Genomic DNA, 228,685 nt, shown 5'->3' with positions numbered 1-228,685 from the left:
TGCTGCCCTCGTCGAAGAAGGCGTTCAGGCGCACGCGCGCGCTGATCGCGTGGTGATGGCCGCACTTCGGGCAGACCATCAGGGACTTCTCGAGCTCCGGCTTGTAGAGGACCGTGCCGCAACCGGCACACTTTTCCCACACGCCCTCGGGCACCTTGCCCTTGTTATCGCCGGCCGCGCGCTGCTGGGCGCGGGTCTTCGGCGTCATGATTTTCTGCAGCCAGTTCATCGTTGTCTCCGTGGATCCGTTCTAACGCAACGGCCGTTCAGCGCGCGTCGAGCGCAGCGCGGATCGGCGCGAGAAATTCGTGTGCCCTGCCCGCGAGATCGTCTGCCGAGGTCGCGCCGGAAAGGCGGTCGACCAGGGCACTGCCGATGACCACGGCGTCGGCGAAGGCGCCGATCGCCACGGCACTGGCCGCGTCGCGAACACCGAAGCCGACGGCTACCGGTGCCTTCGACTTCGCTCGGATACCCGCCACGCGCTCGGCGATGTCGCCGGTGCTCAGCTGGGCGGCCCCGGTGATGCCAGCGAACGACACATAATACAGGAAGCCCGCGGCGGCCTCGCTGAGGGCGGTCAGCCGCGCTGCCGTGGTCGTCGGCGACGCCAGCAGGATCTGGTCGAGGCCGGCTGCCCGGAGCGGTGCGAGCACGTGCGACTCCTCCAGCGGACAATCTACCATCAGGACGCCATCGACACCCTTCTCCACGGCATCTTCGGCGAACTCCTCGTAACCATACATCTCGATGGGATTCAGATAGCCCATCAGGACGATCGGCGTTTCGTCGTCCGTCTCACGAAATGCCGCGACCCAGGCCAGTACATTGTGCAGGCCGACGCCCTTGGCGATGGCGCGCTCGCTGGCGTGCTGGATGACCGGGCCATCCGCCATCGGGTCGGAAAACGGTACGCCAAGCTCGATCACGTCGGCGCCGGCGGCGACCAGGGCGTGCAGCATCGGCACCATGTCATCGGGCGACGGGTCGCCTGCGGTGACGAAAGGAATCAGACCCGTGCGGCCGGCGGCCTTCAGCGCCGCAAAACGACGTTCGATGCGGCTCATCAGAGTTCGATCCCTTCACGCTCGGCGATCGTGTGCACGTCTTTGTCGCCACGACCGGAAAGATTGGCGAGCACGAGGCCGTCCTTCGGCAGCTCGCGTGCGAGCTTGATCGCCTGGGCGATCGCGTGGCTCGACTCCAGCGCCGCGAGGATGCCCTCGGTACGCGCCAGCAGGTGGAAGGCTTCCAGCGCTTCGTCGTCGGTGATGCCGACGTACTCGGCACGGCCGGCATCCTTCAGGAAGGCATGCTCGGGGCCGACGCCGGGATAATCCAGGCCTGCCGAGACCGAATGGGTTTCGACGATCTGCCCGTTCGCATCCGACAGCACGTACGTGCGATTGCCATGCAGTACGCCCGGCTTGCCGGCGGCGAGCGAGGCGGCGTGCCGCCCTGTTTCGATACCGTCACCGGCCGCCTCGGCGCCGACGATGCGCACGTCGCGGTCGTTGAGGAACGCGTGGAAGATGCCGATCGCATTCGACCCACCACCGACACAGGCGGTGACGACATCGGGCAGACGGCCGAACTGCTCGAGCACCTGCTCGCGCGCTTCGCGCCCGACGATGGCGTTGAAGTCACGCACCATCTGCGGATACGGGTGCGGGCCGGCGACCGTGCCGATGATGTAGAACGTGTCGGCGACGTTGGTCACCCAGTCGCGCATCGCCTCATTGAGCGCATCCTTGAGCGTCTTCGAGCCCGAGGTGACCGGCACCACGTCGGCGCCGAGCAGGCGCATGCGATAGACGTTGATCTTCTGGCGCTCGATGTCCACGGCGCCCATATAGACCACGCACTTCAGGCCCATGCGCGCGGCGACGGTCGCACTCGCCACGCCGTGCTGGCCAGCGCCGGTCTCGGCGATGATCCGCGTCTTGCCCATGTGCCGGGCAACCAGCGCCTGGCCCACGGTGTTGTTGATCTTGTGCGCGCCGGTGTGATTGAGGTCTTCCCGCTTGAGCAGGATGCGCGCGCCGCCGACATGCGCGGACAGGCGCTCGGCGTGATAGACCGGACTGGGGCGACCGACGTAGTACTTGAGGTCGCGATCGAGTTCGGCGATGAAAGCGGGATCCGTCCGCAGCTTTTCGTACGCGGCGGTCAGTTCGGCGAGCGGCTCCATGAGCGTCTCAGCCACGTAGATGCCGCCGTAAGCCCCGAAGCGCCCATGCGCATCCGGATAGGCGTGGAAATCCGCGATCTCGGTCATTGCCTTCTCGTTATCGTCGTACAGCAGAAATGAAGCGTTCCATCTTAGCCCGATCCTTGATGCCGGGCGACGACTCGATCCCGCTGGAGACGTCCACGGCCCAGGGCCGCGCCACGCGAATGGCTTCGGCCACGTTGTCGGCATCCAGGCCGCCGGCAAGGATCAGGGGCTGCGCAAGATCCTTCGGCATCAACGACCAGTCGAAGCACTGGCCGCTACCGCCCTGCTCGCCGAGGCCATGGCCATCGAGCAGCAGACCGGCCGCGCGAGGGAACCGATGCAGGCGCTCGAGCGCACTCGCGCCCTCGCCCATCGCGATGGCCTTCGTGTAGCGGACTCCGTAGGCAGCGCAGTCCTCGTCGGTTTCGTCGCCGTGGAATTGCAGCATGTCCGGACGCAGGACGCGCAGCACTTCGTCGATGAACGCAGGCTCATCGTCCATCACCAGCGCGACGGTCGTGATGTAGGGCGGCACCGCGTCGCGCAGCCGTGCCGCGGCGGTCGGGTCGACGAAGCGCTTGCTGCGCCGTGTCATCACGAAGCCGATGGCATCGACACCCAGGCCAGCAGCCAGCTGTACGTCGTCCAGGCGGGTGAGTCCGCAAAACTTGATCCGGGTCATAGCGTCACTTCCTGTGGCAGCCCCCAGTGGGCTTCGTAAAGAGGACCGAGGAAAGTCAGGCCTTCCGCCGGTGCCGTCGCACCTGCAACCTCGCGGTCGCGGCCAGCGAGCAGTTCGGCCATCCAGCCGACGCTCTCCTCGCCGCGCCCGATCCGCAGCAGCGAGCCGACGATGTTGCGCACCATGTGGTGAAGAAAGGCATTTGCTTCGATTTCCACGACGACGTGGATGTCTTCGCGAAAAACACGGATCGAGCGCACGTTGCGGCGCGCATGCGCGGCCTGACAGGAAATGGCCCGGAACGCGGTGAAATCGTGCTCGCCGACGATCGCTTGCGCGGCCTCGTTCATCGCCTCGGCATCGATCTGGCGACGCTCCCATGCGACGAAGCGCGCATCGAGGGCGGGACGGACGAAACGCGGCAGGATGCGGTAGCGATACCGGCGGGCCCGCGCGGAAAATCGTGCGTGGAAGTCGTCCGGGACCGGCTGCGCCCAGGTCACCGCCACCGCGTGCGGAAGGTTGGAACAGGCACCGAGGATCCAGCCACGCAGGTCGCGCACCACCTCCGTATCGAAGTGGACCACCTGGCAACGGCCGTGCACGCCGGCATCGGTGCGGCCGGCGGCGGTCACTTCGATGGGCGCGTGGGCGACGAAGCTGAGCGCCTGCTCCAGCGAACCCTGCACGGTCTTCGCATGGCTCAGCCGCTGCCAGCCGAGAAAGTCGGTGCCGTCGTATTCGACGCCAAGGGCAATACGCATGGGGCGGTTCGACACGGTGGAAACGGTAAAGGGTAGCACCCTGCTTAGGGCGGCACCCACAACCCCGCCCACGGCAACCCACAAATGTAGGAGCCGATTCATCGGCGATAGCCAGGTTACGGTACCCCCCACCACCGCCGGCACAGACGGCTCGGCTGTGCCGTCGCTCTTTACACTTGGGCGTCTCGCGGGGAGACCTTGGTGTCCACCCTCGCTGCTCAGACAGGTCCTCCGCGTTCCGTAAAGGAAAGGCCGCTAACGCGGCCGTGTACTTAATCTGGCCTACGGCCGCTCCACTTGTGCGGAACTCGCCTCGAGGGTGGACACCAAGGTCTCTCACGACGATACGGTTAGCTCGAAGGCGAGCCGGCAGGACGGTTGCGGTCGCCGAAGTGGGCCGTTACGGCAGACGTGCGGGTACGTACACTCCGGCTTGGTGAGCGCCTTCCTCGCTGCTGCGCTGTCTAGGGCGGAGGATCGCGACCGGCTCGCCGGGTCGACCGTTTGGCGATGGCGATGGCGACGAGCCGGCAGCCAAAGCAGCGTTGCTTCGTCGGCTCGACTCGCACGAACCTCAGGGATGGGAAGAGTCTTCGGTGTCCACCCTCGAGGCGAGTTCCGCACAAGTGGAGCGGCCGCAGGCCAAATAGAACCATGGGCCGCGTTAGCGGCCTTTCCTTTACGGAACGCGGGGGACCTGTCTGAGCAGCGAGGGCGGGCACCGAAGGCTCTTTGCCTCACCCCCCAGCGAGAGTGGACACCGAGTGAACCGATAAAAAAAGCCCCGGGCTGGCCGGGGCATTTTTTAAGAGCATCGCCGATGAATCGGCTCCCACAAGGGGGTGGATCGGGTCAGACGATGTCGTTGAGGATCCGCTTGGCGGTGTCCCGCTGCATCTGCGTGCCTTCCGACATCACTTCGTCGAGCATGAGGCGGGCGCCTTCGGCGTCTCCCATGTCGAGGTACGCGCGGGCCAGGTCGAGCTTGGTGTCGACCGGGTCGTCGCTGAAGCTTTCCGGGTTGTGGTCGGCAAGCGGCTCTTCGTCGGGGAAGGTCGGCTCGTCGAAACGCGGAAGGTCATGGGCGGAGGTGGCAGCCGCTTCGGTCTCGTCATTGAACGACCAGGATGCGCGGTCGTCGCTGACCGGAACCGCATCGCTCGCGACGTTCCCGGCCGAACCGTGTGCCGGTGCCTCGCCGTAGAGCGAATCCGGCGCGTCGGCGTCGAAGACGCCCGGTGCGTTCGGACGACGCTCGGCCTCGGCGCGCTGCACGGGCGTCAGGTCGAAGTTGAAGTGGTATTCGCTGTGCTTCTGCGGCGTCGGCGCGGCCGGACGATCATCCTCGTCCGCACCCGTCACGTAGTTGCCGAGGTCGAACTGCTCGACGGCGGCCACGTCGTCGACCGGGTGAACGGCGCCCGGCTTATAACGGTCGTGGTCGTCAGGGAGGCCACCCTCGTGATCGTACGGATCATCGATCTCGTCCACCGGCACGCCGCCGAACAGCGGGTGGCTGGGAGCGAGGTCCTCACCCATCGTGACCACTTCGCGCCATTCCGGCTGCTCCGGGTCGGCAACGTGGGCGAACATGGCCTCGGCGGCGGCTTCGAAATGCTCGACGTCACGGCGACCGTAATACAGGCTCACCAGCTCCAGGTGCAGGCCGATGTCGTCCGGGTGTTCGGCCAGCGCGTCGAGGATCTCGCGCTGATCCTGGTCCATCGCGTCGTTGTGACCGAAGGTGTCGAAGTTCGGCTCACGGGCGAAACGATCCGCTAGGGAGGCGGATGCCGGACCCGCTACGACCGAGGTCTTCTTCCGGCCGAATACGGCGGCGACCAGGAGCAGCAGGATGACGATCGCGCCGCCGCCCCATGCCCAGGTCTGCAGGTACCAGGGATCGTCCTCGACGACCGTCGGCGGCGTGACCTTGTGTACGGGCGGCTTGGCCGCTGGAGCGGGTGTCGCCGCGACCGGCGCCTGGACCGGTGTCGTGACGACGGCGGGAGACGACACGGTGGCCGCATGCGCGGGCGCGACCGGAGCCGCTGCGACGACGGCGGCCGTCGCCGGCACGGCCGGCGAGGCGGCCGGAGCCGCCTGTGCGGGAGCCTGTGCGGGTGCCGCCACCGTGGCGGCCGTTGCCGGCTGCCCTGCGGCCTTGCGCGTTTCGGCCAGCTTGCGCTGAAGCTCGGCGATCTCCGAGTCCTTCAGGCTGATCAGGCGCTGGTTCTTGGTATTGATTTCTTCGAGATCGCCGATCCGCGACTTCAGCTCGGCGCCCTGCTGCTTGAGCGAGACGACGGACTCCTGCGAGGTGCTCAGCTCCTGCTTCAGGCCAGCCACCTGGGCGTCGCCCGTGCCGTCCTTGGTACCGGCACGGGTGGACGCCGCGTCACCACCTTCCTTCGAAGGGACGATGGCGAGGCGATCGTTAGCGGGAGCCGCCGCCTTGCTCGGTGCCTGCGCCGCACCCGTGGAGGCGGCGTCGGCCACCACGGAGGGCGAGCGAGCCGCCCCCGAGCGCCATGCCTCGTTCTGGCGGCGCACTTCGGCGAGCGCCGCCGCAGCCGACTGGGCCTGGACGTCGTCGGCGGAAGGAATGCGCAGCACGGCGCCGGTCTTCAGCGCATTGATGTTGTCGCGGTAGAAGGCGTCAGGATTGGCCTTGTGCAACGCCAGCAGGACCTGGTTGATGTCGGCGCCACTGGTGTGGTCGCGAGCGATCGTCGACAGGTTCTGGCCACGCTGCACCGTCACCGAGCCATCAGCCGAGGACGCGGTGGCGCGGGCAGGAGCCGGCGTCGATTCGCTGCGCGAAGCACGCGATTCGCTATGCGCGGGCACGCGGGACGGCACGTCCGAGGTGCGCGACGGCTTGGCCGCAGGCGCACTGGCCGTCGTGCCGGCCGTGGACGCCGGGGTACCCGGCGGGTCGAGCAGCATCGTGATCTCACGGACGACCTTGTTGCCGTCGGTGGAGACCTCGACCAGGAAATCGAGATAGGTATCGCGCACCGGTGCGGTGCTGGTCACCTTGATGACCGGCTGGCCGCTGGCGTTCTTGGCCACCACGAAGGTGAGCGCCACCGGCAGGCCGCCGCGGTTCAGGCCCGCGCGGGAGAACGCCTCTTCCGAGGCGAGGGCGACATGGACGTTATCGATCTTGCTCGATACGCCAGTCAGTGGGATTTCCGCTACCAGCGGCTGGTCCATGGTCGAGCGCACCTGGACCGGGCCCAGGTCCTGCGCCAGGGCGTGACCGCCCCCCGTGGCAAGCGCCAGCATGATCGACAGCTTCAACGTACGGTTCATTACTCGCTTCCCCCGAACTAATACCATGCTGACGGCACGCCTCTTTCGGGCGGTCGGCCGCGAAGGCGCCACTGTAGTGCACCCCAGCAACAACTAACAATAGCGAGTACGGGCAGTTACGCGACAACGTTGAGTCGGTCGCGAGGCCCGTACACGCCCCCCTTACATGTTATGGCTTGCGCTGGGCGTTCAGCTCGCGCTCGAGTTCGGCAATTTTCCGGTCCCGATCGTCCAGCTGGCGACTTGCGGCATGCGTATCGGACTCCAGCGCGTCAACCCGGGCCTTGAGCTGCTTCACGTTGGCGTCCTCCGCCTTCGCCTCCCCCTGCACTGCCACGACCTTGGCACGGGTCACGGCGGCGGGGTCGGCCTGCGCCGCCTTCGTCTGGGATTGCTGGGCGGCGGTCGCCAGGGGCGAGAGCACAACGAGCAGGCAGGCGATGGCGGCGCGATGCTTCATTACAGATAGTCCTCGATCAGGATCTCCGCGATCTGCACGGCGTTGAGTGCCGCACCCTTGCGGATATTGTCGGACACGACCCACAGGTCGAGCCCGCGGTCGTGGGAAATGTCTTCGCGGATACGGCCGACGAAAACGGGATCCTTGCCGGCGACATCGCCGACAGGGGTGGGATAGCCGCCCGGCTTGCGCTCGTCCTGCACGACCACGCCCGGTGCCGCTTCCAGCAGTTCACGGGCGCGCTCGGCGGTGATCTTGTCGCGCGTCTCGATGTGCACGGCCTCGGAGTGGCCGTAGAACACCGGCACGCGCACCGCGGTCGGGTTCACCTGGATCGAGGGATCCTCGAGGATCTTCCGGGTCTCCCAGACCATCTTCATTTCTTCCTTGGTGTAGCCGTTAGGCTGGAAGTCGTCGATCTGCGGGATGACGTTGAAGGCGATCTGCTTGGGAAACTTGGAGGTCTCGACCTCCTGGAAATTGAGCATCTGGGCGGTTTGCTTGCCCAGCTCCTCGAGACCGCTGCGACCCGCCCCGGATACCGACTGATAGGTGGCGACGTTGATTCGCTCGATGCCCGCCTCGCGGTGGATCGGCGCCAGCGCCACCAGCATGCCCATGGTCGAGCAATTCGGGTTGGCGATGATCCCGCGGACCGTGTACTGGGCGATGGCGTGCGGGTTCACTTCCGAGACCACCAGGGGAATGTCGTCCTGGTAGCGGAATTCGGAGGTGTTATCGATCACCACGGCGCCGGCCGCGGCGGCGCGCGGGGCGTGCTCCCGGCTGACCGAGCCGCCGGCCGAGAAGAAGGCGATGTCGACGCCCTCGAAGTCGTACTTGGCGAGATCCTGGACGACGTAAGGTTTTCCGGCGAAGTCGACCGTACCGCCCGCCGAGCGCTCGCTCGCCAGGGGTACCAGTTCGCTGACCGGAAAATCCCGCTCGGCGAGGATCGAAAGGAGGGTTTCGCCGACCGCGCCGGTCGCACCCACCATGGCCACCTTGTAACTCGTCTTCTTGCTCATTTTCGCTTTCGTCAGGGCGTGGAGAAACAGGTCAGCTGGCGTCGGCCAGCACACCCGGATTGATGATCGTGGGTGGCCGGCCGGCGTGAGGACCATGTCCGAACGCCGCCAGCACATTGTCCACAGCCAGAGCCGCCATATCGCGACGTGTGTCGCGACTTGCGCTGGCGATGTGCGGACTGAGCACGATATTTTCGATTTTCAGCAGATCGGGGTGCACCGAAGGCTCCCCTTCGAACACATCCACCCCCGCCGAGGCGATGGTGCCGGTGGCCAGGGCGCGAGCGAGCGCGGCATCGTCGACGATGCCGCCACGGGCGATATTCACCAGCACTGCCGTCGGCTTCATGGCCTTCAGCTCGGCCTCGCCGATCGCGTGGTGGTTGGCCGGCGTGTAGGGCAGCACGAGGATCAAATGATCGGACTGGGCCAGCAGGCTGGCCTTGTCGACATAGGTCGCCGCGCATTCGCGCTCGAGTGCGGCATCGAGCCGCGAGCGGTTGTGATAGATCACCCGCGCCCGAAAACCCGCGGCGCGACGGGCGATGGCCTGGCCAATGCGGCCCATGCCGAGGATGCCGATCGTCTTGCCATGGACATCCGCGCCGAGCCAGCCCTCGAACCGCGATCCATGCCACTGGCCATCACGCAGCCAGCGCTCGGCCTCGCCGACGCGGCGGGCCGCGGCAAGCATCAGCGCCCAGGCGTAGTCGGCGACTGTCTCGTTGAGGACGTCGGGCGTGTTCGAGGCACCGACGCCAGCCTGGGTCAGGGCATCGATGTCGAGATTGTTGTAGCCCACGCCCAGGTTGGCCACGAAGCGAAGCTTCGGGGCAGCCTCGAGGACCTTGCCATCGATCTTGTCGGCCAGACCGACGATGGCCGCGTCGCTGTCGGCGAGACGCTCGGCGAGTTCGGCAGCGGAGAAAGCTCGTTCTTCGGGCTCGGCGCTCACATCGAAATGCTCGCGCAGGCGATCGACGATGTCGGGGAAGAACGGCCGGGATATCCAGACCTTCGGCTTAGTCATGCGATGCGCCCTGCAACGTGCCCGGGATCCGCGGCGGCACCGCGCCTACATCGCCGCACTGGGCGCGATGGCGCAGGGCCTGGTCCATCAGGACGAGGGCCAGCATGGCTTCGACGATGGGTACGGCGCGAATCCCCACACAGGGATCGTGGCGGCCCTTGGTGACGACTTCGGTCGCCTCCCCTGCCCGGTCCACGCTGCGGCCGGGAATCAGGATGCTCGACGTAGGCTTGAAGGCCACGGAGACCACCACGGGCTGACCCGAAGCGATGCCACCCAGGATGCCGCCTGCATGATTGGACAGGAAGCCGTCGGCGGTCATTTCATCGCGGTGCTGGCTGCCCCGCTGGGCCACGGCAGCGAAACCGTCGCCGATCTCCACGCCCTTCACCGCATTGATCGACATCATGGCCGCCGCCAGTTCGCCGTCGAGCTTGCCGTAGATGGGCTCGCCCCAGCCCGCCGGCACGTTGTCGGCGATGACGGTGACCCGGGCGCCCACGGAGTCGCCCGACTTGCGCAGGGCATCCATATAGGTCTCCAACTCGGGAACCTGCCCGGCGTCGGGCCAGAAGAACGGACTGCTTTCGATAGCGCTGGCATCGAAACCGCGCGGCACGACCTCGCCGATCTGGGAGACGTGACCCTGGACGGTGACGCCATGGCGCTCCGCCAGCCATTTCTTGGCCACGACGCCGGCAGCGACGCGCATGGTGGTCTCGCGTGCCGACGAACGGCCACCGCCCCGCGGATCGCGCACACCGTACTTCTGCCAATAGGTGTAGTCGGCGTGGCCCGGGCGGAACGTCTCGAGGATGTTGCCGTAATCCTTGCTGCGGGCATCCGTATTGCGGATCAGCAAGGCGATCGGCGTGCCCGTGGTAACGCCTTCGTAGACCCCCGAGAGGATCTCGATATCGTCCGCCTCCCGGCGCTGCGACGTGTGTCGCGAGCGTCCGGTGGCACGCCGTTCGAGATCGGCACGGAACTCGCCGGCGTCGAGCGCGAGGCCGGGAGGACAGCCGTCGATCACACACCCGATCGCCGGGCCGTGGCTTTCGCCGAACGTGGTGACGGAGAGGAGCTTGCCGAACGTATTGGAGGACACGGTGCTTCCGATAGGGGTTTAGTTTCTCGCGGCGCGCGCAGCGGCGATGTCAGCGGCATGCTCGAGCAGGTCACGGCGCTCCAGCGCGAAGATGCCCATCTGGCCGACCTTGAACTCCAGCCAGACGAAAGGCAGGCGCGGCAGCAGCGCGACCAGGGCGTGCTCGCTGTCGCCCACTTCGACGATCAACAGGCCATCTTCGCTGAGATGGTCGGCGGCTTCGTCGAGGATGCGCAGCGTGATGTCCAGTCCATCATCGCCCGATGTCAGGCCGAGGACCGGTTCATGGCTGTATTCGGCCGGCATGGCGGCGTATTCGTCATTCGTGACATACGGCGGGTTGGACACGATGAGGTCGTAGACCTCGCCCTTCACGCCGTCGAAGAGGTCCGACTTGATCGCCCGCACGCGGTCTTCGGCGTGCTGGTAGGCGATGTTCTCGTTGGCCAGCGACAAGGCATCGTCGCTCACGTCGACCAGGTCGACCTGCCAGTCGGTGTTGTATTCGGCCATGGCGATGCCGATGCAGCCCGAGCCGGTGCACAGATCGAGCGCACGTTCCACGTGGCGGTCGTCCAGCCACGGGGTGAAGCGGCTTTCGATCAGTTCGGCGATGGGCGAGCGCGGCACGAGGGCGCGGCGGTCGCTCTTGAACTTGAGGCCGGCGAACCAGGTCTCGCCCACCAGGTAGGCCACCGGCACGCGTTCGGCGATCCGGCGCTCGATCAGCGCCAGGACTTTCTCACGCTCATCGGACACCAGCGTGCCTGTGCCATAGGCCGGCGGCAGGTCCGGCGGCAGGTGCAGTGCGGCCAGGACCAGATGCGTCGCCTCGTCGATCGGATTGTCGTGGCTATGCCCGAAGGTCAGGCCGGCGGCCGAGAAACGGCTGGCGCCGTAGCGGATGAAATCGATGATGGAGGACAGTTCGCTGGTCACGGGCGGGGGCTTTCGGTGTGGCTGGCTCGTGAGTATAGCGGCCCGGGCGGCCCTATTAGGCCTTGTGTGGGAGCCGCTTCAGCGGCGATAGCCAGGTTGCCTCGAACCCATCGCCGCTGAAGCGGCTCCCACAAGGGCGGATCAGACCACTCTGGGACCGGGATCGCTCGTGGATGGCCGGCCGTCCTCGTGATGCCCGGCGAAGCGTCGCAGGTAGCGAGGGGCGTCCGGCATCGCAATCGCAACGTCGTACCAGCCCGCACTGGCGGAAAGCTCGAGAGTGAGCGTCCCGCGGGCCCCGGGCGCAAGGGTGAGCGCTTGGCCTTGGTCGCCGGAATAGGCGTTAGTCACCCGGCAGTCCAGCGGCTTTGAGCCTGTGTTGGTCAGGACCACCTCGACGGCACGCACACCGGGCAGGCCATGAATACTGGCCTCGAGCGCGTCATCGGCAAAGCCACGCATGGCCGCGAGGTATCCATTGGGCCCATGGATACGGCGGTTATACGCATCGCCCGCGCGTGCCAGCGTCCATTCGTCGACGATGCCCTGACCGGCACTCACCGCGTAACGGCGAGGAGCGGCCTCACGATCCAGACCGTCGTAGACGAGAAACGCAGCGCCACTGGCACCGGTGTTGGTGATGGCGATGCGACTGAAGCCCGCCTCGAGGCGATGCTCGACGGTCCACGCGTAGCCGAGCGCTCGCGCCGGGCGCACGCCGGCCTCCTGCGTCGGCATCGACTGTGCGGAGGGCACCTGGATCGGCGCCTTCCCTGCGGAGCCTGCCGGCAGGGCGATCTTCGGCACGTGGCGATCCGTCGTCCCGGCAAAATCGAACGCGCTGGTCAGATCGCCGCAGATCGAGCGACGCCAGCTGCTGATATTCGGCTCTTCGACACCAAAGCGTTTTTCCAGGAACCGAAGCACCGAGGTGTGATCGAAGGTTTCCGAGCACACCCAGCCGCCACGCGTCCATGGGGACACGACGATCATCGGTACGCGATTGCCCAGGCCAACCGGTTGCTCACCGCCCGGGTCGCTACCCGGAACCAGGGGCGCGACGATGCGCGGGTGGGCATCGAGATCCACGATTTCCTCGGCAAGGCCCGCAATCAGGTCGTCCGAGACCACGCCGTCGCCACCCTGCCCGCTTTCCAAGGGCGGCGCCGGCGGCACCACATGGTCGAAAAAGCCGTCGTTCTCGTCGTAGTTGAGGAACAGCACGGTACGGCCCCACACCGTCGGATTCGCCGTGAGGGCATCGAGCACGCTGCGGATGTAGAACGCGCCGTCCGCGGGCGATGAGGTCGGATGCTCGCTGTACTTGTACGGCGCGACGATCCAGCTCACCTGCGGCAACCGGTCCAGCCGCACATCGTCGCGAAGCTCGCGCAGCGTATGTGTCGAGACGCCGTTGCGCACCAGCGGCCCCGTGGGATCGGCGCCCTCCTTGACCTGGTACCTGGCGAAGAATTCGAGCGAGTTATCCGTGTAATTGTCCGTCGGCGAACCCGGCTCGCCGGTGCCGCCCTGGTAGACACGCCAGCTCACGCCCGCTTTTTCCAGCCGTTCCGGATACGTCGTCCACGTATAGCCGTTGCTGCCGGGACGCTCCTCGCTACCTGGACCATTGTCCTTGCTGCCCAGGCGGCCGGACGGATCGGAGGTGCCGCTCCACAGGTAAATGCGATTGATCGCCGTGTCGGCGAGCGCGGAGGCGTGGTACGCGTCACAGACGGTGAATGCGTCGGCGAGGGCGTAGTGAAACGCAGCATCCTCGCGGCGCAGGTACGCCATCGTCAGTACATCCTGCTTCTGCTCGATCCAGCGATCGCTGCGAGCAAGATTCCATGCCCCGTGACCGGTGCTCCAGCCGTGATCGGTGCCTTCGTGATGGTCACCGCTGGCGCGCGTATCCAGGTGGAAGGGATAGACCCAGGCCACGTCGTCGGCCACACCACGCGATTTCCAGTACTTCGTATGCGTGGTCGCAACGGGCTGGCGCCAGATCGGATCGCCATTGGCCAACTCCACCACGCGGGGATCGGCGAAGCCCCGCACACCCCGAAGGCTGCCGAAGTAATGGTCGAACGAACGGTTCTCCTGCATGAGGATGACCACATGGGCCACGTCCGCGATGGTGCCGGTCCGCCGGTCTGCCGGCGTCGCCAGCGCACGCGCAATGGACGCAGGTACGCCTTGCGCGATCAGGGAGGCGGCTACCGCGGCGCCGGCGGCATGAAGGAAACGGCGGCGATCGCGGGAAACCATGGTTCGACTCAGTCCCTGGCCAGCGATTCGATCAGGGCGGCATGCAGGGCCGGCGTCGCCGCGGCGACCACGCGACCGCCGCTGTCGAGGCCCAGCGCGCGGCCTTCCCAGTCGGTGATGACGCCACCCGCCGCCTGGACCACCGGTGCGATGGCCAGATAGTCGTAGGGCATGAGATTCGCCTCGATCACGGCGTCGATGTGGCCGGAAGCCAGCATGCCGTAGCCGTAGCAGTCGCCACCGAAGCGTCGGGTATAAGCCGCACGGCTGGTGCGGTCGAAACGCGCCCATTCGTCGGCGGTGAACATGTCCGGCGTGGTGGTGTACAGCGTGGCGGCGTCCAGGGTCGTGCATCCGCTCGTCCGGCAGCGTGCGCCGTTCATCGTCGTACCGACGCCGACGTGGCCAATCCAGCGCTCATCGAGCGCCGGCATATCGAGGATGCCGAGCATGGGGGTGCCGTTACGAAGCAAGGCCAGCAGCGTACCCCACAGCGGCCAGCCCGAGATGAAGCTGCGCGTGCCGTCGATCGGGTCGATCGACCAGACGAACTCGGCATCGGTGCGGGTCGCCCCATATTCCTCACCCAGCAGGCCGTGCTCCGGCCAGGCACTGCCGATCCGTTCGCGAAGCATGGACTCCACGCCCCGGTCCACGGCTGTCACGGGACTCATGTCACCCTTCAGGGTGACGTCGACCGGCTGGCGGAAGCGAGGCAACGAGAAGGCGCGTGCATTGTCGGCGATGCCGGTGGCAAACACCTCGAATTCCTTCCGCTCCGCGGCGGACAACGATTCCATCAATGACACTCCTGGGCTGAAAAAAACGTGCGCCATCTAGCGTTTGCACGTTTCGGATTGATGACAAAAACGAAAATTCTTCGCTGGACCGTATGCCCCATGTTTGCAAATATACCCAAATCGCCACACGGATGTGTCATCTTTCAACCTTGGGGACTGGGCCGGCAACCATGCGTGCATACCGCCAAATCGGAAGCGTACTTGCGCTGCTCGCGGCATGCGGAACCGTGCGTGCCGGCGACGTCACCGTTTACTCGGCGCTGGAAAGCGACGAGATAGCGATCTATCTGGCGGCGGCGAAGAAGGCGTTACCGGATATCGACGTGCACGTGCTTCGCCTGTCCAGCGGCGATCTCGCAGCGCGGCTGCTGGCCGAATCGGCCGAGCCGCGCAACGACGCGATCTGGGGCATGGCCGTCACCGATATGCTCGACCCCCGCATCGCCGCCCTGCTCGAGCCCGTTCACGGTAGCAACATCGACCGGATGCCGGCGAGCTTTCGTGGCACCGACGCGAGGTGGTTCGCGCCCACCGGTTATCTGGCGGCGCTTTGCGTCAACCGCGAGGCACTCGCCGAGCACGGGCTGCCGATGCCGCGCACCTGGCGCGACCTGACCTCGCCGATGTACCGCGGGCAGATCGCGATGCCGGATCCCGCCTCATCCGGAACGGGATACATGGTGCTTTCGTCACTTTCCGACGCGGGACGCAGCACGGAAGGCATGCGCCTGGTGACCGACATCGCACGCAATGTGGGCCAGGAAACACTCTCCGGATCGGCGCCTTGCAAGCTGGCGCGCATCGGCGAGTTTCCCATCGGCATCTCGTTCGCGTTCTCGGCCATGCAATCGATCCGCCAGGGTTACCCGATCACCATGGTGATTCCGGGGGACGGCGCCGGCTACGAGCTCGAAGGCTCGGCGCTGATGAAAAACAGCGCCCACGCCACGGATACGCAACGCTTTCTCGACTGGACCGCGTCGGCCGACGCCGCCGTGTTGTATCGCGGCTTCAAGGAAATCGTCGCGACCCCGGGAAGCGAGCCCACGGACGAACAGCTTCGGCAGGGCTTGCCGGCTCATCTTGTCGCGACGCTGCCTGCGCGCGACTTCGCTACCGCGGCGCGCGAGCGCGCGGCACTTATTGCCAGGTTCAAGCAACTGACGCGCTGACGCGTCGGCTGCCGGGGAGACGAGGGGAATGCATCTTCGCATCGATGACATCGGAAAGGCCTGGGGCGGACATACCGTGCTCGACGGTGTGTCGTTTCATGCCGGCGAGGGCGATTTCGTCTGCCTGCTCGGTCCCAGCGGCTGCGGCAAGACCACCTTGCTGCGCATCGTTGCCGGACTGACCACCCCCGATCGCGGCCGGGTCATCCTCGACGGCCGCGACATCACCACCCTGCCCGCGCGGGAACGCCGCATGGGCCTGGTCTTCCAGTCGTATTCGCTGTTCCCCGACATGACCGTCGCGGCGAACATCGGCTACCCGATGCGTCTGCGCGGCGAATCGCCGGCGGCCATCGCCACGCACACCGGCCAGTGGCTGGAGCGTGTCGGCCTCGGCACACTCGCCGCGCGTTTCCCCGACCAGCTCTCCGGTGGTCAGCAGCAACGCGTGGCGCTGGCCCGCGCGCTGGCCGCCAACCCCTCGATGCTCCTGCTCGACGAACCGCTCTCCGCACTCGATCCGGCCATTCGCGCCCAGCTGCGCGGCGAGATTCGCGCACTCCAGCGTTCGCTCGGCATCCCGACCATCATGGTTACGCATGATCAGGATGAAGCGCTGGCCATGGCGGACACCATCGTCTGCATGAACCAGGGGCGTATCGAACAGATCGGTACACCGCGTTGTCTCTACGAGCGCCCGAAGACCCGCTTCGTCGCCGACTTCATCGGCCACGCCAACCTGCTACCGACGGCCTTTGTGCGGGAGACCCTGCCAGCCTTCCTGGAGCGCCGTCCACCCGGTCCGGACGCGACCTTCGATCTCTGCCTGCGGCCTGAAGACCTCGTGGTCGACGCCGACCCGCGCGGTGAAGGCGTGATCGAGGACATCACCTTTCTCGGCAACCTGGCGCGCGTCAACGTCGCCTGGCGCGGCCGCCGTATCCTCGCCGAGTTGCCCGGGCGCAGCCCGCTCGTGCGTGGCGAAGCCGTGTCGATCGACGCCGTCCGCGGCGCCTGGGTGAATACGTGAGCAGCCTCGCCTTCCCTCGCGCCGTCGCACGCCCACGCGTTGGCGCCGCCCTCCTGCTCGCACTGCCGGTACTGGGCTTGCTGCTGTTCTTCGTGCAGCCCTTGCTCACCGTGCTCTGGCGTAGCGTCACCGACGCCAATGGCGCGATCACCCTCGCCAACTATGGACGTCTGTTCGACGATCCGGGCTTGCCCCGTGCCGCCTTGCACAGCCTGAGCATCGGTGTCGCCACGACGTTCACCACGATGGCGCTGGGGCTTGGCCTTGCGATGGCGCTTCACCGTTCGCGCCTGCCCGGCAAGTTTCTGATCCGCGGCACCCTGCTGCTGCCGATGCTTGCACCGTCGCTCGTGCTCGGTCTCGGACTGGTCTGCCTGCTCGGTCGCAACGGCCTGGTTCACCGCCTCACCGGCCTGCCCACGGACATCTACGGCTTCTGGGGACTACTGATCGCCAACACGCTGTATGGGTTGCCGCAGGTCGTCATCATCGTGTCCGCTGCACTGGAACGCACGCCGGCACGTCATTACGATGCCGCCGAATCGATGGGTGCGACGCCCTGGCGCCAGTTCGTCGATGTCACCGTCCCTCGCCTGCGTTTTGCCCTGCTCGCCGCCGCCTTCCTCGTCTTCACCGAGACGCTCACGGATTTCGGCAGTGCCGTCGTCGTCGGGGGCAGCTATCGCGTGTTGGCGATGGAGATCTACAGCGAGGTAGTTGGACAGCTCGACTTCGCGATGGGCGCTACCCTGGGCGTGGTCCTGCTTGCGCCAGCGCTGCTCTCGGTGTGGCTCGGACGGCTCGCCAGACGGCGGCAGGACAGCGGCGATGCCAGTCCGGGACGCGCGCTGGTGCCCGCCCCGCACGCACTGCGCGACACCCTGCTCGGTGCCATCGCGGTGATCGCGCTGGTGCCGGTGGTCGCCGTGGTCGGCACCGTGGCGTACGTCAGTGTCGTGAAACTGTGGCCGTACGATCGCACCCTCACCCTGGCGAACTACACCGGCGGCATGCCCGATGGTTACGGTCCGGTCGCAACCTCGCTCGGCGTCTCCCTGCTTGCCGCCATCGTCGGCGTGGTGATGATCTTCGCCCTCGCCGCCGGATTGCGCCGCGCGTCGCCGCGCATCGCGCGGCCGCTCCAGGTGCTCGCCTCGCTGCCCGCCGCCGTGCCAGGCATGGTGCTCGGCCTCGGCTACGTACTCACCTTCAACCACGGCGCCCTTTCGGGCTGGTTCTACGGCAGTGCCGCGATCGTGGCGGCGTGCAGCCTGTACCACTATCACGCGCAAGCCTTCCTCACGATGCAGACCGGCATGCGCCAGGTGCCCGACGCCCTGGAGGACGCGGTCGCATCGTTCGGCGGCGACACGCGCCACGTGCTGCGCGACGCCGTTTTGCCCTTCGCGATGCCGGCAGCGGTCTCGGCGTTCTTCTACCTGTTCATGCGCTCACTGGTGACCCTGTCGGGCGTGATCTTCCTCGTGACACCCAGCCTGGGACTCGCGTCGGTCGCCGTCATGCGACTGGACGAAAACGGGTTCCTGGCCCAGGCCGCGGCGTACGCCATGTGCGTCGTCGTGGCCGGCGCGCTCGCCCTCGGGGCGATGCGCCTCCTCCTCCACGCACTCAAGGACCGACGCCATGTGGCATGAAGAACGACATACCCGTATCCGCGACCTGCTGCGCACCAGCGGCCAGGTATCCGTCGAACGCATCGTGACCGAGCTCGGCGTGTCGCGCGAGACCATCCGCCGAGACCTCGTCGAACTCGCCGAGCGTGGCGAGATCCGTCGCGTACACGGCGGCGCGGTGCTCACCGGCGACGAACCGCCGATCGATGTGCGCCACGCCACCCGCGTGCGCGAGAAACGCGCCATCGCCAAGAAAGTCGCCAGTCTGGTCGAAAGCGGACAGACCATCTTCATGGATGCCGGCAGCACGATGACCCTGGTCGCCGAAGCGCTCGCCACGCGCAGCGGCCTGACCATCGTCACCAATGCCGTCGACGTCGCCGCACGCTTCGCCGCGCGCACGGGCAATGAAGTCCATTTTCTCGGCGGCCGCTTCAACGCACAGATCGGGTGCACCAACGGCTCGGCGACCATCGCCGAAATCGCCCGCTACCAGCCACACCTGGCGATCCTCTCGCCCGTGGGTATCGAGGCAAAAGCCGGTGCCAGCAGTTTCGAAATGGAAGAAGCCGAAATCGCACGAGCCATGTGCGCGAATGCACGCCGCATCGTGATCGCGGCCGACCATTCGAAGATCGGCGTACGCAGTCGCGTCGCGTGGTGCCCCGCGGACCGTATCGACGTGCTGGTCACCGACCGGCGCTCGGAAAAATCGCGTGCGATCGCCGGCATCGGCAAAGCCATCGGGGAGATCGCCTATGCCTGATCGACCTAGCCCCACCCGCATCACCTGAAACAAGAACGCGCCAGGAAGGCCTGTTCCGCCTGTTACTTGGATCGATTGAATCCTCACCATCATGTTAAAAGCCTTTCCGGAGCATCCCATGAGTTCCCGCATCACCCTCCGACGCACCCTTCTCTGCGCCGCCGTCGCGGCCTCGCTTACCGGCATTGCCCACGGCCAGTCGACGACCGGCCGTATCGCAGGCCAGGCCCCCGTCGCCGCCAATGAAACCGTCCTCATCGAAGGCAGCAACGGCATCGTCCGCGAAGTCAACGTGGACGCACGCGGCCGTTACAGCGCCGAAGCCCTGCCCCTTGCGACGTACAAGGTCTCGCTGAAAGCGAATGGTGCCGTCGTCGACTCCCGCGACAACATCACCCTGCGCGTCGGCGCCGCCACCGACGTGTCGTTCGCGAGCGCCGCGTCGGCCGATGCCAGCAACGCGCAGGACCTCTCCGGCGTTACCGTCTCGGCGAACAAGCTGCCGACCATCGACGTGGCAACGGTTGCCTCGAGCACGGTCATCACTTCCGCCGACCTCGCCCGCCTGCCGCTGACACGTACCGCCGAGGGTATCGCCTTGCTCGCACCGGGCGCCTCGCCGGGCAGCAGCAGCTTCAAGGGTGCCATGGGTAACTCCCTGGTCAGCTTCTCCGGTTCATCCGTGACCGAGAACGCTTATTACATCAACGGCATGAACACCACCGATCCGCTCAGCGGCTTCGGCGGCATCAGCCTGCCCTACGGTGCCGTGGATCAGCAGGAAGTGCTCAGCGGCGGTTATTCCGCGATGTATGGCCGCTCGGACGGTGGCGTGATCAGCCAGGTCGGCAAGCGCGGCACGAACGAATGGCATTTCGGCGCCCAGGTGCTTTGGGAGCCGGATTTCGCCCGCGCCGACGCGCGCAACATCACGTTCGGCCAGAACAACCCGCATCCGCCGGGCACGATCGAGCAGCGCAACGACGAGAACCACGAGTGGACCTCCACGGTCAGCGCGTATGCCGGCGGCCCACTGATCAAGGACAAGCTCTACGTCTTCACGGCCGTGGAAATGGCGCGCAGTGAAGGCAACACGGTCGGCGACATCAACCACTCCTACGATACGAAGTACACGTACAAGGATCCGAAGTGGTACGGCAAGATCGACTGGAATATCAACGACAGCAACATCCTCGAACTCACCGGCGTGAACCAGACGCACCGCTCCAACGGTAACAAGTACGACTACGATTACCAGACGGCTACGAAGGGTGATTTCGTCAGCACCGACTCGACGTACAAGACCAAGGCCATGGTCTATGTGGCCAAGTTCACCAGCTACATCACCGACGACCTGACCCTGACGGCGCTCTACGGCAAGTCCAAGCTCACGTACTACAACGAGCCGCCGGATACCGGCGTCACCGGTCCCTTCATCGGCAACGCGAGCGGTGAGAACCTGGCGCTGACTGGCGGCGTGCCGATCACCAACGGCCAGACGCTGGATACGGTCGACAATCCTGACCACACCTCGACCAACCGCAACCTGCGCGTCGACCTGAACTACAAGATCGGCAGCCACTCGATCACGGCCGGTATCGACAACCAGGATTCGCACGACATCGACGACGGCACCACCATCGGTGGCGATGGTTACGAGCTGTGGTACGCGAAGCAGGATCCGAACCTCAACATCAGCGACAGCCCCTTCGTCGACAAGCCGGGCAACTATCCCGGTGGCGAAAACGGCTACTTTGGCTACATCCGTCACTACAACACGCTCGCCTCGGTACGCGTGAAACAGCGCGCGCAGTACGTGATGGACGATTGGCAGGTCAGCGACAAGCTGCTGCTCTCGCTCGGCATCCGCAACGACCAGTTCACCAACTACAACCCCAGCGGCCAGCCGTATCTCCGCCTGACCAAGCCGCAGTGGGCACCGCGCCTGGGCTTCAGCTACGACGTGCTCGGCGATTCGAGCATGAAGATTTACGGCAACGCCGGTCGTTACTTCCTGGCGATGCCCGCCTCGGTCGCCCTGCGCACCTCGGCCGGCTCGCTCGCCACCAACCAGTACTTCACGTATACCGGTATCGACGCCAGCGGCATGCCCACGGGCATGACCTTCATCAAGTCGGCCACCGGTGGCGCCGTGTCTCCGAACGGCGAATACGGCCAGCCGCCCGATCCGCGCACGGTCAGCGCCAAGAACATCAAGTCCGAGTACCAGGACGAGTTCATTCTTGGCTTCGACCAGCAGTTGAACGCCTCGTGGGTATGGGGCACGAAGGCTACCGTCCGCAAGCTGCGCAACGTGCTGGATGACGTCTGCGACAACGGGGCGATCACACGCGCCGCCGTGGCCCAGGGTGCCGACATCGAAGCGACGACGGTGGGTAGCTGCTACCTGTCCAATCCCGGTCGCGCCAACGTGTACCAGCTGGCCCAGCAGGGCGGCGGGTATTACAACGTCACGGTCAGCAACGACGACTTCGGTTTTACCCAGCTCAAGCGTAACTACTACGGTCTGGACACCTACCTGTCGCACCCGTTCGACGGCACGTGGTCGGCCAAGATCGACTACCTGTATTCGCGCAGCTACGGCAACACCGAAGGCCAGGTACGTTCGGACGTGGGTCAGGGCTCGGTCTCCGCGACGCGTGACTGGGATTACGCCACGTTGATGGAATACGCCAACGGCAACCTGGCCAACGATCGCAAGCACCAGATCAAGCTTTACGGCTCGTACCAGATCACCCCGGAATGGTTGGTCTCGGCCAATATCATCGTGCAGTCGGGCACGCCGAAGTCGTGCCTGGGTCGTTACGGCTCGGATGAAAGCGATCCGTCCGGCTACGGCAGCTATTACCACTACTGCTTCGGCGTGCCGTCGCGTCCGGGCGACAAGGGCCGCAATCCCTGGGAAGAGCTGATCGATGCGAACGTCGAGTACCGTCCGCTGTGGGCCGACCGCAAGCTGGCCTTCAACGTCTCGGTGTTCAACCTGCTCAACCAGCAGCGCGCGCAGGCGCTCAACCCGGTGTCCGGCAGCACCAACTCGGTGAACGACGGCTACAACCAGGTGATCAGCTACACGCAGCCGCGTTACGCCCGTTTCGGCATCACGTACGACTTCTGACGGGGACGTCATGCACGCACTACTGCGACTGGGTATCGTCGCGCTTGCCGCCGGGGTCCTCGCGACCCCGGCGGTCGGCGGCGAGAAAACCTACAAGGACCTGCCGACGGAAACGCCGGCCCATTTCACGCCGACGAAGGCGGGCTTCGATTTCGAACGCCGCACCGTCGACATCCCCATGCGCGACGGGGTGAAGCTGCATACGGTGATCCTGCTGCCCAAGGGCGCGACGCGCGCGGGCATGCTGCTCACACGTACGCCCTACGGCGCCGACGGCATGGGTCATCGGGGCGATAGCCCACACCTCGGCCCCGCCCTGCGCGGCTACGACAACCCGTCGGACGTTATCGTCCAGGACGGCTATATTCGCGTCATCCAGGATATCCGCGGCAAGCACGGCTCCGAAGGCGACTTCGTGATGAACCGGCCGCCGATCGGTCCTGGCAATCCCACGCCGGTCGACGAATCCTCGGACATCTACGACACCATCGACTGGCTGGTGAAACATGTGCCGGAGTCGAACGGCAAGGTCGGCATCATCGGGATCTCCTACGACGGCTTCGAGGCAATGATCGCGACGATCCATCCGCATCCGGCGCTCAAGGTCGCTGTGCCGATCAATCCGATGATCGACGGTTGGATGGGTGACGACTGGTTCCATCGAGGCGCCTTCCGCCAGCAGATGATTCCCTACATCTATGGCATGGTGAATTCGCGCGAGAGCAACATCGGCTGGACCAGTGGTTACCGCGATGATTACGACCTCTATCTGCGCGGCGGCTCGGCCGGTGACATCGGTCGCGCCTACGGCATGGAGGCCCTCGGCTTCTGGCAGAAAGTACTCGCCCACCCGGCCTATGACAGTTTCTGGTCCGAACAGGCGCTGGACAAGATCGCCGCGAAGGAACCCATGACGGTGCCGACGATGCTCGTGCACAGCCTGTGGGACCAGGAAGACAACTACGGCGACATGGCCGTCTACCGCGCGCTCGCACCGCGCGATCCGGATCACAAGAAAGTGTGGCTGGTGATCGGGCCGTGGCGACATGCCAAGACCTGGGAGAAGGCCAATACGATCGGCGCGCTCGACCTGGGCAGCGACACCGGCACGACCTTCCGCCAGGACATCCTGCGTCCCTTCCTCGCCCAGTACCTGAAGGACGACGCGCCCAAGGCGGACATCGCCCCAGTCAACGCGTTCGTCACCGGCGACAACACCTGGCGCAAGCTGGACACCTGGCCGTCGGCCTGCCGCTCCGGTTGCGCGCCGACGATGCAACGCTGGTATGCGGAAGCGGATGGCGGCCTCGGTGTCACGGCGCCTGCGCAGGGGTCGGACGATTACGTGTCGGATCCAGCCAAGCCGGTGCCCTATCGCGTCCGCCCGATCCAGGCGTGGTCCCATGGTGCGCCTGATCAGATCGACAGCTGGCCCGAGTGGCTCGTCGACGATCAACGCCAGTTCGCCACGCGTACGGACGTGCTCACCTATGTATCGCCGGTACTGGACAAGCCCATGGGCGTCGCTGGCGAACCGCTGGTCCACCTGCTCGCCTCCACCAGCGGCACGGACAGCGACTGGGTGGTCAAGCTCATCGACGTCTATCCGGACGAAGTGGATGAGAAACCTTCGATGGGCGGCTACCAGTTGCCGATCGCGATGGAGATCTTCCGCGGCCGCTACCGCGAAGGCTACGACAAGCCGGCGGCGCTCACGCCGGACAAGCCGCTGGATTATCGATTCCCGCTGCCCACGGTGAACCACGTATTCGCGCCGGGCCATCGCGTGATGGTGCAGATCCAGTCGAGTTGGTTCCCGCTTTACGACCGTAATCCGCAGACCTTCGTGCCGAACATCTTCAATGCGAAGCCAGGGGATTACCAGAAGGCGACGCAGAAGATCGTGCGGGACGGAAATAACGGGACGTTCGTGGAATTGCCGGTCGTCCGGTAAATTGGAAGAGCATCGCCAGCGGACCAGGCACCCATGACCTACACCATCAGCCGCGGAGGCAATCGCTCGCGCGGAAGCACATGAGTCCTTAAGCCATGGGCACAGTTGCGCTGACTGTCGGAAAGTGAAGAGAGGGTAGGTAAGCTCCCTACCCTCGCGATGCCCATCCTATAGGGCAACGATATTGTCCAGGTAGAAGAACAGGTACAGCTTGGCCGGAAGCACGATATCCACGCCGGTTGCCTCGGTTCCGCTCAGGCCTACGCACTTGGCCGTGCCCGTTTGTCGGATAAAGGAAATCTTCTTCTCGGTACCATTCGAGTATCGGCAGATGTACGTCGGGTAGGTTCCGTTGAAACCGCGCATCTCGAAATCAAATGAAAAGCCGGAAGCCTGGGCGGGAAACGTGATTTTCGTAACCACATCGGTCCCTTCCATGTTGTAGATCTGAAGGAACTTTCCCTTGAGCGGTGCTGAGGGAACCCCGACGCCATCGACCGAGATCTTCTTCGTATTCGACTCGATGACAATGTCGCCATGCTTGATCGGATTCACCCAAATAGAATCAGGAAAATCCTCGAAATCCGTGATGACATGGGCCGCCGCGGGGGTCGACGGAGCCGCCCTGCTCGGCAGGGTTTGAAAAGCGAGAACGGTAAGTACGCTTACGGCAATAGTCCATTTCACAGTGTTACTCCTTGATTGTCATTTATCCGCGCGTGTCGACAGACCGACATGCGTACCCACATTGCATTGGCAGGAGCCATGTCGTGTGAAGTACGCATTAAATGCCGAGTCGATATCGGCACTCTCGATACGCACTTGCGGCGAAATGAAGGAAAGCGTTTTGTTTTACATGACCTTTGGGATTGCGACATCCGCACTCTTCCTGATGTGCCGCCATCGGCTCGCAGGGACGATAGCCCTTCAACAAAGCGACGGATGCTTCGCCTCACGAAGCGTCCGCGCCAAGGCCCGAAAATCGTCGGTGCGCGGATCCGACTTCCGCCAGGCCAGAACGATGGTCCGGGCATAGTCGTCAGGCAGCGGCAGGTAGCACATCCCTTGCACCTGCGTGGTGGCGAGCTGCGGCATGAGCGTGCAGCCTTCGCCCGCGGCGACCATGTAGCGAAGCGTCTCCAGGCTGGTGCCCTGGCGCTGCGCCGGTGCCACATCGTTGCATGCGGCCAGCGCCTGTTCCCGCAGGCAGTGTCCTTCCTCCAGGAGCAGCCGCTCGCGTGGCTGGAGCAAGGCCCACAGGTCACCACTTGCTGCGGTAGCCGGATGATCCTCACGACAGGCGAGGCGAAACGGCTCCTGGAAGATCGCCACGCAACTCACTTGCGCGTTCATGACGGGAGCTGACATCAGTACGACGTCCAACTCGCCGCGCAGCAGCGCATGGATCAGATCGTCCGTCTTGCCTTCGCCCAGTTCGAGCGAGGCATCGGGAAAGCTTGTCTGAATGTCCGTCAGCACATACGGAAAATAATAGGGGCCGAGCGTGGCGATGGCGGATAGCCGCAACGTGCCACCAAAAGCGCGTTCGGGCCGATGCGCGATATCGAGCAGCCGACGCCCTTCGACCAGCACCTTGCGTATCTGGTCGACGAGGCGCGCGCCCTGATCGGTAAGCAGGATCTTTCGCGTCGTCCGCTCGAAAATCACCGTACCGAGGCGTTCCTCAACGCGACGGATCTGTACCGACAACGAGGGTTGCGTGACATGGCAACGCTCGGCGGCACGCATGAAGTTACCGAGATCGGCCACGGCGACGACGTACTCCAGGTCGCGCAACGAGAGCCCGGCCAGGTTGCCACGATCGCCCACCGGCTCGATGCGGGGCGCGTGTTTCACAGCCATCCCCGTGTCTCCTGCAGCACGCGATCGCGCAACACGGCCATGCCGTCTTCGCTGTCATTGAGGCAGGGAATGAGGGTGAATGCCTCGCCCCCCGCCTCACGGAAGTAGTGCGCGTTCTCGCGACCGATTTCGTCGATGGTCTCGATGCAGTCCGCCGCGAAGCCCGGCGAAATCACTGCGATACGACGGATGCCATCGCGGGCCAGCTCACGCATGGTGGCCTCGGTATAGGGCTGCAGCCAGTCGGCGTAACCGAAGCGCGATTGGTAGCTGATGCGAAACCGCGTCGCCGGCAGGCCCAGCGCGTCGCGCAGGAGTTCGCCCGTGCGCTGGCATTGCACGTAATACGGATCACCGAGTGCGACGTTGCGCTGCGGAATACCGTGAAAGGAGGCGACGACGACCTCGGGCTCCTCGTCGAGGCCCGCCAGGGTGCCGCGTACCGAACGGGCGAGCGCTTCGATATAGGCCGGCTCGTCGAAATACGAGGGTACGACGCGAGCTGCAGGCTGGTTGCGCATGCCCCGAAGGATGTCGAACAGCTTGTCGTTCGCCGTCGCCGTGGTCGTCGCGGAATACTGCGGATACAGCGGGAACATGAGGAGTCGGTCGCAGCCGAGCGCGGTCAGGCGCTTCACCGCGTCCTCGATCGACGGATTGCCGTAGCGCATGCCCCAGTCAACGGCCACGCGGTCTTCGCCGAACATCTCGCTCGCCCACGCATGGAGTTTCGCAGCCTGGCTGCGGGTGACTGTTTTCAGCGGACTTTCGTCGAGTTCGTGGTTCCAGATGCGCGCGTAGTCCTTGCCTTTGACGGCCGGGCGGCGGAGCAGGACCACACCTTGCAGGATAGGTTGCCAGACGAGCTTCGGCAGCTCGATCACACGGGTATCGGAGAGGAACTCGGCAAGGTAACGGCGGACAGAGCGGTAGTCGGTGCCATCCGGCGTGCCGAGGTTCGACAGGAGGATGCCGACCTTGCCGGACGCTAATCGCCGCTGAAGCGGCTCCCACGAGGAGGTGGCGGAGTGAGTGTGGTGCATGCTCAGCCTCCGGCGGCGACCGTTAGCGAGGGGTGATCGCGCTCGCTTACCGGCGTACCGAGGGTCAGGCCGAGGGTGTTCCAGACATCGACGAGGGCGCCCTGCAATTGCCCGATCAGTGCGGCGTCGTGGAAGGGTGTCGGCGTGATGCGGAGGCGCTCCGTCCCCCGCGGTACGGTGGGGTAGTTGATCGGCTGGATGTAGATGCCGTGCCGGTCGAGCAGCAGGTCGCTCGCACGCTTGCAGAGGTCGGCATCGCCAACCAGCAGGGGCACGATGTGCGTTTCGCCAGGCATCAGCGGCAAGCCCGAGGCCGCCAGCGCCGCCTTCGTCGCTCGCACGGCATGTTGCTGGCCCTGCCGCTCGACCTGCGACGCCTTGAGGTGACGCACGGATGCCGTTGCCGCGGCCGCGACCGGCGGCGGGAGTGTCGTGGTGAAAATAAAGCCGGGTGCATGCGAGCGCACCGCGTCGACCACCGCCTTGCGACCGGCAATATAGCCACCGAGGGTACCGAACGCCTTGGCCAGCGTCCCTTCAATCACATCGATGCGATGCGCCAGGCCTTCGCGCTGGGCGATACCGCCCCCGCGTAGCCCGTACATACCCACCGCGTGGACTTCATCGATGTAGGTCATCGCGTTGTACTTTTCCGCGAGATCGCAGATGGCCGCGATGGGTGCGATATCGCCGTCCATCGAGTACACGCTTTCGAAGGCGATCAGCTTGGGCCGGTCGCCTGCGCGAATGAGGAGATCTTCCAGGTGTGCGAGATCGTTATGCCGCCAGACGCGTTTGTCGGCGCCCGAGGCACGCACACCTTCGATCATCGAGTTGTGGTTCAGCGCGTCCGAGAGAATCACGCAATCCGGAAGCAGCCGGGCAATCGTGGCGATGCCGGCGAGGTTGGAGACGTACCCGGAGGTGAACACCAGGGCCGCCTCCTTGTCGTGCAGATCGGCCAGTTCGCTTTCGAGCTCGACGATGGCGTGGTGCGTCCCGGAAATATTTCGTGTTCCGCCCGCCCCCGCACCCATGGTGCGGGCCGCGTGGCTCATGGCTTCGATCACGTCGGGGTGCTGTCCCATGCCGAGGTAATCGTTGGAACACCAGACAACGACTTCCTTTGCACCCTCCGCGCCATGAAGCATCGCCCGGGGAAAGCGCCCCACCTGCCGTTCGAGGTCGGCGAAGACGCGGTACCGGCGTTCCTGTTTCAGGGCGTCGATGCTGCGTTCGAAGTGAGAGAGGTAGTCGACCATGGGGGCCTCGTCGTGCGTGGATCAACGAGCGGGGTCGCCTTCGACCCCGCTCTCTCTTGCGCGGTCGATCAGCCGAGCGTGGCGATCGCCTCGGCCACACCCTTGCCGTAATCCGGATGGCAGGCCGTGCAGTTGTCGATGTGGCGCTGGACTACCGGCTGGGAAGCGCCCTTGATCGCGCGTGCCGTGTTGCCGAACAAGGTCTGCTTCTGCTCCGGGCTCATCATTTCGAAGAGCTTGCGCGGCTGCGAGAAGTAGTCGGTGTCTTCGCGATGGTTCCAGCGCTTGGCCACCGTCTCGCCGATTTCCAGCGGCGGCTCGGAGAAGTCCGGCTGCGCCTGCAAGGCACCGCGGCTGTTCGGCTCGTAGCTGGTCGAGCCACCGCCGTTGCCGTCGACGCGCATCGCACCGTCACGGTGATACGAGTGCACGGGGCAGCGCGGTGCATTGACCGGGATCTGCGCGTAGTTCACGCCGAGACGGTAGCGCTGCGTGTCGCCGTAGGAGAACAGGCGACCCTGCAGCATCTTGTCCGGGGAGAAGCCAATGCCGGGCACGATCACCGCCGGCGCGAACGCGGCCTGCTCGATATCCTGGAAGAAGTTCTCCGGGTTACGGTTGAGCTCGAAGAAACCGACCTCGATCAGCGGATAGTCGCCGTGCGGCCAGACCTTGGTCAGGTCGAACGGGTTGTACGGCGTATTGGCCGCTTCGGCTTCCGGCATGACCTGCACGAACAGCGTCCAGCGCGGAAATTCCTTACGTTCGATCGCCTCGTAAAGGTCGCGCTGGTTGCTCTCGCGATCCTTGGCGACCACCTGACCAGCTTCGTCATCGGTGAGGTTCTGGATGCCCTGCTGGGTCTTGAAGGTGAACTTCACCCAGAAGCGCTCGTTGTTCGCATTGATGAAGCTGTAGGTATGGCTACCGAAGCCATGCATGTGGCGGAACGACTTCGGCACACCGCGCTCGCTCATCACGATGGTGACCTGGTGCAGCGCCTCGGGCAGCAGCGTCCAGTAGTCCCAGTTGTTGTCGGCACTGCGCATGCCGGTGCGCGGATCGCGCTTGATGGCATGGTTGAGGTCGGGGAATTTCAGCGGGTCACGGATGAAGAAGACCGGGGTGTTGTTGCCGACGAGGTCCCAGTTGCCCTCTTCCGTATAGAACTTCAGTGCGAAGCCGCGAATGTCGCGCTCGGCGTCGGCCGCGCCGCGCTCGCCGGCCACGGTCGAGAAGCGGGCCATCATCTCGGTGGACTTGCCCACCTCGGAGAAGATCTTCGCGCGGGTGTACTGCGTGATGTCATGGGTGACCGTGAAGGTACCGAAGGCGCCGGCGCCCTTGGCGTGCATGCGGCGCTCGGGGATCACTTCGCGGTCGAAGTGGGCGAGCTTCTCGAGGAACCAGACATCCTGCAGCAGGGCCGGGCCACGTGGGCCGGCAGTCATCGTGTTGTTGTCATCGGCCACGGGGGCGCCGAAAACGGTGGTCAGCTTGCTCATGGGTCTTACCCTTGCTGGTGTTCGTGGGAGAGGCGTGCGGTGGGGCCGCGACGTGGGTGCAACGTTAGGTCCCGTCGACCAATAAGGGAAATTCATATTTGTGACGGGGCCGATAGGGACTGACTATGGATCGCCCGCTGCAACCTCCTCATAGGATCCACCACGGCATATCAAGGACGCTTGGACAGATTGCTCTCGTAGGAGCCGATTCATCGGCGATTGGGCGCTTGCAGCAACCTGGCCCGCTGCCGCGGGATCGCCCGCTGCCGCGGGATCGCCGATGAATCGGCTCCTACCAAGAGCAAAAAAAACGCCGCTGGGTTTCCTCAGCGGCGTTCGGGTTCAGCGATCAGACCGGGCCGGGATTCGGTGGCCTCAGCTTCGAGGTGGGCAATCCCTTGTAACCCCAGTCTTCCATGGGCACTTCGTCGATGACCACGAAGGTCACCTCCGGTGGCTTGCCGAGGACGCGCTCCAGCGTCTCGGTGATTTCGGCGATGACCTGGGCTTTCTGCTCAGGCGTGTTGCCTTCTTTGGTGATGCGAACGTTGACGTAGGGCATGTTGGCGATTACCAGCGACCGGCGGTGCCGCCACCGTCGACCGGCAGGACAACACCATTGATGAAGGAAGCCTGCGCGAGGTAGACCACGGCCTCGGCGATTTCTTCCGGCGTACCCAACCGACCTGCGGGATTCAGGCGGCTGAGGAATTCGTGTGTCTCGGGCGAATGCATCGGGGTATCGATGACACCGGGGGCAACGGCATTGACGCGCACGTTGTGACGCGACAGTTCGATGGAAAGGCCGCGCGTCACCGCATTCAGGCCACCCTTGGTCAGAACGGCCATCGTGCCGGGCACGTTGCGATCCGGCTGCATGCCGACGGATGCCGTGACATTGACGATGCTGCCTTCGTTACGCGAGATCATGTGGCGGGCGACGACCTGGGTGGGATAGATGAAGCCACGCAGATTGGTGTCGATGACCGAGTCGATCTCGGCCGCCGTGAAGTCGACAAAGTCCCGCGCCACGAAGATGCCGGCGTTGTTGACCAGCACGTCGACCTTACCGAAGGCCTCCAGCGCATGGTCGAGCAGGCGTTCCGCGGTTTCCGGCAGGCTGATGTCGCCGGCCACGCCGAGGAAGCGATCAGGGTTACCCAGTTCGGCAGCCGCGGCGTCCAGGCGCTCCTGGGTGCGGGCGTTGCCGACGACGTTGTAGCCGAGGTCGAGGAAGGCCTTCGCCATGGCGAAGCCGAGGCCACTGGAGGCACCGGTGATGATGACCGTCTTGTTGTTACTCATGAGGTTTTTGCTCCTGAAGCTGGGTTCCGGGCCAACGTGGCGGCGGGCTGGAGAACACTCTATTGCTGCGACAGGCGGGGATAAATAAGATCCAGGACACAAGACTCATTACACGGTGTAACGCCATGCAAAGGCAGTTCGACGACCTGATGCTGGGCAGCATCGAACTGTTCTGCCTGGCTGGGGAACTGGGCGGTTTCACCGCCGCCGCGACGGCGGCCGGCGTCACGCCAGCCGCGGTAAGCCGCTCCGTGGCTCGGCTCGAGGCACGACTGGGCGTTCGCCTGTTCGTCCGTACGACCCGGAACATCCGGCTGACCGAGGCGGGTCGCGTCTACCTCGACCAGAGTCGCCAGGCCCTCGCCCAGTTCGCCGAGGCCGAACAGATGGCGACGGGCCAGCAAGGCCGAGCGGCCGGCCGCCTGCGTATCAGCGTACCCACGACGTATGCGCACTACCGTCTGCTCCCGCTCCTGCCCGCGTTTCATCGCGAGCACCCGGATGTCCTGCTCGACCTGCACATCAGCAATCGCAACATCGCCTTCGCCGACGATGCGTTCGACCTTGCCATTCGGGTCCGCGCGCAGGCCGATTCGACGATGATCGTGCGCCACCTCGAAGACGCGGCGCTTGTAGTAATCGCCTCTCCTGCCTACATGGAACGCCGGGCAGTGCCGCGAACGCTTGCCGACCTCGCCGCGCTGGAATGCATCCAGTTCGACCTGCCCAGCAGCGGGCGACGCATTCCGTGGTTGTTCCGCGAGGACGGCGATGACGTCGAGTTCGAGGCCGAGAGCGCGTTCACCGTGGGCGAGGACGTTCTTGGCGGGGTAACGCTTGCACGCGCCGGTGCGGGGGTGTTCCAGACCTACCGGTTCATCGTGGAGCGCGAGCTCGCGGAGGGCACGCTCGTGGAACTTCTGCCGACGTATGCGGGGCGCTCGCGGCCGTTCAATCTGCTTTATCCGCACAGCCGGTTCGTGCCTTTGCGCGTGCGTGCGTTTATCGATTTTTTGACCGCGCGCGTGGCGGCGGATGGGTAGTCTTTCGGGCTCAGAACTCCCAGCGCGCCCCCAGATTCAGGCCCCACCCTCGCGCCCCGGCATCGCCAAGATTCTTCTGCCAATCGGCCTCGCCATAGACGGACAACCGATTCGCCCAACCCACCGTCCCGCCGAAGCCGATCTCACCCATGCGGCCGAAGCTACCGCCCGTGAACTGCTGCGTGACGTCGAGCCCTTCCGCGCCGACGTCGAGCTTGGTGGACCCGCCCCACCCACGGATGTAATTCACCCGCACATACGGGGTCGCCTTGCGGCCACTATCGCTTACCCAGGTGCGATCGAAACGCACGCCGACCCGGCCGATGGTTTGCTCGAACGGCTGGTAGTGCGTCGTCACGCCATCGATGTCCACCTGGTCCCGCACACTGATGTTCTGCCGTGAAAGCTGCAACTGCGGTTCGAGTTCCCAGCCACCCTCGAAGCGCCACGGATAACCGGTCTCCACGGAACCGGTCCACCCGGCAGCATGCACGCGAGCCACGCTCTTCGTACGCGCCGTGTCGACATCGCCTTGCTGCCGGTCGCCCGACGCGACGACGTCGACATAGAAGCCACTGGCGCGCTGCCAGGTGACGAACATGGCGATCGAGTTCCCGTAGAACCGCGCGTGGCTGTGGCCGTCTGCCGCCTTGGGGTCGAGGCTTGTCGTGCCGTGCGTATACGCGATGCCGGCACGCAGGGCTGAAGCATCGCTATCCAGCGCGAAGATATTCGCGCCGACCTGCACCGCACGGGTATCCACGTCGTAGTCGTAACCGAATTGCTTGAACGAACGGTTGGTCGAATAGGTGTAGTCGCCGCCCATGACGCGTACGAAGGGCTCGGCACCCAGCCCTTGCCCCATGTCATCCATGTCGCGCACTTCGCCGAGCCGGCGGTGAAGGTTGTCGACATTGCGGTAGCTGTACAGGGCGAGTGCCGATGGCGAGACGATATACGCCGGCACCTGTGGAACGACGGCTGGCCTGGCGTTGGCCGGTGGCAGCGAGTCGACCGTCGGCATGAAGCCCGCTGTCGCGCCGGGTGGCGGCGGTGGCGCGACGTAGGGCGTCCCAGCGGGTGGGGTCGCCGCCGGCGTGATCGTGGTCGGCGCGGGGCATCCACCGTCGCACACCAGCACATTCGCGAGCCGGTAATCCCAGAACGCGTTGCCTGACGTGGCACCGCCAACGACGCGCTGCGACGCGTCGCTACTCCCCGGCGAGAAGGCATACAGGCCGTACTGCCAAGGGCCGACGGCAAGGTACCCACCGTTCAGACGGAAAGCCCCACCCGTCGATGCACCGGCCACCTGCACCACGGAAATCCCCTCGTTCGCGCCGATGTAGCCGTTCGCATCCAGGTCGGTGAGCCGCCCCACGCTCGCTGCCGCGGGAGTGACGTCGAGCCGCGTTTCGCCGCCCGCATCGCCACGTACCAGGAGACGATCGGTGGACTGGCTGCCGAGTGCGCCGCCCTCGTTCAGATCGGTGATGAGATGGATGCGACCGCCACTGGAAACGTAGGAGCCGTCGATGTCCAGGCTGTTGCCCGGTGATCCGGCGCCATGGGTCAGGTCGATGGTGCCGGCGTTGCTCACGTTGGCCGATCCCGGCGATGCACCGGCGATCGCCGGGTGCACGTTGTCGCCGGCAAACAGCGTCGAGGTCGGATCGATGGTGACATCGCTGTTGGCGAGATGGACGTTGTCGGTAAGCGTGAAGGCCGCACCGTTGGCGAAGGCGATCGTATTCCAGCCGTTGCCCAGGTTGATGCCCTTGCCGAGCGCGTCTGCACCGAACGAGCCACCGCGTGCCTGCGTGCCGTCGAACGTGAGCGTGTTGCCGCCGCCCGTGCCGGCGAGGACGTGGTACGTGCCCGATGTATCGACCTTGCCAAGGGTCGCCGCGTTGTCCGCGCCATCGCCCATCGTGATGCCGCCGTTGAGCGTCCCCCCGCTCCAGCTCACGGCGTCCATGCCGGCGCCCGTGGCGATGTCGCCTTGAATCGATCCGGCCGTGATGCTCACCGTGTCGTTCCCTGCGCTCCCGCGCACGGCCACTGCGGACGGCGACACCGCCGCGATCGCGCCGCTGTTGCTGAAGCGCGTTCCCGCACCGTTGGACAGATCCACCACCGGTGCCGTACTGCTCGCGGAACTGAGGGTGCCGCTGTTGAGCACCGACGATGCCGTCCCTGCGAGCAGCGCCGGCCCTCCCGCGGCGCTGAGGATGGTCACCGTGGCCGCCGTATTGACGGCACCCGTGGTCAAGGCCTGGATACCCGTCGACCCGGCGCCGTTACCGTGTATGACGAAGCCCGGGCCGATAGCGAGATCCGTCGTGGCGGAGTTTCCATCCGCGCGGCGGAAGGCGTAGCCAACACCCGCCCCGTCGACTTCGACGGTGGCCGTCGATGCGGGATCGATCGCGGTCGCCGTACGCAGGCCCGCCCCGTTGCCGACGCGCAGTGTCGCGCCGCTCAAGGTGATCGCGCCGATCTCGGCCGCGTTCTCGATGGCGTTGCCTGTGCCCAGCGTGGTGATCGTCGTGCCCGTCGCTGTCAGCGACGTGGCGCCGCTGTCCAGCAGCACGCCATGCGCCGATCCGTTCGTGACGATCGACGAATCGCCACTACCCAGTGCGAGGCCTGCGCCACTGATCAGTTGCACGCCCGCGATACCGTCGTCCACCGTGATCGAACCAGCGGGATTCAGTCGCTGCGCACCCACGCCTTCGACGCGCACGCCCGTCCCATCGAGCACGTGGATGCTGCCGTTGTTGGCAAACGTTCCGCCCGTGCGCAGGATGGCGCCCGTCGCCGCCGGCCCGCTGAGGTTCACAGCGGCGCTGTTCGTCGCGGCGGCATTGGTTTCCACAATGAAGCCTGTTGCATTCGCGCCGGTAAGGTTCATCGCCCCAGCGTTCGACAACGACGCGCCGTTGCGGGCGATATATCCGGTGACACCGCTCTGCGACGAGGTCAGGCTGGCGAGACTGTTGAGCGAGGTCCTGCCCACGATCGCGCCACTGTTGGCACCCGTCAGGTCGTGTTTCTGACCGTCGGCGATGCCGGCGATCGCGCCGACGCCTGTCAGCGACATCGTCGTCGCCGCATCGATGGTCGCGCTAGAGCCGCCCTCGGCGACGACACCTTGCGCCGCGGCGCCGGAGACCGTGAGGTTGGCGTTCCGCGTGTTCAGCACCGAACCCGTACCACTTCCCAGTATCCCCGTGGACTGTGCGCCCGAGGCACTCATGGTCAGCCCCGTACCGTCGAAGTCCGCACCACTGTCGAGTCGGAACAAGGTCGACTGTGCCGTCGAGACATCGAGACTCGAACCGCCATTGACGTTGATATGCGCGTCGTTGCCGAAGGCGAAGAAGCCGATCTGCTTCGTTCCGCTCACGAAATCGGGTGCCGCACCGGCGGCGACGTCCACCGTCGCGCGACCGCGGGCGTGGATGCCGATGGCGCCATCGCCCATCAGGTTTACCGCGCCCTGCACGTTCGCACGAGCGGTTCCCGTGCCCTGCCCCTCGGCCCACACGCCGAAGTTACGGGTGCCGCTCGACGGATCGGCACCGCCAGCGACATTGATCGTGCCGGTGGAACGGACCGTTGACGCCGCCGCGGTCGTGGAGAGCGCCTTGATGCCCACGCCATTCACCCCACTGACGTTGATCGTTCCGCTGTTCACCACGACACCGGTCACGCCGCCGTTCTGGACGAGGATGCCATCGTTCTCGCGAGGCACCGCGGCGGCCCGCCCATTCACGTTGATCGTGCCGGAGCTGGTCACATTGGCAGAAGGCGACGTCACGAGAATGCCTGCCGCATTCTGGGTAAGCGTGCCTATCGTGATGCTGCCCTGGTTGTTCACGGTGCCGCCGTTGGCGACATTGATGCCGGTCGTGATTGCCTGCTGATTGATCGCGACGTCGGCAGGAGCGACAGCGGGGTCCTGTTGCGGCCCTCGCCCAAGGTAGATCGTGCCGCCCGCCGTATTGGAAAAGGTCGCGGTAGCATCGTTGATGTAGATGCCATCCATCGAGCCGTTCGAGCGCGACCCGGTAACGCCGACGTTGACGATGCCGCCGTTCGTCGCGGCTGCACCCGCGCCCACGCGGATGCCGGTGGACTTGCCCGCGCCGTTGGAGCTTCCCGTCGCCAGGTTAAGGATGCCGGCATTGGCGAACGTGCTGTTCGACTGGACGTCGACCACGTTGGAACCGAACTCGCCGTTGGTGATCAAGGCCGCGCCGCCGACGGCCGTGCGGAAGAAGTTGCCGTTGATGACGCCGTTGTTCGTCCCCGAACTGCCCGTGGTGAGGATCAGCGCCGAGCCGTCGCCCGTCGTATGCGTCGTCGCCAGGGTGCCCTGGATAGTCACCGTGGCTCCGTTCTCGCCGCGTACCGCACCGTTGTTGGCGTTGACCACCTCGAGCGTGGCGCCTGGTGCGATCGTGCCGTGCGCGTTGGCGCCGACCAGATGCATGACGATGCGATTGCCGATGGGCTGCGCGACTTCATCCGGCGGACTATCCGCACTCTGCCCGTATCTGATCTGTTCGGTGGTCGAGGTGTAGCCCCGCGCGAACAGTGCGTTGTATTGCGCTGGATCGAGATTGCCCGCCTGCAACTGGGCGATCAGGAAATTGTTGTAGGTACGCAGGTCGGTGTCGTTATTCACCGTATGCGAGGTCGTTGCGCCGTCGCTGGTGGTGACCGTGAAGCTGCCACCATAGTGCGCGACGAAGGACACGCCGAAATTCTGTGGCGTCGTCGGGTCGGCCACCGCACCAGTGAAGGTGATCCGGTTGGTCGAGGTCCAGTCGATGTTGCTCGCCGCCCCTCCCGTGCCATCGGCATAGAACAGCGACGACTGCTTGACCGCCATGGTCCAGCCGTTGGTCGCCGCGGTCGTCGACGCACCGGTGCTGCCGATGTTCACGTTCAGCGTCCCGCCCGCGGCGGTGACCGTGCCGACGCGGGCGTTGATGTACTGCTGGTTGTTCACGTTCACCACGTCGGGAACCGTCGTCGTCGAATCGACCGGCGCCGTCGGGTTGAGATTGGCCGTGGCATAGGTCGAGACCACGCGTCGGCCACCGGTGATGGGATCGGGGACGCTTACGCCGAAGTTCTGGGCACCGGGATTCAGCCGCGCCGCGCCGATCCATTGCGCGCCGGAGATCAGTCGGCCCAGGGCGTCGAGCGCTCCCAGCGTGGTGCTGCGACTGCCGGCGTCGCCGGCGGCGAACAGCTGCGGCCCGGCCAGGGTCAGGGTGCCGCCGCCGGGCACGACCGTCTGGCCGACGAGGTTGTCGTTGATCGTCGGATCGTAGGCCGCAAGGGTCACGGTCTGCCCCTGGGCTTGCCATGACACAGCGGAAAGTGCGGCAAGGATGGCGAGGGAAAGGACGGCGTGCTTCCGGGCCACCAGATCCCGGCGGCCGAGCGTCGCGTGCTGCATTTTCATTGTGCGTACCCCGTCACCACCATCCCGGTGGCCTGGATGCACGTGCGGCTTTCCCATGCCGCGGCAGGCGAGGTCCCCCCTCCCTACGCTTCTGCCGAGGTCGTCGATGACCTCTGTGCGAAGCGGCGATCCGCACGTTGCCGTTGCGGATCCCCCCGTAACTTTCTACATAAACGGGCGCTGGTGAACATCGCGTGCACGCAGGGATCACGAAAGGTGAGCGCCAGGGCGGGCTGGACGCTGTCGCAACCTCCCCTATACTCCCGCCGATGAAGCCAAACGTCCTGCTGCAGTACATCCTCCCGCACCGTTTCCTGTCGCGCATCGTCTACTGGGCGACCCGGTGGGAGTGGGCCCCATGGAAGAACTTCCTGATCGGGCAGATCGTGCAGCGCTACGACGTGGACATGAGTCAGGCGGCCCAGCCCGACCCGCTCGGCTACGCGCATTTCAATGCGTTTTTCACCCGGAAGTTGAAGCCCGGCGCACGCACGGCCGACCCGGATCCGCAGGCGATCCTCTGTCCGGCCGACGGCCGGATCAGCCAGCTGGGGCGCATCCGTGACGGGCGCATCTTCCAGGCCAAGGGCCAGGAATACACCGCCGCCGAACTGCTCGGTGACGAGGCCGCCGCGTTGCCCTTCCGCAACGGCAGCTTCGCGACAATTTACCTCTCGCCGCGCGACTACCACCGGGTGCACATGCCCCTGGCCGGCGAACTGACCGGCACCACCCATGTGCCCGGACGCATCTTCAGCGTCGCCCCGTTCGCCGTGGCCGCGATCCCGCGCCTGTTCGCCCGCAACGAAAGACTGGTCTGCCGGTTCCAGGGCGAGCACGGTCCTTTCGTCTCGGTCATGGTCGGCGCCATCCTGGTATCCAGCGTGGCCACGGTCTGGGACGGCATGGCCATCCCGCCTTACGCCTCGGACATCATCCGGGTGGACTGCGCCGGACGCGATATTCGCCTCGACCGATTTGCCGAAATGGCCCGGTTCAACATGGGTTCGACGGTTATCCTGCTGCTGCCAGAGGGTTACGAGTTCGACGCCCTTCCGCCGCAACAGCAAGTGGTCGTAGGACAACGTATCGGTCGCTGGATGGGCGCCCCGTCGCAAACGTGACGGCGGACGTCACTTTGTGACGAAAACGTCTTACATTTGACGTACGGGCAGCGTATGCTTCGGGCTTCTGGAGCCCCTCGGGGGAAGGGCCTGGACCGAAGAAGCATCCGTCTAGGGGAAGTCGTCCATGCGTCTCGTCAGCCATCTTATTGCCGTCAATCGCGAAATTCGCCTCCGCAGGCAGCTTGCGGACATCGAACGCGTCGTCCTGGCCCTGCCCGTCCGTACGCATGCCGACCTGCAACAGCTCGTCCGGCGCGAAATGGAACAGGCCGCCGCCTGTGACTTCCCCCATCTCTACGGCACGCCGCCCGAAGAACGCTACAGCACGTACGGGCATGGGCCGGATATCGGCCTGGCTAAGGCGCGCTCGGAAAATCCCTTGATCGCCACCCGTGGCGTGGCTTTGTGGATCGCCTCGGTGTATCACGAGACGCTCGATGCACGCCGGCCGAACATGGAAGACCTCCACCGCCAGATCCTCCGCCTGATGCGCCAGATCAAGGAGCTTTCGGCTCCTGGCCGCACCGGCGATGCCAGCGACCGCTGGATGGAACCTCACGCCGTAGCGTGAGGTGTCACCCGCGTCAGCGGCAGACCGGTACCCGGATCGACTGACCCACCTTCAGCGCATGGCCCTTGAGGCCATTGATCTTCGCGATGTCCTCGACATCCGCGCAGCTGCTCTTGCGCGCAATGCTGACCAGCGTGTCGCCACGACGCACGGTGTAGCTCTTCGACGCGCTGCCCGACGACTTCGACGACGATGACGAACCCGACGACGAGCCACTGACCAGGGCTGCCGAGGTGGCGGCCGGCGGAGGCGGCGCGACGATCTTCACCGCGTTATGCAGGTCGCTGGCGAGGATCGGCCACGGACCGTCCGCACAGCTGGAGGCATAGGCGCGCTCGAGCTGCTTGGGCACGTCCAGGCGTGCGCCGACCGGCTGGCTGACCTGGGGATCCAGGCGCGGATTGAGGTTGCGCAGCGTACGGAACCAACCCTGCGGCATGTCCTCGGCCGAGCCCAGGCAGACGGTGAGTTCCGACAGCGAGGCTGGGCGCTTGAGCACGATCTGCCCTGCTTCCCCGTCGATCTTCGGCCACTTCAGGTGGTAGCTGTCCGGGTGCAGGAACAGCCAGGCGGCCGCCAGCACCATCGGGACGTAGTCGCGCGTTTCGGCCGACATCTGGCCGTAGATCTGCGGGTCGTAGAAGCTGGCCCCGGGGCTCCCGGCGGCGATGCGGCGCATGCGCCCTTCGCCACCGTTGTAAGCCGCCAGCGTCATTTCCAGGTTGTTGTTGAAAGCGCCGAGCTGCTCGTCGATGTATTCCGCATTGGCCTGGGCGGCCATGGTCGGATCGAAGCGCTGGTCGAAACCGTCGGCGTTGGACAGGCCGAACCGCAGGCCGGTCGCGTACATGAACTGCAACGGCCCCGAAGCGCCCGAACGCGACACGGCATGCACCTTGCCGCCGGACTCCTTGGCCATGATGCCGAACAGCAGGGCTTCAGGCAGGTCGGCCTTCTTGTAAGCCGGCCACATCTTGTAGCGCATCATCTGGTAGTTGACGTAGGCGTCCATGAGGTTGGGGCGCAGCTGGGTCAGCCATAGCTCGAGGGCGGCTTTCACCGGCCCGTTCATCACCATCATGTCGGAGAACTGCTGGCCGCGAAGCATGGTGACGCTGCGCTGCGCCTGCGGCAGGGTACCGACCGCCACGGTGCCCGCGACGTCGCCCGGCTGGGCGCCGACTTCAGCCCCCTGCTCGGTGTCGTCGGCGTCCTCGCCTTCGATGAAGCTGCCGTCCTTCAGGCGCAGCAGACGATCGAACACGGCGGCGAACCGCTGGGGGTCGCAGCCCGGGGTCAGGCCACAACGGGCCGAGGCGTCCTTGAGCTGGTCCAGGGCCTGCTTGCGGGTCTGGGCGGCCTGCGGGGTGTCGCCACGGCGCGCCTGGTCGATCGAGGACTCGTAGCCCTTGCTAGCCTGGTTCATCCGGTCGTACAACGCATTGACCTCGGGGGTTGTCTTGCCCGGACGCGGCGCACCAGAGGAAGCGCAGCCGGCGAGGATCGCCAGCGGCAGGAAAATAAGAGGGCGCGGAACGCGAAAAGACATGCAGGGCTCGGGGTCGGACAATGCCGGCCACGTTACCCCTCAGGCCCTCCCGACTCAAGCGCCGGAATGCGAAATTCTCCGTAACGGCGCGCTGTTGCGTAAACTTGTTCAGGACATTCTTAAGGACGAAGCCATGCCCAACATCCTGATCGGCCGTAACGACGAGGCCACCGTCGAACTGGATTCCCGCTACGGCAACCGGCACGGCATGATTGCCGGCGCCACCGGTACGGGCAAGTCCGTGTCGCTGATGCTGTTGGCGGAAGGCTTCTCCCGGCTTGGCGTGCCCTGCTTCCTTGCCGACGCCAAGGGCGACCTGGCGGGGTTGTCACACGCGGCGGGTGCGCCGTCCGACAAGCTCACCGCCCGACTGGCGAAGCTGGGCCTGACCGACTGGAAGCCCCAGGCCAACCCGGTCGTCTTCTGGGACATCTACGGCAAGCTCGGCCATCCCGTCCGCGCCACGGTGTCGGAAATGGGCCCGACCCTGCTTTCACGCATCCTGGAGCTCAACGACACCCAGGAAGGCGTGCTCGAAGTGGTCTTCCGCGTCGCCGACGATGAAGGGCTGCTCCTGCTCGACCTCGCCGACCTGCGCGCCATGCTCGGCTTCGCCGCCGACCATGCCAAGGACATCTCCTCGCGCTACGGCCTGATCAGCGCGCAAAGCGTGGCCGCGATCCAGCGCTCCCTGCTCCGGCTGGAGCAGGACGGCGCTGACGCCTTCTTCGGTGAGCCAGCACTGGAACTGGCCGACCTGATGCGCCAGGACATGAGCGGTCGCGGTGTCATCAGCGTGCTGGCCGCCGAAACACTGATCATGAAGCCGCGCCTTTATTCCACCTTCCTGCTCTGGCTGCTCTCGGAACTGTTCGAGCAGTTGCCCGAGGTCGGCGATCTGGATGTACCGAAGATGGTCTTCTTCTTCGACGAGGCCCACCTGCTCTTCGATGACGCCCCGGCGGCGCTTCGCCAGCGCGTGGAGCAAGTCGTCCGGCTCATCCGCTCGAAGGGCGTGGGCGTGTACTTCTGTTCGCAGAATCCGGACGACGTTCCCGGCGAGATCCTCGGCCAGCTCGGCAATCGCGTGCAGCATGCCCTGCGCGCTTTCACGCCGCGCGACCAGAAAGCGGTCAAGGCCGCAGCGGAGACGTTCGCGCGCAATCCGAAGCTCGACGTCGTGGAGACCATCGGCACACTGGGCACCGGCGAAGCGCTGGCCTCGACGCTCGGCGACGGCGGCGTGCCCTCGCCCGTGCAGAAGATCCTCGTGGCAACGCCGGTGTGCCGCATCGGTGCGATCACGATCGAGGAACGTGGGGCCGTGCGTTCGCGCTCACCGGTGGGCGCCAAATACGACACCACGGTGAACCGCGAGTCGGCCGAGGAAAAACTCGCGGTGCGTGCGTCGGAGAAGAGTGCGCAGGACGCGCCGACAACACGATCCGCGGAGGGGAAAAACGACGATGCACCGGCCGATGCCGGGTGGAGTGGCGCCGTTCGCGACGCCGTATTCGGCACCAGACGTCGACAGGGCATGATCGAGACCATGGCCAAATCCATGGTGCGTACGGCGGGCTCGCGCGCGGGCCAGCAGATCGTGCGCGGCATCCTCGGCAGCATCTTCGGCGGAAAGCGCTGACCATGCCGCAGCATGCGCTTGCCGATGCCACCACGTCGTTCACCCAGCGCATCCTCATCGGGGTGCGCTATCCGCTGCGTGGCGCCGCACTGATAACGATCCTCGCCGTCGCTGCATTCCAGCTGCTGACGATCGTGCCCATCTCGCTCGTTCGCGTCCTCGTGCTGTTCCTCAGCTGGATCGCGCTCTACACCTATGCAATCGAGTGCCTGCGCCACAGCGCGGACGGCTTCGCCGATCCGCCCGAAATGGCCGTCAACACGGAAGACCGCACGAGCGTAGCGCTGATCGTCATCCAGCTCGCCGGCAACGCATTTGCCTTGCTTGCGACGCTTTACTTCGGCACGCCGGGTTTGCTGGTCTTGCTGCTGTTCGCCTTCGTGCTACCGATCATGACGATGTCGTTGACCTTCGACGGCGTGGAGGCGGCACTCAACCCACTCACCTGGATCACCGTCGTCGCCCGGCTGGGCGGTGACTACCTGCTGCTTTTCGCCATCGTGACGGGCGCGGCCCTCCTCCAGGCCGGCGCGATATACGCCCTCCTGGGTCGCGGCCCGACCTTCCTCGGCACAGCGGCGTTCTATGTCGTCGCCAACTACCTGACGATCTACACTTTCCACCTGATGGGCGCACTGATCCACCATCGACACGAATCCCTCGGCTACCAACCCGAATCCGAAGTCATCGCCGAAGCTGCGAACCCGGACGATGATGTCGCCCTGCTCGGCCATGTAAACCTGATCGCCCGCGACGACATTCCAGGCGCCACCGACATCCTCACCGAGCGACTGCGCGAAGGCCTCGCAGCGGTCGCCATGCACACGCGTTATCGCGAACTGTTGCGGGTGCAAGGCCGCCTTCCCGAGCTGCTCGTGCATGGCCAAATCTGGATCGCCGCACTGGTCCAGGCCAAGGAAGAACGGCGCGCGCTCGGCGTCGTGCAGGACTGCGTCGACGTCGATCCCGCCTTCCTTCCCGATGCCACGATCACCTGCGGGCCCCTTGCCGATACCGCGGCGCACGGCGGCATGACCCGGCTGGCCCTGCACCTCGCCCTCGGCTACCTGCGTGCCTGGCCCGGCGACATGGGCGCGCCACACTACGGCCTGCTCGCCCTGCGCATGCACGAGCGCCAGCGAGAACCCGCCGAAGCGGCAGCGCTCGGCCGGCGACTCCTGGCCGCCTATCCCGACCATCCACTACGCGGTGACATCGAGGCCCTGCTCGCATCGTTGGCGACGACACGCAAGGTGTCGCCATGAGTCGCTGGCGTCCACCCGCACCGTCGTCGACCGCGATCATCACGCGCGAAGGCTTCGAGCGCCTGAAGAGCGAGCTCGATCATCTGTGGCATACGGTGCGGCCGGAGGTCGTCAAGGCGCTGGCCGCCGCCGCCGCGGAGGGCGACCGGTCCGAGAACGCCGAATACACCTATCGCAAGAAGCAGCTCGGTGAGATCGACCGTCGCGCGCGCTACCTGAGCAAGCGTATTCCCGTGCTGCAGGTGGTCGAGGCCGTCGTATCCCAGCGCGACGCCGTCTTCTTCGGCGCCACGATGGAAATCGAGAACGTCGAAACGGGCGAAACCGTGCGTTACCGCATCGTCGGCCCCGACGAGACCGATGCACGCAAGGGATGGATCAGCATCGATTCGCCCATGGCGCGGGCGGTCCTGAAAAAGCGCGTCGACGATGAATTCGAGGCGGATTTGCCAGGCGGGCGCACGCGCTTTGCCGTGGTGTCCGTCGAGTACAGCTGACGCCCCCTCACCCCGGTAGGAGCCGATTCATCGGCGATCCCGCGGCAGCGGGCAGGGATGCCGCAAGCACCCATTCGCCGATGAATCGGCTCCCACAGAGGGGCGATGGCGGCCATGAAGTGATGGCCCCGCTGTGGGAGCCGGCTATGCCGGCGATGAGTGCAGCCGGGAGACGAGGTGCTCCAGGCCGGCGGTAAACTGCGACACGTCGCGCGCAAACGCCTCGACGGCCGCGCGATCGACATCGCCGCCCTCCCGCAGCGCCAGCTCCATGCGTTCACCTTTCTCCGCCACGGGCGAGGTGCCGAAGACATTCACGCCACCGAGTACGTGATGGATCCACCCGGCGACCTCCTCGCGATCGGCCCGCTCGATCACCGGCGCAAGACGGCCCAGGGCCTCCCGCGTCGCCTCCACGCCCGCACGAATCACGCTGGCAACGTTGTTGTCCGAGCCGAACGCACGGCGAAGACGCGCCATGTCGATCGTGGGCTCGACCACAACGCCCTCCTCAAGCCAGTGCGCGACCATGGCGTGAAACGCTTCGAGCCGGATCGGCTTGCGTAGCAGATCGTCCATGCCAGCCGCCAGGCAAAGCTCGCGCTGGTCCGCCCGCGCATCCGCCGTCATCGCGACGATGGCAAGATGCGTTCCCGTACCGGCCTCGCGACGACGCACTTCTCGCGCCACCGCATAGCCGTCCATGCGCGGCATGTGGCAGTCGACGAGAAGCAGATCGTAAGGCTGCGCTTCGAGCGCCTCCATCGCCGCCACGCCGTCTTCGACCACGTCGCACTCGTAACCGCGCAAGCCCAACTGCACGCGCACGAGAGCCTGGTTCACCGGATGGTCCTCGGCCAGCAGGATGCGCGCGTCAGGTCGCAACGGGCGCACCGGCAAGGGTGAATCCGCCCGCATGTCGACCGGCGCCTCCGGCATCTCCGCCACCGGAAGGTCCAGCGTCACGGTCACCGTCGTGCCCTGCCCTGGCTCGCTGTCGATGGCAATGTGGCCGCCCATGCGTTCGATCAGACGCCGCGAGATGCTCAGGCCGAGACCGGTACCGCCAAAGCGCCGCGTGGTCGAGGATTCCGCCTGGCTGAAGGGCGCGAACACGTGACGTAGCTTGGCGGCGTGGATGCCGATACCCGTATCGGCAATGACGAAACGCAGTCGTTGCCGCGAGGCGAGCGTTTCGTCGACGCGCACCGCCACGTCGATCTCACCGGTCGCGGTGAACTTGATGGCATTGCCGATGACGTTGAGCAACACCTGGCGCAGCCGCCCGTCGTCGACCAGGACGCACGGCGCGAGGGCCTCGTCGAAGCGCGTATGCATGGCCAACCCCTTCGCTTCCGCCTGCGAGGCGAGGATAGCCACGGCGCCGTCGACGATGCTGCGCGGATCGGATGGTTGGGGATCGAAGGTCAGGTGCCCCGCTTCGATCTTCGAAAAATCGAGCACATCATCGAGGATGTGCAACAACGCCTCCGCCGAGTGTTCGATGGTGGAAACCATCGTGCGCTGCTCCGCATCCAGCCGCGTGCGTTCCAGCACGTCGAGCAAGCCGATCACGCCGTTCATCGGCGTGCGGATCTCATGACTGATCGTGGCGAGGAAATCGCTTTTCGCACGCGTCGCCGCTTCCGCCTCGTCGCGGGCACGTGCCAGGCCACGCGCCGCCTGTTCCTGCGCGGTCACGTCCACCCAGTAACCATTCCAGCGCACGGTACCGTCGGCCGCGGCCAAGGGCACCGCATCCGAACTGAGGTAGCGCACGCGGCCGCTGATCTGGGCGCGAACGGTGATATGCAGCGGATTCAGCTCGCGCGCCGAGCGCTCGAAAGCGGCGCGGAGGGCTTCGCGATCCTCGGGCGGCACGGGCGCGAGCATCGCTTCGCCGCCGCCGAGCACTTCGGCCGGCTCCATGCCCAGCACGCGCTGGGGGTCGCCACCGACGTAGGTCATCGCATAGCTGCCATCCGTTCCGCGCACGGCCTCATAGACGACAGCCGGCACGTGGGCCGTGACTTCGGCGAGGCGCCGTTCGGTGCGCTCGCGACGGCGTGTCTCGCGGCGCAGGTTGAGGTAGGCGTAGCTGATCGCGATCAGCGAGAACAGCAGCACCGCGACGAAGGGCAGCACGCGACCGGCCACTTCGCGCCATGTCGGGCCGACGACGTAATGCGAGGCGAACCAGGTATTGCGGATCTCCTGTTGGCGATGCGTGGAGAGGTTCACCAGCACGCGGTTGACCAGGGGAAGTAGTGGCGCCAGTTCGCGGCGAACGCCGATCGCGATCGCTTCCGAATCCCCCGTCGGGGCAGCGACTTTCAGCTGACCGAGGAAGCTCTCGCGAATCAGGTAGTCGACGGAGGCCAGATTGCCTACGAACGCGTCGCCCTCCCCCGCGGCCAGCCTGCGCAAGCCCTCGGCCTCGGTGTCCACGGGAATAGCCTGCACGTTGGGAATGCGTCCGAGCAGGCGCCGGATCGGTTCACGCGTCATGTTCGCGATGACGCGCTTGCCAGTGAGGTCGTCACGGCCGGCAATGGTTGGCGCGCCCTCGCGGGTGACGATCATGATCGGGAAGTCGAGATAGGGCACGCTCGCTTCGAGGACGGGAAATGTCGCGCTCTGCGGGTTGATCGCCGCAACGAGGTCCACCTCGCCCTTCTTTACCCGGTCCACCGTACCCGCCCAGTTCTCGCTGGGCACCTGGGTGATCCGAATACCGAGCTCCGCGGCGATCTCGCGTACGTAATCGAGCGAGAGACCTTCCGCCTCACCTTGCCCCGTGATCAGGCTGAAAGGCGCATAGCTGGGATCGACACCGAGCCGCAGCGGCGGCAACGCCGCCAGCCAGGCCTTCTCGCGTTCGCTGAGCGGGATACCGTCCTGGCGCGGTCGCGGCGCGATATCGCGTCCTACCCATCGCGCGCGCAGGCGCCCATGGTCGGCCGCGGTGAGCTCACCCAGGGCGTGGTCGATGGCATCCCCCAGGGGTGCGCGGTCGGCTGGCACCGCGAACGCCAGCGCGCTGATCGGCAGCGCGAGGGGGCCGCCCACGCGCAATTCGCTCTCCAGACCAAGTCGAGCCACGAACTCGCGAGCCGAATAGGGGTTATCGATATAGGCGGCAACGTCGCCGGAGCGGACCAGGGCGAGCGCCTCCGCCGTCGACCCGGTCTCCACCAGGGTCGTCTCAGGCAGTTCGCGACGCAGCGCGCCGACGTCGAAATAGCCGGCGTGGACCGCAAGGCGTTTGCCGCTCAGCTCGCCAGGGCGGTGGATGATCGGTACGTCGATGCGCTCGACCAGGGCCGGCAGCGATTCGAAGTAGGTGGCGCCCACGCGGATGCCGGGCATGCCCTTCTCAAGGGGCGTGACCGAGGTCGCGACGTCGATGTCGCCACGCGCGAGTGCCTTGAGCAATTCCGGCCAGGTGGCGTAGGTGCGGGTCTGCAGGGTCACCCCGAGCTCACCGGCGATCTCGCGCAGGTAATCCGGCCCCAGACCCTCGAGTTCACCCTCACGCAGCTCGTCGAACGGCGGGTAGCCCTCGCGATACGCGCCCACGGTGAGCACCGGATGGTGGCGCAGCCACTCGCGGTCTTCGCGCGGCAGCGGCGTGTCAGGCAGGGCCGAGGCCGGGCCTGAGAGCACAACCAGTATTAACAGGAGGATTCGTCGAATCACGTCGGAGGCTTCGTCAGGGGAACTTCAAAGGCATAATCGGCTCTATACGCCGCGTTGACACGCCAACAGGAGAACACAAGGCATGCCACTCAAGGTCATTCTGGCAGACGATCACCCGCTGGTTCTGGTGGGCGGACGGCTTGCGCTGGAGAATGCGCACATCGAAGTCGTCGGTGCAGCCAAGGCAGCGGACGAGCTGTTGACCCTGCTCGCAGAGAAAGAATGCGACGTCGTCATTACGGATTTTCTCATGCCGAGCGATCGGCAGGACGACGGATTCCTCCTGCTCGAGACGATCACCAGGACGTATCCCCACGTCGCCCTCGTCGTGCTGACGATGATCAACCGACCGGCGGCGCTGCAGTCCATGCTCGGCCGCGGTGCCCGCGGCATCATCGACAAGCGCGCTCCGATGGATGAGCTCGCCACGGCCGCGCGTGCCGTCCATGACGGGGAAACCTATCTCAGCGAAACCCTGCTCGACATCCTCAACGAGGCCGACGAAACCTCGGTGGCGATGCCCGGCACCCCGCTGTCGCCACGCGAGATCGAAGTGATCCGCATGTTCGTCAACGGCATGTCGTTGCAGCAGATCGCCGATCAGGAAGGCAAATCGGTGAAGACCATCAGCCGGCAGAAGCGCGATGCGATGCGCAAGCTCGGCGTGGATCACGACAGCCTGCTGGGCGAGCACGTACGCGACCACGGCCTGATCTAGGCCGTTAGCGGCGCCGGGTAGGTCCGGCCCGCACGCAGCGGCTGGAAACAAGGTGCCGTCGTGTAGAACGCTTCCTCGTCGGTTCCGGCGTGCCATCCCGGCACGCCCGATACCGGGAGAGGACGCAGTTCCTGAGGATCGTTCAACACGGACGCATCGGCGATCGCACGCGCACACACAGCGCGCGCATCGCACTCCCCCATCACCACCAGGGCCTTGCCGACCAGCAGCTTCTCGGGCACGAGCGCGTGCTCGAGAAGTGCGTGTCCAAAGATCGCGACGTGCGCCCGTCCGTCGCGCCACGCGTCCCTGTGCGTCCAGAACAGCGTGTGCCAGTCGTGTACGTCCCACGCCGCGAGCATGGCCGGGTCCTGCAGGGTTACGATCATTCCCGCCTCGTCGAAATGCGTCAACGCGCACTGCGCGCGCGAACGCTGTCGCGGTCCCATCACGGCGATTTCCGCCATCTGCCGCGCATTCAGCGCGCGCTTGAGCGCGCCATGGCGTAGCCAGACGAAGGCATTGAACAAGTCGTGCCAGTTTTCACTGCGAGTGGCGATGACGCCATGGCGCGCAATGCGCTCCTCGTAATGCAGGCCATCGGCGAGGAGCGCGGCATCCTGCGTGAGGAAACGGACGTCCGAGGTATCGGGCAGCAAGGCATTCAGGGCGTCGATCGCGGGCCAGTCCGACCCGTCGATCAACGCACTGAACTCGCCCCAATGGGACAGGGGCGGCGACACGAGAACGCTCCGCTCGAGCGTCTCACGCGTGGGCGCCACGTACCGCATGGAACTTAGGCCAGACGACCGTAGAGGTCGTGCGCGTCGGCTTCTTCCACCAGCACGTCGACGAACTGACCCGGCTTGAGCATCTGGCCATCGTCGATGCGCACGGCACCGTCGATTTCCGGCGCATCGGCACTGGAGCGGCCCCACGCGCCATCGGCATCGATTTCATCGATCAGCACCTTGATCGTGCTGCCGACCTTGCGCTGCAGCTTGGCGGCCGAGATCTCCGCCTGCACCGCCATGAACTGCTCGAGGCGGTCTTCCTTCAGCTCCTCGTCGATCTGGCCGGGGAGATCGTTGGCCTTCGCACCGTCGACCGGCGAATAGGCGAACGCACCGACGCGATCGAGTTCGGCTTCGCGAAGGAAGCCGAGCAGTTCCTGGAATTCCGCATCCGTCTCGCCGGGGAAACCGACGATGAAGGTGCTGCGGATGGTCAGATCCGGCACCTGGCGGCGCCAGTTCTGGATGCGCTCCAGCGTCTTGTCGACATTGCCCGGGCGCTTCATCAGCTTGAGGATGCGCGGGCTGGCGTGCTGGAAGGGAATATCGAGGTACGGAAGAATCTTGCCGTCGGCCATCAGCGGCATGATCTCGTCGACGTGCGGATACGGGTAGACGTAGTGCAGTCGCGTCCAGATGCCGAGTTCCGAGAGACCTTCGCAGAGTTCGGTCATGCGCGTGCGATACGACTTGCCGCGCCATTCGCGCTCGGCGTAACGGACATCCACGCCGTAGGCGCTGGTGTCCTGCGAGATCACCAGCAGCTCCTTCACGCCACCCTTGGCCAGCTTCTCCGCTTCCATCAGCACCTGGTCGACCGGACGGCTGACGAGGTCGCCGCGCATCGACGGGATGATGCAGAAGCTGCAACGGTGATTGCAGCCTTCGGAAATCTTCAGGTACGCGTAGTGCTTCGGCGTCAGCTTCACGCCGATGTCGGGCACCAGGTCGAGGAACTTGTTGCGCGTCGGCGGGATGGCCTGATGCACCGCACTCATCACGCTGGCGTAGTCCTGCGGGCCGCTGATCGAGAGCACGTCCGGATAGCTTTCGCGGATCAGTTCCGAACGCTTGCCGAGGCAGCCGGTGACGATCACCTTGCCGTTCTCATGCAGCGCTTCGCCGATCGCGTCGAGCGATTCCTGCACGGCGGAGTCGATGAAGCCGCAGGTGTTCACCACCACGGCATCGGCCTCGCCGTAGCTCGGGACGATCTCGTAGCCCTCGACCTTGAGCTGGGTGAGGATACGTTCGGAGTCGACGAGCGCTTTCGGGCAGCCAAGCGAGACAAACCCCACCTTCGGCGATGACTCACGACTAGTCGTTGAATTTACTGCGTTTTTCACAAAACCACCGATGTTCGCTTGGGCATATGAGCCCTGGCTGACGAAACCGGGGATTTTACCCTGCTGAACACTCTGCCGTCTGGAAAACCGGATGTGGCCGCGTCCGGGCGAATTTCACAGAAGGCGCGCTGGCTGAGACATCTACAACGCAAGGTCTGCCATGGGTCGGAAGCGGACCTAAGCATTCCCGTCAAGAACCTGCGCGCAAATCGAATGCCAAACCACGGCGTCTAGTGCCATCACGCGCTGCCAATCAATCTTGCCAGTCAACGAAGGGTGAGGCGCAAACCCGTAAAACTGAGCGCTTCCACGAGACACCCCTCGCTCAACCAATAGCGCGACGCCATCGACAAGGAGGTTTCTCTGTTGCCATTCGGGGGTGTTCATACACCTGGAAAATTCATCGAACGTGGCGGCCACTTGGCCCACCCCGCCTTCCAGGACGTCCAAGCGGTGAACACTTCCATCCGGGCGATGGAAGAACAGGTCACCGAAAGCGGAGGCACCATGAGAGCGACCCTACCTTGGACGGTACCAGGCCATTGTCCGAACAATGCCGGCCCATTCAAAGCGGAGGCATCAACAAAGATGTCCGCCCACGTTAGCTTTGCCATCTGGCTCCCCCGATGTAGCCGTTTGCCCGCACGATCATAAGGTCAGCTTCGGGTCGAAAGCGGACATTAAAGGTACGCAGCTTCGCTCATCCTACTGGCGCCGATAGTAGGCACGATAATCGCCGCTTTCCACACTAACGGCCCGGACCTTTCCAACTGCGTCGCGATGAAACTCAAGCTGCATAAGAGGCATGGAGTCGGACCCCGGATCGACGAAGCGTGTGGGCGACAGGGCCTCCAGCTGGTGCACATCAGCGTCGCCCGGCACTCGCATCGATGCCTTGCCGTGGGACATCGTAATTTGGAACGAATTGGTATCAAAATCATCGGCGAGCCGGCCGCGCACATCCATGGGAACACTGTCGTCCAGGCGATACGTGCCCTGGTAGTCCGCATAGGAAGCGTCGGCAGGATCGAGTGCGACCGCATGCAACACGGGATCGACTCCCTGACCGATCATGTCGGACAACGCATGCCTGATTTCCAGGCGCAAACGGGCACCGTTCGGGCTATTGGTCAGGATCACGAAGCCGTCGCCCGTCTCGAGATAGCCCTCCATCCAGGCGCGGTAGTTGTCGTTGGAGCCGCTGTGGAAGAACACCCGTCCGTTACCCGATCCCAGTAGTTCCGGGCCAAGCCCCTGGGGACTGGGCGATACGGCGCTCATCATTTGCGTGGCAAGGGTGCGCGACAGGAATTCGTTACGTCCCCGATAGCTTTCGATCAACGTGGCGACCATGTCACCGAGCTCGCTCGCGCTCGTCCACAACCCCGAAGCGGCCTGCTCGGGAAACGTCTGCCACCCGCGCGGCAACGCGATGAGCCGGCCTTGTTCATCGTGGGCCTTGGCGATATTGCCGCGTGAGGCAGACAGCGGACTCTCAAACGTGCTTCGCTGCATGTGCAGCGGATCGAGCAGCCAGGTGCGGGCTGACGTAGCAAAATCAGTATGGGTCACGTCTTCGAGCAACTGTTGCTCCACCTCGATGCCCCCGCCGGAATAGGCGTAGCGCGAGCCCGGTGGGTGGATAAGTCGAACGGCATGGTGCTTGGCAGGCGGCAGACCATCCAGCGTTTGCAGCAAGGTCGGCACTTGCTCCTGAGGCAGGAAATCGGGAAAGCCGCCCACATTGAACCCGGAGGTGTGCGACATCAGCATGCGCAGGGTGACGTCGGGATGGAGCATGTCCTTGGTAACCGGGACATGCCAGCTCGTCAGGTAGGTATCGACGTTGCGGTCAAGGTCCAGCTTCCCTGCCTGCACCATGCGCAGGATCATGACGGCCGTCGCTACCTTGCTGATCGAGCCGGCCGAAAACAGCGTATCGCCGTCGACTTTGTCATTCGTGCCAGCTTCCCGAAGCCCGTACCCCTTCGCCTGCCAAACCTTGCCATTGCGCAGCACCGCGACGGCAACGCCGGGGATGTGGTAGTACGCCATCCGGTCGTGAAGCGACCAGTGCGGAACGGGCCGGCCGACCTCGACGATCGCGGGGCGAAGGTTGTTTTCCCACGAAGAATTATCGGTACCTGACTCAGTAGCCGAAACCAGCGGAATCGAAAAAGCAACGAGCGTAAGCACCGCCAGTTTCCCGAAGAAGCGAGGTGTCTGACGCTGCACAAACGTGATCGACATGTGGCAATTCTCCAGTCATCCATGAACGCCGGCGCGGCGCGCCGACAGGTGGCTACCCTCTGCGCCATGCCGCCTTGGGTCGAAAGCGGACATGACAGGTGTGCAGCTTCGCTCATCGCCCTCTGCCTGGCAAAGGGCGATGTCGACTTCGAATCGCTTCTGGAAATGCGTGTGGCAGGCGGCGCCGTATAGGTAGCCCAGGGTCAGCCGAGGCTGACGAAGCCGACTTCAGGAGCGTCCTGGGACATTGCCGTGGGTACCGGGGATGGGAAAGCCGGTTACGCTTGGGATCCCTTTCTCACTGCCGACGGAGACCCACCCCATGGGCCGCACGCTAATCCTCGATACCTCCCGCCCCCACGAGAGCATGGACGCCTACCTGGCCGAGCCCGAGGGCAAGCCCAAGGGCGGTGTCGTCGTGATCCAGGAGATCTTCGGGGTCAATGCCCACATCCGCAGCGTGGCCGACCGCTTCGCCGCCGAGGGCTATGTCGCCATCGCCCCCGCCCTGTTCGACCCGGTGCAGAAGGGCGTGGAACTGGGCTACGACCAGGACGGCATGCAGAAGGGCGTGAAATACATCGGGGAGCTGGGCCTGCTCCGCCCGATGCAGGACGTGGGCATCGCGGCGGCGCTCATTGCCGACCAGTACAAGGTCAAAGTGGGTACGGTCGGTTACTGCTGGGGCGGCACCGTGGCCGCGCTGGCTGCGCTGCGCCTCGGCCTGCCCTCTTCCAGCTACTACGGCTCGCGCAACCTGCCCTTCCTGACCGAGCCGGCCAAGGCCAATGTCATCTTTCATTTCGGCGAACGCGACCATTCGATCCCGCCGGAAATGGTGGAAAAGCATCGCGACCTGAAGCCCGAGATGGATACCTGGGTGTATCCGGCCGACCACGGCTTCAATTGCGACGTGCGCGCCAGCTACGACGAACCCAGCGCCAAACTGGCCTGGGAGCGCACGCTGTCGTTCTTCGCCCGCGAACTGGCGTGAGCGCCGCGTTCGAACTCGACGCCCGACTGGCCGGCGACACCCTGGTCGTCGGCGACCTGCCCCTCAGTCGCGTGCTGCTCATGCGCGATAGCCGCTACGCCTGGCTCGTGCTGGTGCCGCGTCGGGTTGGGCTGGTCGAGGTGTCCGACCTGGGCGACGACGAGCGGGCAGCGCTGTGGCGGGAGGTCGACTTGGCCGGCCAGGCCCTTCGGGCAGCCGGGCCATGCGACAAGCTCAATATCGGAGCGCTGGGCAATATCGTGCGCCAGCTGCACGTGCACGTCGTGGCCCGCCGTGAGGGCGATGCCGCGTGGCCGGGGCCGGTATGGGGGTTCGGTAAAGCTGAGGCTTATGCCGGAGGCGAGGCGGAGCGCATCGCCGAGGCGGTTCGGCAAGAGCTGGGCCTGAGCACCCCACCGTAACTGTGGGAGCCGATTCATCGGCGAAAAGCCAACGGAGCGGAGAAGCTGTGAGGCCTATCGCCGATAAATCGGCTCCCACAGATAAATCGGCTCCCACAGATAAATCGGCTCCCACAGATAAGTGGGCTCCCACAGATAAGTGGGCTCCCGCAGATAAATCGGCTCTTACAGATAAATCAGCTGCTACAAAAGAAGCGAGCCCTGCTGCGAACCGCGAAGAGCGGTCGCAAGCAGGGCTCGTTGCCGTGCAGGCAGGCGATTAGCGCTGAGGCTGGCCGCCGGCGCCGTTCTGCGTGTCGTACGGGCTGCTGGAGGCTTCCTTACCCTGCATGCGGTCGGGCAGCGTGCCCTTCTGCGGGGTGTCTTCCAGCTGACGGGCATCGGCCTCGACGGCGTTCAGGCGAACCAGCTCGCCCTTCTTGTCGTAGTACACGGCAAAGCCGTAATCCAGCGCCATGCGAGCCATGAAACCGAGGTGGTTGTCGCGGATCTTCGAGTCGTCGCTGGGCAGCACGAGGACGGTCTTCGGCAGCTTGCCCTGGTCTTTCAGGTAGGCGAAGTGGCTGCCGGTGTCGGCGGCCGAGAGCACGGCGCCGTCGACGACGAACTGGCCGCTCTTGTACGCCTTGATGGTGTAGTCGAACTGACCCTGAGTCGTGGCGATGTGGTCGGTCTTCGAGACGCCACTGTGGCAGCCGGCAAGCACGAGCATGCTGGCGAGAAGAATCGCCGCGGCGGCGCGAGCCATCAGGGTGGGAACTCGGATCATGCGTGTCTCCGTGGAATCAGTCAGGCGTTGAAAGGGCGAGTTTAGCTCGCCCCCGTGTCGGGCGCGTCTGCGACGTGAAGCGTTGTTCAGGTGGTCGGCAGGGTGACGCCGCGCTGTCCCTGGTACTTGCCGCCGCGGTCAGCGTAAGAAACTTCGCATTCCTCGTCGGACTCGAGGAAAAGCATCTGGGCGACACCTTCGTTGGCGTAGATCTTGGCCGGCAACGGCGTGGTGTTCGAGAACTCCAGCGTCACATGACCTTCCCACTCCGGCTCGAGCGGCGTCACGTTGACGATGATGCCGCAGCGGGCATACGTGCTCTTGCCCAGGCAGATCGTCAGCACCTGGCGCGGGATACGGAAGTACTCAACCGTGCGGGCCAGGGCGAAGGAATTCGGCGGGATGATGCAGACATCGGACTTCACGTCGACGAAACTGCGCTCGTCGAATGCCTTCGGGTCGACGATGGTCGAGTTGATGTTCGTGAACACCTTGAACTCGTCGGCGCAGCGGACGTCGTAGCCGTAGCTCGAGGTGCCGTAGGACACCAGACGGTGGCCGTCGCGCTCCTTGACCTGGCCTGGCGCGAACGGCTCGATCATGCCGTGCTCCGCAGCCATGCGGCGAATCCACTTGTCGGACTTGATGCTCACTTAATGATCTCCCTCGCTGGAGCCGGAAAGGTATAGGAACGCCGTCGAACGCGCTACTTACGTGTTCTGGATGACGATCTTGGGGAAGGAAATGGCCTTGTTACGCGCCTGCAGCGACAGCCGGGCGGCCGTCGAACGGGCGATGGCCCGGTAGCGGGCAGCCAGGTCGGAATCGGGAATGGCGGCCACGGTCGGCTTGCCGTCGTCCGACTGCTGGCGGATGCGGATATCCAGCGGCAGGTCGCCCAGGTAAGCGATGCCGGCCTCGGCCGCCATGCGCGCACCGCCGCCCTGACCGAAGATGTGCTCCTCGTGACCGCAGTTCGAGCAGATGTGCGTGGCCATGTTCTCGACCACGCCCAGCACCGGCACCTCGACCTTGCGGAACATGCCAAGCGCCTTGCGGGCATCGAGCAGGGCGATGTCCTGCGGCGTGGTGACGATGACCGCACCGGAGACGGGCACCTTCTGCGACAGCGTCAGCTGGATGTCACCCGTACCGGGCGGCAAGTCGATGATGAGGTAGTCGAGTTCCTCCCAGCGCGTGTCGGTCAGCAGTTGCATCAGCGCCTGGGTGACCATCGGACCGCGCCAGATCATCGGCGTGTCTTCCTCGATCAGCACGCCGATCGACATGGCCTGCAGGCCGTGTGCGCGCATCGGCACGATGCTCTTGCCATCCGGCGAGCTCGGCTTGCCCGTCAGCCCGAGCATGCGCGGCTGGCTGGGACCGTAGATGTCGGCGTCGAGGATGCCGACGGTGGCACCCTCGGCGACCAGGGCCAGGGCGAGGTTCACCGAGACGGTGGACTTGCCGACGCCACCCTTGCCCGAGGCCACGGCGATGATGTTCTTGACGCCCGGCAGGGGAGCCAGCTGGCCCTGGACCTTGTGGGCATGGACGCGCCAGGTCACCGAGACGGCGGCCGCATCGATGGCCTGATCCGCTTCCAGAGCGGCTTTCGCCTCGGCCGCGGCCTGCTCGACGTAGCCCACCGCCGGGTAGCCGAGCTGGATGTCGACCGACACCCGGCTACCGTCCACGCCGACGGCGCGGATGGAAGCGCCGAGCGCCTGCCCGGAATGAGGGTCGATGACACGGTCGAGCAGACCGCGTACGAGGGTTTCGGTGGGCTGGGTCATGGGGAGATTTGGGCAAAATCGAAGATCGCCCATTATGCCAGTGCCTGCCCGCCCCCGCCGGACGCCTCTCGACGCGGCCGTCTGGCGCGATGCAGCTTGACGACCGCGATACTCCTCGTCAGGCTCCGGCCATACCTGACCGTATGGGGAGTTCCGCAAGACATGAAGCCGCTGATCCGCGCCACCTTCGCCCTCGCCTTCGCCGCGAGCGCCCTCCCCGCCCTGGCCGCCACCGACACACCGGTCGGCAAGTGGAAGACCATCGACGACAAGACCCACGAAGTGAAGTCCATCGTGGAGATCACCGAGAACGGTGGCCTGCTCGAGGGCAAGGTGCTCCAGGTGCTCAAGTCCGACCACGGCCCGCACCCGGTCTGCTCCGAATGCGATGGCGAGCGCAAGAACAAGCCCATCGAAGGCATGACCATCATGTGGGGCCTGAAGAAGGACGACGGCGAGTGGTCGGGCGGCCAGATCCTCGATCCGGCCAAGGGCAAGATCTACAAGGTCACGCTGAAGCTGGTCGACGGCGGCAACAAGCTCGACGTCCACGGCTACATCGGCTTCTCGCTGCTCGGCCGCAGCCAGGAATGGGTCCGGGCCGAGTAACAGCACCGCATGCTTTATGTAGGAGCCGATTCATCGGCGAAAAGCCAACGGAGCGGAGACGCCGGAAGGCCAATCGCCGATGAATGGGCTCCTACAAAGGCAGGCACCTGCCCGTGCCATAATCCCCGGTCCATCAGCCGACCGCGCGAATCATGGCCCGCCGCATACTCGTCACCAACGCCCTCCCCTACGCTAATGGCCCGCTGCATCTGGGCCACATGCTCGGCTATATCCAGGCCGACATCTGGGCGCGCGCGCAGCGAATGCAGGGTAACGAGGTCTGGTACGTCGCTGGCGAAGATGCGCACGGCACGCCGATCATGCTGGCCGCCGAGAAGGTCGGTAAGAGCCCCGAGGACTACATCGCGGCAATCCGCGCGGGTCACGAAGCGGACTTCACCGACTTCCACTTCAGCTACGACCAGTACCACACCACGCACTCGCCCGAGAATCGTGAACTCGCGACCTCGATCTACACGCGCTTGCGCGACGCCGGCTACATCGCCCGTCGCGATATCCAGCAGCTGTACGATCCCGAGCGCGACATGTTCCTGCCGGACCGCTACATCAAGGGCACCTGCCCGAACTGTGGCACGCCCGACCAGTACGGCGACAACTGCGAGAACTGCGGCGCCACCTATGCGCCGACCGACCTGATCAACCCGTATTCGGTGATGTCGGGCGCGACGCCGATCCTGCGCGACTCCGAGCACTACTTCTTCGAACTGGGGAAGTTCGAGCAGCTGCTGCGCGACTGGTTCGCCGGCAAGCTCACCGGCGGCAAGCCCGTGGCTCACAGCAGCGTTTCCGCAAAGCTCGCCGAGTGGCTCGACGGCGGTTTGCGCGATTGGGACATCTCCCGCGACGCACCCTACTTCGGCTTCCCGATTCCGGATGCGCCGGGCAAGTTCTTTTACGTATGGCTCGATGCGCCGGTGGGTTACCTCGCCTCGTTCAAGGCGTTGTGCGAGCGCACCGACCTGCGCTTCGACGACTTCCTCGGTACCGACAGTACGACCGAGATGCACCATTTCATCGGTAAGGACATCATCAACTTCCACGGCCTGTTCTGGCCGGCGATGTTGCATGGCGCGCAGATGCGCGTGCCGACGGCGCTGCACGTCAACGGTTACCTGACCGTCAACGGCGCGAAGATGTCAAAGTCGCGCGGCACCTTCATCCAGGCACGCACCTACCTTGCGTCGGGCCTGGATCCGGAAGCGCTGCGCTACTACTTCGCCACGATGCTCAGCGCCACGCCGGTCGATGTCGACCTCGATCTGAAGTCCTTCGAGGAGCGTGTCAACTCGCACCTCGTCGGCAAGTGGGCGAACATCGCCAGCCGTACCGCGGGATTCCTGCACACCTATTTCGCCGGCAAACTGGCCGATCGTTTCGACGACGAGGCCCAGGCCATCTGGCGCGACCTGCTCGCCCAGTACGACGGCATCGAAGGGGTCTACGAAGCGGACGACTTCGCCGAAGTCTCGCGTCGCTTCGTCGCCATGTCCGATGCCGTGAATGGCTATATCGCTGCGAAAGCACCCTGGGTCATCGCCAGGGACGACGCGCGCCGCGACGAACTGCAGCAGGTCTGCTCGTTTGCGATCAACGCCTTCCGCCTGCTCTCCGGCATGCTCAAGCCGATCCTGCCGACGACCGTCGCCGCCGCCGAAGCCTTCCTCGGCGCACCCGTCAGCGACTTCGCCGACGCGCGTCGCGAGCTGCATGGGCACACCGTCAACGCCTTCTCGCCGCTGTTCGGCCGCCTCGATCCGAAAAAGATCGAAGCCATGGTCGAGGGGTCGAAGGAGTCGTTGACGCCGGCCGAACAGGCCAGGGCCAACGCGCCGGCCGCCAAGAAACCGTTCAAATCCAAAGAAGCCTCTCCGCCCATGACCGACATCGCTCCCGCCGCCGATACGGCCGCCACCATTTCGATCGACGACTTCGCCAAGCTCGACCTGCGCATCGGCAAGGTGCTGGCCTGCGAGTTCGTCGAAGGCTCCGACAAGCTGCTGCGTTTCGAGCTCGACGGCGGCCCGCTGGGCAAGCGCCAGATCTTCTCGGGTATCCGTGCCGCCTATGGCGAGCCGGAAAAGCTCCTGGGTCGCAACGTCGTCTTCATCGCCAACCTCGCCCCGCGCAAAATGCGCTTCGGCCTGTCGGAAGGCATGATTCTTTCCGCGGGTGATGGCGGCGCCGACCTGTTCCTGCTCGACGCCGACCAGGGCGCGACGCCGGGCGCCACCGTCCGCTGACCCGACGCTCGGCAACGCGCCAGCCATGACGCCAACGCTCGCCGACCGGATCGACGCACTGCTGCCGCAAACCCAATGCGAGCAGTGCGGTTTCCATGGCTGCCGTCCCTACGCGGACGCCATGGCTGCAGGCGAGGCGGATATCGATCGTTGCCCGCCGGGTGGCAGCCTTGGCATCGCACGCCTCGCCGCCCTGCTCGACCGCCCCGTTATCCCGCTGGATACGTCACGCGGCGTGGAAAAGCCGCGCACCCTGGCACGTGTGGTCGAGGCGGACTGCATTGGATGTACCAAGTGCATCCAGGCCTGCCCGGTCGACGCGATCGTCGGTGCGGCGAAGCTGATGCATGCGGTGATCAGCGATCTTTGTACAGGCTGTGAGCTTTGCGTTCCGGCCTGCCCCGTCGACTGCATCGCGCTGGATCCCATGCCACTGGCGCAGGCCGACGACCGCGGCCACGCGGACGCCGCACGCATTCGCTTCGTGCGACGTGAAGCACGGCTACAACGCGAGCTCGCCCGGCGCGATGAGCAACTCGCGATGAGCAAGAGCGACGTCGCGGCACCGACAGCGCGCAACGCCGTCCTCGAAGCCCTCGCACGCGCCAAAGCACGTAAAAAGGATAGCCCGTGAAGAAGGCCGATATCGTCGAGATGTTCCGTCGTCTCCGCGAGCTGAATCCGCATCCGAAAACCGAACTCGAATACACGACGCCGTTCGAACTCCTGTCCGCCGTCGCACTTTCGGCTCAGGCCACGGACGTCGGGGTGAACAAAGCCACGCGCAAGCTGTTTCCGGTGGCCAACACCGCACAGAAGATCCTCGACCTGGGCCTCGACAAGCTCAAGACCTACATCAGCACGATCGGGCTCTATAACAACAAGGCGAAGAACCTGATCGCCATGAGTCAGATCCTGGTCGACCGCTACGACGGTGAGGTCCCGACGACCCGGGAAGCCCTCGAAGAGCTGCCCGGCGTGGGCCGGAAGACGGCCAACGTCGTGCTCAACACCGCCTTCGGCCAGCCGACCATCGCCGTCGACACGCATATCTTTCGCGTCGCCAACCGCACCGGCCTGGCGCCGGGTGCCGACGTCCGCAAAGTGGAAGACAAGCTCGAGAAAGTGATCCCCAAGGAATTCATCCAGGACGCGCACCATTGGCTCATCCTGCACGGGCGTTACGTCTGCAAGGCACGTAAGCCGGAATGCCCGAACTGCGCGATCATCGACCTGTGCGCGTACAAGCAAAAAACGAAACCGGCCTGAAGCCGGTTTTGTTGCCACCATTGTGGGAGCCGATTTATCGGCGATCCCGCGGCAGCGGGCCAGCCTGCCGCGAGCACCCATCGCCGCTGAAGCGACTCCCACCGTGAGAAGCGGGTTCTGCAACAACTAGCGTCAGGCCGCCTGACGGGAACCCTCCACGCGCCGGCCCAGCTCCTTCCAGTCGACGATGAGTTCGCAGCCACGCTTGGATGCGTTCTGGCCCCACTCGCGCAGCAACTCGAGCGATGCCTGATCCACGTGGTGCAGGCGATCCATCACCACGCTCAAGCGCGTATTCGGCGGTACCGTGGCAAGCGTACGCGCCATGCTCGGTACTTTCAGGAACGTCGCCGAACCTTCCATGTGCAACGTGGCCTTGCCCGGCTCGTCATGGTGTTCCACGTCCATGCGCATCTTCGACGACAGCAAGGCGAGGCGGAACAACGACAGACCAAAGCCAACGATCACACCGGTGAGTAGATCGGTGGCGACGATGGCCACCGTGGTCGCCACGTACACCGCCGCGGTGCCCTTGCCGTAAGCCGCCAGATCCTTGATCTGTTTCGGATTGACCATCTTTACACCGGTGAAGACGAGGATACCTGCGAGGCACGACACCGGTGTCATCCGCATGAGCCACGGAAGCAGCATGACGAAAGCCAGCAACCACGCGCCGTGCATCACCGACGCCATACGCGTCGCCGAGCCAGCCTGGACATTGGCCGCGCTGCGCACGATCACGCCGGTCATCGGCAACGCACCGAGGAAGCCGCAGATCATGTTGCCGACGCCCTGGGCGGTCAGTTCGCGGTCGTAGTTGGTGCGAACGCCGTTGTGCATGCGATCCACCGCCGCCGCCGAGAGCAGGGTCTCCGCACTGGCGATGAAAGCAAAGGTGACCGCGGCAACCAGCAGCGAGGAATCGAACAGACCGAACAGACTACCCATGCTCGGCAGGCTGATCGCCGCGAACAGGTTGGCCGGCACGTCGACGCGCTTGACGTCGAAACCGCCGAACTGCGCCGCGGCCGTCATCGCCACGACAGCGAGCAACGCACCCGGCACGAAGCGCAGCTTCGCAGGCCGCAGTTTCTCCCAGAACAACATGATGGCAATCGTTGCGATACCGATCATCAGGGCCGCCGGTGCCTGCCCCTCGGCAGCGCCCGTCACCGATTCCCAGGCCGCCGCGGGGAGTGCGGCGAAGTTTTCCAGGCCACGCGCCTTGGGTATGGCATCGAGCAACACGTGCGACTGCGAGGCGACGATGAGGATGCCGATGCCGGACAACATGCCGGCTACGACGGCCGGCGACGTCATGCGGAACCACACGCCCACCCGACACAGGCCGGCGACAAGCTGGATCAGGCCGGCCAGCAGCACGACGGGACCGAGGGCGGCCACGCCGTGCTCGCGCACCAATTCGAACACCAGGACCGCAAGACCCGCTGCCGGCCCGCTGACCTGCAGCGGCGAGCCGGCGATGGCACCCACGATGAGACCACCGACAATGCCGGAGATCAGCCCGGCGCTGGGCGGCATGCCCGACGCGATGGCGATACCCATGCACAGCGGCAGAGCGACAAGAAAGACGACCACCGATCCTAGGAGGTCGCGGCCAAAGAGGCCCTGGGAAAAATAAGCGCGCATGAAGAGCTTCCTGGTTTAAGCGGCGGACGCGATCGGCAGCGGCGTCGAGAAACGTGCATGCGGGGTGGCATCGGGCACGTTGGCGTCCCTCGAATCCAGCGGACGGAAGCGTCCTTCGAGCGGGTCGAAGGCGGTGATCTCCGTGTTCGCGATATCGTAGATCCAGCCGTGGATGCGCAGGCTGCCGTTAGCCATCGCGGCGGCGACAGCGGGCAAGGTGCGCATGTTTTCCAGTTGGCCGACCACGTTCTCTTCGGTGAGGTAACGCAGGCCTTCCGCACCATGAATGGTCGGGCGGTTCTTCTCGACCACATAGCGAGCGACATCGGCGTGTTTCAGCCACTGCTCGACGGACGGCTTGCCCTTGAGCGCGGCCGGGTTCTGCAAGGCCTTCATCGCGCCGCAGTCGGAATGGCCACAGATGACGATGTGCTGCACGTTGAGCGCGGTGACCGCGTACTCGATGGCGGCGACGACACCGCTGACGTGCTGGGCATACGGGGGAACGATATTGCCGACGTTGCGGTAGACGAACAGATCGCCCGGCTGCGCGTTGAACATCAGCTCCGGCATGATGCGCGAGTCCGCGCAGGTAATGAACATGGTGTGTGGCGTCTGGCCGGAAGCAAGGCGCGCGAACAGTTCGCGGTGCTCCGAGGTCATGTCACGACGAAATTCTTCGAAACCCTGGATGAGACGTTCCATGGCGATGCTCTCTCTTTGGCGAGGATGGGGAGCGAGCGCGCACGCTCGCTGGCGCCCGACACATGTCGGCACGCGGGGATAGGGGGTTGGGTGCTACAGGGCGTGCGCGGACGCGCACGCAAGCTTCGATCAGGCGCCGATGGGCGGGCGCAGGTCGAGGCTGGGATGGTGCGCGTGCGGGGCCGGCGCCACGTGTCCATGGCCACCGACGGCAAGGCGCGGCACGGTCAACGCGTGCTCGATGGGCACATCGAAGGTATCGTCGAGGCCGCCGCTGTTGTCTTCGATCGAGGGCAGCTCGCCGTCGTCGGTCGACGAGGAACCGTCATCGGTGACTGGTGCCACCACGTACTCAGCGACCGGCTCGTGGCCTGTGTCGCCGTCATACGGCAAGGCCTGGACACCCATGCATGCGACGAACAACGCGATGAACACGAAGAACGTGGTCGCGAAGCGGCGCAATAGAAATGTCGAGGACGTTGCCATGGGCCGAAACTACGCGAGGCATTGTGACAATCGCAAGTGCGGCGGCGCAGCAAATTCAGACTTTACGCTATGGCTGCGCGCAATCCGTTGGGCACCAACGCATTGGCCGCGATTCTCCAACCTCGGCGTGGCTATATCGGTTCAGCATTTGGCCGTCCAGATGCGAATCGAGGACTGAGACGTTTCGCAATCCAGGAGTGCAGTCGGATTGACCGGCCGCCGAAAAAAAGAAAACGGCGGGCTTGCGCCCGCCGTTTATTCGTCCTTGAGGAGAACTCCGTTCCGATGCTCGTTAGAAGGTCAGCATGCCCCAGAAACCCACTTCGTTCGTCTTGTAGTGGTACGGGGTTGCGACCGGGCCGTCCAGCTTGTTGTGCTTGTAGACGAGGGCCAGCTTCAGATTCTTCAGCACGTCGTACGAGACGCCGGCGTTGTAGTACTTGTCCTTGATCTTCTCTTCGACCTGGAGAAGGTTGTTGTACTTGTAGTCCAGGTTGTCGTAACGAGCGAAGACAGCCCACTGGTCGTAGAAGTGCCAATCGGCCCATGCCGAGTAACCGTCGGCCTTGTCCTTGGTCGTGCCCGCCGCAGCGCCCACGCCCGGACCGGTGCCGGCGTACTTCAGGATGTCGTCCCAGTTCGTGGAGTGGAAATATTCCACACCAGCGCCCCAGGTCGAGTCGCGCCAGGCAACGAGGGCATCGCCGCGGGTCGCGGTACGGGTCGGAGCACCACCTTCGGTCTCGTTGCCACGCTTACCGGAGTAACCGCCGACGGCGATGACCATCTGTTCGATCGGCGAATAGCCGAAGCGGGCTTCGGTATCGACGGACTTGGAGCGGCTCAGGTTGCGGTAGCCGCGACCGTTGACCACGGACACCTGGTAGTTGACCGAGTTGTCGCCGGTCGTCGCGCCGAGAGCGTGGACACCCCAGTCGGACGAGTTGCCGAACGCGCCAACGCCGCCGGCGGTTGCGGTGCCACCGCTACGACCACCTTCGAACGAACGGTCGGTGATGGTGTTCTCGACGTAGCGGTAGCCGTACCACTTCTCGACGAACGGGATCCAGGGCATGTCGGCCGCACCGAAGCGGACGGTGAAGAGCGGATCGAACTTGCCCTGCACGTAGGCCTTCTTCACGAACAGGCTGGTCGACGAGATCGACGACTGGTAGCTGAAGTCGGTGGTCAGGTTGGCCGACCAGATATCGTTGAACTTGTGGTCGACCGTCAGGTAGAAGCGCTTGACGTCGAAGCCGGTGCCATTCGTCGAACCGTGGCCGTCCTTCTTGATCGGGCTGTTGACGCCCGTCGCTTCCTTGTGGTCCTGATTGGTGGCGTCGAAGAACATCGTGCCGCCGATCTTCGTGTTGTCGACGATCTTGTTCAGCGCATCGAGCTTCTTCGAGAGGTCTTCGGTCGGCTTGGTCGCGGCGACCTGGACGTCGTTGACGGCCTTGGCCGTTTCGACCTGGGCGTCAGCCTGGGCTTCCTGCTTGGCCTGGAGGTCGGAGACCTGGGCCTGCAGGGCGGCGAGCTGAGCCTGCAGCTGCTGAAGGGTGGCGGCGTCGATCGTGACGCGAGTCGGCTGCTGCGGCGACTTGGAAGTCGCGGCGAGGGCCGAGAAACTCGTCACGCCCAGACCGGCAGCAATGGCCACCGTGAGCAACTTGGAACGCATGGGATTTCTCCGCTAGGTATGGATTAAGTGTTTTCCCCTGTCCCCCTCTTGAGATCTTTCTGTCCGAAAAAGCTCAAGCGGGGCCAACGGCGCGAAGGATGAGCCGCCGGCTTTACCGTTCCATGCCTTTTTTGTTACAGAACGACGACACGCGCACATCCGCTTAACGCGAGCGCCTCAGTCGGCCCCGGGCTGATATCCTTTGCGGCATGGATACGACGAGTAACAGCACCGCCACAGCCATCGCCGGGCGGTTCAGGGGCTTCCTTCCCGTGATCGTGGATGTCGAAACCGGCGGTTTCGACTCCGAACGCGACGCGCTCCTGGAAATCGCCGTGGTCGCGGTCAAGATGGAGCCCTCGGGCCTCCTCGTGCCCCAGCCGGCCGTGGCGGCGAACGTGGAGCCCTTTCCGGGCGCCAACATCGACCCACGCTCCCTGGAAGTGACCGGCATCGATCCGGACCACCCGTTCCGTGGCGCCCTGCCCGAGCGTCAGGCGCTGGACCACATCTTCAATGCCGTGCGCGAGGCGGTGAAGGTCGCCGAATGCCAGCGCGCCGTCCTGGTCGGGCACAACGCCGCGTTCGACCTCGCCTTCCTTAATGCGGCGGTGCGACGGGTCGGCCACAAGCGCAACCCGTTCCACCCCTTCAGTTGCTTCGACACCGCCACCCTCGGCGGGCTGGCCTACGGTCAGACCGTGCTGAGCAAGGCCGTGCTCGCCGCCGGGCTCGCCTTCGACACCCGCGAGGCCCATTCGGCCATCTACGATGCCGAGCGCACGGCCGAACTGTTCTGCGAAATCGTGAACCGCTGGCGCCGCCTGGAGCTCTTCGAGCGCGACCAGACCACCCCGATCGCGGTTTGAGACGTTTCGTAAGTTCCTGAATATGACAGCAAAAAGGCGGCTGTCATCCCGCTGAAACATTCAGTACGTCTCATTGCAACACGGCAGGGCTGGAATACAGCCCCGGGCGGGCTTCGCCTGACACTCATTCTTCCGAGGACTACTCCGTGTTCACACGCAAACTCCGCATCGCCGCGTTGGTCGCTGCTTCGCTGTTCGGCATGTCCGCTCAGGCCACCGACATCACCGGCGCTGGCTCGAGCTTCGTTTACCCCGTTCTTTCCAAGTGGTCGGCCACGTATGCCGAGAAGACGGGCAATAAGCTGAACTATCAGTCCGTCGGTTCGGGTGCAGGTATCGCCCAGATCAAGGAAGGCACCATCGACTTCGGCGCCTCCGACGCTCCGATGAGCGCCGAAGACCTCGCCAAGTTCGGCCTGGGCCAGTTCCCGGCCGTGGTCGGCGGCATCGTCCCCATCGTCAACCTGCAGGGTGTGGCCGCTGGCCAGCTGAAGCTGGACGGCGCCCTCCTCGCCGACATCTACCTGGGCAAGATCGCCCGCTGGAGCGATCCGCGCATCGCAGCCCTGAACCCGGGCGTGAAGATTCCGGACGTGAAGGTCACCGTCGTGCATCGTTCGGACGGTTCGGGCACCTCGTTCAACTTCACCAACTACCTCTCCAAGGTCAGCCCGGAGTGGGCATCCAAGGTCAAGTTCGGCACGGCCGTCGAATGGCCGGCCGGCGTCGGCGGCAAGGGTAACGAAGGCGTCTCGCAGTACGTTCGCCAGATCCCGGGCTCGATCGGTTACGTCGAATACGCCTACGCCAAGAAGAACGCGATCGCCTACACCCAGCTGCAGAACGCCGCTGGCAAGTGGATCGAGCCGAGCGCCACCACGTTTGCCGCCGCTGCTGCCACGGCTGACTGGAAGAACGCCAAGGACTTCAACCTGATCATGACCAATGCCCCGGGTGAGCAGGCCTGGCCGATCACGGCGACGACCTGGATCATCATGTACAAGAAGTCCAAGAACGCCTCGCACACCAAGGTGGCCTTCGATTTCTTCAAGTGGTCCATGGAAAACGGCCAGTCGCAGGCCGCCTCGCTCGACTACGTTGCCCTGCCGGACACGCTGGTCAAGCAGATCGAAGCCTACTGGGCTGCCGAGTACAAGAACTGATCCTTCTCGACAGGCCGGCTGACACATAAGCGGCCCAGAGTAGGAAACCGGGTCGCCGCTCCCTGAGGGAGCGGCGACCCACACTATGCATAGGCCCAGGAAGTTCCCATCATGCATGCGACCGTCAGCAGCAACGCTCCTACCACCGCGCGTGCGGAGGAAGCGGCGCGCAACGCGAGGGATACGCGCAACGACCGCCTGTTCGGAGGGCTGCTCAAGGCTTGCGCACTGCTCGTCCTGGTGTCTCTCATCGGTGCCGCGGCCTCCACCCTGTGGCTGGGGCGGGACGCGTTCGCCACGTTCGGCTGGGGCTTCCTGACCAGCTCCGAATGGGATCCGAGCAACAATCGTTACGGTGCGCTCGTGCCCGTCATGGGTACCGTCACCACGGCGCTCATCGCCCTGATCTTCGCCGTGCCGGTCAGCTTCGGCATCGCCCTCTTCCTTACCGAGATCGCACCCAGCTGGTTGCGCGGTCCGGTCAGCTCCGCCATCGAATTGCTCGCCGGCATCCCGTCGATCATCTACGGCATGTGGGGCCTTTTCATCTTCGCGCCGTTCGTCGCCACGACGATCAAGCCCTGGCTGATGAATAACTTTAGCGCGGACCCGCCGGATGGCCAGGTGTCGTGGCTGGTCACGCACGTGCCGTTCATCGCGAAGTTCTTCTCCAGCGAATACCCGTTCTTCGGCGCCGGCGTGCTCACGGCGGGCCTCGTGCTCGCGGTGATGATCATTCCCTTCATTTCCTCGGTGATGCGCGAAGTCTTCCAGACCGTGCCGACCCGCCTGAAGGAATCCGCGTATGCGCTGGGTTCCAGCACGTGGGAAGTGGTCTGGGACATCGTCGTGCCCTACACACGCACGGCGGTGATCGGCGGCATCTTCCTTGGCCTGGGCCGCGCGCTCGGCGAGACCATGGCGGTGGCCTTCGTACTCGGCAACACGTTCAAGTTCACCCCGTCCATTCTCGAGACCGGCAGCTCGATCGCCTCGACCATCGCCAACCAGTTCGGTGAGGCCGAAGGCCTGCAGAAGTCGGCGCTGATGGCGATCGCCTTCCTCCTCTTCGTGGTGACCTTCATCGTGCTGATGATCGCCCGCCTCATGCTTCGCCGCCTGGCTTCGAAGGAAGGCTCCTGATGTCCGCCTCGCTCTACACCACGCGCCGCATCAAGAACATCGCCGCGATGATCCTGAGCGTCGCCGCGACCTGCATCGGCCTGCTCTTCCTGGCCTGGATCCTCTGGGAAACGCTGAGCCAGGGCATCGCCGGCCTCAAGCCCGCGCTGTTCACCAAAATCACCGCCTATCGCGAAGAAGGTGGTCTGGCCAACGCCATGGTCGGCAGCCTGATCCTCAACGTGCTCGGCATCCTGATCGCCACGCCGATCGGCGTCATGGCGGGTACCTGGCTGGCTGAGTATTCGCGCCGCTCGAAGCTCGGGCCGACCATCCGCTTCCTCAACGACATCCTGCTGTCCGCGCCCTCGATCGTGCTGGGCCTGTTCGTCTACACGATCATCGTGCTCCCCTCGAAGTGGCTGACCAACGGCGACGTGACGTTCTCCGGCATCGCCGGCGGCATCGCGCTGGCCCTGATCGCCCTGCCCGTCATCGTCCGCACCACCGACGAAATGCTCCGCCTGGTACCCGGTACGCTGCGGGAAGCCGCGCTGTCCCTGGGCGTGCCGCAGTGGAAGCTCACCGTGCAGATCCTGATCCGCGCCGCGCGCTCGGGTATCGTCACCGGTGTGCTGCTGGCTCTCGCCCGCATCAGCGGCGAAACCGCGCCGCTGCTGTTCACGGCGTTCGGCAACAACTTCATGACCTTCAATCCGATCGACAAGATGCCGAGCCTGCCCCAGGTCATTTACGAATACACGAAGGACCCGAGCCCGGATATCAACACCCTCGCCTGGGCCGGCGCCTTCGTCCTGACCATGTTCGTGCTCGCACTCAGCCTCATCGCCCGCTTTGTATTCTCGCGCTCCAAGGTGTCCCATGACTAACATGAACGAAGTCGCCTCCAAGCCGGGTTTCGGCACCTCGCCGCACGAATCGGGCGTCGATCTCGGCCAGGTACCGGCGAAGATGACCGTGCGCGACCTCAACTTCCATTACGGCGAATTCCACGCGCTGAAGAGCATCGCGATGGACGTGCCGGAAAAGAAGGTCACCGCCATCATCGGGCCGTCCGGCTGCGGCAAGTCCACCCTGCTGCGCATCTTCAACCGCATCTACGCGATCTATCCGAACCTGCGCGCCAGCGGCGAGATCGTGCTCGACGGCGAAAATATCCTCGACCCGAAGTACTCGCTCAACCGCCTGCGTAGCAAGGTCGGCATGGTGTTCCAGAAGCCGGTCCCGTTCCCGATGACCATCTTCGAGAACGTCGCCTATGGCATTCGTCACCACGAGAAGCTCAACCGCACCGACATGGAAGGTCGTGTCGAACAGGCCCTGCGCGGCGCCGCGCTGTGGGACGAAGTGAAGGACAAGCTCAAGCAGAGCGCACTCGGCCTCTCCGGCGGTCAGCAGCAGCGCCTGTGCATCGCCCGCGGTATCGCGCTGAAGCCGGAAGTGCTGCTGCTCGACGAACCGACCTCCGCGCTCGATCCGATCGCCACGAGCCGTATCGAACAGCTGGTGGAAGAGCTGAAAAGCCAGTTCACCATCGTCATCGTCACCCATAACATGCAGCAGGCTGCACGCTGCTCGGACATGACCGCCTTCATGTACATGGGTGAGCTGATCGAGTTCGACCGGACCGAAAAGATCTTCACCAAGCCGAACAAAAAGCAGACCGAAGACTACATTACCGGCCGTTTCGGCTAAGCCCCCTACCGAGGCACGCGATGAACACTCCGCACCAGCACATCATCAAGAGCTACGACGACGAACTGAAGCGCCTCACGCGCGAGATCGTCAAGATGGGCGAGCTCGCCGTCGCCCAGCTCGAAGCCGCCATCGACGTGGTCGAACGCCGTGACGAGCGCGCTGCCCAGCGCGTCGTCGACAATGACGACGCGATCGACGCGCTCGAACAGGAAATCAGCCAGGACGTCGTTCGCCTGCTCGCCCTGCGCGCACCGATCGCCGGCGACCTGCGCAACGTGTTCGCCGCGCTGCGCATTGCCGCGGACATCGAGCGTATCGGCGACTACGCCGCGAACGTGGCCAAGCGGTCGATTCCGCTCAGCCGCGTGGCGCCCATCGCTGTCGTCGGCGGCCTGGCCAATCTCGCCGAGCTCGCCATCCAGGAGCTGCGCGACGTGCTCAAGGCGTACGACGAGCAGGATGCCGAAGCCGCTTACGAAGTCTGGAAAGCCGATGCGCGCCTGGACGAGGAATACACCCTGGTGTTCCGCGCCCTGCTCACCTACATGATGGAAGATCCGCGCAACATCACGCCGTGCACGCACCTGTTGTTCATGGCGAAGAACATCGAGCGCATCGGCGATCACGCGACGAACATCGCGGAGAACGTCTGGTTCGTGGTGAACGGCGAGCCGCTGGTGGCACCGCGGGTCAAGAAAGATACGACGGCCAATCCGGAGTTTTGATTTTGCCGGTGAGGGGTGTCGCGGTACCTGGCGGTTTCGCGAGCACCCTTCGCCGCTGAATCGGCTCCCACAGAAAGCGAAAGCCGGCGACGGCGTGCTCTATGTGGGAGCCGATTTATCGGCGATGCTCTCCGCGCCAACGCCTCAAGCCGTCAGCTTCAACCCAAGAATCCCCACCACGATCAACCCGACGCAAAGCAGCCGCAACGGCTGCGCGGACTCCCCAAACAGGATGATCCCGAGAGTCACCGCGCCGACCGCGCCGATACCGGTCCACACCGCATAAGCGGTACCCAAGGGCAACTTTTTCGTCGCATACGCCAGCAGCACGATGCTTATCACCATGGCGGTGCCGGTAAGCACGCTGGGAATGAGCTTGGTAAAGCCCTCGGTGTATTTCAGGCCAACGGCCCAGGCGATCTCGAAAAGACCCGCCAGAACAAGCACGAACCAATACATGGTGTGGCTCCGCAGAAGCGGGGTCGTCCCCGCGGAGTTGCTGCGCGCCCTGGGGTCGTCCCCAGGGGCAGACCGGCCTTGCGCCGATCTGCACCCATTATACCGAGGGTGTGTAACCCCTCGCTGACCCGACGATCAGGGCAGGCTATCCGGGGTGATCACCGCCGCCTTGCGTGCCTTCACGCCGCGGACGATGCCGTAGACGCTGATCAGGAACCAGGCCATTTCCTGCAGGAACGCCGGCAGGTTGAACATGCCGAAGATCAACGAAAGCAGGATGCCGAAGGCGCCGACCAGGTTCATCACCTGGTAGGTATAGCCCTGCCCCGAGAGCTTGTGGGCCTGGAGCAGGAAGAACGCGACCAACACCAGTGCCACGCCGACCAGGCCGGCCCAGTCATGCCACATCATGCTGCTCATCGTTTTGCTCCTCGCTGCCTCAGGGCTTCGAACAGAACCACGCCGGTGGCGACGGAGACATTCAGGCTCTCCATGCCGCCGGGCATCGGGATCTTCGCCACGAAGTCGCAGGTGTCGCGCGTGAGACGACGCATACCGTCACCCTCGCTACCCATGACCAGTGCGATGGGCCCCTTCAGGTCCATGTCGTAGATCGACTTGTCGGTGTCGCCGTCCAACCCCGTAATCCACACGCCGGCATCCTTGAGCATGCGCAGGGCACGAGCCAGGTTGGTCACGGCAATCAAGGGGATCAGGTCGGCCCCGCCGGCCGAGGCGCGACGAACGGTCGGCGTGATACCGACCGCACGGTCCTTCGGCACCACGACCGCGGTGACGTTTGCCGCCGCCGCACTACGCAGGCAGGCGCCCAGGTTGTGCGGATCGGTCACGCCGTCGAGCACCAGCACGAAGGCGTTGCCACCCGCTGCGTCGAGAAGCGCCGGCAAATGACTCTCGTCACGCAACGGCGGGGTGTCGTATAGCGCGATAACGCCCTGGTGACGTGCTTCGCCACCGAGCTTCTCGAGCTGCTCCTTGCTCACCGGTTTCAGGATGATGCCGAGCTTGCGCGCCAGCGCGGCGATCTCGACCACGCGCGCATTCTTCGAGTTCTGTTCGATCAGAACTTCACGGACACGATCCGGGTCGTTGGCGAGGGCGCCCTCGACCGGATTGATTCCTACGATCCACGACTCACTCATGCTTCTGGCTTGCTCCTGGGTTTACGCGACCGACGCCGTGCCGATTTCTTGGCCGGTGCCGGTGTTTCCGACGTCGCGACCGGCGCCTGCCGGGTCGTCGTCTTCGTCACGGCGGTTTTTTTCGTCGCGGTCTTCCTGGCAGTCGACCTTCCGGCTGACTGCTCACCACGTGCCGGCTGCTCACCACGTGCCGGGCGCTCGGAACGTGCCGGGCGCTCGGAACGTGCCGGGCGCTCGCCCCGGGCGGGCTGCTCGTGTACCGGTGCCTGCGCTGCGGAACGACGACGCGGTGACCGGGACGGCGACGGCTCGCTCGCGGCCGGCTCGGCCGTGCGACGTCGCGATGCCGGCGCGGGGGCCGGATGATGCGCCGCAGGCGCCTCGACCGCAACCGCAGCCTTGGTCTTCTTCTTGCCGAAGATGCTGTCCATCGCCTTCTTCGCGGCGCGGCCGATGGCCTTGCCCGCCTTGGCCATGCCCGAGCTCTCGGCGACCGGCGCGGCTACCGCGACCTTCGGCGCGGGCTTCGGCAACTGGGCCAGGCGCGCGACCAGACGGAAGTCGATCTTGCGATCTTCCAGGCTGGCGCGAAGCACCTGCACACTCACGTAGTCGCCGAGACGATACGTGGAACCCGTGCGCTCGCCGCTAAGCAGATGACGAATGGGATCGAACTTGTAGTAGTCATTCGGCAGCTGCGACACGTGCACGAGACCGGATACGCGCGACGCCGCGAGCTCGACGAACAGACCGAACGAGGTCACGCCCGTGATGGTACCGGCGAATTCCTCGCCAACATGCTTCTCCATCCAGGCGCACTTGAAGCGCTCGTCCACATCGCGCTCGGCCTCTTCGGCACGACGCTCACGCTGCGAACAATGCACGGCCATGGCCGCCATCTGCGTGTCGCTGTAGACGTAGTCGGCCGGCTTGCCCTTGCTCAGCGCATAACGAATGGCGCGATGCACGAGCAGGTCGGGATAGCGACGGATCGGCGAGGTGAAGTGCGCATACGCATCCAGCGCCAGGCCGAAGTGGCCCTGGTTCTCCGGGTGGTAGATCGCCATGCTCTGCGAACGCAGCAGCACCGACTGGATGAGCTCGGCTTCGGGGCGATCGTGCACGCGCTTGAGCAGGGCCGAGAAATCCGCAGGCGTGACTTCGTCCGCCGGCGGCATCTTCAGCTTGAACTCCTTGAGGAAACGCAGGAGGTCTTCGTACTTCTCGGCCGGCGGCGGTGCATGCACGCGATACAACGCGGGAATCTTGCGCTTGGTGAGGTAGCGCGCCGCCTGCACGTTCGCGGCGATCATGCATTCCTCGATCATCTTGTGCGCGTCGTTGCGGTCGGAGGCGCCCATCGATTCGACATCGCCTGCCGGGCCGATGCGGAACTTCACTTCCGGCGTTTCGAAATCGATCGCACCGCGACGCTTGCGCGCCTTGGCCATCACCTTGTAGAGGCGATGCAGGGACTCGATGTGCGGAAGCACGTCGGAGATTTCCTGGCGCACATCGGCGTTGCGCTCGCCGACGGCCTGCCACACCTTGTTATAGGTGAGACGTGCGTGCGAGAACATCACCGCGTCGTAGAACTTCGAGCGCGTGACGTCGCCTTCCTCGTCGATCTCCATGTCGCAGACCATGCACAGGCGTTCCACCTTGGGCATGAGCGAGCAGATACCGTTCGACAGCGTCTCCGGCAGCATGGGTACGACGAAGCCGGGGAAGTACGTGGACGTGCTGCGGTTGTAGCCTTCGACGTCCAGCGGCGTGCCGACTGGCACGTAATGCGAGACGTCGGCGATGGCCACGACAAGGCGGAAACCGCCGTCCTTCAAAGGCTCGGCATAGACGGCATCGTCGAAGTCGCGGGCGTCGTCGCCGTCGATGGTGACCAGCGGCAGCTTGCGAACGTCGACACGACCCTTGCGCTCCTCGGAGGTGACCTTCGGCTCGACTTCCTCGGTCTGGCGAACCACCTGCTGCGGGAACTCGTGCGGGAGGTCGTGGCTGGCGATCGCCATCTCGACGACCAGGGACGGCTGCAGGCGCTGGCCGAGGACGGCGCGGATCGTGCCCATCGGGCCCCGGTGCGGGGTCGGCGGGTCGGTGATCTCGACGACCACGATCTCACCGGAATTGGCCCCGGACTCGCGGCCTGCGGGAATCATGATGTTCTGGTGCAGGCGGCGGTCGTCCGGCTCGACCAGGGTCACGCCGTTTTCAATGACCACACGGCCGACCAGGCGCGGCGAACGGCGCTCGAGCACCTCGACGATCGCACCCTGGCGACGGCCGCGGCGGTCGATACCGACCACGCTGGCCAGCACGCGGTCACCGTGCAGCACGCTGCGCATCTGCGCGGGCGAGAGGTAGAGATCTTCCTCGCCACTCTCGTCGGGACGGAGGAAGCCGTAGCCTTCGGCATTGGCGATAACACGGCCCGGGATCAGGCTGAGCTTCTGCGCCGGGGCGTAGTCGCCCTTGCGGTTCCGCAGGAGCTGCCCGTCACGGACCATCGCGCCCAGGCGCTTGCCCAGGGCATTGATCTCGTAATCGGTGAACAGGCGCAGCGCGTGGGCGATGCTCTCTTCCGAGAGGAGTTCGCCGCGGTCGTCGAGCAGCGCCAGGATGGCCTCGCGGCTGGGGATCGGCTGATCGTAGAGCGCAGCCTCCCGGTCGGCATGGGGATCGATCACGGCGGCTGCCGGGCGATCACGATACTTGTCCAGCGCCTTGCCGGGGCGGCTGGCCTTGGGTTTACGGGGGCCGCGATCGGCTCCCGAACCTGAGTTTTTCTTCGTCACGTAAGGACCTTTGAAGGTGGATGCGAAATAGTTTCACATCCTGTGTGCAAAATCGTTGACAAGTTTCCCGGACCTACCTAATCTACGCGGCTCACGGGGCAGCGATGCTCAGTGACACCTGCCCAGGTGGCGGAATTGGTAGACGCACTAGTTTCAGGTACTAGCGGGTAAAACCGTGGAGGTTCGAGTCCTCTCTTGGGCACCAATTATAGACGAAGCCCCGCAGCGATGCGGGGCTTTGTTGTTTCCGGGGTTCAGAAAGACGCATGGGGCGCACGTTTGGCGCTACGACGGCGTTTCACCATCGTCCAGGACGACGCCGTTCTGATCGTGGAACTGCCAATCGCCGACAGCTTCGCCGTTTTCGTAGATACCCTGCGCGGCGAGTTGCCCGTTCGGGTGGTAGTCGCGCCACTCACCCTGCTCGACCCCGTGGACGAAGGTGCCTTCCGACGAGAGCGTGCCAGTCACGTGGTAGGCCTCGAAGCGGCCGTGGCGAATCCATTCGGTCCCGTCCGCCGACAGGTAGCGCGCATAACGGAAACGCACGCGGCCGCTCTCTGACAGGATCTCCGCGATATTCAGGTCTTCCACGCGCACTCCGTCATTGCAGAACCTTACCGATTCGAAACCCTCGTAAGGGCTGAAACGCACAACCCTGCGATTGGGAATACATGCCGGGAGGATTTTCGGTATCTTGCGGGTCAGTTCGCCTGGAGGGTGCTCACGGATGCTGTTGACGTATGGAACCTGCGCCCTGCTCCGTGGCAGCAGGTGTGACACGTGGTCCTGCACGTACTCCGTCATGGCCTTCATGTTCCTCATGGTCGTGTGGCACCTATTCGGCTTCGGAACGACCGTCGCGGAAGAAGGATGGCCCAAGGCCCTCAGAGACTACTGGCCGATTGTTGTGCTGGTCGGAGGCGCGCTGTTGGTTGTCTTGACGCACGACCTCGGGATCTGGTGACCCCGTAGGCAGACTCACGGATGACTATCCCGCGGAGGACAGATCACCGTCCACACACCAGCAGTCATGGGTAGAGTTGCGGGGCTTTGCGGGCGATCTACTGCACGCCCGCTTGAATATCAGGCAGATGCCAGGTCTTCTCGCTCAGCGCCTTCTCCGGCCCATAGAACCGGAACATCGCCTCGAACTGCCCCTTCGGATCCGTCGGCACCCAGTTCGCTTTACCCTCTTTCGGCGCTTTCGGCCCGAAGACGATATCGACCGAGCCATCCGCATTCTTCTTGAGCCCCGGATTCAACGACGAGCGACTCGCCCATGGCATCTCGCGGATCAAGGTATGTGTATCGCGATTGTAGGCAGTGACCGACCAGTACTGAGAGACCGGTACACCCGCGGGAACGGTCAGGCGATAGGTCTGGTTTCCGTTCAATGCGTGGCCGTCGCGGTCATGGATCGCGATCAGGTAGAACTGGCCTTGACCCAGGTGCTTGGCGCTGAAGAATGCGAAGGAGTACGCGGTTCCACGACTATCCACCGGGTAACTGTCGGGTGCGGCGTAGTTGCTCATGATGCCTTTCATGAACTCGGGTGAGACGGGAAGCGACCAGTGCGTCCCGTCGAAATACGCCGGAACAAACCCCGCCTCATAGCGGGCCTCAAGCCACGCGTGTGCTGTCGCGATACCAGCGCTCAAGGCGGCCTGCGTTGCCTGATCGGGCAAGAAAGCCCGACCCTTCTCGATCCCGATGCTCTTCAACAGGTCGATCATCACCTTGTCGCGCGTGAGCCATGGTTCGCTCTGAATCATGCGATCCAGCGACTGGAAGAAACGCATGTCGTAAGGAATCGATGAGTCAAAGAGTTCATCGTTCACGTCGACAAAGATCGTCGCTGCCGGATGCGCCGCCTGGGACAGCGGATACACCTTGATCCGCTTGGCGTACGCCACGGCCTTGGCGATGTCGGCCTTACTTCCGCTCTTCAACACCGAGCGAAGAAGCGCGTAGTTGCTCGGATTTCCAGAAGGGAGCGGGATATAACCCTCGGGGATCTCGCCTTTGTAGTCAGGCGGCAGTACGAGGTATTTGCCTCCCTTTCCTTTGTCGACACCCGCAGGTCCGACATCCACAAGGGCTGTCTGCCAGCAGTCCATGATGCTGCCGTTGATCACGCCGTGGTCCGCGGGCGGAATCTCGACGACGACGGGGCCGACATCCTTGGTGCTGATGAACGGCATCAGGTAGATCGTGTCGGGGTTAGGCGTCAGCGTCTGGTTCTTCGCATTCGGTGGACGCGACCAGTAGACGATCTGGTTCGCCAGCGCGCCGTGTCGAAGTGCCGCCTGATACATCAGATCGTAGTTGACGACGGGCATGCCCCAGATGACCGCCTCCGCAGCGCGTGCTTCGAGGACACGTCGCGCGGCCTCCGTCACCGCATCGGCCGCCGCCTCGGGGACGGCAAGCGCCGGGCGAGGCAAGCCGAGCGATGCCGCCAGGAACACCGCCAAGAACGTTGCTCTCGATAATGTTCGGGTCATTTCGCGCTCCCTGCCGGACAACGGCAACCGGCACCGAGCCTGTGCCGGTATGGGATGCGCCAACAGCGCAAGCTTACGAGCCGGGACTACGTAGAGTTACGTAGCCCCAACTGTCGCGTCGTCGATCCACCTATAAAAATCAGGCACTTGTCGACATAGCCGAGGTCATTTCGCGAGGACGATGTGCGTGGCTCGTGCAGTCGGAACATGCTCGACGGTCCGATATCCAAGTGCCCGCAGATCCAGCCCACTGAAGAGCGACTCACCTTCGCCAAGGACGACGGGAGCGACAGCGAGGTGGATTTCGTCCACGTGGCCGGCCCGGATATAGTGCCTGACCGTCTCGGCACCGCCGCCGATCTTGATGTCCTTGCCGCCGGCGGCCTCGCGCGCTTTTTGCAGCGCGACCTCGATGCCATCCGTGACGAAGTAAAACGTGGTTCCGCCTTCCATCTCGATGGGAGGCCGCGGGTAGTGCGTCAAGATGAACGTCGGCGCGTGATAAGGCGGATTGTCGCCCCACCAACCCTTCCATTGATCGTCCGGCCATTCACCACGCACGGGACCGAACATGTTGCGACCGAGGATGAAGGCACCGAAGCCAGCCATGGCACGTCTGGCGAACTCATCATCCGGCCCGGTTTCACCACCCTCTTTCCCCTGCATCTGGCGAAACGACTGCGTCGGGAAGAACCACTGGAAAAGCTCCGGGCCTCGTACACCAAGCGGGTTATCCAAACTCTGGTCGATGCCTGCGGCGAAGCCATCCAGCGAGACACCGAAACCGGCAACTTTGACTTTAGTCATGGGTAACTCCAGCGAAATCCAAAGCCGCTTCGCAATGAATCAGCGTCGTGTCGAACACCGGCACGGACACATTGCCCTCGTCGAGTAGCATGCCAACCTCGGTGCAGCCCAGGATCATGGCGTCCGCACCCCGCTCCACAAGCCGCGCAGCGATGGCGACGAACCGAGTCTTACTCTCGGGCGTGGCGACACCGCGGCAAAGCTCCTCGTAGATGATCCGGTGCGCATCGGCACGATCGGCGGCTTCGGGGACGATAGGATCGAGACCTGCTGCCGACAGGCGGTCCAGATAGAAGGACTGCTCCATGGTGAACGCGGTGGCGATGAGCCCCGGCCGACGCAAGCCTTCTCCTCGCACGACCGCCGCCGTGGCATCGGCAATATGCAGCAACGGAAGCGACAGACCCCGCATCATCCTGTCCGCCAGCTTATGCATCGTATTCGTCGCCAGGATCAGAAAATCGGCGCCTCCGCGCTGCAGGGCCATTGCCTCGGCGTTGAGGATGTCGCCAGCCTTATCCCAGTTTCCTTCGGCCTGAAGGGCCTCGATGCCCGCGAAGTCCAGCGAACGAATGAGCAGCTCCGGCGAATGCAGACCGCCGAGACGCTCGCTCGTGAGCCGACACAGTTCACGGTAATAGATTTGCGTGGAGGTGGCGGACATGCCGCCGAGCATCCCGATCGTTTTCAACGGAGCCGTCCTCGCCCTGGCCGCTGGATGGCAAAGCGTAGCAGCGCAAGTACACTTCCGACCATTCCTCCCCAGGCTAATCCGAATGCTGGGACGCAGCATAAGTCGACCGACGCTATATCCGCTTGCCTTGAGTGAAACCCTTTGAACACGCTTCCACACTTTCGCTATCACCCAGACGCCCTCGCCACCGGGAGCATCACTGCATCGGACATTCGTTGCGAGTGCTGCGAACAAATACGCGGATTCATCTACACCGGCCCCGTCTACGCTATCGAGGAGTACCAGAACAGCCTGTGTCCCTGGTGCATCTCGGACGGGACAGCCCATGCCAGGTTTGGCGCCACCTTCGCCGATGAGTCGGGGATTGGAGGGTATGGGGCATGGGATCATGTGCCGAAAGACGTGATCAGCGAGATCGCCCATCGCACGCCCGGGTTCTCCGGGTGGCAGCAGGAACAATGGTGGACGCACTGCAACGATGCCGCAATGTATCTAGGGCGTCAGGGCCACAAAGAACTCAAAGCCATAGGTGATGACGCGATCAGGGCCATAAGAGAAAATACCGGCCTTGAGGGAACCGACTGGGAGCGCTTCTATCGCGATCTGCACAAAGACGGATCACCGACTGCCTACCTCTTTCGCTGTCGGCATTGCGGCACGCTTGGCGGCTATCAGGACTGCGACTAAAGCCACGGACATAATCTGCGCATGAGCGACATGATCGGTGAAGAGAACGAGTTCTACCTCAAGACCTTCCAGGGCCTCGACCTCGCGGAAGGGACGATCGCCGGGAAAACGTTCGAAGAGTGCACGTTCACCCAGTGCAGCTTCAGCGACGCCGAGTTCGACCACTGCAAGTTCATCGAATGCACGTTCCGCTCGTGTGACCTGAGCAATGTGAAGCTCAACGCCAGCAAGTTTCAGTCGGTGGCATTCGACGAGTGCAAGGTCATCGGCGTCGACTGGACGCGCGCGGACTGGCCGCGATACGCGGCACCGGCGAAACTCGCCTTCCGCAAGTCGATCGTCAACTACACATCGTTCTTCGGCCTGAACCTGCAGGAGCTTGTGCTGGAGGAGTGCAAGGCCCGCAACGTTGACTTCCGGCAGGGTGATTTTTCCCGCTCGAACTTCACCTACTCGGACTTTGCCGAAAGTCTGTTCGGCGGCACGAGGCTGCAAGGCGCGGACTTCAGCGAAGCGACCCACTACGTGATGGATATCCGGGAGAACCAGGTCAAGGGTGCGCGCTTCACACGCACTGAGGCCGCCGGGCTTCTGTATGGCCTGGGTATCGAACTGGTCGATTAGCCGCCTGGTGGAAGGCCTTTCGACGCTTGCCTCATCGCGTCGTTCTCGAGATGCACGACCCCGCTCCCCGCCGGGTGGTGGACGAACTCGGCAACGAATGCGCGCCCGATGTCGTCCTGCTCGACCGAGCCAAACCGGCCGGGAATCAAGCGTCCCAGCCACGCTACGTAACCCGGCGTGTGGACATTGCCAGCGATGATGCCAGGACGAAAGATAGCGAGACGCCGAAAACCCACCGCTTCGATGGCCTGCTCCTTCAACCCCATGACGCGCACATAGCGAAACCGACTTTTCGGCGTGCTTCCTACGGCCGATAGCAAAGCGAAGTGAGCAATACCCGCGTCATGACAACCTCGGGCAAATCCGCCCACGACGCCAATCTCGAGGGCCTTCAGCTCTTCCTCGCTCCACTTCATGCTCCCCGACCCCACACCCACGCAGGATGCCGCGTAGACCGGATCGCCCTGCGCCATCATTTCCTCGGCTAGCCGAGTTACGTCGACCTGAAACCGGGCCGCCTTCGTATCAAGCACGACTTGTCGCACGCGAGGGCCTGGAGCGGGGGAAATCGCCCTGCGGTTGACCATCACGATCTCAACGCACGACGGTTCAGCAGCCAGGGCGCGCACGACGGCGGCGCCAACCTGCCCGGTTCCGCCAATGATCAGGACACGAAATGACATGTAAGGGCCCGCCCGGTAGTGGATGCCCCATCCTACGCGGGAATGCGCCAGCCATCAGAACTTGCGAAGGCTGAGGAATGACTGGCCATGCAAACCGTCATGATGGTGCCCTGCTCAACGCGGTACATTGGTCAGCGTGACCCACCCGAAGCCGAGGTGCGATCGTGACGACCGTTGCCCTTCTCATCGACATGCAGGCCGACTTCTTCGGGCACCAGCGGCTGTCCCTGCTCCGGCCGGCCCTCGCAGGTCATACCAATGCCCTCACCGCGATGGCCCGGGACGCCGCCGTCCCCGTCGTCTGGGTGCGACAGGAATTTGCGGCTGACCTCAGCGATGCCTCGCTGGAGGTGCGACGCGGCCAGATCAAGGTGGTCATCGCCGGAACTCCTGGCGCCGATCTCCTTCCCGAACTCGACATCGAGACCACGGATCACTTCATCCTGAAGAAACGCTACAGCGCGTTCTTCGGCACTACCCTCGATGACCTGCTATCGCAGTTAAGCTGCGACCGATTGATCGTTGCCGGCGTCAATACGCACTCGTGCGTGCGAACCACGGTAGTGGACGCCTATCAGAGAGACTACGACATCATTCTGGCGAAGGACTGCATCGACTCGCTGGATCGGGAACACCACGATGTATCGTGGCGATACATGGATGGAAAGCTGGGGCGTGGCATGGCGAACGAACAGATTCGCGAATGGCTTTCGGGCGATAGTGCGCGATAGCGGAACAGCTGGAACCCGTCGGCAGCCGCGTGATTGGATGTACAGACGCAGCACGGGTACCATCGCCCCAGTTAACGCGAGGTACTTAGGATGACCGCCCGCTTTTCCCATCGATTGGCTCTTTGGCGTGCCGGTGCCTTCTTCGGCATTCTGGCCGCCTTTGCCCTGGTAGTTCTTGTTCCCGCCGGGCTGCGAGAAGCAGGTTTCCATATCGCGAAGGCGTGGGGACTTAATGGGCTGGCAGCACCACTATGTTGCCTGGGGGCCGTTCCAGGCGCGTTCGTTGCCGATCGCCTGAGACCCTGAGAATGATGGAAAGCGTCTCGGCAAGTGTTGCCAAGCAGCGCACACGCATCTTGCTTGGGGCCGTAGCCTTCGGCGCCGCCCTCTCGCCTGCATGCGGAACAGCCGGTCCCAAAGCCGACCCCATCTGTGCGCCATTGAAGGCGTTCGTCACCTCAGTCAAACCGCATGATGAGCGCAAGATCGAACTCCAGACTTCCTGGTTCGCCCGGTCCACGAGCGCAGGTCTGGGGCTTATCGGAAAAAGCTGTAACCACGGAAACTATGACCCCGGGAAGGTCGCGTGCGCGTCGTTGATGAAATACAGCTCCACGGAGTTCGCCGGAGTCAACGCCATGCGCATCATCGAGTGCCTGTCCCCGGCCACACGATTCGCGCCCTCCGTGCAGCTGGACCACATCCATGTCGATTTCAGCTACGGATCGAGCCATCGTGGCCAGGACATCACGATGGACCTGCAACCAGGCAATGCACAGAACGACCCAAGGATCCTGACGATCGAAGTCAATGGATATTGACGCACGGCGATCAGCAGTTTCGGCGCCAGCTTATCGCCACATCCCTGCCCTTTATCGTGGATAACTTGGGCCACTCTCAGGAGAGGACCAAGTCGATGAATCACACGTGGCGTCAGGCCGGGCTGATCGCGGCCCTATGTTTCGCGAGCATGGCCGCAAGTGCATCCCCACAGGACTCGCAAGCCTCGGCCACTGCGCCAGCAACGTGGCAGCCCCCTGCTCCACTCACCCAGGTCCCGCTCTGGCCCGAAGGCCAGGTGATCGCACGGCCACCCGTCACCGGACCGGAATCGGTCAAGAACGGGGCCACGATCGAGAACGTCACGCGACCGACCATGACCGTCGTTCCAGCCCGGGGGCCAAGCACCGGCACGACCGTCGTCGTGTTTCCAGGTGGCGGATTCAGGGTCCTCGCCATGGACGGGGAAGGCACCGAGATCTGCGACTGGTTGACCAGCAAGGGCATCACCTGCGTTCTTCTCAAATACCGCGTTCCGAACTCTGGCCCGCAATGGGATGGTTCGTGCGACTGCCGAAGGGAGCCGACGGTCCACATGGCCCTGCAGGACGCCCAGCGAGCCATCCGGCTGATCCGCCAACAAGCATCGAGCCTGCACGTCGATCCCCACAAGGTAGGAGTGATCGGCTTCTCGGCCGGCGGCAACATGGTGGCGGACGTGAGTAACGCCAGTGGCAAGAATTACGCACCGGTCGATGAAGCCGACACACTGAGCGCCCGGCCCGACTTCGCCATGGCCCTCTATCCTGGCCGCCTGTGGGAGGGAAAAGGTGTCGTTCTCAATCCCACGCTACATATAACGGCTAAGACACCACCAACGTTCCTGGTACAAGCCGAAGACGATCCCGTCGACAACGTTCGCAACTCGGTGACGTATTTCCTCGCACTGAAAGAACACGGCGTGCCGGTCGAGATGCATCTCTACGCCACCGGTGGCCACGCCTTCGCCCTGCGCAAGAAAGATATGCCCATCGGCGCATGGCCCCAGCTCGCGGAAAAATGGATGCAGTCCATCGGCATGCTTCCTGCCGGCTAAACGCCTATATTCGGGGTAGCCGTCCAACCGGAGATCGCCATGCATCATTCAAGGCTTTGCGCGGTATTGATCGACTGCAACACCGGGGATGTCGACCAGGCAGCCCGTTTCTGGGCCGACGCGCTGGGGCGTCCGGTCGACCTCGAACATCCAGGGTCCGAGGACAACTACCGCATGCTGACCTCGCCGCCCGAGGAGCCCATCGTGCAAGTGCAGCGTGTCAGCCACGGGAGCCGCGTTCACCTGGATATCGAGACGGACGACATTCCCGCCGAAGTCGCTCGCCTGGAGAAACTCGGCGCCGTCGTCGCCGAAAGGCTGGAGCGGTGGGTGGTGATGCAGGCGCCCACCGGTCAGCGCTTCTGTGTCGTGCGCGCCCAACGCGCCGACTTTCCCGGGAACGCCAATCGCTGGGACTAAGCCTGGTTGAGCAAGCCGCGCCAATAACGATCCAGCGACACCTTAAGCTCCGTGGCAAAGTCCAGGCTGGTAAATGCCAACGCCGCATCGCCCATCATCGCCAGGCAATCGGGTGGGATGTCGAGCGCCTGCCACAGCCCCTGCGTCAGCGCGTAACTGTGGACGAGCACGCGCGCGCCCTCGCCTTCAGTCAGGCCCAGCGCCGCCTCGACCACCGTGCCCGCACCGACCAGCGCCGCGCCGAGCTCCTGCTTATAGGTGCGCAGCCGGTCCTGCTCGATATTTCGCTCCAGCACGCTGTAGCCCAGCGATTCGAGCTTGAGGATGTCGGGCTGCCCAGCGACGTGTGCGACGTAAGCAGCGAGAAACGCCGTGACCTTCTCGTCCACCGACCGCCCGTCCGGCGCGAACGCCTCGCGGATGCGCGTCATCATCGCCACGCGCTCGACGTGAAGGAGATCCATGAAGATCTCCTCCTTGGTCGCGAAGTACAGGTACACCGTACCCTTCGCCAGCCCCGCTTCCGTCGCGATGGCCGCCGCGGAAGGCAACTTTTCCGGATCGCGCAGGAACAGCGTGCGTGCGGCCGCCAGGATCGCGTCACGACGCGCTTCCTTATCCTCGGCCGCCAGGGCGTATCGAACCATGCACGCTCAATCCATCATCAGGTGGTGGCCATTCTATAGGTGATACGCGAGAGCTGCTGTCGCGAGAACAGCCGTGACAGGAAGGCCATCACGCGATTGATGCGGCCCGCTATGACCGCCGATTTGCCTGCCGCCATCGCAGCCAGGCCAATGTCGACCACCGGGCGCGACTTCATCATCATCCGCTTCATCGCCGCGTTGGGAGCCTCGCCCGCGGCATCGAAAAACGATGTCTCGGTGACGCCTGGCGAGAGCACCGTCACCACCACGTTCCGCGATTTGAGCTCGGTATGCAGCGCCTCGCCCAGCGACAGGACGTAGGCCTTGCTGGCGGCGTAGGCGGCGAAATGAGGACAAGGCTGGAAAGCCGCAACACTGGCCACGAGCATCACTTTGCCGCCACCACGCCGGGCCATGTCGTTGGCAAACACATGGGTCAGGTCGGTGAGGCCCAGCACGTTGAGGCGAAGCATCGCGTTGATCCGCTCGATCGGCGCCTCCAGGAATTCCGCCGTGATGCCATGACCGGCGTTATTGATCAGCGTGTCGACGAGGATGCCCTCGCCGTCGAGGCGTAGCTTCAATGCAGCAGCCGCGCCATCGGCTGAGAGATCCAGCGGCACGACACGTGCCTGCACGCCGTAACGCGAGCGCAGATCATCGGCCAATCGCTCCATGGGTTCGGCACGGCGCGCTGCCAGAACGACGTTGCTGCCTTGCTGGGCCAGCGCATGCGCGAAATCCCGCCCCAGCCCACTCGATGCGCCGGTGACCAGCGCCCAACCGTTCGATGCCATGGAACACCTCCGAAATGACCAGTGGTCATAACGTAAATGACCGCTGGTCATTTAGCAAGTGCCCTTACTGGCGCGAGACGGTGGCCAGGTAAGCGCGGCACATGATCGGCAGCTGGGTGCGCAGCATCGCCAGGGCCGCGGGCGATGCATCGTTCTCCAGCCCCGCCCGGACCGTGCCGACGAGCATCGTCCGCAGGGCGAACGTCACCTTGCCGAGGTCGTCGAAGGCAGCGTCAGAGGCGCTCTGGAGGAGGCGCTCGATGCATTGATCGACCCGCCTCACCACATCGGCCACCAGCGCTGCCGTGTCCAGTTCGGCGGCGACCGCGTAGAGGGCGAGCGACGCCGGCATATGGCGCAGCTTGGCATCGAGATAGGCCTGGGTGAGGCCATCGGACATCTCCGCCAGGCGTGCGCCCTCGAAACGAAGGCATGCCTCTTCCACGGCCACGACGACGTGCTCCAGGTACTCGTCCAGCACCGCGTAGAGCAGCGCCTGCTTGTGCGGGAAGTACTGGTACATCGTGCCAACGGACACCCCTGCCCGTTCCGCCACACGCGTCGTCGTGAGCCGGCCGATGCCATCGGACAGCAAAACCTGAAAGGTCGCCTCGTGAATCGCCGCCATCGTGGCCGATGAACGCGCCTGGCGTGGGGTTTTACGGGCCTTGAGCGCTTCCGAGGGAACGACGGGCATATGCGAATGTAAAAACCGAAGGATGATTCATATCTTAGAACAGACCGCCGAGCACAGCGCCATTCCAAACCCAACATCGAAGGAAACGCCATGAATGCAGCAGATCGCCGAATCGCCTTGATCACGGGCGCCAACAAGGGCATTGGCCTGGAAGTCGCACGTCAACTCGGCAAGGCCGGCTACCGGATCCTGCTCGGAGCCCGCGACCACGCACGTGGCGTCGACGCCGCCAAGACCCTGCAAAACGAAGGCATCGACGTGCGCTACGTCGCTGTCGATCTTTCCGACAGCGCGTCACTGAAGGCAACGGCCACCGATATCGAAGCCAACGAAGGCCACATCGATGTGCTCGTCAACAATGCAGGCATCGCCGTCCAAGGCGATGGCCTGCCCGGCGTGACCGACCTCGATGTCGTTCGGCAGACCTTCGAAACGAACTTCTTCGGCACGATCGCCGTCACCCAGGCACTGCTGCCACTGGTGAAGAAGTCCGCCGCCGGGCGCATCGTCAATGTATCCAGCGGCCTGGGTTCGCTTACGTTGAACGCGGATCCGGATTGGGATTACGCAGCGGTGAAGATCACCGGGTACAACAGTTCGAAAGCAGCCTTGAACATGTTCACGGTGCTGCTAGCAGCGGAACTCAAGGATCTGGGCATCAAGGTGAATGCCGTGAACCCGGGTTACACCGCTACCGATCTCAACGGACACAGCGGTCATCAGACCATCGAGGAGGGTGCCGCCGAGACGGTGCGCATCGCCCTGCTCCCGGATAGCCCCACGGGTGGGTTCACCAGCACCGAAGGCGTGGATCCCTGGTAAATACCGAGAGACGGCGACGGACGACGCAAGGAGCGAAAGCGCGAACTCACGACAAACCACATCCGCGCCTTGTCTAAGGCCAATCAAGGTGCGGCCCCTTCCGCCTTTTCGCGCACGAGATCGATGAATGCCCGGAGCCCTGCCGACATGTGCCGGTGCACCGGGTAATAAACATTCAAGCCATCGAAATACGGGCACCAGTCTTCGAGCACAGCCACGAGGCGGCCGTCCGCGAGATAAGGGGCGACGTTCCACTCGCTGGTCCATATCAATCCCATGCCATCCAGGGCTGCCGCGACCATCAGGTGATGACTGTCGAGTCCCAGGGGACCGTCAACATCGATGCGTCGCTCCTGCCCGCGCTTTTCGAATTCCCAGCGGTACCACGTGCCGCTGGGCAAACGACTGCGAATGCAGGTGTGCTCCAGAAGATCCTCAGGGACTTTCGGCTTACGTCGGTTCTCGAAGTACGCAGGCGAGCCGACAACGATGAAGCGCAGGCGCCCTGTGCAGCGCACGCCAACCATGTCCTGTGGCACATCCCCCGCGATGCGTACGCCGGCATCGAAACCTTCGCCGACGATATCGACGAAGCGACCCTCAGTGACGACATCCAGCCGCATCTCGGGATAACGACGTACGTACTCGAACAGCATCGGCTCGAGGATCATCGATGCCGCGCCTTCGGAAGTATTGATGCGCAAGGTCCCGGTCGGGCTGTCGCGGAAAGCGTTGGCGGCTTCCATCGCGGCGGATATCTCGCCAAGGGCGGGCCGGATGCGGGAAACGAACTGCTCGCCTGCTTCGGACAGCGACACGCTGCGCGTCGTACGATTGAACAGGCGCACGCCCATGCGTTGTTCCAGGGCGGCCACGGCATGACTCAATGCCGAGGGCGACATACCCACGGCAACAGCCGCACGGCGAAAGCTCTGGTGCGTCGCCACGGCGAGCACCGCCTGTAATTCGATCAGGCCGGCCTTGTGCATTGTGCGAATTCCCGCATCGATACGTCCCGGATAAGCCTGATTGTTAGTACGGCCGTGCGCAACTAGTTTGTCGTGGGTCATCCATTGGAAACGCTCATGACCCAGACCGTCCTCATTACCGGCGCCTCGACCGGCTTTGGCAAGGCCGCCGCCGTCCACTTCGCCACGAATGGCTGGCAGGTTGTCGCCACTATGCGCGACCCAGCCGCCGGCACCGACCTTGCCGCCCACCCCAATATCCTGGTCACGCGCCTGGATGTGCAGGACCTCGCGAGTATCGACGGCGCCATTGCCGAAGGCATTACCCGCTTCGGCGCGATCGATGCGGTGGTGAACAATGCCGGCTTCGGCCTGTTCGGCATTTTCGAAGGCGCCAGCCGCGAAAAGATCCAGGAACAGTTCGACGTCAATGTATTCGGCGTCATGGATGTCACGCGCGCCATCCTGGCCCATTTCCGCGCGCGTCAACGAGGGACCGTCGTGAACGTGAGCTCCGGTGCAGGTGTCTTCGGCCTGCCGATGATCTCGCTGTATAACGCGAGCAAGTTCGCCCTGGAAGGCTTTTCCGAGTCCTTGTCTTACGAGCTGGCCTCGCAAGGCATCGCCGTAAAGATCGTCGAGCCTGGCGGCGTCCTGGACACGCGGTTCGGCGCACGCTCGTCGGACGAGTTCGGCAGCGCGTCCGTACCGGTGGGCTACGAAGCCTTCGTGGCGGCCACGGGGAAGGTGTTCGAGGGTTTACGCGCCAGCCGCCACGCCACCTCCGAAGATGTCGCCAAGGTGATCTTCGAGGCAACGACCGACGGAACCGATCGCCTGCGCTATGTGGCCACGGACGATATCCGTCCGCTGATTCATTCGCGGCGGGAAACATCGGAAGATGCCTATATGCATTTCATGCGCGAGCAGTTCCGCGCCTAGCCCAATGGCTTCCCCGCCGCGATACGGGGGGAAGCCGTACTCACGTGCCCATGCTACAGGCCCTGGCGCAACACCTCGATGCGCCAGCGCTGGTCGTCGGAGACGGCGGGAGTGCCCGCATATTCCGGCCCCACGACCACGGGTCGCGTTCCCGCCCTACCGACGACGTGATCGATACCCTGTCGCGGCGCGGCGGGGTAATTGGGCAGAGCTGTCACATCCGCGCTGCTCTCCGGCGACGAAGCGAATACCGCGATGGCCTCGCCATCCTTGCGGAGGATCGCATCACCCGTGGTTGGCGCAATACCGAACGCAGCGGTCACGTGGACAAGGTCGTCGGGCGTCGGGCTATCCATGCGCACGAAGACCGGGGATCCCTGGGCAAACAGGCGAGAGAGTATCCTGGCTTCGTTGCGCGCCAGCGGTAGCGACCTGGCATCGACCATGGTCAGCAGGTGCCTCGACGTTTCGGGCGAGAGGCGGTCGGCGTCACCTGGGCGGATCACTGGAACGGCTGACGCCGAAGGCGACGAACGATCGAGTGGCCATTGGACGAATGGATCACCGAACGAGACAACGGCCGTGATGGCTGGCTGTTCGGTCGACGACGCATGTGCCGGAGAGGACATCGCCAGAAGTGCCACCACAGCGAAACGGAGCGGCTTACAGGGGGGAGCGGATATTTTCATGGGATCGGACCTCCTTGTTCGTAGTCCGGTTTCGACGTTAGTGCCGGCTTGGGCACGCTTACTCGCCGAACCCTTCCTATCGCCTACAAGCCATGACGCATTGTCCTTGCCTTCATCCATGCATTTCGCTTACCCAGCGTGCCGAACCCGCATAGTGAAGCGGCAAGACTCCGACGATTAAGGGGGAGCTGCCTTTCGGCAGCTCCCCGCCTGGTCTATAGATTAGGCGCCAGCCCTGCGCGCAGCACGATGACATCCCAACGCTGCTCAGGACTGATGGCACGGTACGTGGACGCCCAGCTTGACGGCACCGAACCTGCGTTCACGCCGTGGGGCGCGGGAATCAGCTCGCCTGCCAACGGGGCCCGCGGATAGCCCGACCAGGGGGAAAGGACCGCGTTATGCGGATTCACCGGTACATCCTCGAAACGGCCGGGCGGCACGTGGAAGCGCACCTTGCCCAACTCGACGTAAAGGCGATGTCGGCCATCGTCATAACCGCTATGCAGCCGGTCGGCTCGCCATTCCCAGCGCTGGCTGTTCGCGAGCGTACATGACGACATACGCAACAAGGCATCCTCGGTATCGGCGGTGAGGCATTGCTTTGTGGCCCGATTGACATAGCGGCTCTCGCTATCCAGGCCCCACATCTGCGACCGGTTCGACGGGTCGCAGGAGGCGACCGAGATCTTGCCTTCGGTCTGCGTTAGGCATCCGCCGTCGCCGGCGGCGGAGCGGATCAACACGGTGATCTCCCGGGTGAGGAAGGGATGCGAAAGGTCGAAAACGTAGCTCTTTCCTGCCTTGATGGTTTTCGTCTCCTCGAAATAACCGCGGCGCGGCTTAACCCATGAGGCGAGGCGCTCATTGCGGTCGTATCCCGCCTCGATCGCCACGGTGACCTTGCCCTCGTAGTCACCCGGCAACTTCCATACCGACCAAGTGTCCAGGGAACCACTGAACATCATTGGCGTCATGTTCTTGCCATTGAATTTTTTTTTCCTGCTGTTCTCGACCAAGGCATCCTTCAGGTGGGGGGCGATAGGTGCTTCCCAAAGCATCCGCTTGCCGCCGTCGACGGTCCGGGCGAACAGCGAATAATCCAGGAACGAGTACCTGATGGTCTCCGTACTTTCCCTGGTGTAACTAAACGAGAGGTTGAAACGTAGCTTTGCCGCCAGAGCTGCGCTGGGCTTGCCGCTAGCCGACACGTGGGCGCCCATCCCTCCTCCGATGGTGTAGCCCCGCCGCCCTACCTTCTCGTAGTCCATCCTCGTTCCCGTCGACCCCATGCTCCCAGGAAGGCTGTGGACCATCTGTGCCTGGGCGCCGTCCGCCACAACTCTGTGGCTCGCGCGATAGACCCAGGGCAAGGTGGCTGTGACCTTGGTCGGGACCCCTCGCCTGCCGCGTTGGTGTGTGACGACGCCCACCCCCTTGGGCGTTATCGTCGACCACGCACGCACGCTGATTTCCTTGTCGTCGCCGTTCTTGCTGGCCGAACGGATCACCTGGATGGTCGCCCGGCCGGTGATCTCGTCAGTACCGGTCTCGATCAGTCCTTCGTGGAACGTGTAGATGGGTTCACCCGCCCCTTTGGCGGCGTCCTGGGTTGACGTGTCGTCGAGGCCAGCGAATTCGGGTGTGTTGTCTTCCCGAAGGCTGCTCACCGAAGCAGCCATCGCCTGCGACCAGCGCGGATTCCAGTGCTGCTCGCCGCTGGCGCTGTCCAGCAGGGCAACCTCGCCGTTCGCCTGACGCACGAACATGGCATCGCCCGTCTCAGGAGACATGCCGAACAGTCCTGCGACATCCGAGCCGTGCGCGTCATCGGCGCAGACAAAGACGGGCACCCCGGCGTTGAACAGCCTCATGAGCACCGCCCGGCTCTCCCCGAGCGACGCGATGTCACGTGCGGCGACGACGGCGACGGCGCCGGCGGAGGGCAATGCGTAGCGTTTCAACTGGTCGGCGGGAAGGGAACCACCAGCAAGGACGGCAGCCTTCGGAAGACCGGCCAGCAGGTCACCCGCATGGTCGATATGCGATGGGTCACCAAAGGTGAGGAGCGCCTTGACGGGTTTTTCAGCGGTACTGGGTGCCGCGATGACAGTGGGAGCCGCGCAGGCGAGTAGGACCGCGCCTAGGGTTATTGCAAGCGCGCGGCGGGAAACGTCGAGAGTTTTCATGAAGGACCTCCTTGTCTAGTCCGGGATCGACGGTAACCCGCTTGACCGTGCCAGCCACGACGCGGCCGTCCTTCCCTGACACGGACCATGCATTGTGGATCGGGGATTTTTTCGCCTGTTCGCTGACGTTCGCAGAGGATCACCATTCGCCTACAGGCCTGCCGGGAATCGGCCTAGGTCGCGACGCGCGGGAGTCCGCCCCTTAAAGCGGCATTCGACTGGGCTCGGAGGGCGCCGCACTCCACGCGACCCACGCCGCCCGACCCACTGTATAATCCGGGGCAGTAACACCCGGTGGGAGAAGCGGAAGGACCCGCTGCCGAAGGCGCAACGCCCGTAATCGCTCAGGCCCCCATGACCACCGGCGTGCTTCATCACTCTGGAGAGACCGGTTGAATCCGGCGCCGAAGGTGCAAGAGGCCTACCCGCCTCCAAACTCTCAGGCAAAAGGACAGAGGGGCGCCCCACGTGCCGGCACGGCACGTTCTTTCGGATGCCTCCAAGTCATGAGCCAGAAAAACTCTCCTTCGCTGCGTGAGCTCGAGAACCATGGCGCGTTCATCGAACGCCACATCGGTCCGAACGATGCCGAGATCGCCGAGATGCTCAGCGTCGTCGGCCACGACACGCTCGACGCGCTGACCGACGCCATCGTCCCCGGCTCGATCAAGTCGCCCGCCCCGCTCGCCCTGCCTGCCGCGGTGACCGAGGAGGAAGCGCTGGCCAAGATCCGCGCCATCGCCGACCGCAACACCGTCTTCCGCAGCTTCATCGGCCAGGGCTACTACGGCACGCTGACGCCGAACGTCATCCTGCGCAATGTGCTCGAGAACCCGGCGTGGTACACGGCGTATACGCCGTACCAGGCGGAGATCTCGCAGGGCCGCATGGAAGCGCTGATCAACTTCCAGACCATGGTCGCCGACCTGACCGGCATGGACATTTCCAACGCCTCGCTGCTCGATGAAGCCACCGCGGCTGCCGAGGCGATGACGCTGGCCAAGCGTTCGGCCAAGTCGAAGTCCAACGTGTTCTTCGTCTCGAAGGACGTCCATCCGCAGACCCTGGAAGTGCTGCGCACCCGCGCCGACGGCATCGGCATCGAGCTGCATATCGGTGATGACGCCGAAGGCGCCACCGTCGACAGCTTCGGCGTGCTGCTGCAGTACCCGAACACCTTCGGCCGCATCAACAACTACAAGGCGCTGGCCGACGCGACCCACGCGCGCGGCGGCATCGTCTGCGTCGCGACCGACCTGCTGGCCCTCACCCTGATCGCTTCGCCGGGCAGCTGGGGCGCGGATATCGTCGTCGGTAACACGCAGCGTTTCGGCGTGCCGTACGGCTTCGGCGGCCCGCATGCTGCTTACCTCGCCTGCCGCGATGCGTACAAGCGCTCGATGCCGGGCCGCCTGATCGGCGTCTCCGTCGATACCGAAGGCAAGGCGGCTTACCGTCTCACCCTGCAGACCCGCGAGCAGCACATCCGCCGCGAGAAGGCCACGTCCAACATCTGTACCGCGCAGGTCCTGCTTGCGGTCATGGCCAGCATGTACGCCGTGTATCACGGTCCGGAAGGTCTGGCCCGTATCGCGCGTCGCACGCATCGCCTCACCGCCATTCTCGCCGGGGCACTCGGCAAGGCGGGCGTGACCGTTGGCCATGACTACTTCGATACGCTGCACGTGACCGGCATCGACGCCAAGACCATTCACGCGAAGGCCGCCGCCGCCAGCGTCAACCTGCGCGCGATCGACGCCTCGAGCGTCGGCATCAGCCTGGACGAAACCACCACGCGTGCGGACATCGCCACGCTGGCCGGCGTCTTCGGCGCAGACGCGAACGACATCGACGCGCTCGATGCCGCGACCGCCGATGCCCTGCCGTCGGGCCTGCTCCGCGATATCGACTTCCTGCAGCATCCCGTGTTCAACACGCACCACAGCGAGCATGAACTGCTTCGCTACCTGCGTGGCCTCGCCGACAAGGACCTCGCGCTCGATCGCACGATGATCCCGCTGGGCTCCTGCACCATGAAGCTCAACGCCACCGCCGAGATGATCCCGGTGACGTGGCCGGAGTTTGCCAACATCCATCCGCTCGCGCCGGCCAACCAGGCGCAGGGCTACAAGCAGCTCATCGACGAGCTGGAAGCGATGCTGGTCGAGTGCACGGGCTACGACTCCGTCAGCCTGCAGCCGAACTCCGGCGCACAGGGCGAATACGCCGGTCTGCTGGCGATCCGCGCGTATCACCGCTCGCGCAACGAAGGCCATCGCGATATCTGCCTGATCCCGGAATCGGCTCACGGCACCAACCCGGCGTCGGCCCAGATGTGCGGCATGACCGTCGTCGTCACGCGCTGCGATGCCAACGGCAACGTCGACGTCGACGACATCCGCGAGAAGGCCGAGAAGTACTCGGATCGGCTCGCCGCGATCATGATCACCTACCCGTCCACGCACGGCGTGTTCGAGGAAGACGTGGTCGCCATCTGCGACATCGTGCACAAGCACGGCGGCCAGGTGTACACGGATGGCGCGAACATGAACGCGCTGGTCGGCGTCGCCAAACCGGGCAAGTGGGGTTCGGACGTCTCGCACCTCAACCTGCACAAGACCTTCTGCATTCCTCATGGCGGTGGCGGCCCGGGCGTCGGTCCGTGCGCGGTCAAGTCGCACCTCGCTCCCTTCCTGCCGCGCACGTTCGGCGGTGAAGGCGATGTCGGCATGGTCAGCGCCGCCAGCTTCGGCTCGGCCTCGATCCTGCCGATCTCCTGGATGTACATCACGCTGATGGGCACCGAAGGCCTGCGCAAGGCGACCCAGGTGGCCCTGCTCAACGCCAACTACATCGCCAAGCGCCTGGCGCCGCATTACGACACGCTCTACACGGGTCGTAACGGCCTGGTCGCGCACGAGTGCATCCTCGACCTGCGTCCGCTCAAGGACGCCACTGGCGTCGGTGCGGAAGACGTTGCCAAGCGCCTGATCGACTTCGGCTTCCACGCCCCGACCCTGAGCTTCCCGGTCGCCGGCACGCTGATGGTCGAGCCGACCGAGAGCGAATCGCAGCACGAGCTGGATCGCTTCATCGACGCCATGATCCAGATCCGCGACGAAATCCGTGCGGTGGAAGACGGTCGCCTGGACCGCGAAGACAACCCGCTGCGCAACGCACCGCACACGGCCACCATGGTCATCGGCACGGAGTGGACCCACGCCTACCCGCGCGAACTGGCCGCCTTCCCGCTGCCTTCGCTCCGGCTCTCCAAGTACTGGCCGCCGGTGTCCCGCGTGGACAACGTCTACGGCGACAAGAACGTGATGTGCGCCTGCATCCCGATCGATGCCTATAAGGAAGATGTCGAGGCCTGAGCCTCGGCATCAAGGGCCGGCCAGGGAAACCTGGCCGGCCCTTTTTCTTTTGTGGGGAACCGCTTCTTGTGGGAGCCGATTCATCGGCGATTGGGTGCTCGCGGCACCCCGGCCCGCTGCCGCGGGATCGCCGCTGAAGCGGCTCCTACCATGCCATGGGAAGCATGCTGCTAAGCCGCTCCGTTGGCTTTTCGCCGCTGAAGCGGCTCCCACACCACTTTATTGTCATAAACTGTTCGCCTAGATTTTCCAAGGCAACGCATATGACCCAGGAAACCCCACGCGACGACAGCCTCCTCGGCCTGCTCCAGGGCGTCGAGGACTTCAGCCACAAGATTTTCCCCGAGCCGGAAAACCGCAAGCTGTTCAGCGAACTGGCCGAGGGCCAGGCGCCGCACACCCTCTTCATCACCTGCGCGGACTCCCGTGTGGTGCCGGAGATGATCACCCAGACACAGCCGGGCGAGCTCTTCGTCTGCCGCAACATCGGCAATATCGTGCCGGGCTACGGCGAGATGCTCGGTGGTGTGTCCGCCGTGGTCGAGTTCGCCGTGATGGTGCTCGGAGTGCGGCATGTCGTGGTCTGCGGTCATACCGACTGCGGCGCCATGAAGGGCCTGCTCAATCCGGAGTCGACCAAGGACCTGCCCACGGTCGAAGCCTGGCTGCGCAATGCGCAGGCGGCCAAGAGCGCCGTGTTCGCGCGCAAGCTCGAGGGCGCCGACGCCATGCACGCGTTGATCGAGGAGAACGTTCGCCTCCAGCTGACCCACCTGCGCTCGCATCCCGCCGTCGCGGCAGCGTTGGCCAACGACGCGATCAACCTGCTCGGCTGGGTCTACGACATCGGTGACGGCAAGATCACCGTGCTCGATGAGGCGACCAGCAACTTCATCCCCCTGGCCGAAGCGATCAAGCGAGAGCACAAGGCGTGATCCTTCCCGGTCGCGCGCATCTCGGACACATCCTGCGTTATGTGGGCAAGCCGCTGATCTGGTTGCTCGCGTGGGATGTGGCCGTGACCGCCTTCTGGTACGTGATGCACCCGCGATGGACCGCCGAGTTTCCCGCCCTGCCGCTCACGTTGCTCGGCTCGGCCGTGGCCGTCTACCTGAGCTTCCGCAACACCACCGCGTACGCGCGCTGGTGGGAGGCGCGCACGCTATGGGGTGCCATGGTCAACGCCTCGCGCACGCTCGCCCGTGAGGCGCTGGCCATGCTGCCCGAGCGTGCCAGCGGTATTGCCGTGGTCCACCGGCAGATCGCCTACGTGCATGCCTTGCGGCTGCACCTGCGTCGACAATCGCCCTGGGACGAACTGTCCGCGCGTCTGCCGGCCGACGACGTGGAACGGTTACGTGCCGTCACCAACGTCCCCAACGCCATCCACGCCCGCACCGGCACGCTCATCGCCGAGGCGAAGCCCGATCCGATCCTGCTGACGGCCCTGGCGCGCACCCTGTCCGACATCTCCAACGCCCAGGGTGGCATGGAGCGGATCAAGAACACGCCGCTGCCCCAGCAGTACGCGACCTACCCCGCTATTTTCACCCACGGCTTCTGCATCCTGCTGCCGCTCGGCCTGGTCGAGACGCTCGGGGTTTACACGCCGCTGGGCTCCACGGTCGCCGGCTTTCTCTTTCTCGCCCTGCTGCAGATCGGCAACGATATGCAGAACCCCTTCGAGAACCTCGAAGACGACGTCCCGCTGACCACGCTCACCCGCGGCATCGAGATCGACCTGCGCGATGCGCTGGGCGAAACACATGGGCTGGAGCCGGCCAAGCCGGTCGACGGGATTCTCTGGTAACACCCGCCGCGCCCCGGCATGGTGCAGCGCACCCATGACCGTTGGCACACGACCGCGACTCCAAATCGGATTTCAATCGATATAAATACCGGTCCCACGGAGATCTGCCCTTGCGCGCGATGCACCCGTTCGTCCTTGCCGCCGCCCTGCTGCCCGCGGCAGTGGTCGCCGCTTCCGGCCCCGCCGACCTCGTCAATCCGCTGATCGGCACGGCCAACGGGGGGAACGTGTTCCCCGGCGCCGTCGTTCCGTTCGGTATGTTGCAGTTCTCGCCAGAGGCCTCGCCGCTGCCGGGCAAGAAATCGCCCATCGCCGCGCCGGGTGGTTACGAATACCGCGCCGATGCGATCCGTGGTTTCAGCCTGACCAATGTCGAAGGCTGGGGATGCGCCGGTGGTTCGGGCGATGTCCCGATCATGCCGATCACCGACGACGTGACGACGTCGCCGTCGACGGACTTCCGCCACGCGTATGCGTCGAAGTTCACGCACGCAAACGAAGTTGCCAAGGCCGGCCATTACCACGTGACCCTCGACAACGGTGTCACCACCGACCTCACCGCCGCCCTGCATTCGGGCGCGGCACGCTTCGCCTTCCCCGCCGGCAAGCCGGTCAACGTGCTGGTTCGTGCCTCGGATTCCGAATCGGGCTCGGAAAAGGCGACCGTCACCATCGATGCCGCGCACCAGCGCATCAGCGGCGACGTCACCAGCGGTAATTTCTGCGGTTACATCAACGAAGCGGATCGGCGCAGCTACTACACCGTCCACTACGTGATCGAGTTCGACCAGCCCTTCGCCACCACCGGCACCTGGCAGGACACGACCGTCACCAAGGGTGGCAAGCAAGCCGAGGGCGGCACGGGATACGGCGAAAAGGGCTTCCCGGACACGGGCAAGGGCTCGGGTGCGTGGGTCGGGTTTGCCAAGGGCACGCGTACGGTCAATGCCCGCGTCGGTATCTCCTACGTCAGCACGGCGAATGCACAGGCCAACCTCGACGCGGAGAATCCCAGGGGAACGACATTCGAAGCGCTACGCGACAAAGCCGTCGATGCCTGGAATGCGCGCCTCTCGCACATCGACATCGAAGGCGGCACGCCCGACCAGCGCACGGTGTTCTACACCGCGCTCTACCACTCGCTGATGACGCCCAACGTGTTCAGCGACGTCAACGGGGAATACACCGGCTTCGACAACAAGGTGCACAAGGTCGCCGGCGGCCAGAAGGCCCAGTACGCGAACTTCTCCGGCTGGGACGTCTATCGTTCCCAGCTGCCGATGGTCGCCTGGCTCGAGCCGAAAACCGCGAGCGACATCGCGCAGAGCCTCTACAACCAGGCTCAGCAGAACAACGGCGTGTGGGATCGCTGGACACACAACAACGGCGGCACGCACGTGATGAACGGCGATCCCGCCGCTGCGGCGATTGCGGGCATCTACGCCTTCGGTGGCCGCGATTTCGACGCGAAGGGCGCCCTCGCCTCGCTCGTCCATGCGGCGGACAACCCCACCTCACTGGACCTCTCGCACGACGGCTGTGAAGTCGAATGCGTCGGCCAGCGTCCCGGCCTGGATGCCTGGCTCAAGCTGCATTACATCCCCGTCGGTGCGCCCGCCTGGGGCCCGGCTGCCGACACCCTGGAAACGGTCGCTGCCGAGTTCGGCATCAGCGCGCTGGCGGGTCGCCTTGGCGACACCGCCACCTCGCAGCGCTTCCTCGGCCGTGCGCAGTACTGGCGCAATCTGTTCGACCCGAAGGCGACGCCCGAGGGCGGCTACATCCGCAACCGCAACGCGGACGGCACCTGGGCACTGATCAAGGACGACGACAAAGAAGCTCCGCACGCCTTCTCGCCCTCGACTGAAGATGGGTTCGTCGAAGGCAGCGCCGCGCAGTACGTGTGGATGGTGCCGTTCAACGTCGGCGGCTTGTTCGACGCCATGGGTGGACGCGACAAAGCGCGCAAGCGCCTCGATGCGTTTTTCTACCAGCCCGATGGCACCTTCGCCGTCACCAAGTCCGGCCCGCTGCATGCGGAGTTGGATAACGAGCCGTCGATCGGCACGCCGTGGCTCTACAACTTCGCCGGCCAGCCGTGGAAGACCCAGGAACTGGTGCGTCGCGTGCTCGACACGATCTGGGTGAATGCGCCCAACGGCATCCCGGGTAACGACGATCTCGGTGAGATGTCCTCGTGGTACGTGTTCGCTGCGCTGGGTGTGTATCCGTCGATTCCCGGCCGCGCCGAGATGGTGGTCGGCAGCCCGTTGTTTACGAAGGCAACCGTTCACCGTCCGGATGGCGATGTCGTGATCGAAGCGCCGAACGCTGGCATGGGCAAGCCGTATGTCACGGCGTTGAAGGTCGATGGCAAGGCGACCACGAAGTCGTGGCTGCCGGAGTCGTTCGCGCTGAAGGGCGGCAAGCTGGAGTTCGATCTGTCGGATAAGCCGAACAAGGCCTGGGCGACGAAGCCATCCGACGCCCCGCCCTCGTTCGATAAGAAGTAGCCGATCGCGCTCTTGGTAGGAGCCGATTTATCGGCGAATGGGTGCTTGCGGCTAGCACCCATCGCCGATAAATCGGCTCCTACAACAGTGGGTCAGTCGCGACCTGCTGGTTAAATCGTTATACGGCGCAGCCGCAGCGCATTCCCAACGACCGACACCGAACTCAGACTCATCGCCACGGCCGCGATCATCGGCGACAGCGTGATCCCGAACAGCGGATACAACACACCCGCCGCCAGCGGCACGCCGACTGCGTTGTAAATAAACGCAAAGAACAGGTTCTGCCGGATGTTCTTCACCGTTGCTTCCGACAGCGCACGCGCACGCGCGATCCCCGCGAGGTCGCCCTTCAACAAGGTGACCGACGCATTCTGGATGGCGATGTCACTGCCATTACCCATTCCGATGCCGATATCCGCAACGGCCACCGCGGGCGCGTCATTGACGCCATCACCGGCCATGGCGACCTTCAAGCCACGCGCCTTCAGTGCCTTGACGATATTCGCCTTGTCCTCGGGCGAGGCACTCGCGTGCACCTCGTCGATGGGCAGCGACGACGCTACCGCTTTCGCCGTCGCCTCGTTGTCGCCGGTCAGCATGATCAGCGTCACGCCGGCGGCATGCAGGGCATCGAGCGCCGGCTTCGTCGAGGGCTTCACGGCATCCGCCATTGCAAGCACAGCGGCGAGTCGGCCATCGATCGCCATGAACATCGCCGTCGCGCCCTTGGTTCGCGCCTTGTCGGCGATCTCACGACCCGCCGCAATATCCACGCGCTCATCGTCCATGAGGTCGACGTTGCCCAGCGCAACATCGTGGCCGTCGACGCGACCACTGACACCACGGCCGACCACCGCCTGAAACCCTGTCACCGCCGGAATCGAGAGGCCCTCGCCTTCCGCGGCCGACACGATCGCTGCGGCCAGCGGATGCTCGCTTGGTCGTTCGATCGACGCCGCAAGCGCCAACACCTCGGCACGCTCGCGACCGAAGACGTGCAAATCGACCAGGGTCGGCTTGCCCTCGGTAAGCGTACCGGTCTTGTCGAAGACCAACGTATCCACCTCGCGAAGTGTCTCGATCGCGGAAGCATCGCGGAACAGAACCCCCGCCTGGGCGCCACGACCGCTGGCCACCATGATCGACATCGGTGTCGCCAGGCCCAGCGCGCAGGGACAGGCGATGATCAGCACCGAAACGGCAGCGACCAGGGCATGCGTCAGCGCGGGTGTCGGCCCGACGATCCACCACACAGCGAAGGCGAGTGCCGCTGCGATGACGACGGCAGGCACGAACCAGGCTGCCACGCGATCGGCCACGCGCTGTAACGGCGCACGGGAACGCTGCGCTTCAGCCACCAGCGCCACGATGCGCGAGAGCACGGTGTCCTGGCCGACATGGTCGACGCGAATCACCAACGCGCCATGCTGGTTCTGCGTGCCACCGGTCACCTTGTCGTGCACCTTCTTGACCACCGGCACCGGCTCGCCGGTCAGCATGGACTCGTCGACATAGCTTTCGCCATCGATCACGCTGCCATCGGCCGGAACCTTTTCGCCGGGGCGGACGCGCAGGTGGTCGCCAACGTGTAGCGATTCCAGGGGAATGTCTTCTTCGTTTCCGTCTCGGCCGATGCGTCGCGCCGTCGTCGGCACGAGGCCCAAAAGCCCGCGCAAGGCCTCACCTGTCTGGCGACGTGCGCGCAACTCGAGGAAGTCGCCGAGCGTCACCAACGTGACGATCACCGCCGCCGATTCGAAATAGACGGCTACTTGCCCGTGCATGTCGCGCATGGCCGGCGGAAAGAGGCCCGGTAAGGCAAACGCCACCGCGCTGTACAACCACGCCACGCCGGTGCCGAGCGCGATCAGCGTGTACATGTTCGGCGACCAGGGCAGCAGCGAACGCCAGCCGCGCGCGAAGAACGGCGCACCGCCCCACAGCACCACGACGCTCGCGAGCAGGGCTTCTACCCAACCAAGACCGGCCGCCCACGGCTGACGCCACATCTGCCCGGTCACATGCGGGACCATCGCAATCAGGAAGACGGGCAGCGTCAGCGCGACAAGCGTAACCAGGCGGCCACCGAGCGCGATGACCTCGCCGTCGTCGTCCTCGAGCGAGGGCATGGCGGGTTCGAGTGCCATGCCGCACTTCGGGCATGAGCCGGGGCCTTCCTGGCGGACTTCCGGGTGCATCGGGCAGGTGTAGATCGTCCCAGCCGGCATCGGTGCTTCAGGCGTCTTGGGTTTGAGGAACGCCTCCGGTGACGCCACGAAGCGCTCCCGGCAGCGCGCGCTGCAGAAGTGATGATCGTGGCCATGATGGGAGGCGTGGTGTTGGGTCTTGGCCGGATCCACGGTCATGCCGCATACGGGATCGATCACGGTCGCCACGTCGGCAACCGCGTCGTGGGAACAACAGGCGTGCGTCATGTGTTCGGCTCCGCCAGTGCTTTGAGGATCGGGCAGTCTTCCGGCGCGCCATGACCCGGGCAGGCTTCGACGAGCTCCGACAGGCCGTCGCGGACGCGCTGCAGTTCGGCGATGCGCTCGTCGATGGCGAGCAAGCGCGCCGCGGCGCGTTCACGCACCCCTTCCACGCCGACATGCCGGTCCGCGGAGAGGGCTAGCAGTTCACGAATCTCATCGAGCGTGAAACCGAGATCCTTCGCCCGTCGGATGAAGCGCAGGCGGGAGACCGTGGCCTGGTCGTATTCGCGGTAACCCGAGGGCCGGCGTCGCGGGGCAGGCAGCAGCCCTTCCCGCTCGTAGAACCGGATGGTATCGATGGCAACGCCCGCGGACTGCGCGATGCGGCCGATGGTGAGGGAGGATTGAGTCGTCATGGGACAAGTCTAGACCCTTGATCTAGGTCTAGAGTCAATAGGCCGTCGACTGGGCCAGGTCAGCGCTGAAATTCGGGAACGACCGCAGCACCCGTCGATGGCTGGGCAAAGTGGTAGCCCTGCTGGAGCACTACCCCTATGTCCCGCAGCGCGGAGGATTCCCCAGCCGTCTCCACCCCTTCACCGATGACGCGGACACCGAGGTCCGCGCAGAGGCTTGTCATGTGGTGGACGATACGCTGGCGAACCCTGTCCCCGTCGATGCCTCGGATGAGACCGATGTCCAGTTTCAGCAGGTCGGGCTGAAAGTCCGCGAGCAGGTTCAACCCGGCGTAGCCTGCCCCAAAATCATCAATGGCGGTCTGGAACCCGCGTGCACGGTAGGTCCGCAGGATGCTGAGCAGGTGAGCAGGGTCGGAAATGGCTTCGTGTTCGGTCACTTCGAAGATGATATGGGCCAAGGGCCAACCGACACGTTCCGCGGCCGCCAGGGTCGCCCGCAGGCAGTGCTCGGGGTTGTAGACGGCGTTCGGCAGGAAGTTGATGGAAAGCAATGCGGGAAGCTTCGCCTCAACGGCACATTCGAGCGCCCGCACGCGGCAGGCCTGGTCAAAGGCATACTGGTTTCCAGGGCTGACCGCAGCGAGCACATCCTGCGCTGACGCACCGTCGGCACCGCGCACCAGCGCCTCATGGGCAAAGACCGATCGCGCATTCACATCGACGATGGGCTGGAAAGCCATGGTGATGGACTTCTCAAACTCCCCACCATCGCGACATGCACCGCACGCAAGCCGGCTACCCATCGTGCCCTTCCCCTGTGACTCCACCGGTAACGGCAGCCTGACAGTAGACTAAACGGGACAGCGAACACTGGTGTGAACGTCGGTCAGCTCTGTTGCAGTCCCAGTAGTTCGTTCGCCTGGTCTTCTGAGAGCGCCACAGCTTCAACCGTAAACACCACGTCGCGACCTGTCGACCTGTTGGTCAACGTCTTCAGACCGGTGGATGCGAGATCTCCCCAGACACTGTGGAAGAGGTCGAGCCTGCCCTTGTCGAGCGTGCCCAGGGTCAGACCCCCAATGCGCTCAATGAGAGCGCAGCGTAAGTCCGGGTGATACCAGATTACCGCGCCGTGCACGTTATCCCCCTGCGGCCTAAAAGAACCGGATACGCCGGGTCCCTTACTGCCAACATCAACGCTCAACACCGTTGTCGGGGTCTCGCTGACCCACCTGGTCGGGACCCGGCTCTTCCGGAAACTCCCGGGAACCCGGATCAGGTTCACCGGGGTCAGTGTCCGGCTGGTTGGGCTGGGGGTCGGGCTGGAGCGGGAGTTCGCCCGGAACCGTTTCGCTTGTGGAATCAACCATGGATTTGCCCTCGTCGGAGGCGCACACATGTGTGCACGCCAGTCCGGATTAGGCCGGCGCTGGCGTGACGGTACCGGGCGGAAAGGGTTAGCAGGTGGTGAGCGCGTTCATGAATGTGATGTCCCACACGTCATGTGAAAATCTCTGCACGTCGGCGGGACGGCAGACGCAGAAGTCGTCCTTATCCTCTAGACCTCGGCAAACGGCACGCGTCGCCGGAGCCGATGCGCCTGGTGAAAGCCAGCCGTATGGTGCAGTTGTGCAACGTGCACGCCCGTCTCATCGGACACGACGCGACAGACGAAAAATGTGTGCAAACCGATCTCCTGGCTATGCACGATCGTCAGCTCCTGAACACGCCGCGCCTCGGCCACGACCGGGATGCCGAACTCCCGTGACGACCGAACAGCAAACGGTAGCGCGCTCCAGTCGGTAAGTGCCTGTTTGTGATGCTCGCTGAGACGGTAGACGACTTGCTTCATCGTTGCGGGAACATGGGACAGGGCAACCCGGCGGGCTTCGCGCAGGATCGGTACGGAAACGTTAGTCGTGCGCAGCGCGAGCGAAAAATAGCCACGGCGGTCGAGCGGTCCGATCAGATCCATCGGGAAGATGTTCTGGTGGCCGTCCGTGTTCACGGAGACCAGCACCACCGGCTTCGGGCACAGGTAGGCGATCATCAACTGCTGGACCGCCACGGGATCCGTGTTCAGGCCATTCGACGAGCGGTTCTTTCGCATCATCCGGTTCTGCAGCCAGGCATTCCATGAACGCCGCGGCACGCTGAGGCAGTGGTGATCACCGGATGCCACGCGATAAAACGCGAGCGACGTCGCCCCGATATCCGAAGCGTCCCTGACCAGATGGAGCGCACCCAGAAGTTTCCCGCTCTCGTTGTCGCGGTATTCGAGAACGGGATGCTGGCCCGCATCGACACTCGTCGCGATGACCAGCGGATTGAGCGAGGCCACGGTATGGTCGACGGTGACGTCGGCCGATGAGCTATCCCAGCGCAGGGTCGCGGTGACCACCTGCTGCGGTGACGCGAGCGCGATCGTCGCCCACTGCGGCAGCGGTCGCACCAAGGGCCTTACCCAGTCCTTCCACATCTCACACCCGCCGAAAGAGCAGGAACATATAGAGCCGCGTGGCCAATCCGAGTCCTCGAGGCTCCAGGCGTTCGAGCCGGAAGTGAGGGGCGGCGGCGCGCGTCACCGCACGCGGGGTGAAACGATGGATACGGCTTTCACTGGCAATGCCGTAACTGCCGTCCCGAATCAGGTTCAGGAGGTTCGCCCGCCACCAGGCATAGCGCGCATCGCCCAGGTAGAACGGATTGAGCATGCTGGCCAGGACGAAGCCACCCGGCTGGACCACGGCAGCGAGATCTTCGAAGAGCGCCGCCTGCTCCGGGATGTGATTGAGGACCGCGAAGTTCGCCGTGACCCCGTGGACCTTGCAGGTCAACGGCAAGGACACCGTGGTCACGGCGTCGCGGGCGATCTCGTCCTGGCAGTGCTGCGCCAGGTAGCCTTTCATGGCATCGGACGGCTCGTAAACGAAGGTCCGATGGCCGTGGGCGGCGAATACCTTGGCGTCGATACCGGTTCCCGCACCGAAATCCAGCACGTCCGCGCCCTGGGGAAGCAGGTCCAGCGCGATGGACTGGAAGCGCTCGCGTACCTGCCGGTCGCGCGGGGAGGTCTGGATGACGGCGTGGTATTGCTCCCCGGTATGCATGTCGCCCGCTTCTCCCTCGGTAAACCCGTGGGTGCCAGCGGGGGCATGGAAAGTTGCACGGAGGCAGCCCCGCCTACTGAGCGCCTCAGCTCATCTGTTCGGCCAGACTGCGCGTGCGCGAGGTCACTTCGTCTCCGGTGTGCAACGTGCTCGCCGGCTCGATCAACAACACCCAGCATTCGTCGGCGGCGACCGGATTGTGGCGAACACCGCTCGGGACGGTGAGGAAGTCGCCCTCCTTCAGGTCCACGGCGCCATCCTCGAAATCGATGCGCAGCGATCCTTTCACGATATAGAAGAGCTCGTCCTGGCCATCGTGGGCGTGCCAGACGAGCTCACCCTTGAGCTTCGCCGCCTTGAGTAACTGGTCGTTGACCTGGCCGATCACCTTGGGTGACCAGTAGTCCTGGACGCGATCGAAGGCGGCAGCAAGAGCGGTGGGGGAAAACATGGCGAAAGCCTGCATGTGTCTGCTGATGACAGCGCTATGCCGAGTCTATCCAGACTGCCAGTTCCGTCAACGCCAGCACCAACCTCACTTCACCTGGGTCAGCGGCAAGACCTTCTCGCACAGCAGGTTGTACTCCGCATCCACCACCTCCTGATTCGGGTCGTGCCCGGAGTATTCAAGCAGCACCCAACCCTTGTCCGGCGCGCTATTGCTCTCCATTCTCGGCGCGCAGATCCGAGCTTACCTGCCTGTTCGATTACGCCATGCTTCCAAGATTTCGCGTCGAAACAAGAAGATAAACACAGGTTGCAAGGCTAAAGTGACAAACACAAAAACCTTCACGCCGGTCCAAAGATCTCGCGTGCATGCGTAGACCACCGCTGGAAACAGAGTCAGCAGAGCAGCTCTAAATGTGAGGTCTTTGTAAGCGTACATTTACTCTCTCCGTTCACCGCGCTAGGCCAAAGGCTCGTTCGGGTCCACATTCGCCTTCTTCTTGGCGTAATTTGAAGTGGCAGGCTCGCACGGCCTTCGGCCCACCAGCGATGACAAGAATGTCCCTTCCCCGACTGCCGGTTCCGTCAACGTCAACGTCAACGCCAGCACCAGCCTCACTTCACCTGGGTCAGCGGTAGGACCTTCTCGCGCAGAACTTTGTACTCCGCATCCACCACTTCCTGGTTCGGATCGTGCCCTGAGTGCTCAAGAAGCACCCAGCCCTTATCCGGCGCGGTGATGCTCTCGTAGTAGTGCCGAGCCATTTCCGGCGGTGCCAGCAGGTCGTGTGCGCCTTCGACGAAGTACACCGGTATGGCGAAGTCGGTCCCGAGTTTTGGCAGGTCGACCTGCGACAGCATGCCGTCGCCATGCATCCCGACGAAGTTCATGAACGAATAGTCTTCGCCGGCCTCATAGTCGTCCTCCGCCTTTTCGGTCGTATAGGCCGCTGCCCTGTGCCAGGTAGATGGTGGCGGCAGCGTCACCTTCGCCTCGTACTTGCGGATGACGCGACGGACCTTGCCGAAGCTACGTGGGTCGGTCCATGGCGGCGATCCAACGCCATTGAGTACCGCGAGGGAAGCCGTGTCGTTATCGCTGGTAGCCAGCGCCATGAGCTTCTTGTAACTCGCCGCCTGGGTCTCGATCGAATTGACGACCTGGGATGTGCCTACATAGGCGTAAAACAGTTCGGGATGCGCCTTGGCCATATGGACGGCCAGTATCGAGCCCCAGGAACTGCCCCACAGGATGACTTTCCGCTTGCCATACCGCTTGGCCAGATAGGCAGCGAGCTCGTTGCCGTCCTGCGCCATGCGCTCGATGGTGAGCTTCTCGCCCGGTGCGGGCGGGCTACGACCATAGGTCATGCCGGAGCCGCGCTGATCCCACTGGACCACGATGAAGTCGCGTTGCCCGGCACCGTAGATGCTGTCGGAAAGGCCACTGAGTGGATTGCCCGGGCCGCCGCTTATGAAGAGGATGATCGGATTGGCGCAACTGTCGCCTTTGGCGGTGACCCATTGTTCGATGCCGCCGATGACGACGAAGCCCGAATCGTCGACCTTGGATGGTTTGCCCGTGCACGACGGGGAGAGGCTCGGCCCTTGCGTCGGGCTCAGCGCAGGTGTGTCAGCGGAAACGGCCAGTGAACCCCACATCAAGGCGGCCAGCCCGAGGGCCAGCGTCGCCACCAAGCAACGTTTCATCATTCGTGAACCCCTGTCTTCCGTGTTGCCCAGCATCCGGGTCGAGGACCCCGCTGCCCCTGTTGCGCCGTTGGACAATGCCCGAACGGTAGGGCGCCGTCGAGGGGCCACGCCCATCGTCACGCCCTGGCGTCACGCCTTTGTATCGAAACGTATCCGGGGTGGGCCGAGACACATTTCGAGGGCTTGGGCTGGGCTACGGGACATATTCGGGACCACTCCGCTTGGTCTCCTATACCTGTCCTGACGCCCACCCTGGAGAGTCCCATGAATAAGAAGATCGCCCTGGCCATCCTGGCCACCCTCGCTGGCACGATCGGCAGCGCGCACGCCCAGTCGGCGCAGCCATTGCCGCCGCAGACAACCCTTTCGACGACCGCCTCGCAAGACCCCCTGGGCCCGCTGAAGCACATCCGTGCCGGCGTGCTGGACGTCGCCTATGCCGAGCTCGGTCCGGCGAACGGTCCCGTCGTGATTCTCCTGCACGGCTGGCCGTACGACATTCACAGCTATGAGGATGTGGCCCCTGCCCTCGCCGCGAAGGGCTACCGGGTGCTGGTGCCGTATGCACGCGGCTACGGTGAGACCCGTTTCCTTTCCGCCGACACCCTGCGTAATGCCGAGCCTGCCGCACTGGGTCAGGACGTCATCGATTTCATGGACGCGCTGCACGTCAAGCGCGCGGTCTTCGGTGGCTTCGACTGGGGCGCACGCTCGGCCGATATCGTTGCGGCGTTGTGGCCGGAACGCGTGAAAGCGCTGGTCAGCGTGAGCGGATACCTCATTGGTAGCCAGGAAGCCGGTCAGGCGCCGCTGCCTCCGGACGCCGAATACCAGTGGTGGTATCAGTTCTACTTCACCACCGAGCGTGGCGAGCTTGGCTACGCGAAGAACCATCACGACTTCGCCAAGCTGATCTGGAAGAACGCCTCACCGAAGTGGAACTTTGACGACGCGACCTACGAGCGTAGCGCCCAGGCGCTAGAGAATCCGGACCATGTCGCTATCACCATCCACAATTACCGCTGGCGGTTGAACCTCGCCAAGGGCGAAGCGAAGTACGACGGCCTGGAGAAGCGGCTGGCTCAGGCGCCGAAGATTTCAGTGCCGACGATCACGCTGGAGGGAGATGCCAACGGCGCGCCGCATCCGAAGCCGGAGGCGTATGCCAGGCAGTTCACCGGGAAGTATGAGTTCCGGCTGATTACCGGTGGGATCGGGCACAACTTGCCAGAGGAAGCGCCGGAAGCATTCACCAAGGCCGTGATCGACGCCGATCACCTTTGACCCCTAGCCGCTGCCCTACTCCCAACACATCCGCGCAAGCGCCGGAGCGGTGCACTGCACGCCCCTATGCGTCAGTGCACCGACCGCTTCCAGGCCATGAGCCATGCTTTCGCAGTCCACGGTATCGGACTCATGCAAGTGACGTCCGGCATGCGCATGCCGTCCCCTTGCCGGCTATCGTCACCGGGTCCTCCTTTCACCGCCATGCGCACATGACCGCAAAGTCTGAAGCCGCCCTCAAAGACATCGCCTGGTTCCTTTTCTGGCTGGTCGTATTTAGTGCACCCATCGACGCTTTCAGTGTCTACCTGGGCTACACGACACCGATGATCTCCCGCATCACGATGTGGGCACCGGGGGCGGCCGCACTCGTGACCTGCCTCATCCGTCGTATTCGTATCGACAGCCTCGGTTGGCACTGGCCGAAGTGGAATGTCATCGGATGGAGTTACTTCCTGCCGTGGTTCTACGCATTGCCGGTTTATTTCCTGGCATGGCTGCTCATACCGGGTGCGCTGGACTGGCCGGCCTTCGTCGCGCAGTCCGCGCAGCCGTATCACGTCGTCAACCATGCAGGGCTCTTCGCCGCCGCGTTCAGCATTCCCACGACGCTGGTCTTCGCCTTCCTCTCGACCATGATGTGGGCTCTCGGGGAAGAACTCGGCTGGCGCGGCTTCCTTCAGCCTCGGATGGGCGCGTGGCTCGGAACGACGAAGGGTGCGTTGGTCGTCGGGCTTATCTGGGCCGCCTGGCATTACCCAGTGCTTCTCGGCGCCGACTACAACAGCGGCACCCCGCCCGCCTACGCCCTCACCTGCTTCACGCTCACGGTGGTCAGCATGGCGGTGATCAGCGGCTGGCTACGCACCGTTTCAGCCAGCATCTGGCCAAGCGTCGTGTTGCACGCCATCCACAACACCCTGATCCAGGCTGTTCTCGATGCGATGACGAATACGCATGGAAACGCCCCGTATGTCACGACGGAATTCGGCTTCGGCATGACGCTGACCATGGCGGCCACGGCGTTCGTTGTCGCGCGGACGTGCGCGAAGAGAAACCCGACTGGCGTCGCGGCCTGAGGCACGTATTGAGGTCGCAGGCGGTTACAGCAGCTCCTGCATAAACGCCTGTGTCGCTTCCGCGACCTCGTCCAGTCGGGTATCCATGGCGAAATGCCCTGCGTCTAGAATGACTACGCGCGCGTTCGGAAGATCGCGTTTGAACGCTTCGGCCCCAGGGACCGTGAACGCCAGATCATGCTTACCCCATACGACCAGCGTCGGCAGCTGCTGCCCGCGTAGCCACGTCTGCCAGGCCGGATACGCCGCAAGGTTGTACTGGTAGTCGAAGATCAGTTCGGACTGGATCTCCGCCTGGCCAGGACGATTGAGGTAGGCGTATTCATCCATCCAGAGGTCGGGATCGTAGGCCTCCACGTGCGGATCAGTACCGATGTGGCGGGCACGAGTGGTTTCCACGGACAGATGGGTCTGGCGCACTGCCTGCTCGTTGGCGGCGCGATCCGTCCAGAACGCCTTGCGCTTCTCCCAGATCGGACCGAGGCCATCTTCATACACGTTGCCGTTCTGGAAGATGGTGCCCAGCACCGCCGACGGACGCGCCATGGCGAGGCGCACACCGACCGGCGCGCCGTAGTCCTGCATGAACAAGACGTACTGGTCGATTCCCACGGCGTCCGTGAACTTCTGTATGACCGCCGCGAGGTGATCGAACGTGTACGCGAAGTTCGCGGGCGTCGGCGCATCGCTGTTGCCGAAGCCGGGATAGTCGGGCGCGATCAGGTGATAGCGATCGCCGAGCTTCCGCATCAGGCCGTCGTACATCCTCGATGAACTGGGGACACCATGCAGCAGGAGCAGTGTCGGCTTTTTTCTGGCGCCGGCTTCGCGATAGGCGATCTTTACGCCATCGATGTCGACCGTTCGATAGGACACCCGTGCGGTCGATGCGGAGGGCGCCAGTCTGGTATCGGGGGTAGCGGCGTCTCGATTCATGACGGCTCTCCTTTGAGCCATGAACAATGGCGAGATCCTCCTTGAATGACGCCATGGCTACAATCTGCCCACGCCGAAACTAAGTCTTTCTCGCGGAGGAATAATCCTCAGATCCCTCTTCAATGCCGCACCTTCTCCAGATCCAGCATGAAGAGGTAGCTGCCTCGCGCTGCCGATCCGGGGGCATCGATGCAAACGTGGATATAAGCCTCGATCGTCGCCTGAGCGCCCTGTCCCGCCGCGCCCATGCCGCCTCCGTACTGGTCGCAACCCGTCGCTCTCTCCAACCGAATGGAGAGCAGGTGAGCGGAGGTTTTCAGCGCGCTCATCACGGGGACGTGCGCACCGAGGGTGACCAGGAGGGCTATGGCGCCTCCTACAAGAACGCCGGCCCATGTCGCTCCCGATAGCGTTCGGCGGGTGTCGTTACTGTTCGAATGCATGAGAATCCTAGGGTTGCACGGTGCGTCGAACGCGCTCGGCGTTCTCGGCATCCATGGCTTTTAGCGGGGTGTCGGTCGGGCAGCCTTGAGGGACACGCGCATCGACGCGGTAAGCGGCAACGCACGCGGCTTCGCTGGGCAGTGCCTGTGCATCGGGCAGATCGTTCGCCAGGGTGTGTGAGGGGGCCATGCTGAGCCGGGTGTCGCCGTCCTTGGCCGCTGCCTTCGACGGTGCGTCACCGAAGCCACACCCGCCACCCAGCGGACCGATCGCGCAGTGCATGCGGACGCCGTGGCCAAAATCCACCGTTTTCTTCAGGGTGGCGGCGTCTTGTGCGCGACGGAGCCCCTGGCTCACCACGTTTTCGTCGCGTGGCACCCAGGCGTCTTCGAAACGGGATCTCGTATATCCGACGATGTCCTTATGCGACATGATGCCGGCGCTGTCGGTGGGCCGTGGCGCCGCGTAGTTCGGTATGGCCGGTGCGCCATCGGTCTTGTGCATGGCAGGCATGTCGGTCGCTTCGGTGGTTACGTCGGCCGCTCCGGACTGACGGAGAACGGCAGCATCTGCGGCGGGCACCGACGAAGTCTCCGGCACCGCTGCCGCCTTCGGCTTTGCATGTGGCGCAGGGAGCGGGCGGGTCGTCGAGGTCACCTGGGACGCTTTGGCCGAGCGACCTTGAACGTCCTCGGACGCAACCGCCCGAGGACGCGACGCCCGCCCGACAAAGCGGACCTCCAGCGCCACGTCCCGTGCGGAAGGCGCTGCCATACCCGTCTGCACCTGTGGCTGCATCTCGATGCGGATCACCAGGAACACGAGGACATGCACACCCACCGCAGCGACCATCGCGAGCGTGGACGAGGCCCGCAAGTCGTGGCGTGCCTTGCAATCCACGTACATCTCCGACATCGTTGCCATGCCGACAACTTTACGGAGAAAGTTTACTGTTTAACAGTAAACTTTAAGTACTTAACAATGATTATTGATTGTGCTAAGGCCAAATCTCGGGCGCGATGGCTCCGCTATGGCGTCCTCGTCGTCATGCTGCTGGTCGTGCTCTCCAACATCGCCCTGGCCTTGCCGGGCGGGTGGGAAACAGCCAACAAATACGTCGAAGTCACCCGGTCGTTCACCAAACCGCTGGCGGACCATCCCGGCTTGCTGACCTTCGAAATCGCCCTGGAATCGATCATCTGCCTGGTGGGCCTTTACCGACTGGTCAAGCTGCTACGCCTGTTCGAGAGCGGAGAGTTCTTCAGTGCGCGCGCAGTGCGTCATCTACGAGCATTCGCTCTGTCACTGCTGCTGATCACCCTCGCCGGATGCTTCATGCCGCCGCTCGAACTGCTGGCTGGACGTCTTCTCGGCATTGGCCATGTCACCGCGATCGCGTTGGACATCGACAGCAACGATGTCTGGTCGGGAATGATCAGCGCCGTGTTTTTCGTCATTGCCCTGATCATGGGCGAGGCCGGAAAGCTTGCCGAAGACAACGGCCTGATCGTGTAACGGCCATGCCTATCGTCATCAATCTCGACATGATGCTCGCGCGACGCAAGGTGAAGTCGCGCGCCCTGGCCGCTTACGTGGGGATCACGGAGCAGAACCTGTCCTTGCTGAAATCAAGCAAGGTACGAGGTATTCGCTTCGGCACTCTGGAGCGCATCTGCGAATACCTCGATTGCCAGCCGGGGGATTTGTTGGAGTATCAGCCGGGGGAGTCTACGGGTGACGATTCCGACGAGGCTGATTGATTTCTGATGGGAGAGCATCGCCGCTGAAGCGGCTCCCACAGGTCTCCGCCTCGGCGTCGTCAGTGTGGGCCGCCTGCCTGGATCGTGGCTTCGTTGATCTTGCGCACCCTGCCCTCGTCTACTTTTTCGATCTTGCGGTCGTAGGTGTATAGGCCGTTGTGCTCGCCTTCGACGTCGGTGATCTGGGTGTAGACGCTGCCGGATACGCCGATGCCCGGACCCTTGTCACGCAGTACGGCGGTGTTGGCGACGTAGCCGTCGTTCAAGGCGGCGTTGTCTTTCACGGCGCCGTACGGGTTGATGGCGGTGTTCGGCCAGATGTGTCCGGCGACGCCGAGAGTCAGGCCGCCGTGTTCACCGTCCATCGAAGCGCGTGTCGCATCGGGGGCGGGCAAACCGGGCCCCTGATAATCGTGGATGTCGATGAGGTCACCGGCCTGCGGATCGCCCTTCGTGTCGCAGCAGTTGGCGCCGCTACGGGCATTGACCAGTCGCGAGGGGTCGATCTTCTTGATCTGCGCCGCCAGCTCGGCCGCTGCCGGAATGCTCCACTGGCCCCAGCCTTCGTTGAACGGGATCCAGCCGATGATCGACGTCTCGCCCTTCAGTTGCTCGACGATGGCCGAGACGTCGGTGCGGAAACCGGCCTTGTCGGCATCGCTGAGTTTGTCGTTGTGGCCGTTCGGCAGCGAGGGCATGTCCTGCCAGACCATCAGGCCGATACGGTCGGCCCAGTAATACCAGCGCGCGGGCTCGACCTTGATGTGCTTGCGGATGGTGTTGAAGCCGAGGTCCTTCGTCTTCTGGATGTCGAACTTCAGCGCCGCATCGGTCGGTGCGGTGTAGATGCCGTCCGGCCAGTAGCCCTGGTCGAGCGTGCCCAGCAGGAAGGTCGGCTTGCCATTCAACACGATGCGATTGAGGCCGCCCACCTTGGCGATACCGATAGTGCGCAGGCCGGCGTAGCTCGTGACGTCGTCGTGCTGATCGCCCTGGGTGAGCGTGGCCTTGAAGGTGTAGAGGAAAGGATCTTGCGGACTCCACAGATGCGGATGCGCGATGGCGACATGCAGCGGCGTACCGGTCGGGCCCTTCGCTTCGCCCACCGGTCTGCCATCCGCGTACGCGGTGATATGCAGCGTCGCGTTGTCGTTGGCGCCCTGCACTTTCGATGTCACGGTAAAGGCATCCAGGCTGGATGCCGGAGTGAACTCGATCTGCGCCAGACTCGTTGCCGGCACCGGTTCCAGCCACACCGATTGCCAGATGCCCGAGGCCGCGGTGTAAAAGATGCCATCGGGCTTGAGGCGCTGCTTGCCCACCATGACGTTGACGCTGTCGACCGGCGCGTGCACGGCGACGACGATCTCCTGCTGGCCCTTCGGAACGAGCGCCGGCGTGATGTCTGCGCTGAAGGATGTATAGCCGCCCGTATGGCGTGCCACTTCCTTACCGTTGACGTAAACCGTGGCGTCCTGCGCGACGGCGCCGAAGTTAAGCCGTACGTGCTGGCCGTGTGCGGTGAAGGCGGCGGGGATATCCACCAGGCGGCGGTAGGTCATGAAGTCGGCGTGCTTTTGCACACCTGAGAGGACAGACTCGATCGGGTATGGGACCAGGACCTTGTCCTTGAGGGCCTTTCCGAACGCGGGCGCAGTGTTTCCGTCCGTGGCTGCGTACTGCCACAGGCCGTTGAGGCTCAGCCACTGGGGGTGATCCAGCGAAGGACGTGCCAACTGGGGCCGGGGATAGTCGGGCAAGGCGTTGGTGGGGGAGACTTCGGCGGTCCAGGGGGTGCTCAGGAGAGCGGGCTTGCCGCTCCAGGTGGCGGCATTATCCGTCGCGGCCATGGCCATGGGAGCAGCTCCGAGGGCGATGGTCATGGCGAGCCACGTTTGGCGCTTCGCCAGCTCATGCCATCGCCGCTGAAGCGGCTCCCACATTTCTTTTGCGTTGGTCGTCATGGTCTGCTTCTTAATGGGTAGCGGCGGGGGGCGACATGGATGCGGGGGCATCATGAGGGTTACTACCCCAGGTCTGACTGGGTTCCGGGCCCATGGTCAGTTCCAGCTTGGCGCCGTTGGCGATGTCGGCATGGCTGAACCAGGGTTTGGTCCAGGGCTTGCCGTTGAGTGTGGCGGACTGGATGTAGATGTTCCGCTCGGAATTGTTCTTTGCGTCGATCTCGAAAACCTTGTCGTTGCCCAGGTGCAGGCGGACGCGATCGAAGATCGGACTGCCAATGATGTAGTCAGGTGTCGCGGGATCCACCGGGTAGAAGCCCATGGCGCTGAGCACATACCACGACGATGTCGAGCCCTGATCATCCATACCGGGATAACCGTAACCGGTGGCATCGCTGCCGTACAGATCGGCGAGGATGCGACGGGTCAGCGCCTGGGTCTTCCAGGGCTGCCCGCTCCATGCATAGAGATAGGCGGCCTGCTGGTCTGGCTGGTTGCCCTGGACGTACTGGCCGATCACGCCCGTGCAGTCGCGGCAGATGCCCTTCGGGGCATACGGCGTGTTGAAGAACGTGTCGAGCTTGGCATTGAAGGCATCGCGCCCGCCGAGCAGGTTCATCAGGCCCTGCACGTCGTGCGGCACCAGCCAGAGCGTCGACCAGCCCGAACCTTCCTTCATCATGAAGTTGTAATACGGCTCCGCCGGATCGAATGGCGAGATCCACTTGCCGTCGTCGGTACGACCGCGGAAGAAGCCCACCGAGGGATCGAAGACGTTGCGGTAGTTGCCGGCGCGACGCTCGAACATCGCGGCATCGTCCTTCTTGCCCAGGCGACGGGCGAGATCGGCTAGCGCGTGGTCGTCCCAGGCATATTCGAGGGTCGTCGCGACACCGGCCTTGCCACCGGCATAAGGTGGGCTCGGATTGCCCGGCGGCACGATGTCCGAAATCCAGCCGTTCTTGTCGTACTCGGCGAGGTAACCGCGCGGCCCCTTCGGATCGGTCGCGTTCTTGCGCAATACCTCGTACGCGCCTGCATAGTCGAACGGAATGCCGCGCTGCATGGCGCCGTCATAGAGGAACACGGCGTGGTCGCCATGGAACGAGGTGTTCATGTAGCCGTGTTCGCGTGCCCGCTCCAGCTCGGAGCGCATGATGTCCTGCACCACCTTTGGCTGGAGCAACATCAGCAAGGCGATCTGGTTACGGCCGGTGTCCCAGTACGGGACGGGACTGTAAAGATCGTACGCGGCGACCTGAAGCTGGCCCTTGGCATCGGTGTAGTGCTCGCCCTTGCGTGCGACGACACGCGGGCTGGCAAAGGAGTGATAGAGCGTCGAATAGAACAAGGCGCGCTGCTTCGGCGTACCGCCAGTCACTTCGACTCGATCGAACAGCTGCGCCCAGGCCGCACGCGCCTTGCGGTGCACGCTGTCGAAATCGGCATCCGCTGCGTGCAGCCGCTGCGCGGCCTCATCCGCACTGTGACCGTGCGCGATCCTCACCAGCACCTGATCGCCGTCCTTCGTATCGAAGGTGACGTAGGCGCCCGCGTAGTTCCCAGAAACCGTGCGCTGGCCGGTCTGGATATCTTCGCGGCCGAGCCCTTCACCCTTGTCATTGACGTCCGCGTGGAACGTACCGAAGGCGGCGAACGGGCGCGAAAATTCCGCGATGAAATAAGGGCCATCGGCGTCGTGGTTGCCGCGGCTTCCTTTGTCGACACCGGTGATAGTGCGATCACCGACGACTGCGACGTCACCACCGCCGCGACGAAGGTTCACCACCACGTTAGACCGATGGCTGTCCGGAAAGGTGAAGCGCATCAGGCTGGTCCACTGCGTCACCGTCAGTTCGGCGCGGGTGTGGAACGTGGCCAGATCGACGGCGTAGTAGCCGGGCGATGCTTTCTCGGTCGCCTTGTCGTAATACGACGACGCGTAGTCTGGCGGGACGGTCCAGTCACCGACCACGGGCATGATCATCGGCGCGGCGCGCGCACCGTACGTCGAGCCGCCGCCGGTGAAGCCGATCATTGCGGGGCGCCCGTAGGCATACGCGACCGGAACGCCGGTGGCGAAACTCAGGTCGGCGTTGATGTTGACCGGCGCGGCGTCGGTCGAGCTTTGCGGCAGGCTCGCACCGGGCGAGGTCATGCCCGAATACAGCGGCTCGCCCGGTGGCGGCGCATTGCCGATGAACTCTTTCCTGTCCAGCGGTGCCGTGCCGACGAGCGGATTCGCTGCATCGACGGGCGAAAGGGTGGAGGTTGACGGTGTGTCATGGCCTGCGTGGGCCGCGCTGAGGGTGCCGAGCGCGAAGACCGAAAGCGTCACCGCGAGAGCACGGCGGCGATAGAACGATAGCTGTGGGGAATTCATCATGTTTTCCTGGGGACGAAAACGAAAGCGGGGCCAGGTATCAGGCCTGGCCCCGCTGGACTTCTTTAACCGCCATCACCGAACTTGTACGTGATGCCTACGTAGTACTGGCGGCCTGCATATTCGAGGCTGACCAGACGTGCCGTGGTATCGCTGCCCAGGTACTGGTGAGGCGTCGACTTCGACAGGTTGATGACCGACGCGGTGACCATGAAGTGCTTGTTGAACTCGTAGTCACCGTTCAGATCGATCTGGTGATACGGCGCCGAATAAATCGGAAGGCCTGCCGCGAGGCCCTGCATGGTCCGGCCAGTGAAGTTGTCACTGGCGCGAAGCAGCAGACCGTTCTTTTCGTAGAACACCGACACGTTGGCCGCATACTTGGCGCTGCCGATCAGCTCGGACTTGCCCACCTGCGTGTCACCCAGGGAAACCGGGGTTTCCGTGGTGTGGTTAAGCGTGTAGTTGGCGATGTAGCCGAAGCCGTTGTCCCAGGTGTGCTGCGTGTAGAACTCGATGCCCTTGGACGTACCCGAGCGGCCATTGGCATTGGTGCTGTACTGCATGAAGTTCGTCGGCGTACCGTTAACGTCGACATTGATGTTGTTGACCGTGACCGGTACGACGAAGTTCTTCACCTTCTTCTGGAACAGATCGATGCCAACCACCGAATGCGGTGCGTAGTACCACTCGGTGGCGAGGTCGAACTGGGTCGCCGTGAACGGTTTCAGGTCCGCATTAGCGCCGCTACCGTACCATCCCGGGAGTGGTGCGCCGAACTGCTTGCGGTCGTCGTAGTAGGCCTGGGTGTTGTTGGTCAGGCTGCCCAGCTGAGCCAGATCCGTATAGTTGGCGCGCGCCAATGCCTGCGAACCTGCGGCGCGGACCACGACGTCGTCCAGGACGTTCCATGCGATATTGAAACTCGGCAACGCTTTGTTGTAGCGCTTGCGCGTGGAGCTGTTCTCGAAGGTCTGCACGACTGCCACTTCGCGCGGCTGGTACTGGAAGTCACCCGGTGCGCAGGCACCGCCGGCAATGTTCTGGCCGGTCGTCGGGCAGATCAGGATGTTGCCGCCCCCATCGTGGTAGTACACCGCGTTGTTGGTTGTGATCTCGTTGGCAACCGTCAGGTCCTGACCCGTGCTGACAAAGCGCAGGCCCACGTTACCGCGGACGGTGCCGGTGTCGAAGTTCGCCTGCACGTAGGCCGCCGCGATCTTCTCCTGAATCGACGACTTGTCATCGGGGTGGTTGTACAGCACCCGGTCGTAGGTCTGGTTGAGATAGTTGTAGTACGCCGGGTAATTGATCGCCGGGAAGGTGCTGTCGCTGTAGGCTTCATTGGTCCCGTCGAGCGAGTTCGCCTGGAGGAATCCCGCAGGCAACTGGCCAGCGTTCGGATCGCAGGTCTGAAACTGCAGCGTCGTACCCTTGCAGTACCAGCGCTGCTCGTTGTTCGTCTGCTCGGCGTGATTGTCGCGGTACTTGAAGCCGAACTGCAGCGACTGGAACCAGCTGGAATCGAAAGCCCAGGTGAGATCGGCCTGGGCGAAATTCTGCGAGTTGCTGGTGTTGACCATGTTGGAACCGGTCGAGCCCAGATCCACCTGCCCTGCACCGGCCAACATGTTTTGCAGCACATCCGGCGAGGCAGTGAGGGTCGGCTTGCCGCCGAGCGTCCACGCCGCACCGTTGCTGCCGTCCACCCACTGGCCGTTGACAAAGTTGCGCGGTTTGGCGGCCATGCTCAACTGGACCGAGGGGCCGCCCGTCGCCCACGTGCGGCCGACGTTGAACGAGCCGCTGAGGCTACCTCCGTTGTCCCACTCGCCTTCCAGGTTGAGGGTCTGCGAGGTGGCCTTTTCGACGTTGTAGCTGCCGTTCAGCCACGGAATCTCGGTGGAGCAGGTATCGACGGCCTGACGCGGCTTGCCGGTGACCGGGTTGGTCAGCGAATTACAACCGACGCCATTGGGCGGGAGAACGTAATTCGCGCCGGTGACGATGGTATGCGACGGATCGAAGGTCAGGCCGTTGGGCGCGAGCAACCTGCCCTGCTGGTCGGCATAGTTGCTGTTGCTCGGCAGGCCCCACTCGGGCACTTCCAGTGTGTTGGTGATCTGGGTCTGCTGGCGCTGGAAGCGGAAGTAGTTACCGGTCAGCAACAGGTGGTCGCTGGGCTTGAACTGCATGGTCGCCTGGGCGCCCTTGGTCTTCAGGTCCAGCTCGTTACGACTCGTGGAAAACTGTTGCGGCATCCAGTAGCCCGAATCGACGTTGCCGGCCTGGTCGACGACACCGCCGCCGGACCACAGGTCGAGATTGGGCGCCACGTCGGGACCGTACGGCCGGCCATGCACATCCGTCGGTGGCGCGGTACACGTGGCCTGGCTCGTACAGTCGTTGCTCCACCAGTGCCAGCTGTCCGCCTTGGCTGTGTAATCGATATCGCGGCGCTTCTGGTACGAACCGGCGACGAGGAAGCCGAACGTCTCGTCCTTGTTCTTCCACGACCACAGGGCCGAGGTCTGCGGCGTGATCTTGCCGCTGTTATCGGAGCCCGCGCCATTGAGGGACACGAAGCCGTCGTTCGCCTTCATTTCCAGCGGACGGCGCGTGTGCAGGTCGACGTTACCGCCGATGCCGCCTTCGTCCAGGCGTGCCTCGAGGCTCTTGTAGAGCTTGATCTCGGAGAACATGTTCGCCGGCATCAGGGTGTAGTTGAACGAGCGCGTCAGGCCGGCCGAGGTATCGGCCGAGGCGACGTAGTTACCGTTCAATTCCGTCAGCGTCAGCTCGGGCGCCAGGCCACGAATGCTGACCGTCTTGCCTTCGCCGGATTCGCGACTGATGACCACACCGGGCACGTGCGCCAATGCGTCGGCGATGTTCTTGGCGGGGAACTGCGCGATGTTCTGCGCGTTGATGACTTCGACGATGGAGTTCGCGTCGCGCTTGTCCAGGACGTTCTGGTCGATCGACTGGCGATAGCTGGTGACGACGACGGTATCCAGGTTTGTCGGACCGGCAGCGGTGTCGTTGCTCTGCTTATCTGTCTTCTTGTCCTTGTCGTTCTTCTTTACCGTCGCATCGGGAGTCGTTTGTGCCGGTGCGGACACCGTCGTTGCGGCAGGCGCGGCGGTCTGCGCGAAAGCGGTCGTCGGGACCCCCAGATAGCCGACGAGCGACAAGGTGGCCGTGGCTAGCGCGGCGCAAAGCGGCTTGCGCTTGAGCATGAGTGGCAGATAAGTCATTTTTTTTATTTCCCTCAGTGGTGTGCGCCTTGCTTGAATCGGCGCGATGGTCCCCCGTTACATCACTGCTGCAGATGCCCGTTCTATGGCGACATGCGCCCTCCCCAATGAATTCAATCGATCCAAATTTTTGGCTGTCAACGGGCATGAAAGCGTGCGCGTGGGACAACTCAAGGCGTGAATTGCGCTACGACGAAGACTGCTGCTCCGAACTCAGGACAGCGTTTCCCGTGTTGCGATCGTCTGGCGACGAGAGGCAACGCAGCGACAACGAGTGACAGGTCCCGCCTACTGACTGCTGGCGGGAGCTCGACGGAAACGATCCGGGCCGCGAGCGGCAGGCATCATGAATACAGCCACGCGCGCATCGCGCGGGCGTGAGCTCATCGACGTACAGGTGCTACTTGGTTTCATGTGGCGGCTTCCCCTTCCCCTAGACAGGCCTGGCAGGAAGCAGCAACGTCTCGGGTGGCGCATGATGCGCCCATCCCTCTGCCCTCCCCACCCCAGTCCAGGCCATCGCTTTCTTCGTATCTCGGCAAGATGCAAAGCGCGGTGACTTGGATCGATCTAAATCCCCTGGGGACAGATTAAGACGCTAAAGCGAAGCGGAGTCACGCTGCGCTGCAAAAATATGACGTTTGGCGGGTAATTGTGTGACGGGCTTCACCGAGACGGGATGCCAAAGGGCGACTTACGTGGACACGTCGGAAAGCGCGGCAACAACACGCGCGACCGGCCGGCCGGCCCTAGGTAGCCTGCGCGTAGCAGGCTACCTAGGGCCGAACCGCGTTTCTTCAGTTCAGGAGCGAATCTTCGTGCGCGCCTGTCTGGCTCTGATGCTCGGTGTACCGGTCCACAAGACCCAGTTCGCTAGCCAAGGTAGCGCTGTTACCTCGCGCTACAAGTTCGAGCAGGCCGGGCGATGCGTGGGTCGCTTCGAGCGCCCGCGCAAGCACTTCAGGTGAGGCACGACGCAAGTTGGCGTCGCGGCCGATGGCTTCGAGCAGTTCGACGGTGTCGCGCATGGTCTTCTCCTAGTGGTCATTGCTGAATCAGCTACTTTGAAGCAACCCGTCGACGCTCCCTCAGTTGAAGAGGGAATCCTCGTCGTCATGCGCCGTCTGGGTCTGGTGCTCGGTATATCTGTCGCTAAGTCCCAGCTCGCTCGTCAACGCGGTGTTGTCACCGAAGGTGACCCGTTCGAGCAAGGCGGGCGAGGCATTGACGGCCCTAAGCGTCCGCGCCAGCACCTCGGGCGAGGCACGACGCAAGGTGGCATCGCGGCCAATGGCTTCGAGCAATTCGACGGTGTCGCGCATGGTTTTCCCCTATGGATGGATGGATTGGCCGAACGATTATGCGGTGACTGCCGGCTCGACGCCCGAGCCGTGGATGGCATCGAGTGCATCGAGACGCGCTCGCATGATGGCGTTCGGCTTCAGTGCCTGGGCCGGCGGAATCACCAGCGTCTCGTGACCCGTGTATTCGGCGGAGGTGAAGTCGCGTAGCGCCACGCGCTGGATATGCGGGCCTTCGATCGGCAGCGTCGGCGCGCGATAGACGATGACCTCGTGGTCAGCCGGATAGTCCTGGCACAAACGCTCGGTCAGCAGTTCGCGGTACGCATCCGGCGTCCGGAACCGCCCCAGCGAACGATCGCCGACGACGCCGAGCTGCCAGAGAATCACGTGGCCAGTCGTATCGAGGTTGCGCTCGAAAAACAGCAACTGGCTGGCTTCGAGATGCTGGCAGCCGAAGCGGGCCGGGTCGATGCCGAGATCGGCGTACAGGCAGTCCTCGGCGGAAATGCCGGGCTCCATGTACGCCTCGTAGCCTTCGGCACGAGCGACCTCGATCACCTTGTGCGGCGACCAGGCAAATATCCCGGGGTGGCCGTAGAAGACCGCGCAGACGCGCTTGCCGGCACGTACCTCGGTCATCATGACCTCGACCCATTCGCGATAGGTCTTCATCCGGGACTTGCCCGGCTTGTAGTACGGCTGGAGGCTGCGGATGTTCGGATTCAAGCGCTCCAGCCACAGTTCGACGACATGATCCGACAGCGCGGCGAAGACGATATCCGCGGTCTCGATGTAGTTACGCGCGATGGGCGTCAGATGTGAGCCCAGGGTGATGCCCATGCCTACGGAGGTGATGCTGCCGCGGGGAGCGTCGGTCGATTCGGAATTGGGTGTGTTCATGGGGTCACAGTATGCAAAAGCGATGATGACAAACGAGGGCATGCCGATGGCGGTCCGAGGACCGGCGACGACCCCTCGTCAAGATGCGACGCAGTTCACATTTACGACCGGCGGCCACCCTGCTCTGACAGGGAGCCTTTCCAGAGATCTGCGCGTGTCAGGTCGTTCCGGGTCATGCCGAGGGTTCCTTAGTTCAGGAACAGGTCCGCTTCGTGGGCGCCTGTCTGGCTCATGTGCTCGACATACCTGTCGACCAGACCGAGTTCGTTCTTCAGGCCGGTGCTGTCGCCGTTGGCGACCAGTTCAAGCAGGCCGGGCGAGGCATGCGTCGCCTCGAGTACCCGGGCAAGAACCTCGGGCGAGGCACGACGCAGGTTGGCATCACGGCCAATGGCTTCTAGCAAATCGACGGTGTCGCGCATCATCTTCCCCTGATTAGTAAACGCCACGAGATCATAGGCTCCGCCGGGTCCGTGTCAACTGACGAGCGGCGGCCGCAATCGCAGCGCCTGCAAGGCAATAGGCTCGCAAGAAATAGCGACGCACATCCTGGATCTCCGGCCTGAATCCCCAGCGATGCTGAAACGGGATAAGTGATAGCCGGAACCGACGGCTACCGGCTCTGATGGGGCGGGAGGATATTTGTTTCGTCGGACGGGCCCCCGTCCAGCGAATCTCTGTCAGGAATACCATCATGTCCAAGAAAGTACTGATCACGGGTGCCACCGGCGACACCGGCCGCGCCGCGGTCCGCGAAGCCCTGGCCCTTGGCCTGGAAGTCCGCGCCATGGTCCGTCGCCACGACGACCGCTCTGCCGCCCTGAGCGCCCTCGGCGCCGAGGTGGTCCTGGGCGATCTGCAGGAAGTGAACACGCTGCGCGACGCCATGCAGGGCGTCGAGTCGGCTTACTTCGTATACCCGGTGGCCCCGGGGCTGCTTTCCGCCACGGTGAACTTCGCCCAGGCCGCGAAAGAGACCGGCCTGAAGACGATCATCAATCTTTCGCAGCGCTCGGCCGACCGCGAGTCCAGCAGCAACTCCTGCCGCGATACCTACATTTCCGAAGAAGTCTTCAACTGGTCTGGCGTGCCGGTGGTCCACCTGCGCCCCACCTACTTCCTCGAATGGCTGCTTTACCCCTGGCAGCTGCCGTACCTGCAGCAGGGCATCCTGCGCATGCCGGTCGGCAAGGGCCGTCATTCGCCGATTGCCGCCGATGACCAGGGCCGCGCCATTGCCGCCCTGCTGAAGAATGCGGACGGTTACGTCGGAAAGATCGTGCCGCTCTCCGGTCCGGTCGAGATGGACCATGAGCAGATGGCTGCCGAACTGACCGAAGCCCTCGGCCGTCCGATCGTCTTCCAGGATCTCCCGGTGCAGGAATACGCCGAGTCGATCGCCGCGATGGGTGTACCCGAGTACATCGTCCAGCACCTCAGCGGCGCCATGGTCGACTACCAGCACGGCCACATGGCCGGTGCCGACAACAACGTGGAACAGATCACCGGCCGCCGCTCGATGACCGTGGGTGAGTTCGCCCGCCTCCACGCCGACCAGATCAACGGCAACTGATTCCCTTCACTCCTTCGAGGTCGTTATGGACGTCATCACCCAGTTCGTACAGCGCAACGCCGAGTTCGCCGAGCACGGTTTCCATCAGGAGCTGAAGATCATCCCTTCGCTCAAGACCCTGATCATCGGGTGCGTGGATCCCCGCGTCGATCCCATGGATATCCTGAAACTGCAACCGGGCGAAGCAGCGATCATCCGCAACGTCGGCGGCCGCGTGAACCCTTCCTTGTTCGAAACCCTGAAGATCCTCAGCACCGTGTCCAAGGCGGGCGGCGTGGAAGTCGGCAAGGACTGGAACCTGGTCGTTCTCCAACACACGCAGTGCGGTATCAACGGTTGCTACCACAACGCGCCGGAACTGCTCGCACCGTATATGGGCGTGCCGCTGGAACAGCTCGATACCAAGGCCATCACCGACCCGTACAAGGCGGTCGCGATCGACGTCGAAGCCCTCCGCGCCCATCCGGTCGTGGGCAAGAACTTCACCATCTCCGGCCTGTTGTACGACGTAGCGACCGGGCTCATCGAGACGGTCGTGCCACCGGCGGCGTGACTCGAGGCGAGGGACGCGCGCGTGGCGTCAGAGGACAACGCGCGTTCCAATCCTTCAATCGATGAGCGGAACGGCTCCCTAACCTAGGCGTACCGCGGGCATCGGCCCGTCATGCGCTCAGGAACCACCCCATGCATCGCACACGCAAGCTCATCACCGCCCTGTCACTCGCCGTGGCAACCGGTTCCTCCTTCGCCGCACCGACGGCTGCCCCGGCGCAGGACGTCACCGTGGTCCTCGTCCACGGCGCGTGGGCCGACGGTTCCAGCTGGAACAAGGTCATTCCCCTGCTTCAGGCCAAGGGCATCAAGGTGCTCGTGGTGCAGAACCCGCTGACCTCATTGGCAGATGACGTTGCCGCTACCCAGCGCACGATGGCATCGGCCAGCGGCAAGGTCATCCTCGTCGGCCACAGTTGGGCAGGCACCGTGATCACCGAAGCGGGTAACGACGCCCGTGTCGCAGGCCTGGTCTACGTGGCGGCCTTTGCCAACAAGGACGGCCAGTCGGCCGGCGAACTGGTTGGCGCGTATCCCAAGACGCCTGCGCTCTCGACGATCCGCGACGATGGTCATGGCTTTCTCTACCAGACCGCCGAAGGCGTGCGTGACAACTTCGCGCCGGATATCCCGAAGGCCGACGCCGCCACGCTCGCCGTCACCCAGGGCGCGCTGGCCCAGTCCACCTTCAGTGACAAGGTGACCGTCGCTGCCTGGAAGACGAAGCCGTCGTGGTACGTCGTCTCGGCCAACGACCGCGTGATCAATCCGCAGCTGGAGCGCGATGTAGCCAAGGCGATGAACGCCAAGACCACCGTTCTTCCGTCCAGCCATGTATCGCTGCTATCACATCCGCGAGAAGTGGCGGCCGTGATCGAGGATGCGGTGAAGAGCGTCAGCAGCGCCCACTAATCGGCGACGCCCCGCCGGGCAAGGCCAGGCGGGGCGCTTATTCGTTTACGCCGCTTCTCTCGTCGAACCGTAACAGGCGCCCTGCACTCGCCAGCACGCCGAAGGCAGCGCAGTTCTGGAGGACCGCCGCCGTCAACGCGCCACCGCTGCCACCGCCACCGACCAGCGCGAGCGTGATGAGTACGACCGTCCAACCAGCGCTCAGGGCGAGATTGAGCTGAAGGGTGCGGCGCGCACGACGGCCGAGGCGGACACACGTCGCCACACGAGCGAAATCGTGCCCCGTGAGTACGATGTCCGCCGAGGCCATGGCGATGTCGCTGCCCTGCCCGCCCATGGCGATGCCTACCGCACCCGCCCTCAACGCCAATGCGTCGTTGATGCCGTCGCCAACGACGATCGGTCGCCCGCCGCTGTCGACCAGTTGACGAACAAAGGCCAGCTTGTCGTGCGGCAGGGCGCCGGCAACGACCTCATCGATGCCGACCAGACGCGCAATGCGATCGGCTTCACTGGCCCGGTCGCCCGTGAGCAATGTCTGCCGGCCAAGGCCGAGGTCGCGCAGGGCATCGAGCGTCGCCGCGACACCGGCTCGAAGTTCGTCGGCAAGCAGGATCCAGCCGAGAAACCGCGTCCCTTCGGAGACGCCCGCCACGGGGCCGGCATGCGAGGGCGCGGGATCGCATGTGATGCCGTGCGCGGTGAACAAGGCTTCGCGGCCTAGCAGCACCTGGCCTTGCGGGGCCATCGCCACCATGCCGAAGCCGGCTTGCTCGTGCACCTCGGCGAGAACGACATCGTCGTCGCCGGAAAGGTGTGCCAGGGCGCGTCCTACGGGATGACTGCTCACGCGGCCCAGTGCACGGGCGAGCGCGCGGAGATGGTCGGACGACACGCCGGGCTCGCACCTGACGTCGACCACGCGAAGCTGGCCGGTCGTGACGGTGCCTGTCTTGTCGAGCACCACGGCGTCCGCATCGGCGAGACGTTCGAGGAAGACACTGCTCTTGAGCAGGATGCCGTGACGCGCGGCGACGCTGACTGCCGCCAACGCCGTGGACGGCGCGGCAAGCACCATGGCGGAGGGACAGGCAGCAACCAGCAGCGCGAGAACCGCGGCCGAGTTCAGCGTGGTGAACCAGACCATCGCGGCGAGCAGGATGACCAGGATCAGGTACTTGCCCGCGTAGCGTTCCAAGAGGCGGGTCACCGCCGGCTTGCTACGCTCAGCCTCCTGCATCAGGGCCACGACCCTGCCCAGTGCGCTATCGCCACCGACACGCGTGACACGGACGCGGAGCACCCCGTTCAGACTCACCGAGCCACCCAGCACGGTCTGCCCGAGCGTCGCCTCCATGGGCAATGACTCACCGGTCAACGACGCGGTATCCAGGCTCGCCACGCCATCGACGACGACCCCATCCGCCGGCACCTTGTCGCCGGCACGCACTTCGACGGTATCGCCCGGCCGAAGCGCCGCGACATCGATCGACGTCACCACCCCTTCGGCGTCGATGCGTCGGGCGACGGCCGTGGTGAGATTCGACAACGCCTCCACCGCCTCGCGCGACCCCAGCAAGGAGCGATCCTCGAGCACGCGGCCGATCATCATCACCACCGGCAACAGCGTCGCCGTGACGAAGTCCGCCGAAACCCAGCACGCGATCACCGCCAGGGCGACGAGTTGATCGACGACACCATGGAGATCCGGCTGGCGGAGACTACGAAAGGCGGCGGCCATGACCGGGCCGCCCATCAGGACCGCGGCGAGTGCCGTGAGCAGTTGCCGCTCGACGGTCAGCGTGTCCGCCGCGATACCGAGCAGCCACGCCAGCCCGAGCAAGCCCAGCGACCAGAGGACCAGCACGATGCGCAGCCGCCAGTGGCGACGCTCGCGCCGGGTCAGCAGGGCAGCCGGTACGGGTGGCGCGTTGACTGCCGCGTTCACTGGCCTACCCCCGGCACGAGGACCCGGCCGCCGACACCTGCGGGAACGGTATCCACGCGCTCGGCGACATCGAAGAGCGACTTGATGCGCTCCCGATACACCTGATCGAGCACCATCGCATGACTCATGGTCGTGTCCTTGCCGAGCGCGAGCACGAGGGCTGAATTGCTCTTGGCTGCGCTCACGGTTTCCTGCGCCCTGGCGCGTGCTTCGTCGAGCGTCTGCTCACGCATTTGTTCGGCCGACTGCCGACGGATTTCCGCCGTGGTACGCGCCTGCGCGAGCGCACGCTCGACCTGTTGCGACACCTGGAGCACGTTATCGAACGACGCCTTGGCCCCGGCAGGGATGCTGGCGACGACATCGGTGCGGGCCACCCGGATGCCGAGGCCCTCGCGCGTCGAGCCCATGGCATCGAGGCGCTGGTTGATCAGAGCCACCAGGTCCGTACGAAAGCGTTCCCGGCGCGCCGCATAGGAAGGATCGTTGGCCCGCTCCGGACGCGCGACGAGGATGGAATCCATGTCCCGGCTGGCGCACACGCTGACTGCCGCGGCAACGACCGCCCTGCGAAGCGCCGGCTCGACGTGGTCGGCGGAAATGACGTACGCGGTCGCATCGGTGATCTGGTAGAACACGGTGACGCGCAGATGCACGATGCCGCCATCGCCGGTGAGGAAGAACCAGGTGTTCTCGCGCGCCTCGTCGTTGACGATGTAGCCGGTGGACAACTCATCGCCCGGCGGCGGTAACGATCCACCGATTTCCAGGGCCTCGGGCGAGAACTGTACCTGCCGCCCTGGGGATGGCAGGACGATGATGCGATCGATCGGCGTCGGCCAACTCACCAGCAGGCCGGGCCCGCTTTCACGGATGACCTGACCGAAGCGGGTGACGACCGCCTGGCTGTCCGGTGCTACACGCGACACGCCGGTCACCGCCCAGGCCAGGGCAAGCAAACCGACCAGGCCGAAGAGCAGCCGAAACGACCACTTGAGCGCATCGCCAAGGAGGGACACCGCTGGCACAGCACTCATGGCCGGGATTTCGCCGGAGCGGCGCTGTGCGGCACCGGTCCATCGACCAGCAGACGGAACGGCGCGGCATCCGTGCGCAGGACGAGGCGCGTGCTCGGCGTGATCGTCGCATCGAGCGTGTCGAACGAACGCAGCAGCGTGTACAACGCCGGATCGGAGGCGTAGGCCTGCTGGTACACCGAGGCCGACTGCACCTGGGCATCCGCTTCGATCGACGACGCCTCCGCCTTGGCCCCGGCGATGGCGATGCGTGCGTCGCGCTCGGCTTCGGAGACGACCTGCGCGGCCTCCCGCTGCCCTTCCGCCGAGCGCTGGGCGGACGCCGTGTCGCGCTCCGCCTTCATGCGCTCGATGGTTGCCTGCAGCGCTTCCGTCGACAACGTCAGGCGCTCGATACCCGCCTGCTCGACGTCCACGCCGTAAACGGTTCGCGCCTGCTGGCCGACCAGGGTCTTCAGGCGTGCCTCGAAGTCGGCCAGGCGGACCTTGGCAGGATCCGTGTTCACCAGCTGGGCGAGATCGAAGCTGCTCGCCGTGATCTCCAGCGAGGAAGCCATCAGGCTCCGGAGCTGTGACGCGGCGACGTCCGGCTGGTTCTGCACGGCGCGCAGGTAGCGCTCGACGGCGTCGGGATCGTGAGGAACACGCCAGACCACATAAGCCTGCACCAGCACACGAAGGCCGTCACGGGTGCCGACGTCCTGCAGGCCGCTGGACGTCGTGCGAAGGCGCAAGTCGATATCCGTCGTCGCTTCGATCGGCGCTGGCCACTTCAGTGCGCCGCCTGCATCGACCAGCACGCGCACCGGTTTTCCCAGCCGGGTGATGACGACACCCTGCCCCGGACTCACCACGACGAAGGACGCTGCCGCGACGGCGAGAACGACGATAACGCTGGCGACGATCCAGCGGGACACGTGTCGCAGGTGGGATACCGGCGGCGAATCGTGCGGCACGGTGGCGGGGTCGGCGTAATCGGCAGGCGTGTTCAAAGTGTTCCCCCTGTGGATCCTGCGAAGGGTCGCAAGTCCAGCGTGGTCTGGGTGCCGTCGATGCGATGATCGACGACGGTAAGGTGGGCCTTGCCAAGGTCGTTGCGAAGATGAGTGAGCCAGCTTTCGAAGACGAAGACGTCGTGTCCGGCGGCGAGGCTTCGCGTATCGGCTTCGAAGGTCGTCCTCGTCGCGGTGGCGGACGCCAGTTGCTCCGCGGCGCTGGCTTTGGCGAGATTCACCGTGCGCAACGCGTCCTGGCTGGCAGAGCCGCGTAGCGCATAGGCTCGCGCGCGACTGTCGAAACGCATGGCGTCCGCCCGAATCTCCGAAGCCTGGACGTTGTGGTACGCCATCGCCGCGCCGGGTGGCGGATGAATCGCTTCCACGACGACGCCGACAATGGCGATACCGGCGTGGAATGCGCTGACATTGGCCTGGAGGTCGCGCCTGAAGCGCTCGACGAACACGCTGCGGTTTTCACCGAGCAGCTGGTCGAGCGTCGATGTCGCGAAGTGCGAGACGAGAAGCCGGCCCGCGGCCACGCGTATCAGTCCCGCCGCATCGGAGCTGCCGTAGACCGACTCGAGCACGCCGTCGTGGTTGTCGGGCACGCGGAACATCACACGCAGGTCGACGTTGACGATCTGGAAGCCCTCGCGCCCTCCCGTGCTGCTCGCGATGAGGTAGCTCGCTTCGCCGGGATGACTCGCATCCCATAGTCGATCCGCGGGCGGTGCGGGAATGGCTTCGGCATCCATGCCAGCGTCGACGTCCGCGCGTCCTGCACTGGCCAGCTCGGCCAGCAAGCGTCCGCCCGGCCTCGCCGAGAAGACGATAGGCATCTGGTGCACGGCCCCGAATTCGACCGTACGCGTGCGTGCAAAAGGCCACGGCGCGTGGAGATGCAGACCCGGACCGACGAGCCCGACCGGACGTCCCATGTGTTCGACCACCGCCCGCTCATCGACGCCGAGTACCGTCACGCCGGTAGCCAGCCAGGCAAAGACGGCTAGCGCGGCGGTGACGGGCAAGACGGCGCGAAGTGCGTAGGCGAGCACCCAGCTCTGCGACAGATCGATGCCATACGCCTGCCGCAACCACGCGCTCCCGCGCGAGACACGTGGCCATTGCAGGCGCAGCAGGCTCGCCGTCCAGGTCAGCGCCGCCGAGGTTCGCTCGGCAAAGGGACGCTTCGGCGTGAACAGCAACGCGCTTGCGCGAATCATGGCCTCGGCGGCGGCGAGCGATACCAGGACCAGTGGCACCAGCGCGAACCACTCCGCCCAGATGTAGCCGAGCGAGGCAAAGAGGGTCGCTGCGCCAAGGACGAGACTCGACACGAGGGGGATCCGCAGCACCGTCTCCACGGCCGGACCGGACCCCGTCGCACGGGCGACGAGGAGGCGCTGGAGAATCAGCAGCGGCATGCCGGCCACCAGGAGGATCGCCGCCGAATAGGTGGCCGGTGCACCCATGGCCTGACCCACCGCCTTGAAGTGCACGATCGCGACGGCGAGGCAGAGGCCGCCGCCGCCGAACGCGATCAATCCAGGGAGCCAGTCGCCCACCCAGTCGATGGTATCGAAGCGACGACGTGCCTCGCGCGCGGCCAGCACGCCGCGCCGAAGCACGATGTTGGCGGGCAGCCGTCGATACACCATCGCGCGGAACGGTCCGACCCATGCGGTGGGGCGACCGCGCACCTGTGCAGTCACGCCTTCGCTGAACAGGCCGGTGGCCGCGAACAGGAGCGTGAGTCCCAGCACGCGCACCGGCACACTGGCCGCCGCAAGGCAGGCGATAGCGCCAATGAGCAGTACAGAACCCAGCGCGTGGAGTGCCCAGGCCGGCGGAGGACGTTTGATGCTCATCCCTGCTCCATACGCGCAGCCAGCCACATGACGAAGAAGCCCGCCCCCATGCCAATGGCGGGAGCGGCCCGCTGGTTGGGTGCCAACCGGGCCCAGACCCCGGGCAGGATGTCCGCGAGCGCGACGTAGAGCACCGTGCCCGATGCCGCAGCCAGCGCCAGCCCGAGGCCGACCGGCGTCAGCGGCACGAGTTGCATGATCAGGGCACCGAAGGGCACTCCCAGGGCCATCGCCAGCGAAAGCACGAAGGCGCGCCGCGGTGGGTAACCGCCAGCGACCAGCACACTGGCGCTACTGAGTTCACGCGGCACTTCATGCAGGGCGATCGCCAGCATGACGGCGATGCCCGTGGCTTCGCCGCCGATGAATGCCGCCGCGACGATGACGCCGTCGACGACGTGGTGAACGAAGTCGCCCGCCAGGTTCATGCGGGCGAAAGGCGTACGCTGCGCGCCCTCCTCCGTCGTCGCGCCGGGTGTCCAACGAATCCAGCATTCGACCGCGACCAGTACCAGTGCGCCGGCCGCGAGCGCCACCATGACGCGCTCGAACGGTTGCCCGGTTTCCACGGCTTCCGGCAGGACATGCAGCAGCGCGTCACCGATGAGCAGCCCGACCGCCAGCGACTGCAACCAGACCAGCCAGGACGACAACATCCCGCCGGGAAGCCAGACGACAAGGCGCGACACAAGCGATATGGCGGCAAGGAAGCAGGCGGCCAACACCACTTCGTCGAAGTTCTTGTACGGGATCAAGGCAGGTGTCCTGAGGTTGAGCGGAGTGCGAAAGGAGTCACTGGCACGTCGAAGGAAGTCGCGTCACGACGTCATGAATCTGTTGGGCGGCGGCATCGGCCGAGCCGCCACATAGCGCGGCGATGTGGCGGCGCGCTTCGGCGCGAAGGGCGGTGCACTGCCATGCGCGTGGAGCATCGAGCGGCAGGACCGCGTAAGCGACGCCATTGCACGAATCGCTGGCGCGCTCGGCGAGCGTGCGACCCGCGAACGCCACCGGTGCGGTGGACAGATCCGGCTCGAAGTAGCTGTCGGGAAACGAGGCGGCATAGGCCTGGATCGTCACGCGTTGGCGAAAGGGTCCGATCGACAGATCGAAGGGCCCGTTACAGGGGACGCGGGCGGCCAGCTCGCGGATACCGACAAGCAAGGCCGCGCGGCTGCCGGTACGCGGACCCAGCACACTGGTCAGTCCCGCCAGCACGGGCAGTCGGGCACGTGCCGCCATCGCACCGAACTCGTGGGCGTGCGTTGGCGCGCAGCGCCCATACGCTGCCGCCACGGTGAGGAAGACCACGTCATAGGCCGCTTCCGGCGTGGCGACCAGCGAGGGACCGATCGCCGTTAGCGCGTCACCCGCGTCGACACGTGGCGCCAGGACAGCCGTCGTTCCAGGGGTCGATGTCACCGGGCGCGGGACGTCGACCACCGTGGCCGCGTGGTCGGTGCCATTCGTTGTCCTTCTCGCGACGAGCACGAGCACGAAGGCGGTCGACATGCCTGCAACGACGAGCAGCCACCGGGGATGGGTCAGCAAGGCACGCACCGAGAATCAGCGCTCCGCCAGCGACCACGAGGGGAACGGATCGGACAGCCGCTGCCATGCCTCCGGTCCATGGATGAACTCGTCGTCACGCAATACGCAGGCATCGAGCGCCTTGCGGATATCCGCTTCCGGCATGTCGACGCCGATGAGCACGAGCTCCTGGCGACGGTCGCCGAACCTCGGATGCCAGATGTCGAGCAAGGCGCGGCGCTCACCTTCGCGGGGTAGCTCGTTCGCATCCGGTGCGGCGACGCCCAGGTCCGCCAGGGCGAAGGGCTTCTTCAGCCCCTCGTTCACGCGGTGACGGCTGGCCCACCAATGGCCGCCCGCCAGGGACTCCGTGGCGCCGCCGGCGATGGCGAGGCTGCCGACCCAGTCCATCCGGCTGGCAAGCCAGAAATAGCCCTTCGCGCGCAGCACGCCGGGAATACCTGCGTTGAGGATGTCCATGAAGCGCCCGGGATGAAACGGCCGCGTGTTCCGGTAGACAAAGCTGGTGATGCCGTACGCCTCGGTCTCCGGCGTATGTTCGCCCATCAGTTCCTTCACCCAGCCCGGCGCTCGCTGGGCACGCTCGTAGTCGAAGCGCCCCGTCGCCAGGATCGATGCAAGGTCGACCTCGCCATGTTCGGCGTCGACCAGGTGCGCGTCCCGATTGAGGGCGCGGAGCACACGCCTCACTTCGTGCCTTGCGTCATCGTCGAGCTGGTCGCATTTGTTGACGACGATGACGTCCGCAAACTCGACCTGTTCGGTCAACAACGTCACCAGCGAGCGTTCGTCGCCCTCGCCGGCGACTTCACCGAGTTGCTCGAGACTGTCGCTCGAGCAGAAATCCCGGAGGAAGCTACGGCCGTCGACGACCGTCACCATGGTGTCCAGCCGTGCGACATCGGCGAGGGAAAAGCCGGCTTCGTCGCGCACGTGGAACGTCGCTGCCACCGGCAACGGCTCGGAAATGCCGGTCGATTCGATGAGCAGGTAGTCGAACCGGTCCTCTGCCGCGAGACGACGCACCTCCTGCATCAGATCGTCGCGCAGCGTGCAGCAGATGCAGCCATTGGAGAACTCGACGAGCTTCTCCTCCGTACGGCTGAGTTCCGCGCCGCCGTTCCGCACCAAGCCGGCATCGATGTTGACTTCGCTCATATCGTTGACGATCACGGCAACGCGAAGGCCCTGGCGGTTACGCAGGACATGATTGAGCAGGGTGGTCTTTCCGGCGCCGAGAAAGCCGGAAAGCACGGTGACCGGCAGCGCGGCGGTTCTCACGGATGCGATGGTATTCATGCGGTTTTCCTGCGGTAGTACGGTCTTATTCGAACGCACGGCGGAGGCGGTCGTCGTCGGTGTTGCTATAGGGTTCCAACGTGCCGTTGTCCACGGCATAGGCCGATGCAGCCAGCGCGTTCTCGGTGACCTGGATGTGCATCACGCCCTTGAGCGTCAAAGGGTCGTACAGGCTTGGCGTGGGAATCCCGTGGGACAGCCGCACATGCACGAGCATGTTCGGCGGCGGCGGAGGGACATGGATGCACGCGCCGTAGAACGGCACGAAGAAGAACTCCACCATATTCCCCTCGCTATCGGATTCGAGCGGAACGACATAGCCCGACAATCGAACTTTTGCGCCATTGAGCGCATCGACCGTATGCAGCGTGCCGATCTGCTTCATGCGCTGGTTGCCGACATGCAGCACCGGGGGCGCATTCTCGAGCGTCTTGAAATCCTCGGGGGGCACCATCCGCGTCCAGTCCAGATCGGCAAAGCCGTTCGCATCGGGAGGGCCAAGGAGATCCGCGTTTGCTGGGGCTGCGGCTTTCGACACGCCGTGCGCCGCCGCGTAGGCATTGGCCGCGGCTATACCCGCCGCACCAGCAGCCGCTCGCTGTGCACGACCCGTATCGGCTTCAGCCTGTGCCTGGGCGAGCGCACTCGTAGCGGCCGGCGCCGGCCCGTCCGCGACGTTTCCGCCGGACGACCCGGAGCATCCGGCCAACATCGCTGCCAACAGCACGGCCGGCAACACCGCCGCGTGAGTCCATCCGCTCACGACGCCGCGCTTCACAGACGCACCTGCAAGCCGTCGACGAGCGAGCGTCGGTAGGCGATCGCGCCGGGAATCGCACCGGCGAACACACCGAGGACAATGACAGCACCGAGTAACCACCACTCGGTGGCCGACGGCGCCAGCTCCAGGACGAGGCCCGCATTGGCCAACAGGTAGTCGTGCCCGATCGCGACGACACCGAATAAAAGCAGGCAGCCAAGGATCGCGCCAAACGTCGTCAGCAGGGTGCTTTCGATCACCAGAAGCGCGAACACCGTGCGCGCCGAGGCGCCGACCGCCCTGAGAATGGCCATCTCGCGGCGGCGCTCATTCAACATCGCCAGAAGCGCGGTGAGCATGCCCGACATGCCGACCAGCACGACCATCACGCTGACGGCCCGAAGCGCATTCTCCGCGGTGCCGATCAAATGCCAGAGTTCACCGAGGGCGACGCCAGGCAGTACGGCAAGCAAGGCTTCGTCGGGATACTCGTTGATCGCCCGCTGCACCGCGAACGACGAAAGGCGTGACTTCAGACCGACCAGGCAAGCGGTAATCGCCTTCGGCGTCAGGTCCATATGGCGGGCGGCCTCGGCGCTCGCTTCCATGCCTGGCAGGCGGATGCCGCCGCGCCAGTCGACATGGATCGCTTCGATCGCCTCGAGGCTCACTGCGATCGTAGCGTCGACCGGGGTGCCCGTCGGCGCAAGAATGCCCTTGATGCGAAACGGCTTGTCCGCGTGGAGCGTGCTCGCGGGACCGCCAAGACCATGGGCGAGCACGATGCTGTCTCCCACCGAGTAATGCAGCTGGCGGGCGACCTCCGCACCGATCACCGCGTCATAGAGATCGGAGAATTCGGCACCACGGGTAAACGCCAAGGCCTGCTTCGCTCCGTAGTGATAGTGGGTGAAGAAGTCCGTCGTGGTGCCGACGACGCGAAAGCCGCGGTGCGAATCGCCCAGGGACAGCGGCACGGCCCAGGCCACATCCGGCATCGATCGGATGTCCTCGTAGGTCTTCCAGGTGATGTTGTTGGTCGCCTCGCCCACATGGAAGATGGCATACAGCAGGAGATTGACCGGACCGGAGCGAGCGCCGACGACAAGATCGGTACCCGACACGGTGCTGGAAAAGCCCCGACGGGCATCGACACGAACACGTTCCACGCCCAGGAGAAGAAAAACGCTGAGGGCAATGGTGACGACGGTCAGGAGTACACCTGTACGGCGCTGGCGAAGACTTTTCAGTGCAAGCGAAAGGAGGTTCACGGTCAGGCCACCATCTGCGAAGGCGGGCAGTCGCCGAGACTCACGGCGCGGTCGAAGTGACGGGCCAGGCTCATGTCGTGGCTGACGAAGACGACGCCCGTGCCATGCCGCGTGCACTCGGCGAGCAAAAGGCGAAGGAAGACGTCACGGTTGTTCGTGTCCAGTGCGGACGTAGGCTCGTCGGCGATGAGCAGGCCCGGGCCGCCGATGAGGGCGCGGGCGACCGCCACGCGCTGTTGCTGACCGACGCTGAGATTTCCCGTTCGCGATCGCTCCACGAGCTGGGCCATCAGGCCCAGCGCATCGAGAAGCCGGATCGCTTCGTCACGCCGCGCCGGGTACGTCGCGCCTGCGCGTGCTGCGCGTGTCGGGGACCACGCACAGCCCAGCAGGACATTCTCGACCGGGCTCAGGAACGGCAGCAGGTTGAACTGTTGAAAGACATAACCGAGATGTTCCGCACGAAAACGGTCGCGACGTTCGGCCGATAGCGTGGAGAACGGAACGCCCAATACGGTGACGTCACCGCGTGTGGCGTGCAGGACGCCCGACAGCAATCCGAGCAGGGTGCTCTTGCCACTGCCGCTGGGACCACAGAGAAACATGCGCTCGCCCGGGGCGACGGTGAAATCATCCATCGTCAACGTGATGTCCGAACCGGGCCAGCGAAATTGCAGCCCGCGGCACGACACCAGCGGAACGTCGGTGTAAGGAATCATGGGGAAAGCGTCACTCGCGTCATCGTGCGATCGAGGATCTGCTCAGTCGCGCCGTTGGCGCCGACGATGTCGACCACCACGCGTTGCAAGGCGGGAAACGCCTTGAAAAGACCGACGTCGAGCGAAGCGAGTTGCGCGGGATTCGCGCAGGTGAACTGGGACGTCACATCGAAGTCGCCGTGAGCGCCGGGTTTCGCGCTGGCATCGAACCCGTCGGCGACGACCTTGGCGGGAAGCGCCTTGCATCCCGCCGCGGCCACCGGCACGAGCCACGTACCGCCGCGGAGGGTTTCCGTGGCCTTCGCCAACGTGCTCGTCTGTTCGGCATTGGCGGGCGGATGCTCGAAGCCCACGGCATCGTGGCCGGGAATACTCAGCCCGACCGCCAGCGTCGGGCCATCCACCGATACCTGGAGCGTCGCCTGGCCATGGACATGGGGACCCAGATGCCGCTCTTCGGCCGCTGCGTGCCCCGTCGCCAGTGCCAGGACGAGGAAACACGACGTTCGTAATTTCATGAGTCGCCGATCCTGTGTATGTTATAACATAACGTACACGAGATACCTGGCGTTCCGCTAGCCCAACTTTCGGCATGGCTCAGCGACTAGGTAGGTCTCCCCCGCCGATAGCCTTGTAGATCGCTACCCGCTTCGTCGCCAGCTGCGCGTCGCTGTCGGCGCGATCACGCTGCGCGGCAAGCAGGGTTCGCTGCGCGTCGAGCGCGTCGATGAAGGCCGTTCGTCCGTTCCGGTAGCGCACATCGGCAAGCGACCAGGCATCGCGCGAAAGACGCTCGCGTTCGACGAGCTGCGCGTTGCGCTGGCGTTCGGCGGCGTAGGCGTTGAGCGCCGTGTCGACATCGGACCAGGCTTGCAAGACGCTCTTCTGCCAGGCCACGGCGGCCTCCTGCTGCTGGAGTTTGCGCAGGGTCACCACACTGCGGCGGCGGCCCATGTCGAAGATCGGCAGGTCCAGGCTCGGGCCCACCGACCAGTGACGACTACCCCAGTCACCGAAGTCTCCCGTGTGCAGCGCCTCGAAATCGAAGCTCGCGCCCAAGGTGATGCGGGGGTACAGATCGGCGATCGCCACACCCGTGTTCGCCGTGGCTTCGTGGAGCTGCGCTTCGGCCTGGCGGATATCCGGACGACGGCGTACGACATCGGAAGGAAGGCCCAACGCGAGACTCGGCAGTGGCGGCGTTGCGTCCGGATCACCGAGAGGTGCCAACCTCCCCTGCAGGCTTCCTGGCGTCTTTCCGACCAGCAGGGCGAGTTGATCGAGCGCATTCGCCTCCTGCGCCAGCAAGGCAGGCAAGCGGCCACGAAGGTCGGCCAGCAGCGCCTGCTGCTGCGTGGTGTCGACGTCGCTGGCCATGCCGCCGTCCGCCCTCGCCTTCATCAGCGTGAAGCGATCCTGGGCCGCATCGAGGTCGGCACGCGTCAAGGCGATCTGTCGTTGGGTGCCGCGCAACTCGAAGTACCGGCGCGCCACATCGGCAGCGACATCGAGCCTCGCGCCGTCGAACAACGCACCCGACGCCGACACTTGCGCGTCCGCCGCTTCCACCGACCGCCGCACGCGACCCCAGAAATCAGGCTCCCACGAGGCGTCGAAGCCGGCCTGGTAGATGTCATAGGGTTGGCTCAGAAGCTTGACCAGCGCATCGCGGCGGTCAGCCGGCGCAAGCACGTCGATGGTACGGCTCGTCGCGCCGTTCTCGCTCGGTCGCTGGCGTTGCGCGCTGGCGGTCAGGTCGACCTGTGGACCACCCTGCGCGGCCGCCGTCTGCCGTTGCGCGCGACTCTCGGCGAAGCGCAGCGCCGCGGTCTGCAGGTCGGGGTTGGCGGTCGCCGCATCCGCCTCCAGGGCGTCGAGCACGGGATCGCCGAACGATCTCCACCACTCGGCCGACGGTGCGACCGCAGCGCCTTGCGGTACGGCGTCGTGCAACGACGCGTCCCCTGCACGCAACGACGACCAGTCCGACGGCACGGCGGTCTCAGGCGACTTGAAGTCCGGCCCGACAGCGCAACCACCCAGCAGGACGGTCGTCGCCAGCGCGAGCACGGACAGGGAACGAGAAGACAGCTTACGCATGGAAGATACCGGAGTCAGACAAGTCGATGACGGAAGAGCCACGCCGAGAACGGCAGCGTGACGGCAGCGATGATGAGCAGGGGCACGATGTCCGCGATAACGGTGCCCAGCCCCACCCCTTCGAGGTACACCCGCTGTACCAGATGGATCGCGTAGCGCGCGGGATTGATCGTGGTGAGCCATTGCATCGCCGTGGGCATGTTGGCGATCGGCGTCGTCATGCCCGAGAGCAGAACCAGCGGCATCATCAGCACGAAGGTGTAAAGCATGGCTTGCTGCATGTTCACGGCCAGCGAGGAAATCGCCAGGCCGATACCGACGCAGGCCACGGTGAAGACCAGCAGGCCCGTGTACAACGTGACCAGCGATCCGGCCATCGGAATGTGGAACCAGAGCGTCGCGATCAGCAAGACCAGGGTCGACTGCACCAAACCGACAAAAATCGACGGCACGGATTTGCCGATCATGATCTCGGTGGGCGTGCACGGCGTCACCAGCAGCTGATCGAAGGTGCCCTGCTCCCGCTCACGCGCCACGGAGAGCGCGGTGAGCATCAGGGTTTGCAGCATGCTGAGCACGGCGATCATGGACGACATCATGAACCAGCGTGTCTCGAGGTTCGGGTTGTACCAGGCGCGTACGTCCATCGTCAGCGGCGCATCGGCGCCGCCATGACCTGTCCGCCAGTCCGTGTTGAAGCGGGACACGATGGCGCCCAGATAACCTGACGCGGTACCCGCGGTGGTCGAATTGCGAGCATCGAGGATCACCTGCACCGGCGTGTCTTCACCCGCGCTGAGCCGTTGCTCGAAACGCGGTGCGATATGCAGCACGAAAAGCACCTTGCCGGCGTCGACCACGCTGGCGATGTCCCGCTCGTTGTCCAGCGTCGCCACGCGCCGGAAAACCCCAGAACCTTCGACATTGGCGACCAGCTGCACGGCGGCGGGACCGTGGTCCTGGTCAAGCAAGGCATACGGAGCCTCCCGCAGGTCGAGGGTGGCGGCGTAGCCGAACATCAGCGATTGCAGGAGCGCCGGGACGAATAGCAGGACGCGGCTGGCCGGGTCCTTGAGGATGACCCTCAGCTCCTTGCTGCAAAGATTCGCCACGCGACGGATAAAGGCGAGCATGGCGTTCATTCGAGCAGCTTCCGGGTTTTCATTCGTGCCGCCGCCAGCACCACCACGGCGTAACCGATGAGGATGACGCAGTTCTTGAGGATCACCGGCCACAGGTTGCCGGCGAGGAACAGGCTCTTGAGCACCTCCATGTAATGCGTCGCGGGGAGGACCCGGCCGACCACTTGCACCGCCAGCGGCATGTTGCGCAGGTCGTAGATGAAGCCGGAAAGCATCAGCGCCGGCATGAAGCTCGTCACCAGGGCGAGCTGGCTGGCGGTGAACTGGTTCTTCGTCACCGCCGAGATCAGCAGGCCGATGCCAAGCGCCACGAACAGGTAGAACACCGACACCAGCAGGATCAGCCAGAGCGAGCCATAGATCGGCACGTCGAACAGAAAGCGCGCCGCGACCAGGCACATCAGCAAACCGATCATGCCGACACCGAAGTACGGAATGATCTTGGCAAGCAGGATCTCGAGCGGCCGCACGGGTGTCACGAACAGCGCCTCGAGGGTGCCCCGCTCCCATTCACGCGCCATCACCAGGGCCGTCAGGAATGCGCCGACCAGGGTGGTGATGAGAACGATGAGTCCCGGCACGAGGAACCAGGTACTTGTGTTCGCCTCGTTGAACCACAGGCGCTGCTCGAGGTGCACGCTGCCCACCGCCGGCGAGGGCGTGTCGCCGGACCGATCGGCCTGGACCACCGTCGACTGCGCCAGCGCGCTCTGCACATAACCCTGGATGGTGCGCGAGGTGTTGGCATCGGCCCCGTGCAGGATCAGCTGTACGTGCGCATCGCCCAGGCCCAGGCGTCGTGAAAAATCAGACGGAAGGCGCAGGATGGCGTCGACCTTGCGCGCCAGCATGAGGTTCTCGGCGTCGTGCATGCTGTCGACCACCGTCGGTGCCAGGTAGGGTGACAGGCGTAATCCGGCGATCATGTCGTTGGCCGTCGGCGAGTGGTCTTCCATCACCACGGCCACCGGCGCGTTCTTCACATCGAACGAAAGCCCGTAGCCGAAGATCAGGATCAGCACCAGCGGCAGTGCGATGCCCATCATGAGGTTGCTGCGATCGCGCAGCAGCTGCTTCACTTCCTTGCGTGTGAGCGCCAGCAGGCGCCGCCAGAAGCCGCCGTTCATGCCGCCTCCCGCGAGCCATCGCGCGTCGCCTTGCGATTCTGTTCGACGATGCCGATGAACGCCTGTTCCATGTCGAAGGGCTGCGCATCGGTCTCGCCCGCCTGGCGGCGGATCGCCGCTGGCGTACCCAGGGCCAGTACCTTGCCGGCATCCTGGATCACCACGCGGTCGCAGTACTCGGCTTCCTCCATGAAGTGGGTGGTGATGACGACGGTGGTGCCGGCTTCAGCGAGGGCTGTGATCCGTCGCCAGAATTCACGGCGCGCGAGCGGGTCGGCACCGCTGGTGGGTTCATCGAGAAAGAGGATGTCCGGCTCGTGCAACAGGCCCGTGGCCATGGCCAGGCGCTGCTTGAAACCGCCGGGCAGCAGCCCCGCCTGCGCGTGGCCGGCGTCATCGAGTTCGAACTGCGACTTCACGGCGTCCATGCGCTCACGCAGGCGTTTGCCCGAGAGGCCATAAGCGCCACCGAAGAACGTCAGGTTCTCGTCCACGGTCAGGTTGCCGTAGAGGGCGAACTTCTGCGACACATAACCGATCTGCTGGCGCGCCTGCGCCCGGGCCTTGCGCAGGTCGTAACCGGCGACGCGCAACGTCCCGCCGCTGGCCGGTAACAGACCGCAAAGCATGCGAAAGGTGGTCGTCTTACCCGCGCCGTTCGGCCCGAGCAGACCGAAGATCTCGCCCTGGCTGACCGAGAAACTCGTCCGATCCACCGCGGTGAAATCGCCGAAGGTGCGTACGAGGTCCTTCACTTCGATCACGGTTTCGCCAGCCTTCGCCGCAGTGGACCCGGCATGCGACGCCGAGGTCGTTGCCGTTGTCGACGTTCCGACCGAGGCGGCCGACGAAAGATCGCGCTGCACCTTCGACCGCAGCGCAAGCATGAATCCATCTTCGAGCGTCGGCTGAACCGACATGGCTTCCACGTCGCCCAGTAGCGGCGCGAGACCGGGATCGCCCTGTTCCACCGCGAGCCGGGTACGCACGAAGTGAACCTTGCCGCCGCGTGGTACGGCACCGATGGTCTGGTCGTCGTCAAGGAGACGCGCCTGAAGATGCCGCGGCGCCTGGTCCGTCGGTGGCGTGACGGCGAAACAGAGTCCTTCGGCGGTATCGCGTATCGACGCCGGCGTGCCCTGCGCCAGCACCTTGCCGTCATGCAACACGGCGACGTGCGCGCAACGCGCGGCCTCGTCCATGTACGAGGTGCTGACCAGCACACTGAGGTTTTCTTCGCCGACGAGCTGCTCGAGGATTTGCCACAACTCGCGACGCGACAGCGGATCGACACCCACCGTCGGTTCGTCGAGTAGGAGCAGTTCGGGAGAACGCACCAGGGTGCAGGCCAGGCCCAACTTCTGCTTCATGCCGCCGGATAGCTTGCCTGCGGGACGATCGGTAAAGCGCCCCAGGTCGGTCATCTCCATCAGGCGCTGATAGCGCTTGCCGCGCACGTCCGCGGGAACCCCGTGAAGGTCGGCGTAGAGATCGAGGTTCTCCTGCACGCTCAGGTCGTCATAGAGACCGAAGCGTTGCGGCATGTAGCTGATCCGGTTCTGGATCGCCTGCGGGTCCGTGGCCGCGTCGATGCCGAGTACCGTCATCGTCCCCGCGTCGGCGACCATCAAGCCAGCGGCCAGTCGCAGCAGGGTCGTCTTACCGGCGCCATCGGGGCCGACCAGCGCGGTCAACGCCGCGCCCTTCACCTCGATCGAGACGTCGTCCAGCGCGACCACGGTGCGCCCGGCCTTCTTGACGATGAAGCGTTTGCTGACGCCCTGCGCCACCAAGGCCACCGGCGTAGTCATGGCTGTGCCGCGACGGTGCCCGGCAGTTCCACGGTCGCCGGCATGCCCATGCGCAGGCGGTCGTCCGGATCGGTCACGTTGATCCGCACCTCGTAGACGAGGCTGGTGCGCAGCTCGTTGGTCTCGACGTTCTTCGGCGTGAATTCGGCGACCGACGAGATGTAACCGATGCGGCCGTCGATCGGCTGATCGGGCGCGCTATCCGTCGTCACGCGAGCCGCCTGCCCCGGCTTGATCCGGCTGAGGTTAGCCTCCGACACATACGCACGTACCCACTTCGGATGCACGAGGGCGAGTGCGTAGGCCGGTCGTTGCGGCGAGGCCATGTCGCCGGGTTCGAGCAACCGGCTCCTCACCACGGCATCGGAGGGCGCCTTCAGTTCGGCGTCGGCGAGCTGTTGTTTCGTCACGGCACTGTCGGCAAGGGCGGCATCGCGCTGGGCGCGTGCCTCGTCGATGTCTTCCTTGCGGGGGCCGGCTACTGAGAGATCCTGTGCCTTGCGTTCGGCATCGAGCTTCGCATCGGCCGAGGCGGCGGCGGCCACGGCATCGTCCAGCTCTTCGCGGCTCACCGCGCGACCGCCCGTGCCCTGGCTGATCGCCCGCAGGCGATCGAGTGTCTGGTGTGCCTTGCGTGCATCGGCGACGGCCGCGCGCACATTGGCATCGGCCTGGGCAATCTCCTGCGGACGGTTGCCCGCCTCCAGCCGCCGCAGCACCTCGTCCTGCACGGCCAGCTGGGCCTGCGACCGGGCCAGGCGCAGCGCGAGCGTCGTCGTATCCAGCGTCGCGAGGACCTGCCCGGCGCTCACCCGGTCGCCTTCGTTCACCCGCATGTCGGTGATCCGTTCGTTGGCGTTGAAGGCGAGCGACACCTGGCGGATATCCACATTGCCGTGCAGGACGATGATCTGCGGCCCTTTGGGGCGCATGAGCCACCAGATACCACCCCCGACCAGGACGGCGAGAACGACGACGGCGACGAGGACGATGGGCTTGGGTTTCTGCATGGGATGGACGCTCGACCGGGGAACGACCGCAGTCTAGGCCGCCTTTTCGAATAAATCAAATGCAAATTTGAATTATAGGTAAGCAGCTTCCTTTACAATGCACCCCATGGCCGACCCACATCTTCCGAAATCGCACGCCACGAAACGGGCTACCCGGCAGGACGGCGACCAGACCCGCTCCCATCTTCTGGACATCGCGGGCAGGCTGTTCGCCGAGCACGGTTACCTGGGTACCTCCAGCAAGGAAATCTGCCTTCGGGCGGGCGTGAACATGGCCGCGGTGAACTATCACTTCGGCAGCCGTGACGGCTTGTACGGCGCCGTCCTGGTCGAAGCCCACCGGCAGGTGGTGAGCCAGGAATCCCTGCTGACCTTCGTCCAGTCGGACCTCTCCCCGCGTGACAAGCTACGCAGTCTGATCGCCCACTTCGTCGCACAGGCCGGGCTAGGCGAAAAATCCTGGGGCTTTCGTGTCGTGCTGCGCGAGATGATGTCGCCCTCGCCCATGGCCCCGACCCTGATCAACGAAGCCATCGCGCCCAAGGCCGGCATCGTCGCCGGCCTGATGGCGGGATATCTGGATCTGCCCCTCACCCACCCTGCCGTGCAGCGCGGCATGATGATGACCATCGTGCCTTGCATCACCATGTTGCTCGGTCCGGAAAGCCTCCGCACCACGGTGATGCCAGCGTTGAATCCCTCATCGGAGGGACTGGTCGAAGACATGACGACCTTCGTCCTGGCCGGCCTGGACGCATTGTCGGCGAAACACGCCCGCTAGCTCCCACCGCGTGAGCTTTCTACAAGCTTGATGGTCGGCTCTTGGCCACCATCAACGCTTTGCTGGCTTTCGCCCCGTGGAGAATCCCCGATGAAAACGGTAGCCGACCGACTGGTCGAGACGCTCGAAGTAGCTGGTGTCAAACGCATCTATGGCCTGGTGGGCGATTCGCTCAACGGCATTACCGAATCGTTGCGCCAGCGCGGAACGATCGCCTGGTCGCCGGTCCGGCACGAAGAAGTGGCCGCGTTCGCCGCCGGCGCCGAAGCCCAGCTGACCGGTGAGCTCACCGTGTGTGCCGGCAGCTGCGGCCCCGGCAACCTGCATCTGATCAACGGCCTCTTCGACTGCCACCGGAGCCGTGTACCGGTGCTCGCCATCGCCGCGCACATCCCCAGTACCGAGACGGGCTCGGGCTACTTCCAGGAAACGCACCCGCAGATCCTCTTCAAGGAATGCAGCCACTACGTCGAGTTGGTCACCGACCCGGACCACGTGCCGCGCATCATCGAAACCGCCATCCGTGAAGCAGTGACCAAGCAGGGTGTGGCCGTCGTCGTCATCTCCGGCGATGTCGCCTTGCGCGCCGCTGGCGAACGCTTGCCGGCGGCGAACCTGATTCCGCGGTTGCCGCTGGTGGCGGCACCGGACGAGGATCTCGACGCGCTGGCCGCGTTACTGGACGAAGGCAAGCGGATCACCCTGTTCTGCGGTGCCGGCTGCGCGGGAGCCCACGACGAGGTGCTCGCCCTGGCCGAACGGCTCAAGGCACCCGTGGTGCACAGCCTGCGGGGCAAGGAACACGTGGAGCACGACAATCCCTACGACGTCGGCATGACCGGACTGATCGGCTTCTCCTCGGGCTACCACGCCATGGAATCCTGCGACGTGCTGCTCCTGCTCGGCACGGACTTCCCGTACCGGCAGTTCTATCCGACCAAGGCGCATATCGCGCAGATCGACATCCGCGGCGAGAACCTCGGCAAGCGCTGTCGCCTCTCGCTGGGTGTGGTCGGCGACGTGCGCGACGCGATCGGCAGACTGCTACCCAGGCTGAAGGCCACGCACGATCCGGCTCACCTGGATACGGCACGCGATCTTTACAAGCACGCACGCGAAGGCCTCGATGCGCAGGCCAACGCGTCGTCGACGCATCGCCCCATCCATCCGCAGCTGTTGGCGACGCTGATCAGCGAGGTCGCCAGCGACGATGCGGTGTTCACCTGCGATGTCGGTGAGGCCACGGTATGGGCCGCGCGCTACCTGAAACTCGGCGGTGGGCGCCGGTTGCTGGGCTCGTTCCTGCATGGGTCGATGGCGAACGCCATGCCCCAGGCCATCGGTGCACAGACGGCCTACCCGGGCCGACAGGTCGTTTCGATGTCCGGCGACGGCGGCTTCAGCATGCTGATGGGCGACCTGCTGACCATCCGGCAATCGAAGCTTCCGGTGAAGATCGTCATCTTCAACAACGGCCTGCTGGGCTTCGTGGATATCGAGATGAAGGCCGGCGGCTTCCTGCCCGTGGGCACGACACTGGATAACCCTGACTTCGCCAAGGTGGCGGAGGCTATGGGCATCTACTCGGTTCGTGTGGAAGACCCGACGAAGCTGCGCGATGCCCTCGTGCAGGCCTTCGCGCACGACGGTCCGGCCGTGGTCGATGTCGTCACCGACAAGCTCGAGCTGGTCATGCCGCCGACGATCACGCTGGAGCAGGCCAAGGGATTCAGCCTTTGGATGATGAAGGCCGTGATCGACGGTCGCGCGAAGGAAATCGTCGACCTCGCGGTGTCTGCGCTGCGCCACTGAGCCCTGCACGGCAACTGCACCGATTCCGACGATAATCGTCGCCATGAAGAAACGAACGGTCTCTCCCGCCGCCGTGCCCGGCAATGGCTTCGTCCGGGTTCGCGGCGCCCGCGAACACAACCTCAAGAACATCGACGTGGCCGTGCCACGCGATGCGCTGGTGGTGTTTTCCGGCGTCTCGGGCTCCGGCAAGTCCTCGCTGGCCTTCGGCACGCTATACGCGGAGGCACAGCGGCGCTACTTCGAGTCCGTGGCACCGTACGCTCGCCGCCTGATCGACCAGGTGGGTGTGCCCGACGTGGACGAGATCGAAGGCCTGCCACCCGCCGTGGCGCTGCAGCAACAGCGCGGCACACCGGGCACGCGCTCATCGGTCGGCAGCGTTACCACGCTTTCCAGCCTGGTACGCATGCTCTATTCGCGTGCAGGCAGCTATCCGGCGAAGCAGCCGATGCTGTTCGCCGAGGACTTTTCGCCCAATACCCCGCAGGGTGCGTGCCCGAACTGCCATGGCCTCGGTCGGGTCTACGAAGTCACCGAGCAGACGATGGTGCCGGACCCTTCGCTGACCATCCGCGAACGCGCCATCGCTTCCTGGCCGCCCGCGTGGCACGGACAGAACCTGCGCGACATCCTGGTCACCCTGGGCTACGACGTGGACGTGCCCTGGCGCGATCTGCCGAAGAAACAGCGCGACTGGATCCTCTTCACCGAGGAGCAACCGGTCGCGCCGGTGTACGCGGGATTCACGCCTGCCGAGACACGCGCGGCACTGAAGCGCAAGACCGAACCGAGCTACATGGGTACCTACATGGGTGCCCGACGCTACGTGCTGCACACCTTCGCGACAACGCAAAGCCCGTTGATGAAGAAGCGCGTATCGCGTTTCATGATCGGCAGCCTCTGTCCGGTCTGCGACGGCAAGAGGCTCAAGCGTGAGGCGCTGTCGGTCACCTTCGCGGGCGTCGACATCGGCAGTTTGTCCGCGATGTCGTTCGATCGCCTGGTGGAGACGCTCCGTCCGGCGGCCGAGGGCCGTTTCGGTGAACCCACCGCCGGCGGCAAGACGACGCAGAGTCGCGCCGCGGGCAAGCGCGATATCGCGCGCCGGGTGGCCGCTGGCGGCCTGGGCCACGAAGGCTCCTCGGACGTGCGGCGCACGCCGAACCTCTCGGAAGAGAAGCGTATCGCCGCGCAACGCATCGCCCAGGATCTCATCGCACGCATCGGCACGCTGCAGTCGCTCGGACTCGGCTACCTGTCGATGGACCGCAGCAGCCCTACCCTTTCGCCGGGCGAGCTGCAGCGCTTGCGCCTTGCCACGCAGATACGCAGCAACCTGTTTGGCGTGGTGTATGTGCTCGACGAACCCTCCGCCGGACTGCACCCTGCCGACGGTGAAGCGCTATTCAATGCATTGGGGCAATTGAAGGCGTCGGGAAACTCGATCTTTGTCGTCGAACATGATCTCGACATGATGCGCCGCGCCGACTGGCTGGTCGATGTGGGTCCGGATGCGGGCGAGAAGGGTGGTGAGATTCTCTACAGCGGCCCACCGACCGGACTGGCCAAGGTGGCCGCTTCGCATACCGCACGTTATTTGTTCGGCGACGCCGGCGTCGCAAAACGCACGGCTCGCGAGCCACGCGGCTGGCTCGAGCTGCGCAACGTGACGCGCAACAACCTGCATCGCCTGACGGCACGTTTCCCACTCGGTGTCTTTACGTCGGTGACGGGCATTTCCGGGTCGGGCAAGTCGAGCCTGGTCAGCCAGGCGCTGGTGGAACTGCTCGGCGAACACCTTGGCCACGAGCCGCGCGTGGCCGAGGACGAGAACGACGACCTCGAGCCCAGCGTCATCACCCGCACGACCGGCCACATCCATTCGGGTGCCGACGCCATCACCCGCCTCATCCAGGTCGACCAGAAGCCGATCGGACGTACGCCACGCTCCAACCTTGCGACGTACACGGGATTGTTCGACCACGTGCGCAAGCTGTTCGCATCGACCAAAGCGGCAAAGTCGAAGCGTTATGACGCGGGCCGCTTCTCCTTCAACGTGGCCAAGGGTCGCTGCGAAACCTGTGAGGGCGAAGGGTTCGTCAGCGTCGAGCTGCTGTTCATGCCGAGTGTCTATGCGCCCTGCCCGACCTGTCACGGCGCGCGCTACAACGAGCAGACCCTGGCCGTCCGCTGGAACGACAGGAACATCGCCGAGGTGCTCGGCATGACCGTGGATGAAGCCTGCGCGTTCTTCGCCGACGAAGCCAACGTGTTGAAGTCACTCCTTCTTCTTCGCGACATCGGCCTGGGCTACCTGCGTCTGGGCCAGCCGGCAACCGAGCTCTCAGGTGGCGAAGCCCAGCGCATCAAGCTGGCGACCGAACTGCAACGCGCCCAGCGCGGGAGCAGCGTGTATGTCCTGGATGAACCTACGACGGGCCTGCATCCTTCTGACGTCGACAAGCTCGTCGCGCAGTTGCAGGGCCTCGTCGACGCAGGCAATACCGTTATCGTCGTCGAGCACGAAATGCGCGTCGTCGCCGGTAGCGACTGGGTGATCGATGTGGGCCCCGGCGCGGGCGACCAGGGCGGACGGATCGTCGCCGCCGGTACGCCGCGCGATGTCGCGCTCTCAAAGGAGAGTCGTACCGCCCCCTACCTCGCCCCGCTCCTGTAGGAGCCGATTCATCGGCGATGTTCCATGCCCGTGTGGGAGCCGATTCATCGGCGATTGACGTTGCAGCTCCTCCGCTCCGTTGGTTTTTCGCCGCTGAAGCGGCTCCCACATGGCGTCACGGAATGTTGCTCTCGAGCAACGACTCATGCTGGTTGAGCGTCGGCGCGGCGAAGGGTTCGGGCGCGGGCGTGCGGCCGAAATGGATGGGATGATTGACGCCCCGGTACTGGCCGACCACGGGGTGTTCGAACGTAGCGACGAGACCTTCGGCGGTGACCTGTGGATGGTCGAACATGTCTTCGATGCGACGCGCGGCGGCGCTGGGTACGGCGTCACCGAACAACGTCTCCCACTCGATCGCCGTGCGCGAGGCGAGCGCCGCGTGCAGCTTCGGCACGATTTCTTCATGGTGCTCCGCGCGCTTGCGCACCGTGTCGAAGCGCGGATCGTCGAACAGGGACTGGAGTCCCGTGCGCTCGCAAAGCGCCTTCCAGAAGTGCGGCGTATTGGCCGAGATGTAGATATAGCCCTCGCGCGTCGGATGAATGCCGGTCACGCCGCCCGAGCGCATGTCCCGGCCGATATCCAGCGATTCGCCATCGGCCCAGATCATCCGCGCCGACTGCATCGTCAACGCACTGCGCAGCAGCGAGACGCCCACGTACTGGCCCAGGCCACTGCGTTCGCGCTCGTACAGCGCCGACGACACGCCAGCGGCGAGCAAGGCGGCGGCGTAATAATCCACCACGGAACCGAAGATGACCTCCGGCGGACCGCCACGCTTGCCCTGCAGCGTCGACATCCCGGTCATCGTCTGCAGCACCTGGTCGTAACCGGCCTTGTCTTTCATCGGGCCCTGGTCGCCGTAACCGGTGACCGCGCAATAGATCAGGCGTGAATTGATCAAGCTGAGGCGGTCGTGATCGATACCCAGGCGCGCCGGTACGCTGGGGCGGAAGTTGTGCACGAGCACATCGGCCTCGCGCACCAGACGCAGCAGCGCCGCATGATCCGACGGATTTTTCAGATCCAGCACGATGCCGCGCTTGCTCCGGTTCACGCCGAGAAAAGCGCGACTTTCCGTCGCCAGCGTCGACGGATACTGGCGCAGATTGTCCCCGCCGGGCGGTTCGATCTTGATGACGTCCGCCCCTTGGTCGGCCAGCAGCGTGCAGCCGTACGGGCCGGCGATGTAAGCACTGAGATCCAGTACCCGGATGCCGGCGAGGGGGCCCGAGGGCGCGCGGGGGGACGATGTCGGTGTTTCCATGCGTGCCTCGTTATCCACAGGTGCCATATCCCGTTTCCGTGCCTTCACTGTGCCGGACGCGGGGAGCGGGAAACACCCCGGCGGGATATGTTCTGGCAGCAGAAAAACTTGTTTGAATCTACAAGGACCGTTCCGGAGCCAGCGATAACCACGTCAGCCGCCATGCACCGTCACGCCGCCCTCCCGCCGAGAAATACGGGGTGAAGCGCAAGGACGTGCGATAGCCAGGATCCAGCCGTATGACAGGCGCTTCGCCGTGCTCCCGTGGGAGCAGCGTAAGCCAGAGTGCCTGTGCCTCCTCCGGTAGTTTTACGGTCTCGCTGGTCTTGAAGCCGTCGATGAGATCCGTGGCATAGACCAGCGGACCGCAGGTGACACCGACATAGTCGACATGCAATACCTCCTGGTGCACCGCGCTGCCGTCCGGCGCCCGCGATTCCTGGACGTTGCGATGACTGGCCCGATGCAGGATGGGTTGTGCGGGAAAGTGAGCGACGACTACGTCGCCTTCATGCCAATCGCGGTCGATGACGGCGTAGTGACCTGGGGGCACCGGCACGCCTGCGTCTTCGCCGTTAACCGATAACGCCGCACCCTCGGCCCAGCTGGGCACCCGCAAGCGCAACGCGAAGTGCGCCGGCTCCTCCAGGGAGATCGTGATACGGATGTCATCGGGATAGGGCCACGCGGTGGACTGGGTCAGCCGCACGCGACCCGCTCCCTCGAGCAAGGCCGACGACTGACCCGGACCGTAGATGTTGATATCCAGCGTTCGCGGATCCCGTGCGATCGTCGCGATATCCGGGAGCTCCTCGACCGCCATGGCGCCGCTCGACTTGCAGCAACGCCAGTACGTCGTGTGCACGCGCCGGCCGTTGGGGAACACGTAGTAGCACCAGTCCTCGCCATCGGGCGCCTGGGCAGCGAGAAGGTCGTTGTAGGCGGAGCGTTCGATCTCCTCGGCGTAATGCGCCTCGCCGGTGATCTGCAACAACTCGCGATTGAGCTGGATCCAGGCGAGCGTGGAACAGGTTTCCACGTAGGCTTCGGGAATGAAGGCGCCGGGTGCATTGAACACTTCGCGGGAACGATGGGCGACGCCGCCCCATGGCCCGCCACCCAGTGTCAGGTGGTGATCGCGGATGCTGCGCCAGACGTTCTCCACCGCGCGCAGGAGTGCCGGCTCTCCCGTGACGCGATGAAGCTTGGCCACCCCGACGAGATTCCAGGCCAGCTGGTACGCCTTGCCGGTCGCGATGAAGGCGACGTCCGTCCCTGCAAGGCATTGGCTCAGCAACGCCAGTGGCGGATGGGCATCCGCCTGCCGAAGGACAAGCCGGGCCAGCTCCAGATATCGCGGATCGCCGGTCGCCAGGTGCAGGTCCACGGCGGGGTCCAGCAGCACCGTCGCCGACATGCCGAAGTGATTGCCCAGGTCGGTGATATCGATGCCGCCCGACGACAGCGTGTGCAGGCAGAGATCGCCGATGTGGCGTACCGCGTCGAGATAGCGCGAACCACCGAAATGACGGTGGACCTCCAGCAACCCTAGCATCAGGTAAGCGTGGGTCCAGATATCCCAGGTGCGCACGCTCGGCTCACCGTTCCAGCTCACCGGCTTCGGTGGCTGCGGAACCATGAAGCGACGACTGGGCGCGTACGTGCCGAGGTAGCCGTCGTCTTCCTGGATCGAAACCAGGTAATCCGCAACGCGCAGTACACGTGCGCGAAGCGCCTCGTCACCGCACCGTGCCGCGGCACGTGAGGCGGCGACCAGCCATTTGCCGGCATGCTCGCCGTACCAATCGCCTTCGTCGTTCAGTGCACGGCGCTCGGGTGCGAACAAGGCGATCGCCGGACTGTGTTCGTCCACGATGAAATGCGACAGGCGCCCCTGGAGGTTCGCCGCCAGTGCGTCGCCGAGCAGGCCGCCGAAATGAGTGTCCACCCTCATGGAGCATCGACCACGCAACGGAAGCCCACACAGCCGGAGCGGTCTTTGCCGGGTGACATCAGCAGGTACTTTCCGTGCTGATCCAGACGATACGCCTGGGGGAAATACCAATGCGAGGTCTGTGGCTGGAAGTTGCTGCCGCCACGCAGCACGGCGGCTCGCGTGTGTTCGTCGAGGAATTCGTCGGTCCACTGCCAGACGTTGCCGACCAGGTCGAGCAGGCCGAAGGGACTGGCCGCCTGCGGGAACGCGTCCACGTCGGCCGGGGCACGCAGTTGCCGCCCGCGATTCACGGCCGGCACGAGATCCTCCCGCCAGTCGTTACCCCACGGGTAGCGACGCCCGTCGCCGCCCTGTGCAGCGTATTGCCATTCCCACTCGTGCGGCAGGCGCTTGCCCGACCACGCGGCATAGGCGCGTGCATCCTCGATGCCCACCCAGGTGACCGGCTTGTTCTCCCAGCCGACGGGCGGCTTGCCGTCCACCCAGTGGCGGAGGAAGTTATGCGCGTCCAGCGGGCGCCAGCCGGACTCGTCGAGGAAGGCGGCGTACTGTGCGTTGGTAACCGGCGTACGGTCGATGTGGAAGGACTCCATCTGCATGTGCCGGCGGTGGCCGCGACGCGCGCTGTCCTCCCACGGGTACTGCACGTCGTTACCGTCCCAGGTCTGTCCTTCGATCTCGACACCGCCGACGATGAAGTCGAACGGACCGGCAGGAATCGTCAGCATGCCTTGGGGCGCCGTCGCGACGCGCACGGTCGCCGCGACGGAACGCATGGTCTGCGGCAGGCTCCGCCATGTCGAGGACAAGGACGCCAGCGGGGTGGCGGCGGCGTCCCGCATCGTCTTCAGGAAGCCATCCAGGCCTTCGACCGAGGCACCGGCGGCAAGTGCCACCACCGCACCGAAACCACGTCCTTCCAGCAGGAAGGGCAGCACCGCCTTGCCGTCATGCAGCCGCGGCGTGAGTTCGACACCGTTCCAGACATCGATGTAACGGGTGCCTTCCACATGAGGCACCGCCAGCTGCTCGCCGGCGATCACGTATTCCTGACGGTTCACCAGGGTCCACAGCGTGAACCCTTCGGTGGGGAAGCGGCTGGCGAACACGCCGGCCTGCAGCGTGCGCTCATACGGGCGCCAGTCCATGCTCACCAGCGCCGGGGCGAACTGCCGCTCGATGGTAGCGATGCGGCGTAGCGCCTCCGCATCGCGCGGGGTCAGGCCATTCCAGATACCCCACACGTTCTCCCAGGCGTTGTAACCGATGCCGTTGAAGAAGATGTACTGGAGATCGTGGTTACGATCGCGCCCCCAGCGATTTTCATAGTTGATCATGTGCCGCGGTTCGAGCCACTTGAACTTGGCGACCGGCGGGATGACCTCGTTTGGTGCCTTCTTGCCCCAGCTTTGTACGTTCCAGATCAGCTGCTCTTCGGCGCTGATCGTCGATTCGGGCTGCAACACGACCGGCCGGCCCGCCGCGTCACAGGCATCGAAGAACGCGCGGGGAACGCCGTTATAGGTATCGCCGTTGACGCCATCGGCGCCGACCGCGGCGACCAGCTTCGCCATGGCGTCCCAGTCGCTCTCCTCCGCAGGACGCGTCCCGTTGTCCCAGGGCATGGTCGGCAGGAACACGCGGACACCACGACGATGGAAGTCGTCCACGGCGACGCGCAATCCATCCAGGCCACCCGGCAGGTCGTACGCGAGATCCGTCTTGTTCCGGTCGTCGATGCCGATGTTGGGGTAGACGAACCAGATCAGGACACTGTCGATCCCGCCGAAACGGGCTTCGAGGTCGTCCAGATAGCGGTCGACGGTGTAGCGTCCGGCGACGGGATCGTAGAAGTAACGATCCTCGACCATCATTTGCGCGTGGACGAAGTTGCGTTGCGCCCATTGCAGCTCGGGACGACGATAGTTGGCGTCGTCGTAACCGATGCGCGTGAGGTGCTCACGACGCCAGTCGCGCAGCTCGCGAACCCAGTCGTCCGCAGTGCCGTCGACATCCATCTTCCAGTGACCGATCTCGGCGAACGGCCAGCCGGGCGCCCGGCCCGGTGTTGGCAGGTAACGACCGGTGGTGACGTGGGAGAACTTGTACTCGTGGGTCACCCGAGCCGGTTCGTCGTGTTCGTCAGGGGAAGCATGCATGGCGGGAAACCTGGGGGTCATGGAAGGGCATGGTAGACGAGGTCGTAGAACGGCCGCGCGAGGCGCGGAAGGTCCTTGCGGCCATCGTCGCGAGGCAGGTGCTGGAGCATGAGGATGGCGACGAGATGCTCCTGCGGGTCGATCGTATACGTCGTGGAGGCGGCGCCGGCCCAGCCGTACTGGCCAACCGATCCGAGCTGGCCGCGCCGCGCGGGGTCGATCACCACGTAGCCGCCGATACCGAAGCCCTCGCCGGCGCTGAACTGCGTCACCGGCGGGTCGAGCATGCCCAGGTGATTGCGCATCATCAGCTCGACGGTCTTGCGGCCGAGCAGGACATGGTCGCCGTATCGGCCGCCATCGAGCAGCATCTGCGCGAACCGCCCGTAGTCGTCCGCGGTGGAATACAGCCCCCCTGCCCCGCTCATGTAGCGATTCAGCGGTTCGCCGGGATGGGCGGCGCTCGGACCGTCGGCGATGACCAGATGACCGTTGTCCGCCATGCGCGTGATGTCGACAACGCGATCGCGATGGCCGGTGGGAACGCGGAAGCCCGTGTCCTGCATACCGAGCGGCCCGAAGATCCGTTCCTGCAGGAATGTTGCGAACGGGCGCTTCGAGACGACTTCGACCACCCGCGCCACCAGTTCGAGTGAGGCGCCGTCGTAACCGAAGCGCGTGCCGGGGTCGGCGGCGAGCGGCACCCGACTCATCCGCTGCGCGAAACCCGTCAGGTCGCCTGCGGCGTGAGGGTCGATACGCTCCATGACCTTGACCGCCTCGCCCTCACCAGCGAGACCAGCCGGGTAGCCCGAGGTGTGGGTCAGCAGGTCGTGCAGAGTGAGCTTGCGCGACGCCGGCCGCAGCAGCGGTGTGGCCGCCGTACCGCCGGCCATGACCTGCGGATGATCGAAACCCGGCAACAGATCGGCCAGCGGCGTATCGAGCGATACCTTGCCCTCCTCCACGAGCATCATGACCGCCACGGAGGTGACGGTCTTGGTCATCGAGTAGATGCGGAAAATGGCGTCGCGGCGCATCGGCCGCTTATGCGCGAGGTCTTCGTAGCCGTAGGTCCCGACGTCCACGATGCGTCCGTCGTGCATGATCAGGGTCACGCCACCGAGATAGCCGTCACTGCCGGTGGCATCACGCATGAACGCATGCAACGCATCGAGTGTGTCGGCACGCCACGCCTCCGCCGCGACGGCGGTCGAGGCGCACCACAGGAAACCCAGGCACGACAAAGCCGCGCGCGCGGCGCGGCTCTGCCAGGTCGATCGGTCCGTCACAGCGTGATCGTGTACGTCAGCGAGGTGACGCGGCCACGGCCCGACCAGTAGTTCTGGTAGCCCGCCAGCTGTGACCAGCTGAGGATGTACTGCTTGTCGAGCAGGTTCTCCACGCCAAGCGAAAGCTTGCCGTAACGTTCCAGGTCGTAGTTCACACCGAGGTCGAACAAGGTGTAGCCGTGCGTGCGCTCGCTGTAGCTGAAGGTCGCACCGTCGTAAGCTCGCGTGTCATTGCCCGACACATGCCGACCGAACAAGGAGGTAGCCCCGAGGGTGGCGTCACCGTGGGGGGAGTAGTTCCAGGTGACCGCGTAAGCCAGCTTGTCCGGGTTGATATCGAGCACACCGAGGGGCTTCTTGAGCGCGCCCGCGCCGTAGTTGCCCGCCGGATCCTGCGACCAGAACGCGGTCTTGCCGGTGATGTGCGAGTAAATCGCCGTAGCCTTCCAGTCGGGGTTGAAGCGCCACTCACCCGTCAACTCGGTACCCTCGATTCGCACCGGCGCACGCGAGAGAATGAAGTCGCTGGTGTTCGGATCGATCGCCAGTGACGAACCGAACGGCGACTTCGAGATGTAATGCGTGGCGCCGAAGGCACCGCGGTCACCCCGCCAGTTGAAGCCGAATTCGTTGTTCTTGTAGATGATGGCGTTGAGGTCGCTGATCCTGCTCACCGACTGCCCCGGTATGCTGATATTGCGCAGTGGGATACCGATGTTGGGCAACGTGAAGCCTTCGCTGTAGGAAGCGAATGCGGACCACTCGTCGTTGAAACGCCAGATGCCGCCGATGTTGCGCAAATTCTCCTTGTACGACAGCTTGCCACCCTGGACGAACACGCGATTGCGGTAATACGTGGTGGTGTAGCTGTCCACGGTGAGGCGATCGCTCTCGCGGCGATACCCGCCACTGATGGTGAACTGACCGATGTCGTACGACAGCTGCGCGTACGGCGCGACGCTGTTGTAGATCATCGGTGGTACCCAGAGACGGTCGGTCAGCGCCAGGCGCTGCTGCGCCTCGTCGCGGGCCACGTCGACGCCGGTGTGCAGTTCCAGGCCGGTGACGAGGAAGTCGGGGCGAGTCCACGAGGTACGGATACCGCGCTTCTTGGCGGTGATCTCGGACTGGTCGAACAGGGTATTCAGCGGCGCGATGAGCGGATCCTGCTTGTCTTCGGTGTTCTCCGGCAGGTAGCGCATGGCCTGGTCGGCCTTGTAGACGTTGATATCGAGCGCACCACCGAACAGGTTCTTGTTGGTGTACTCGGCGCTGTATTGCTTGAAATCGTTGAACGCGTCCCGCGAGCCGTCGATGTGCCCCCGCTCGGAGGTGTTCGTGCGCGGCGTGGCGCACGGCGGGTCGTCCGTCGGACCACGGCAGCCGAGCACCTGGATGTAATCACCCTTGCCGGTGATCTTGAACTTGCTGAAGGTCGCCTGGAGGCGCTGGTCGTCACCCTCACCGAAGTTGTAGCCGAGCTTGGCGAACAGGTTGCTCGAGGTCGAATCGGCCAGCGAACCCGAGGTATTGAGGCCAATGCGGCGACCGTTGCCGTCGTAGGTCATGCCACGATCGATGTAGGAACCGGCCAGCAACACGTCGTAGCTGGCCTCCTTGCGGGCAAACGTCACGCCGGTCTTCCAGCTCCCGCTGTCCGACTTGCCCTGGGTCTGGTAGCGCGTGGTGATGGTCGTCTCATTGCCTTCCTTGGTCGGCGTCTTCGACAGATAGTTGATGATGCCGCCCGCCGCGCCGATGCCTTCCGAGGCCGACGGACCGTTGATGACTTCGATCCGGCCGACGATGCCCATGTCGGTGAAGGTGCCGTTGCGGGTACCTTCGCGCAGCGGCGAGCCCTGGGGCACACCGTCGAACAGGCGCAGCGGAATCCGTCCGCGCAACGTTTCGCCGGTATTGCTCATGGCCTGGGACGATTCCGCATAGCCCGGCACCGAGCGCGCCAGCACGGCCGTCGCGTCTTCGGTCACCAGCAGCGTGTGGGCGATCTCTTCCTTGTTGACCACCGTGATGGCACCGGGGATCTCGTCGATCGCCTTCGGCGTACGCACGCCGGTCACGACCACCTGGTCGAGGTTCACCGGCTGGTCGTTGTTCTTGTCGTCTTTCTTTTTCGCGGCCTTCGGCGTGCTCGGCGCGTCGGTGGGCGAAGTCGAATCCTGCGCGTGGGCGCTGGTGGCGAAGAAGGAGACCAGCAGGATGCTGCCGATCGCGGCGGAAAGTGGTTTGATCATATCGGGTCCGTGTTGCCGTTGGATCGATCGCCCAAGCGGGCGGGTGCGGCGTGCCCCCTGTGACGGCGCGCCCGGGCAAGAAACTGTCTGCTGCGTTGGCTGCGCCCTCCCCGGCGCGCCACTGACCTTCATCTCGGTGGTGGTGAGCCTATGCGCTTAAGGCAAGGCAAGAAACCGAGGGCGGGTATGTTCAGAGACTAGTTTTTGTTGCTTACGAACCAAGCAAAACTATGCGGCGACGCAACATGCATGACACATTCGCGGTCACTGCGAGGCCATCGCCGCCATCGCCTTGCGGCTCTCCTGGAGCAACACGGTGACCAACCGCACGCGCACGCTGGAGCGTGACCAGACGATGCCGATGCGGCGTGGTTCCGACGAATTCGGCAACGGCATGCGAACCAGATCGAGGCCTTCCGGCCAGGGCTTTGCCCAATCGGGAACCAGCGACACGCCAAGGCCGCGGTCGACCATCACCGCGATCGCGTTAAGTGCATTGAGCTCGAAGCGCTCGCGCGGAACGATGCCATGGGCACGCAGGTAATCGTCGGCCTGACGGCCACCCCACTGGTTACGGTCGTAGCGGATGAGCGGTTCGGTGGCGAGCAGTTCGTGCGGATCGCGCCCCGCCAGCGCACGCGGCGCCAACACGATCAAGGGCTCCTCACGCAGCAGCTGCCACTCGCAGGTCTTCGGCAAGGGAAACGGGGCCTGGAGCACGACGGCGGCATCGAGGTCGCCCTTCTCCACGTCGTTGTAGAGATCGACCGAATAGCCTGGCTTGATGAAGACGTTGATCCGCGGGAAGGTCTCGACCATGCGTGCAAGGACGTCGGGGAGCATACCGGCGAGCGCGGTCGGACATGCGCCGAGCCGTAATTCGCCGGACACGCCGCTCTCGTTGGCGACGCTGCGCAGGTCGGCCACATTGCGCAGGACATCGCGCGAACGCTGCAGGATGCGCGAGCCTTCCTCGGTGACACTGACCGTGCGACCGACGCGCGCGATCAGCGTCGCGCCGATCTCGCGTTCCAGTGTGCGAATTTGCTGCGCCACAGCAGCCGGGGTGATGTTGAGCAGTCTCGCAGCCGCTGCCATCGAGCCGTGATCGGCGACGGTGATGAAAGTATTGAGGAACTGGGTTTCCACGTCATCTCACTGGCGGTCGGCAGGTGAGCGCCATGGTAGGTCATTCACCGTCACGATCGCGATGGATCGTCAGTCCGCGTAGCGAACGCGTCGGCGCAGGAAAGAACAGGCTGGCGATGTACCCGATCACGATGCACAGGCAGATCGATATCGCCAGGTAAAAATAAGGGTGGACCAGCTTGAACACCCAGGCGACGAAAGTGAGCCCCGTACTCGACGCGATACCGATCGCCACGCCCGGCGAGTTGGCACGGCGGGTGAACATGCCCAGCGTATACGCGCCGGCGAAGCCGCCGCCGAGCAGTCCCGCCAGCTCGATCGACACATCGAACAGCGAATGCACGTCGAATCGCGACAGCAGCAGCGCCAGTCCGATACCGATCAGTCCGACGACGACCGTGCTGACCTCGGCGAAGATGACGCTCTGCTTGGGCGTGCGGTGCTTGACCAGGCGATCGTAGAAGTCGACCGAGACCAGGGTGGCGACACTGTTCATGATGCCGGAGAGCGTCGCCATCGCCGCGGCGAAAATGCCCGCCACGATCAGTCCGGTCACGCCCATCGGCAGTTCCGCCGCGATGAAAAGCGGGAACGTGGCATCGATCGGCAGCATCGGGTTCATTCGTTCCGGATGGGCCTTGTAGAAGACGAAGAGCGCCGTGCCGATCATGTAGAAGACCAGGCCCCCTGGGATCATGATCGCCGCGAAAGCCCAGATCGAGCGCCCTGCCTCCTTGGCTGAAGGCGTCGACAGCGTGCGCTGCATCAGCACCTGATCCTTCGGAAACGTCAGCACGACGTCGAACAGCACGAGGAACAGGAAACCCCAGACGGTCGCCTTGGTCAGGTCGAAGCTGAAATCGAGCAGGTGCATCTTGCGATCGGCCATGGCCGTGCCGAGGAACTCGCCAAAGCCGCCATGCAGGTGCCAGATGATGAAGCCAATGGCGAAGATCGCACCGCCCATCTTCACGATCACCTGCACGACATCGGTCCAGATCACCGCCTTCATGCCACCCATGGCGGTATAAATGATGGTGAAGCCGCCCATCAGGATCACGCTCAGCGTCGTGCTGATACCGGTGATCGTGGCGATGGCGAGCGCCGGCAGGAACAGGATCACGCTCATGCGACTGCCGAGCTGGGTGAGGATCGCCAGTGCGCTTGCGATCATGCGGATGGCGGGATGGAAACGGGTCTCCAGATACGAAAACACCGACATCAGGTCCAGCCGACGCAGCAGGGGCACGATCCACACGGCGACGAACATCAGGCCGAACACGGCGATGAGGTTGTTCGTCATGTACTGCCAGTTGCTCTCGAAGGCCTTCGCCGGAATGGCGATGAAGCTGATCGAACTGGTGTTCGCGGCATACAGGCTCACCCCCGCGGCCCAGAACGGAATGCTGCGGCCGCCGACGAAGAAATTCGCGGTCGAGTTGCGCTTTTCACGCAGGTAGAAGTACAGGCCGATGCCGATCATGCCGCCGAGGTAAACGACGATCACCAGCCAGTCGAGCCAGCGGAGCAGCAGCTTGCTCGATTGCACCTGGGCAGATGACACTGCTGTCTTCGTGCCATCGTCCGACGACCAGACAAAGCCATCCTTCCAGAGGGCTGCCGACGTCACCCGGTCGAACTGCACGCCCGGCAGGACGGCCCATGCACGCGTCACGACCTGGAAGGTCATGGCACGTGCCGACGTGGCGTCGCCCACGAGGTAGGCGACGTTGGCCTGGCCCATCGGTCGCGCCATCCCCGGAAGAATCGCTGCCGGCGCGACGCCCCGCTGGCTCCATCCGCCCTCGGGCACCCAGCGCCAGACCGCATTGCCCACGGTGACGAAAATACCGGTGCCCTGGACGACGAGCGTCGACGGCGCACCGCCGGGGGGCAGGTCGGCCTGCGTCACCCAAACCGGTTGGGCGGCGGCCGTGTCGATACGCAGCAGGGTCGCCGCGCCGTTTTCGATGCCGGCGACGTAGACCGCGGTGTCGGTGGATGCAGCGCGTGCACCGGCAACCGGGCGAGGAAATGGCGGCAGGGACGTCAGCGCGACGCCGGAGGCATCCAGCGACAGCCGTGCCACGGATGTCGCCGCCGAGGCGTCGTCGACCAGCAAGACGTAGCCACGCGACGCATCGCCGAACACCGTCGACAGCGACCGGGGCGCCACACCCGCGGACCAGGCCACGGCGTGCCAGTTGCCCTGCCCTTCATCGAGGACCCAGGCGCGATCGTCGACCACGGCAAGGAGCCGGCCATCCACGGTGGCGAAACCATGCATCGTTCCCGCCGCGGGCAGGGCCGGCAGCGCGCTTCCACGCAGCGGCGTGAGCGCCTCCGCGTTCGCCACGCCCGAAGCGAACAGGCAAAGCAGCAGCAGGGTGAGGCAGGCGCGCAGACTGGCGCGCATCGTCGACGGAGGCATCATTCCGTCGATGCCAGCAGCGCCTGCGCGCGCTTGAGGAACGGCAGGTCGATCATGCGTCCGTCGACCACGAAGGCACCGTGCCCCACCCTGTCCGCGTCGACCGATGCGGCGACGATGCGCCGCGCCAACGCAAGCTCCTCGGGAGTGGCGGCAAACACCGCGTTGGCGAGGGCAACCTGGCGAGGATGGATGCAGCTCTTGCCGGCGAAACCGAGACGACGCGCCATGCGTGCTTCGGTCTCGTAGCCTTCCGCGTCGTCGATGGCGGCGAACGCCGCGTCGATCGCGACGATACCGGCGGCGGCCGCCGCCATTTTCACGGTGAACATCGCCGCGTGAACGGCGGCGGCATCGCCGCGATCGATACCATGCGGTTCGAAGAGGTCCGCCAGACCCAGTTGGAGGCCCGCAACACGAGGGTGCGCCGCCGCGATCGCCGAGGCCTGCGCGAGGGCCTTCGGCGTCTCGATGTTGATCAACAGGCCGACCGACGGGTCGAGGCCACGCTCGGTCTCGAGGTGCTCCAGCGTCGCGACAACGGCAAGCAAGGCCTCGGGCGACTCCACCTTGGGCACGTTGAGCATGGTCAGGCCCGGTGTCAGCACGGCGGCGAGATCGTCCTCGAACCACGTCGTATCAGGTGCATTCACCCGTACGATAATGAGCTTGGCGACGTGGCGGACGGCCTCCGACGCCACGAAGGCCGCGACATCGGCACGCGCCCCGGCCTTCACCGCCGCGGGCACGGAGTCCTCCAGATCGAACGACAACGCATCGGCCGGCCCGGCCAGCGCCTTGGCGAACAGTTCCGGACGGCCGCCGGGCACAAACAACTTGCTGCGCATACTTCCCCGCCCCTTGGCGCACCGATAGTCGGGGATTCTGGCCCATCGCAACGAGGCAATCGAGCCAAGCCCCCACGTTCAATCGATAGTTTTCCTATGTTCCCGCTATAATCCCGTATCGCTTTCCATGTGTGAGGTTCTCGTCCAATGCGCCAGTGATGCCCCGTCTTGACTGACGGCAAGACTCGCCAACCCCTGTCCGCAGGGGGAGTTCTCTGCATCCCTGGAATACCGCATGACGAATCCACACCTCACCCTGCAGGGGGTTTCCTGCCAGCTGCCCGATGGGCGCCTGCTCTTCTCCGGCCTCGATGCCTCCTTCGATGTTCGACGCACCGGCCTCGTCGGTCGTAACGGCGTCGGCAAGAGCGTGCTCGCCCGGATGCTCGCCGGACAATGGCCGCCCTCGTCGGGTCGACTGCAAACGCAGGGCACGACGTACTACCTCGCGCAGGAGCCCTGTCGCGATGCGGGAACGACGGTCGCCACGGCGACGGGTGTCGCGACGACGCTCGAGGCGCTCGCACGCATCGAGTCCGGGAGCGTGGACGCCGCCGACTACGATCTCATCGGCTCACGCTGGACACTTCGCCAGGATCTCGAGCAGGCCCTGCACGAACAAGGCCTCGACCATCTCGACGCCTCCACCCCGATGGCACGACTGAGCGGCGGTGAAGCCGCCCGCGTCGTTTTCGCCGGCGCCCTGCTCAGCGATGCCGACTTCCTGATCCTGGATGAGCCGAGCAACCATCTGGACCGCGACGCACGCCGTTCGTTGATCGCGCAGTTCCAGGCCTGGCCGAAGGGCCTGATCGTGGTCAGCCACGATCGTGAACTGTTGCGACATATGGAACGCATCGTCGAGCTCTCGCCTCTCGGGCTGCGTTCTTACGGGGGCAATTACGATCTGTATGCGGCACAGAGCGAACAGGAGCGCGCCGACGCGGAACGCGAGCTCACGCAGCGCAAGGCGGAGCGACGACGCGAGGAACGCGCCCTGCGCGACCAGCGAGAGCGCGCCGAGCGCCGCGAATCACGCGGCAACCGCGGCGTCCGCGACGCCAATCAGGCGCCCATCCTGCTCGGACGACAGAAGGAACGCAGCGAGGTGACGACCGGACGCCTGCGCGAACGGCAGGAACACCACCGCTCCGTGCTGGACGAACGCGTCCGCCTGGCAGCACAGCGCGTCGACGACCGTCAAGCGCCAGTGATGCGCGTGGATAACGCGATGCATAGCTCGTTTCGCATCGCGAGCCTGGACGGCGTACGACTGGCCCACCTGTCGGGCGCGACAGCGACGGTGGATCTGTCGATCACCGCCGGCCAACGCATCGGACTCGTCGGCGGCAACGGCAGCGGCAAGTCCACCCTGCTGCGTACGCTGGCGGGCAAGCTCGCGCCGTTGGAGGGACGCCGTCATGCCTGGGCACCCGTGGCCTATCTCGACCAGCAGCTGACGGACCTCGACCCGACACGATCCGCGCTGGACCTGATGCGCGGCGTAAACAACGAACGGGGCGAGAGCGAGCTGCGCACCCGCCTCGCCCAGATTGGCATCGATGCCCACGCAGCGACGCTGCCGTCGGGTCAGCTCAGCGGAGGACAGCGCCTGGCCATGGGACTGGCCATGGCGATCCACGCCGATCCCCCGGCGAGACTGCTGCTGCTCGACGAGCCGGGCAACCATCTGGACCTCGACACGCTGCGGGCGCTGGAAAATATGCTCAACGAACTCGAGGCCGCCCTGGTCGTCGTATCGCACGACGAGGTCTTCCTCGAGCGGATCGGCCTTACCGAGCGTCTCGAAGCGACGGCAGCGGGATGGAAGCGGACGCCCTGCTAGCCACCACCGTCAGGAAGGCCGACGACATCGCGAACGCTGTACACGTCGATGGCGTACGGCGTCTGGGTGTCGCCCGTCGTGCGGAAGCGGCCCGACACCGTCGCATTCGCGTGCGCACCGTTGGATGCGACGGCCCGCTTGAACGATGAGACGTCGCGCTTGCGACTGCTGCTGTCGTCGATCGTGAGACTCACGCTGCCCTTGCACTCCGCGTCGGAAAGCATGGTGACCTTGCCGGCCGACGACGCTATCCCCCGTACGGTCACCGTGGTGCCGATATAACGGGAGGCGGTTCCGATGACGGTGCAGAGGGTGTCCGGCGGCGTCTCGTCCACGCTACGCGCTGCTGCCGGACCCGCGGCGAGGGCCATGACCAGGGCGAACGTCGTCGCCCGACAGATCGATTTCGTATACATAGGTGTTCCCCCTTGTTACCCGGCCCCAGGACGGGCCGTGCCGAATGGACGGCTAAACGCAGCACACCGCGTTTGCGGCGTCGCGTCAATAAGAAATTTGGGCAGTAAACTCGGCATCCTTGCCGTATTCGTCGGAGTCACCCTTGGAAGATCGCGCCCGCCTGGGCTTGGGAATCGCCTTCGGCGTGGCCGCCGGCGCCCTGTGGGGCCTGGTCTTCCTGGCGCCCGAGCTGGCCCGGGATTTCACCGCGCTGCAGTTGGCCGCCGGCCGCTATCTCGTCTATGGCCTGATCTCGGCCGGCCTTCTCGTGCCTCGCTGGCGACCGCTCCGGGCCTGGCTGGAGGCCAGCCACTGGCGGGGCCTGGTCGGCCTGAGCCTGCTGGGCAACATCGTCTACTACGTGCTGCTTGCCAGCGCGGTGCAGTGGGGAGGCGTCGCCATGACCTCGCTGGTGATCGGTTTCCTGCCCGTCGCGGTCACCCTGATCGGGACCCGTGTGGCTGCTGCCGTGCCCCTGCGCCGACTCGCCCCCTCGCTGTGGCTGAGCGCCTTTGCGATCGGCTGCATCGCCTGGCAGGCCATGGGAGGAACGCCTGTACAGAACCAGCCCCATCGCCTGGCCGGCTTGCTCTGCGCTATCGGCGCCCTCGCCTCATGGACCACCTACGCCGTGATCAACGCGCGCTGGCTCATCCGCCTGGAGCACGTCTCGGCGCATGACTGGAACCTGCTGACCGGCGTGGTCACCGGGGCCCTGGCCTTGCTCCTCGTCCCCGCGGCGATGCTGGTCGATACGAGCGCACACGATGGCGCTGCCTGGCTGCGCTTCGCCGCCATCAGCACCGGCATCGCCGTGTTCGCCTCGATCCTGGGCAACGGCCTGTGGAACCGGATGAGTCGCCTGCTGCCGCTCACCCTGGTCGGGCAAATGATCCTGTTCGAGACGCTGTTCGCCCTGCTCTACGGCTTTTTCTGGGAGCGGCGGCTACCCACCCCGGTGGAGATCCTCGCCATCGTCGCGCTGGTGACCAGTGTGCTGCTCTGCGTTCGCGTGCATCGGCCCGACACGGCCTGACGCTCAGGCCTTGCCCGCGGCGATGTTCACGCTGATGGCGATGATGAACACGTTGAAGAAGAACGCGATCGCGCTGTGCATCAGGCCGATGCGGCGAAGGTAGCGCGTGGTGATCTGCACATCGGAGACCTGGAAGGTCATGCCGATGGTGAACGAGAAGTACGCGAAATCCCAGTAGTCCGGATCCTCGTCACCCGGGAAATCCAGGCCTTTGTGCTTCTCGCCGATGTCACCGTAGTAGCCGTGCGCATAGTGCAGGGCGAACAAGGTGTTCATGAACATCCACGACAGGATGATCGTCGTCGCCGCCACGGCGATGGCGAACGCCCCACCCTTCGCGCCGGAATTGAGTTCGGTGGTCACCGCGATCAGCACGATGGCCGAAAGCGCGACGCCACTGAGCAAGGTCGTCCAGCGACCGGAATCCTGCATCCGCGCCTGCCGCCGCATGGTCGCCTGGTTCGCCTTGAGGAAGATGCTCAGGATCATCAACAGGTAGGCCAGCGCGCCGATGTCGAAGCCGAGCAGGAGCGCCACGCTACGTTGCAGACCGGTGAATTCCAGCGCCGCCGCCGCGACTACGGCGATCACCGCGGCGATCAGAAGCCGTGGTCGCGAGCGCGCATAGCGAATCGGTCCCCAGCCTTTCTTCCGGCGGCGGTGGGAGGCCGCCGGTTCCTGGGATGCTTCGCTCATGCCACCACTCCACCGATTGAGGTGGCGCGACTATAGCCGAGCGCATGTGATCGTAAGTTCGTGCGTCAGGACCCGGGCGAAGCGAGGGTGGCGGTAGCCTGTTTCAGCAGAGCCGACGCCCGGCGTGTCGCCTCGGTGGTAAGACGCACTTCGTCCCGCGCCTGCCCCCAGGCGTGCGCGTCGATCGCGTCGCCGATGCCCGGCAGGGGTGAGGTGTCTTCGCCTTCCCTGCGCCCGGGTGCCTGTAAAAGATGCCGGTACCAGGGGCGTTGCGGCAGGCCCGAGGCCTGCAGGAAGGCCGGGCCGATATCGCGCAACGACCGGTTGACCGCAACGGCCTGTTTTGTCGTGAGCTTGCCCGCGGACGCCGCCGCCTGGTCGTACGATTGGGCCGCTGTCAGCAGCTCGCGCTGCGCATCGTGCAGGGGACCCAGATCGATGTCCTCCCACGCGTCGTCGCGTCGCGCCGGCGGCTGCTCGTGGCGATAGGCAACGGCAGCCAGACGATACGCGTCGTGCTCGAGCAGGGCGTTGTGGCGTACCGCATCGCGATGATCCGTCGCGGTACCTGAGGACAGCCGGTCGATGTCCTTGCCAAGCGACAGGGCGAACGCGGTATAGCGCCAGGGAAGGACATCCGCATTGGCCACCCGCAGCACCAGCCGCGCATTCGTCCGGGCGAGCAGGTTCACGTACGCCAGCCCCGGATCGCCGAAGCGCTGGTAGTGCGTATAGGTGTCGTAGAGCGAGTGGTAGATGGGCACGTTCTCGTCGTCGCCGTCACGATCGTAGCCGTAGCGCACATGCAGCGACGGCACACCGAGGCGGTTCGCGAACGCCAGATAGTCCGAACCCGTGCCCAGGCGCTGCGGCACGAGAGGACCCTCGACATCCTTTCCCTTCGCCGCGGCATCCACGGCGCGCTTGGCAACGCGACGTGCCTGCACCGTGGCACCCGTTTCCGGATCGCGCAGCTCGCCGGCAACGCCATCGACGAGGCTCGCCAGCGACGGATCTCCCGAAGCGGCCAGGAATCCCCGGCCCGTGGTGTCGTTGTTGAGATAGAACACCGCCTTGTGCGCCAGCTCGGCTGCGTGTCGATCGGTCCATGCCTTCGAGCCGAGGATGCCGAGCTCCTCGCCGTCCCAGCTGGCGAAGACGAGCGTACGTCGCGGTCGATGGCCCGCCCTCGCCTCTTCGCCGATCGCGCGGGCCTCGGCGAGCAAGGCGGTGGTACCAGCCAGTGGATCCCACGCGCCGAACACCCAGGCGTCGTGATGCACGCCACGTATCACCCATTCGTCCGGGTACTCGCTGCCGCGCAGGGTGCCCACTACGTTGTAGAGCGTGCGCCACTCCCAGGGCGAGCGCACCTCGAGATGCACCGGCACATCGCCGCCGATGTGATACGTCAGCGGCAGGCCTCCCTGCCACCGGTCGGGTACCGCACGGCCACCCAGGGCCCGCAGGAAGTGTTCGGCATCGCCATACCCGATGGTCACCACGGGCAGGTGCAGGTCATCCGTATGCCGGTTCGCCTGGAACGTCTTCGCGCTCCCGGCATCGAGCACGCTGTCGATGCCAAGCGTGCCGCGTTGCAAGGTATGCGGCGTACGCCACGCACCCTCGGGATAGACATCGCCCTTGGCGAAGCCATCCGCCTCCGGGTCCGAATAGATCACCACACCCACGGCACCATGCTGTTGCGCGAGGCGAGGCTTCACCCACCGACCGGCGCCGGTGGATTTCACCAGCACGACCTTACCTTCCACGGACTCGCCGGCTTGCGCGAGCTCGTCATAGTCCTTCGCCAGCCCCTCGTTGACGTAGATCAAGGGCGCATCCACCGTGCCATCCGCGCCATAGGCCTCCATGCCGGGCAACACGCCATCCCGCTGTGCCGTGTCGCTGTCGCCGGCGACCGACGGCTCGGTAAAATCCGCGGCATAGCCCTCCGGTCCCTTCAGCGCGAGCTTCTGCAGCGTCGGGTAGGCAACGAGCACGCGCGTCTGCTCGATCGCGACCTGCCAGCCCCAGCTACGCAAGCTGGCTGCGATGAACTCGGCATTCTCCTTGTCGTGCGGCGAGCCGACCTGGTTGGGTGCCGAGGTGAGGCGCTTGAGCCAGGCGTCCAGGTCCGCGGTAGCGATCGATGCGTCCACACGTTGTTCCAGCGCGCGCTGCGCGGGCACGTCCACCGCGGAAAACCCGACCGGCGGCACGGCCGTCTGCGCCACGGCAGCACTGGCGACCGTAAGAAGCAACACGGGTAGCAACACTCTCATCGTCATCACTTCCACCGGTAGGTCACGCTGGCATAGTAGTAGCGTCCGTTCCAGCTGAGCGGCGAAAACAGGCTGTACTTGAAGTTGCCGTTGGTCGAGTTGGCGTACTTCACCTGTTCCGGCCGCGCGTTGAACGCGTTGTCCGCGCCCGCGCTGAAGGTCCAGTTGTCGAAGGTGTAGTCGGCCGACAGATCCAGCGTCCAGCGATGGGCGAAGTTCTGGTCGAGTGCGGCGCCGCTGTTGCTGTACACGGTGTAGTTGCCGTAACGCTGTACGTTGGCATGGCCACCCCAACGTCCATGCAGGTAATCGAAGCCGACATCGAGCTTGGTCCGCGGGTTGGTATCGCCGAGCAGGCCGAGCCGCTCACGACGCTCCACGCGCTGCACGGCGACACCGAGATCGTCGAGGATCTCAGGATTCGGCTTCACCTTCGTCACTTCGTTCTCGTTGTACGACCAGCCGACCGTCGTGTTGAGACGATCGCCATTGGAGAAATCGAAGGCGTACTGGCTGACGAAGTCCAGACCCCTTGTGCGCGTATCCACGGCGTTGGTGAAGTAGCGGATCGACTGATAGTTCGCATCGACGCCATTGGCGGCGAGATACGCGCTCACCGCCGGCGTGTTGACCGGGATGTTCGACGACAGGTTGATGCGGTTGGTGATCTTGATCCAGTACGCATCGACGCTCACGTTCCAGCCGGTGAGTGGCTCGAGCACCAGGCCCAGCGTGGCGCTTTGCGACTTCTCGGGCTTGAGCTTCTCGGCACCGAGCAGACTGGCCGCCTTGGCATCGACGGGGAACGTCCCCGACTGCACGAGCACCTGACCCTGGCCGAGATCCTGCAGCTGCTGGGAGATGTCGGCGTAGTGCTGCTGCACCAGGGTCGGCGCACGGAAGCCGGTACCGATGCTGCCGCGCAAGGCCACGCGCGGCGTGAAATCGAAGCGACCGGACAGCGAGCCCGAGGTCGTGCCGCCGAAGTCGCTGTACTGTTCGTGGCGCCCCGCCAGCGACACCGCAAAGCGATCGGTGAGGTTGGTTTCGAGATCGATGTATTCCGACACGTCGTGACGCTGCCAGTTGCCTTGCAGGTCACCGGTGATACCGCCGTTCGGGCCGTACTGCGAGACGGCGTCGCCCGGGGTCACCTTGTAGGCCTGACGGAGATATTCCACACCGAACGACACGCTCACCGGATTGGCCAGCCAGGACGGCGAGAATTCCTTGCTGATATCGACGTTGCCGACCTGCTGGTTCGTCTTGTAGTCGGCACCCTGGATGAAGAACGGCGTATAGCCGAAGGTCTTGTACCAGTCGGCGTTGATCGAATGGCTGCGCTGGTCGTATTCGTTGGAGCCGTGGCTGGCGGAGACGTCGTAGTGCCATCCATCGCCGAGTTCGCCACGCAGTCCGGCGGTCAGCGTCGTGTCGTTGACGATGGGAATGCTGACCGGCAGGTAGCCCTGCGGGTAGATGGCGATCACATTGGTGGAATCGCCCCGGTGCCGGTAGAGGCTCGCCGTTTCATCGCGATCGCGGCGATAAAGTGCTTCGAAATAGACCTCAGCCGCCTTGCTGAATTCGTACTGCCCGACCAGGGAGACCTTGTTCGACTGCACGCCGGGATCGCCGAGCCGATAGACCTTCTGGTTGTATGTCGTACCCCGGGCAGCAGGCGTCTGGTCAGGGCCGGCGCGATTGGTGTAGTCGTTGTTCTGCGTGTCGATCGCGGCGTGGATCGAGCCCTTGTCGCCGAGCTTGAAACCCGTATCCGCGCTGAGCTGCCGTTGCAGGCCATCACCGGCATCGTAACCACCGAACTTCGCCGTGACCTGACCGCCCTCGCCGCCTTTCTTCAGGATCACGTTGATCACGCCGCCAATCGCATCCGAACCGTAGCGTGCCGATTGCCCGTCACGCAGCACCTCGATGCGTTCGATCGCCGAGATCGGGATGGCGTTGAGGTCCACCGGGTTGGATCCGCGACCGATCGCGCCACCCAGGTTGAGGAAGGCACCGCTGTGCTGGCGTTTGCCGTCGATCAGCACCAGCACCTGATCCGGGCTGAGGCCGCGCAGCGTCACCGGGCGCGCCACCTCCGCGCCGCTGATCGTCGTCGGCTGGGGAAAACTCAACGAAGGCACCAGCCGCGCCAGGGCCGCGGTCAGCTGGGTGGCACCGCTCTGCTGCAACTGCTGCGGCGTGATCACGTCGATCGGCTGCAACGAGCTGGAAACCGTGCGTTCGGTGCTGCGGGTGCCGGTGACGATGACGGTATCGAGCTGGCTGGCCTTGGCGGATTCGGGCTTGGCGGCCGGGGTGGCGTCCTGCGCCAGGACGGGTGCTGCCGAGGCGGCCAGGACCAGCGAAACGGCGATGAACAAGGGTGTGCGGCGACGCGGGACGAGAACGAACATGGACGTGGATTCCCCTGGGGACGAGACGGAACGCCGACGCCTCCGGGCGCCGGGTACGGAAAGACGACGACGGCCCGGCGACGCGGGTACGCGACGCCGATCGGGCACGACCGGAAGAACGAAGGAGGGAGAGGGACCGCGGCGAGGCCGCGGTGCCTACGTCAGGGCATCAAGCGCCGGACGCAGGGCAACTCAGGCCAGTCGACAACAACAACACGCGCCGTCCACCGAACAACGCGGCATGGCCGCGAACGTCATCGGGGAGATCTCTGCGCTGAGGTTGAATGCGTTCACTGGTGAGTGGATCGCCTGGAGGAGGGCTTGGAGGGCTATTTGTTGCACCGCGGCGCAAGTTTGTCAACGTCATTAGTGCGATCATTCCTCGCAGACCCACAGGCCCATCCCCATGAACTCCTACGACGACGATTCCTACGAAGAACGCGACTACGACGATGACGACAGCGAGGACACCGTCGAAAAGTACGTCTGGCAACTGCTCCTGATGATCAACCCCGGCGACGAGGAAGCCGCCAAGAAGCAGTTCAGCGACTACCGCAACGAAGTGGAAGACCAGGGCGACGACGATCCGATTCGCCTGGTCGGCCAGGTCACCGACTGGCGCTCGAGTTTCGAAGTGGACGAGGACGACACGCGTGCGCTGGTCGAGGCCCTCCAGGAGCTGATCTCGCGTTTCCAGGACGTCAGCATGGACTGGGACGGCGATCCGGACGACGACGAGTTCCACGAGGACATCGACGCGGCGGAAATCTTCAACCGCGCCTACAACCAGCTCAAGCCTTACGGCTACACCTTGTGGTCGCGCGAGGCGGACGACGAAGTTGCCGCCGGCTGGATTACCTCGTCCAGCGACGATGAGTCGATGCTGATGGTCGCCACGGCCCTGCGCATCAACCTGCGTCGCGGCGACCAGCTGAGCTGACCGACTGGCGAGCGCCGCTAGACGGTCAGCACCGTCTTGCCGCGCTTCGCCCGCGAGTCCGCCTCGAGAAACGCCTGCCGTGCTTCGTCCAGACGGTAGGCGCGATCCACCTGTACGGTGATGCGTCCGTCCGCCACCCAGCGCACAATCTCCGCGAGCTGCGCGGGATCCGGCTTGACGATGAACCAGAACGCTTCGATGCCGAGCTGCTTCGCGCGTTCCGGCGAAGGCGCGTCCTCGGCCTCGCCCGAGATGGTGACCAGACGCGCGCCGGGCCTGACGAACTGCCAGCTGCGCTCGAGCAGGTCGTGACCCACCGTGTCGAAAACGACATCGACCGGGCCCGCCACGTCTTCAAAGCGCTCCGCCGTCGTATCGATCACCACGTCCGCACCGAGTTCACGGCACAGGCCGGTCGCTTCGCCACCACGGGCCGTGGCGATCACACGCGCGCCGATGCCCTTGGCGATCTGGATCGCGAAGGTACCGACCGCGCCGGCACCACCGTGGATCAGGACCGTCTCGCCCGCTTTCAACGCCGCGAAGTCGAACAGTGCCTGCCAGGCGGTGAGCGCGCCTATCGGCAGGGTCGCGGCCTCGACAGCGGAAACGGCATCGGGCAGGCCGGTGATTTCGCCAGACAGGACGCTCGCCTGCTCCGCCGCCGCGCCGTTACGCCAGAAGTCGATGAGACCGACGACGCGGTCGCCGACCGCGAAGCCGCTCGTCGCCGCACCTACATGGGCGACACGGCCGGCAAATTCGTGGCCGATGATGACGGGTAGCGGTCGCTTCGAACCGTCGGGAAGCGCCAGGGTTCCATTGGTCACCCAAGCCGGTTCGCCGAAGGTCAGGCCCACGGCGTCTATATTCACCAACAGCCTGTCTTCGGCGTGTGCGGGAGCGTCCGTCTCGCCGACGCGGATGGACAGGTCGCCCCCGGCCGCATCGGCGATCCATGCGGCCTTCATGGCGTGACTCGCTGGCCGGTACCGCTCGCATCAGGACACATGGTGGTCTCCTCGCAGGTTCGTGGCCCGAGGGTTTCACGGTCACGCCCCGCGTGCTTGCACGGGCGTGCCGGGAGTTCGCGATTTTCGGCAGGCTTTACCGCGAGGTCGAGACATCCTGCAGGCGTTCGCGTAGGAGATCGATGAAGGCCCGCACCTTGATCGAGGGCTGGCGTCCCGGATAGACCGCATGGACACCTCCTTCGGGTAAACGAAAATCCGCCAGCAGCGGCAGCAGACGACCGGCCGCGAGATCGTCGGCCACGACATAGTCGGGGAGCACCGACATGCCCATGCCAGCGACGACGAATCCGTGGGCGGCAAGCGTGGTATTGGCACTCGCCGCGCTGCGCATCTGGACGAGGTGCTCGGTGCCATCGGCACCGGTGAACGTCCAGCGTGTGGGCGAGGCAAGAATGGTCAGGGCGATCCACCGGTGTCCGGCCAGATCGGCGGGTGTCTCCGGCGTGCCGCGTTTCGCGAGATAGCCCGGCGACGCCACGAGGCATTGGCGAAAGCTCGCCAGCTTCGCCGCCCGCAAGCTTGAATCGCGCAACCAGCCGAGCCGGATCGACAGGTCGAAGCGCTCCGCGATGAGATCGACGATGGCGTCGCCGACCACGAGCTCCACGCTCACCTGCGGATAGCGTTCGGCGAAAGCCGCCAGCGCCGGCGCGACGATGGCCGGGCCGTGGTCGCCCGCCGCAGCAACCCGCAGCACGCCCATCGGCGTATCCCGGCACTCGCCAAGTCGGGCGATGGCGGCTTCGGCGTCGGCCAGCACACGCGCACAATCTTCGTGGAAGCGCTCGCCGGCGTCCGTGAGTGACATCTTCCGCGTGCTACGGACAAGGAGGGTGACGCCCAGTTCGTCCTCCAGTTTGGCGAGGTGCTGGCTCACCATGGCCTTGGTGGTGCCCAGCTGCTGGGCGGCGGCGGTGAACGAGCCCGCCCGGACCAGGGCGACGAAGACGGCGAGGCGATTGAGATTGACGTCGGCGGCCATGCTGGCAACTCGATAGTAAAGGCAGACTTTACGATGAATCGCGCCAGTGGACGTATTTGCGGAACGATCCGAGGCGCATGCTTGGCCCCATCCTTCCCCTAGACAGGTTTCCCGCCCATGAAAATCGTCCTGTTCGGCGCCACCGGCAACCTCGGCAACGTGATCCTCGACGAAGCCCTCAACCGCGGCCACCAGGTGACCGCCGTGCTGCGCGACCCGTCGAAGCTCGCCACGAAGCACACCGCGCTGACCGTGGTCCAGGGCGACGTCGCGAAGCCGGCGTCCTATGCCAGCGCCCTGCCCGGGAACGATGCCGCCATCGCCAGCCTGAACGACCACGCCGACCCGGCCAACGTGCCGCGCCAGGCCACGCTGCTGCTGGAAACCCTGTCGCAGGCCGGCGTCCACCGCTTCGCCTGGGTCGGTGGCGCCGGCAGCCTGGAAACCGCGCCCGGTGTCCGCGTCATCGACGATCCAGGCTTCCCGGACGCCTGGAAAGCCTCGGCCACCGCGCAGATCGAGGCACTCGGGGTGTTTCGCGCCAGCAAGGCACCGATCGACTGGACCTATATCAGCCCCGCCGCCGAGATCGCCCCGGGCGAGCGCAAGGGCAGCTTCCGCATCGGTGGCGAGCAGTTGCTGGTGAATGCCGAGGGACACAGCCGAATTTCGACGGCGGATTTCGCCATCGGCGTGCTGGACCGGATCGAAAAGGGCGATGCCGCGAAGAAGCGAATCACCCTCGCCTACTGATCCGCGATCTGTGTGGGAGCCGATTCATCGGCGATGAGGTCAGGGCGTCACCGCTCCGTTGGCTTTTCGCCGCTGAAGCGGCTCCCACATGGTCCTATTCGCCGATAAATCGGCTCCTACGAGGGCCGGCCGGGCCCCGGCCCGCTATACTGGCCGGATGAATTACCGCCACGCGTACCATGCCGGCAACTTTGCCGATGTCCTCAAGCACATGGTGCTCGTGGCCTTGCTCGACTCGCTCAAGCAGAAGGCCTCGCCCTTCTGCTACATCGACACCCATGCCGGCAGCGGTCGTTACGACTTGCGCGGCAACGAAGCCCGCAAGACCGGCGAGGCCGACGAAGGCTTCAACATCCTCAAGACCGCCAGCGGCCTGCCGCCGCTGCTGTGGAAATGGCTGGAGATCGTGCGTGCCTGCAATCCGGGTGACGATTCGCTGCGCTATTACCCGGGCTCGCCGTGGTTCGCCGCGCACCTCATGCGCGAGAATGACAGCGCGCAGATGGTCGATACGCGCAACGACGAATCGGGCGCGCTGCGCCAGCTGTTCCATCACGACAAGCGCATCCACGTGCACGAGCGCGACGGCTACGAGGCCCTGAAAGCCTTCGTCCCGCCGAAGGAAAAGCGCGGCCTCGTGCTCATCGATCCGCCGTTCGAAGCGCAGGAAGCCGAGTTCCGCATCATCGAGAAGACGCTCAAGGCAGCCCTGGAGAAGTGGCCGACCGGCATGTATGCCGTCTGGTACCCGATCAAGCTGCGCAGCCACGTCCAGCCGTTTCATCGCTGGCTGACCAAGTGCGGTGCCAAGCGCGTGCTCGTCGCCGAGCTGCTCCTGCGTCCGGACAACTCGCCGCTGACGCTCAACGGCACCGGCATCGCCATCGTGAATGCGCCGTGGAAGCTGGATGAAACGATCCGCGACTCGCTGCGCATGCTGCCCAAGCTGCTGGGCAAGCCGGGCGAATCCGAGTACCGGCTGACCTGGCTGGTCGAGGAAAACAAGGATGAAGAACCTCCCCACGCGCCGCACTCGCCCCGTTCAGTCCGTCGGCGCTAAAGTTCAGCTACCTGCCAGGAGCTGACCCATGCGCCCGACCGTCGTCCGTCTAGCCGTCCCTGCCGCCCTGCTCATGCTGGCCCTTGCCGGCTGCGCTCCCGCGCCGATCTACAAAGCCACCGCGAACAACGTCGCCGTACCGCCCTCGCAAGTGGCACGCGAGCCGGAACGCTACGGTACGTCCGACGTGATCTGGGGCGGTCGCATCGTGCAGGTACGCAACTTCGCCGACCACAGCGAAATCGAAATCCTCGCCTACCCGCTCGACGGTTCGCAGCGTCCGCAGTCCAACGACACCGGCAACGGCCGGTTCATCGCCGCGATGCCCGGCTATGTCGAGAGCCTCGACTATCCCGCCGGTGGCCTCGTCACCGTAGCCGGCCGGATCAACGGCACCCGGGCCAGCAACGTCGGCCAGGCCTCGTATACCTTCCCCCTGGTGACCGTGAACCAGTCGCACGTTTGGACGGCCAAGGAAATGTCCGGCGGCCATCCGAACGTGAGCTTTGGCCTGGGTGTGGGCGTCATACGGTAAGATCTTTCGATCGATCACCGGGACAGGGAACCACATGTCGGGACACGCCGATTCGAAGCGCGCCATCTTCCTCGCGCTCGGAGCCAACTTCGCCATCTTCATCGCCAAGCTGGTCGCCGCCCTGTTCACCGGGTCGGGCGCCATGCTGGCGGAAGCCGTCCATTCGGCGGCCGACTGCGGCAACCAGGGGCTGCTCCTTCTTGGCATGAAACAGGCCAAACGGCCGCCCTCCCCGGACTACCCGTTGGGCTGGGGTCGCGCGCTGTACTTCTGGTCCTTCCTCGTCGCCATCCTGCTGTTCAGCGTCGGCGGCATGTTCTCGCTGTACGAGGGCGTGCATAAGCTGACGAATCCCGAGCCGCTCAAGTGGCCCTGGCTCGCCGTCGGCGTGCTCGCCTTCTCCATCGTCACCGAAGGCATTTCCATGCACGGCTGCATGCAGGAAGTGAACAAGGCGCGCGAAGGCCGCGGTCTCTGGCAGTGGTTCCGGGAAACCCGCGCCAGCGAGTTGCTGGTCATCTTCGGCGAAGACCTGGCCGCGCTGATCGGCCTGTGCCTGGCCATGCTGGCCGTCGTTGCGACGATTCTCACGGGTAACCTGATCTACGACGCGATCGGCACGATCGCCATCGGCGCCCTGCTCATCATCGTCGCCGTCGCCGTAGCGCGCGAGGTGAAGGCGCTACTCATTGGCCAGGGCGTCGAGCCGAAGCGCCGCGCCGAGATGATCGCCTTCCTCAGCGCCCGCCCGGAAATCGACACGGTCTACAACCTGCTGACCCTGCAGATGGGCACCGACGTCATGGTCGCGACCAAGGCCAGGATGGCCCCCGCGCCCACCGCGAAGGCCATGATCGAGGCGATCAATATCGTCGAGGCCGACTTCAAGGCGGAATTCAAGGACGTGCGCTGGAGCTTCTTCGAGCCGGACATCGCCGACTGAGCCCACACAACCCGTTCGCCCCCGGGTAGTACAATCATCGGCTTGCCCGCAGCTGACAAGCCGACTTCATGCCTGTAGCGCTTCCCCGCCCGCCGCTCCCCGCCAACGCCAAGACCCGCCGCTACTGGGCCGTGCCCCATGGTTCCTCGTGGGCGCTGGAGGTGGCCGAGGCGGCCCGGGCGCACGAGGGCCTGCTGGTGGTCGTCGCCCGCGATACCCGCAGCGCGGACAACCTGGAAGGCGAGCTGGCCGTCTTCGCTGGCGAACTGCCGGTGCTGCACTTCCCGGACTGGGAAACCCTGCCTTACGACGTCTTCAGCCCGCACCCGGAAGTCGTTTCCCAGCGCATCGCCACACTCTACCGCCTGCCAAGCATCAAGCGCGGCGTCCTGGTGGTGCCGGTCGCCACGCTGATGCAACGCATCGCGCCGCGCACGCACATCACCGGGTCGGGGCTGGTCCTGCGCAAGGGTCAGAAACTCGACATCAGTGCCGAACAACGCCGACTGGAAGCCGCCGGCTACCGCAACGTGCCCCAGGTCGGCGAGCCGGGCGATTTCGCCGTGCGTGGCGCCTTGATCGACATCTTCGCCATGGGCGCGAACGAGCCCTACCGCGTCGAGCTGTTCGACGACGAAGTGGAATCGATCCGCACCTTCGATACCGAGACACAGCGCTCCCAGCAACAGGTCGACAGCGTCGACCTGTTGCCCGCGCGCGAATTCCCGGTCACCGACGAGGCCGCGAAGAACTTCCGCGCCAACCTGCGTGAGCGCTTTCCGATCGACATCCGGCGCTGCAATCTCTATCAGGACATGAAGGAAGGCGTGACGCCCGGCGGCATCGAGTACTACCTACCGCTGTTCTTCCCGGCCACGGAAACCCTCTTCGACTACATCGCCGGCGACGCCCTCTTCGTGCTTGGCGACGGCGTGCTCGACGCTGCCGAACAGTTCTGGACGCAGACCTCCGAACGCTACGACCAGCGCGCGCACGACATCGAGCGCCCGGTGCTGCCGCCGGCCGAGATCTACCTGCCGCCCGAGCATCTGCGCGAGCGCCTGAACAAGCAGGTCCGCATCGATGTCGTGCCGAAGGGACAGGAGCACGCCGTCGATCTCGGCACGATGCCCGCCCCTGAAGTACCGCTCAACCGCAAGGGCGAGGAGCCCGGCACCTCGCTGCGCCACTTCCTCGCCAGCTACAAGGGCAGCGTCCTCATCGCTGCGGATTCCGCCGGCCGTCGCGAAGCGCTGATCGAGCAGCTTGCCGGCGCGGGCGGCATGAAACCCGTCATGGTCGACGGCTGGAAAGACTTCCTCGCCAGGGACGAACGCTTCGCCATCACGGTCGCCTCGCTCGAGCAGGGTTTCGCGCTGACCAAGCCGGCGCTCACCGTCTTCACCGAGCGCGAGCTGTTCGGCGAACGCGTGCGCACCGACCGCAAGAAGCGCGTCGGCGCCGCGCGCGATCCCGAAAGCATCATCAAGGACCTCACCGAGCTGTCCATCGGCTCGCCCATCGTGCACATCGACCACGGCGTGGGTCGTTACCAGGGCCTGGTGTCACTCGACGTGGGCGACATGCCCGGCGAGTTCCTGACCATCGAGTACACCAAGGGCGACAAGCTCTATGTGCCGGTGGCGCAGCTTGGCCTGGTCAGCCGTTACACCGGAACCGCGCCCGAGCTGGCGCCGCTGCATTCGCTGGGCGGCGACGCCTGGGAGCGTGCACGCAAGAAGGCGGCCGAGAAGGTCCGCGACGTCGCTGCCGAGCTGCTGGCGATCTACGCGCAGCGCGAGGCACGCCAGGGCGAGTCGCTCTCGATCGACCGGCAAATGCTCGAGGAATTCGCCGCGACCTTCCCCTTCGAGGAAACCGCCGATCAGCAGGCGGCGATCGATGCGGTCATCGTCGATCTTGCCGCGCCGCGCGCGATGGATCGCGTGGTCTGCGGTGACGTCGGCTTCGGCAAGACGGAAGTGGCCCTGCGCGCGGCCTTCGCCGCCGCCACCGCCGGCAAGCAGGTCGCCGTCCTGGTGCCGACCACCCTGCTCGCCCAGCAGCACTACCGCAACTTCGCCGATCGCTTTGCCGACTGGCCGGTCCGCGTGGACGTGGTCTCCCGCTTCAAGTCGAAGAAGGAAACCGATGCGGCGCTGGAACGGCTGGCCGACGGCCAGATCGACGTCATGGTCGGCACGCACAAGCTGTTGCAGGCGGACATCCGCTTCAAGAACCTCGGCCTGGTCATTGTCGACGAGGAGCAGCGTTTCGGTGTGCGCCAGAAGGAGCAGCTGAAGAAGCTGCGCGCCGAAGTGGATCTGCTCACCCTCACCGCGACACCGATCCCGCGCACGCTGAACATGGCGATGAGCGGCCTGCGCGATCTCTCCATCATCGCCACGCCGCCCGCGCACCGTACGGCTGTGCGAACGCTGATTTCGACCTACCAGCCCGCGCTCATCCGCGAAGCGATCCAGCGCGAGCTCGCGCGCGGTGGCCAGGTGTACTTCCTGCACAACGAAGTGGAATCGATCGAACGCATCGCCCGCGAACTCGGCGAACTGGTTCCCGAGGCGCGTATTCGCGTCGCCCACGGCCAGATGCCGGAGCGTGAGCTCGAGCAGGTCATGGCGGATTTCCATCGCCAGCGTTTCAACGTGCTCGTGTCGACGACCATCATCGAATCGGGCATCGACATCCCGACCGCGAATACCATCGTGGTCAACCGCGCCGACCGCTTCGGTCTTGCGCAGCTGCACCAGCTGCGTGGCCGCGTGGGCCGTTCGCACCACCGCGCCTATGCCTACCTGATCGTGCCCGATCGCAAGGCCATGACGGCCGATGCGGAGAAGCGACTGGAAGCCCTCGCGTCGCTGGAAGAACTGGGCGCCGGCTTCACCCTCGCCACGCACGATCTCGAAATCCGCGGCGCCGGCGAAATGCTCGGCGACGAACAGTCCGGCCAGATCCAGGAAATCGGTTTCGGCCTGTACACCGAGCTGCTCGACCGCGCGGTGCGTGCGCTGAAGTCGGGCAAGGTGCCGGACTTCGATCTCACCTCCGAGCACGAGACGGAAGTGGAGCTGCACCTGCCCGCCCTGATCCCGAACGACTACCTCCCCGACGTGCACGCGCGCCTGACCCTCTACAAGCGCATCGCCAGCGCGCGCAACGACGACGGCCTGCGTGAGTTGCAGGTGGAAATGATCGATCGCTTTGGCCTGCTGCCGGACCAGACCAAGTGCCTGTTCGCCGTCGCCCAGCTGAAGCTCATGGCCACGCCGCTCGGCATTCGCAAGGTGGACTTCGGCGCCAGCGGCGGCCGCATCACCTTCCGCGACAAACCCGATATCGACCCCGTCGCCCTGATCCGCCTGATCCAGACCCAGCCACGCATCTTCAAGATGGACGGCCAGGACAAGCTACGCGTGATCATGGAACTACCCGGCTCCGCCGAGCGCATCCGCACCGCGCAGGACACCCTGGTGTCCCTGGGCGCGAGAAGGCCTGGCTAACCGGCCCATGTGGGAGCCGCTTCAGCGGCGATGCTTCGCTATGGTAGGAGCCGATTCATCGGCGAAAACCCGGTCGCGAAAACCTTCAGGGTTTCGCTACGCAGGGATCGCCGATAAATCGGCTCCTACCTAGAGCAGGCAGCTCAGGCCGCGGCAGGCGTCGAACGCACCAGATACTGCACGCTGAAACGCTGCTCCCGATCCATCCACACTTTCGCCACGCTGAGCCCGGCCTTGGCCGCCATCTGGGCGAAGTCGTCGAGCGAATACTTGCAGCTGTACTCGACGTGCATGGCCTCGTCCTCGCGGAAGGCGAAGGTGTCGTGGCCGACATGCACATCCTGCCGTTTGGTGCTCACCAGAGCGGTCTCGATGCGTCCTGCCAGCGCGTTGTAGCGCGCACGATGACGGAACGCGCTCACGTCGAAGTCCGTGCCGATCTCGCGATTCAGGCGAACCAGCATGTTCAGCGTAAAGTCGTTCGTCACGCCAGCGGCGTCGTTGTACGCGGCTTCGATCTGCGCTGGATCCTTCTTCAGGTCCACGCCGATGATGATACCGCCGCCGTCACTCATCTCGGTGCGCATCAGGCGAAGAATGCGGATCGCTTCCTTCGACTCGAAATTGCCGATCGTCGAACCCGGAAAATAGATCGCCGTGCGGCGCGGCGAACGCGAGGCGACGGGGAGGCGCAGTGGCTGCGTGAAGTCGGCGCATACCGGCTGCATCGGTACATCGGGAAAGCGCGTAGCCAGCTCGGCCACGCTCTCCATCAGGGCGGACCGGGAGATCTCCACGGGCACATACGCAACCGGGGTGACCAGATGCTCGAGTAGCATGCGCGTCTTGATGCCGCTGCCACTGCCGTACTCCACCAGGCGCACATCAGGGCCCAGCGTATCGGCGATGTCACCCGCATGGTCGCGCATGATCGCGATCTCGGTCCGCGTGAGGTAGTACTCGGGCTGCTCGCAAATGGCCTCGAAAAGCGCCGATCCGCGCTCGTCGTAGAACAGTCGCGACGGCAGCTTTTTCGCCTTCATCGCGAGGCCACGGCGAACGGTATGCAGCGTGTCCTCGACATCCGGATGGCGGTCGTCTACACGGATGTCTTTCGGTTGAGCGCTCATCGATCGTTTCCCAGTCGTATCCCCGAAAACTGCCAACGGGCGTGGGGAGGAAAGAAGTTCCGGTAGGTCGCACGAACGTGGTCCGCAGGGGTAGCGCAGGATCCTCCGCGCAGAATCCACTGCCCGTTCATGAACTTGCCGTTGTATTCGCCGAGGGCCCCGGCCAAAGTCCGGAATCCTGGGTAACTGACATAAGGGCTCATTGTCCATTCCCAAACGTCGCCGTACATCTGACCGAGTGAGGACTCGAACGATGAGGCTCGAGGTTTGAACGCCCCGCTATCCTGAAGGTTCCCGCGCACGGGCAAGGGTGCTGCCATGGTTTCCCATTCCACCTCGGTGGGAAGCCGCGCGCCGGCCCAGCGCGCGAACGCGTCGGCTTCGAAATAGCTGATGTGACAGACAGGCGCATGCGGGTCGATCGCATGACGCCCCTGCAAGGTGAATTCGGTCTCCAGTGCCTCGTCCCAGTACAGGGGGCGTTGCCACTGCTCCGCCTGTACGAGGGCCCAGCCGTCGGCCAGCCACAGCGCGGGCTGGCGATAGCCCCCGTCGGTGACGAAGGCCAGGAACTCCGCGTTGGTCACCGGGCGGTTGGCCAGGGAGCCCGCCTGCCGGTACGTGCGATGCCGCGGACCCTCGTTGTCGAACGCGAACCCGTCACCGCTGTGACCGATCTCGACGATACCTTCGTCGAACGGCACGAAGGCCAGGGCCGGCGCGGCCATGGAAAGCGAGCGCGGCGCATCCGGCGCGAACGCTGGCTCGAGCGGGTTCTGCGCGAAAGCGTGCTTGATGTCGGTGAGCAAGAGCTCCTGGTGTTGCTGCTCGTGCTGGACGCCCAGTTCGATCAGTGCCGGCAAGCTGGCATCGTCACCGCGCGCGATCAGCGCCGCGATCGCTTCGTCGACGCGACATCGATAGTCCCGCACCTCGTCCAGCGCAGGCCGCGTCAGCAGGCCGCGCCTGGGCCGCGCGTGCATCGGGCCGACCGACTGGTAGTACGAGTTGAACAGGAAGTGCCAGTCCGGATTCGGCGACCTATAGCCCGGGTCCCGAGACAGAATGAACTGCTCGAAGAACCACGTCGTATGCGCGAGGTGCCACTTGGTCGGACTGGCGTCCGGCATGGACTGGATGACCGTGTCCTCGGGCCGCAGGCGCGCCGCCAGCTCCGCCGTACGGTGGCGGATGCTGAGGAAGCGTTGGGTAAGATCCGCGCTGGCCGGCGGGCGGGGGTCGATGCCAAGCGGTCGGACGGTCATAGGGCGAGGTTCCTGCACTGCCGACGGACTCGTCAGTCATTACGGAAACCTTGCCAGCGGATACGTTCAACGAACGTGAGCGCACCCGACCGCCGCCTTAACGGCGGGTGCACCGAAGCCGCCTTTTCTCTCGTGTCGGGGCACAAACAGGCTTAACGTGCAGATTCCTACGATGGAGAGTCCGGCCATGAAAGTCCGTCACCTGTTTGTCGCTTCACTGCTCCTTACCGTGGCCGCCCACGCCGCCGAGCAGGCCCCCGTCGCCGGGCCCGCCCCAGCGGTGAAGGCGCTCGAATTCAACGATTGCATGCGGACCGACCGGATCACCGACTGGAAGGTGGTCGACGACCGTACCCTCCTCGTCGCAACCGGACCGGATCACTTCGTGGTCAAGACGAATGTGGACTGTCCGCGCATGGGTCTGGGCGGCGGCGTACGTTTCAAGACCGCCGAGAGCAATAAGGCCATCGGCGGCTTCCGCATCTGCGGCACGCCGACCGAGAAGGTCGATCGCATCAACAACGACCCGCCGTGCAGCATCGAGTCCGTCCAGACCCTCGACAAGGCGACCTACCAGGCGATGTCGAAGAACGCCAAGCTCAGCGGCTCCGGCGCCGGCACCAGCGGCTCCAAGCCGTAAAGCGAAACGCCGGCGTCGCGGCGCAACAGCCGGCCCGGCGGCCCCGATGAGCACCCATGTGGGAGCCGCTTCAGCGGCGATGGCCAGGCCGCCTCAGACCCTATCGCCGGCATAGCCGGCTCCCCATCAAGCAAAAAAAAGCCCGGCTATAAGCCGGGCTCTTCATTCAACGAGTCAACGACGACCTCGCCTGACGACGATCAATACCCGTCGTCACGCACGTAGCGGGTGGTGCTGTAACCGTCGTCCACGTAGGTCGTGGTGGTCACGCGACGGGTCACCACCGGGGCGTCCTGATAGACGACCGTGGCCGGGCGGTAATACGCCGGGCCGTTGTCGTACACGACGGTGCGCGGCTGCGAAGCGTTGGCGACGAGGCCGACCACTGCACCGGCAACGATGGCACCGGCGATCCAGCGACCGGCATTGTCGTAGTGACCGCGACCGTAGTAACCGCCACGGCCGCCGTAGTAACCACCACCGTGGTAACCGTAACCGCCATGGTAGCCACCGCCGTAGCCATACCCACGTGCGAACGCACCAGGTGCGAACGCCATCAGGCCCGCGGCAGCGAGCAGGAGGGCGGATTTAGCGAGCTTAGCTTTCATGACAATTACCTCCGGGTGTTGAGCGCAGATTCGCGCTCGGCCACTGAATCCGGACTGAAGTTTTGTCCACCGCCCGTTCACGTTTTCCACGGGTTCACGTACGGCTTCCGAAGCAGCCAGCAGCCATGGATGTTATGGCGGCGGGCGAAGTCGAACGGGATGCTCGGTGCGCTCCAGTCTTCAATCTGGAAATGGGGTTCGAGGGCCGCCCGATCAAGCTGGAAGCGACGGAAGTTGTTCGAAAAAACGATCACGCCATCCGGCAGCAGGCGCTCGTTGCAGGCCATGAGCAGCTTTACGTGGTCACGCTGCACGTCGAAGTCGTCGGCCTTCTTCGAGTTGGAGAAGGTCGGCGGATCCACGTAAATCAGGCCGTACTGCATGCTGCGCTTTTCCAGGAAGGTCATCGCGTCTTCCTGGACCAGGCGGTGGCGGGCGCCGCTATACCCGTTCAGGTCGAGGTTGCGCGAGGCCCAGTCGAGATAGGTCCCCGAGAGGTCGACCGTGGTGGTGTCGCGCGCGTCGCCGGCCGCCGCGTAAACGCTGGCCGTACCCGTGTAGGCGAACAGGTTGAGGAAATGCTTGCCGGCGGCAAGTTCCCGGATCTTGGCGCGTACCAGGCGGTGGTCGATGAACAGGCCGGTGTCGAGGTAATCGGTCGGGTTGATCAGGAACTTCAGCCCGCCTTCGTGCACCTCGATGAATTCACCCTTCTGGTCGAACTGGCCGTACTTGGAACCGCCCTTGCCCCGCTCGCGCGTCTTCACGGCGATGCGGTCACGCGGAATCTCCAGAACTTCGCTCGCCACCCGGACGATCTCGCGCATGCGGATGCGTGCGACGTCGACCGGCACCTCCAGCGGCGCCTTGTATTCCTGGATGTGCAGCCAGTTCTCGTAGACGTCGATGGCCGCCGCGTATTCGGGGAGGTCCTGGTCGTAGGCGCGCCAGCAGGTGATGCCTTCGCGACCAAGCCGCTTGCGCAGGTGGCGGACATTCTTGTCCAGCCGGTTCTTCAGCATCTGCGCGCCGTCGGACAGCGGCTTGACCTCGCGCGGGGCCTCGTCCCGCGCACGCAGGGCGAAGGTAAGCAGCGGCGTTTCCAGAGCGCCGTTGAACAGGGCGTAGCGCTTGTCCGGACTCAGACGCAGTGCACGGCCGAGCTCGTCGTCGCCGGCCAGCACGGCGGCGCGCCAGCCGGCGAAACGGTCCTTCAGGGCCTGGCCGAGGTCACGGTAGAGCGCAGGCAGTTCGGCGCGGTCGCCCAGACGCTCGCCGTAAGGCGGATTGGTGATGACCAGGCCCAGCGGCGTTTCCGGCGGCGGCTCTACATGGACGGCGTCGCGGCGATCCAGGTGAACGAAGCCGGCCACGCCTGCGCTCTGTGCGTTTCGCTTGGTCGTCTGGATCATGTGTGGATCGGAATCGCTACCGAAAAACACCGGACGCAAGGCCCGCAGGCCTTCGTCGGCACGGGCCTTGGCTTCGTCGTAGATCGACCGCCACAGCGAGTAGTCGTGCTTGGCCCAGCCGAGGAAGCCGTAGTAGTCGCGCTGCAGGCCCGGCGCCACATCGGCGGCCATGAGCGCGCCCTCGATCAGCAGGGTGCCCGAGCCGCACATGGGATCGACCAGCGCGCCGCCTTCGGCGTAGATCCGCGGCCACTGCGCGCGGACCAGCATGGCGGCGGCGAGGTTTTCCTTGAGCGGGGCCTCACCCTGCTCGTGGCGCCAGTTACGGCGATGCAACGGCAGGCCGGACAGATCGATCGACAGCGTGGCGCGATCGCGACGCACGCGCACGTTGACGCGCAGGTCCGGCTCTTCCGGATCCACGTCCGGGCGGGAACCCGTCGCGGCGCGGTACTGGTCGACGATCGCGTCCTTGGTCTTCAGCGCGATGAACTGGCTGTGGGTGAGCTTACTCATCGCCGTGTTGGCATCCACCGCCAGCGTGCCGTGCGGCGCCAGGTGTTCGGACCAGTCGATATCCTGGATGCCCGCATAGAGCTGGTCCGGATCGGCGGCGTCGAATTCGGCCAGCGGCAACAGGATCCGGCTGGCCATGCGCGACCACAGGCAGGCGCGATAAGCCGTCTCGATGGAACCGGTGAAGGCGACGCCGGCGAGTGCCTCGCGGACGTCGCTGGCGCCGATGGCGATCAGCTCGTCCTTCAGCAGGTACTCGAGGCCTTTCGGGCAGGTGGCAAAGAACTTGGTCATGCGAGGTTCCCCAGGAAGCGAAGGAACTCGGCTTCGATGTCGGGCAAGGTGGCGCCTAGGCGATGGTCGTCCTGCACGAGCAGGGCGGGAATGGCATGAGCGCGGGCAAAGGCCAGCGCCTCGTCCAGGGGGCAGACATCGTCGGCGTAGCCATGGACGAGAAAGGAGGGAACGCCGGGACGCAGGGCGAAATCCCGGGGGTAGCCCGGAATCGTCGTCGGCAGGGCCAGCAGGAACAGGCCGGCCACCGGTGCGTCCAGCGAGGCGAGGCCGGAGACGAAGGCGCCCATGCTCGATCCCACCAGGACCGGCGGCGCGGGTGAGTCCGCGATCGCCCGGGCCAGCTGGGCCAGGCGTGGATCGATGCTGCCGGCATAGCCGCGGGCGTCGTCCTCACGGTAATCCGGCCGGACCGTGGTCCAGCCGAGCGATTCGGCCAGGCCCGCCAGGACGCTCACCTTGGTGGCATCGGGGCCCGAATCGGAACCGTGGGAAAGAATGATGTGGCCGCGCATGGCGGTCTCCGGACGCGGAATGACCGGCTATGTTATCAAAGCGCCATGATCGACATTCTCGACACCCCCCTGCCCTATGTCGGCCGCCTGCCTGAACGGGCCGCGGACACCATCGACCTCGTGGTCATCCACTGTACCGAGCTGCCCGACCTGGCCACGGCCAGGGAGTACGGCGAGAAGGTGCTGTACGAGACAGGTGCCGGTAACAGCGGCCACTACTACGTCGACCGCGACGGCACGGTGCTCTGTTACGTGGATCCCCTGCGCGTCGCCCACCACACGCGCGGCTACAACCCGCGCTCCATCGGCATCGAACTGGTCAACACGGGGCGCTACCCGGATTGGTTCCATTCGGCGAAACAGACCATGACCGAGCCCTACCCGGAGGTGCAGATCACCGCCCTGCGCGCCCTGCTCGATCATCTGACCGCACACTTCCCGTCGCTCAGGCACATCGCCGGCCACGAAGACCTGGACACCGCCATGGTCCCCTCCAGCGACGACCCCGGGAACGAAGTGCCACGCAAGCGCGATCCCGGCCCGCAGTTCCCCTGGGTCCGCGCGTATGACGCCGGGCGCCTGGGCCGGCTCGGGGGCTGAGGCCCGCTATACTCCGCGCTCTATCGCGCCCCGTTCAGAAGGCACCCTCATGTCGGAAACTCACGTCGGCGAGCTCGTCGAACTCCTCGAACTCGAACGCCTGGAAGACAACCTCTTCCGCGGCCAGAGTCGGGACATCGGCACACGCTTCGTCTTCGGTGGCCAGGTACTTGGCCAGGCACTGTCGGCCGCGCAGCGTACCGTCGATGCCAAGCGCGAAGCGCACTCGTTGCACGCGTACTTTCTTCGCGCCGGCGACATCAACGCGCCGATCGTCTACAGCGTGGAGCGCACGCGCGACGGCGGTTCGTTCTCGTCGCGCCGCGTGGTCGCGATCCAGCATGGCCAGCCCATCCTCAACGGTTCCATCTCGTTCCAGGAGCCGGAGACCGGCTACGAGCACCAGATGACCATGCCGGAAGTGCCGGCACCGGAAGACATCGAGCCGATGCACGCGATGAACGCGGAGCAGGTCGCCAAGCTGCCGGAAAAAACCCAGCGCTGGCTCGGCATCAACGGTCCGTTCGAGTTTCGCCACGTGTGGCCGCGCGATGAGCTGCGTCCGGCCAAGCGTCCGCCGTACCAGCACATCTGGTTCCGGCTCACCGCGCCGATCGAGGACACGCAGTCGCTGCACCAGGCCCTGCTCGCCTATGCCTCGGACTTCCACCTGATCGGTACGGCCACCCTGCCCCACGGCATTTCCTATCTCACCCGCAACATGCAAATGGCCAGCCTGGATCACGCCCTGTGGTTCCACCGCCCGTTCCGCATCGACGAGTGGTTGCTGTATTCGTTCGATAGCCCGACCTCGCAAGGTGCGCGCGGTCTTGCACGCGGCATGATCTACACACGTGATGGCCGACTCGTCGCCTCCACGGCGCAGGAAGGCCTGATCCGCGTCCGCCCCGACTGATCGCATGAACATCGAGCTACGGCACCTGCGTTACTTCATTGCCGTCGCCGATGAGCTGCATTTCAGCCGTGCCGCCGAGCGGCTGGGCATTTCCCAGCCGCCGCTGAGCCAGCAGATCCGCGATCTCGAAGGGATGCTCGGGGTTCGGTTGTTACGCCGAACCAACCGGCGCGTCGAGTTGACCGATGCGGGGCGCGTCTATCTCGACGACGCCCGGGAGATCCTCGCCCGGGTGGATGAAGCCGGCGACCTCGCCCGTCGCGCCGAACGCGGCGAGATCGGCGAATTACATGTCGGGTTCACGCAAAGCACGCCTTTGATCGCCCGCTTTCCACGCGCCGTGCGTGCGTTTCGCGAGGCTTTTCCGGCCGTGCGCCTGGTGCTGAAGGAACACAACACGCTGCAGCAGATCGAGAGATTGCTCGATGGCAGCCAGCAAGTCGGACTGATTCGCGGCACCGACCTGCCGCCGGCGCTGGTCGCGCGCAAGCTGGTGGACGATCCGCTCGTGGCCGTGTTGCGCGCCGACCATCCGCTGGCAAAGGGACGTCGTCCGCGCGTGCGCGTCGAACAACTCGCCGCGGAGCCGTTCGTCGTCTTCAGCCGGAACGCAGGGACGGGTGTCGCCGCGCAAGTCCAGGCCATGTGCCGTCATGCCGGTTTCGCACCACGCATCGCCCAGGAAGCCGGCGAGTCCGCCACCATGGTGGGCCTCGTCGCGGCCGGACTCGGCGTGGCCGTGCTGCCGCAATCGATGAGTCAGGTGCATGTCGAAGGGGTGGCCTACGTACCCATCGATTCGCCCGATGCCGCCAGTGCCCTCTACCTCGTGCACCGCCGCAGCGATACGTCGCCGCTGGTAAAAACCTTCACGCAGCTGATGCTGAAGGCCTGAGGCGGCGCAGCTTCACGGCGATCGCCAGGCCGGCGAGGACCAGGACGGCGACATACGCCACGACGCCGTTCCAACCGGCGTGTGTCCAGGCGAGTCCACCCAGCGAGCCCGCGATGCTCGAGCCCATGTAGTACGAGAACAGGTAGAACGACGACGCATGCGCACGCGCGAACGTCGCCCGCTTGCCGACCCAGCCACTGGCGATGGAATGACCGCCGAAGAAACCGAAGGTCATCATCGCGATGCCCGCGACGATCGCCCACAGCGACGCGCTCGCCGTGAGCACCACGCCGGCAAGCATGATGACGAAGGTGGTCCACAGCACGCGGTGACGACCGAGCTTGTCGGCGACCTTGCCCATCCACGCCGAGCTCGCCACGCCGACCACGTAGACCATGAACACCGCACCGACGTGCGATTGCGACAATGAGAACGGTGGCGCAAGGAGGCGATAGGCCACGTAGTTGTAGATCGTGACGAAGGCGCCCATCAGCAGGAAGCCTTCGGCAAACAGCCAGGGCAGCCCCTTGTCGCGCCATAGCGACGCGAACGAGGCAAGCAGCTCGCGCGGATGCGCACGACGTTTTTCGAAATGCACCGAGGCAGGCAAGCCACGTGCGACGAGCACCGCGGCAAGCAGACCCAAGGCACCGATGATCGCGATGGCGACACGCCACGATGCGTGATCCGCGGCGAAGCCGGAGATCAATCGCCCACCCATACCGCCGATCGCGTTGCCGCCGATGTAGAGGCCCATGGCGAAGCCCAGCGAGTCACCGTGGATCTCTTCGCTCACGTAGGTCATCGCGACGGCCGGCAAGCCGGCCAGCGTTATGCCGAGCAGTGCCCGCAGGACGAGGAAGGTGCCCCAGTTCGGCGCCATCGCACTGAGCAGGACGAGCAGCGACGAGCCAAGCAGCGAGGTGAGCATGACCGGCTTGCGGCCGAACACATCCGAGATGGCACCGGCGAACAGCATCGACACGGCCAGAACGCCCGTCGTCAGCGAGAGCGACAGGCTGCTCGATGCCGCGTCCAGGGAAAAGGCGCGTGAGAACGCCGGCAACAGGGGCTGCACGCAATACAGCAGACCGAAGGTCGCGAAGCCCGACGAGAACAGGGCGAGATTGGTACGCCGGAAGGCGGGCGTGCCATGACGAATGCGCCGATCCACGACAACCGCCGGCGCGGCGGACGACGAGCCGTCCACGGGAACCTCCAGGGATTGAGCCATGCGACAAGGCTAGTCCCTGAATTGAGTCGGATCGATAGAGCGGAAACTCCGCTTCCATACCCAAAACGAATCAATCGACTTTCTAGATCAGCTTCCTGTGGGAGCCGATTCATCGGCGAAAGGAACTCGCCTCAGCCTCACGACTACCGCGCCACCGTGCCCGCCCCACCGCCATCCCACTGAATCGCCGACGCCAACTCGTCATCCGTCAACGCCAGGCTCCCCCCATCCGCCTCGGCCTTCACCGCCACAACATGTCCGTCATGGCGCGACAACTCGCGATTACCCGTCGTCATCAGCGCGTTCGCGCGAACAGAGTCGGCGGCCATGAGGACCAGCAAGGTCGTCGCCCCGGCGACGAAGCGCACGCCACTCGTCGCTCCGGACTTCGCCAACGCCTTCGAATCCAGCGGCACGGCCTTCACCTTGCCCGCCCAGCGCGGCGGTGCGACGAACGTGTAGCCAGCGGCTTCGTCCCTCCACGCAAAGCGCTTCATCGGTTCTGGTACGGGTGCGGCATGGCCTTGGACACCCGGCGGCGTCTGTCCCGATGCCATGAGCGGGAGGCCAAGCAGCAATGCGAGCGTGAGCGATTTCATGACGGGGTCTCCTGGAGTCGCCTTGCAGCCTACGCCCTGCGTGTGGCGGCAGCGTCAAGCGCCACGATCGGCCACGGCGTCCTGGGCATCCGAGACAGCTTCCCGTCCGCTGACCCACGCGAACAAGGCGATCCCGACCATGATGGCGACGGCGCCCAACGCGGCAACCGGCCCGGGTAACGCTTCGTGCAGGAAGATCACGCCCACGACGGTGGCAAACAGCAGCTCGGCGGCCTGCATCGCTTCCACACCGGCCAAGGCTGTGGGCTGCCGCCCGACCATCTCCGTGGCATGGAAGAACAGCACGGTGGCAATCACGCCGGACGACAAGGCCACACCGCCTGCCAGCAGCGCCTCGCGCAGTGACGGCGGCCCCACGGTGAACCACGTCACCACAGCGAGCAGAAGCCACAACGGCCAACTCGCCAGCGTCATCCCGAACACACGCTGCACCGGCCCGAGCTTCGTCCCCGTCCGTTCGAGATGTAGAAGGATCATCCGGTTGCCCAGCGGATAGGCGAAGGCAGAAAACACCACCGCGCCGACGGCCAGCCACGCCGATGCATCAAGTGCCCCGTGCGAATGCCCGAACTGCAGCAGCATCACTCCACCGACGATCAACACACCGATGGACAAGGCAGCGACGTGCCAGCGCGCCCTTTCGTCCCGATAAATGAAAGGCGCCAGCAACGGCCCCGCCAGCACCGTGGTCTGAAAACTACCGGCGACCAGCCACGACGGCCCGCTACTCGCCGCCCAGGTCAGCGGCACGCCAAACAGCACGAAGCCCACGCTGCTCCACGTCAGCCACTGGCGCGTATGTCGGCGCAGCTCGTAAGGCAAGGCACCGAAGCCACCCTGGAACGGCAGCACGAGCGCGAGGAGCGGCAAGGTAATCAGGTAACGAAGGATCACCGCCCACTGCCAATGCCCCCCGCCACTGACGACGGCACGATTGAGGACATAGGTGAAGGTGAAGAACAGCGCCGAGATCAGCGCGATCGCCACCGCCTTGAGGGCATGGGAACGCATGGACAACCTTGCATGGAGCGAAGACCGAGTGTGCCAGCGTCGCGCGGAGACGTCATTCGGATTCGTTCAGTTCCAGGAAGAGTTCCTGCAGTTCGCCACCGATCGGCTGCCCGCCGACCGAGAGCGTCACGTCGGCTTCGATACCCGACACCGGGCAGCAACCGTCGAAGATCCCCAGCATGTTCGCCGTCGTGTCGATCATGATGTTGCGGATCACTTCGATGAGTGTTTCCTTGCCTTCCTCGTCCAGCGAATTGAACATCGTCAGGGCACGGATCCACAGGGGATCCACGGCGCATTCCACCGGTGTGGTGCGAAACATTTCGTCGTAGACCGCGAGATTGTCGCGGACCACGGCGTTCTGGATGGCCAGGACGAAGCGATCGGGGGACATGGGTGCCACCTGCAAAGGGGACGGGTTAAGTGATGCACCCTATGTGTGGGAGGAAAGCGCCCGGGTCAATGGGGCGGGTCGGCGATCTTTGTGGCCTGGGTCGCCACGAGCTGCCAGCGACCGTCCCGCCGGAAAAAGACATCGGTGAAACGCAGGTTCATTTCCCCCGAGTGACCCTTGTAAGTCCCGCCGAGATGATCGGTCCCGGTAACGACGGCCGTGTCGCCCATCAACTGGATGCGCAGCGGGCCATGGTCGATGAACGACGGCTTGATCTGCCCGCTGGCGAACAGCGCGATATCCTCGTCGCGGGGAAGTGCTGAACCGTTCATGCCCTGGATGACCAGGTCCTTCGCGTAGAAATGCTCGAGAAAAACGGTATCGCCCTTGATCCGGGCCGTGCGCCAGTCGTCCTCCAGGCGCGTGATCTCCGCCTCTGTCGATGCGGACGTAGCCGCTGCGGCCGGGCGTAAAACCACCGCCACGAACAACAGGCCAGCGAGCCCCAGCAAGCGCGTTGCATCACGCATAGTTCCACTCCCCGTAAACCCCTTGGACGCCGAATATAAGACTGACGCAGGAGCTGCTCAACACCGACCGATGGTCTATGCCGCGACTCACGGCGGGACCGGATCAGTCACTTCCCTGCTCGCCCGTCGCGGGCAGCGGGACGCGGGCACGTAACCTGGCCAGATGGCGTCGTAGAAGTAGCGTTCGAGCGCCGAGGGCGGGTCGTAGGGCCGGCTCTCGACAGGAATCAGCTTACGCAGCCGTGCCTCGTTATGCTCCGCCCAACGCATGACCATGCGTTGCATCAGGGAAACGCCCTTCACCGTGGCGCCCTGCCCGCGCCGCGGCCCGTAGCGCCAACGGACTACCCAGACCCCATCTTGGGGACTGACGCGGGCGAACGCCCGCGACGTCCCTTCCAGGATCGCGTATTGCCGTTCCCCCATCTGGACCCAGTGAACCATCGCCATGGGCCGAGGTTAGGCGGGCGGCGTCTCAGATATGTGGACGGTGCGGCGGGTCTACCCGAGGTTTATCGGGCAAGTGCTTGAGCCCGCCGGATTCGCCCCAGCTCAGGGATCGGCGTATTCGACGTAGTGATCGGATTCGCCAGACCGTGTAAAGCACTGGTGCCCTGCCGCATGTACCCAGGCATTCGCGGCACGCGGTGTCCGACCCTCGTCCTCGGAGGCGGCATCGAACGTGGCACACAACCTGAAGGCGTTCTTTCCGATCACTTCGTAACGGTAGGGCACGCCAGTCACGGGATCCCTCGACGCATTGCCACCCATGTCCAGCGACGCAAGCGACGAAGGGAGAGTCTTCTTACGGTCGAGCTCGATACCGATCAAGGTCGAAAGCGTGCGCAGGTTCGACACTCGCTGATCATCCAGGCGGACGGCCCGCTGGTGCTCCGGCGAGCCAAGCAAGGATAGGCCTGCCACGACGGCCGCCAGCATAGCCACGCCACCGGCTATCGCAAGCCATTTGCCCGGTGCTGGCCCGCTCATGCGTCACGCTCGTCGCGACGAAGGTCCCATAGGTAGTAGCCGAACACCGCTACCGAAATTTTCGCGGCGACGCCCACCTTCAGTGCAAAACGCACACTCAACTCGCCGCCGAGCGCGTGGTCGACGAGGGTGATTACATCGCATAGCAGAACGACCGCGGCGACGAAGAGCGTGAGGTAGGTGAGCCAGCGCCGCACACCGGAGAGGCGCTTCTCCGGATGCCGGGTCAACTCGGCACCGATCTTCAAGGACATGCCGATAAAGATCGGAAAGGCGACGATGATCGAGGCAATCGACCAGCGCATGCTGTCCGCACTACTCGTCGTGAAGCTCGCCGGATCCGGGAAGGCGCGGTTGATCAGATTGAACAGCAGGCTACCCAGGTGATACGCGCTGAGATAGAGGGTGGTGAACAGAACAAGGTAGAGAAACGCCTCCCGCGCCGACAAGTACGGTCGCGGCCGGGGAACCGGCAGCGTAAAGGGCACATCAGCGAAGCCCGATAATGCGCTGCGCACCTGTTCCACTGTCCAACCCGCGGAGGTCAGAGCCACTTTCACCTCCTCCTTGCTGCTTCCTCTTTCCAGGGCCTTGCGTACGAATCGTTCGAGATCCTGCGTGCCACTCGCCATCGTCGTCCATCCTTTGGAGTCGCCATCGTGGGAGCCATCATACGGATCAGCGGACCGACCGTGTGGCATCACCATGGCTTTCTCGGGGCTCAATGACTGGGCGGAAACCACACCTTCACGATCTGGCCGTCGCGGACCTCGTAGATCGCGGCCATGTCCGGCAGGACCTTGCCGGAGGGAAGACCGACGACGTGCTCCCTGTCGATCACCGTGGGTCCGGTGACGGTTCGCTGGACGATTTGCACGCCCATTTCCCTGGGCATGGTTTTCAGGAAGGCGAAGGCCGTGAGGATACCTGCCCGCCCCTGGATCGCCGGCCGGGAAGCGTCGAGGTAGATCATCTCTACGTTTTCGGCATAACAGGTGGCGAAGGCGTCGACGTTGTGCGCGTTGTAATAGGCGAACTGGGCATCGACAACGGCCGCAGGCGTGGGTTCGACGCCCGGGGACAGGCAGGCGGCTCGCGACGACATGGCGGTGAAGACGAGTGCAGCGCCGAGAAACGGAGCACGTCCGCTCACTTCGCCGGATCCAGTATCACGGAATAAAGCATGGCGTTGATCTTCCAGCCCTCGTCGGTGCGAACGACCTGCCAGGTTTCGTTGCCGTGGTTGGTCGGCTTGCGGTCGAGAAGAAACACGTAATCGAAATACACCGAGCCGACGATGCCGTCCGTATCGATGCGTACGTTGTCGAAGGTCTCTTCGATGGCGTGGGTCGTGCTTCCGACGAAGCTCGTGAAACCCTTGTACGCCTCCGGCTCGGCCCTGACGCGTTTGGCATCAGGTTTCTTCGCACGGGTCCGCTCTAACGAGGCGGAGTCCATCGCTGAGAACCAGCTGCTGTTCCCGGCGACGAAAAGCGTGCCGAGCTTCGTGCCGTCCTTTGCAATGATGGCGGCCTTGAAGGCGTCGACGAGCTGGCTGATCTCGGCTTTGGCGGTTGTCGATGCCGGTGCCGGGGTTGCCGCGTGAGCAAACGACGTAGCAAGCAGCGTGGCGGCGAACAGGGCGACGTTACGAGGAAGCATTCCATGGTGTCCTGGACGGGAAGAGACATCAGGCTAAAAGCAGCGCGATGTACCTTCCACACCCGTGCGACAGGACGGTTTCCCGACGCGTCGAACCGTTGTGTTCCAGGCACTAAGGCGTCTCGAGATACCATTCAACGAGCCGGTCGAGATCCTTCTCGTCTACCGGCCGATCCGCTCGCGAGCGACCGATAGCCCTGTCCAGGTTCGAGCGTACGAATTGCCAATCGGTGTTGGCAAACGGCAGCCTCCCTTCCATCCCGGCCGCCATCGTCTGTTCCAACTCCGTCTCCGGTGCGGAATAACGAACCTCGACACCACAAAGGCGACCGATCTGCGCCACGGCATCGCCGATTGACAGGCCACGTCCCCCGGAGCAGTTGAATATCTCCAGACCAGGCGTTTTCTCGCGTCGATTCGTCAGCAACATGGCCTGATGGACCAGGCGGTCGACAGGTATGAAGTCCGGCCGGCTCGTAGCCACAAGGGGCAAGTTGAACGAGGCCTGCTTGCTCGCGGTGATCACTTTCATCGCCTCGACGAACATGTACATGCCGAAGCCATTCCTCACCGTCCATCCGGTTGCAAGATGACCCACGACGATGGTCGGCCGAAAGAGCGTCACGGGCAGACGCGATCCAGAGGACAGCAGCGCCAGCGAGTGTTCGGCGCATCGTTTGCTCACCTGGTACGGATTGATGCAATGGCCACCGAAGTGCAAGGTTTCGTCGACGTCGCCACCGTCCATGCCAACGACATAGGCCGTCGACATGTAGTGGAACCGACGGCATCGCGGCGCGTAAGCAGAGACGTGTCGATACAGGTCGGTGGTCATGCCGACGTTCGTGGCGAAGGTCCGTGCGAGGTTTTTCGTCGCCATACTCATCTCTGCAGCGACATGCCAGACATGGGCGACCTCGGCGAGGCGCGCGACCGTCAGTGGCGCCACGTATCCGTCGTCATCGGCTTGAAGGACATGCAGGTTCCGACGTAACGCGATTGCCGGCAGGCAGATACCAAAGCCGTTCGCCGCGGCGAGCACGGCGGTACGCGTCCGTTCGCCATCGGCATCGTTTCGCACCAGCGCGATGACGTTGGTGGATTCCGCCAGAAAATTGGCCGCCAGGGCGCTTCCAACGAAACCCGTCGCGCCTGTCAGGAGGATCGTCTCCATGTTCATCCTTGATTTCACGGCATTCCCATCCTGGAACGCGAGTGCGACCGAGCCTAGTCACCCGTCCGCACTGTCGTCAACCATACCGAAGTGGTTGGCACATTTTCGGAATAGCGCCGCAACCAGGCGTTCGCGACTGCCTGCTTTGAGCAGGCGCCGAGCCGCCCTTCAGGCCACCGGTTCCATATGCGTCAGCAGCAGCCGCAGGCTCTCCCTGCCCTGCCAGTCGTTGACCGACAACTCATACGCCACGCGCATGCGATCGGGCGGCGGTGTGCCGTCGTAGCAGTTGAACATCACGGCATCGAGAGGCGCCCCGCCCTGCGTATGGCGCAGTTGCAAACGAAGGTGGCGGCTACCCATCGGTTTCCATGAAGCGCACTCGAACCGCGCTTCGAAGATCGGCGGCGGGAAGCCCTGCCCCCAAGGCCCGGCGTAGCGAATCTGCTTTGCGAGGTCGAGCGTGTGATCGCGATAGTCGAGTTCGCCGTCCGTGTGCACGAGGGCCTGGAGGCGTTCGTCGTCGAGATGGCCGCGCGCTGTTGCGTCGAAAGCGGCCGCGAAGCGATCGAAGTCGCTGGCATGAAGGCTGAGACCCGCGGCCATGGCGTGACCGCCGAATCGCAGGATCAGGCCGGGATGCTTCGCGTCGATCTCTGCTAGCGCATCACGGATATGGAAACCGGGAATGGAGCGGGCCGAGCCGCGCAGTTCGTCGCTGTCGTCGCCGGCCGGCGCGAACGCCATCACGGGACGATGCAGCTTTTCCTTCAACTTGGACGCGATCAAGCCAACGATGCCCGGATGCCAGCCTTCGTCGAATAGCGCGACACCCACCGAATCGACGTGCGCGGCACGCGCCACCATCGTTTCAGCCTCGTCGACCATGCCCGCCTGCATCTCGCGACGTTCCTGGTTGATCGCCGAGAGCTGTTCGGCGTATCGACGCGCGATGCCATGGTCATCGGTGAGCAGGCAGGCGACGCCTAGTGACATGTCTTCGAGACGTCCCGCTGCATTGAGCCGAGGGCCGATGGCGAAAGCCAGATCCGTGGCGCCGACGGTCGCCAGTGAGCGGCCGCTGGCTTCGATCAGGGCCGTGATGCCCGCGCAGGCCTTGCCCGCACGCATACGCTTGAGCCCCGCTTCGACCAGCACGCGGTTGTTGAAGTCCAGTACGACCAGGTCCGCGACGGTGCCAAGCGCCACAAGGTCGAGTAACGCACTGAGGTCGGGCTCGCCGGCTGCAAAGTGACCGGCGTCGCGCATCGCCGCGCGCAGCGCCAGGAGGAGGTAGAACATGACGCCGACACCGGCGAGCGCCTTACTCGGGAATCCGTCACCGGCGAGGTTCGGATTCACCATGGCGTTCGCATCGGGCAAGGTGTCACCCGGCAGATGATGGTCGGTGATCAAGACGGCGATGTCGCGCGCGCGTGCCGCCGCCACGCCCGCCACGCTGGCCACCCCGTTGTCGACGGTAACGATCAGATCGGGCGTCGGATCCAGGGATGCGACGAGCGCCTCGCTCAGACCGTAGCCGTGCACGAAACGATTCGGCACCACATGGCGTACGTGACGCGCGCCGAGCATGCGCAGGCCGCGCTCGGCCACCGCAGTACCCGTGGCCCCGTCACAGTCGTAGTCGCCGGCGATGACGATGTGCTTGTCGCTGGCAATGGCTTCCATCAGCAGTGCAACCGCCGCATCCATCCCGCCAAGCAGGTTCGGCGACAGCATGCGCGCAAGGCGGTGCTCCGCACCATCCGGCGTGGGCACGCCACGCGCGGCGTAGAGCCGTTGAATGACCGGGTGGATATGCGGCGGCCAGCCGCTCGGTGCGATAGCGACCTGTCGCTGGCGCCAGGCTCGCGCGGTCATGCCTTGCGCCAGAAACGCAGGCGGTGACGCTTGCGAATGACCATGCGCACGCCATCGGCAAAGGCGATGCGCAGATCGACCCCTGCCTCGAGACGCGCTTCGATGGCCGGCCACCAGACCTGTTCGAACTCCGCGGGCTGCACGTCCTGCAGGTCCAGCAGGCTGTAAGGAACCTCATCCTCGCGGCTCTTTGTAGGAGCCGATTTATCGGCGATAGCCAGTTTGCCGCGAACCCCATTCGCCGATGAATCGGCTCCTACAAAAGCTGAGCGGGGCTGAACGTCGACGTTGGCGCGGTGACCGAGTGCCCAGGCGAGCAGGTCGTCACTGTAGATTCGTCCGAGGCCACACTCGACCCAGTCGGGCAACGCACCGGCGCCCCATAACCAAACGCTGTTGACCGGCGGCAGTCCACGCGCGACACGCGCCGCGTTGACCGGATGGTTATGCAGCACCACCTGTGCCTCGTTGATCAGCGCGCGCCAGCGACGACCTTCCTCGCCCTTGGGCAGTTGCTCGAAGAGATCCGCGCCCAGCGCCTCCTCCGGCTCGGGAAACGAGGGCACGTCGACGTATTTGGGCAGGCGCAATTGCCAGTGCTGCGAATCGCCAACGAGCAAGGTCATCCCTTCGGCGTCGAAGGTCTCGGCAAGCGCCTTCACCAGCGCCATGGATTCCTCCAGACGCAGGCCGAGATTGCCGCAGGCCAGCAGGCGCGCACCATTGAGTTCCGGCTGGACCCAGGCGGGATCGGCCGAGAGCCACAAGGCATCCCCTGCATCGCCCGCGACGGACTGGCGGATGAGGGCCGCCGCCGGCAAGGACCCAGCCGGCCAACGGAATTGCTCCGCCATCGCCACCAGGTAACCGGGCAAGGCGGCGGGCAACGTCGTGCCGCGCGCGAGCCACGCCGCAAAAGCGGGCACGTAGCGGAGCTTTTCACGGCTCGGCAGCAGGACGTTGAGGGCGACGCTCATGCTCAGACCTCGATCTGTTCCAGGATGCCCAGCCATTCCAGCTCGACCGCTTCTTTCTCGCTACGCAGTTCGGCCTGGCGCTGACCGAGCTTCACCAGGTCCGCGCTGCTGCCGCCATAGACGGTCGGGTCGGCAAGCTTGCCGTCGATGTCGGCGAGTTCCTTGTCCATCGTCGCGATGAGGGTTTCGATCTTCTTCACCCGCGCACGCAAGGGCTTTTCTTTCTCGCGTTCCTCGGCGCTGAGCTTGCGCTTCTCCTTGGCGGCTTCCTGCACCGGCGCATTCTGCGGCGCCGAAGCGACCGCCGCCGTCTTGCGCGTGGTGCCACGCGTGCGTAGCCACTTGGCGTAGTCGTCGAGATCACCATCGAAGGGCTCGGCCTTGCCGTCGGCGACGCGCCAGAACTCGTCGCAGACCATGCCGAGCAGATGGCGATCGTGCGAGACCAGCACGAGAGCGCCGTCGAAATCGGCGAGCGCATCGGCCAGCGCTTCGCGCATGTCGAGATCGAGATGGTTGGTCGGCTCATCGAGCAGCAGGAGATTTGGTTTTTCCCAGGCGATCAGCGCCAGGGCGAGACGCGCGCGCTCGCCGCCGGAAAACTTGTCGACCGGTTCGAACACGCGATCGGCCGGGAAATTCCAGGTGCCGAGATAGTCGCGCAGGATCTGCGCGCCGGCGTTCGGGGCCTTCTCCTGCAGATGATCGAACGCGCTCCAGCCTTCGTGGAGGCTTTCGACCGTATGCTGGGCGAAGTAGCCGATCTTCATGTCTTTATGGAAGCTGCGCTCGCCGACCATCGGTTCGAGCTCGCCGACCAGGGACTTCACCATGGTCGACTTACCGGCACCGTTCGGACCGAGCAGGCCGATGCGATCGCCGGCCTCGAGGCCGAAGGCGACATCGCGCAGGACGACCTGATCGCCGTAGCCCGCGTCGATGTGATCGAGCTGCAACATCGAAGTCGGCAAGCGGTCGGGCGTGGGGAACGAGAAGCTGAAGGAACGCTCCGCGCGCACGGCTTCGGTACCGGCCATCTTCTCCAGGCGCTTCATGCGCGACTGCGCCTGCTTGGCCTTGGATGCCTTCGCCTTGAAGCGTTCGATGAAGGACTGCAGGTGGGCGCGCTCGGCCTGTTCACGCACATGGGCGATCTGCTGCTGGCGCAGGTGTTCGGCGCGCTGACGTTCGAAGGCGGTGTAGTCGCCCGTATAGAGCTTGGCCTTCCCTTCGTGCAGGTGCATCGTGTGCGAGATCACGCCGTCGAGGAATTCACGATCGTGCGAGATGATCAGCAAGGTTCCCGGATACCGGCGCAGCCACTCTTCGAGCCAGAGCACGGCATCGAGATCGAGATGGTTGGTCGGCTCATCGAGCAGAAGCAGATCCGAGGGAGCCATCAGGGCCCGCGCCAGGTTCAGGCGCACGCGCCAGCCACCCGAGAACGAGGCGACGGGTCGCTCGTGGGTCTCCGGGCTGAAGCCGAGGCCATGCATGAGCCGGCCGGCACGCGCACGGGCGTCGTAGCCGTTGAGCTCTTCGATGCGCATGTTCGCCGTGGCGACGGCCTCGTAATCTTCCGCGTCGTAGGCATTGGCTTCCGCCTTGAGCGCGGCTGCCACCTCGGCATCGCCGCCGAGCACGTACTCGATCGCCGGGTCGGGCAAGGCCGGGGTTTCCTGATCCACGGAGGCCAGACGGACCTTGGAAGGCATGTCCAGCTCGCCGACTTCCGGCTCGAGCTCGCCCTTCAGGGCGGCGAACAGGGTCGACTTGCCACAGCCGTTACGGCCGATGACGCCGAGCGCCCAGCCACTCTGGATAGTGAGGTCCATCTGCGAGAGCAGCGTGCGGCTGCCCCGGCGCAGGGCGAGGTTGCGAAAAGAGATCATGAATAGGGTTACTGCGATGAGCGACTGCCCATGATAGCCGGCCCGCCGACCCACGGGGCCGAAACGCGACGCAGGACACAGCCGTGAAGCCCGGTGCACGCCGCCCATGGCGCGGGATGGGGCGACATGTTAAAACGGCGTCTTGCGCCGCATGGGGAGCGCGACGGAGCCATCATGAATACCTTCAAGCCTGTTTTCACCGCCATCGCCCTGGCGATCGTCTCCGCCTCCGTGGCGCCTTCGGTTCATGCCGACAGCCTGCTGATGCAGCGTGTCCAGCAGGAAAAGGGCATGAGCCTGCCCAAGAAGGGCATGAGCATGGCCCAGGTGGAACGCCAGTTCGGCGCCCCGACCTCCAAGCTCGACTCGCGCGGCGGCGGCAGCGCCAAGCAGCCGGTCATCAACCGCTGGATGTACCCCGGCTACATCGTCTATTTCGAGCGCAGCCACGTGGTGCATACGGTGTTGAATACGCCGGCGGGGAACAATACGAACCCGCAAGCCGCCAAATAACGGACCTGGCGTGTTGTAGGAGCCGATTCATCGGCGAATGGGTGCTCGCCGGTACTTCGCCCGCTGCCGCGGGATCGCCGATGAATCGGCTCCTACCAAGCAGGGTGTCGAGGACTGGGGGCAGTTGTCACCCGGAAGCCTTACAATAGGCGGCTTCCCTCCGCTGCCTCCCCTGCCGCCATGACCGACCGCACTTCGTATCGACTTCCCGCCGAGTGGGAGCCGCAGGCCGGCGTGCTGATCGCCTGGCCGCATGCGGACACCGACTGGGCCGACCGCCTGGACGCGGTCGAGACGACCTATGTGGCGCTGGCTGCCGCGGTCACCCGCTTCGAACCGCTGCACATCATCGTGGCCGACGCCGCGCTGCGTGAGCGCGCCCGCCTGGCCATCACCGAGGCCGGCGCGGACCTCTCACGGGTGCATTTCATCGAGCTGCCCTACGACGACACCTGGCTGCGCGACTCCGGCCCGATCACGCTCACCGGTCCCGACGGCGTGCTGCTGAACGATTACCGTTTCACCGGCTGGGGCGGCAAGTTCGGCGCCGAGCAGGACGATGCGTTGATTTCCGGCCTGCTCGAGCGCGGCGTGCTCTCCGGCCTGCCGCACAAGCGCATCGACTGGGCGCTGGAAGGCGGCGGTATCGAGAGCGACGGGCGCGGCACCATCCTGACCACCTGGAAGTGCCTCAACCAGCGCCACCCGGAGCTCTCCCGCGAGACCATGACCGAGACCCTGGCGACCACCCTGCATGCCGACCGCGTGCTCTGGCTGGACCACGGTTACCTTGAAGGCGACGACACCGACGCCCATATCGACACGCTGGCGCGCTTCTCCGAGGACGGCGGCATCGTGTACCAGGCTTGCGACGACGAAAGCGATCCGCACTTCGCCGAACTGGGCCAGATGGGTTCGGAGCTGGCGGCACTGCGTTCGCCGGAAGGCAAGCCCTACCCGCTGCATCCGCTGCCCTGGGCCGAGCCGATCCTCGACGAAGGTCGTCGCCTGGCGGCGTCCTACGCGAACTACCTGATCGTCAACGGCGCGGTACTCGTGCCGGCGTATGGCGATGAGAAGGACGCGGAAGCGGCGCGGATCATCGGCCTGGCCCACCCGGGCCGCGAAGTCGTCCAGGTGCCGTGCCGCCCGTTGATCTGGCAGAACGGCAGCCTGCATTGCATCACGATGCAGTTGCCCGCCGCGATCGCCCAGTAACCCTGAGGAAGAAAAACGATGACCCGCAAGACCCTCAAGGTCGCCCTGCTCCAGGAAACCGACCGCGGCAGCCGCGACGGCAACCTGGATGCCATCGAAGCCGGCCTGCGCGAAGCGGCCAAGGCCGGCGTGGAACTGGTGTTGCTGCAGGAACTGCACAACGGCCCATACTTCTGCCAGCGCGAGAGCGTGGACGTGTTCGACCTCGCCGAGACCATTCCCGGCCCGGGTACCGAGCGCATCGGCAAGCTCGCCGAGGAGCTCAAGCTCGTCGTCATCGCCTCGATCTTCGAGAAGCGCGCCACAGGCCTGTATCACAACACCGCCGTGGTCTTCGATCGCTCGCGCGAGATCGCCGGCAAGTACCGCAAGATGCACATCCCCGACGATCCGGCGTTTTACGAGAAGTTCTACTTCACGCCGGGCGACCTCGGTTTCGATCCGATCCAGACCTCGGTCGGCAAACTCGGCGTGCTCGTCTGCTGGGACCAGTGGTATCCGGAAGCCGCGCGCCTGATGGCGCTGGCCGGCGCCGATATCCTGTTCTACCCCACCGCGATCGGCTGGGATCCGAACGACGACGATGCCGAGAAGGCACGCCAGCGCGAAGCCTGGATCACCGTGCAGCGCGGCCACGCGGTCGCCAACGGCCTGCCCCTGCTCTCGTGCAACCGCACGGGCTACGAGGCGGACCCTTCCAACGTGGGCAGCGGTATCCAGTTCTGGGGTTCGAGCTTCGTGGCGGGCCCGCAGGGCGAGTTCATCGCCCAGGCCGGCACGGATGGCCGCGAACTGCTTATCTGCGATGTCGACATGGAGCGTAGCGAGCATGTCCGTCGCATCTGGCCGTTCCTGCGCGACCGCCGCATCGACGCCTACGGCGACCTGACCAAGCGTTTCCGCGACTGATCCCCCTCTTAAGGACTCCGAGCGCATGATCCCTGCCGAGCACGACGAAACGCTCCCCGCCGCCCTGGAAGGCCAGCCCATCGAGCGCATGAGGCGCGACGGCGTGGACTACGTCATCCTCGGCACGGCTCACGTCTCCCGAGCGAGCGTGCACGCGGTGGAAGCCCTGCTCGAGACCGAGCACTTCGATGCGGTCGCGGTCGAGCTATGCGCCAGTCGAGCGCATGGCATCCGCGATCCCGAGGCCTTCAAGCAGCTCGACCTGTTCCAGGTGATCCGCCAGGGTAAGGCCGGCATGGTCGCCGCGAGCCTGGTGCTCGGCTCCTTCCAGAAACGTCTCGCAGCGCAGTACGGCATCGAACCCGGTGCCGAGATGAAAGCCGCGATGGACGGCGCCGACGCGCGCAACCTTCCCGTGTGGCTGGTCGACCGCGAAGTCGGCACAACGCTCAAGCGCGCCTGGCGCAGCGTCGGCTTCGTCCAGCGCTTCGGCCTGCTGGCCGGCATGCTCGGCAGCGTGTTCGAACGCGAGGAAATCGCCGAAGCCGATATCGAGAAGCTGAAGGAATCCGACCTGCTCGAGAGCGCCTTCAGCGAATTCGCGACCAACTCGGCGCCGCTGTATCACGCGCTGATCGCCGAGCGCGACACGTTCATGGCCGCGCGCCTGCGCGAGAACGGCATGCGCATGGACCCGGAAGCGCCGACGCGCAAGGTTCTCGTCGTCATCGGCGCCGGCCACCTCAAGGGCATGAGCGAGCAACTGGCCCACCAGCATGGTGACGCGCAGGGCCTGGCGGACGACCTCGCCGTCACGCCGCCCGCGTCGGCCTGGCCGAAGATCCTCGCCGTCGGCCTGGTCCTGGCGATCTTCGTCGCCATCGGTTTCGCCTTCTATCGCAGTCCCAGCCTTGGCGCGGACGCGGTGAAGAGCTGGATCCTGCTGACCGGTGGCCTGTCGGCGCTGGGCGCCCTGATCGCCGGCGGTCATCCGCTGTCGATCGTTGCCGCCTTCGTCGCCGGACCGCTGAAGCCATTCCGTCCCGGCATCCCCTCCGGCGCCTTCAGCGCCATGGCCGAGGCGTGGATCCGCAAGCCGCGCGTGGTCGACTTCGAGCACCTTCGCGACGACATCACCCACTGGACGGGCTGGTGGAAGAACCGCGTGGCGCGGACCCTGCTCAACTTCTTCCTGGTCTGCATGGGCACGATCGCCGGCGAATACATTGCGGGCTTCCACATTATTCGCAGCCTGCTCTGAGTCCCCTGCTACCCTGAGTTGTCGGTCGTCGCGACACGCCTCTATACTTCGACGGCTTTTCAACCCCGGCCCCGCCCGGCACCCAGGGAACTCTTAATGAAGCGTCTGCAACTGGTTGGTCTGATCGCTGTAGCACTGTGCGCCGCATCCGCTGCGCACGCCGAAGGGGACAAGGCCAAGGGACGGACGCTGGTCTATACCTGCAACGGCTGCCACGGCGTGCCGGGCTATGCCAACGCTTACCCCGAGTACCACGTGCCGCATATCGCCGGCCAGAACGAGCAGTACATCGTCAACGCCCTCAAGGCTTACAAGAGCGGCGAGCGCACCCACCCGACGATGGGTATCCAGGCGCAGAGCCTGTCCGATGAGGAAATCGCGGACGTTGCCGCCTACCTCTCCAGTCTCGCCAAGTAAGCCGCCGAGGACGAATGATGATCCGTGGTTTTTCCCTGCTCGCCGTGGGCGCGCTGCTCGCGCTGACCGCCACCCAGACCTTCGCCGCCGGTGATCCCGTGCGCGGCAAGACCAAGATCGCCACCTGCGTGGCCTGCCACGGCCAGGACGGTAACGCCGTCGACCCGCAGTACCCGCGACTGGCCGGCCAGTACGCCGACTACCTCGCGATGGCCCTGCACGAATACAAGGACGGCCGCCGCGGCAACCCGATCATGAAGGGCTTCGCCGCCACGCTGTCCGACCAGGACATCGACGATGTCTCGGCGTATTTCGCCACCATGCCGACCAAGTTGGATGGGCTCGAGCATCACATCCAGGGCAGCGACTGAGCACAACCAGGACGTGGTGGGAGCCGGCAAGCACCCATCGCCGATGAATCGGCTCCCACACAAAAAAGCCCGCTTACGCGGGCTTTTTTGTTGCTTCAGCCAGCGGCCTTGGCGAAATACGGCTTCTCGCCCGTCTCGTGGTCGGTGACGTCGCGCACCTCGGTGATCTCCGGAATGCGCTCGCGCAGGGTCTTCTCCACGCCGTTCTTCAACGTGACGTCGACCATGCCGCAACCGTGGCAGCCGCCGCCGAAGCGGAGCACCACGATATTGCCGGCAGCGACTTCCACCAGCGAGATGCGCCCGCCGTGCGAGGCGATCTGCGGTGCGATCTCGGACTCCAGCACGAACTGGACGCGCTCGATCAGGCCTGCGCCCTCGCCCGGTGCCTCACCCTTGATCCGCGGCGCACGGATATTGAGCTGGCTACCGGTTTCCGTGGTCTCGTAGTCGATGCTGGCGGGGTCCAGCCAGCGTGCGCTCTCGCCGTCCACGTACAGGTTGAAGCCCGTGCACTCGATGGTCCACTCGTCGCCGGTGAGCTCCGAGGTCGAGCAGAACTCCAGCTCGCACTGGGCGGACGGCGTGCCCGCATGGACCACGCGCACGCGAATGCCGAGGTCGTCGTCGCCCTGCTGCGAGAGCAGGCGCTGGAAATGCGCCTGGGCGCGCTCCGAGATGTCGATCATGAAAGGCTCCGAGGGGAGGTCCGGCGTGGGGAGCGCCGGATATAGCACCATTCTAGTACTGTTTAGTGGACGCCGCCTTTTGACAATTCAACCGCGACGGCCGACGCTTCGCGCTTTCAACGTACGGAAACCTCCCATGACCCTTCCCCCCCTCGCCAGCCAGCACTGCACGCCCCGCAAGGGCGCCGAGCATGCGCTCGATCGGGCGGCCATCGACGGTCATCTCGCCGCCCTTCCCGGCTGGAAGGTCACGGCGGACGGCAAGGCCATCGTCAAGGACTTCCCGTTCAAGGATTTCCACCACACGCTGGGCTTCATCAATGCGGTCGGCTTCATGGCCAACCAGGAAGACCACCATCCGGATCTCGAAGCCGGTTACGGCCATTGCCAGGTGCTCTGGTCCACCCATGACGTGGGCGGCCTGTCGCTGAACGACATGATCTGCGCCGCGCGCGTCGAGGCCCTGCTCGATCGCTGAGGTGCGAACGCTGCCGCCCCGCTGGACCGCCGTCGTGGCGGTGCTGCTGGCACTCGGCTCGCTTTTCGCCCTGCCCTGGTTCGCGGCGACCCTCGTCCGCGCGACGATCGAGCGCGACAGCGCCCAGGATCGCGCTGCCTATGCCGCTGGATCGTCGCCCTGGCACTGGCATCTCCGCGACAGCGACGATGTCGTGGCGGGACGCGCCTTCGGCGGTGGGCGGCTGAAGCCGCTGCCGAATGGCCTGCAGGTCACGGCGACCGACGGCTCACCGCTGCAGGTCGGCTTCCCGCTGAACCGCCAGGCCGACCTGCGCGCCCTGACCACCCTTCGCCTCGATGCCTCGGCCTCGGCCAGGGGTCACTATGGCATCGACCTACGCCAGACCCTGCAAGCGCCGATCGTCCATGCGGACCTGGGCGAGTTTGGGCCGGGTCCGCTGGTGCGTGCCCTCCGACTGGACCGCATGAAGTGGGCCGACGCGGCCGGCCATGCCGCGATCCTGCCTGCCCGGGCAGCCATGCTCCGGCTCACGGCCACGCTTCCCGCCGGCCAGACGCTCACGCTTCACGACGCGTCGCTGGTACCCGCACCGGCGTGGGCGCCACCGGACGCCACGGCCTTGCCAGACGGGCTGACCGCCGAAGGCCTGCTCGACTGGCGCGATGCCCGACGGGCGACCGCACCGACGGCGAGCTTTGGCGATGCCCGGGTATCGCCGCCCGCGCCCGCGTGGCAACCGTGGGCGGCACCGCTTCTCTATGCTTTGCTGCTGATCATCGTCCCCGCGATGCGCAAGGCCATGAAGCCCGGCCAGGAGACCGCTGACTCGCCGGCCAGGGCGGGGCCGATCGAAGCCCTGCTCGTGATCGCGGGGCCGGTGTGGTTCATCGCCGGGCTGGGCCTGTCGAGTAAACCGGTCGCCTCAGGCATCGCCATGTTCGTGCTCGGCGTGGCTTACGCGGTCCTGCTGGGAATCCGACGCCAGCTTCCTCGCTGGCGCTGGTTCGGCGCATGGCGGACGGTGGGATGGCCCTTGCTCGCCCTGCCGGTGGCCATCGCCATCGTCGCCGTGGCCGGTCATGCGCCCGCGTGGCCGGCAGCCGGACGCGCCCTCCTCTATATAGGTTGGGCCTTCGTCCAGCAGTGGCTGATCCTGGCGGTCGTCGCCGCCTTGCTGGCGCGAGCGCTGCCACGACCGCTGGCCGTCTTGCTCGCTGCCCTCGCCTTCGCCCTGCTCCACACCCCGAACGGCCTGCTGATGCAGCTCTGTTTCGTGGCCGAGCTGGGCTGGGCCTGGTGGTACCTGCACCACCGGGCCCTCTTTCCGGTGGCCCTGGCCCATGCGCTCAGCGCCCTGCTCCTGCAGGCCTGTCTCGCCGGCGGCATCCTGCGCTCACTGGAAGTGAGCGCCCGGTTCCTCGGCTGAGACGGCTCGACCGGTAAGACGACTCAGCCGGCCAGTTTGTCGAGGAACGCCTTCAGTTCGTCGGGCAACGGCGAGGAAAAATCGTAGTTCCTGCCGTCCAGGTCGAAGCTCATCCGGGCCGCATGCAGGAACATCCGCTTCAGTCCCATGGCGCGGAAGCGCTTGTTCGCGGCCTCGTCGCCGTACTTCGGGTCACCGGCCAGCGGGTGGCCGGCGTATTGGGCATGCACGCGGATCTGGTGGGTCCGGCCGGTACCCAGGGTCGCCTGCATGAGGCGGGCGTTCGGGTACTGCTCCAGTTCCTTGAAGTAGGTGAGCGAGGGTTTACCGGCGTCGTCGACCCGGACCAGCCGCTCGCCACCGTGCATCACGGACTTGAGCAGGGGCGCGTTGACGTCGAACTTGGCCTTCCGCGGGGTGCCGGTCATCAGGCAGAGATACTGCTTGGTGACCGTGTTTTCGCGGATCAGGGCCTGAAGCCCGGTGAGGCCCGACCGCGACTTCGCCAGGACGAGCACGCCACTGGTATCGCGGTCGAGGCGATGGACCAGCTCGAGGTGCTCGTTGGGCCGGGCGGCGCGCAGCAGTTCGATGGCGCCATGGCTGACACCGCTGCCGCCGTGGGCCGCGATACCGACCGGCTTGTCGATCACCAGGAAGTGCTTGTCTTCGAAGATCACCGCGTCGGCGACCGACTTGACCATGCCGGAGGGGGCCACGCCCTCCTCACGCTCGGCCACACGGACCGGCGGGATCCGCAACATGTCGCCCAGGGCGAGGCGCGTTTCCGGCTTGGCCCGCTTGCCGTTGATACGAACCTGGCCCGTTCTCAGGATGCGGTAGACCAGGCTGCGCGGCACTCCCTTGAGCATGGTCATCAGGGCGTTGTCCACGCGCTGACCGTCCCGCTCGGGACCGATTTCGACGATGCGCACACCTTGGCCGCCGTCGAGGGAAGTTACCGTCTGCATTGATAAAACTCGAATTTGATAGGATACTCGGCGAGCGCCAGGCTCCGCTGAAGACTTATCTCTCGCGGGGTGCCTGTACCGTCACGTAAGGCGAGTGTCATGCCATTCCGTCCGAGGGGTCGGAAGGTGAGCACACCCCACATCGTAACGGTTCGGGTTGCGGTTGTCCGGCTAATCCGTAAGGACGCGGACCGGTTGCAAGGCGCTTATCACGAATCACGCCGGGTCCAGGTATCGGTCCCGGATCCCATGCCGCTTGAAGCCTCACCGCTGCGGCGCGATCCCCGGCAGGCCGCCCCAAAGGGCGCCACCGCGGCCCGCGGCCGCGCGGCAAGGTCGAGGAATTACAATGAAGCGTATGTTGATCAACGCGACTCAGCGCGAAGAGTTGCGCGTGGCCATCGTCGATGGCCAGAATCTTTACGATCTCGATATCGAAATCCCGTCCCGGGAACAGAAAAAAGCCAACATCTACAAGGGGCGCATCACCCGCGTCGAGCCGTCTCTCGAAGCCTGCTTCGTCGACTACGGCGCCGAGCGCCACGGCTTCCTTCCGCTGAAGGAAGTGGCCCGCGAATACTTCAACCCGAACGCGGAAGGCAAGTCCAACATCCGCGAGCTGTTGAAGGAAGGCCAGGAAATCATCGTCCAGGTCGAGAAGGAAGAGCGCGGCAACAAGGGTGCCGCCCTCACCACCTTCATCAGCCTCGCCGGTCGTTACATGGTGCTGATGCCCAACAACCCCCGTGCCGGTGGCGTCTCGCGCCGCATCGAGGGTGAAGACCGCCAGGCCCTGAAGGAAGCGATGGAGCACCTCTCGGTGCCCGACGACATGGGCCTGATCGTGCGTACCGCCGGCATGGGCCGCGACGCCGAGGAGCTCCAGTGGGACCTCGACTACCTCCTGCAGCTCTGGAAGTCGATCTCCGGCGCAGCCAACTCGCAGAAAGCCCCGTTCCTGATCTACCAGGAATCGAAGCTGTTCATCCGCGCCCTGCGCGACTACCTGCGCAACGACATCGGCGAAATCCTGATCGACGAGGAGCAGCTGTTCAGCGACGCTCGCGACTTCGTCCAGCAGGTCATGCCGAACAACCTGCGCAAGCTCAAGCTCTATCAGGATCCGACGCCGCTGTTCTCGCGGTACCAGATCGAAACCCAGATCGAGAGCATCTTCGAGCGCAACGTCCGCCTCCCCTCCGGCGGTTCGATCGTCATCGACCAGACCGAAGCCCTGACCGCCATCGACATCAACTCGTCGAAGGCGACCAAGGGCAGCGACATCGAAGAGACGGCGTTCAACACCAATCTCGAAGCCGCCAGTGAGATCGCCCGCCAGCTGCGCATCCGTGACGCCGGCGGCCTGATCGTCATCGACTTCATCGACATGGACAGCCCGCGCCACCAGCGCGAGGTCGAAGAGCGCCTCAAGGACGCCCTCAAGGCGGACCGCGCCCGTGTCCAGATCGGTCGTATCTCCCGCTTCGGCCTGCTCGAGATGTCGCGTCAGCGCCTGCGTCCGAGCCTCGGCGAAGCCACCCAGATCGTCTGCCCGCGTTGCGAAGGCCACGGCCACATCCGCAGCGTGGAATCGCTCGCCCTCTCCACCCTGCGTCTCATCGAAGAGCACGCGATGAAGGAAAACACCGGGCAGGTCCTGGTGCAGGCGCCGCCCGCGGTCGCCAACTTCATGCTCAACGAGAAGCGCGCCAGCGTCGTCGAGATCGAGCTGCGCCATAACGTGCACGTGGTCGTCGTCGCCGACGACAAGCTCGAGACCCCGCACCTGGAAATCACCCGTATCCGCGAGGCGGACATGGGCGAGCACAGCAAGCCGAGCTACGAGCGCACCACCCCGGTGGTCGCCGTCGCCCTGCCGAAGATGGGCCAGGCCCTGGGCAGCGGCGAGCAGCCGCTGGTGACCGGCGTGGTTCCGTCCACGCCGGCGCCCATCCGCGACGACGAAGACGAGACGCCGGCTGCACCGGTCGCCGCCGCCAAGGCACGTCCGGTCGCCGCCGCTCCGGCCGCGAAGGGCGGCTTCCTCTCGCGCCTCTTCGGTGGCCTGTTCGGTTCCTCCGCACCGGCAGCCCCGGCGGCCGAGCCGGCACCGGCCCGTCGCGACGAATCGCGCCAGGGCAGCGGTAGCCGCAACGAGCGCAATCCGCGCCGTGACGACCGCCGTGGCAACGAAGGGCGCAACAAGAACAACGAGCAGCGCCAGCAGGGTCAGCGCGGCGAGCGCGGTGAACGTGGCGAGCGTAAGGACAACGCGCAGCAGCAGCCGAAGGGCCAGCAGCAGGCCAAGGGCGGCAACAAGCAGGGCCGAGGTGAACCGCGCCAGGGCGAGCCGCGTCAGGGCGAAGAGAAGCAGCCGCGCCAGCCGAAGGAACAGCAGCAGGGCGGCCGCCAGGGCGGTCGTCAGGGCCAGGAGCCGCAGGGCCAGGCCGGCGAAGGCCAGGGCCGTCGCCAGCCACGCGGCGAGCGTCAGCCGCAGGGCGAGAAAGTCGAGAAGATCGAAAAGGCCACCACGCTGGTCGCCGGTGCTGCCCAGACGGCCGCACCGGGTGCCGTGCACGTCCCGGCCGAGCGGCCCAACGCTCCGCTGAAGGACGAGGAAGGCGTGTCGCCGGTCATCACCGACGAGGCCCTCACCCAGGTCGAGGGCTCGCTTGCCGCCGATGGCAGCGCACCGTCCACCGACACCAAGGACACCGAAGGTGGCCAGCGCCGTCGTCGTGGCCGTCGCGGCGGTCGCCGCCGTCGTCGCCAGGAAGACGGTACGCAGGCCGGTTCGATCGAAGGCGGCAACGCTGACGATCTCGATGACGAGGACGGCGACAGCGACGACGTCGCCGATACCGCGCCGGCTCGCACGACGCGTGACAGTGCCAGCGTGCCGCCGATGCTCGATACGGCAGCCGCTGCCGAGAACGCGTTCGCCGTGGGCGCCCCGCGCAACGAAGCTACCCAGCCCGCCGCTTTCGCCACGGACGACGAGTCGGTGCCGTCGGCACTGACCCTCGGCTCGCTGCCCAAGCTGCCGCCGATCCCGGGCACGTCCGCTCCGGTCACGTCGCACGCCCACCCTGTCGACCCGGCCACGCCGGCCGACTCGGCGCAGACACGTACCACCGAGCGCCGTCAGACCGAGTCCGATGCACCGCTGACGTCGAATCCGGTGTCGGTCGAGGCGCCGGTGCCCGCACCGGTCGCTGCGGCGCCAGTCGCCCCAGCACCGGTCGCCGTCGCCCCGGCGGTGGAAGAGCCGTCGATCGAGCTTGCGACGTCGGCCAAGCAGGCGTCCGTGCTCGACACGCCGGCTCGCGGCATGTTGCCGGATACGACCGCTGAGACTCCGGTCGTCGAAGCCGCTGTCGAAACACCGGCCCCGGTCGAAACGCCGAAGCCTGTCATCGCTCCTGCCACCCCGACGCCGACACCGACCGACGCAGAAATCGTCGTGGCCGCGCCCGAGCCGACGCCGATGACTCCGGAAGCTGCGGCTCCGAAAGCAGGTCATGCGTCGGAGCCGGTTGTGACACCGGTAGCGGCACCTGTGCAGGCACCGGTTTCGGTTTCGGCTCCGGTCGACGCACCGGCTCCGGCCCCGACCCCGGCTCCAGTTGCGGTGGCGGCTCCTGTCGCTACTCCGGTTGATGCACCGCTGCCGGTTGTCGCCCCGGACGCTGCTCCTGCCCCGGACGCTGCTCCTGCCCCGGTTGCCGCTCCGGCGCCCGCGCCGGTTGCTGCACCCGTTCCGGCACCTGCCCCCGTCGTGGCTCCGCCCGCACAGGGTGACCTCCTGACGCGTCCGCGTCAGGAACCGCCGCACGGTGACACGCCGCGCGACGAGCACTAAGCAAAAGGCAGGGAGGCTTCGGTCTCCCCAAAAAAACGCCGGGCAATGCCCGGCGTTTTTTTGTCACGAGTTACGAACTATCTCAACTACCAACCTGATGGTTGTGCGTGTCGAGCAACCCGTGCACGGTCATCAGGTGAGCGAGGCCCACGACGTGATCGACGTGCAGCTTTTCCATCAGGCGCTGCTTGTACGTGGACACCGTCTTGGGGCTCAGGTTCAGCCGCTCTCCGATGGAGGTAAGCGGCATCCCGCGAACCAGCATCATCGAGACTTCCATCTCACGGGTGGACAGGGTATCGAAGGGCGACTCCGAGCCGTCCAGCGTGGCGAGGGCGAGCTGCTGTGCCACCGACGGAGCGAGGTAGCGCCGACCTGAAGCTACCTGGCGTACGGCACTGAGAAGCTCGTCCGACGAGCAACCCTTGGTCAGGTACCCAAGCGCACCCGCATCGAGCAGCCGCTTCGGAAAGCGCGCGTCATCGACGATGGTGAGAATGACGATATTCGTGCGCAGCTTGGCGCGCACTACACGCTCGGTCAGTTCGACCCCGCTCATGCCCGGCATGTGGACGTCCACAAGCGCGATATCCGGCGCAAGCGTACGGATGAGCCGCAGGCCCTCTTCCGCCGTACCCGCTTCTCCCCTGACCCGGAAATCCGCTTGCTGCTGCAGGATCATCCGGAAACCGGTCCTGACCAGTTCATGGTCGTCGACCAATACAACGTTAATCATTTAGTGCCCTCCCTGGGCCGACTGTGCTTCGTTGCGCGCGGATCGATCGCGCGCGGCCTGCGGACGCATACAATGCCAGATGTGCAGGCGAGACAACCAGCGTGTACATATCATCAACCTCGGTCACGCCAGCCTGTAGCGGTAGACGCCGTGCTGCGTGAGGTGACATGACCTGATGTTCGTGTCATCGTCGCCCACGCCTGTTTGTAGGCGTACACGTAAGGACATGCTTTTCTCATGGAAGACACCACTTACCTCCTCGGTAAACTCGCCGCATTGGAATCGGCGCTCGACGCCGCATTCGCCACGCATCCCGACCCGTCCGCACTGATAGCCGCGCTGGCAGAAGCGATGTGTCGGTATACACCGGCATGCCGGCCGCAAGATGAGAGCTCATTCGCAGAAGGATGGATGGCCGTCGTGACACCTTTGTTGACCGACCAAGCCTGTTGCCAGGCGTCAGCCGTCTTTGCCGGCATCGCTGTCCCGGGTGACACGGTGATTTCCGCCCGGAAACGCAAGATTCACTGAGCGACGACCACCTCGTCCTCACGCAGCGGGCACGGTATCGTCAACGTCATCGCTGCAAGGTGGATGCTCCCCTATCGACCGGAGCACACCTCTTGGCTAATGAGAAAAATCGCCCGCCGCAACATCCCGGCCAGAACGATCCGCCGAGCGATCCACGCACGCCGACCCGTGAACCGGAGACGGACGCCTCAGGCGATCCGCTCGACGACACGGGTGAAGACAACCATAAGACAAAGGAGTAAGCGCATTATTCAATGCGCTTTAGATCCCTTCCCGCAGCGCGTGCCGCTGCACGTCGGCGCAGCAGGATGATCGCCGCGAGGATGAGAATCGTCGGACCCCAGCGCCCACCCGTCGCCATCGTAAGCAGCTTGCTGGCTGCCATGGCGCCGAGAGCGTTGGTGTGTTCGGTGGCCATGAGCCGTTTCCCCGGTTTTGCGACAGGTCAAGATTCGCCTTGCTGCCATGGGAAGATCGTGAAGCCGGGGGCTAGACGTCCTCACGCGCCGTCGAAGTCGACAAGGCGGGCGGCGACCGCCACTATGGGCGCCGTTATCACGTTGACGCCCCTCCTCCGATGCGCCGAACCCTAGCCGACTATGCGCCCTGGATTGCGATCGCCCTGGCTATCGCCGTGGCCGCCGCGTACTTCGCCCTCAATGCACCGAGCAGTCACGAAACCTACGACGACTGCCTCGCCCGGCTGGCTACTTCTGACGACACGGACGCAACCCGCGGGCTGAATCGTGCCGCGTGCGCGAACAAGCCGGGCGCCACGCCCGCGACGTCCGCCGCCACCCACCCGTAACGCTGGCCTTCGCGCCCGTTTCATGGCCGTGCACCGAGCATCGGTGCATGGGTTACTTCGCGTGGATCCTCTTCATCGGCGTGCTGCTGGTGGTCACCTCCATGGCCGCCGGCGTGATACGTCGCGGGCCAATCACATCGTTTGCGGTGTATCTCGCGGCGGGCGTCCTGGTCGGTCCCGCCGTCCTCGGCCTGGCGCGCTTGTCCTTCGATCACGACAACGCGGGCTGGCTTCGCGCGGTGACCGAGACCGGGCTGGTGGTCTCGCTTTTCATCACCGGGCTCAAGCTGCGCGTACCTTTCCGGCATGCCGCCTGGAAGACGGCAGCGCGACTCGCCGTGCCTGCCATGCTCCTGACCATCGGCGGGGTCACGGTGTTCACCCACCTGGCACTAGGTTGGTCCTGGCCGCTCGCGCTCGCCCTCGCCGCGATCCTGTCGCCCACCGATCCCGTGCTCGCCAACCTCGTCTCCGTGGACGACGCCCGCGACGACGATGCCCTCCGGGTGGCCCTTTCGGGCGAAGCCGGGCTCAACGATGGCACCGCCCTCCCCTTCCTTTTGCTCGCTCTTACCTTGATGACGACGCGGGAGGCAGGGACCGCTCTTTGGGCCCACTGGGTGGGTGTCGAACTGGTTTGGGGGTGGCTGGCTGGCATCGGGCTCGGCTTCGCCATCGGCTGGCTGATCGGTCATGCGGGCACGCACCTGCGCCACCTGACCCAGGACGTCGCGCCGAGCGATTTCCTCGCCCTGGGCATCATGGCGCTCGCATATGCGGGCGCCGAACTGCTGCACGCATCCGGGTTCCTCGCGGCTTTCGCGGCCGGCGTCGGCCTGCGCCGGGTCGAAATACACGTGGCCAGGAGGCACTCGGCAGACAGCGACGACGTCGCCCCGGAAGGCGTGTCCGAGCCTGCGGAATTGCTCGTCCGACCCAATGAACGCAGCACGGCCGGCAACGATCACCCGGTGCAGACCGTCGGCTGGGTGGTCTCGGATGCCCTCTCGTTCGGCGACACGATCGAACGCCTGATCGGCGCCCTGCTGGTGTTCGTCGTCGGTGTCGCCGTGCTCCCGGCTTTCAGCTGGGCTGGCGCCCTCGTCGCTCTCGTTCTCTTCCTGGGCATCCGGCCGGCATCCGTATGGCTGTCGACCATTCGCGACGGATTACCCTGGCAGCGCCGCCTGCTCCTTGGCTGGTTCGGTATCCGCGGGCTGGGCAGCCTGAACTATCTCGCCTATGCCTTGACCCACGGCCTGGCGGGCCGCGACGGTGACGACCTTGCGACGATCGCCCTGACCGTCGTGGCACTGAGCATCTTCATCCATGGCATGACCACCACCCCATTGATGGATTGGCGAGGAAGAGCTCTCGAGCGCCGGCGACAAAAAGCCGTCACTAGGTAGAACTACGGTAGCGAGCGACGGCGGATTCACGCGTACTCGTGCGTGTGGCCGCCGCGCGGCCAAGCGTCCTCTCCGGAGACTCCGCCCATGGGCAATTTCACTACTGCGTCCACCCGCCTGGCGCCGCATCGGCACCGGGCGATCCACACACCCCGTCGCGAACTGCGTACCACCTCACCCGACGACGGCGTGCAGCTGAATCGCCGGACGAACCTTCGCGGGGCGCTCATCGAACTGGACTGGCTCGGTGTGTGTTCGTATGAGAACCAGGCATCGTTTCTCGGCCTGGGAAAGCGCCTGGTCCTGACCGAGCTATTACGCGGCGCCGACATCAGCGCACCCGTCGCACGGGACATCGAATGGGCCATGCAGAAGCGCCGTGGCTGGATGGACGAAGATCATCGCAACGAAACGCTCGACGACTGACGATCCGTCGCGACGAGCCAGTAATCGCAAGATGTTTCGAGTATCGGACGCCGGCGCGCAACGGCAACATCACGGTGATTGAGCGAGGATCTCCCGGTTGATCCTCAACTCACCGGAAGCGCCACGATGGCTAACTCAAAGTCACCTTTCGATCGCCTCGCCAGTTGGGCAGCAAGCGCCTCCGGCACACCTTCGGCATCGATCGGCGCGGCGGTACTCGTCGCCGTGTGGGCGGCGTGCGGACCCTTCTTCCACTACAGCGAAACCTGGCAGCTGGTGATCAACACCGGCACCACCATCGTGACCTTCCTCATGGTCTTCCTGATTCAGAGTTCGCAGAATCGGGATTCGTGCGCCGTGCATTTGAAGCTCGACGAAATCATCAGCGCGATGAAGGGTGCGAAAGACGAACTGATGGATCTCGAAAGCCTCGACCAGGCTTCGCTGGACAAGATCCGCGACGAATACGTGCGCCGTGCCGAGCTCGCGCGCAGCGGTCATTCGGTCAAGGGCGAGGATGGCGTGCCGGCGGCTTGACCGTCGAATACACCCACGCGTCCGTCAGTTCGCCGGCAGCATCTGTCCGACCACCTTGCCCTTCGCGTCGAGCATTTGTAACGACGGCGAACCATCCGAGGCTACTTTCATCACGATGCGAGGATGACCCGCCGTGTCTGCCATCGTGAGGGCTACGCCGTCATCTTTGCCTCTATCGCCGCCGCGATTGAGGATCATGCGAGGCGTGGGTCGACCGCGCTCTTTAAAAAAGGCTTCCACCTTGGCGTCGCGCTGTGCATCCGACAGGCCCTTTACCGATTCGAGCACCTTCATCAGGTCCATGATCGAGTAATCGGGATAGTCAGTGAACTGCAGTGATGCCGTGCGTTGCTGGCCATGCTGCCTTGAGCCGAGCGCCATGGTCTGATCCTGCTCGTAGGCGTCGAAGGAAAGATGACCACTCGAGTCCTTGATACCGTCAGGCCCCATCTCTCCACCGAAACTCAGACCTCCGTTTTCCGTGCCTTCCGCATTGAGAAAAAGCAGACCGGCGTTCTTTCGCCCTGCCGGATGCGGAAACTCTTTTCCCTTGACGTAGATGCCTGGCGACGTGCCCGCACTACTCATCACCATGCGCAGCGTTCCGTCTGGCTCGCGCAGGTTGATGCGTTGCACGTCGAGTTGCTCGAGCGTCATGGCCCTGGGTGACAAGGCAAAACCGCTGGCCACCGTGACGACAAAGACCGCCGTCAGGACGCCCGAATAGATCATCAGAAAACGCTGCCCCGAAATGCTCATCGTTCCATTCCCTCCCGAATGAAGTGTGCCTCTTGCCTTGCGTTGGCAAGCCTGCACCCCGGTTCGGCGCTGTTTCAAGTGCCGGAGGGAGACGACGCGGCGAATGTGCCGAAGAGTCGTCGTTATGTCCCAAAGAAATGCCGACTTTCGCCGATAACAAGGGCCAAGGATTTCGCCATGGCCCAGAACATAGGCTACGTTCTGGGCGCGTGGGATGGCATCATGATCGCGCGCGTCCTGGCCAAAAAGGATACGACGTGCATGCCCGCTGGACTGTCGAATGTCGCACTGGCTCGAACGGTCCTCGGACACATCGATGCGAAGCCAGGCGAACGATCGGTCGGCGCTACTTATGTCGTCGCCAACGCGCTGATCGAGTCTTATCCCTGTCTTAAAGATTCCAAGTAGACATCAATGAGCCCCGCCGTGAGCGCGGCTTTTCGCACTTGGCTAACGCAGCTCAGAGACGGAATGACGCGCCTGAAATCACTGCCCGGGCTTATCGCCGCCCAACAGGATCATTTCCGTCAATAATGCAGCCCCTAGCCGCGGCGAGTCCAACTCCCGATAACCCACTGCCTTGATCCCCGAGCTTTCCTCGGCCTGTATCAAGATGACGGGTGTCTTCTTTCCGGACGCTTTGTCGACGTGCCAGGCGTATTGCGGGATCTTGATATCGAGGGGCGTACCTACGGATGTGCCAGCATTACCGATAGCGAATGCCGCACAGCCTTTCTTCATGTCCGCCGATGTGGCAGGACGAGCATGAACGAAGCAGTCTTTGGGCAATTCGGGCCAGACGACGCCGGTGGCTTCGCCGGGCTGCGCGACCCAACATAAGGCGAGAAAGCCCATGAAAACCAGCGTGCGATTTATCACGATAGGTATCCTTAATGACGCTGGTTATGCTCGCGTATGCACTTAGCCGCGTCCTCTGCCGAGCCACTGCCACTGTTGAGGCACTTGATGAAGGCTTTGTCGCGGCGCTCGTCCTTCAGGCAGCGCTTCATCGCGTCGTCGCGCTCGGACGAGGAAAGCGGCGAAGCCGACTCCGTCATGACCTTCAGAACCGCTTCGCTGGCGCCCACGACCTGCTGGCATTCCGCTTCTGAGTAGTGCCGGCGACACCCTCCGAGGGCTAGCGCGAGCATGAGAAGGGCCGCAAGATGTACCTGACGCATAATCATTCCTTGAGATAGCGCGTTAAGTGACCGGCGCCTCCCCATAGAGCGCCACCGGCAGCAAGTTTTTGCGATGGTATCTATGGATTGGGGAACTGTCGATAGGCCCTGAAGGGGGGGTGATCATGTTCCGCGATACGCTGAAGAAGTGGTGGCCCCCCAAGCACCAGAAGGCGACGGATGATCCGGCACCGCCAGTCGCTGCGGCGCAGACAACTCCTGATGATGGATCCATCGGTACCGAATCGACGGACGATATGCTGGCGCGTGCTCTGATCCAGCATGGCGTCCCGTCGCATCGTGACGGGAGCGCTCATGTACTGCCCGGCGACCTTCGCCTGCTACTCGTGTTGGAAGACCACCCGAGTACAACGCCCGGCAACCACGTCGTCGCGCTCGAACTTCGTGCTGAAGGCCCGCGAACCGATGGCATCGTCGTTTCTTCATTTGCCGCCGGTTTCGGCGAAGGCCGCCAGATAGCCGCCAACCAGGCGTTCATGAAAATGCTCCTGAGTGCATTTCACGTCTTTCTCGACGCGTTGACCGAACACACGTGCAGCCAGTGCGAGAGCGCCATGACACGCTGGAGCGGCAACGACGCGACGTGGACCGCCTACGACGGCGCGGTGATTACCCAGCAGACGGGATCATCCGCGCTTCTGGACACGTATCTCACGCACGCGTGGCCCGCTTTGCGTCGACTGTTCGAGCAGACGCAGCCGAAAGGCCTCCACTGGATCGGTGTGTTCGTCGCCAGCTTTCACAACGAGGTACAAACGGTCGAGGTCCTTCTCGATAGCAATCCGTGGCCCGATGCCACCGACTTGCTCTCCCGACAACCGTGGACGCCGGGTTTCGAGTACGAATCGGCGAGGCACTTCGTGATCGTGATGCCGGAGGGAAACGCGTAAGGCACGTGGATGAATCTGCGGTTTCACTACCTTCTTTGGAGAACCTCATGCACACGAACGAACAGATACTCGCCGACATCGAATTTCGGGGTGGTGTCTACGTCTGGGACGCCGAGGTTTTTACGGTGGCCTTCATGGCACACATAAACTTGACCGATCATGACGTTCTGCCATTGACCGAACTTCATGGCGTCCAACAGATTGCGCTCAACGCCGCCCACTTGTCCCACGCCGTGATCGCGCAGGTTGCGAGCATCACTGGCTTGCAATCCTTGGTGTTGTTCAACAACCCATTTTCAGAGCAGGAGTTGGGTGCACTGCGTGCGATCGGACCAGACGTCCTATCGGCCTGATATTCCGCCAATCGAACTCAGTCTTCCGTCGGCGGAAAGAAGATGGGCTTGATCTCCACTGCGAAGGGCTCATGCATGACCCACGTGGGCTCGGCGACCGTCAGACTCGGTGCCAGGAGTTCGTAGGGCACGTAAATGAAGCGAGCAAAGCCCGGCGCTTCCAGTTGCACGCGAAGTGCGTCCTTCACCGGCGAGTTGTATCGATCCGGAACGTTGACGTCGGCCGCAAGCGCGACACCAATGACTCTCCCCTCCCCTACCGCTGCGAGGAACGCACCGGCCATCAGTTGATACATTTCCTGGCTTTTGGGCCTCTCGTCGCCGTCCCATCCCCCGACAGCGGCCACGTCGCCATCGGGCGACAGTGTCGCGCCGAACGGAAAAAACTCTCCAGAGTCCTTAAGCATGGTGTGAGCGAAGTCCATGCAATAGGCGAGAAGCCCGTGTAGTTGATCAGGTGTCGCTGCCATGGATTTACTTCTTCGACTGGATGGCCGTGCAAGGGTATGGGCTACGTGTACATCGTTAAGGGCGCGATACCTGTCCTCTGTTACGCGGAGAGTGAAGGTTCTGTCGGTGACGCCCGGGCGTCTCTATCGCGCTCCACATCGCGCGGGAGACGTCCGGGGAATAGCCGTCGACTGAGCGCGATACCCCACGTATCGAACGTACGCTGAAACAGACTCGCTACCGCACAGGCCACCACGAAGGTCACAGGAATTGCCACCGCCGAGGCGGCGCCCCGCGTCCATCCCATGCGGACGAGTCCAAGGTAGATACCGCAGAAGAGGGTCAGGAGCAGCGGGAAGTGGACGAGATACAGCGAGTACGAAATTCGGCCGAGGTACTGGACCGGTCGACTGGACAGCACGCGTGCACCGAATCCGGCACGCACCGCGTAGACCAATGCGATGCCGCCCAAGATGTTGAAGAGGTGCTTTCTCATATAGAAGTCGGGGGACAACCACGTCGTCCACGCGTACACGGGCGAGGAATCGTACGACCCGAAGACTAGCGCCAGCGCGACGGCCAAGGCGACGCGCCAGCGCGGCTGCTGCGCCTCCATCCGGGCAAGGTGAACGCCGGCAAGGAAGCCACCGTAGAGAGGCCACGAGGTCGGGACCACAGCGGCTATGACTAGCATCACCACCGCGAACAGGGGGACGGCCAGCATGCCACGCGGGGCGATAGGGGCATACCCGAAGACAATGAACGACCCGATCAATTCAATCTTCATGGTCCACAGGATCGTCACGTAGCGCGAATCGCCGGTGAGGATCGCCCGATACGCAGCTTCCTGCAGGGCATCGATAACCGTTGGTGTGAAATTCCAGAACTGGGCAAGCCACGACGAGCCGGTCATCGAAGCCACGGTTGTCGAGGTCGCCACGCCCGTCGACATGAGCGCCAGAGCCAGCAGCACACTGCCCATGATCGGCACGGTGAGCCGCAGGTAGCGACGCAGGGCCTTGGTCGTCAGGTCCGACAGATCCCCGGTTGCAAAGAACTTCTTCGTCAGCACGTAGCCGCTCAGAACGAAAAAAATGCAGACAGGGAAGTTGCCGTTCCAGAAGTTCGATAGCAAAGGGAGTGCGATGATCCGCTCGCTCATCCCGACAGGCCCCGGAACGCCGGCACCTGGCCACAAGAAGCGAAACCCGAGCGGAAAAATCGAGATGAGGAGGTGGCAGAGAACGACGTTCGCCGCTGCAAGCCCTCTAAGACCATCTGCGTTTACGTCCTTTTCCATGGGCATCCCTTTGAAAGAAGCGCATTCTACCGCGGACTGAAGCGACTAGTGACGGCGAAGAACGTCATCGACTGCCGCGCCGCCCAGACTGCATCGGGACGATCCTAACGTTGCTCGACCCGACGAACAAATCGGTCGGCACAGCCTCGCATGGCCCTGCCGGACATGTAGAAATCCTGACAATGTAAGCCGCTCAAGCCGGTGCGACCGAGTCCGCCTCGGGTCGGAAGCAGACCTAATGCGTGTCGATCATATGACGGTCTGCAATGACCCAGTGCCGGCCTGCGTACCAGACGTGAATAAAGCCAGAGAACGCGCGCACCTCCAGGCCCGGAACAGCAAGCCATGATTCGATGGGCAGCTCGCGAGCCCAAGCTACTCGGTCTTCCTGCACTGCAATGGGAGATTTCGCCAGGCATTCAGGGCACGAAAAGTGTAATGCCGAGGCCTCTGTCGATGAGGTTGCGCAACTATCGAGAAGCACATCGACCTCATGGGGTGCTCCGCAGTGAAAACATTCGACTGACGTGACCATCTGCCTGCACCCTCCTTTGGCTTCTGGGTTATCCATGTCCGTCAAAGGTCTGCTACAGGCCGAGAGCGGACCTCCCCAGCATGGTTCATGATGCTCATGATGCGGCCGGCCCTAGCCCACGCTCGGCGACTATAGGGCACACGTAGCCGTGACCTGCACACCTGGTCGTCCGTCATCCGTGCGCCATGCATGGTCCATGCCGGTCACGCAGGCAACATCCTATTGCGTTTTGTAGGACATCTCTTACATCTGAAAGGGTGGGCGCCTACATACGCCGCCAATTCTGCCCGGGCATGATCCCCGCGCGCTCCGAGTTGTCGGAGGGCCAACCTTCAAGGGGAATCACATGCGTTCGAAGTCGATCCGTAAGGGCCTCGTGGCCTTGTCCTGCGTCCTCGGTCTTGGCGTCAGCGCCTCAGCCATGGCAACGGCTCATATCGTTGTCGCCGCACGTGCCATTCTGCTCCAGAACTACAACGGCACGACGCCAACGCTCTGGTACACGGGATCAGGTTGCACGAGCGGCAATTTGACTCTCGATCCGACACAGAGCAGCGATCGCGAGAAGCTCCTTTGGGCCACGATTCTCTCGGCCAAGGCCTCTGGCGCGAATGTCAACTTTGACTATGACATCAATGCCAACGTCTGCTACATCCGAAACTTCGCCGTCGAGCCGAACTGAGAGAGTGGCCATGACTAATGCAGTGGAAAGCGCACGAGTCAAAAAGCGGCGGTACGCCCTGCGACTCATTCTAGCGGCAGCGGCGCTGCTACCAGTTTCCGCATTCGCCGACAGCACAACCGGGACGACCTTGGCAATCGAAGGGGCACCGCGAACCGGTGGTCAAGTCATCATGCACGTTGTGCTAACCGGTAGCCACATCGTTTTCCTGGGCCAAGGGAGCGTTTCGGGTGGCACCGTCGATCTTTCCATGGACGGCAATGTGATCGCTCACGTCCAGATCGACGGGCACAATTCGAATGTAACAAAAGAAGACCCGTGCGCAGCGATCGTGGGCGGCGTCTGTGTGGCTGATCGCTATTACAGCGACCACACAGAATTCGGTTATCCCGTAACTCTTCCGAATGCCCCCGGTCAGCACGTCTTTTCGGCTCGGTTCACCGGCGACGATAAGTCCCACTCCTCCAGCGCACCCGACGTGACAATCTCGGCGTCAGGCGACGTGAGTGCAGCAATCGACCTTCTCCTCAACGACTAACTCACTCATAAGGACATCGCCATGAAATTTGCTTCTATCGCGATCATCGCTCTTGCTGCCTTCTCCTCCCAGGCTTTTGCCGCCGAAGACCAGAACCGGACCATTTCCGGCCTGGGCGTCCAGGGTACGGGTTACGTCCAAGTCAAGGAGGGCTTCTCGCAAGCCTGCCAGTTCGGCACCGTGTATCTGCCGGACCTCAGCCAGTACAACGCTCGTGCCATGATGGCTTTGCTGGTTGCTGCGCAGACCCGCGGTGCGCTCGTCACCGTCAGCTATGACGTGGCGGCATCCGGTTACTGCACGGCCAACAAAATTCAGGCTCAGTAAGCCTCATACACTGCGGGGTGAGGTCCGCCTCATCCCGCAGCCCTCTAGCCCGGTCGTCTACGTTCTTCCCGCTCGGCCACAAACAGCTCGAAGGCTTGAAATTTACGGTGATTTTTACGGGTGCGGTGAAATGCGGTCGTTGCGACTCGCTAAACCCGTGGGTATGACTGGTGCCCGGAGTCGGACTCGAACCGACATACCCTTGCGGATGAGGGATTTTAAGTCCCCTACACTGATGCGAAAAATCAGTGACTTAGCATCAAGACTATTACGGTGTCCTTGCAGTTAAGCCATTGTCACCTCTAGCATCAGTGCACGAGTTTTACGGGGGATTTCAGTGGAAACAAAGCCTGTCAGCTTCAGGGAATGGTCGCTATGGATTGTTGGCATCCTTGCTTTCTCTGGCGTGAGCGTCTCCAGCTTGAGGGATTGGTTTCGGTTGGCAATTCCTGCCCTTAGCTGGTTGGTAGGTACCGTGTCCATCCCCTGGCTCGCGCTTGCACTTGGAGGTTGCCTGCTCGCCGCGCTGGGCTTTGTCTGTGGAAGGCTTACTATTCAAAAAGCTGAAACCGCGGATCTAGAAGACGAAGCGCCCACTGGGAAAATCCTGAACGCCGCTCAGGTCGCGACGATTCGCACATTGCGGCACTACGACCGACCGATTTTCATCAGCGAACTCTCTGATATCGTTCTAAAGTCCGATCAGAGCCTCTCATCTCGTGAAGTTGCGCTTGCGATCGAAGCACTCTATGCACATGGGTGGATCGAGGGCGACAGGGCCTGGAATGGGCGCGGGCAAGAACGGAGGTTCGAGTTAGGCGCCCCAGGCATGGATTACGCACTGGCTCGCGGCTTCCCACACGGCCGAAAGGCAACCTAACTGTTAATCAGGGGGTCGTTGGTTCGAGTCCAACTTCGGGCGCCAGGTATTCAAAGGGCTTGCAGCGATGCAGGCCCTTTTCTTTTGCCTGATGTGTAAATTGATGTGTAAAAAAGATGGCCGATTTTCGTCGCCACCAGTCGCATAGGGTGCGATTCGGAGGCGCGAAAATTGCCCCATGGACTCCTTCCAACGCATCGCGCGCGACATGCGCGACCAGCGCCAGGCGCTGACCCGGTCCTCTTCACCTGCCGGCCGAGGCTTTCGCTTCTGTGAGCGTCATCGCCTTCGATACCCATCTGCCACGACCTGCCCGACCTGCTTCCCGCCGGCGGTGACCGGCCGGCACGGGAGGCGGCGCTGATGGC

The 228,685-nt window shown here is 64.6% G+C and carries 205 protein-coding genes, 2 tRNA genes and 1 riboswitch (1 of these 208 running past the window's edge); of the genes, 82 read left to right on the top strand and 125 right to left on the bottom strand.

All coding sequences use genetic code 11. From position 1 onward, the window contains the following. The 13 genes from accD to hisN form a co-directional block, all read right to left on the bottom strand. On the bottom strand, window positions 1–229 hold the start of the coding sequence (gene accD, locus BJI69_RS15550; RefSeq protein WP_071924995.1) for an acetyl-CoA carboxylase, carboxyltransferase subunit beta. The gene continues 650 nt to the left of window position 1, outside the view; only the first 229 of its 879 coding nucleotides appear in the window; it begins with the start codon at window positions 227–229; its stop codon lies beyond the left edge, outside the window. A gap of 37 nt (window positions 230–266) precedes the next feature. Beyond that, window positions 267–1,067: a tryptophan synthase subunit alpha gene (gene trpA, locus BJI69_RS15545; RefSeq protein WP_046981934.1), complete on the bottom strand. Its 801-nt coding sequence runs from the start codon at window positions 1,065–1,067 to the stop codon at window positions 267–269. After that, complete coding sequence (gene trpB, locus BJI69_RS15540) at window positions 1,067–2,278, bottom strand: tryptophan synthase subunit beta (RefSeq protein ID WP_046981935.1); 1,212 nt, start codon at window positions 2,276–2,278, stop codon at window positions 1,067–1,069. The genes trpA and trpB overlap by 1 nt, the downstream gene beginning before the upstream one ends. A gap of 10 nt (window positions 2,279–2,288) precedes the next feature. Beyond that, on the bottom strand, window positions 2,289–2,900 hold the full coding sequence (locus BJI69_RS15535; protein ID WP_046981936.1) for a phosphoribosylanthranilate isomerase: 612 nt from the start codon (window positions 2,898–2,900) through the stop codon (window positions 2,289–2,291). Beyond that, a complete protein-coding gene (gene truA / locus BJI69_RS15530) occupies window positions 2,897–3,664 on the bottom strand; it encodes a tRNA pseudouridine(38-40) synthase TruA (RefSeq protein WP_046981937.1) in 768 nt (255 codons plus the stop codon). Before truA ends, BJI69_RS15535 begins: the two co-directional genes overlap by 4 nt. A gap of 852 nt (window positions 3,665–4,516) precedes the next feature. Then, window positions 4,517–6,982 (bottom strand): motility hub landmark protein FimV, encoded by a 2,466-nt coding sequence (locus BJI69_RS23065; RefSeq protein ID WP_046968954.1) that lies wholly within the window; start codon window positions 6,980–6,982, stop codon window positions 4,517–4,519. Window positions 6,983–7,151: 169 nt separating this feature from the next. Further along, window positions 7,152–7,442 carry a hypothetical protein gene (locus BJI69_RS15520; RefSeq protein WP_046968953.1) on the bottom strand — a complete coding sequence of 97 codons (291 nt, stop codon included), beginning with the start codon at window positions 7,440–7,442 and terminating at the stop codon, window positions 7,152–7,154. Continuing rightward, the gene (locus BJI69_RS15515) at window positions 7,442–8,470 is read right to left on the bottom strand and encodes an aspartate-semialdehyde dehydrogenase (RefSeq protein ID WP_046968952.1); all 1,029 of its coding nucleotides are present in this window, start codon (window positions 8,468–8,470) and stop codon (window positions 7,442–7,444) included. The genes BJI69_RS15520 and BJI69_RS15515 overlap by 1 nt, the downstream gene beginning before the upstream one ends. 31 nt (window positions 8,471–8,501) lie before the next feature. Then, window positions 8,502–9,500 (bottom strand): 2-hydroxyacid dehydrogenase, encoded by a 999-nt coding sequence (locus BJI69_RS15510; RefSeq protein WP_046968951.1) that lies wholly within the window; start codon window positions 9,498–9,500, stop codon window positions 8,502–8,504. Further along, a complete protein-coding gene (aroC, locus tag BJI69_RS15505) occupies window positions 9,493–10,608 on the bottom strand; it encodes a chorismate synthase (RefSeq protein ID WP_046968950.1) in 1,116 nt (371 codons plus the stop codon). The genes BJI69_RS15510 and aroC overlap by 8 nt, the downstream gene beginning before the upstream one ends. An 18-nt stretch (window positions 10,609–10,626) precedes the next feature. After that, window positions 10,627–11,547, bottom strand: coding sequence for a 50S ribosomal protein L3 N(5)-glutamine methyltransferase (prmB, locus tag BJI69_RS15500; RefSeq protein WP_046968949.1), 921 nt, complete (start codon window positions 11,545–11,547; stop codon window positions 10,627–10,629). A gap of 141 nt (window positions 11,548–11,688) precedes the next feature. Next, a complete protein-coding gene (locus tag BJI69_RS15495; RefSeq protein WP_046968948.1) occupies window positions 11,689–13,818 on the bottom strand; it encodes a phosphocholine-specific phospholipase C in 2,130 nt (709 codons plus the stop codon). 8 nt (window positions 13,819–13,826) lie between these two features. Next, window positions 13,827–14,618: a histidinol-phosphatase gene (gene hisN, locus BJI69_RS15490; protein ID WP_046968947.1), complete on the bottom strand. Its 792-nt coding sequence runs from the start codon at window positions 14,616–14,618 to the stop codon at window positions 13,827–13,829. 227 nt (window positions 14,619–14,845) lie between these two features. Here hisN and BJI69_RS15485 point away from each other — a divergent pair, with 227 nt between their 5' ends. The 6 genes from BJI69_RS15485 (at window position 14,846) to BJI69_RS15460 (ending at window position 24,313) form a co-directional block, all read left to right on the top strand. Continuing rightward, window positions 14,846–15,790, top strand: coding sequence for an extracellular solute-binding protein (locus tag BJI69_RS15485; RefSeq protein ID WP_211258528.1), 945 nt, complete (start codon window positions 14,846–14,848; stop codon window positions 15,788–15,790). A gap of 28 nt (window positions 15,791–15,818) precedes the next feature. Beyond that, window positions 15,819–16,820 (top strand): ABC transporter ATP-binding protein, encoded by a 1,002-nt coding sequence (locus tag BJI69_RS15480; protein ID WP_046968945.1) that lies wholly within the window; start codon window positions 15,819–15,821, stop codon window positions 16,818–16,820. After that, window positions 16,817–18,475: an ABC transporter permease subunit gene (locus tag BJI69_RS15475; protein WP_046968944.1), complete on the top strand. Its 1,659-nt coding sequence runs from the start codon at window positions 16,817–16,819 to the stop codon at window positions 18,473–18,475. Before BJI69_RS15480 ends, BJI69_RS15475 begins: the two co-directional genes overlap by 4 nt. Next, window positions 18,465–19,220 (top strand): DeoR/GlpR family DNA-binding transcription regulator, encoded by a 756-nt coding sequence (locus BJI69_RS15470; RefSeq protein WP_046968943.1) that lies wholly within the window; start codon window positions 18,465–18,467, stop codon window positions 19,218–19,220. The genes BJI69_RS15475 and BJI69_RS15470 overlap by 11 nt, the downstream gene beginning before the upstream one ends. 118 nt (window positions 19,221–19,338) lie before the next feature. Continuing rightward, entirely contained in the window at window positions 19,339–22,359 is a 3,021-nt protein-coding gene (locus BJI69_RS15465) for a TonB-dependent receptor (RefSeq protein WP_046968942.1), read from the top strand. A 10-nt stretch (window positions 22,360–22,369) separates the two neighbouring features. Continuing rightward, on the top strand, window positions 22,370–24,313 hold the full coding sequence (locus tag BJI69_RS15460; RefSeq protein ID WP_046968941.1) for a CocE/NonD family hydrolase: 1,944 nt from the start codon (window positions 22,370–22,372) through the stop codon (window positions 24,311–24,313). 168 nt (window positions 24,314–24,481) lie between these two features. Here the strand turns inward: BJI69_RS15460 and BJI69_RS15455 are convergent, their stop codons facing one another. The 7 genes from BJI69_RS15455 to BJI69_RS15425 form a co-directional block, all read right to left on the bottom strand. Then, window positions 24,482–25,000, bottom strand: a complete 519-nt coding sequence (locus tag BJI69_RS15455) for a hypothetical protein (protein ID WP_046979314.1) — start codon at window positions 24,998–25,000, stop codon at window positions 24,482–24,484. A gap of 240 nt (window positions 25,001–25,240) precedes the next feature. Continuing rightward, the gene (locus BJI69_RS15450; RefSeq protein WP_046968939.1) at window positions 25,241–26,176 is read right to left on the bottom strand and encodes a LysR substrate-binding domain-containing protein; all 936 of its coding nucleotides are present in this window, start codon (window positions 26,174–26,176) and stop codon (window positions 25,241–25,243) included. Further along, window positions 26,167–27,219 carry a ferrochelatase gene (hemH, locus tag BJI69_RS15445; protein ID WP_046968938.1) on the bottom strand — a complete coding sequence of 351 codons (1,053 nt, stop codon included), beginning with the start codon at window positions 27,217–27,219 and terminating at the stop codon, window positions 26,167–26,169. The genes BJI69_RS15450 and hemH overlap by 10 nt, the downstream gene beginning before the upstream one ends. 2 nt (window positions 27,220–27,221) lie before the next feature. Next, window positions 27,222–28,481: a 5-aminolevulinate synthase gene (hemA, locus tag BJI69_RS15440; protein WP_046968937.1), complete on the bottom strand. Its 1,260-nt coding sequence runs from the start codon at window positions 28,479–28,481 to the stop codon at window positions 27,222–27,224. A 68-nt stretch (window positions 28,482–28,549) separates the two neighbouring features. Continuing rightward, window positions 28,550–29,986, bottom strand: a complete 1,437-nt coding sequence (locus BJI69_RS15435; protein WP_046968936.1) for a catalase — start codon at window positions 29,984–29,986, stop codon at window positions 28,550–28,552. A gap of 349 nt (window positions 29,987–30,335) precedes the next feature. Beyond that, on the bottom strand, window positions 30,336–30,548 hold the full coding sequence (locus tag BJI69_RS15430) for a tautomerase family protein (protein WP_046968935.1): 213 nt from the start codon (window positions 30,546–30,548) through the stop codon (window positions 30,336–30,338). A gap of 8 nt (window positions 30,549–30,556) precedes the next feature. Further along, window positions 30,557–31,291 (bottom strand): SDR family NAD(P)-dependent oxidoreductase, encoded by a 735-nt coding sequence (locus BJI69_RS15425; protein ID WP_046968934.1) that lies wholly within the window; start codon window positions 31,289–31,291, stop codon window positions 30,557–30,559. Between the two features lie 125 nt (window positions 31,292–31,416). Here BJI69_RS15425 and BJI69_RS15420 point away from each other — a divergent pair, with 125 nt between their 5' ends. After that, on the top strand, window positions 31,417–32,334 hold the full coding sequence (locus tag BJI69_RS15420) for a LysR family transcriptional regulator (protein WP_046979313.1): 918 nt from the start codon (window positions 31,417–31,419) through the stop codon (window positions 32,332–32,334). 10 nt (window positions 32,335–32,344) lie between these two features. Here the strand turns inward: BJI69_RS15420 and BJI69_RS15415 are convergent, their stop codons facing one another. Beyond that, window positions 32,345–37,816, bottom strand: a complete 5,472-nt coding sequence (locus BJI69_RS15415) for an autotransporter outer membrane beta-barrel domain-containing protein (protein ID WP_162200974.1) — start codon at window positions 37,814–37,816, stop codon at window positions 32,345–32,347. 269 nt (window positions 37,817–38,085) lie between these two features. Here BJI69_RS15415 and asd point away from each other — a divergent pair, with 269 nt between their 5' ends. Both asd and BJI69_RS15405 read left to right on the top strand, forming a co-directional pair. After that, window positions 38,086–38,940, top strand: coding sequence for an archaetidylserine decarboxylase (gene asd, locus BJI69_RS15410; protein ID WP_046967181.1), 855 nt, complete (start codon window positions 38,086–38,088; stop codon window positions 38,938–38,940). Window positions 38,941–39,067: 127 nt separating this feature from the next. Next, on the top strand, window positions 39,068–39,514 hold the full coding sequence (locus BJI69_RS15405) for a hypothetical protein (RefSeq protein ID WP_046967180.1): 447 nt from the start codon (window positions 39,068–39,070) through the stop codon (window positions 39,512–39,514). A 13-nt stretch (window positions 39,515–39,527) separates the two neighbouring features. Here BJI69_RS15405 and BJI69_RS15400 read toward each other — a convergent pair whose 3' ends face one another. Continuing rightward, window positions 39,528–41,063, bottom strand: coding sequence for a transglycosylase SLT domain-containing protein (locus BJI69_RS15400; protein WP_046967179.1), 1,536 nt, complete (start codon window positions 41,061–41,063; stop codon window positions 39,528–39,530). A gap of 133 nt (window positions 41,064–41,196) precedes the next feature. Between BJI69_RS15400 and BJI69_RS15395 the strand changes: the two genes are divergently transcribed. Genes BJI69_RS15395 through greB form a run of 3 tightly spaced genes read left to right on the top strand, consistent with a single transcriptional unit; the run spans window position 41,197 to window position 44,467 of the window. Next, complete coding sequence (locus BJI69_RS15395) at window positions 41,197–42,705, top strand: helicase HerA-like domain-containing protein (protein WP_046967178.1); 1,509 nt, start codon at window positions 41,197–41,199, stop codon at window positions 42,703–42,705. A 2-nt stretch (window positions 42,706–42,707) separates the two neighbouring features. After that, on the top strand, window positions 42,708–43,970 hold the full coding sequence (locus BJI69_RS15390) for a hypothetical protein (protein ID WP_046967177.1): 1,263 nt from the start codon (window positions 42,708–42,710) through the stop codon (window positions 43,968–43,970). Then, on the top strand, window positions 43,967–44,467 hold the full coding sequence (gene greB, locus BJI69_RS15385; protein ID WP_046967176.1) for a transcription elongation factor GreB: 501 nt from the start codon (window positions 43,967–43,969) through the stop codon (window positions 44,465–44,467). The genes BJI69_RS15390 and greB overlap by 4 nt, the downstream gene beginning before the upstream one ends. Window positions 44,468–44,611: 144 nt before the next feature. Here the strand turns inward: greB and BJI69_RS15380 are convergent, their stop codons facing one another. Then, window positions 44,612–48,166: an ATP-binding protein gene (locus BJI69_RS15380; RefSeq protein WP_078023225.1), complete on the bottom strand. Its 3,555-nt coding sequence runs from the start codon at window positions 48,164–48,166 to the stop codon at window positions 44,612–44,614. A gap of 82 nt (window positions 48,167–48,248) precedes the next feature. Here BJI69_RS15380 and BJI69_RS15375 point away from each other — a divergent pair, with 82 nt between their 5' ends. Further along, entirely contained in the window at window positions 48,249–48,884 is a 636-nt protein-coding gene (locus BJI69_RS15375; protein WP_046967174.1) for a response regulator, read from the top strand. Here BJI69_RS15375 and BJI69_RS15370 read toward each other — a convergent pair. The 3 genes from BJI69_RS15370 to BJI69_RS15355 form a co-directional block, all read right to left on the bottom strand. Continuing rightward, window positions 48,881–49,675, bottom strand: coding sequence for a DUF3025 domain-containing protein (locus BJI69_RS15370; protein WP_046967173.1), 795 nt, complete (start codon window positions 49,673–49,675; stop codon window positions 48,881–48,883). The genes BJI69_RS15375 and BJI69_RS15370 overlap by 4 nt on opposite strands. A 5-nt stretch (window positions 49,676–49,680) precedes the next feature. Next, window positions 49,681–51,024 (bottom strand): 30S ribosomal protein S12 methylthiotransferase RimO, encoded by a 1,344-nt coding sequence (gene rimO / locus BJI69_RS15365; RefSeq protein WP_046967172.1) that lies wholly within the window; start codon window positions 51,022–51,024, stop codon window positions 49,681–49,683. Window positions 51,025–51,729: 705 nt separating this feature from the next. Next, window positions 51,730–53,274: a serine hydrolase domain-containing protein gene (locus tag BJI69_RS15355; protein ID WP_046967170.1), complete on the bottom strand. Its 1,545-nt coding sequence runs from the start codon at window positions 53,272–53,274 to the stop codon at window positions 51,730–51,732. A gap of 322 nt (window positions 53,275–53,596) precedes the next feature. Here BJI69_RS15355 and BJI69_RS15350 point away from each other — a divergent pair, with 322 nt between their 5' ends. Together BJI69_RS15350 and BJI69_RS15345 are read left to right on the top strand one after the other, a co-directional pair. After that, window positions 53,597–54,268, top strand: a complete 672-nt coding sequence (locus BJI69_RS15350; protein WP_046967169.1) for a dienelactone hydrolase family protein — start codon at window positions 53,597–53,599, stop codon at window positions 54,266–54,268. Further along, complete coding sequence (locus BJI69_RS15345; protein WP_046967168.1) at window positions 54,265–54,690, top strand: HIT domain-containing protein; 426 nt, start codon at window positions 54,265–54,267, stop codon at window positions 54,688–54,690. The genes BJI69_RS15350 and BJI69_RS15345 overlap by 4 nt, the downstream gene beginning before the upstream one ends. 259 nt (window positions 54,691–54,949) lie before the next feature. Here the strand turns inward: BJI69_RS15345 and BJI69_RS15340 are convergent, their stop codons facing one another. The 3 genes from BJI69_RS15340 to apbC all read right to left on the bottom strand — a co-directional run bounded on the left by BJI69_RS15340 (window position 54,950) and on the right by apbC (window position 57,255). Beyond that, window positions 54,950–55,459: a hypothetical protein gene (locus BJI69_RS15340; RefSeq protein ID WP_046967167.1), complete on the bottom strand. Its 510-nt coding sequence runs from the start codon at window positions 55,457–55,459 to the stop codon at window positions 54,950–54,952. Window positions 55,460–55,545: 86 nt separating this feature from the next. Further along, window positions 55,546–56,112, bottom strand: coding sequence for a dCTP deaminase (dcd, locus tag BJI69_RS15335; RefSeq protein ID WP_046967166.1), 567 nt, complete (start codon window positions 56,110–56,112; stop codon window positions 55,546–55,548). A 57-nt stretch (window positions 56,113–56,169) separates the two neighbouring features. After that, a complete protein-coding gene (gene apbC / locus BJI69_RS15330; RefSeq protein WP_046967165.1) occupies window positions 56,170–57,255 on the bottom strand; it encodes an iron-sulfur cluster carrier protein ApbC in 1,086 nt (361 codons plus the stop codon). A 162-nt stretch (window positions 57,256–57,417) separates the two neighbouring features. Here apbC and BJI69_RS15325 point away from each other — a divergent pair, with 162 nt between their 5' ends. The 4 genes from BJI69_RS15325 to nth all read left to right on the top strand — a co-directional run bounded on the left by BJI69_RS15325 (window position 57,418) and on the right by nth (window position 61,394). Continuing rightward, entirely contained in the window at window positions 57,418–57,864 is a 447-nt protein-coding gene (locus BJI69_RS15325; RefSeq protein WP_125903077.1) for a DUF2147 domain-containing protein, read from the top strand. A gap of 152 nt (window positions 57,865–58,016) precedes the next feature. Further along, window positions 58,017–60,125 carry a methionine--tRNA ligase gene (metG, locus tag BJI69_RS15320; RefSeq protein WP_046967164.1) on the top strand — a complete coding sequence of 703 codons (2,109 nt, stop codon included), beginning with the start codon at window positions 58,017–58,019 and terminating at the stop codon, window positions 60,123–60,125. A 25-nt stretch (window positions 60,126–60,150) separates the two neighbouring features. Continuing rightward, window positions 60,151–60,759: an RnfABCDGE type electron transport complex subunit B gene (locus BJI69_RS15315; protein WP_046967163.1), complete on the top strand. Its 609-nt coding sequence runs from the start codon at window positions 60,151–60,153 to the stop codon at window positions 60,757–60,759. A gap of 20 nt (window positions 60,760–60,779) precedes the next feature. Further along, window positions 60,780–61,394 carry an endonuclease III gene (nth, locus tag BJI69_RS15310; RefSeq protein WP_125903195.1) on the top strand — a complete coding sequence of 205 codons (615 nt, stop codon included), beginning with the start codon at window positions 60,780–60,782 and terminating at the stop codon, window positions 61,392–61,394. Between the two features lie 132 nt (window positions 61,395–61,526). Here the strand turns inward: nth and BJI69_RS15305 are convergent, their stop codons facing one another. The 4 genes from BJI69_RS15305 to BJI69_RS15290 all read right to left on the bottom strand — a co-directional run bounded on the left by BJI69_RS15305 (window position 61,527) and on the right by BJI69_RS15290 (window position 65,916). Then, complete coding sequence (locus tag BJI69_RS15305) at window positions 61,527–63,044, bottom strand: SulP family inorganic anion transporter (RefSeq protein WP_046967161.1); 1,518 nt, start codon at window positions 63,042–63,044, stop codon at window positions 61,527–61,529. Window positions 63,045–63,059: 15 nt separating this feature from the next. Beyond that, window positions 63,060–63,749 (bottom strand): carbonic anhydrase, encoded by a 690-nt coding sequence (locus tag BJI69_RS15300; protein ID WP_046967160.1) that lies wholly within the window; start codon window positions 63,747–63,749, stop codon window positions 63,060–63,062. Window positions 63,750–63,878: 129 nt separating this feature from the next. Next, entirely contained in the window at window positions 63,879–64,235 is a 357-nt protein-coding gene (locus BJI69_RS15295; RefSeq protein WP_125903076.1) for a hypothetical protein, read from the bottom strand. A 292-nt stretch (window positions 64,236–64,527) separates the two neighbouring features. Next, window positions 64,528–65,916: a hypothetical protein gene (locus BJI69_RS15290; protein ID WP_046967158.1), complete on the bottom strand. Its 1,389-nt coding sequence runs from the start codon at window positions 65,914–65,916 to the stop codon at window positions 64,528–64,530. 209 nt (window positions 65,917–66,125) lie between these two features. Between BJI69_RS15290 and rnt the strand changes: the two genes are divergently transcribed. From rnt to phoU, 6 genes are all read left to right on the top strand, one after another. Further along, window positions 66,126–66,785 (top strand): ribonuclease T, encoded by a 660-nt coding sequence (rnt, locus tag BJI69_RS15285; RefSeq protein ID WP_046967157.1) that lies wholly within the window; start codon window positions 66,126–66,128, stop codon window positions 66,783–66,785. 200 nt (window positions 66,786–66,985) lie between these two features. After that, window positions 66,986–67,948, top strand: a complete 963-nt coding sequence (gene pstS / locus BJI69_RS15280; RefSeq protein WP_244465245.1) for a phosphate ABC transporter substrate-binding protein PstS — start codon at window positions 66,986–66,988, stop codon at window positions 67,946–67,948. 111 nt (window positions 67,949–68,059) lie between these two features. Further along, the gene (pstC, locus tag BJI69_RS15275; protein WP_046967155.1) at window positions 68,060–69,091 is read left to right on the top strand and encodes a phosphate ABC transporter permease subunit PstC; all 1,032 of its coding nucleotides are present in this window, start codon (window positions 68,060–68,062) and stop codon (window positions 69,089–69,091) included. Continuing rightward, entirely contained in the window at window positions 69,091–69,960 is an 870-nt protein-coding gene (pstA, locus tag BJI69_RS15270) for a phosphate ABC transporter permease PstA (RefSeq protein ID WP_046967154.1), read from the top strand. The genes pstC and pstA overlap by 1 nt, the downstream gene beginning before the upstream one ends. Window position 69,961: 1 nt before the next feature. Next, entirely contained in the window at window positions 69,962–70,786 is an 825-nt protein-coding gene (gene pstB, locus BJI69_RS15265; RefSeq protein WP_046967153.1) for a phosphate ABC transporter ATP-binding protein PstB, read from the top strand. Window positions 70,787–70,806: 20 nt separating this feature from the next. After that, window positions 70,807–71,514 (top strand): phosphate signaling complex protein PhoU, encoded by a 708-nt coding sequence (gene phoU / locus BJI69_RS15260; RefSeq protein ID WP_046967152.1) that lies wholly within the window; start codon window positions 70,807–70,809, stop codon window positions 71,512–71,514. A gap of 144 nt (window positions 71,515–71,658) precedes the next feature. Here the strand turns inward: phoU and sugE are convergent, their stop codons facing one another. The 4 genes from sugE to rnr form a co-directional block, all read right to left on the bottom strand. Further along, entirely contained in the window at window positions 71,659–71,973 is a 315-nt protein-coding gene (gene sugE / locus BJI69_RS15255) for a quaternary ammonium compound efflux SMR transporter SugE (RefSeq protein WP_046967151.1), read from the bottom strand. Between the two features lie 135 nt (window positions 71,974–72,108). Then, window positions 72,109–72,393: a CBU_0592 family membrane protein gene (locus tag BJI69_RS15250; protein WP_046967150.1), complete on the bottom strand. Its 285-nt coding sequence runs from the start codon at window positions 72,391–72,393 to the stop codon at window positions 72,109–72,111. Further along, window positions 72,390–73,136, bottom strand: a complete 747-nt coding sequence (gene rlmB / locus BJI69_RS15245) for a 23S rRNA (guanosine(2251)-2'-O)-methyltransferase RlmB (protein ID WP_046967149.1) — start codon at window positions 73,134–73,136, stop codon at window positions 72,390–72,392. Before rlmB ends, BJI69_RS15250 begins: the two co-directional genes overlap by 4 nt. Then, entirely contained in the window at window positions 73,133–75,946 is a 2,814-nt protein-coding gene (gene rnr, locus BJI69_RS15240; protein WP_052767108.1) for a ribonuclease R, read from the bottom strand. Before rnr ends, rlmB begins: the two co-directional genes overlap by 4 nt. Window positions 75,947–76,066: 120 nt before the next feature. Here rnr and BJI69_RS15235 point away from each other — a divergent pair. Then, window positions 76,067–76,151 (top strand) — tRNA-Leu (locus tag BJI69_RS15235). Window positions 76,152–76,231: 80 nt separating this feature from the next. Here BJI69_RS15235 and BJI69_RS22755 read toward each other — a convergent pair. The 4 genes from BJI69_RS22755 to BJI69_RS15210 form a co-directional block, all read right to left on the bottom strand. Continuing rightward, window positions 76,232–76,540 carry a toxin-antitoxin system YwqK family antitoxin gene (locus BJI69_RS22755; RefSeq protein ID WP_046967148.1) on the bottom strand — a complete coding sequence of 103 codons (309 nt, stop codon included), beginning with the start codon at window positions 76,538–76,540 and terminating at the stop codon, window positions 76,232–76,234. A gap of 470 nt (window positions 76,541–77,010) precedes the next feature. After that, complete coding sequence (locus BJI69_RS15220) at window positions 77,011–78,474, bottom strand: DUF1254 domain-containing protein (protein ID WP_219811401.1); 1,464 nt, start codon at window positions 78,472–78,474, stop codon at window positions 77,011–77,013. Window positions 78,475–78,618: 144 nt separating this feature from the next. Next, window positions 78,619–79,260, bottom strand: a complete 642-nt coding sequence (locus BJI69_RS15215) for a dihydrofolate reductase family protein (RefSeq protein ID WP_046967146.1) — start codon at window positions 79,258–79,260, stop codon at window positions 78,619–78,621. Next, window positions 79,253–79,936, bottom strand: coding sequence for an aspartate/glutamate racemase family protein (locus BJI69_RS15210; RefSeq protein ID WP_244465244.1), 684 nt, complete (start codon window positions 79,934–79,936; stop codon window positions 79,253–79,255). Before BJI69_RS15210 ends, BJI69_RS15215 begins: the two co-directional genes overlap by 8 nt. 159 nt (window positions 79,937–80,095) lie before the next feature. Here BJI69_RS15210 and BJI69_RS15205 point away from each other — a divergent pair, with 159 nt between their 5' ends. Then, the gene (locus tag BJI69_RS15205; protein WP_046967144.1) at window positions 80,096–80,641 is read left to right on the top strand and encodes a CbrC family protein; all 546 of its coding nucleotides are present in this window, start codon (window positions 80,096–80,098) and stop codon (window positions 80,639–80,641) included. A 21-nt stretch (window positions 80,642–80,662) separates the two neighbouring features. Further along, on the top strand, window positions 80,663–81,265 hold the full coding sequence (locus BJI69_RS15200) for a pentapeptide repeat-containing protein (protein ID WP_211258478.1): 603 nt from the start codon (window positions 80,663–80,665) through the stop codon (window positions 81,263–81,265). On the opposite strand, the gene BJI69_RS15195 is transcribed toward BJI69_RS15200, so the two are convergent. Next, window positions 81,262–81,894 (bottom strand): Rossmann-fold NAD(P)-binding domain-containing protein, encoded by a 633-nt coding sequence (locus tag BJI69_RS15195; RefSeq protein WP_211258477.1) that lies wholly within the window; start codon window positions 81,892–81,894, stop codon window positions 81,262–81,264. The two genes, BJI69_RS15200 and BJI69_RS15195, sit on opposite strands and share 4 nt — an antisense overlap. A 218-nt stretch (window positions 81,895–82,112) precedes the next feature. On the opposite strand from BJI69_RS15195, the gene BJI69_RS15190 reads away from it, so the two are divergent. From BJI69_RS15190 to BJI69_RS15175, 4 genes are all read left to right on the top strand, one after another. Next, on the top strand, window positions 82,113–82,679 hold the full coding sequence (locus BJI69_RS15190; RefSeq protein WP_046967142.1) for a cysteine hydrolase family protein: 567 nt from the start codon (window positions 82,113–82,115) through the stop codon (window positions 82,677–82,679). Window positions 82,680–82,987: 308 nt separating this feature from the next. Next, window positions 82,988–83,500 (top strand): hypothetical protein, encoded by a 513-nt coding sequence (locus BJI69_RS22355; RefSeq protein ID WP_046979398.1) that lies wholly within the window; start codon window positions 82,988–82,990, stop codon window positions 83,498–83,500. Continuing rightward, the gene (locus BJI69_RS15180) at window positions 83,497–84,555 is read left to right on the top strand and encodes an alpha/beta hydrolase (protein WP_244465240.1); all 1,059 of its coding nucleotides are present in this window, start codon (window positions 83,497–83,499) and stop codon (window positions 84,553–84,555) included. The genes BJI69_RS22355 and BJI69_RS15180 overlap by 4 nt, the downstream gene beginning before the upstream one ends. A 39-nt stretch (window positions 84,556–84,594) precedes the next feature. Then, complete coding sequence (locus BJI69_RS15175) at window positions 84,595–84,975, top strand: VOC family protein (RefSeq protein ID WP_046967140.1); 381 nt, start codon at window positions 84,595–84,597, stop codon at window positions 84,973–84,975. Here BJI69_RS15175 and BJI69_RS15170 read toward each other — a convergent pair. The 3 genes from BJI69_RS15170 to BJI69_RS15160 form a co-directional block, all read right to left on the bottom strand. Beyond that, window positions 84,972–85,622 carry a TetR/AcrR family transcriptional regulator gene (locus tag BJI69_RS15170; RefSeq protein ID WP_052767107.1) on the bottom strand — a complete coding sequence of 217 codons (651 nt, stop codon included), beginning with the start codon at window positions 85,620–85,622 and terminating at the stop codon, window positions 84,972–84,974. The genes BJI69_RS15175 and BJI69_RS15170 overlap by 4 nt on opposite strands. 17 nt (window positions 85,623–85,639) lie before the next feature. Next, window positions 85,640–86,419 carry an SDR family NAD(P)-dependent oxidoreductase gene (locus tag BJI69_RS15165; protein ID WP_046967139.1) on the bottom strand — a complete coding sequence of 260 codons (780 nt, stop codon included), beginning with the start codon at window positions 86,417–86,419 and terminating at the stop codon, window positions 85,640–85,642. Between the two features lie 64 nt (window positions 86,420–86,483). Beyond that, on the bottom strand, window positions 86,484–87,116 hold the full coding sequence (locus BJI69_RS15160) for a TetR/AcrR family transcriptional regulator (protein WP_071924994.1): 633 nt from the start codon (window positions 87,114–87,116) through the stop codon (window positions 86,484–86,486). 90 nt (window positions 87,117–87,206) lie between these two features. Between BJI69_RS15160 and BJI69_RS15155 the strand changes: the two genes are divergently transcribed. Next, window positions 87,207–87,938 carry an SDR family oxidoreductase gene (locus BJI69_RS15155; RefSeq protein ID WP_046967137.1) on the top strand — a complete coding sequence of 244 codons (732 nt, stop codon included), beginning with the start codon at window positions 87,207–87,209 and terminating at the stop codon, window positions 87,936–87,938. A gap of 83 nt (window positions 87,939–88,021) precedes the next feature. On the opposite strand, the gene BJI69_RS15150 is transcribed toward BJI69_RS15155, so the two are convergent. Beyond that, the gene (locus BJI69_RS15150) at window positions 88,022–88,927 is read right to left on the bottom strand and encodes a LysR family transcriptional regulator (RefSeq protein ID WP_046967136.1); all 906 of its coding nucleotides are present in this window, start codon (window positions 88,925–88,927) and stop codon (window positions 88,022–88,024) included. A 96-nt stretch (window positions 88,928–89,023) separates the two neighbouring features. Between BJI69_RS15150 and BJI69_RS15145 the strand changes: the two genes are divergently transcribed. Next, the gene (locus BJI69_RS15145) at window positions 89,024–89,848 is read left to right on the top strand and encodes an SDR family oxidoreductase (RefSeq protein ID WP_046967135.1); all 825 of its coding nucleotides are present in this window, start codon (window positions 89,024–89,026) and stop codon (window positions 89,846–89,848) included. Window positions 89,849–89,901: 53 nt separating this feature from the next. Here the strand turns inward: BJI69_RS15145 and BJI69_RS15140 are convergent, their stop codons facing one another. Both BJI69_RS15140 and BJI69_RS15135 read right to left on the bottom strand, forming a co-directional pair. Next, window positions 89,902–90,477 (bottom strand): hypothetical protein, encoded by a 576-nt coding sequence (locus BJI69_RS15140; protein ID WP_125903074.1) that lies wholly within the window; start codon window positions 90,475–90,477, stop codon window positions 89,902–89,904. A 275-nt stretch (window positions 90,478–90,752) separates the two neighbouring features. Further along, window positions 90,753–92,726 carry an RICIN domain-containing protein gene (locus BJI69_RS15135; protein ID WP_046967133.1) on the bottom strand — a complete coding sequence of 658 codons (1,974 nt, stop codon included), beginning with the start codon at window positions 92,724–92,726 and terminating at the stop codon, window positions 90,753–90,755. Between the two features lie 369 nt (window positions 92,727–93,095). Continuing rightward, a riboswitch (glycine riboswitch) is annotated at window positions 93,096–93,191 on the top strand. A 41-nt stretch (window positions 93,192–93,232) separates the two neighbouring features. Here BJI69_RS15135 and gcvP point away from each other — a divergent pair. The 4 genes from gcvP (at window position 93,233) to BJI69_RS15115 (ending at window position 100,426) form a co-directional block, all read left to right on the top strand. After that, window positions 93,233–96,103, top strand: a complete 2,871-nt coding sequence (gene gcvP / locus BJI69_RS15130) for an aminomethyl-transferring glycine dehydrogenase (RefSeq protein ID WP_071924993.1) — start codon at window positions 93,233–93,235, stop codon at window positions 96,101–96,103. Between the two features lie 263 nt (window positions 96,104–96,366). Beyond that, entirely contained in the window at window positions 96,367–97,038 is a 672-nt protein-coding gene (locus BJI69_RS15125) for a carbonic anhydrase (protein WP_046967131.1), read from the top strand. Beyond that, window positions 97,035–97,913 (top strand): bestrophin family protein, encoded by an 879-nt coding sequence (locus BJI69_RS15120; protein ID WP_046967130.1) that lies wholly within the window; start codon window positions 97,035–97,037, stop codon window positions 97,911–97,913. Before BJI69_RS15125 ends, BJI69_RS15120 begins: the two co-directional genes overlap by 4 nt. A 119-nt stretch (window positions 97,914–98,032) precedes the next feature. Next, window positions 98,033–100,426 carry a GH92 family glycosyl hydrolase gene (locus BJI69_RS15115; protein WP_046967129.1) on the top strand — a complete coding sequence of 798 codons (2,394 nt, stop codon included), beginning with the start codon at window positions 98,033–98,035 and terminating at the stop codon, window positions 100,424–100,426. Window positions 100,427–100,536: 110 nt separating this feature from the next. Here the strand turns inward: BJI69_RS15115 and BJI69_RS15110 are convergent, their stop codons facing one another. From BJI69_RS15110 to BJI69_RS15075, 9 genes are all read right to left on the bottom strand, one after another. Next, on the bottom strand, window positions 100,537–102,861 hold the full coding sequence (locus BJI69_RS15110) for a heavy metal translocating P-type ATPase (protein WP_046967128.1): 2,325 nt from the start codon (window positions 102,859–102,861) through the stop codon (window positions 100,537–100,539). Further along, window positions 102,858–103,274, bottom strand: coding sequence for a heavy metal-responsive transcriptional regulator (locus BJI69_RS15105; protein WP_046967127.1), 417 nt, complete (start codon window positions 103,272–103,274; stop codon window positions 102,858–102,860). The genes BJI69_RS15110 and BJI69_RS15105 overlap by 4 nt, the downstream gene beginning before the upstream one ends. A gap of 59 nt (window positions 103,275–103,333) precedes the next feature. Beyond that, window positions 103,334–104,080, bottom strand: a complete 747-nt coding sequence (locus tag BJI69_RS15100) for an EAL domain-containing protein (RefSeq protein ID WP_046967126.1) — start codon at window positions 104,078–104,080, stop codon at window positions 103,334–103,336. An 83-nt stretch (window positions 104,081–104,163) separates the two neighbouring features. Next, complete coding sequence (locus BJI69_RS22350) at window positions 104,164–104,415, bottom strand: hypothetical protein (protein ID WP_125903073.1); 252 nt, start codon at window positions 104,413–104,415, stop codon at window positions 104,164–104,166. A gap of 420 nt (window positions 104,416–104,835) precedes the next feature. Next, the gene (locus BJI69_RS15090) at window positions 104,836–105,618 is read right to left on the bottom strand and encodes a flavin reductase (RefSeq protein ID WP_244890689.1); all 783 of its coding nucleotides are present in this window, start codon (window positions 105,616–105,618) and stop codon (window positions 104,836–104,838) included. A gap of 139 nt (window positions 105,619–105,757) precedes the next feature. Continuing rightward, a complete protein-coding gene (locus BJI69_RS15085) occupies window positions 105,758–106,387 on the bottom strand; it encodes a class I SAM-dependent methyltransferase (protein WP_046967123.1) in 630 nt (209 codons plus the stop codon). An 85-nt stretch (window positions 106,388–106,472) separates the two neighbouring features. Beyond that, the gene (locus BJI69_RS15080; protein WP_046967195.1) at window positions 106,473–106,838 is read right to left on the bottom strand and encodes a cupin domain-containing protein; all 366 of its coding nucleotides are present in this window, start codon (window positions 106,836–106,838) and stop codon (window positions 106,473–106,475) included. An 84-nt stretch (window positions 106,839–106,922) separates the two neighbouring features. Then, window positions 106,923–107,057, bottom strand: coding sequence for a hypothetical protein (locus tag BJI69_RS23060; RefSeq protein WP_280136188.1), 135 nt, complete (start codon window positions 107,055–107,057; stop codon window positions 106,923–106,925). A 392-nt stretch (window positions 107,058–107,449) separates the two neighbouring features. Next, window positions 107,450–108,544: an alpha/beta fold hydrolase gene (locus BJI69_RS15075; protein WP_052767110.1), complete on the bottom strand. Its 1,095-nt coding sequence runs from the start codon at window positions 108,542–108,544 to the stop codon at window positions 107,450–107,452. Between the two features lie 267 nt (window positions 108,545–108,811). Between BJI69_RS15075 and BJI69_RS15070 the strand changes: the two genes are divergently transcribed. Both BJI69_RS15070 and BJI69_RS15065 read left to right on the top strand, forming a co-directional pair. Further along, entirely contained in the window at window positions 108,812–109,831 is a 1,020-nt protein-coding gene (locus BJI69_RS15070; RefSeq protein WP_046967122.1) for an alpha/beta fold hydrolase, read from the top strand. 212 nt (window positions 109,832–110,043) lie between these two features. Continuing rightward, window positions 110,044–110,910 (top strand): CPBP family intramembrane glutamic endopeptidase, encoded by an 867-nt coding sequence (locus BJI69_RS15065; RefSeq protein WP_046967121.1) that lies wholly within the window; start codon window positions 110,044–110,046, stop codon window positions 110,908–110,910. 24 nt (window positions 110,911–110,934) lie between these two features. On the opposite strand, the gene BJI69_RS15060 is transcribed toward BJI69_RS15065, so the two are convergent. From BJI69_RS15060 to BJI69_RS22660, 3 genes are all read right to left on the bottom strand, one after another. Then, window positions 110,935–111,846: an alpha/beta fold hydrolase gene (locus BJI69_RS15060; protein ID WP_046967120.1), complete on the bottom strand. Its 912-nt coding sequence runs from the start codon at window positions 111,844–111,846 to the stop codon at window positions 110,935–110,937. 119 nt (window positions 111,847–111,965) lie between these two features. Next, complete coding sequence (locus tag BJI69_RS15055) at window positions 111,966–112,289, bottom strand: hypothetical protein (RefSeq protein WP_046967119.1); 324 nt, start codon at window positions 112,287–112,289, stop codon at window positions 111,966–111,968. Between the two features lie 7 nt (window positions 112,290–112,296). Then, window positions 112,297–113,214, bottom strand: coding sequence for a hypothetical protein (locus BJI69_RS22660; protein ID WP_162200973.1), 918 nt, complete (start codon window positions 113,212–113,214; stop codon window positions 112,297–112,299). Between the two features lie 123 nt (window positions 113,215–113,337). Here BJI69_RS22660 and BJI69_RS22655 point away from each other — a divergent pair, with 123 nt between their 5' ends. Both BJI69_RS22655 and BJI69_RS15040 read left to right on the top strand, forming a co-directional pair. Continuing rightward, complete coding sequence (locus tag BJI69_RS22655; protein ID WP_046967118.1) at window positions 113,338–113,805, top strand: DUF2975 domain-containing protein; 468 nt, start codon at window positions 113,338–113,340, stop codon at window positions 113,803–113,805. A gap of 5 nt (window positions 113,806–113,810) precedes the next feature. Next, a complete protein-coding gene (locus BJI69_RS15040; protein ID WP_046967117.1) occupies window positions 113,811–114,050 on the top strand; it encodes a helix-turn-helix domain-containing protein in 240 nt (79 codons plus the stop codon). 59 nt (window positions 114,051–114,109) lie between these two features. On the opposite strand, the gene BJI69_RS15035 is transcribed toward BJI69_RS15040, so the two are convergent. The 7 genes from BJI69_RS15035 to BJI69_RS15005 all read right to left on the bottom strand — a co-directional run bounded on the left by BJI69_RS15035 (window position 114,110) and on the right by BJI69_RS15005 (window position 124,280). Next, window positions 114,110–115,933 carry a glycoside hydrolase family 2 protein gene (locus tag BJI69_RS15035; protein WP_162200972.1) on the bottom strand — a complete coding sequence of 608 codons (1,824 nt, stop codon included), beginning with the start codon at window positions 115,931–115,933 and terminating at the stop codon, window positions 114,110–114,112. Window positions 115,934–116,024: 91 nt separating this feature from the next. Then, window positions 116,025–118,397 carry a GH92 family glycosyl hydrolase gene (locus tag BJI69_RS15030; RefSeq protein WP_125903071.1) on the bottom strand — a complete coding sequence of 791 codons (2,373 nt, stop codon included), beginning with the start codon at window positions 118,395–118,397 and terminating at the stop codon, window positions 116,025–116,027. A 65-nt stretch (window positions 118,398–118,462) separates the two neighbouring features. Then, on the bottom strand, window positions 118,463–121,654 hold the full coding sequence (locus BJI69_RS15025; protein ID WP_046967115.1) for a TonB-dependent receptor: 3,192 nt from the start codon (window positions 121,652–121,654) through the stop codon (window positions 118,463–118,465). Window positions 121,655–122,451: 797 nt separating this feature from the next. Beyond that, the gene (locus BJI69_RS15020) at window positions 122,452–122,682 is read right to left on the bottom strand and encodes a hypothetical protein (RefSeq protein WP_046967114.1); all 231 of its coding nucleotides are present in this window, start codon (window positions 122,680–122,682) and stop codon (window positions 122,452–122,454) included. Window positions 122,683–122,742: 60 nt separating this feature from the next. Further along, a complete protein-coding gene (locus BJI69_RS15015; RefSeq protein ID WP_046967113.1) occupies window positions 122,743–122,976 on the bottom strand; it encodes a hypothetical protein in 234 nt (77 codons plus the stop codon). Window positions 122,977–123,012: 36 nt separating this feature from the next. Beyond that, the gene (locus tag BJI69_RS15010; protein ID WP_046967191.1) at window positions 123,013–123,858 is read right to left on the bottom strand and encodes an SAM-dependent methyltransferase; all 846 of its coding nucleotides are present in this window, start codon (window positions 123,856–123,858) and stop codon (window positions 123,013–123,015) included. Between the two features lie 188 nt (window positions 123,859–124,046). After that, window positions 124,047–124,280 carry a hypothetical protein gene (locus BJI69_RS15005; protein ID WP_046967112.1) on the bottom strand — a complete coding sequence of 78 codons (234 nt, stop codon included), beginning with the start codon at window positions 124,278–124,280 and terminating at the stop codon, window positions 124,047–124,049. 272 nt (window positions 124,281–124,552) lie between these two features. Between BJI69_RS15005 and BJI69_RS15000 the strand changes: the two genes are divergently transcribed. From BJI69_RS15000 to BJI69_RS14990, 3 genes are all read left to right on the top strand, one after another. Further along, window positions 124,553–125,431, top strand: coding sequence for an NmrA family NAD(P)-binding protein (locus tag BJI69_RS15000; protein ID WP_046967111.1), 879 nt, complete (start codon window positions 124,553–124,555; stop codon window positions 125,429–125,431). A gap of 25 nt (window positions 125,432–125,456) precedes the next feature. After that, the gene (locus BJI69_RS14995; RefSeq protein WP_046967110.1) at window positions 125,457–125,984 is read left to right on the top strand and encodes a carbonic anhydrase; all 528 of its coding nucleotides are present in this window, start codon (window positions 125,457–125,459) and stop codon (window positions 125,982–125,984) included. Window positions 125,985–126,115: 131 nt separating this feature from the next. Continuing rightward, window positions 126,116–126,895: an alpha/beta fold hydrolase gene (locus BJI69_RS14990; protein WP_046967109.1), complete on the top strand. Its 780-nt coding sequence runs from the start codon at window positions 126,116–126,118 to the stop codon at window positions 126,893–126,895. A gap of 37 nt (window positions 126,896–126,932) precedes the next feature. Here BJI69_RS14990 and BJI69_RS14985 read toward each other — a convergent pair whose 3' ends face one another. The 16 genes from BJI69_RS14985 to BJI69_RS14910 all read right to left on the bottom strand — a co-directional run bounded on the left by BJI69_RS14985 (window position 126,933) and on the right by BJI69_RS14910 (window position 145,536). Then, a complete protein-coding gene (locus BJI69_RS14985) occupies window positions 126,933–128,843 on the bottom strand; it encodes a heavy metal translocating P-type ATPase (protein ID WP_046967108.1) in 1,911 nt (636 codons plus the stop codon). Next, window positions 128,840–129,880, bottom strand: coding sequence for an SPFH domain-containing protein (locus BJI69_RS14980; protein ID WP_046967107.1), 1,041 nt, complete (start codon window positions 129,878–129,880; stop codon window positions 128,840–128,842). The genes BJI69_RS14985 and BJI69_RS14980 overlap by 4 nt, the downstream gene beginning before the upstream one ends. Beyond that, on the bottom strand, window positions 129,877–130,872 hold the full coding sequence (locus tag BJI69_RS14975; RefSeq protein ID WP_211258476.1) for an SPFH domain-containing protein: 996 nt from the start codon (window positions 130,870–130,872) through the stop codon (window positions 129,877–129,879). Before BJI69_RS14975 ends, BJI69_RS14980 begins: the two co-directional genes overlap by 4 nt. Then, window positions 130,869–132,746: an SPFH domain-containing protein gene (locus tag BJI69_RS14970; RefSeq protein ID WP_046967106.1), complete on the bottom strand. Its 1,878-nt coding sequence runs from the start codon at window positions 132,744–132,746 to the stop codon at window positions 130,869–130,871. Before BJI69_RS14970 ends, BJI69_RS14975 begins: the two co-directional genes overlap by 4 nt. After that, on the bottom strand, window positions 132,743–133,501 hold the full coding sequence (locus BJI69_RS14965) for a ZIP family metal transporter (RefSeq protein ID WP_046967105.1): 759 nt from the start codon (window positions 133,499–133,501) through the stop codon (window positions 132,743–132,745). Before BJI69_RS14965 ends, BJI69_RS14970 begins: the two co-directional genes overlap by 4 nt. A gap of 37 nt (window positions 133,502–133,538) precedes the next feature. Further along, on the bottom strand, window positions 133,539–134,306 hold the full coding sequence (locus tag BJI69_RS14960) for a hypothetical protein (RefSeq protein ID WP_052767103.1): 768 nt from the start codon (window positions 134,304–134,306) through the stop codon (window positions 133,539–133,541). A gap of 6 nt (window positions 134,307–134,312) precedes the next feature. Next, the gene (locus BJI69_RS14955; RefSeq protein ID WP_046967104.1) at window positions 134,313–135,596 is read right to left on the bottom strand and encodes a GTP-binding protein; all 1,284 of its coding nucleotides are present in this window, start codon (window positions 135,594–135,596) and stop codon (window positions 134,313–134,315) included. Window positions 135,597–135,621: 25 nt separating this feature from the next. Next, complete coding sequence (locus BJI69_RS14950; protein ID WP_244465242.1) at window positions 135,622–136,323, bottom strand: DUF3299 domain-containing protein; 702 nt, start codon at window positions 136,321–136,323, stop codon at window positions 135,622–135,624. 47 nt (window positions 136,324–136,370) lie between these two features. After that, window positions 136,371–137,627: an ABC transporter permease gene (locus BJI69_RS14945; RefSeq protein ID WP_046967103.1), complete on the bottom strand. Its 1,257-nt coding sequence runs from the start codon at window positions 137,625–137,627 to the stop codon at window positions 136,371–136,373. A gap of 2 nt (window positions 137,628–137,629) precedes the next feature. Continuing rightward, window positions 137,630–138,346, bottom strand: coding sequence for an ABC transporter ATP-binding protein (locus BJI69_RS14940; RefSeq protein WP_046967102.1), 717 nt, complete (start codon window positions 138,344–138,346; stop codon window positions 137,630–137,632). Beyond that, on the bottom strand, window positions 138,343–138,864 hold the full coding sequence (locus BJI69_RS14935) for a ZrgA family zinc uptake protein (protein WP_046967101.1): 522 nt from the start codon (window positions 138,862–138,864) through the stop codon (window positions 138,343–138,345). The genes BJI69_RS14940 and BJI69_RS14935 overlap by 4 nt, the downstream gene beginning before the upstream one ends. 79 nt (window positions 138,865–138,943) lie before the next feature. Continuing rightward, window positions 138,944–140,446 (bottom strand): efflux transporter outer membrane subunit, encoded by a 1,503-nt coding sequence (locus BJI69_RS14930; protein WP_071924992.1) that lies wholly within the window; start codon window positions 140,444–140,446, stop codon window positions 138,944–138,946. A gap of 14 nt (window positions 140,447–140,460) precedes the next feature. Further along, entirely contained in the window at window positions 140,461–141,588 is a 1,128-nt protein-coding gene (locus BJI69_RS14925) for an ABC transporter permease (RefSeq protein WP_211258475.1), read from the bottom strand. Continuing rightward, window positions 141,585–142,715 carry an ABC transporter permease gene (locus tag BJI69_RS14920; protein WP_046967099.1) on the bottom strand — a complete coding sequence of 377 codons (1,131 nt, stop codon included), beginning with the start codon at window positions 142,713–142,715 and terminating at the stop codon, window positions 141,585–141,587. The genes BJI69_RS14925 and BJI69_RS14920 overlap by 4 nt, the downstream gene beginning before the upstream one ends. Beyond that, window positions 142,712–144,526 (bottom strand): ATP-binding cassette domain-containing protein, encoded by a 1,815-nt coding sequence (locus tag BJI69_RS14915; protein ID WP_046967098.1) that lies wholly within the window; start codon window positions 144,524–144,526, stop codon window positions 142,712–142,714. The genes BJI69_RS14920 and BJI69_RS14915 overlap by 4 nt, the downstream gene beginning before the upstream one ends. After that, complete coding sequence (locus tag BJI69_RS14910; protein ID WP_046967097.1) at window positions 144,523–145,536, bottom strand: HlyD family secretion protein; 1,014 nt, start codon at window positions 145,534–145,536, stop codon at window positions 144,523–144,525. The genes BJI69_RS14915 and BJI69_RS14910 overlap by 4 nt, the downstream gene beginning before the upstream one ends. Before the next feature lie 106 nt (window positions 145,537–145,642). Between BJI69_RS14910 and BJI69_RS14905 the strand changes: the two genes are divergently transcribed. The 3 genes from BJI69_RS14905 to BJI69_RS14895 all read left to right on the top strand — a co-directional run bounded on the left by BJI69_RS14905 (window position 145,643) and on the right by BJI69_RS14895 (window position 150,809). Next, window positions 145,643–146,317 (top strand): TetR/AcrR family transcriptional regulator, encoded by a 675-nt coding sequence (locus BJI69_RS14905; RefSeq protein WP_046967096.1) that lies wholly within the window; start codon window positions 145,643–145,645, stop codon window positions 146,315–146,317. Between the two features lie 90 nt (window positions 146,318–146,407). Next, a complete protein-coding gene (gene poxB / locus BJI69_RS14900) occupies window positions 146,408–148,129 on the top strand; it encodes a ubiquinone-dependent pyruvate dehydrogenase (RefSeq protein WP_046967095.1) in 1,722 nt (573 codons plus the stop codon). A gap of 43 nt (window positions 148,130–148,172) precedes the next feature. After that, window positions 148,173–150,809, top strand: coding sequence for an excinuclease ABC subunit UvrA (locus BJI69_RS14895; RefSeq protein WP_046967094.1), 2,637 nt, complete (start codon window positions 148,173–148,175; stop codon window positions 150,807–150,809). A 115-nt stretch (window positions 150,810–150,924) separates the two neighbouring features. Here BJI69_RS14895 and BJI69_RS14890 read toward each other — a convergent pair whose 3' ends face one another. The 8 genes from BJI69_RS14890 to BJI69_RS14855 all read right to left on the bottom strand — a co-directional run bounded on the left by BJI69_RS14890 (window position 150,925) and on the right by BJI69_RS14855 (window position 164,170). Continuing rightward, a complete protein-coding gene (locus tag BJI69_RS14890; protein WP_244465239.1) occupies window positions 150,925–152,106 on the bottom strand; it encodes a CaiB/BaiF CoA transferase family protein in 1,182 nt (393 codons plus the stop codon). A gap of 91 nt (window positions 152,107–152,197) precedes the next feature. Beyond that, a complete protein-coding gene (locus BJI69_RS14885) occupies window positions 152,198–154,033 on the bottom strand; it encodes a glycoside hydrolase family 127 protein (RefSeq protein ID WP_046967093.1) in 1,836 nt (611 codons plus the stop codon). Further along, a complete protein-coding gene (locus tag BJI69_RS14880) occupies window positions 154,030–156,195 on the bottom strand; it encodes a formylglycine-generating enzyme family protein (RefSeq protein WP_046967092.1) in 2,166 nt (721 codons plus the stop codon). The genes BJI69_RS14885 and BJI69_RS14880 overlap by 4 nt, the downstream gene beginning before the upstream one ends. Window positions 156,196–156,212: 17 nt before the next feature. Next, entirely contained in the window at window positions 156,213–157,487 is a 1,275-nt protein-coding gene (locus BJI69_RS14875; protein ID WP_052767101.1) for a serine hydrolase domain-containing protein, read from the bottom strand. Continuing rightward, a complete protein-coding gene (locus BJI69_RS14870; protein WP_046967091.1) occupies window positions 157,484–159,742 on the bottom strand; it encodes a TonB-dependent receptor in 2,259 nt (752 codons plus the stop codon). Before BJI69_RS14870 ends, BJI69_RS14875 begins: the two co-directional genes overlap by 4 nt. Window positions 159,743–160,006: 264 nt before the next feature. After that, window positions 160,007–160,891: a LysR family transcriptional regulator gene (locus BJI69_RS14865; RefSeq protein WP_046967090.1), complete on the bottom strand. Its 885-nt coding sequence runs from the start codon at window positions 160,889–160,891 to the stop codon at window positions 160,007–160,009. 40 nt (window positions 160,892–160,931) lie between these two features. Next, window positions 160,932–163,307, bottom strand: coding sequence for a sodium:solute symporter (locus BJI69_RS14860; RefSeq protein WP_244890688.1), 2,376 nt, complete (start codon window positions 163,305–163,307; stop codon window positions 160,932–160,934). A 14-nt stretch (window positions 163,308–163,321) separates the two neighbouring features. Further along, complete coding sequence (locus BJI69_RS14855) at window positions 163,322–164,170, bottom strand: HpcH/HpaI aldolase/citrate lyase family protein (protein ID WP_046967088.1); 849 nt, start codon at window positions 164,168–164,170, stop codon at window positions 163,322–163,324. 235 nt (window positions 164,171–164,405) lie between these two features. Here BJI69_RS14855 and BJI69_RS14850 point away from each other — a divergent pair, with 235 nt between their 5' ends. After that, window positions 164,406–166,016: an ATP-binding cassette domain-containing protein gene (locus BJI69_RS14850; RefSeq protein ID WP_071924991.1), complete on the top strand. Its 1,611-nt coding sequence runs from the start codon at window positions 164,406–164,408 to the stop codon at window positions 166,014–166,016. Here BJI69_RS14850 and BJI69_RS14845 read toward each other — a convergent pair. Next, entirely contained in the window at window positions 166,013–166,432 is a 420-nt protein-coding gene (locus BJI69_RS14845) for a hypothetical protein (RefSeq protein ID WP_046967086.1), read from the bottom strand. The two genes, BJI69_RS14850 and BJI69_RS14845, sit on opposite strands and share 4 nt — an antisense overlap. 143 nt (window positions 166,433–166,575) lie before the next feature. Here BJI69_RS14845 and BJI69_RS14840 point away from each other — a divergent pair, with 143 nt between their 5' ends. Continuing rightward, window positions 166,576–167,508: a DMT family transporter gene (locus BJI69_RS14840; protein ID WP_046967085.1), complete on the top strand. Its 933-nt coding sequence runs from the start codon at window positions 166,576–166,578 to the stop codon at window positions 167,506–167,508. Window positions 167,509–167,511: 3 nt separating this feature from the next. Here the strand turns inward: BJI69_RS14840 and BJI69_RS14835 are convergent, their stop codons facing one another. The 3 genes from BJI69_RS14835 to BJI69_RS14825 all read right to left on the bottom strand — a co-directional run bounded on the left by BJI69_RS14835 (window position 167,512) and on the right by BJI69_RS14825 (window position 172,912). Further along, on the bottom strand, window positions 167,512–168,204 hold the full coding sequence (locus BJI69_RS14835; RefSeq protein WP_046967084.1) for a DUF1345 domain-containing protein: 693 nt from the start codon (window positions 168,202–168,204) through the stop codon (window positions 167,512–167,514). Between the two features lie 65 nt (window positions 168,205–168,269). Beyond that, window positions 168,270–170,489, bottom strand: a complete 2,220-nt coding sequence (locus BJI69_RS14830) for a transferrin receptor-like dimerization domain-containing protein (RefSeq protein ID WP_162200971.1) — start codon at window positions 170,487–170,489, stop codon at window positions 168,270–168,272. 5 nt (window positions 170,490–170,494) lie between these two features. Next, window positions 170,495–172,912, bottom strand: coding sequence for a TonB-dependent receptor plug domain-containing protein (locus BJI69_RS14825; RefSeq protein WP_046967083.1), 2,418 nt, complete (start codon window positions 172,910–172,912; stop codon window positions 170,495–170,497). Window positions 172,913–173,318: 406 nt separating this feature from the next. Between BJI69_RS14825 and BJI69_RS14820 the strand changes: the two genes are divergently transcribed. Then, window positions 173,319–173,852 (top strand): DUF6630 family protein, encoded by a 534-nt coding sequence (locus BJI69_RS14820; RefSeq protein ID WP_052767099.1) that lies wholly within the window; start codon window positions 173,319–173,321, stop codon window positions 173,850–173,852. A gap of 17 nt (window positions 173,853–173,869) precedes the next feature. Here the strand turns inward: BJI69_RS14820 and BJI69_RS14815 are convergent, their stop codons facing one another. Both BJI69_RS14815 and BJI69_RS14810 read right to left on the bottom strand, forming a co-directional pair. Continuing rightward, window positions 173,870–174,823, bottom strand: a complete 954-nt coding sequence (locus tag BJI69_RS14815) for an NADP-dependent oxidoreductase (RefSeq protein ID WP_071924990.1) — start codon at window positions 174,821–174,823, stop codon at window positions 173,870–173,872. Window positions 174,824–174,959: 136 nt separating this feature from the next. Then, complete coding sequence (locus BJI69_RS14810) at window positions 174,960–175,868, bottom strand: LysR family transcriptional regulator (protein ID WP_071924989.1); 909 nt, start codon at window positions 175,866–175,868, stop codon at window positions 174,960–174,962. A gap of 117 nt (window positions 175,869–175,985) precedes the next feature. Between BJI69_RS14810 and BJI69_RS14805 the strand changes: the two genes are divergently transcribed. The 5 genes from BJI69_RS14805 to mfd all read left to right on the top strand — a co-directional run bounded on the left by BJI69_RS14805 (window position 175,986) and on the right by mfd (window position 182,680). Then, the gene (locus BJI69_RS14805) at window positions 175,986–176,621 is read left to right on the top strand and encodes an NAD(P)-dependent oxidoreductase (RefSeq protein ID WP_046967080.1); all 636 of its coding nucleotides are present in this window, start codon (window positions 175,986–175,988) and stop codon (window positions 176,619–176,621) included. Between the two features lie 157 nt (window positions 176,622–176,778). Further along, on the top strand, window positions 176,779–177,681 hold the full coding sequence (locus BJI69_RS14800; RefSeq protein WP_046967079.1) for a 23S rRNA (adenine(2030)-N(6))-methyltransferase RlmJ: 903 nt from the start codon (window positions 176,779–176,781) through the stop codon (window positions 177,679–177,681). 28 nt (window positions 177,682–177,709) lie between these two features. After that, window positions 177,710–178,216 carry a Slp family lipoprotein gene (locus BJI69_RS14795; protein ID WP_046967078.1) on the top strand — a complete coding sequence of 169 codons (507 nt, stop codon included), beginning with the start codon at window positions 177,710–177,712 and terminating at the stop codon, window positions 178,214–178,216. 34 nt (window positions 178,217–178,250) lie between these two features. Beyond that, complete coding sequence (locus BJI69_RS14790; protein WP_046967077.1) at window positions 178,251–179,159, top strand: cation diffusion facilitator family transporter; 909 nt, start codon at window positions 178,251–178,253, stop codon at window positions 179,157–179,159. A gap of 68 nt (window positions 179,160–179,227) precedes the next feature. Then, entirely contained in the window at window positions 179,228–182,680 is a 3,453-nt protein-coding gene (mfd, locus tag BJI69_RS14785; protein WP_071924987.1) for a transcription-repair coupling factor, read from the top strand. 143 nt (window positions 182,681–182,823) lie between these two features. On the opposite strand, the gene egtD is transcribed toward mfd, so the two are convergent. Then, the gene (egtD, locus tag BJI69_RS14780) at window positions 182,824–183,810 is read right to left on the bottom strand and encodes an L-histidine N(alpha)-methyltransferase (protein ID WP_052767337.1); all 987 of its coding nucleotides are present in this window, start codon (window positions 183,808–183,810) and stop codon (window positions 182,824–182,826) included. Beyond that, window positions 183,807–185,075 carry an ergothioneine biosynthesis protein EgtB gene (egtB, locus tag BJI69_RS14775; RefSeq protein WP_046969149.1) on the bottom strand — a complete coding sequence of 423 codons (1,269 nt, stop codon included), beginning with the start codon at window positions 185,073–185,075 and terminating at the stop codon, window positions 183,807–183,809. Before egtB ends, egtD begins: the two co-directional genes overlap by 4 nt. 187 nt (window positions 185,076–185,262) lie before the next feature. Between egtB and BJI69_RS14770 the strand changes: the two genes are divergently transcribed. Continuing rightward, the gene (locus BJI69_RS14770) at window positions 185,263–185,715 is read left to right on the top strand and encodes a DUF6491 family protein (protein WP_052767336.1); all 453 of its coding nucleotides are present in this window, start codon (window positions 185,263–185,265) and stop codon (window positions 185,713–185,715) included. 200 nt (window positions 185,716–185,915) lie between these two features. On the opposite strand, the gene BJI69_RS14765 is transcribed toward BJI69_RS14770, so the two are convergent. The 3 genes from BJI69_RS14765 to BJI69_RS14755 all read right to left on the bottom strand — a co-directional run bounded on the left by BJI69_RS14765 (window position 185,916) and on the right by BJI69_RS14755 (window position 189,060). Continuing rightward, window positions 185,916–186,323: a hypothetical protein gene (locus BJI69_RS14765; protein ID WP_052767335.1), complete on the bottom strand. Its 408-nt coding sequence runs from the start codon at window positions 186,321–186,323 to the stop codon at window positions 185,916–185,918. A gap of 77 nt (window positions 186,324–186,400) precedes the next feature. Then, window positions 186,401–188,545 carry a bifunctional 23S rRNA (guanine(2069)-N(7))-methyltransferase RlmK/23S rRNA (guanine(2445)-N(2))-methyltransferase RlmL gene (gene rlmKL, locus BJI69_RS14760; protein ID WP_046969148.1) on the bottom strand — a complete coding sequence of 715 codons (2,145 nt, stop codon included), beginning with the start codon at window positions 188,543–188,545 and terminating at the stop codon, window positions 186,401–186,403. After that, complete coding sequence (locus tag BJI69_RS14755; RefSeq protein WP_046969147.1) at window positions 188,542–189,060, bottom strand: alpha/beta fold hydrolase; 519 nt, start codon at window positions 189,058–189,060, stop codon at window positions 188,542–188,544. Before BJI69_RS14755 ends, rlmKL begins: the two co-directional genes overlap by 4 nt. 45 nt (window positions 189,061–189,105) lie before the next feature. On the opposite strand from BJI69_RS14755, the gene BJI69_RS14750 reads away from it, so the two are divergent. From BJI69_RS14750 to BJI69_RS14740, 3 genes are read left to right on the top strand one after another with little or no spacing between them, the layout of a single operon-like run. Further along, on the top strand, window positions 189,106–189,660 hold the full coding sequence (locus BJI69_RS14750) for an N-acetylmuramoyl-L-alanine amidase (protein ID WP_046969146.1): 555 nt from the start codon (window positions 189,106–189,108) through the stop codon (window positions 189,658–189,660). Window positions 189,661–189,709: 49 nt separating this feature from the next. Continuing rightward, on the top strand, window positions 189,710–190,576 hold the full coding sequence (gene tesB, locus BJI69_RS14745; protein ID WP_046969145.1) for an acyl-CoA thioesterase II: 867 nt from the start codon (window positions 189,710–189,712) through the stop codon (window positions 190,574–190,576). A 4-nt stretch (window positions 190,577–190,580) separates the two neighbouring features. Further along, complete coding sequence (locus BJI69_RS14740) at window positions 190,581–191,471, top strand: LysR family transcriptional regulator (RefSeq protein ID WP_211258536.1); 891 nt, start codon at window positions 190,581–190,583, stop codon at window positions 191,469–191,471. On the opposite strand, the gene BJI69_RS14735 is transcribed toward BJI69_RS14740, so the two are convergent. From BJI69_RS14735 to BJI69_RS14670, 14 genes are all read right to left on the bottom strand, one after another. Continuing rightward, entirely contained in the window at window positions 191,446–192,705 is a 1,260-nt protein-coding gene (locus tag BJI69_RS14735; protein WP_078023208.1) for an MFS transporter, read from the bottom strand. The genes BJI69_RS14740 and BJI69_RS14735 overlap by 26 nt on opposite strands. Window positions 192,706–192,848: 143 nt before the next feature. Further along, entirely contained in the window at window positions 192,849–193,304 is a 456-nt protein-coding gene (locus BJI69_RS14730) for a hypothetical protein (RefSeq protein ID WP_046969143.1), read from the bottom strand. 54 nt (window positions 193,305–193,358) lie between these two features. Further along, window positions 193,359–194,336, bottom strand: a complete 978-nt coding sequence (locus tag BJI69_RS14725; protein ID WP_046969142.1) for a multidrug resistance efflux transporter family protein — start codon at window positions 194,334–194,336, stop codon at window positions 193,359–193,361. 52 nt (window positions 194,337–194,388) lie between these two features. Then, window positions 194,389–194,730 carry a hypothetical protein gene (locus tag BJI69_RS14720; protein ID WP_046969141.1) on the bottom strand — a complete coding sequence of 114 codons (342 nt, stop codon included), beginning with the start codon at window positions 194,728–194,730 and terminating at the stop codon, window positions 194,389–194,391. Window positions 194,731–194,795: 65 nt separating this feature from the next. After that, complete coding sequence (locus tag BJI69_RS14715; protein WP_052767334.1) at window positions 194,796–195,260, bottom strand: nuclear transport factor 2 family protein; 465 nt, start codon at window positions 195,258–195,260, stop codon at window positions 194,796–194,798. An 87-nt stretch (window positions 195,261–195,347) separates the two neighbouring features. Further along, the gene (locus BJI69_RS14710) at window positions 195,348–195,704 is read right to left on the bottom strand and encodes a hypothetical protein (RefSeq protein WP_125903068.1); all 357 of its coding nucleotides are present in this window, start codon (window positions 195,702–195,704) and stop codon (window positions 195,348–195,350) included. A gap of 108 nt (window positions 195,705–195,812) precedes the next feature. Beyond that, complete coding sequence (locus BJI69_RS14705; protein ID WP_053057100.1) at window positions 195,813–196,250, bottom strand: hypothetical protein; 438 nt, start codon at window positions 196,248–196,250, stop codon at window positions 195,813–195,815. Further along, window positions 196,247–196,993 (bottom strand): DUF5671 domain-containing protein, encoded by a 747-nt coding sequence (locus BJI69_RS14700; protein WP_211258535.1) that lies wholly within the window; start codon window positions 196,991–196,993, stop codon window positions 196,247–196,249. Before BJI69_RS14700 ends, BJI69_RS14705 begins: the two co-directional genes overlap by 4 nt. Continuing rightward, window positions 196,972–197,403, bottom strand: a complete 432-nt coding sequence (locus BJI69_RS14695) for a nuclear transport factor 2 family protein (RefSeq protein WP_052767332.1) — start codon at window positions 197,401–197,403, stop codon at window positions 196,972–196,974. Before BJI69_RS14695 ends, BJI69_RS14700 begins: the two co-directional genes overlap by 22 nt. Beyond that, window positions 197,400–197,912 carry a hypothetical protein gene (locus tag BJI69_RS14690; RefSeq protein WP_052767331.1) on the bottom strand — a complete coding sequence of 171 codons (513 nt, stop codon included), beginning with the start codon at window positions 197,910–197,912 and terminating at the stop codon, window positions 197,400–197,402. Before BJI69_RS14690 ends, BJI69_RS14695 begins: the two co-directional genes overlap by 4 nt. Window positions 197,913–198,024: 112 nt before the next feature. Continuing rightward, a complete protein-coding gene (locus tag BJI69_RS14685) occupies window positions 198,025–199,086 on the bottom strand; it encodes an SDR family oxidoreductase (RefSeq protein ID WP_162201003.1) in 1,062 nt (353 codons plus the stop codon). 168 nt (window positions 199,087–199,254) lie between these two features. Beyond that, window positions 199,255–200,967, bottom strand: coding sequence for a single-stranded-DNA-specific exonuclease RecJ (gene recJ, locus BJI69_RS14680; protein ID WP_046969137.1), 1,713 nt, complete (start codon window positions 200,965–200,967; stop codon window positions 199,255–199,257). After that, window positions 200,964–201,944: a hypothetical protein gene (locus BJI69_RS14675; RefSeq protein ID WP_046969136.1), complete on the bottom strand. Its 981-nt coding sequence runs from the start codon at window positions 201,942–201,944 to the stop codon at window positions 200,964–200,966. The genes recJ and BJI69_RS14675 overlap by 4 nt, the downstream gene beginning before the upstream one ends. A gap of 2 nt (window positions 201,945–201,946) precedes the next feature. Beyond that, window positions 201,947–203,836: an ATP-binding cassette domain-containing protein gene (locus BJI69_RS14670; RefSeq protein WP_046969135.1), complete on the bottom strand. Its 1,890-nt coding sequence runs from the start codon at window positions 203,834–203,836 to the stop codon at window positions 201,947–201,949. A gap of 174 nt (window positions 203,837–204,010) precedes the next feature. On the opposite strand from BJI69_RS14670, the gene BJI69_RS14665 reads away from it, so the two are divergent. The 6 genes from BJI69_RS14665 to BJI69_RS14640 all read left to right on the top strand — a co-directional run bounded on the left by BJI69_RS14665 (window position 204,011) and on the right by BJI69_RS14640 (window position 208,525). Next, the gene (locus tag BJI69_RS14665; protein ID WP_046969134.1) at window positions 204,011–204,349 is read left to right on the top strand and encodes a hypothetical protein; all 339 of its coding nucleotides are present in this window, start codon (window positions 204,011–204,013) and stop codon (window positions 204,347–204,349) included. A gap of 180 nt (window positions 204,350–204,529) precedes the next feature. Next, window positions 204,530–205,567, top strand: coding sequence for an agmatine deiminase family protein (locus tag BJI69_RS14660; RefSeq protein WP_046969133.1), 1,038 nt, complete (start codon window positions 204,530–204,532; stop codon window positions 205,565–205,567). An 18-nt stretch (window positions 205,568–205,585) separates the two neighbouring features. After that, window positions 205,586–206,476 carry a carbon-nitrogen hydrolase gene (locus tag BJI69_RS14655; protein WP_046969132.1) on the top strand — a complete coding sequence of 297 codons (891 nt, stop codon included), beginning with the start codon at window positions 205,586–205,588 and terminating at the stop codon, window positions 206,474–206,476. 25 nt (window positions 206,477–206,501) lie between these two features. Beyond that, window positions 206,502–207,737, top strand: coding sequence for a TraB/GumN family protein (locus tag BJI69_RS14650; protein ID WP_046969131.1), 1,236 nt, complete (start codon window positions 206,502–206,504; stop codon window positions 207,735–207,737). A 96-nt stretch (window positions 207,738–207,833) separates the two neighbouring features. Then, a complete protein-coding gene (locus BJI69_RS14645) occupies window positions 207,834–208,154 on the top strand; it encodes a c-type cytochrome (RefSeq protein WP_046969130.1) in 321 nt (106 codons plus the stop codon). A gap of 17 nt (window positions 208,155–208,171) precedes the next feature. Continuing rightward, window positions 208,172–208,525: a c-type cytochrome gene (locus BJI69_RS14640; RefSeq protein ID WP_046969129.1), complete on the top strand. Its 354-nt coding sequence runs from the start codon at window positions 208,172–208,174 to the stop codon at window positions 208,523–208,525. A gap of 95 nt (window positions 208,526–208,620) precedes the next feature. On the opposite strand, the gene BJI69_RS14635 is transcribed toward BJI69_RS14640, so the two are convergent. Beyond that, window positions 208,621–209,214, bottom strand: a complete 594-nt coding sequence (locus tag BJI69_RS14635; protein WP_046969128.1) for an NfuA family Fe-S biogenesis protein — start codon at window positions 209,212–209,214, stop codon at window positions 208,621–208,623. Window positions 209,215–209,350: 136 nt separating this feature from the next. Here BJI69_RS14635 and BJI69_RS14630 point away from each other — a divergent pair, with 136 nt between their 5' ends. Beyond that, a complete protein-coding gene (locus BJI69_RS14630) occupies window positions 209,351–209,692 on the top strand; it encodes a 4a-hydroxytetrahydrobiopterin dehydratase (protein WP_046969127.1) in 342 nt (113 codons plus the stop codon). Window position 209,693: 1 nt separating this feature from the next. Further along, window positions 209,694–211,121, top strand: coding sequence for a CPBP family glutamic-type intramembrane protease (locus tag BJI69_RS14625; protein ID WP_046969126.1), 1,428 nt, complete (start codon window positions 209,694–209,696; stop codon window positions 211,119–211,121). 23 nt (window positions 211,122–211,144) lie between these two features. Here BJI69_RS14625 and BJI69_RS14620 read toward each other — a convergent pair whose 3' ends face one another. Beyond that, window positions 211,145–212,092 (bottom strand): RluA family pseudouridine synthase, encoded by a 948-nt coding sequence (locus tag BJI69_RS14620; RefSeq protein ID WP_071924986.1) that lies wholly within the window; start codon window positions 212,090–212,092, stop codon window positions 211,145–211,147. A 349-nt stretch (window positions 212,093–212,441) separates the two neighbouring features. Between BJI69_RS14620 and rne the strand changes: the two genes are divergently transcribed. Next, window positions 212,442–215,954 (top strand): ribonuclease E, encoded by a 3,513-nt coding sequence (gene rne, locus BJI69_RS14615; RefSeq protein ID WP_071924985.1) that lies wholly within the window; start codon window positions 212,442–212,444, stop codon window positions 215,952–215,954. An 82-nt stretch (window positions 215,955–216,036) separates the two neighbouring features. Here the strand turns inward: rne and BJI69_RS14610 are convergent, their stop codons facing one another. After that, entirely contained in the window at window positions 216,037–216,690 is a 654-nt protein-coding gene (locus tag BJI69_RS14610) for a response regulator (protein WP_046969125.1), read from the bottom strand. A 237-nt stretch (window positions 216,691–216,927) separates the two neighbouring features. Between BJI69_RS14610 and BJI69_RS14605 the strand changes: the two genes are divergently transcribed. Beyond that, a complete protein-coding gene (locus tag BJI69_RS14605; protein ID WP_046969124.1) occupies window positions 216,928–217,221 on the top strand; it encodes a hypothetical protein in 294 nt (97 codons plus the stop codon). A 247-nt stretch (window positions 217,222–217,468) separates the two neighbouring features. On the opposite strand, the gene BJI69_RS22545 is transcribed toward BJI69_RS14605, so the two are convergent. Then, on the bottom strand, window positions 217,469–217,639 hold the full coding sequence (locus BJI69_RS22545) for a hypothetical protein (protein ID WP_154670750.1): 171 nt from the start codon (window positions 217,637–217,639) through the stop codon (window positions 217,469–217,471). 159 nt (window positions 217,640–217,798) lie between these two features. Here BJI69_RS22545 and BJI69_RS14600 point away from each other — a divergent pair, with 159 nt between their 5' ends. The 4 genes from BJI69_RS14600 (at window position 217,799) to BJI69_RS14585 (ending at window position 220,401) form a co-directional block, all read left to right on the top strand. Beyond that, window positions 217,799–218,029, top strand: a complete 231-nt coding sequence (locus tag BJI69_RS14600; RefSeq protein ID WP_046969123.1) for a hypothetical protein — start codon at window positions 217,799–217,801, stop codon at window positions 218,027–218,029. Window positions 218,030–218,076: 47 nt separating this feature from the next. After that, window positions 218,077–219,438 (top strand): cation:proton antiporter, encoded by a 1,362-nt coding sequence (locus BJI69_RS14595; RefSeq protein ID WP_071924984.1) that lies wholly within the window; start codon window positions 218,077–218,079, stop codon window positions 219,436–219,438. Between the two features lie 87 nt (window positions 219,439–219,525). Further along, the gene (locus tag BJI69_RS14590) at window positions 219,526–219,864 is read left to right on the top strand and encodes a hypothetical protein (protein ID WP_046966017.1); all 339 of its coding nucleotides are present in this window, start codon (window positions 219,526–219,528) and stop codon (window positions 219,862–219,864) included. A gap of 126 nt (window positions 219,865–219,990) precedes the next feature. Continuing rightward, complete coding sequence (locus BJI69_RS14585) at window positions 219,991–220,401, top strand: low affinity iron permease family protein (protein ID WP_046966018.1); 411 nt, start codon at window positions 219,991–219,993, stop codon at window positions 220,399–220,401. A gap of 24 nt (window positions 220,402–220,425) precedes the next feature. On the opposite strand, the gene BJI69_RS14580 is transcribed toward BJI69_RS14585, so the two are convergent. Further along, on the bottom strand, window positions 220,426–221,217 hold the full coding sequence (locus BJI69_RS14580; protein WP_162200963.1) for a hypothetical protein: 792 nt from the start codon (window positions 221,215–221,217) through the stop codon (window positions 220,426–220,428). A gap of 120 nt (window positions 221,218–221,337) precedes the next feature. Between BJI69_RS14580 and BJI69_RS22925 the strand changes: the two genes are divergently transcribed. Beyond that, on the top strand, window positions 221,338–221,568 hold the full coding sequence (locus BJI69_RS22925) for a Rap1a/Tai family immunity protein (RefSeq protein ID WP_046966020.1): 231 nt from the start codon (window positions 221,338–221,340) through the stop codon (window positions 221,566–221,568). 78 nt (window positions 221,569–221,646) lie between these two features. Here the strand turns inward: BJI69_RS22925 and BJI69_RS14570 are convergent, their stop codons facing one another. Continuing rightward, window positions 221,647–222,039, bottom strand: a complete 393-nt coding sequence (locus BJI69_RS14570; protein WP_211258451.1) for a hypothetical protein — start codon at window positions 222,037–222,039, stop codon at window positions 221,647–221,649. Window positions 222,040–222,050: 11 nt separating this feature from the next. Next, complete coding sequence (locus BJI69_RS14565; RefSeq protein ID WP_046966021.1) at window positions 222,051–222,341, bottom strand: hypothetical protein; 291 nt, start codon at window positions 222,339–222,341, stop codon at window positions 222,051–222,053. A 125-nt stretch (window positions 222,342–222,466) separates the two neighbouring features. On the opposite strand from BJI69_RS14565, the gene BJI69_RS14560 reads away from it, so the two are divergent. Then, complete coding sequence (locus BJI69_RS14560) at window positions 222,467–223,252, top strand: DUF6348 family protein (RefSeq protein ID WP_125903065.1); 786 nt, start codon at window positions 222,467–222,469, stop codon at window positions 223,250–223,252. A gap of 47 nt (window positions 223,253–223,299) precedes the next feature. Further along, window positions 223,300–223,605, top strand: a complete 306-nt coding sequence (locus tag BJI69_RS14555; RefSeq protein ID WP_046966023.1) for a hypothetical protein — start codon at window positions 223,300–223,302, stop codon at window positions 223,603–223,605. A 17-nt stretch (window positions 223,606–223,622) separates the two neighbouring features. On the opposite strand, the gene BJI69_RS14550 is transcribed toward BJI69_RS14555, so the two are convergent. Beyond that, window positions 223,623–224,075, bottom strand: a complete 453-nt coding sequence (locus BJI69_RS14550; RefSeq protein ID WP_071924983.1) for a hypothetical protein — start codon at window positions 224,073–224,075, stop codon at window positions 223,623–223,625. Window positions 224,076–224,155: 80 nt separating this feature from the next. After that, window positions 224,156–225,355, bottom strand: a complete 1,200-nt coding sequence (locus tag BJI69_RS14545) for an acyltransferase family protein (protein ID WP_052767008.1) — start codon at window positions 225,353–225,355, stop codon at window positions 224,156–224,158. Window positions 225,356–226,236: 881 nt separating this feature from the next. Between BJI69_RS14545 and BJI69_RS14540 the strand changes: the two genes are divergently transcribed. The 5 genes from BJI69_RS14540 to BJI69_RS14520 all read left to right on the top strand — a co-directional run bounded on the left by BJI69_RS14540 (window position 226,237) and on the right by BJI69_RS14520 (window position 228,362). Then, entirely contained in the window at window positions 226,237–226,572 is a 336-nt protein-coding gene (locus BJI69_RS14540; RefSeq protein WP_046966025.1) for a hypothetical protein, read from the top strand. 10 nt (window positions 226,573–226,582) lie between these two features. Continuing rightward, window positions 226,583–227,110, top strand: coding sequence for a hypothetical protein (locus BJI69_RS14535; protein ID WP_125903064.1), 528 nt, complete (start codon window positions 226,583–226,585; stop codon window positions 227,108–227,110). 21 nt (window positions 227,111–227,131) lie between these two features. Beyond that, window positions 227,132–227,437 (top strand): hypothetical protein, encoded by a 306-nt coding sequence (locus BJI69_RS14530; protein ID WP_046966027.1) that lies wholly within the window; start codon window positions 227,132–227,134, stop codon window positions 227,435–227,437. Between the two features lie 337 nt (window positions 227,438–227,774). Further along, complete coding sequence (locus tag BJI69_RS14525; RefSeq protein ID WP_071924982.1) at window positions 227,775–228,317, top strand: hypothetical protein; 543 nt, start codon at window positions 227,775–227,777, stop codon at window positions 228,315–228,317. After that, window positions 228,300–228,362 (top strand) — tRNA-Ser (locus tag BJI69_RS14520). Before BJI69_RS14525 ends, BJI69_RS14520 begins: the two co-directional genes overlap by 18 nt. Window positions 228,363–228,685: the final 323 nt, after the last annotated feature.

The sequence above is a fragment of the Luteibacter rhizovicinus DSM 16549 genome (assembly GCF_001887595.1).
GTDB lineage: Bacteria > Pseudomonadota > Gammaproteobacteria > Xanthomonadales > Rhodanobacteraceae > Luteibacter > Luteibacter rhizovicinus.
This window is presented reverse-complemented; position numbering and strand designations above follow the sequence as displayed.

What these genes read in the sequence shown, in the direction of transcription:
- trpA (WP_046981934.1), bottom strand. Translation starts at nt 1,067, where the DNA reads ATGAGCCGCATCGAACGTCGTTTTGCGGCGCTGAAGGCCGCCGGCCGC.
- trpB (WP_046981935.1), bottom strand. Translation starts at nt 2,278, where the DNA reads ATGACCGAGATCGCGGATTTCCACGCCTATCCGGATGCGCATGGGCGC.
- BJI69_RS15535 (WP_046981936.1), bottom strand. Translation starts at nt 2,900, where the DNA reads ATGACCCGGATCAAGTTTTGCGGACTCACCCGCCTGGACGACGTACAG.
- truA (WP_046981937.1), bottom strand. Translation starts at nt 3,664, where the DNA reads ATGCGTATTGCCCTTGGCGTCGAATACGACGGCACCGACTTTCTCGGC.
- BJI69_RS23065 (WP_046968954.1), bottom strand. Translation starts at nt 6,982, where the DNA reads ATGAACCGTACGTTGAAGCTGTCGATCATGCTGGCGCTTGCCACGGGG.
- BJI69_RS15520 (WP_046968953.1), bottom strand. Translation starts at nt 7,442, where the DNA reads ATGAAGCATCGCGCCGCCATCGCCTGCCTGCTCGTTGTGCTCTCGCCC.
- BJI69_RS15515 (WP_046968952.1), bottom strand. Translation starts at nt 8,470, where the DNA reads ATGAGCAAGAAGACGAGTTACAAGGTGGCCATGGTGGGTGCGACCGGC.
- BJI69_RS15510 (WP_046968951.1), bottom strand. Translation starts at nt 9,500, where the DNA reads ATGACTAAGCCGAAGGTCTGGATATCCCGGCCGTTCTTCCCCGACATC.
- BJI69_RS15495 (WP_046968948.1), bottom strand. Translation starts at nt 13,818, where the DNA reads ATGGTTTCCCGCGATCGCCGCCGTTTCCTTCATGCCGCCGGCGCCGCG.
- hisN (WP_046968947.1), bottom strand. Translation starts at nt 14,618, where the DNA reads ATGGAATCGTTGTCCGCCGCGGAGCGGAAGGAATTCGAGGTGTTTGCC.
- BJI69_RS15480 (WP_046968945.1), top strand. Translation starts at nt 15,819, where the DNA reads ATGCATCTTCGCATCGATGACATCGGAAAGGCCTGGGGCGGACATACC.
- BJI69_RS15470 (WP_046968943.1), top strand. Translation starts at nt 18,465, where the DNA reads ATGTGGCATGAAGAACGACATACCCGTATCCGCGACCTGCTGCGCACC.
- BJI69_RS15465 (WP_046968942.1), top strand. Translation starts at nt 19,339, where the DNA reads ATGAGTTCCCGCATCACCCTCCGACGCACCCTTCTCTGCGCCGCCGTC.
- BJI69_RS15460 (WP_046968941.1), top strand. Translation starts at nt 22,370, where the DNA reads ATGCACGCACTACTGCGACTGGGTATCGTCGCGCTTGCCGCCGGGGTC.
- BJI69_RS15450 (WP_046968939.1), bottom strand. Translation starts at nt 26,176, where the DNA reads ATGGCTGTGAAACACGCGCCCCGCATCGAGCCGGTGGGCGATCGTGGC.
- hemH (WP_046968938.1), bottom strand. Translation starts at nt 27,219, where the DNA reads ATGCACCACACTCACTCCGCCACCTCCTCGTGGGAGCCGCTTCAGCGG.
- hemA (WP_046968937.1), bottom strand. Translation starts at nt 28,481, where the DNA reads ATGGTCGACTACCTCTCTCACTTCGAACGCAGCATCGACGCCCTGAAA.
- BJI69_RS15435 (WP_046968936.1), bottom strand. Translation starts at nt 29,986, where the DNA reads ATGAGCAAGCTGACCACCGTTTTCGGCGCCCCCGTGGCCGATGACAAC.
- BJI69_RS15430 (WP_046968935.1), bottom strand. Translation starts at nt 30,548, where the DNA reads ATGCCCTACGTCAACGTTCGCATCACCAAAGAAGGCAACACGCCTGAG.
- BJI69_RS15425 (WP_046968934.1), bottom strand. Translation starts at nt 31,291, where the DNA reads ATGAGTAACAACAAGACGGTCATCATCACCGGTGCCTCCAGTGGCCTC.
- BJI69_RS15420 (WP_046979313.1), top strand. Translation starts at nt 31,417, where the DNA reads ATGCAAAGGCAGTTCGACGACCTGATGCTGGGCAGCATCGAACTGTTC.
- BJI69_RS15415 (WP_162200974.1), bottom strand. Translation starts at nt 37,816, where the DNA reads ATGAAAATGCAGCACGCGACGCTCGGCCGCCGGGATCTGGTGGCCCGG.
- asd (WP_046967181.1), top strand. Translation starts at nt 38,086, where the DNA reads ATGAAGCCAAACGTCCTGCTGCAGTACATCCTCCCGCACCGTTTCCTG.
- BJI69_RS15405 (WP_046967180.1), top strand. Translation starts at nt 39,068, where the DNA reads ATGCGTCTCGTCAGCCATCTTATTGCCGTCAATCGCGAAATTCGCCTC.
- BJI69_RS15400 (WP_046967179.1), bottom strand. Translation starts at nt 41,063, where the DNA reads ATGTCTTTTCGCGTTCCGCGCCCTCTTATTTTCCTGCCGCTGGCGATC.
- BJI69_RS15395 (WP_046967178.1), top strand. Translation starts at nt 41,197, where the DNA reads ATGCCCAACATCCTGATCGGCCGTAACGACGAGGCCACCGTCGAACTG.
- BJI69_RS15390 (WP_046967177.1), top strand. Translation starts at nt 42,708, where the DNA reads ATGCCGCAGCATGCGCTTGCCGATGCCACCACGTCGTTCACCCAGCGC.
- greB (WP_046967176.1), top strand. Translation starts at nt 43,967, where the DNA reads ATGAGTCGCTGGCGTCCACCCGCACCGTCGTCGACCGCGATCATCACG.
- BJI69_RS15375 (WP_046967174.1), top strand. Translation starts at nt 48,249, where the DNA reads ATGCCACTCAAGGTCATTCTGGCAGACGATCACCCGCTGGTTCTGGTG.
- BJI69_RS15370 (WP_046967173.1), bottom strand. Translation starts at nt 49,675, where the DNA reads ATGCGGTACGTGGCGCCCACGCGTGAGACGCTCGAGCGGAGCGTTCTC.
- BJI69_RS15355 (WP_046967170.1), bottom strand. Translation starts at nt 53,274, where the DNA reads ATGTCGATCACGTTTGTGCAGCGTCAGACACCTCGCTTCTTCGGGAAA.
- BJI69_RS15350 (WP_046967169.1), top strand. Translation starts at nt 53,597, where the DNA reads ATGGGCCGCACGCTAATCCTCGATACCTCCCGCCCCCACGAGAGCATG.
- BJI69_RS15340 (WP_046967167.1), bottom strand. Translation starts at nt 55,459, where the DNA reads ATGATCCGAGTTCCCACCCTGATGGCTCGCGCCGCCGCGGCGATTCTT.
- apbC (WP_046967165.1), bottom strand. Translation starts at nt 57,255, where the DNA reads ATGACCCAGCCCACCGAAACCCTCGTACGCGGTCTGCTCGACCGTGTC.
- BJI69_RS15325 (WP_125903077.1), top strand. Translation starts at nt 57,418, where the DNA reads ATGAAGCCGCTGATCCGCGCCACCTTCGCCCTCGCCTTCGCCGCGAGC.
- metG (WP_046967164.1), top strand. Translation starts at nt 58,017, where the DNA reads ATGGCCCGCCGCATACTCGTCACCAACGCCCTCCCCTACGCTAATGGC.
- BJI69_RS15315 (WP_046967163.1), top strand. Translation starts at nt 60,151, where the DNA reads ATGACGCCAACGCTCGCCGACCGGATCGACGCACTGCTGCCGCAAACC.
- nth (WP_125903195.1), top strand. Translation starts at nt 60,780, where the DNA reads ATGTTCCGTCGTCTCCGCGAGCTGAATCCGCATCCGAAAACCGAACTC.
- BJI69_RS15305 (WP_046967161.1), bottom strand. Translation starts at nt 63,044, where the DNA reads ATGCGCGCTTATTTTTCCCAGGGCCTCTTTGGCCGCGACCTCCTAGGA.
- BJI69_RS15300 (WP_046967160.1), bottom strand. Translation starts at nt 63,749, where the DNA reads ATGGAACGTCTCATCCAGGGTTTCGAAGAATTTCGTCGTGACATGACC.
- BJI69_RS15295 (WP_125903076.1), bottom strand. Translation starts at nt 64,235, where the DNA reads ATGGCAACGTCCTCGACATTTCTATTGCGCCGCTTCGCGACCACGTTC.
- BJI69_RS15290 (WP_046967158.1), bottom strand. Translation starts at nt 65,916, where the DNA reads ATGCGTTCCAAGTTGCTCACGGTGGCCATTGCTGCCGGTCTGGGCGTG.
- rnt (WP_046967157.1), top strand. Translation starts at nt 66,126, where the DNA reads ATGGATACGACGAGTAACAGCACCGCCACAGCCATCGCCGGGCGGTTC.
- pstS (WP_244465245.1), top strand. Translation starts at nt 66,986, where the DNA reads ATGTCCGCTCAGGCCACCGACATCACCGGCGCTGGCTCGAGCTTCGTT.
- pstC (WP_046967155.1), top strand. Translation starts at nt 68,060, where the DNA reads ATGCATGCGACCGTCAGCAGCAACGCTCCTACCACCGCGCGTGCGGAG.
- pstA (WP_046967154.1), top strand. Translation starts at nt 69,091, where the DNA reads ATGTCCGCCTCGCTCTACACCACGCGCCGCATCAAGAACATCGCCGCG.
- pstB (WP_046967153.1), top strand. Translation starts at nt 69,962, where the DNA reads ATGAACGAAGTCGCCTCCAAGCCGGGTTTCGGCACCTCGCCGCACGAA.
- phoU (WP_046967152.1), top strand. Translation starts at nt 70,807, where the DNA reads ATGAACACTCCGCACCAGCACATCATCAAGAGCTACGACGACGAACTG.
- sugE (WP_046967151.1), bottom strand. Translation starts at nt 71,973, where the DNA reads ATGTATTGGTTCGTGCTTGTTCTGGCGGGTCTTTTCGAGATCGCCTGG.
- BJI69_RS15250 (WP_046967150.1), bottom strand. Translation starts at nt 72,393, where the DNA reads ATGAGCAGCATGATGTGGCATGACTGGGCCGGCCTGGTCGGCGTGGCA.
- rlmB (WP_046967149.1), bottom strand. Translation starts at nt 73,136, where the DNA reads ATGAGTGAGTCGTGGATCGTAGGAATCAATCCGGTCGAGGGCGCCCTC.
- BJI69_RS15215 (WP_046967146.1), bottom strand. Translation starts at nt 79,260, where the DNA reads ATGACTAAAGTCAAAGTTGCCGGTTTCGGTGTCTCGCTGGATGGCTTC.
- BJI69_RS15210 (WP_244465244.1), bottom strand. Translation starts at nt 79,936, where the DNA reads ATGCTCGGCGGCATGTCCGCCACCTCCACGCAAATCTATTACCGTGAA.
- BJI69_RS15200 (WP_211258478.1), top strand. Translation starts at nt 80,663, where the DNA reads ATGAGCGACATGATCGGTGAAGAGAACGAGTTCTACCTCAAGACCTTC.
- BJI69_RS22355 (WP_046979398.1), top strand. Translation starts at nt 82,988, where the DNA reads ATGATGGAAAGCGTCTCGGCAAGTGTTGCCAAGCAGCGCACACGCATC.
- BJI69_RS15175 (WP_046967140.1), top strand. Translation starts at nt 84,595, where the DNA reads ATGCATCATTCAAGGCTTTGCGCGGTATTGATCGACTGCAACACCGGG.
- BJI69_RS15170 (WP_052767107.1), bottom strand. Translation starts at nt 85,622, where the DNA reads ATGGTTCGATACGCCCTGGCGGCCGAGGATAAGGAAGCGCGTCGTGAC.
- BJI69_RS15165 (WP_046967139.1), bottom strand. Translation starts at nt 86,419, where the DNA reads ATGGCATCGAACGGTTGGGCGCTGGTCACCGGCGCATCGAGTGGGCTG.
- BJI69_RS15160 (WP_071924994.1), bottom strand. Translation starts at nt 87,116, where the DNA reads ATGCCCGTCGTTCCCTCGGAAGCGCTCAAGGCCCGTAAAACCCCACGC.
- BJI69_RS15155 (WP_046967137.1), top strand. Translation starts at nt 87,207, where the DNA reads ATGAATGCAGCAGATCGCCGAATCGCCTTGATCACGGGCGCCAACAAG.
- BJI69_RS15150 (WP_046967136.1), bottom strand. Translation starts at nt 88,927, where the DNA reads ATGCACAAGGCCGGCCTGATCGAATTACAGGCGGTGCTCGCCGTGGCG.
- BJI69_RS15145 (WP_046967135.1), top strand. Translation starts at nt 89,024, where the DNA reads ATGACCCAGACCGTCCTCATTACCGGCGCCTCGACCGGCTTTGGCAAG.
- BJI69_RS15140 (WP_125903074.1), bottom strand. Translation starts at nt 90,477, where the DNA reads ATGTCCTCTCCGGCACATGCGTCGTCGACCGAACAGCCAGCCATCACG.
- BJI69_RS15135 (WP_046967133.1), bottom strand. Translation starts at nt 92,726, where the DNA reads ATGAAAACTCTCGACGTTTCCCGCCGCGCGCTTGCAATAACCCTAGGC.
- gcvP (WP_071924993.1), top strand. Translation starts at nt 93,233, where the DNA reads ATGAGCCAGAAAAACTCTCCTTCGCTGCGTGAGCTCGAGAACCATGGC.
- BJI69_RS15125 (WP_046967131.1), top strand. Translation starts at nt 96,367, where the DNA reads ATGACCCAGGAAACCCCACGCGACGACAGCCTCCTCGGCCTGCTCCAG.
- BJI69_RS15115 (WP_046967129.1), top strand. Translation starts at nt 98,033, where the DNA reads ATGCACCCGTTCGTCCTTGCCGCCGCCCTGCTGCCCGCGGCAGTGGTC.
- BJI69_RS15110 (WP_046967128.1), bottom strand. Translation starts at nt 102,861, where the DNA reads ATGACGCACGCCTGTTGTTCCCACGACGCGGTTGCCGACGTGGCGACC.
- BJI69_RS15105 (WP_046967127.1), bottom strand. Translation starts at nt 103,274, where the DNA reads ATGACGACTCAATCCTCCCTCACCATCGGCCGCATCGCGCAGTCCGCG.
- BJI69_RS15100 (WP_046967126.1), bottom strand. Translation starts at nt 104,080, where the DNA reads ATGGGTAGCCGGCTTGCGTGCGGTGCATGTCGCGATGGTGGGGAGTTT.
- BJI69_RS15085 (WP_046967123.1), bottom strand. Translation starts at nt 106,387, where the DNA reads ATGCATACCGGGGAGCAATACCACGCCGTCATCCAGACCTCCCCGCGC.
- BJI69_RS15080 (WP_046967195.1), bottom strand. Translation starts at nt 106,838, where the DNA reads ATGTTTTCCCCCACCGCTCTTGCTGCCGCCTTCGATCGCGTCCAGGAC.
- BJI69_RS23060 (WP_280136188.1), bottom strand. Translation starts at nt 107,057, where the DNA reads ATGGAGAGCAATAGCGCGCCGGACAAGGGTTGGGTGCTGCTTGAATAC.
- BJI69_RS15075 (WP_052767110.1), bottom strand. Translation starts at nt 108,544, where the DNA reads ATGAAACGTTGCTTGGTGGCGACGCTGGCCCTCGGGCTGGCCGCCTTG.
- BJI69_RS15070 (WP_046967122.1), top strand. Translation starts at nt 108,812, where the DNA reads ATGAATAAGAAGATCGCCCTGGCCATCCTGGCCACCCTCGCTGGCACG.
- BJI69_RS15065 (WP_046967121.1), top strand. Translation starts at nt 110,044, where the DNA reads ATGACCGCAAAGTCTGAAGCCGCCCTCAAAGACATCGCCTGGTTCCTT.
- BJI69_RS15060 (WP_046967120.1), bottom strand. Translation starts at nt 111,846, where the DNA reads ATGAATCGAGACGCCGCTACCCCCGATACCAGACTGGCGCCCTCCGCA.
- BJI69_RS15055 (WP_046967119.1), bottom strand. Translation starts at nt 112,289, where the DNA reads ATGCATTCGAACAGTAACGACACCCGCCGAACGCTATCGGGAGCGACA.
- BJI69_RS22660 (WP_162200973.1), bottom strand. Translation starts at nt 113,214, where the DNA reads ATGGCAACGATGTCGGAGATGTACGTGGATTGCAAGGCACGCCACGAC.
- BJI69_RS22655 (WP_046967118.1), top strand. Translation starts at nt 113,338, where the DNA reads ATGCTGCTGGTCGTGCTCTCCAACATCGCCCTGGCCTTGCCGGGCGGG.
- BJI69_RS15040 (WP_046967117.1), top strand. Translation starts at nt 113,811, where the DNA reads ATGCCTATCGTCATCAATCTCGACATGATGCTCGCGCGACGCAAGGTG.
- BJI69_RS15035 (WP_162200972.1), bottom strand. Translation starts at nt 115,933, where the DNA reads ATGACCATCGCCCTCGGAGCTGCTCCCATGGCCATGGCCGCGACGGAT.
- BJI69_RS15030 (WP_125903071.1), bottom strand. Translation starts at nt 118,397, where the DNA reads ATGAATTCCCCACAGCTATCGTTCTATCGCCGCCGTGCTCTCGCGGTG.
- BJI69_RS15025 (WP_046967115.1), bottom strand. Translation starts at nt 121,654, where the DNA reads ATGACTTATCTGCCACTCATGCTCAAGCGCAAGCCGCTTTGCGCCGCG.
- BJI69_RS15020 (WP_046967114.1), bottom strand. Translation starts at nt 122,682, where the DNA reads ATGCGCGACACCGTCGAACTGCTCGAAGCCATCGGCCGCGACGCCAAC.
- BJI69_RS15015 (WP_046967113.1), bottom strand. Translation starts at nt 122,976, where the DNA reads ATGCGCGACACCGTCGAATTGCTCGAAGCCATTGGCCGCGATGCCACC.
- BJI69_RS15010 (WP_046967191.1), bottom strand. Translation starts at nt 123,858, where the DNA reads ATGAACACACCCAATTCCGAATCGACCGACGCTCCCCGCGGCAGCATC.
- BJI69_RS15005 (WP_046967112.1), bottom strand. Translation starts at nt 124,280, where the DNA reads ATGCGCGACACCGTCGATTTGCTAGAAGCCATTGGCCGTGATGCCAAC.
- BJI69_RS15000 (WP_046967111.1), top strand. Translation starts at nt 124,553, where the DNA reads ATGTCCAAGAAAGTACTGATCACGGGTGCCACCGGCGACACCGGCCGC.
- BJI69_RS14995 (WP_046967110.1), top strand. Translation starts at nt 125,457, where the DNA reads ATGGACGTCATCACCCAGTTCGTACAGCGCAACGCCGAGTTCGCCGAG.
- BJI69_RS14990 (WP_046967109.1), top strand. Translation starts at nt 126,116, where the DNA reads ATGCATCGCACACGCAAGCTCATCACCGCCCTGTCACTCGCCGTGGCA.
- BJI69_RS14980 (WP_046967107.1), bottom strand. Translation starts at nt 129,880, where the DNA reads ATGAGTGCTGTGCCAGCGGTGTCCCTCCTTGGCGATGCGCTCAAGTGG.
- BJI69_RS14970 (WP_046967106.1), bottom strand. Translation starts at nt 132,746, where the DNA reads ATGAGCATCAAACGTCCTCCGCCGGCCTGGGCACTCCACGCGCTGGGT.
- BJI69_RS14955 (WP_046967104.1), bottom strand. Translation starts at nt 135,596, where the DNA reads ATGAATACCATCGCATCCGTGAGAACCGCCGCGCTGCCGGTCACCGTG.
- BJI69_RS14940 (WP_046967102.1), bottom strand. Translation starts at nt 138,346, where the DNA reads ATGATTCCTTACACCGACGTTCCGCTGGTGTCGTGCCGCGGGCTGCAA.
- BJI69_RS14935 (WP_046967101.1), bottom strand. Translation starts at nt 138,864, where the DNA reads ATGAAATTACGAACGTCGTGTTTCCTCGTCCTGGCACTGGCGACGGGG.
- BJI69_RS14930 (WP_071924992.1), bottom strand. Translation starts at nt 140,446, where the DNA reads ATGCGTAAGCTGTCTTCTCGTTCCCTGTCCGTGCTCGCGCTGGCGACG.
- BJI69_RS14925 (WP_211258475.1), bottom strand. Translation starts at nt 141,588, where the DNA reads ATGAACGCCATGCTCGCCTTTATCCGTCGCGTGGCGAATCTTTGCAGC.
- BJI69_RS14920 (WP_046967099.1), bottom strand. Translation starts at nt 142,715, where the DNA reads ATGAACGGCGGCTTCTGGCGGCGCCTGCTGGCGCTCACACGCAAGGAA.
- BJI69_RS14915 (WP_046967098.1), bottom strand. Translation starts at nt 144,526, where the DNA reads ATGACTACGCCGGTGGCCTTGGTGGCGCAGGGCGTCAGCAAACGCTTC.
- BJI69_RS14910 (WP_046967097.1), bottom strand. Translation starts at nt 145,536, where the DNA reads ATGCAGAAACCCAAGCCCATCGTCCTCGTCGCCGTCGTCGTTCTCGCC.
- BJI69_RS14905 (WP_046967096.1), top strand. Translation starts at nt 145,643, where the DNA reads ATGGCCGACCCACATCTTCCGAAATCGCACGCCACGAAACGGGCTACC.
- poxB (WP_046967095.1), top strand. Translation starts at nt 146,408, where the DNA reads ATGAAAACGGTAGCCGACCGACTGGTCGAGACGCTCGAAGTAGCTGGT.
- BJI69_RS14895 (WP_046967094.1), top strand. Translation starts at nt 148,173, where the DNA reads ATGAAGAAACGAACGGTCTCTCCCGCCGCCGTGCCCGGCAATGGCTTC.
- BJI69_RS14890 (WP_244465239.1), bottom strand. Translation starts at nt 152,106, where the DNA reads ATGGCACCTGTGGATAACGAGGCACGCATGGAAACACCGACATCGTCC.
- BJI69_RS14885 (WP_046967093.1), bottom strand. Translation starts at nt 154,033, where the DNA reads ATGAGGGTGGACACTCATTTCGGCGGCCTGCTCGGCGACGCACTGGCG.
- BJI69_RS14880 (WP_046967092.1), bottom strand. Translation starts at nt 156,195, where the DNA reads ATGCATGCTTCCCCTGACGAACACGACGAACCGGCTCGGGTGACCCAC.
- BJI69_RS14870 (WP_046967091.1), bottom strand. Translation starts at nt 159,742, where the DNA reads ATGATCAAACCACTTTCCGCCGCGATCGGCAGCATCCTGCTGGTCTCC.
- BJI69_RS14860 (WP_244890688.1), bottom strand. Translation starts at nt 163,307, where the DNA reads ATGCGCGCCAGTCTGCGCGCCTGCCTCACCCTGCTGCTGCTTTGCCTG.
- BJI69_RS14855 (WP_046967088.1), bottom strand. Translation starts at nt 164,170, where the DNA reads ATGCGCAGCAAGTTGTTTGTGCCCGGCGGCCGTCCGGAACTGTTCGCC.
- BJI69_RS14850 (WP_071924991.1), top strand. Translation starts at nt 164,406, where the DNA reads ATGACGAATCCACACCTCACCCTGCAGGGGGTTTCCTGCCAGCTGCCC.
- BJI69_RS14845 (WP_046967086.1), bottom strand. Translation starts at nt 166,432, where the DNA reads ATGTATACGAAATCGATCTGTCGGGCGACGACGTTCGCCCTGGTCATG.
- BJI69_RS14835 (WP_046967084.1), bottom strand. Translation starts at nt 168,204, where the DNA reads ATGAGCGAAGCATCCCAGGAACCGGCGGCCTCCCACCGCCGCCGGAAG.
- BJI69_RS14830 (WP_162200971.1), bottom strand. Translation starts at nt 170,489, where the DNA reads ATGAGAGTGTTGCTACCCGTGTTGCTTCTTACGGTCGCCAGTGCTGCC.
- BJI69_RS14825 (WP_046967083.1), bottom strand. Translation starts at nt 172,912, where the DNA reads ATGTTCGTTCTCGTCCCGCGTCGCCGCACACCCTTGTTCATCGCCGTT.
- BJI69_RS14820 (WP_052767099.1), top strand. Translation starts at nt 173,319, where the DNA reads ATGAACTCCTACGACGACGATTCCTACGAAGAACGCGACTACGACGAT.
- BJI69_RS14815 (WP_071924990.1), bottom strand. Translation starts at nt 174,823, where the DNA reads ATGAAGGCCGCATGGATCGCCGATGCGGCCGGGGGCGACCTGTCCATC.
- BJI69_RS14810 (WP_071924989.1), bottom strand. Translation starts at nt 175,868, where the DNA reads ATGGCCGCCGACGTCAATCTCAATCGCCTCGCCGTCTTCGTCGCCCTG.
- BJI69_RS14805 (WP_046967080.1), top strand. Translation starts at nt 175,986, where the DNA reads ATGAAAATCGTCCTGTTCGGCGCCACCGGCAACCTCGGCAACGTGATC.
- BJI69_RS14800 (WP_046967079.1), top strand. Translation starts at nt 176,779, where the DNA reads ATGAATTACCGCCACGCGTACCATGCCGGCAACTTTGCCGATGTCCTC.
- BJI69_RS14795 (WP_046967078.1), top strand. Translation starts at nt 177,710, where the DNA reads ATGCGCCCGACCGTCGTCCGTCTAGCCGTCCCTGCCGCCCTGCTCATG.
- BJI69_RS14790 (WP_046967077.1), top strand. Translation starts at nt 178,251, where the DNA reads ATGTCGGGACACGCCGATTCGAAGCGCGCCATCTTCCTCGCGCTCGGA.
- mfd (WP_071924987.1), top strand. Translation starts at nt 179,228, where the DNA reads ATGCCTGTAGCGCTTCCCCGCCCGCCGCTCCCCGCCAACGCCAAGACC.
- egtD (WP_052767337.1), bottom strand. Translation starts at nt 183,810, where the DNA reads ATGAGCGCTCAACCGAAAGACATCCGTGTAGACGACCGCCATCCGGAT.
- egtB (WP_046969149.1), bottom strand. Translation starts at nt 185,075, where the DNA reads ATGACCGTCCGACCGCTTGGCATCGACCCCCGCCCGCCGGCCAGCGCG.
- BJI69_RS14770 (WP_052767336.1), top strand. Translation starts at nt 185,263, where the DNA reads ATGAAAGTCCGTCACCTGTTTGTCGCTTCACTGCTCCTTACCGTGGCC.
- BJI69_RS14765 (WP_052767335.1), bottom strand. Translation starts at nt 186,323, where the DNA reads ATGAAAGCTAAGCTCGCTAAATCCGCCCTCCTGCTCGCTGCCGCGGGC.
- rlmKL (WP_046969148.1), bottom strand. Translation starts at nt 188,545, where the DNA reads ATGACCAAGTTCTTTGCCACCTGCCCGAAAGGCCTCGAGTACCTGCTG.
- BJI69_RS14755 (WP_046969147.1), bottom strand. Translation starts at nt 189,060, where the DNA reads ATGCGCGGCCACATCATTCTTTCCCACGGTTCCGATTCGGGCCCCGAT.
- BJI69_RS14750 (WP_046969146.1), top strand. Translation starts at nt 189,106, where the DNA reads ATGATCGACATTCTCGACACCCCCCTGCCCTATGTCGGCCGCCTGCCT.
- tesB (WP_046969145.1), top strand. Translation starts at nt 189,710, where the DNA reads ATGTCGGAAACTCACGTCGGCGAGCTCGTCGAACTCCTCGAACTCGAA.
- BJI69_RS14740 (WP_211258536.1), top strand. Translation starts at nt 190,581, where the DNA reads ATGAACATCGAGCTACGGCACCTGCGTTACTTCATTGCCGTCGCCGAT.
- BJI69_RS14735 (WP_078023208.1), bottom strand. Translation starts at nt 192,705, where the DNA reads ATGGCTCAATCCCTGGAGGTTCCCGTGGACGGCTCGTCGTCCGCCGCG.
- BJI69_RS14730 (WP_046969143.1), bottom strand. Translation starts at nt 193,304, where the DNA reads ATGAAATCGCTCACGCTCGCATTGCTGCTTGGCCTCCCGCTCATGGCA.
- BJI69_RS14725 (WP_046969142.1), bottom strand. Translation starts at nt 194,336, where the DNA reads ATGCGTTCCCATGCCCTCAAGGCGGTGGCGATCGCGCTGATCTCGGCG.
- BJI69_RS14720 (WP_046969141.1), bottom strand. Translation starts at nt 194,730, where the DNA reads ATGTCCCCCGATCGCTTCGTCCTGGCCATCCAGAACGCCGTGGTCCGC.
- BJI69_RS14715 (WP_052767334.1), bottom strand. Translation starts at nt 195,260, where the DNA reads ATGCGTGATGCAACGCGCTTGCTGGGGCTCGCTGGCCTGTTGTTCGTG.
- BJI69_RS14710 (WP_125903068.1), bottom strand. Translation starts at nt 195,704, where the DNA reads ATGGTTCACTGGGTCCAGATGGGGGAACGGCAATACGCGATCCTGGAA.
- BJI69_RS14705 (WP_053057100.1), bottom strand. Translation starts at nt 196,250, where the DNA reads ATGAGCGGGCCAGCACCGGGCAAATGGCTTGCGATAGCCGGTGGCGTG.
- BJI69_RS14690 (WP_052767331.1), bottom strand. Translation starts at nt 197,912, where the DNA reads ATGCTTCCTCGTAACGTCGCCCTGTTCGCCGCCACGCTGCTTGCTACG.
- BJI69_RS14685 (WP_162201003.1), bottom strand. Translation starts at nt 199,086, where the DNA reads ATGGAGACGATCCTCCTGACAGGCGCGACGGGTTTCGTTGGAAGCGCC.
- recJ (WP_046969137.1), bottom strand. Translation starts at nt 200,967, where the DNA reads ATGACCGCGCGAGCCTGGCGCCAGCGACAGGTCGCTATCGCACCGAGC.
- BJI69_RS14675 (WP_046969136.1), bottom strand. Translation starts at nt 201,944, where the DNA reads ATGAGCGTCGCCCTCAACGTCCTGCTGCCGAGCCGTGAAAAGCTCCGC.
- BJI69_RS14670 (WP_046969135.1), bottom strand. Translation starts at nt 203,836, where the DNA reads ATGATCTCTTTTCGCAACCTCGCCCTGCGCCGGGGCAGCCGCACGCTG.
- BJI69_RS14665 (WP_046969134.1), top strand. Translation starts at nt 204,011, where the DNA reads ATGAATACCTTCAAGCCTGTTTTCACCGCCATCGCCCTGGCGATCGTC.
- BJI69_RS14660 (WP_046969133.1), top strand. Translation starts at nt 204,530, where the DNA reads ATGACCGACCGCACTTCGTATCGACTTCCCGCCGAGTGGGAGCCGCAG.
- BJI69_RS14655 (WP_046969132.1), top strand. Translation starts at nt 205,586, where the DNA reads ATGACCCGCAAGACCCTCAAGGTCGCCCTGCTCCAGGAAACCGACCGC.
- BJI69_RS14650 (WP_046969131.1), top strand. Translation starts at nt 206,502, where the DNA reads ATGATCCCTGCCGAGCACGACGAAACGCTCCCCGCCGCCCTGGAAGGC.
- BJI69_RS14645 (WP_046969130.1), top strand. Translation starts at nt 207,834, where the DNA reads ATGAAGCGTCTGCAACTGGTTGGTCTGATCGCTGTAGCACTGTGCGCC.
- BJI69_RS14640 (WP_046969129.1), top strand. Translation starts at nt 208,172, where the DNA reads ATGATCCGTGGTTTTTCCCTGCTCGCCGTGGGCGCGCTGCTCGCGCTG.
- BJI69_RS14635 (WP_046969128.1), bottom strand. Translation starts at nt 209,214, where the DNA reads ATGATCGACATCTCGGAGCGCGCCCAGGCGCATTTCCAGCGCCTGCTC.
- BJI69_RS14630 (WP_046969127.1), top strand. Translation starts at nt 209,351, where the DNA reads ATGACCCTTCCCCCCCTCGCCAGCCAGCACTGCACGCCCCGCAAGGGC.
- BJI69_RS14620 (WP_071924986.1), bottom strand. Translation starts at nt 212,092, where the DNA reads ATGCAGACGGTAACTTCCCTCGACGGCGGCCAAGGTGTGCGCATCGTC.
- rne (WP_071924985.1), top strand. Translation starts at nt 212,442, where the DNA reads ATGAAGCGTATGTTGATCAACGCGACTCAGCGCGAAGAGTTGCGCGTG.
- BJI69_RS14610 (WP_046969125.1), bottom strand. Translation starts at nt 216,690, where the DNA reads ATGATTAACGTTGTATTGGTCGACGACCATGAACTGGTCAGGACCGGT.
- BJI69_RS14605 (WP_046969124.1), top strand. Translation starts at nt 216,928, where the DNA reads ATGGAAGACACCACTTACCTCCTCGGTAAACTCGCCGCATTGGAATCG.
- BJI69_RS22545 (WP_154670750.1), bottom strand. Translation starts at nt 217,639, where the DNA reads ATGGCCACCGAACACACCAACGCTCTCGGCGCCATGGCAGCCAGCAAG.
- BJI69_RS14600 (WP_046969123.1), top strand. Translation starts at nt 217,799, where the DNA reads ATGCGCCGAACCCTAGCCGACTATGCGCCCTGGATTGCGATCGCCCTG.
- BJI69_RS14595 (WP_071924984.1), top strand. Translation starts at nt 218,077, where the DNA reads ATGGGTTACTTCGCGTGGATCCTCTTCATCGGCGTGCTGCTGGTGGTC.
- BJI69_RS14590 (WP_046966017.1), top strand. Translation starts at nt 219,526, where the DNA reads ATGGGCAATTTCACTACTGCGTCCACCCGCCTGGCGCCGCATCGGCAC.
- BJI69_RS14585 (WP_046966018.1), top strand. Translation starts at nt 219,991, where the DNA reads ATGGCTAACTCAAAGTCACCTTTCGATCGCCTCGCCAGTTGGGCAGCA.
- BJI69_RS22925 (WP_046966020.1), top strand. Translation starts at nt 221,338, where the DNA reads ATGGCCCAGAACATAGGCTACGTTCTGGGCGCGTGGGATGGCATCATG.
- BJI69_RS14565 (WP_046966021.1), bottom strand. Translation starts at nt 222,341, where the DNA reads ATGCGTCAGGTACATCTTGCGGCCCTTCTCATGCTCGCGCTAGCCCTC.
- BJI69_RS14560 (WP_125903065.1), top strand. Translation starts at nt 222,467, where the DNA reads ATGTTCCGCGATACGCTGAAGAAGTGGTGGCCCCCCAAGCACCAGAAG.
- BJI69_RS14555 (WP_046966023.1), top strand. Translation starts at nt 223,300, where the DNA reads ATGCACACGAACGAACAGATACTCGCCGACATCGAATTTCGGGGTGGT.
- BJI69_RS14550 (WP_071924983.1), bottom strand. Translation starts at nt 224,075, where the DNA reads ATGGCAGCGACACCTGATCAACTACACGGGCTTCTCGCCTATTGCATG.
- BJI69_RS14545 (WP_052767008.1), bottom strand. Translation starts at nt 225,355, where the DNA reads ATGGAAAAGGACGTAAACGCAGATGGTCTTAGAGGGCTTGCAGCGGCG.
- BJI69_RS14540 (WP_046966025.1), top strand. Translation starts at nt 226,237, where the DNA reads ATGCGTTCGAAGTCGATCCGTAAGGGCCTCGTGGCCTTGTCCTGCGTC.
- BJI69_RS14535 (WP_125903064.1), top strand. Translation starts at nt 226,583, where the DNA reads ATGACTAATGCAGTGGAAAGCGCACGAGTCAAAAAGCGGCGGTACGCC.
- BJI69_RS14530 (WP_046966027.1), top strand. Translation starts at nt 227,132, where the DNA reads ATGAAATTTGCTTCTATCGCGATCATCGCTCTTGCTGCCTTCTCCTCC.